The organism is Sagittula salina (genome assembly GCF_017813235.1).
GTDB lineage: Bacteria > Pseudomonadota > Alphaproteobacteria > Rhodobacterales > Rhodobacteraceae > Sagittula > Sagittula salina.
The window spans coordinates 1-226,654 of the sequence record NZ_JAGISH010000001.1 but is presented as its reverse complement, the minus strand read 5'-3'; the positions used below and the strand labels follow the sequence as shown (position 1 = coordinate 226,654).

Annotated in this window: 209 protein-coding genes, 1 tRNA gene and 3 pseudogenes (1 of these 213 cut by a window edge); 107 read left to right on the top strand and 106 right to left on the bottom strand. The window is 65.1% G+C overall.

Annotated features, from left to right (window positions below; all coding sequences use genetic code 11):
• Together J5474_RS01045 and carA are read right to left on the bottom strand one after the other, a co-directional pair.
• Window positions 1–744 carry the 5' portion of a glycosyltransferase gene (locus J5474_RS01045; RefSeq protein ID WP_245216173.1) on the bottom strand. 1,149 nt of this gene lie to the left of the window's left edge, so 744 of the gene's 1,893 nt are visible here — the first part of the coding sequence; it begins with the start codon at window positions 742–744; its stop codon lies beyond the left edge, outside the window.
• A 396-nt stretch (window positions 745–1,140) separates the two neighbouring features.
• Window positions 1,141–2,298: a glutamine-hydrolyzing carbamoyl-phosphate synthase small subunit gene (gene carA / locus J5474_RS01040; protein WP_209358498.1), complete on the bottom strand. Its 1,158-nt coding sequence runs from the start codon at window positions 2,296–2,298 to the stop codon at window positions 1,141–1,143.
• A 210-nt stretch (window positions 2,299–2,508) separates the two neighbouring features.
• Between carA and J5474_RS01035 the strand changes: the two genes are divergently transcribed.
• The gene (locus J5474_RS01035; RefSeq protein ID WP_209358496.1) at window positions 2,509–2,970 is read left to right on the top strand and encodes a GatB/YqeY domain-containing protein; all 462 of its coding nucleotides are present in this window, start codon (window positions 2,509–2,511) and stop codon (window positions 2,968–2,970) included.
• Window positions 2,971–3,398: 428 nt separating this feature from the next.
• Here J5474_RS01035 and J5474_RS01030 read toward each other — a convergent pair whose 3' ends face one another.
• From J5474_RS01030 to ctaD, 3 genes are all read right to left on the bottom strand, one after another.
• Window positions 3,399–4,433, bottom strand: a complete 1,035-nt coding sequence (locus J5474_RS01030) for a hypothetical protein (RefSeq protein ID WP_245216172.1) — start codon at window positions 4,431–4,433, stop codon at window positions 3,399–3,401.
• Window positions 4,433–4,927: a DUF2244 domain-containing protein gene (locus J5474_RS01025; protein ID WP_209358494.1), complete on the bottom strand. Its 495-nt coding sequence runs from the start codon at window positions 4,925–4,927 to the stop codon at window positions 4,433–4,435. The genes J5474_RS01030 and J5474_RS01025 overlap by 1 nt, the downstream gene beginning before the upstream one ends.
• Before the next feature lie 187 nt (window positions 4,928–5,114).
• Window positions 5,115–6,788 (bottom strand): cytochrome c oxidase subunit I, encoded by a 1,674-nt coding sequence (ctaD, locus tag J5474_RS01020; RefSeq protein ID WP_209358492.1) that lies wholly within the window; start codon window positions 6,786–6,788, stop codon window positions 5,115–5,117.
• A gap of 700 nt (window positions 6,789–7,488) precedes the next feature.
• Here ctaD and J5474_RS01015 point away from each other — a divergent pair.
• Complete coding sequence (locus tag J5474_RS01015; protein ID WP_209358491.1) at window positions 7,489–7,719, top strand: hypothetical protein; 231 nt, start codon at window positions 7,489–7,491, stop codon at window positions 7,717–7,719.
• Between the two features lie 38 nt (window positions 7,720–7,757).
• Here J5474_RS01015 and lipB read toward each other — a convergent pair whose 3' ends face one another.
• Complete coding sequence (gene lipB, locus J5474_RS01010; protein WP_209358490.1) at window positions 7,758–8,411, bottom strand: lipoyl(octanoyl) transferase LipB; 654 nt, start codon at window positions 8,409–8,411, stop codon at window positions 7,758–7,760.
• Window positions 8,412–8,499: 88 nt separating this feature from the next.
• A complete protein-coding gene (locus J5474_RS01005; protein ID WP_209358488.1) occupies window positions 8,500–8,736 on the bottom strand; it encodes a hypothetical protein in 237 nt (78 codons plus the stop codon).
• Between the two features lie 511 nt (window positions 8,737–9,247).
• Here J5474_RS01005 and J5474_RS01000 point away from each other — a divergent pair.
• Window positions 9,248–9,334, top strand: a tRNA-Leu gene (locus tag J5474_RS01000).
• 130 nt (window positions 9,335–9,464) lie between these two features.
• Window positions 9,465–10,202, top strand: a complete 738-nt coding sequence (locus J5474_RS00995) for a heme-dependent oxidative N-demethylase family protein (RefSeq protein WP_209358487.1) — start codon at window positions 9,465–9,467, stop codon at window positions 10,200–10,202.
• On the opposite strand, the gene J5474_RS00990 is transcribed toward J5474_RS00995, so the two are convergent.
• From J5474_RS00990 to J5474_RS00970, 5 genes are all read right to left on the bottom strand, one after another.
• Window positions 10,192–10,977: a hypothetical protein gene (locus J5474_RS00990; RefSeq protein ID WP_209358486.1), complete on the bottom strand. Its 786-nt coding sequence runs from the start codon at window positions 10,975–10,977 to the stop codon at window positions 10,192–10,194. The genes J5474_RS00995 and J5474_RS00990 overlap by 11 nt on opposite strands.
• A 167-nt stretch (window positions 10,978–11,144) precedes the next feature.
• On the bottom strand, window positions 11,145–11,972 hold the full coding sequence (locus J5474_RS00985; protein ID WP_209358484.1) for a lytic murein transglycosylase: 828 nt from the start codon (window positions 11,970–11,972) through the stop codon (window positions 11,145–11,147).
• 120 nt (window positions 11,973–12,092) lie between these two features.
• On the bottom strand, window positions 12,093–12,857 hold the full coding sequence (locus J5474_RS00980) for a hypothetical protein (RefSeq protein WP_209358482.1): 765 nt from the start codon (window positions 12,855–12,857) through the stop codon (window positions 12,093–12,095).
• Window positions 12,858–13,432: 575 nt separating this feature from the next.
• A complete protein-coding gene (gene glnA, locus J5474_RS00975; RefSeq protein WP_209358481.1) occupies window positions 13,433–14,842 on the bottom strand; it encodes a type I glutamate--ammonia ligase in 1,410 nt (469 codons plus the stop codon).
• Window positions 14,843–14,929: 87 nt separating this feature from the next.
• Window positions 14,930–15,268: a P-II family nitrogen regulator gene (locus J5474_RS00970; protein ID WP_209358480.1), complete on the bottom strand. Its 339-nt coding sequence runs from the start codon at window positions 15,266–15,268 to the stop codon at window positions 14,930–14,932.
• Window positions 15,269–15,443: 175 nt separating this feature from the next.
• Between J5474_RS00970 and J5474_RS00965 the strand changes: the two genes are divergently transcribed.
• Entirely contained in the window at window positions 15,444–17,051 is a 1,608-nt protein-coding gene (locus tag J5474_RS00965; protein ID WP_209358479.1) for an NAD(P)H-hydrate dehydratase, read from the top strand.
• 54 nt (window positions 17,052–17,105) lie between these two features.
• Here J5474_RS00965 and purB read toward each other — a convergent pair whose 3' ends face one another.
• The gene (gene purB / locus J5474_RS00960) at window positions 17,106–18,413 is read right to left on the bottom strand and encodes an adenylosuccinate lyase (protein WP_209358478.1); all 1,308 of its coding nucleotides are present in this window, start codon (window positions 18,411–18,413) and stop codon (window positions 17,106–17,108) included.
• Between the two features lie 110 nt (window positions 18,414–18,523).
• On the opposite strand from purB, the gene J5474_RS00955 reads away from it, so the two are divergent.
• Window positions 18,524–18,916 (top strand): DUF6314 family protein, encoded by a 393-nt coding sequence (locus J5474_RS00955; RefSeq protein WP_425342852.1) that lies wholly within the window; start codon window positions 18,524–18,526, stop codon window positions 18,914–18,916.
• A 150-nt stretch (window positions 18,917–19,066) separates the two neighbouring features.
• Entirely contained in the window at window positions 19,067–20,362 is a 1,296-nt protein-coding gene (locus J5474_RS00950) for a DUF3422 family protein (protein WP_209358476.1), read from the top strand.
• 84 nt (window positions 20,363–20,446) lie between these two features.
• On the opposite strand, the gene J5474_RS00945 is transcribed toward J5474_RS00950, so the two are convergent.
• The 4 genes from J5474_RS00945 to J5474_RS00930 form a co-directional block, all read right to left on the bottom strand.
• On the bottom strand, window positions 20,447–21,499 hold the full coding sequence (locus J5474_RS00945) for a YeeE/YedE family protein (protein WP_209358475.1): 1,053 nt from the start codon (window positions 21,497–21,499) through the stop codon (window positions 20,447–20,449).
• Between the two features lie 306 nt (window positions 21,500–21,805).
• Window positions 21,806–22,816: an ABC transporter permease gene (locus tag J5474_RS00940; RefSeq protein WP_209358474.1), complete on the bottom strand. Its 1,011-nt coding sequence runs from the start codon at window positions 22,814–22,816 to the stop codon at window positions 21,806–21,808.
• Window positions 22,809–23,816, bottom strand: a complete 1,008-nt coding sequence (locus J5474_RS00935) for an ABC transporter permease (protein WP_209358473.1) — start codon at window positions 23,814–23,816, stop codon at window positions 22,809–22,811. The genes J5474_RS00940 and J5474_RS00935 overlap by 8 nt, the downstream gene beginning before the upstream one ends.
• A 93-nt stretch (window positions 23,817–23,909) precedes the next feature.
• A complete protein-coding gene (locus tag J5474_RS00930; protein ID WP_209358472.1) occupies window positions 23,910–25,607 on the bottom strand; it encodes a peptide ABC transporter substrate-binding protein in 1,698 nt (565 codons plus the stop codon).
• Between the two features lie 430 nt (window positions 25,608–26,037).
• Between J5474_RS00930 and J5474_RS00925 the strand changes: the two genes are divergently transcribed.
• From J5474_RS00925 to mltG, 7 genes are all read left to right on the top strand, one after another.
• Window positions 26,038–27,870, top strand: coding sequence for an ABC transporter ATP-binding protein (locus J5474_RS00925; protein ID WP_209358471.1), 1,833 nt, complete (start codon window positions 26,038–26,040; stop codon window positions 27,868–27,870).
• A gap of 78 nt (window positions 27,871–27,948) precedes the next feature.
• Window positions 27,949–29,109, top strand: a complete 1,161-nt coding sequence (argE, locus tag J5474_RS00920) for an acetylornithine deacetylase (protein WP_209358470.1) — start codon at window positions 27,949–27,951, stop codon at window positions 29,107–29,109.
• A 228-nt stretch (window positions 29,110–29,337) separates the two neighbouring features.
• Window positions 29,338–30,504, top strand: coding sequence for a M20 aminoacylase family protein (locus J5474_RS00915; protein WP_209358469.1), 1,167 nt, complete (start codon window positions 29,338–29,340; stop codon window positions 30,502–30,504).
• A complete protein-coding gene (locus tag J5474_RS00910; RefSeq protein WP_342453996.1) occupies window positions 30,462–31,214 on the top strand; it encodes an SDR family oxidoreductase in 753 nt (250 codons plus the stop codon). Before J5474_RS00915 ends, J5474_RS00910 begins: the two co-directional genes overlap by 43 nt.
• Window positions 31,215–31,292: 78 nt before the next feature.
• Entirely contained in the window at window positions 31,293–32,105 is an 813-nt protein-coding gene (locus tag J5474_RS00905; protein ID WP_209358467.1) for a glycosyl transferase, read from the top strand.
• A 165-nt stretch (window positions 32,106–32,270) separates the two neighbouring features.
• Window positions 32,271–33,533, top strand: a complete 1,263-nt coding sequence (gene fabF / locus J5474_RS00900; protein WP_209358466.1) for a beta-ketoacyl-ACP synthase II — start codon at window positions 32,271–32,273, stop codon at window positions 33,531–33,533.
• Between the two features lie 69 nt (window positions 33,534–33,602).
• Complete coding sequence (gene mltG / locus J5474_RS00895; protein ID WP_209358465.1) at window positions 33,603–34,757, top strand: endolytic transglycosylase MltG; 1,155 nt, start codon at window positions 33,603–33,605, stop codon at window positions 34,755–34,757.
• A 157-nt stretch (window positions 34,758–34,914) separates the two neighbouring features.
• Here mltG and acmB read toward each other — a convergent pair whose 3' ends face one another.
• Complete coding sequence (gene acmB / locus J5474_RS00890; protein WP_209358464.1) at window positions 34,915–36,114, bottom strand: methyl acetate hydrolase AcmB; 1,200 nt, start codon at window positions 36,112–36,114, stop codon at window positions 34,915–34,917.
• 638 nt (window positions 36,115–36,752) lie between these two features.
• On the opposite strand from acmB, the gene cysS reads away from it, so the two are divergent.
• The 3 genes from cysS (at window position 36,753) to J5474_RS00875 (ending at window position 40,649) form a co-directional block, all read left to right on the top strand.
• A complete protein-coding gene (gene cysS / locus J5474_RS00885) occupies window positions 36,753–38,147 on the top strand; it encodes a cysteine--tRNA ligase (protein WP_209358463.1) in 1,395 nt (464 codons plus the stop codon).
• 106 nt (window positions 38,148–38,253) lie between these two features.
• Complete coding sequence (cimA, locus tag J5474_RS00880; protein WP_209358462.1) at window positions 38,254–39,873, top strand: citramalate synthase; 1,620 nt, start codon at window positions 38,254–38,256, stop codon at window positions 39,871–39,873.
• Window positions 39,870–40,649, top strand: a complete 780-nt coding sequence (locus J5474_RS00875) for a squalene/phytoene synthase family protein (RefSeq protein WP_342453995.1) — start codon at window positions 39,870–39,872, stop codon at window positions 40,647–40,649. Before cimA ends, J5474_RS00875 begins: the two co-directional genes overlap by 4 nt.
• A gap of 12 nt (window positions 40,650–40,661) precedes the next feature.
• Here J5474_RS00875 and J5474_RS00870 read toward each other — a convergent pair whose 3' ends face one another.
• Genes J5474_RS00870 through J5474_RS00865 form a run of 3 tightly spaced genes read right to left on the bottom strand, consistent with a single transcriptional unit; the run spans window position 40,662 to window position 43,326 of the window.
• The gene (locus tag J5474_RS00870; protein WP_209358461.1) at window positions 40,662–40,844 is read right to left on the bottom strand and encodes a hypothetical protein; all 183 of its coding nucleotides are present in this window, start codon (window positions 40,842–40,844) and stop codon (window positions 40,662–40,664) included.
• 15 nt (window positions 40,845–40,859) lie between these two features.
• Window positions 40,860–40,985 carry a hypothetical protein gene (locus tag J5474_RS22960; protein WP_280842480.1) on the bottom strand — a complete coding sequence of 42 codons (126 nt, stop codon included), beginning with the start codon at window positions 40,983–40,985 and terminating at the stop codon, window positions 40,860–40,862.
• A gap of 49 nt (window positions 40,986–41,034) precedes the next feature.
• The gene (locus tag J5474_RS00865) at window positions 41,035–43,326 is read right to left on the bottom strand and encodes an arginine/lysine/ornithine decarboxylase (protein WP_209358460.1); all 2,292 of its coding nucleotides are present in this window, start codon (window positions 43,324–43,326) and stop codon (window positions 41,035–41,037) included.
• Window positions 43,327–43,776: 450 nt separating this feature from the next.
• Between J5474_RS00865 and J5474_RS00860 the strand changes: the two genes are divergently transcribed.
• From J5474_RS00860 to tig, 3 genes are all read left to right on the top strand, one after another.
• On the top strand, window positions 43,777–45,597 hold the full coding sequence (locus tag J5474_RS00860; protein ID WP_209358459.1) for an EAL domain-containing protein: 1,821 nt from the start codon (window positions 43,777–43,779) through the stop codon (window positions 45,595–45,597).
• 422 nt (window positions 45,598–46,019) lie between these two features.
• Window positions 46,020–46,328: a hypothetical protein gene (locus J5474_RS00855; RefSeq protein WP_209358458.1), complete on the top strand. Its 309-nt coding sequence runs from the start codon at window positions 46,020–46,022 to the stop codon at window positions 46,326–46,328.
• Between the two features lie 132 nt (window positions 46,329–46,460).
• Window positions 46,461–47,786: a trigger factor gene (gene tig / locus J5474_RS00850; RefSeq protein WP_209358457.1), complete on the top strand. Its 1,326-nt coding sequence runs from the start codon at window positions 46,461–46,463 to the stop codon at window positions 47,784–47,786.
• 229 nt (window positions 47,787–48,015) lie between these two features.
• Here the strand turns inward: tig and J5474_RS00845 are convergent, their stop codons facing one another.
• The 4 genes from J5474_RS00845 to rpsF all read right to left on the bottom strand — a co-directional run bounded on the left by J5474_RS00845 (window position 48,016) and on the right by rpsF (window position 50,867).
• Window positions 48,016–49,374 (bottom strand): methyl-accepting chemotaxis protein, encoded by a 1,359-nt coding sequence (locus J5474_RS00845; protein ID WP_209358456.1) that lies wholly within the window; start codon window positions 49,372–49,374, stop codon window positions 48,016–48,018.
• A gap of 255 nt (window positions 49,375–49,629) precedes the next feature.
• On the bottom strand, window positions 49,630–50,241 hold the full coding sequence (gene rplI, locus J5474_RS00840) for a 50S ribosomal protein L9 (protein ID WP_209358455.1): 612 nt from the start codon (window positions 50,239–50,241) through the stop codon (window positions 49,630–49,632).
• A gap of 12 nt (window positions 50,242–50,253) precedes the next feature.
• Complete coding sequence (gene rpsR, locus J5474_RS00835; RefSeq protein ID WP_005982441.1) at window positions 50,254–50,481, bottom strand: 30S ribosomal protein S18; 228 nt, start codon at window positions 50,479–50,481, stop codon at window positions 50,254–50,256.
• A 23-nt stretch (window positions 50,482–50,504) separates the two neighbouring features.
• Window positions 50,505–50,867 carry a 30S ribosomal protein S6 gene (gene rpsF / locus J5474_RS00830; protein ID WP_209358454.1) on the bottom strand — a complete coding sequence of 121 codons (363 nt, stop codon included), beginning with the start codon at window positions 50,865–50,867 and terminating at the stop codon, window positions 50,505–50,507.
• Window positions 50,868–51,119: 252 nt separating this feature from the next.
• Here rpsF and J5474_RS00825 point away from each other — a divergent pair, with 252 nt between their 5' ends.
• From J5474_RS00825 to J5474_RS00815, 3 genes are all read left to right on the top strand, one after another.
• Window positions 51,120–51,428 (top strand): hypothetical protein, encoded by a 309-nt coding sequence (locus tag J5474_RS00825; protein ID WP_209358453.1) that lies wholly within the window; start codon window positions 51,120–51,122, stop codon window positions 51,426–51,428.
• A 120-nt stretch (window positions 51,429–51,548) separates the two neighbouring features.
• On the top strand, window positions 51,549–52,130 hold the full coding sequence (locus tag J5474_RS00820; protein WP_209358452.1) for a YceI family protein: 582 nt from the start codon (window positions 51,549–51,551) through the stop codon (window positions 52,128–52,130).
• A gap of 202 nt (window positions 52,131–52,332) precedes the next feature.
• Entirely contained in the window at window positions 52,333–52,947 is a 615-nt protein-coding gene (locus J5474_RS00815; protein WP_209358451.1) for a hypothetical protein, read from the top strand.
• Between the two features lie 19 nt (window positions 52,948–52,966).
• Here the strand turns inward: J5474_RS00815 and J5474_RS00810 are convergent.
• Both J5474_RS00810 and J5474_RS00805 read right to left on the bottom strand, forming a co-directional pair.
• Window positions 52,967–53,641: pseudogene (locus J5474_RS00810) on the bottom strand (IS5 family transposase); the annotation flags it as partial.
• A 39-nt stretch (window positions 53,642–53,680) separates the two neighbouring features.
• Entirely contained in the window at window positions 53,681–54,877 is a 1,197-nt protein-coding gene (locus tag J5474_RS00805; protein ID WP_209358450.1) for a cytochrome b/b6 domain-containing protein, read from the bottom strand.
• Between the two features lie 174 nt (window positions 54,878–55,051).
• Between J5474_RS00805 and fabD the strand changes: the two genes are divergently transcribed.
• From fabD to J5474_RS00790, 3 genes are all read left to right on the top strand, one after another.
• Entirely contained in the window at window positions 55,052–55,993 is a 942-nt protein-coding gene (gene fabD / locus J5474_RS00800) for an ACP S-malonyltransferase (RefSeq protein WP_209358449.1), read from the top strand.
• A gap of 64 nt (window positions 55,994–56,057) precedes the next feature.
• Window positions 56,058–56,795 (top strand): 3-oxoacyl-ACP reductase FabG, encoded by a 738-nt coding sequence (fabG, locus tag J5474_RS00795; RefSeq protein WP_209358448.1) that lies wholly within the window; start codon window positions 56,058–56,060, stop codon window positions 56,793–56,795.
• Between the two features lie 217 nt (window positions 56,796–57,012).
• On the top strand, window positions 57,013–57,246 hold the full coding sequence (locus J5474_RS00790) for an acyl carrier protein (protein ID WP_183965298.1): 234 nt from the start codon (window positions 57,013–57,015) through the stop codon (window positions 57,244–57,246).
• Window positions 57,247–57,505: 259 nt separating this feature from the next.
• Here the strand turns inward: J5474_RS00790 and J5474_RS00785 are convergent, their stop codons facing one another.
• On the bottom strand, window positions 57,506–58,516 hold the full coding sequence (locus J5474_RS00785; protein WP_209358447.1) for a Fe(3+) ABC transporter substrate-binding protein: 1,011 nt from the start codon (window positions 58,514–58,516) through the stop codon (window positions 57,506–57,508).
• A gap of 65 nt (window positions 58,517–58,581) precedes the next feature.
• A complete protein-coding gene (gene mazG, locus J5474_RS00780) occupies window positions 58,582–59,391 on the bottom strand; it encodes a nucleoside triphosphate pyrophosphohydrolase (RefSeq protein ID WP_209358446.1) in 810 nt (269 codons plus the stop codon).
• Window positions 59,392–59,449: 58 nt separating this feature from the next.
• Here mazG and J5474_RS00775 point away from each other — a divergent pair, with 58 nt between their 5' ends.
• From J5474_RS00775 to J5474_RS00745, 7 genes are all read left to right on the top strand, one after another.
• Window positions 59,450–60,613: a M20 aminoacylase family protein gene (locus tag J5474_RS00775; RefSeq protein WP_209358445.1), complete on the top strand. Its 1,164-nt coding sequence runs from the start codon at window positions 59,450–59,452 to the stop codon at window positions 60,611–60,613.
• A gap of 143 nt (window positions 60,614–60,756) precedes the next feature.
• On the top strand, window positions 60,757–61,920 hold the full coding sequence (locus tag J5474_RS00770; protein WP_209358444.1) for a M20 aminoacylase family protein: 1,164 nt from the start codon (window positions 60,757–60,759) through the stop codon (window positions 61,918–61,920).
• A 117-nt stretch (window positions 61,921–62,037) separates the two neighbouring features.
• Window positions 62,038–63,015 carry an agmatinase gene (gene speB, locus J5474_RS00765; RefSeq protein ID WP_209358443.1) on the top strand — a complete coding sequence of 326 codons (978 nt, stop codon included), beginning with the start codon at window positions 62,038–62,040 and terminating at the stop codon, window positions 63,013–63,015.
• A gap of 226 nt (window positions 63,016–63,241) precedes the next feature.
• On the top strand, window positions 63,242–63,655 hold the full coding sequence (locus J5474_RS00760) for a DUF1499 domain-containing protein (RefSeq protein WP_209358442.1): 414 nt from the start codon (window positions 63,242–63,244) through the stop codon (window positions 63,653–63,655).
• 50 nt (window positions 63,656–63,705) lie between these two features.
• A complete protein-coding gene (prfA, locus tag J5474_RS00755) occupies window positions 63,706–64,755 on the top strand; it encodes a peptide chain release factor 1 (protein ID WP_209358441.1) in 1,050 nt (349 codons plus the stop codon).
• Between the two features lie 54 nt (window positions 64,756–64,809).
• Window positions 64,810–65,652 (top strand): peptide chain release factor N(5)-glutamine methyltransferase, encoded by an 843-nt coding sequence (prmC, locus tag J5474_RS00750; RefSeq protein WP_209358440.1) that lies wholly within the window; start codon window positions 64,810–64,812, stop codon window positions 65,650–65,652.
• A gap of 245 nt (window positions 65,653–65,897) precedes the next feature.
• Window positions 65,898–66,800 carry a DUF4167 domain-containing protein gene (locus J5474_RS00745; protein WP_209358439.1) on the top strand — a complete coding sequence of 301 codons (903 nt, stop codon included), beginning with the start codon at window positions 65,898–65,900 and terminating at the stop codon, window positions 66,798–66,800.
• 113 nt (window positions 66,801–66,913) lie between these two features.
• Here the strand turns inward: J5474_RS00745 and rsmA are convergent, their stop codons facing one another.
• The 6 genes from rsmA to lptF form a co-directional block, all read right to left on the bottom strand.
• Window positions 66,914–67,762: a 16S rRNA (adenine(1518)-N(6)/adenine(1519)-N(6))-dimethyltransferase RsmA gene (gene rsmA, locus J5474_RS00740; RefSeq protein ID WP_209358438.1), complete on the bottom strand. Its 849-nt coding sequence runs from the start codon at window positions 67,760–67,762 to the stop codon at window positions 66,914–66,916.
• Between the two features lie 130 nt (window positions 67,763–67,892).
• Entirely contained in the window at window positions 67,893–68,996 is a 1,104-nt protein-coding gene (gene pdxA, locus J5474_RS00735) for a 4-hydroxythreonine-4-phosphate dehydrogenase PdxA (RefSeq protein WP_209358437.1), read from the bottom strand.
• Window positions 68,993–70,219: a peptidylprolyl isomerase gene (locus J5474_RS00730; RefSeq protein ID WP_209358436.1), complete on the bottom strand. Its 1,227-nt coding sequence runs from the start codon at window positions 70,217–70,219 to the stop codon at window positions 68,993–68,995. The genes pdxA and J5474_RS00730 overlap by 4 nt, the downstream gene beginning before the upstream one ends.
• On the bottom strand, window positions 70,210–72,384 hold the full coding sequence (locus tag J5474_RS00725; RefSeq protein ID WP_245216171.1) for an LPS-assembly protein LptD: 2,175 nt from the start codon (window positions 72,382–72,384) through the stop codon (window positions 70,210–70,212). The genes J5474_RS00730 and J5474_RS00725 overlap by 10 nt, the downstream gene beginning before the upstream one ends.
• A gap of 63 nt (window positions 72,385–72,447) precedes the next feature.
• Window positions 72,448–73,542 (bottom strand): LPS export ABC transporter permease LptG, encoded by a 1,095-nt coding sequence (gene lptG, locus J5474_RS00720; RefSeq protein ID WP_209358434.1) that lies wholly within the window; start codon window positions 73,540–73,542, stop codon window positions 72,448–72,450.
• Window positions 73,539–74,675, bottom strand: coding sequence for an LPS export ABC transporter permease LptF (gene lptF / locus J5474_RS00715; RefSeq protein WP_342453994.1), 1,137 nt, complete (start codon window positions 74,673–74,675; stop codon window positions 73,539–73,541). The genes lptG and lptF overlap by 4 nt, the downstream gene beginning before the upstream one ends.
• A 158-nt stretch (window positions 74,676–74,833) precedes the next feature.
• On the opposite strand from lptF, the gene J5474_RS00710 reads away from it, so the two are divergent.
• Together J5474_RS00710 and J5474_RS00705 are read left to right on the top strand one after the other, a co-directional pair.
• Window positions 74,834–76,324 carry a leucyl aminopeptidase gene (locus tag J5474_RS00710; protein ID WP_209358432.1) on the top strand — a complete coding sequence of 497 codons (1,491 nt, stop codon included), beginning with the start codon at window positions 74,834–74,836 and terminating at the stop codon, window positions 76,322–76,324.
• 85 nt (window positions 76,325–76,409) lie between these two features.
• The gene (locus tag J5474_RS00705) at window positions 76,410–76,868 is read left to right on the top strand and encodes a DNA polymerase III subunit chi (RefSeq protein ID WP_209358431.1); all 459 of its coding nucleotides are present in this window, start codon (window positions 76,410–76,412) and stop codon (window positions 76,866–76,868) included.
• Between the two features lie 68 nt (window positions 76,869–76,936).
• On the opposite strand, the gene J5474_RS00700 is transcribed toward J5474_RS00705, so the two are convergent.
• The 4 genes from J5474_RS00700 to J5474_RS00685 form a co-directional block, all read right to left on the bottom strand.
• On the bottom strand, window positions 76,937–77,518 hold the full coding sequence (locus tag J5474_RS00700) for a retropepsin-like aspartic protease family protein (protein ID WP_209358430.1): 582 nt from the start codon (window positions 77,516–77,518) through the stop codon (window positions 76,937–76,939).
• Window positions 77,519–77,582: 64 nt separating this feature from the next.
• The gene (locus J5474_RS00695) at window positions 77,583–78,203 is read right to left on the bottom strand and encodes a MarC family protein (RefSeq protein WP_209358429.1); all 621 of its coding nucleotides are present in this window, start codon (window positions 78,201–78,203) and stop codon (window positions 77,583–77,585) included.
• A 97-nt stretch (window positions 78,204–78,300) separates the two neighbouring features.
• A complete protein-coding gene (locus J5474_RS00690; RefSeq protein ID WP_209358428.1) occupies window positions 78,301–78,846 on the bottom strand; it encodes a J domain-containing protein in 546 nt (181 codons plus the stop codon).
• Between the two features lie 364 nt (window positions 78,847–79,210).
• Window positions 79,211–81,061: an ABC-F family ATP-binding cassette domain-containing protein gene (locus J5474_RS00685; RefSeq protein ID WP_209358427.1), complete on the bottom strand. Its 1,851-nt coding sequence runs from the start codon at window positions 81,059–81,061 to the stop codon at window positions 79,211–79,213.
• Between the two features lie 208 nt (window positions 81,062–81,269).
• Here J5474_RS00685 and ndk point away from each other — a divergent pair, with 208 nt between their 5' ends.
• Window positions 81,270–81,692 (top strand): nucleoside-diphosphate kinase, encoded by a 423-nt coding sequence (gene ndk / locus J5474_RS00680; RefSeq protein ID WP_209358426.1) that lies wholly within the window; start codon window positions 81,270–81,272, stop codon window positions 81,690–81,692.
• Window positions 81,693–81,777: 85 nt separating this feature from the next.
• Here the strand turns inward: ndk and J5474_RS00675 are convergent, their stop codons facing one another.
• From J5474_RS00675 to J5474_RS00665, 3 genes are all read right to left on the bottom strand, one after another.
• A complete protein-coding gene (locus J5474_RS00675; protein ID WP_209358425.1) occupies window positions 81,778–82,185 on the bottom strand; it encodes a DUF4112 domain-containing protein in 408 nt (135 codons plus the stop codon).
• A gap of 14 nt (window positions 82,186–82,199) precedes the next feature.
• On the bottom strand, window positions 82,200–82,370 hold the full coding sequence (locus J5474_RS00670; RefSeq protein WP_209358424.1) for a YqaE/Pmp3 family membrane protein: 171 nt from the start codon (window positions 82,368–82,370) through the stop codon (window positions 82,200–82,202).
• A 223-nt stretch (window positions 82,371–82,593) separates the two neighbouring features.
• Window positions 82,594–83,787 carry a pyridoxal phosphate-dependent aminotransferase gene (locus tag J5474_RS00665; RefSeq protein WP_209358423.1) on the bottom strand — a complete coding sequence of 398 codons (1,194 nt, stop codon included), beginning with the start codon at window positions 83,785–83,787 and terminating at the stop codon, window positions 82,594–82,596.
• Window positions 83,788–84,058: 271 nt separating this feature from the next.
• Between J5474_RS00665 and J5474_RS00660 the strand changes: the two genes are divergently transcribed.
• Both J5474_RS00660 and J5474_RS00655 read left to right on the top strand, forming a co-directional pair.
• Window positions 84,059–84,424: a hypothetical protein gene (locus J5474_RS00660; RefSeq protein ID WP_209358422.1), complete on the top strand. Its 366-nt coding sequence runs from the start codon at window positions 84,059–84,061 to the stop codon at window positions 84,422–84,424.
• A complete protein-coding gene (locus tag J5474_RS00655) occupies window positions 84,402–85,694 on the top strand; it encodes a DNA-packaging protein (RefSeq protein ID WP_209358421.1) in 1,293 nt (430 codons plus the stop codon). The genes J5474_RS00660 and J5474_RS00655 overlap by 23 nt, the downstream gene beginning before the upstream one ends.
• Here the strand turns inward: J5474_RS00655 and J5474_RS00650 are convergent.
• Entirely contained in the window at window positions 85,676–86,467 is a 792-nt protein-coding gene (locus tag J5474_RS00650; RefSeq protein ID WP_209358420.1) for an MFS transporter, read from the bottom strand. The genes J5474_RS00655 and J5474_RS00650 overlap by 19 nt on opposite strands.
• A 376-nt stretch (window positions 86,468–86,843) precedes the next feature.
• On the opposite strand from J5474_RS00650, the gene J5474_RS00645 reads away from it, so the two are divergent.
• From J5474_RS00645 to cysE, 17 genes are all read left to right on the top strand, one after another.
• Window positions 86,844–88,052 carry a phage portal protein gene (locus tag J5474_RS00645; protein ID WP_209358419.1) on the top strand — a complete coding sequence of 403 codons (1,209 nt, stop codon included), beginning with the start codon at window positions 86,844–86,846 and terminating at the stop codon, window positions 88,050–88,052.
• Entirely contained in the window at window positions 88,045–88,272 is a 228-nt protein-coding gene (locus tag J5474_RS00640; RefSeq protein WP_209358418.1) for a GTA head formation protein, RCAP_rcc01685 family, read from the top strand. Before J5474_RS00645 ends, J5474_RS00640 begins: the two co-directional genes overlap by 8 nt.
• Window positions 88,273–88,295: 23 nt before the next feature.
• Entirely contained in the window at window positions 88,296–88,844 is a 549-nt protein-coding gene (locus tag J5474_RS00635) for an HK97 family phage prohead protease (protein WP_209358417.1), read from the top strand.
• Between the two features lie 27 nt (window positions 88,845–88,871).
• Complete coding sequence (locus J5474_RS00630; protein ID WP_209358416.1) at window positions 88,872–90,053, top strand: phage major capsid protein; 1,182 nt, start codon at window positions 88,872–88,874, stop codon at window positions 90,051–90,053.
• A gap of 176 nt (window positions 90,054–90,229) precedes the next feature.
• Window positions 90,230–90,820 carry a head-tail connector protein gene (locus tag J5474_RS00625; RefSeq protein ID WP_209358415.1) on the top strand — a complete coding sequence of 197 codons (591 nt, stop codon included), beginning with the start codon at window positions 90,230–90,232 and terminating at the stop codon, window positions 90,818–90,820.
• A complete protein-coding gene (locus J5474_RS00620) occupies window positions 90,817–91,152 on the top strand; it encodes a head-tail adaptor protein (protein WP_209358414.1) in 336 nt (111 codons plus the stop codon). The genes J5474_RS00625 and J5474_RS00620 overlap by 4 nt, the downstream gene beginning before the upstream one ends.
• Entirely contained in the window at window positions 91,149–91,565 is a 417-nt protein-coding gene (locus J5474_RS00615) for a DUF3168 domain-containing protein (protein WP_209358413.1), read from the top strand. Before J5474_RS00620 ends, J5474_RS00615 begins: the two co-directional genes overlap by 4 nt.
• A gap of 44 nt (window positions 91,566–91,609) precedes the next feature.
• Complete coding sequence (locus J5474_RS00610) at window positions 91,610–92,032, top strand: phage major tail protein, TP901-1 family (RefSeq protein WP_209358412.1); 423 nt, start codon at window positions 91,610–91,612, stop codon at window positions 92,030–92,032.
• Window positions 92,032–92,364 (top strand): gene transfer agent family protein, encoded by a 333-nt coding sequence (locus J5474_RS00605; protein WP_209358411.1) that lies wholly within the window; start codon window positions 92,032–92,034, stop codon window positions 92,362–92,364. Before J5474_RS00610 ends, J5474_RS00605 begins: the two co-directional genes overlap by 1 nt.
• The gene (locus J5474_RS00600) at window positions 92,351–92,566 is read left to right on the top strand and encodes a rcc01693 family protein (RefSeq protein ID WP_209358410.1); all 216 of its coding nucleotides are present in this window, start codon (window positions 92,351–92,353) and stop codon (window positions 92,564–92,566) included. Before J5474_RS00605 ends, J5474_RS00600 begins: the two co-directional genes overlap by 14 nt.
• A 6-nt stretch (window positions 92,567–92,572) precedes the next feature.
• Window positions 92,573–93,232, top strand: coding sequence for a phage tail tape measure protein (locus J5474_RS00595; protein WP_209358409.1), 660 nt, complete (start codon window positions 92,573–92,575; stop codon window positions 93,230–93,232).
• Window positions 93,233–93,249: 17 nt separating this feature from the next.
• Window positions 93,250–93,882 (top strand): DUF2460 domain-containing protein, encoded by a 633-nt coding sequence (locus J5474_RS00590; protein WP_209358408.1) that lies wholly within the window; start codon window positions 93,250–93,252, stop codon window positions 93,880–93,882.
• Window positions 93,882–94,766, top strand: coding sequence for a DUF2163 domain-containing protein (locus J5474_RS00585; protein WP_209358407.1), 885 nt, complete (start codon window positions 93,882–93,884; stop codon window positions 94,764–94,766). The genes J5474_RS00590 and J5474_RS00585 overlap by 1 nt, the downstream gene beginning before the upstream one ends.
• The gene (locus tag J5474_RS00580) at window positions 94,763–95,197 is read left to right on the top strand and encodes an NlpC/P60 family protein (protein ID WP_209358406.1); all 435 of its coding nucleotides are present in this window, start codon (window positions 94,763–94,765) and stop codon (window positions 95,195–95,197) included. The genes J5474_RS00585 and J5474_RS00580 overlap by 4 nt, the downstream gene beginning before the upstream one ends.
• A complete protein-coding gene (locus J5474_RS00575) occupies window positions 95,197–99,147 on the top strand; it encodes a baseplate multidomain protein megatron (RefSeq protein ID WP_209358405.1) in 3,951 nt (1,316 codons plus the stop codon). Before J5474_RS00580 ends, J5474_RS00575 begins: the two co-directional genes overlap by 1 nt.
• Window positions 99,144–99,512: a DUF7742 family protein gene (locus J5474_RS00570; RefSeq protein ID WP_209358404.1), complete on the top strand. Its 369-nt coding sequence runs from the start codon at window positions 99,144–99,146 to the stop codon at window positions 99,510–99,512. The genes J5474_RS00575 and J5474_RS00570 overlap by 4 nt, the downstream gene beginning before the upstream one ends.
• 170 nt (window positions 99,513–99,682) lie before the next feature.
• A complete protein-coding gene (gene cysE, locus J5474_RS00565) occupies window positions 99,683–100,501 on the top strand; it encodes a serine O-acetyltransferase (RefSeq protein WP_209358403.1) in 819 nt (272 codons plus the stop codon).
• Between the two features lie 94 nt (window positions 100,502–100,595).
• On the opposite strand, the gene J5474_RS00560 is transcribed toward cysE, so the two are convergent.
• From J5474_RS00560 to pdhA, 5 genes are read right to left on the bottom strand one after another with little or no spacing between them, the layout of a single operon-like run.
• On the bottom strand, window positions 100,596–101,900 hold the full coding sequence (locus tag J5474_RS00560; protein ID WP_209358402.1) for a pyruvate dehydrogenase complex dihydrolipoamide acetyltransferase: 1,305 nt from the start codon (window positions 101,898–101,900) through the stop codon (window positions 100,596–100,598).
• A 3-nt stretch (window positions 101,901–101,903) separates the two neighbouring features.
• Entirely contained in the window at window positions 101,904–102,146 is a 243-nt protein-coding gene (locus tag J5474_RS00555; RefSeq protein WP_209358401.1) for a hypothetical protein, read from the bottom strand.
• Between the two features lie 11 nt (window positions 102,147–102,157).
• Window positions 102,158–103,534: a pyruvate dehydrogenase complex E1 component subunit beta gene (locus tag J5474_RS00550; protein WP_209358400.1), complete on the bottom strand. Its 1,377-nt coding sequence runs from the start codon at window positions 103,532–103,534 to the stop codon at window positions 102,158–102,160.
• Entirely contained in the window at window positions 103,534–103,914 is a 381-nt protein-coding gene (locus J5474_RS00545) for a VOC family protein (RefSeq protein ID WP_209358399.1), read from the bottom strand. The genes J5474_RS00550 and J5474_RS00545 overlap by 1 nt, the downstream gene beginning before the upstream one ends.
• Window position 103,915: 1 nt before the next feature.
• Entirely contained in the window at window positions 103,916–104,914 is a 999-nt protein-coding gene (gene pdhA, locus J5474_RS00540) for a pyruvate dehydrogenase (acetyl-transferring) E1 component subunit alpha (RefSeq protein ID WP_209358398.1), read from the bottom strand.
• A gap of 219 nt (window positions 104,915–105,133) precedes the next feature.
• Here pdhA and J5474_RS00535 point away from each other — a divergent pair, with 219 nt between their 5' ends.
• Window positions 105,134–105,526, top strand: a complete 393-nt coding sequence (locus J5474_RS00535; protein ID WP_209358397.1) for a DUF6924 domain-containing protein — start codon at window positions 105,134–105,136, stop codon at window positions 105,524–105,526.
• Here the strand turns inward: J5474_RS00535 and J5474_RS00530 are convergent, their stop codons facing one another.
• On the bottom strand, window positions 105,527–105,826 hold the full coding sequence (locus J5474_RS00530; protein ID WP_209358396.1) for an FtsB family cell division protein: 300 nt from the start codon (window positions 105,824–105,826) through the stop codon (window positions 105,527–105,529).
• A gap of 1,355 nt (window positions 105,827–107,181) precedes the next feature.
• Window positions 107,182–108,396, bottom strand: coding sequence for a phosphoglycerate kinase (locus tag J5474_RS00525; protein ID WP_209358395.1), 1,215 nt, complete (start codon window positions 108,394–108,396; stop codon window positions 107,182–107,184).
• A 121-nt stretch (window positions 108,397–108,517) separates the two neighbouring features.
• Here J5474_RS00525 and J5474_RS00520 point away from each other — a divergent pair, with 121 nt between their 5' ends.
• From J5474_RS00520 to J5474_RS00510, 3 genes are all read left to right on the top strand, one after another.
• Entirely contained in the window at window positions 108,518–109,027 is a 510-nt protein-coding gene (locus tag J5474_RS00520) for a peptidylprolyl isomerase (protein WP_209358394.1), read from the top strand.
• A complete protein-coding gene (locus J5474_RS00515) occupies window positions 109,017–109,580 on the top strand; it encodes a peptidylprolyl isomerase (RefSeq protein WP_209358393.1) in 564 nt (187 codons plus the stop codon). The genes J5474_RS00520 and J5474_RS00515 overlap by 11 nt, the downstream gene beginning before the upstream one ends.
• 192 nt (window positions 109,581–109,772) lie before the next feature.
• The gene (locus tag J5474_RS00510; RefSeq protein ID WP_209358392.1) at window positions 109,773–110,762 is read left to right on the top strand and encodes a DUF3179 domain-containing protein; all 990 of its coding nucleotides are present in this window, start codon (window positions 109,773–109,775) and stop codon (window positions 110,760–110,762) included.
• Window positions 110,763–110,835: 73 nt separating this feature from the next.
• On the opposite strand, the gene J5474_RS00505 is transcribed toward J5474_RS00510, so the two are convergent.
• On the bottom strand, window positions 110,836–111,729 hold the full coding sequence (locus J5474_RS00505; protein WP_209358391.1) for a GNAT family N-acetyltransferase: 894 nt from the start codon (window positions 111,727–111,729) through the stop codon (window positions 110,836–110,838).
• A gap of 45 nt (window positions 111,730–111,774) precedes the next feature.
• Here J5474_RS00505 and J5474_RS00500 point away from each other — a divergent pair, with 45 nt between their 5' ends.
• Window positions 111,775–111,948 (top strand): hypothetical protein, encoded by a 174-nt coding sequence (locus J5474_RS00500; protein ID WP_209358390.1) that lies wholly within the window; start codon window positions 111,775–111,777, stop codon window positions 111,946–111,948.
• Window positions 111,949–112,055: 107 nt separating this feature from the next.
• Here J5474_RS00500 and tyrS read toward each other — a convergent pair whose 3' ends face one another.
• A complete protein-coding gene (tyrS, locus tag J5474_RS00495) occupies window positions 112,056–113,303 on the bottom strand; it encodes a tyrosine--tRNA ligase (RefSeq protein ID WP_209358389.1) in 1,248 nt (415 codons plus the stop codon).
• Window positions 113,304–113,366: 63 nt separating this feature from the next.
• Here tyrS and J5474_RS00490 point away from each other — a divergent pair, with 63 nt between their 5' ends.
• Both J5474_RS00490 and J5474_RS00485 read left to right on the top strand, forming a co-directional pair.
• A complete protein-coding gene (locus tag J5474_RS00490; RefSeq protein WP_209358388.1) occupies window positions 113,367–114,503 on the top strand; it encodes an anhydro-N-acetylmuramic acid kinase in 1,137 nt (378 codons plus the stop codon).
• A gap of 609 nt (window positions 114,504–115,112) precedes the next feature.
• Window positions 115,113–118,322 carry an Rne/Rng family ribonuclease gene (locus J5474_RS00485; protein ID WP_209358387.1) on the top strand — a complete coding sequence of 1,070 codons (3,210 nt, stop codon included), beginning with the start codon at window positions 115,113–115,115 and terminating at the stop codon, window positions 118,320–118,322.
• 86 nt (window positions 118,323–118,408) lie between these two features.
• On the opposite strand, the gene J5474_RS00480 is transcribed toward J5474_RS00485, so the two are convergent.
• Window positions 118,409–118,630 (bottom strand): sulfurtransferase TusA family protein, encoded by a 222-nt coding sequence (locus tag J5474_RS00480; protein ID WP_209358386.1) that lies wholly within the window; start codon window positions 118,628–118,630, stop codon window positions 118,409–118,411.
• Between the two features lie 94 nt (window positions 118,631–118,724).
• Here J5474_RS00480 and J5474_RS00475 point away from each other — a divergent pair, with 94 nt between their 5' ends.
• From J5474_RS00475 to J5474_RS00460, 4 genes are all read left to right on the top strand, one after another.
• The gene (locus J5474_RS00475; protein WP_209358385.1) at window positions 118,725–119,474 is read left to right on the top strand and encodes a cytochrome c biogenesis CcdA family protein; all 750 of its coding nucleotides are present in this window, start codon (window positions 118,725–118,727) and stop codon (window positions 119,472–119,474) included.
• 111 nt (window positions 119,475–119,585) lie between these two features.
• Window positions 119,586–120,833, top strand: coding sequence for a hypothetical protein (locus J5474_RS00470; RefSeq protein ID WP_209358384.1), 1,248 nt, complete (start codon window positions 119,586–119,588; stop codon window positions 120,831–120,833).
• Window positions 120,830–122,182 carry a cytochrome P450 gene (locus J5474_RS00465; protein ID WP_209358383.1) on the top strand — a complete coding sequence of 451 codons (1,353 nt, stop codon included), beginning with the start codon at window positions 120,830–120,832 and terminating at the stop codon, window positions 122,180–122,182. Before J5474_RS00470 ends, J5474_RS00465 begins: the two co-directional genes overlap by 4 nt.
• 230 nt (window positions 122,183–122,412) lie before the next feature.
• Window positions 122,413–123,312: a fructose bisphosphate aldolase gene (locus J5474_RS00460; RefSeq protein WP_425342851.1), complete on the top strand. Its 900-nt coding sequence runs from the start codon at window positions 122,413–122,415 to the stop codon at window positions 123,310–123,312.
• Between the two features lie 109 nt (window positions 123,313–123,421).
• Here the strand turns inward: J5474_RS00460 and J5474_RS00455 are convergent, their stop codons facing one another.
• Window positions 123,422–124,141: a helix-turn-helix transcriptional regulator gene (locus J5474_RS00455; protein WP_209358381.1), complete on the bottom strand. Its 720-nt coding sequence runs from the start codon at window positions 124,139–124,141 to the stop codon at window positions 123,422–123,424.
• Window positions 124,142–124,373: 232 nt separating this feature from the next.
• Here J5474_RS00455 and J5474_RS00450 point away from each other — a divergent pair, with 232 nt between their 5' ends.
• From J5474_RS00450 to J5474_RS00435, 4 genes are all read left to right on the top strand, one after another.
• Window positions 124,374–124,607, top strand: coding sequence for a twin-arginine translocase TatA/TatE family subunit (locus J5474_RS00450; protein WP_209358380.1), 234 nt, complete (start codon window positions 124,374–124,376; stop codon window positions 124,605–124,607).
• A 6-nt stretch (window positions 124,608–124,613) separates the two neighbouring features.
• Window positions 124,614–125,093 (top strand): Sec-independent protein translocase protein TatB, encoded by a 480-nt coding sequence (tatB, locus tag J5474_RS00445; RefSeq protein WP_209358379.1) that lies wholly within the window; start codon window positions 124,614–124,616, stop codon window positions 125,091–125,093.
• Complete coding sequence (tatC, locus tag J5474_RS00440; RefSeq protein ID WP_209358378.1) at window positions 125,090–126,055, top strand: twin-arginine translocase subunit TatC; 966 nt, start codon at window positions 125,090–125,092, stop codon at window positions 126,053–126,055. The genes tatB and tatC overlap by 4 nt, the downstream gene beginning before the upstream one ends.
• 65 nt (window positions 126,056–126,120) lie before the next feature.
• Window positions 126,121–126,900, top strand: coding sequence for an ATP-binding protein (locus J5474_RS00435; RefSeq protein WP_209359467.1), 780 nt, complete (start codon window positions 126,121–126,123; stop codon window positions 126,898–126,900).
• A 1,586-nt stretch (window positions 126,901–128,486) separates the two neighbouring features.
• Here J5474_RS00435 and J5474_RS00430 read toward each other — a convergent pair.
• From J5474_RS00430 to surE, 3 genes are all read right to left on the bottom strand, one after another.
• A complete protein-coding gene (locus tag J5474_RS00430) occupies window positions 128,487–129,722 on the bottom strand; it encodes a M23 family metallopeptidase (RefSeq protein WP_209358377.1) in 1,236 nt (411 codons plus the stop codon).
• Between the two features lie 76 nt (window positions 129,723–129,798).
• The gene (locus J5474_RS00425; RefSeq protein ID WP_209358376.1) at window positions 129,799–130,440 is read right to left on the bottom strand and encodes a protein-L-isoaspartate(D-aspartate) O-methyltransferase; all 642 of its coding nucleotides are present in this window, start codon (window positions 130,438–130,440) and stop codon (window positions 129,799–129,801) included.
• Window positions 130,437–131,243 (bottom strand): 5'/3'-nucleotidase SurE, encoded by an 807-nt coding sequence (surE, locus tag J5474_RS00420; protein WP_209358375.1) that lies wholly within the window; start codon window positions 131,241–131,243, stop codon window positions 130,437–130,439. Before surE ends, J5474_RS00425 begins: the two co-directional genes overlap by 4 nt.
• Window positions 131,244–131,767: 524 nt before the next feature.
• Here surE and J5474_RS22955 point away from each other — a divergent pair.
• Window positions 131,768–131,896, top strand: coding sequence for a hypothetical protein (locus tag J5474_RS22955; protein ID WP_280842478.1), 129 nt, complete (start codon window positions 131,768–131,770; stop codon window positions 131,894–131,896).
• Between the two features lie 94 nt (window positions 131,897–131,990).
• On the opposite strand, the gene J5474_RS00415 is transcribed toward J5474_RS22955, so the two are convergent.
• The 12 genes from J5474_RS00415 to alr all read right to left on the bottom strand — a co-directional run bounded on the left by J5474_RS00415 (window position 131,991) and on the right by alr (window position 141,831).
• Entirely contained in the window at window positions 131,991–132,635 is a 645-nt protein-coding gene (locus J5474_RS00415; protein WP_209358374.1) for an SDR family NAD(P)-dependent oxidoreductase, read from the bottom strand.
• 192 nt (window positions 132,636–132,827) lie between these two features.
• Window positions 132,828–133,088 (bottom strand): amidophosphoribosyltransferase, encoded by a 261-nt coding sequence (locus J5474_RS00410; protein WP_209358373.1) that lies wholly within the window; start codon window positions 133,086–133,088, stop codon window positions 132,828–132,830.
• Window positions 133,089–133,377: 289 nt separating this feature from the next.
• The gene (locus J5474_RS00405) at window positions 133,378–133,923 is read right to left on the bottom strand and encodes a DUF2199 domain-containing protein (protein WP_209358372.1); all 546 of its coding nucleotides are present in this window, start codon (window positions 133,921–133,923) and stop codon (window positions 133,378–133,380) included.
• Window positions 133,920–134,198, bottom strand: a complete 279-nt coding sequence (locus J5474_RS00400; RefSeq protein ID WP_209358371.1) for a hypothetical protein — start codon at window positions 134,196–134,198, stop codon at window positions 133,920–133,922. Before J5474_RS00400 ends, J5474_RS00405 begins: the two co-directional genes overlap by 4 nt.
• Before the next feature lie 13 nt (window positions 134,199–134,211).
• Window positions 134,212–135,690, bottom strand: coding sequence for an amidophosphoribosyltransferase (gene purF, locus J5474_RS00395; RefSeq protein WP_209358370.1), 1,479 nt, complete (start codon window positions 135,688–135,690; stop codon window positions 134,212–134,214).
• A 289-nt stretch (window positions 135,691–135,979) separates the two neighbouring features.
• The gene (locus J5474_RS00390) at window positions 135,980–136,540 is read right to left on the bottom strand and encodes a CvpA family protein (protein WP_209358369.1); all 561 of its coding nucleotides are present in this window, start codon (window positions 136,538–136,540) and stop codon (window positions 135,980–135,982) included.
• Window positions 136,541–136,603: 63 nt separating this feature from the next.
• A complete protein-coding gene (gene radA / locus J5474_RS00385; protein WP_209358368.1) occupies window positions 136,604–137,971 on the bottom strand; it encodes a DNA repair protein RadA in 1,368 nt (455 codons plus the stop codon).
• Between the two features lie 199 nt (window positions 137,972–138,170).
• On the bottom strand, window positions 138,171–138,641 hold the full coding sequence (locus J5474_RS00380; protein WP_209359466.1) for a paraquat-inducible protein A: 471 nt from the start codon (window positions 138,639–138,641) through the stop codon (window positions 138,171–138,173).
• A 68-nt stretch (window positions 138,642–138,709) separates the two neighbouring features.
• The gene (locus J5474_RS00375; RefSeq protein WP_209358367.1) at window positions 138,710–139,096 is read right to left on the bottom strand and encodes a hypothetical protein; all 387 of its coding nucleotides are present in this window, start codon (window positions 139,094–139,096) and stop codon (window positions 138,710–138,712) included.
• 90 nt (window positions 139,097–139,186) lie between these two features.
• Window positions 139,187–139,933: an ABC transporter ATP-binding protein gene (locus J5474_RS00370; RefSeq protein WP_209358366.1), complete on the bottom strand. Its 747-nt coding sequence runs from the start codon at window positions 139,931–139,933 to the stop codon at window positions 139,187–139,189.
• Window positions 139,934–140,009: 76 nt separating this feature from the next.
• Window positions 140,010–140,744, bottom strand: coding sequence for an MlaE family ABC transporter permease (locus J5474_RS00365; protein WP_209359465.1), 735 nt, complete (start codon window positions 140,742–140,744; stop codon window positions 140,010–140,012).
• Between the two features lie 49 nt (window positions 140,745–140,793).
• Entirely contained in the window at window positions 140,794–141,831 is a 1,038-nt protein-coding gene (gene alr, locus J5474_RS00360) for an alanine racemase (RefSeq protein WP_209358365.1), read from the bottom strand.
• Window positions 141,832–141,980: 149 nt separating this feature from the next.
• On the opposite strand from alr, the gene J5474_RS00355 reads away from it, so the two are divergent.
• Window positions 141,981–142,748, top strand: coding sequence for an adenosylcobinamide-GDP ribazoletransferase (locus J5474_RS00355; RefSeq protein ID WP_209358364.1), 768 nt, complete (start codon window positions 141,981–141,983; stop codon window positions 142,746–142,748).
• 181 nt (window positions 142,749–142,929) lie between these two features.
• On the opposite strand, the gene J5474_RS00350 is transcribed toward J5474_RS00355, so the two are convergent.
• The gene (locus J5474_RS00350; RefSeq protein ID WP_209358363.1) at window positions 142,930–144,405 is read right to left on the bottom strand and encodes a replicative DNA helicase; all 1,476 of its coding nucleotides are present in this window, start codon (window positions 144,403–144,405) and stop codon (window positions 142,930–142,932) included.
• A gap of 332 nt (window positions 144,406–144,737) precedes the next feature.
• The gene (locus J5474_RS00345) at window positions 144,738–145,403 is read right to left on the bottom strand and encodes an orotate phosphoribosyltransferase (RefSeq protein WP_209358362.1); all 666 of its coding nucleotides are present in this window, start codon (window positions 145,401–145,403) and stop codon (window positions 144,738–144,740) included.
• Window positions 145,404–145,548: 145 nt separating this feature from the next.
• Here J5474_RS00345 and J5474_RS00340 point away from each other — a divergent pair, with 145 nt between their 5' ends.
• Entirely contained in the window at window positions 145,549–146,007 is a 459-nt protein-coding gene (locus J5474_RS00340) for a thiol-disulfide oxidoreductase DCC family protein (protein ID WP_209358361.1), read from the top strand.
• A gap of 4 nt (window positions 146,008–146,011) precedes the next feature.
• On the opposite strand, the gene J5474_RS00335 is transcribed toward J5474_RS00340, so the two are convergent.
• On the bottom strand, window positions 146,012–146,494 hold the full coding sequence (locus J5474_RS00335) for a hypothetical protein (protein WP_209358360.1): 483 nt from the start codon (window positions 146,492–146,494) through the stop codon (window positions 146,012–146,014).
• Between the two features lie 210 nt (window positions 146,495–146,704).
• Window positions 146,705–147,739 carry a dihydroorotase gene (gene pyrC, locus J5474_RS00330; protein ID WP_209358359.1) on the bottom strand — a complete coding sequence of 345 codons (1,035 nt, stop codon included), beginning with the start codon at window positions 147,737–147,739 and terminating at the stop codon, window positions 146,705–146,707.
• An 85-nt stretch (window positions 147,740–147,824) separates the two neighbouring features.
• Here pyrC and J5474_RS00325 point away from each other — a divergent pair, with 85 nt between their 5' ends.
• On the top strand, window positions 147,825–148,100 hold the full coding sequence (locus tag J5474_RS00325; RefSeq protein WP_209358358.1) for a hypothetical protein: 276 nt from the start codon (window positions 147,825–147,827) through the stop codon (window positions 148,098–148,100).
• Here the strand turns inward: J5474_RS00325 and J5474_RS00320 are convergent.
• The 6 genes from J5474_RS00320 to J5474_RS00295 all read right to left on the bottom strand — a co-directional run bounded on the left by J5474_RS00320 (window position 148,097) and on the right by J5474_RS00295 (window position 155,345).
• Complete coding sequence (locus tag J5474_RS00320) at window positions 148,097–149,074, bottom strand: phosphoadenosine phosphosulfate reductase (protein ID WP_209359464.1); 978 nt, start codon at window positions 149,072–149,074, stop codon at window positions 148,097–148,099. The two genes, J5474_RS00325 and J5474_RS00320, sit on opposite strands and share 4 nt — an antisense overlap.
• A gap of 204 nt (window positions 149,075–149,278) precedes the next feature.
• Window positions 149,279–150,334: a glycosyltransferase family 2 protein gene (locus J5474_RS00315; protein ID WP_209358357.1), complete on the bottom strand. Its 1,056-nt coding sequence runs from the start codon at window positions 150,332–150,334 to the stop codon at window positions 149,279–149,281.
• Between the two features lie 93 nt (window positions 150,335–150,427).
• A complete protein-coding gene (locus tag J5474_RS00310) occupies window positions 150,428–151,129 on the bottom strand; it encodes an FkbM family methyltransferase (protein WP_209358356.1) in 702 nt (233 codons plus the stop codon).
• Between the two features lies 1 nt (window position 151,130).
• Window positions 151,131–153,656 carry a glycosyltransferase family 2 protein gene (locus J5474_RS00305; protein ID WP_209358355.1) on the bottom strand — a complete coding sequence of 842 codons (2,526 nt, stop codon included), beginning with the start codon at window positions 153,654–153,656 and terminating at the stop codon, window positions 151,131–151,133.
• Window positions 153,656–154,297: a sulfotransferase family protein gene (locus J5474_RS00300; RefSeq protein ID WP_209358354.1), complete on the bottom strand. Its 642-nt coding sequence runs from the start codon at window positions 154,295–154,297 to the stop codon at window positions 153,656–153,658. Before J5474_RS00300 ends, J5474_RS00305 begins: the two co-directional genes overlap by 1 nt.
• 10 nt (window positions 154,298–154,307) lie before the next feature.
• Window positions 154,308–155,345 (bottom strand): glycosyltransferase family 2 protein, encoded by a 1,038-nt coding sequence (locus J5474_RS00295; protein WP_209358353.1) that lies wholly within the window; start codon window positions 155,343–155,345, stop codon window positions 154,308–154,310.
• A 209-nt stretch (window positions 155,346–155,554) separates the two neighbouring features.
• On the opposite strand from J5474_RS00295, the gene J5474_RS00290 reads away from it, so the two are divergent.
• From J5474_RS00290 to J5474_RS00275, 4 genes are all read left to right on the top strand, one after another.
• Window positions 155,555–156,463, top strand: a complete 909-nt coding sequence (locus J5474_RS00290) for an AAA family ATPase (RefSeq protein ID WP_209358352.1) — start codon at window positions 155,555–155,557, stop codon at window positions 156,461–156,463.
• Window positions 156,464–156,557: 94 nt separating this feature from the next.
• Window positions 156,558–157,808: a vWA domain-containing protein gene (locus tag J5474_RS00285; RefSeq protein WP_209358351.1), complete on the top strand. Its 1,251-nt coding sequence runs from the start codon at window positions 156,558–156,560 to the stop codon at window positions 157,806–157,808.
• Window positions 157,809–158,057: 249 nt separating this feature from the next.
• Window positions 158,058–160,481: an OmpA family protein gene (locus tag J5474_RS00280; protein WP_245216170.1), complete on the top strand. Its 2,424-nt coding sequence runs from the start codon at window positions 158,058–158,060 to the stop codon at window positions 160,479–160,481.
• 370 nt (window positions 160,482–160,851) lie between these two features.
• Window positions 160,852–161,223 (top strand): hypothetical protein, encoded by a 372-nt coding sequence (locus J5474_RS00275; RefSeq protein WP_209358350.1) that lies wholly within the window; start codon window positions 160,852–160,854, stop codon window positions 161,221–161,223.
• 58 nt (window positions 161,224–161,281) lie between these two features.
• On the opposite strand, the gene J5474_RS00270 is transcribed toward J5474_RS00275, so the two are convergent.
• Window positions 161,282–162,892 carry a peptide chain release factor 3 gene (locus J5474_RS00270; RefSeq protein WP_209358349.1) on the bottom strand — a complete coding sequence of 537 codons (1,611 nt, stop codon included), beginning with the start codon at window positions 162,890–162,892 and terminating at the stop codon, window positions 161,282–161,284.
• A 467-nt stretch (window positions 162,893–163,359) separates the two neighbouring features.
• Between J5474_RS00270 and J5474_RS00265 the strand changes: the two genes are divergently transcribed.
• Genes J5474_RS00265 through J5474_RS00255 form a run of 3 tightly spaced genes read left to right on the top strand, consistent with a single transcriptional unit; the run spans window position 163,360 to window position 164,689 of the window.
• On the top strand, window positions 163,360–163,635 hold the full coding sequence (locus J5474_RS00265; RefSeq protein WP_209358348.1) for a DUF7218 family protein: 276 nt from the start codon (window positions 163,360–163,362) through the stop codon (window positions 163,633–163,635).
• Window positions 163,635–164,186 carry a DUF805 domain-containing protein gene (locus tag J5474_RS00260; protein ID WP_209358347.1) on the top strand — a complete coding sequence of 184 codons (552 nt, stop codon included), beginning with the start codon at window positions 163,635–163,637 and terminating at the stop codon, window positions 164,184–164,186. The genes J5474_RS00265 and J5474_RS00260 overlap by 1 nt, the downstream gene beginning before the upstream one ends.
• Entirely contained in the window at window positions 164,186–164,689 is a 504-nt protein-coding gene (locus J5474_RS00255; RefSeq protein ID WP_209358346.1) for a GNAT family N-acetyltransferase, read from the top strand. Before J5474_RS00260 ends, J5474_RS00255 begins: the two co-directional genes overlap by 1 nt.
• A gap of 9 nt (window positions 164,690–164,698) precedes the next feature.
• Here the strand turns inward: J5474_RS00255 and J5474_RS00250 are convergent, their stop codons facing one another.
• Window positions 164,699–165,700, bottom strand: a complete 1,002-nt coding sequence (locus J5474_RS00250; RefSeq protein ID WP_209358345.1) for a Hint domain-containing protein — start codon at window positions 165,698–165,700, stop codon at window positions 164,699–164,701.
• A 180-nt stretch (window positions 165,701–165,880) separates the two neighbouring features.
• On the opposite strand from J5474_RS00250, the gene J5474_RS00245 reads away from it, so the two are divergent.
• Both J5474_RS00245 and J5474_RS00240 read left to right on the top strand, forming a co-directional pair.
• Window positions 165,881–166,660 carry an SDR family oxidoreductase gene (locus J5474_RS00245; RefSeq protein ID WP_209358344.1) on the top strand — a complete coding sequence of 260 codons (780 nt, stop codon included), beginning with the start codon at window positions 165,881–165,883 and terminating at the stop codon, window positions 166,658–166,660.
• Between the two features lie 5 nt (window positions 166,661–166,665).
• On the top strand, window positions 166,666–167,802 hold the full coding sequence (locus tag J5474_RS00240; protein ID WP_209358343.1) for a hypothetical protein: 1,137 nt from the start codon (window positions 166,666–166,668) through the stop codon (window positions 167,800–167,802).
• Window positions 167,803–167,853: 51 nt separating this feature from the next.
• Here J5474_RS00240 and J5474_RS00235 read toward each other — a convergent pair whose 3' ends face one another.
• The 6 genes from J5474_RS00235 to J5474_RS00210 all read right to left on the bottom strand — a co-directional run bounded on the left by J5474_RS00235 (window position 167,854) and on the right by J5474_RS00210 (window position 174,098).
• On the bottom strand, window positions 167,854–168,540 hold the full coding sequence (locus J5474_RS00235) for a M48 family metallopeptidase (protein WP_209358342.1): 687 nt from the start codon (window positions 168,538–168,540) through the stop codon (window positions 167,854–167,856).
• Between the two features lie 358 nt (window positions 168,541–168,898).
• Window positions 168,899–169,144: a hypothetical protein gene (locus J5474_RS00230; RefSeq protein WP_209358341.1), complete on the bottom strand. Its 246-nt coding sequence runs from the start codon at window positions 169,142–169,144 to the stop codon at window positions 168,899–168,901.
• Between the two features lie 243 nt (window positions 169,145–169,387).
• Window positions 169,388–171,547 (bottom strand): phosphoribosylformylglycinamidine synthase subunit PurL, encoded by a 2,160-nt coding sequence (purL, locus tag J5474_RS00225; RefSeq protein WP_209358340.1) that lies wholly within the window; start codon window positions 171,545–171,547, stop codon window positions 169,388–169,390.
• Between the two features lie 151 nt (window positions 171,548–171,698).
• Window positions 171,699–172,268, bottom strand: coding sequence for a DUF6151 family protein (locus tag J5474_RS00220; protein ID WP_209358339.1), 570 nt, complete (start codon window positions 172,266–172,268; stop codon window positions 171,699–171,701).
• Between the two features lie 198 nt (window positions 172,269–172,466).
• Window positions 172,467–172,841: a YbaN family protein gene (locus tag J5474_RS00215; protein WP_209358338.1), complete on the bottom strand. Its 375-nt coding sequence runs from the start codon at window positions 172,839–172,841 to the stop codon at window positions 172,467–172,469.
• Window positions 172,842–173,192: 351 nt separating this feature from the next.
• On the bottom strand, window positions 173,193–174,098 hold the full coding sequence (locus J5474_RS00210) for a LysR family transcriptional regulator (RefSeq protein WP_209358337.1): 906 nt from the start codon (window positions 174,096–174,098) through the stop codon (window positions 173,193–173,195).
• A 169-nt stretch (window positions 174,099–174,267) separates the two neighbouring features.
• On the opposite strand from J5474_RS00210, the gene J5474_RS00205 reads away from it, so the two are divergent.
• From J5474_RS00205 to murI, 3 genes are all read left to right on the top strand, one after another.
• Window positions 174,268–177,681, top strand: a complete 3,414-nt coding sequence (locus J5474_RS00205) for an indolepyruvate ferredoxin oxidoreductase family protein (protein ID WP_209358336.1) — start codon at window positions 174,268–174,270, stop codon at window positions 177,679–177,681.
• 430 nt (window positions 177,682–178,111) lie between these two features.
• A complete protein-coding gene (locus J5474_RS00200; protein ID WP_209358335.1) occupies window positions 178,112–178,993 on the top strand; it encodes a lysophospholipid acyltransferase family protein in 882 nt (293 codons plus the stop codon).
• Between the two features lie 26 nt (window positions 178,994–179,019).
• Complete coding sequence (gene murI, locus J5474_RS00195) at window positions 179,020–179,832, top strand: glutamate racemase (protein ID WP_209358334.1); 813 nt, start codon at window positions 179,020–179,022, stop codon at window positions 179,830–179,832.
• A gap of 116 nt (window positions 179,833–179,948) precedes the next feature.
• Here murI and J5474_RS00190 read toward each other — a convergent pair whose 3' ends face one another.
• Window positions 179,949–180,551, bottom strand: a complete 603-nt coding sequence (locus tag J5474_RS00190) for a BLUF domain-containing protein (protein ID WP_209358333.1) — start codon at window positions 180,549–180,551, stop codon at window positions 179,949–179,951.
• A gap of 401 nt (window positions 180,552–180,952) precedes the next feature.
• On the opposite strand from J5474_RS00190, the gene argC reads away from it, so the two are divergent.
• Together argC and ccmE are read left to right on the top strand one after the other, a co-directional pair.
• Complete coding sequence (gene argC / locus J5474_RS00185; protein ID WP_209358332.1) at window positions 180,953–181,981, top strand: N-acetyl-gamma-glutamyl-phosphate reductase; 1,029 nt, start codon at window positions 180,953–180,955, stop codon at window positions 181,979–181,981.
• 325 nt (window positions 181,982–182,306) lie between these two features.
• Complete coding sequence (gene ccmE, locus J5474_RS00180; RefSeq protein WP_209358331.1) at window positions 182,307–182,756, top strand: cytochrome c maturation protein CcmE; 450 nt, start codon at window positions 182,307–182,309, stop codon at window positions 182,754–182,756.
• A gap of 30 nt (window positions 182,757–182,786) precedes the next feature.
• On the opposite strand, the gene J5474_RS00175 is transcribed toward ccmE, so the two are convergent.
• From J5474_RS00175 to J5474_RS00160, 5 genes are all read right to left on the bottom strand, one after another.
• Complete coding sequence (locus J5474_RS00175) at window positions 182,787–184,193, bottom strand: ATP-binding protein (protein ID WP_209358330.1); 1,407 nt, start codon at window positions 184,191–184,193, stop codon at window positions 182,787–182,789.
• A 159-nt stretch (window positions 184,194–184,352) separates the two neighbouring features.
• The gene (gene eno, locus J5474_RS00170; RefSeq protein ID WP_209358329.1) at window positions 184,353–185,627 is read right to left on the bottom strand and encodes a phosphopyruvate hydratase; all 1,275 of its coding nucleotides are present in this window, start codon (window positions 185,625–185,627) and stop codon (window positions 184,353–184,355) included.
• 73 nt (window positions 185,628–185,700) lie between these two features.
• A complete protein-coding gene (locus tag J5474_RS00165; RefSeq protein ID WP_209358328.1) occupies window positions 185,701–186,621 on the bottom strand; it encodes a DMT family transporter in 921 nt (306 codons plus the stop codon).
• 429 nt (window positions 186,622–187,050) lie between these two features.
• On the bottom strand, window positions 187,051–187,182 hold the full coding sequence (locus tag J5474_RS22950) for a hypothetical protein (RefSeq protein ID WP_280842477.1): 132 nt from the start codon (window positions 187,180–187,182) through the stop codon (window positions 187,051–187,053).
• 72 nt (window positions 187,183–187,254) lie between these two features.
• Window positions 187,255–188,508, bottom strand: coding sequence for an APC family permease (locus tag J5474_RS00160; RefSeq protein ID WP_209358327.1), 1,254 nt, complete (start codon window positions 188,506–188,508; stop codon window positions 187,255–187,257).
• A 324-nt stretch (window positions 188,509–188,832) separates the two neighbouring features.
• Here J5474_RS00160 and J5474_RS00155 point away from each other — a divergent pair, with 324 nt between their 5' ends.
• The 4 genes from J5474_RS00155 to J5474_RS00140 all read left to right on the top strand — a co-directional run bounded on the left by J5474_RS00155 (window position 188,833) and on the right by J5474_RS00140 (window position 193,370).
• Entirely contained in the window at window positions 188,833–191,139 is a 2,307-nt protein-coding gene (locus J5474_RS00155) for a Lon protease family protein (protein ID WP_209358326.1), read from the top strand.
• Window positions 191,136–191,846, top strand: a complete 711-nt coding sequence (locus tag J5474_RS00150; protein ID WP_209358325.1) for a hypothetical protein — start codon at window positions 191,136–191,138, stop codon at window positions 191,844–191,846. The genes J5474_RS00155 and J5474_RS00150 overlap by 4 nt, the downstream gene beginning before the upstream one ends.
• Before the next feature lie 101 nt (window positions 191,847–191,947).
• Complete coding sequence (locus J5474_RS00145) at window positions 191,948–192,220, top strand: hypothetical protein (protein ID WP_209358324.1); 273 nt, start codon at window positions 191,948–191,950, stop codon at window positions 192,218–192,220.
• Between the two features lie 652 nt (window positions 192,221–192,872).
• Window positions 192,873–193,370 carry an EF-hand domain-containing protein gene (locus J5474_RS00140; protein WP_209358323.1) on the top strand — a complete coding sequence of 166 codons (498 nt, stop codon included), beginning with the start codon at window positions 192,873–192,875 and terminating at the stop codon, window positions 193,368–193,370.
• Here the strand turns inward: J5474_RS00140 and J5474_RS00135 are convergent, their stop codons facing one another.
• Window positions 193,371–193,946 (bottom strand): hypothetical protein, encoded by a 576-nt coding sequence (locus J5474_RS00135; RefSeq protein ID WP_209358322.1) that lies wholly within the window; start codon window positions 193,944–193,946, stop codon window positions 193,371–193,373.
• 171 nt (window positions 193,947–194,117) lie between these two features.
• On the bottom strand, window positions 194,118–194,954 hold the full coding sequence (locus J5474_RS00130; RefSeq protein ID WP_209358321.1) for a class II glutamine amidotransferase: 837 nt from the start codon (window positions 194,952–194,954) through the stop codon (window positions 194,118–194,120).
• A gap of 86 nt (window positions 194,955–195,040) precedes the next feature.
• Here J5474_RS00130 and J5474_RS00125 point away from each other — a divergent pair, with 86 nt between their 5' ends.
• On the top strand, window positions 195,041–196,477 hold the full coding sequence (locus J5474_RS00125; RefSeq protein WP_209358320.1) for a preATP grasp domain-containing protein: 1,437 nt from the start codon (window positions 195,041–195,043) through the stop codon (window positions 196,475–196,477).
• 119 nt (window positions 196,478–196,596) lie between these two features.
• Here the strand turns inward: J5474_RS00125 and J5474_RS00120 are convergent, their stop codons facing one another.
• The 3 genes from J5474_RS00120 to J5474_RS00110 all read right to left on the bottom strand — a co-directional run bounded on the left by J5474_RS00120 (window position 196,597) and on the right by J5474_RS00110 (window position 199,152).
• Entirely contained in the window at window positions 196,597–197,733 is a 1,137-nt protein-coding gene (locus J5474_RS00120) for a CapA family protein (protein WP_342453992.1), read from the bottom strand.
• Window positions 197,730–198,386 carry a dienelactone hydrolase family protein gene (locus tag J5474_RS00115; protein WP_209358319.1) on the bottom strand — a complete coding sequence of 219 codons (657 nt, stop codon included), beginning with the start codon at window positions 198,384–198,386 and terminating at the stop codon, window positions 197,730–197,732. Before J5474_RS00115 ends, J5474_RS00120 begins: the two co-directional genes overlap by 4 nt.
• Before the next feature lie 106 nt (window positions 198,387–198,492).
• Window positions 198,493–199,152 carry a hypothetical protein gene (locus tag J5474_RS00110; protein ID WP_209358318.1) on the bottom strand — a complete coding sequence of 220 codons (660 nt, stop codon included), beginning with the start codon at window positions 199,150–199,152 and terminating at the stop codon, window positions 198,493–198,495.
• A gap of 750 nt (window positions 199,153–199,902) precedes the next feature.
• On the opposite strand from J5474_RS00110, the gene J5474_RS00105 reads away from it, so the two are divergent.
• The 7 genes from J5474_RS00105 to J5474_RS00075 all read left to right on the top strand — a co-directional run bounded on the left by J5474_RS00105 (window position 199,903) and on the right by J5474_RS00075 (window position 207,825).
• Window positions 199,903–201,003: a transporter substrate-binding protein gene (locus J5474_RS00105; RefSeq protein WP_209358317.1), complete on the top strand. Its 1,101-nt coding sequence runs from the start codon at window positions 199,903–199,905 to the stop codon at window positions 201,001–201,003.
• A complete protein-coding gene (locus J5474_RS00100) occupies window positions 201,000–201,599 on the top strand; it encodes an ANTAR domain-containing response regulator (RefSeq protein WP_209358316.1) in 600 nt (199 codons plus the stop codon). The genes J5474_RS00105 and J5474_RS00100 overlap by 4 nt, the downstream gene beginning before the upstream one ends.
• Window positions 201,592–202,482, top strand: coding sequence for an ABC transporter permease (locus J5474_RS00095; RefSeq protein ID WP_245216169.1), 891 nt, complete (start codon window positions 201,592–201,594; stop codon window positions 202,480–202,482). The genes J5474_RS00100 and J5474_RS00095 overlap by 8 nt, the downstream gene beginning before the upstream one ends.
• Window positions 202,482–203,402, top strand: a complete 921-nt coding sequence (locus J5474_RS00090; protein WP_209358315.1) for an ABC transporter permease — start codon at window positions 202,482–202,484, stop codon at window positions 203,400–203,402. Before J5474_RS00095 ends, J5474_RS00090 begins: the two co-directional genes overlap by 1 nt.
• Before the next feature lie 64 nt (window positions 203,403–203,466).
• Window positions 203,467–205,083, top strand: a complete 1,617-nt coding sequence (locus J5474_RS00085) for an ABC transporter substrate-binding protein (protein WP_209358314.1) — start codon at window positions 203,467–203,469, stop codon at window positions 205,081–205,083.
• 4 nt (window positions 205,084–205,087) lie between these two features.
• Entirely contained in the window at window positions 205,088–206,047 is a 960-nt protein-coding gene (locus tag J5474_RS00080) for an acetamidase/formamidase family protein (RefSeq protein WP_209358313.1), read from the top strand.
• Window positions 206,044–207,825, top strand: a complete 1,782-nt coding sequence (locus tag J5474_RS00075) for an ABC transporter ATP-binding protein (RefSeq protein ID WP_209358312.1) — start codon at window positions 206,044–206,046, stop codon at window positions 207,823–207,825. The genes J5474_RS00080 and J5474_RS00075 overlap by 4 nt, the downstream gene beginning before the upstream one ends.
• A 271-nt stretch (window positions 207,826–208,096) precedes the next feature.
• Here the strand turns inward: J5474_RS00075 and J5474_RS00070 are convergent.
• The 4 genes and pseudogenes from J5474_RS00070 to J5474_RS00055 form a co-directional block, all read right to left on the bottom strand.
• Window positions 208,097–209,086 (bottom strand): annotated as a pseudogene (locus J5474_RS00070) (transposase); the annotation flags it as partial.
• 546 nt (window positions 209,087–209,632) lie between these two features.
• Window positions 209,633–210,589, bottom strand: coding sequence for a glucokinase (locus J5474_RS00065; protein ID WP_209358311.1), 957 nt, complete (start codon window positions 210,587–210,589; stop codon window positions 209,633–209,635).
• A gap of 3 nt (window positions 210,590–210,592) precedes the next feature.
• Window positions 210,593–211,915: a GH1 family beta-glucosidase gene (locus tag J5474_RS00060; protein ID WP_209358310.1), complete on the bottom strand. Its 1,323-nt coding sequence runs from the start codon at window positions 211,913–211,915 to the stop codon at window positions 210,593–210,595.
• 49 nt (window positions 211,916–211,964) lie between these two features.
• A complete protein-coding gene (locus J5474_RS00055) occupies window positions 211,965–212,993 on the bottom strand; it encodes a LacI family DNA-binding transcriptional regulator (RefSeq protein WP_209358309.1) in 1,029 nt (342 codons plus the stop codon).
• A gap of 283 nt (window positions 212,994–213,276) precedes the next feature.
• Here J5474_RS00055 and J5474_RS00050 point away from each other — a divergent pair, with 283 nt between their 5' ends.
• The 5 genes from J5474_RS00050 to J5474_RS00030 all read left to right on the top strand — a co-directional run bounded on the left by J5474_RS00050 (window position 213,277) and on the right by J5474_RS00030 (window position 219,616).
• Window positions 213,277–214,542, top strand: a complete 1,266-nt coding sequence (locus J5474_RS00050; protein WP_209358308.1) for an ABC transporter substrate-binding protein — start codon at window positions 213,277–213,279, stop codon at window positions 214,540–214,542.
• 84 nt (window positions 214,543–214,626) lie between these two features.
• Entirely contained in the window at window positions 214,627–215,628 is a 1,002-nt protein-coding gene (locus tag J5474_RS00045) for a carbohydrate ABC transporter permease (RefSeq protein ID WP_209358307.1), read from the top strand.
• A 12-nt stretch (window positions 215,629–215,640) separates the two neighbouring features.
• Window positions 215,641–216,795: a carbohydrate ABC transporter permease gene (locus J5474_RS00040; protein WP_209358306.1), complete on the top strand. Its 1,155-nt coding sequence runs from the start codon at window positions 215,641–215,643 to the stop codon at window positions 216,793–216,795.
• A gap of 79 nt (window positions 216,796–216,874) precedes the next feature.
• Window positions 216,875–218,503, top strand: coding sequence for an alpha-glucosidase (locus J5474_RS00035; protein WP_209358305.1), 1,629 nt, complete (start codon window positions 216,875–216,877; stop codon window positions 218,501–218,503).
• An 18-nt stretch (window positions 218,504–218,521) separates the two neighbouring features.
• Window positions 218,522–219,616 carry an ABC transporter ATP-binding protein gene (locus J5474_RS00030; protein WP_209358304.1) on the top strand — a complete coding sequence of 365 codons (1,095 nt, stop codon included), beginning with the start codon at window positions 218,522–218,524 and terminating at the stop codon, window positions 219,614–219,616.
• A 63-nt stretch (window positions 219,617–219,679) separates the two neighbouring features.
• On the opposite strand, the gene J5474_RS00025 is transcribed toward J5474_RS00030, so the two are convergent.
• A complete protein-coding gene (locus tag J5474_RS00025) occupies window positions 219,680–220,036 on the bottom strand; it encodes a rhodanese-like domain-containing protein (RefSeq protein ID WP_209358303.1) in 357 nt (118 codons plus the stop codon).
• A gap of 264 nt (window positions 220,037–220,300) precedes the next feature.
• On the opposite strand from J5474_RS00025, the gene uvrA reads away from it, so the two are divergent.
• On the top strand, window positions 220,301–223,204 hold the full coding sequence (gene uvrA / locus J5474_RS00020) for an excinuclease ABC subunit UvrA (RefSeq protein ID WP_209358302.1): 2,904 nt from the start codon (window positions 220,301–220,303) through the stop codon (window positions 223,202–223,204).
• A 101-nt stretch (window positions 223,205–223,305) separates the two neighbouring features.
• Window positions 223,306–224,235, top strand: coding sequence for a patatin-like phospholipase family protein (locus tag J5474_RS00015; RefSeq protein WP_209358301.1), 930 nt, complete (start codon window positions 223,306–223,308; stop codon window positions 224,233–224,235).
• Here the strand turns inward: J5474_RS00015 and J5474_RS00010 are convergent, their stop codons facing one another.
• The 3 genes and pseudogenes from J5474_RS00010 to J5474_RS23075 form a co-directional block, all read right to left on the bottom strand.
• A complete protein-coding gene (locus J5474_RS00010) occupies window positions 224,236–224,439 on the bottom strand; it encodes a YgaP family membrane protein (RefSeq protein WP_209358300.1) in 204 nt (67 codons plus the stop codon).
• Between the two features lie 205 nt (window positions 224,440–224,644).
• Window positions 224,645–225,520 carry a 3-hydroxyisobutyrate dehydrogenase gene (mmsB, locus tag J5474_RS23080; protein ID WP_342454004.1) on the bottom strand — a complete coding sequence of 292 codons (876 nt, stop codon included), beginning with the start codon at window positions 225,518–225,520 and terminating at the stop codon, window positions 224,645–224,647.
• A 42-nt stretch (window positions 225,521–225,562) separates the two neighbouring features.
• Window positions 225,563–226,555: pseudogene (locus J5474_RS23075) on the bottom strand (enoyl-CoA hydratase/isomerase family protein); the annotation flags it as partial.
• Between the last annotated feature and the right edge of the window lie 99 nt (window positions 226,556–226,654).

Genomic DNA, 226,654 nt, shown 5'->3' with positions numbered 1-226,654 from the left:
ATCGTCAGGCAGGCGCGCACGGTCCGTGGCGATGCGGCGGGGCAGCGCAATGATGGCGAGAAGCTTCATACCCTGCGTGAGAACCATCGATCCCACTGCCAACGCCAGCGCCAAGGCGAAAAAGATATGCGGCGCGAGGACGAGCGCGGTGATGGTGAAAACGCCCAGCAGGACGGCCAGTGCGGTACGCCGCGGACCGGCCAGGCTGAGATCGCGGCAACTGTCTTCAGGCGCGCGCCAGTCTTCCGCCGCCCGCGACAGAGCGGCGCCGTACCGTTCGGAGATCTCGTCATGGATGTCGGATTCCAGCGCGACCGCCATGAGGATCGGACCCAGCCCCGGTGGGAGCTGAGGCAGCAGCGCGTCAAAAGCTTCGGGTCGTGCGGTTGCCAGCACCAAAGTATCGCCGAGGCGGACCCACGGCAGAACGCCATGCGCGAGACAGAATTCGGCCGGGATCAAACCCTGAAGCGTGGGATCGGGCGACATGCTGGCCCGGTCGAGCGCCATCGCCCCATAGTGTTGCGCCTGTGAGGCGAGCACATCGCGCCGGGTCGCCAGTCCTTCGGCGGCGACAACCTGCGCCACGGGTTGGCCGAGCCGCGATGCCTCTGCCATGGCGCCAAGCATCACGCGCGGCGTGCAGACTGCGGTATCGACAAGGATACGGCTGATCGGCTGCCCACGCCTGTCGCGGGTCTTCAGCGCGGTATCGTCCAATGGTTCGTAGATCGGCAGGGACATGGGGTTCTCGGGCGGGGTTCTGCCCTATGGTCGTCGCGCGAGGCTTAAGAAGTCATTAATTGACTGCCGGGATAGGAAGTAATTTCAGAGTGTTAATCAGAGGTGAACCGGTCGGATCATGATTAATCACTGGTTAATGGGGCGAAGCGGGAACACCCTGCGCTTTGCCGCGAAATGGCGATTTCGTTGCTCGCCCTGCGCGAAATTGCGAACCGGACATGCCCGGCCCGAGGTGCTGCCCCAATCGGTCCGGCTGGAGACGGGAGAGACCCGCGAATCAGGGAGGCGGCCGGACGCGGAGCGCCTGCGCCCCGGGTGCAAAGGGTCCACCAAAGAAAAGGGCCCCGATGGGGGGCCCCTGACAACGGTTTCGGATGCTGGTTGAGCTGGGCAGGGTCAGCCCATGGAGGCGGCGAAGCGTTCGAACAGGTAAAAGCTGTCCTGCGGGCCGGGGCTGGCCTCCGGGTGGTGCTGGACGGAAAACACCGGGCGGTCGCTCATCCGGATGCCGCAGTTGGAACCGTCGAAAAGCGAGACATGTGTTTCCTGCACGCCTGTCGGCAGGCTCTGGCTGTCGACCGCAAAGCCGTGGTTCATCGAGGTGATTTCCACCTTGCCACTCTCGACATCCTTTACCGGGTGGTTGGCGCCGTGGTGGCCATGGTTCATCTTGATCGTCTTGGCGCCCAGCGCAAGCGCCAGCATCTGGTGGCCGAGGCAGATCCCGAAGACCGGCAACTGCGCTTTGTCGAGCAGGTCACGGATCATGGGGACAGCATACCGGCCAGTCGCCGCCGGGTCGCCCGGGCCATTCGAGAGGAACACGCCGTCGGGCGAATGCGCCATGATGTCGTCGTAGGTCGCGCTGGCGGGCAGCACGGTGACGTCGCATCCGGCGGAAGCGAGGCAGCGCAGGATGTTTCGTTTCGCGCCGTAGTCGATGGCAACGACCTTGTGCTTGGGCTCGGTCTGGCGGACGTAGCCATCCGGCCACGCCCAGCGCATCTCGTCCCAGCGATAGCTTTGCGCGCAGGTCACGTCCTTGGCGAGGTCAAGCCCCTCCAGCCCGGAGAAGCCGCGCGCAGCGGCCACCAACGCTTCGATATCGAACTTGCCTTCGGGGTCGTGGGCCAGCGCCACGTGCGGCGCACCGGACTGGCGGATTGCCCGCGTCAGGCGCCGTGTGTCGATCCCGCCGATGGCGATGCGCCCGCGCGCCGCCAGCCACGCGCCCAGATCCTGCGCAGACCGCCAGTTGGAGGGGGCGGTGGGCATCCATTTGACCACCATGCCCGCCGCCACCGGATCGCCGGTCTCGTCATCCTCGGGGTTCACGCCGGTGTTGCCGATGTGCGGAAAAGTAAAGGTGACGATCTGCCCCGCGTAGGAGGGATCGGTCATGATCTCCTGATAGCCGGTCATCGCAGTGTTGAAACAGAGTTCCGCCGTGACCTGACCGGTGGCGCCGAAGCCCTGACCATAAAAGAGCGTGCCATCGGCAAGGGCGAGGCAGGCGGTGGGCACGGGTTTTTGTGCGGTCTGGGCGGCTGTCATGGCGGCGACTCCGGGTGTTCTGGGCGATATGGCGACTGTGGGGTAAACCGGGCGGAACCTAAAGCGGCAGCGTCAGGCGGTCAAGGGTTGCTGTCTTATTCGCAAAATCATTTAATCTCAGCACCTTAGGTGAATTTTGCTGCGGTTGCACCATCAACGCATCTCGGCTATGTTCGGCGCTTGTGGATGAAAGACCGGAGATTTGCTGCCATGGAACTGCGCGAGAGGGTCAATATGGCCGTCAAGCAGGCGATGAAGGAAAAGGACGCGGCCCGCCGGTCGACGCTGCGCCTGATCAACGCCGCCATAAAGGATCGCGACATTGCTGCGCGGGCCGAGGGTAACGAGAATGGTGTGGACGACACCGAAGTGCTCGCAATCATGGGCAAGATGGTCAAGCAGCGCCGCGAGAGCATGAAGACCTACGAAGAAGGCGGCCGGCTGGACCTGGCAGAACGCGAGGCTGCGGAGATCGTCGTGATCGAGGAATTCCTGCCGCGCCCCTTGTCAGAGACAGAAGTCGCCGCAGCGGTGGATGCCGCCGTGCGCGAGATCGGCGCGGAATCGATCCGCGACATGGGCCGGGTCATGGGCGTTCTGAAGGCCAAGTACACCGGGCAGATGGATTTCGCCGCGGTGGGTCCCCTGGTCAAGGCGCGGCTGGCATCCTGACCCCGGTTTTTGGGTGGCGTGACTATGCGTCCGGTGCGCCGGCTTGAGGCAGGCCATGGCTTTGGCCTCATTCCCGGAAAATCCTGAATCGGAATTGGTTATGAATGAGGCCCTTCGGCATGAGCCGGAGGGTCTTGTTGCGAGTGCGGTCGGGCGTGTTTGGCGGGGGCCTCATGCGCGGTGGAGTGCCATGGCCTGAGCCGGGTCGGGTCGATGGCGTTACGGGGGAGGCTGCAAGCGTGCGCGAGCAATTCCCTTTATTGATGAAAATTCCCAAAATCGAGAAAACGCCGGCCGGCTGCATGGTGCAATTCCGCCGTTGGGCTATATTGAAAACTGTTTCCAACACGAAGCGGCGACGAAACGAGTTGACGGCGGTGGCGGTAATCCGACAGCTCGACGGTTTTGCAGCGACGAATTGGCTTCGGTCAGGGCGCCGGGTGGTCTTCGGGCAGGGGGAAGCCCTCTGCGATGCGGGCCAGTTCCTCTGGATCGTCGATGCGGAAACGTTCGACGAAGCGGGTCTTGAACCCGACGCGCCCGCGACGCGCCCCGAAGTTCTCACCATGGTTCAGCACGTAAAGCACCGATGCGAAGGAGAGCGGCGCGAGCGGGCGCCCGGCCAGGCGGGCGAGATAGGGGAACATGCGGTGTTCGTGCTGCGTCATCTGTTCCAGGAACCGCGCCGATTCCGGCAGGTCCGGGTCGTGTGCGAGTGCGGCACAGGAGCCGCAGAGCTTCCAGAAAGGTTTACGTCCAGGTTCCTTGAGAGTGGGCGTATCGGCGCGTGCGATGACCCCGGTGGCGTCGTCCATCACGAGCCCCTGTTCCACAAGATAGCCGCCGGGCGCCTGACGGCGGAGCATTTCCTTGACCATACCCTGGCGCATGAGGTCGTCGGCATCGAAGGACATGACGTAGCAAGGCCCCGTGTCGAGCCGGTCGAATTGGCGGTAGAGCGTTGCAAGCTTGCGCCACTTGTCGTTACCCGGTGTGGGATCGGCAAAGGGCAGGAAGTGGATCCGACGGTCTTCGGGAAGGTCGGGGCGTTCCTGGCAACAGATGATCGCCTGCCAGTGCGGATCGTTCTGGGCGATCATGCACTGCAGCGTCGCGCGGAGACGGGTGTTGACGCCCTGCCAGTCGCCGACCTGATCGGGACCGACGAGGGGGATGAGAAAGACCACCTGTTTGCGCAGCGGCGGCACGCGATGGGCGATGGCCTCGCGCAGGGCGAGGGCGGCGGTTTCCGACGGTCCGGGAGAGAGGCGGCCGATCAGGTCGTGACGCTTGAGGCGTGCGGCAAGCGAGAGTGCGAGGCGGCGCCACTTCGGAGTGGCCGGGGCCTGGACCGAGGCCGAGGGTTCGCGTGGGATTTCTGCGCGGATTTCTGGCTGGATTTCTCGCGTTTCGTGAATCTGGATCTCGGGCGTGTCGTCGGAGGGGGCGGGGGCCTGTGACATCATTTTTCCTTGGCGCGGCGCAGGGCGGTGAGCAGATCGGTGTAGAGCGTCTTTCGCTCGTCATCGGAAAGGAAGGCGCCGATTTCCACTTCGCGGCCCTGGCCTTTGAGGGTGACGTAGTTCGGGACGGGGCCACCGGTCTCGTGGAGGGTCACGGTGACCCAGTAGGTGTTGCTGTCCCATTCCTGCCGGGTGCCGTCGGGATTCTGGCGCAGAAGCCGGGTGAGGTCGTCACTTATGCTGAGTGTCTCCAGGATCTGACGGTCGCGGGTATTGCGGCGCAGCGCGTACCAGAGACCGGCGGTGGCGGCCAGCATGAAGGGCAGCAGCCCCCAGAGCAAAACCGTCCCAAGTAGCCCGTAAAGCGGGATGGAGGCAAAGAGGAAGAACCCGAGGACCATGATCGCAAAGCCCTTCGCGGAAAGCGCGTTATGCGGCCAGAGCTGAAGCTCCTGTCGGGGGGCGCGCGGTGTGGTCGTCCAGTGATAAGGCATGAGGTTTCGTACAGCGGGGGCGCGGCGGCGGTCAATGCAGGAGGTGGGCGCGCGCGTTCGTTGAGGCAAGGGCGGGCCGGGATGCACGGCGACGGTGCCGGTAATGGGGGATGCAAAGAAGGCCCCGCGCGGGGCGGGGCCTTCTTGTTTGGTGTCACAGGTTGCGCTGTCTGCGCGTTCGGTGTGCTCAGTGAGCGTGCGACTTGTCCCAGTCTTCCTGCTTCGGGAGCTGCTCGAAGGTGTGCTCCGGCGGCGGGGAGGGGAGTGTCCACTCCAGCGTGTCCGCGTACTCGTTCCACGGGTTGGCGACGCTCGACCGCGCACCCTTGGTCAGGGTGTAGATTACGATGCCGAAGAACAGCAGGAACGAGGCGAAGGAGATCATCGCACCGACCGACGACAGGTAGTTCCAGGTCGCGAAGGCATCCGGGTAGTCGATGTAGCGACGCGGCATGCCCTGACGCCCGAGGAAGTGCTGCGGGAAGAAGGTCACGTTCACGCCGATGAAGAACATCCAGAAGTGAACCTTGCCCCAGAACTCCGGGTACATGCGGCCCGACATCTTCGGCAGGTAGAAGTACATGCCCGCGAAGATGGTGAAGGCCGCGCCCATCGACATGGTGTAGTGGAAGTGCGCCACGACGTAGTAGGTGTCATGGTAGGCACGGTCCACGCCGGCCTGGCTCAGCACGATGCCGGTCACGCCTCCGATGGTGAAGAGCACGAGGAAGCCGATGGCGAAGAGCATGGGCGTCTTGAACTCGATCGAGCCGCCCCACATTGTCGCGATCCAAGAGAAGATCTTCACCCCTGTTGGCACTGCGATGACCATGGTCGCCAGCATGAAGTACGACTGCTGCTGCAGCGACATGCCGACTGTGTACATGTGGTGCGCCCACACGACAAAGCCCAGTGCGCCGATCGCGATAACCGCCCAGACCATCGGCAGGTAGCCGAAGATGGGCTTGCGCGAGAAGGTCGCGATGACATGGGATGCGATACCGAAGCCGGGCACGATCACGATGTAGACTTCGGGGTGACCGAAGAACCACAGGATGTGCTGGTACAGGATCGGGTCACCGCCACCCGACGGGTCGAAGAAGGTCGTGCCGAAGTTGCGGTCGGTCAGCAGCATGGTGATCGCGCCTGCCAGAACGGGCAGGGACAGCAGGATCAGCCAGGACGTGACGAAGATCGACCACGCGAACAGCGGAACCTTGAAGAGCGTCATGCCCGGCGCGCGCATGTTCAGGAAGGTTGTGATCATGTTGATTGCGCCGAGGATCGAGGATGCACCGGAGACGTGCACGGCGAAGATCGCCAGATCCATCGAGTAGCCGCCTTCGGTTGTCGACAGCGGCGGGTAAAGGACCCAGCCAACGCCGGAACCCAGCTGGCCATTGCCACCCGGCGACAGCAGCGAGGCCACTGCCAGCGTGGTCCCGGCGAAGTACAGCCAGAACGACAGGTTGTTCATGCGCGGGAACGCCATATCCGGCGCGCCGATCTGCAGCGGCATGAAGTAGTTGCCGAAACCGCCGAACAGGGCCGGGATGACGACGAAGAACATCATCAGGATCCCGTGGCCGGTGATCAGCACGTTCCAGAGGTGACCGTTCGGGGTACAGTCCTCCATGGCGGCGGCGGTGATGCGCGCGCCCTCCATGCACATGTACTGAACGCCCGGCTCCATGAGCTCGAGGCGCATGTAGACGGTGAAGCACACCGAGACCAGGCCGGCGAGCGCCGACACGATCAGGTAGAGGATCCCGATGTCCTTGTGGTTGGTCGACATGAACCACCGGGTAAAGAACCCCCGGTTGTCTTCATGTTCGTGGCCATGAATGGCGGCGTCTGCCATATCTGCCTCCCTAAGATTTCAAGATATGGACGCCGATCGGATTCACGAATGAGAATCCGACCGGGGCCCGGCGATCTGGGGTCGGTTTTAGAATGTGTTCCCCGCCGCGTCCATGCGTCCATTTGATCTCGATCAAACATTTTGTCGCACCCGGCCAAGAACCTGTGATCGCGCGTTTTTCTTTAGTTCTCCACAAGGCATGCCGCCGGGTTTCGCGACTTTGCACCTCCCCGGGGCAGCCTTTGCCCCGCGCGTGTGGCCCGCGGGCGCCTGCATGGGGCGGGGCGTTGGTGTTGCAAGACCGTGGGGAAGGGGCTGGATTGCGGGTGTGATCGTCTGTGACAGGAGCGTCACGCAAAGTGACCGGGAGTCCCATCACGGGATGAGTGTGGCGCCAACTGCGCGGAGGGCCCTGCATGTGTCTGAGGCGAAGAATGATTTTCGCCTCACGCCACCGGACGTGAGCACGCAGCGGTGCAGGGAATGTGCCGGTGGCGGCTTCGGAGGCCATAAATGGTGTCGGGGAACCAATTTTCCGGACCCGGCGTTTACCATCCATTAAGACCTTCGGCAGCACCATTCCGGTGCACCCGGCAGTGAATTCGATCGCGGGGTCGGGCTTTCCTGACTGTTGCGAGGGGGCCTTTGTCCTTACGTCGAAGGCATTACGACAAACACCGATCCCGAGGGGGGAGACGTCATGGCATACATCGATCAGTCTGCAATCCGTTTCTCCGGGCAATTCACAGGCAGCACTTTGCGCCAGCGCATTGCCCGGATGCTTGAGACCCCGTTCGACCGGCGCTACCGCCAGCGTACGGCTGCGATCACCGCGCTGCGGGCGAAGTCGGACGCCGATCTGGCGGCCATGGGCCTCACGCGGGAAGATATCGTCAGTCACGTCTTCTCTGGCCGCGCAACGATGCGCTGAAATGACCCCGTTTCAACGAACGGTTCCGATATGACGGGTCAGGCAATCGGCCCAAAGCGCGCCTCGAACGCATGACGCAACGCCACGTCAAGATCGTCCATAGTCACCGGGAGCCCGAGGTCGACCAGCGAGGTTACGCCGTATTCGGTAATGCCACAGGGCACAATGCCGTCGAAATGGCTCAGATCCGGTTCGACATTTATGGAAATACCGTGAAATGACACCCACTTGCGCAGGCGAATGCCGATAGCGGCAATCTTGTCCTCAGCCACAGAGCCGCTGGTGGTGCGTAGGCGGTTGGGGCGTTCGATCCAGACGCCGACCCGCCCGCACCGGATATGCCCTGTCAGGTTGAAAGCCGCGAGCGTGTCAATCACCCAACCTTCGAGATCCTGAACGAAGCGGCGGACGTCCTTGCCGCGTTTGTTAAGGTCCAGCATGACATAAACCACCCGCTGTCCGGGGCCGTGATAGGTGTATTGCCCCCCGCGTTTCGTGGTGAAGACGGGGAAGCGGTCGGGCTGTTTGAGGTCGTCGATCCGGGCAGAGGTTCCGGCAGTGTAAAGCGGTGGATGTTCCAAAAGCCAGATGCATTCTTCCGCCTCACCTTTGGCGATGGCATCGGCGCGGGCCTCCATGTAGGCGGTCGCCTCTTCGTAGCTGGTCAGGCCCTCGGTGATCTTCCAGTCCATCGGTCTGCGGCGGGGCGGGTGCCCGCCCTCCTTTCATACGGCTCCATCGCGGTTTAGCGCCGGACGGGCGAAAGAACAATCGCTCCGGTCAGAGGGCAAGATCGGAGGGCGGCACTAGGGTTACAGGAGGGTCGGAGACCGGGAAATCCGACGGGTTGCCGACGTCAGTGCCCGGCACCCCGAGTTTTGTCATATAGACATTGTGATTGTGCTGCGCCCCGATCTGGTCTCCGGTGGCCATTACTTCGCAATGCAGAACCGCCTGCTGTACGGGTTGCGCCCAATGGTCGTCGGGGCGAACCTTGCGATTCAGTGCGTCGATCACGAACCGGAGACCAAGTTCCGCAGCCGGGGGCAGTGGCTCCGGTGGCGTCGCGGATCACGCTGGCCAGCGCGCAGTTACCCTGTCAAACGTGGCAAAGACGAGTCCGTAAACGCCGTCTCGGCCGGGCCCCACACCAGTGTCCAGTCGATCCCGGTCGGGCAACCGGGGCGGCAGTTGAGCTGGTGACTGATGGCGGCGTGTAGCGCGGCAAGTGTCGGCTCGGCCCCGTTCCAAGTGTCGGCTCGGCCCCGTTCAACGTGTCGCCCGCGTAGGCGACGGCGGCGAGCGTTGCGTGGATCTGTACGACGGTCAGAGGAAAGGTGCGCTGAGCGACCGTCATGGCGGTCTCAAGGACCTGAAATGTGCGAGTGAAGTCTAGTCATTTTATTGACCCCTAGGGCGAATCGTCAGACCTCTGCGGGGGCGCGAAAATTTCCTGCCGAAACAGGCTTTTTCCTCTTTCCTTCACCGGGGGGCTGTTTTATACGCCCCTCCACCAAGTCAAGACAGTGCGGTCGTGGCGGAATTGGTAGACGCGCAGCGTTGAGGTCGCTGTGGGGTAACACCCGTGGAAGTTCGAGTCTTCTCGACCGCACCATTCAAAAGCAAAAGGCGTTCCGATCGGGACGCCTTTTGCTTTTTGTGCACGTTTTCGGCGACTTGAGAAGCGCACGTCTGTTTGAGTTTCGGGTCTTCCCTTCCAGCGCAACGCGTGGTCAGGTCCGGCCATGATCCTGCAACAGCATATCCCTTACGACATCTCGGAACCGCATCGCCTGCCGGGGGTGGCTCCGTTCGAAATGGCGGACTGGCTTTGCGCGGACGAGGCCTATGCCGGGCAAATGGGGGAGCGCCTGCGTCTGCTGACGACGCAGCGGGAAACGGTCGTGGCAGAAGATCCCGCGGCGCGGCCAGCGGCGCTGGAATTGCTCGACCTCGTGCTGGCGAACTTGCCGGGCGGATTCGCGCACGAGGATGACACCGTCCTCTGTCCCGATGGCCGCCGCGAAACGCTCGACCGCAGGGACCCGCTGGGCACGCTGGGACGGCTGGTACAGCAGGACCTTTGCGTGATGGAAAAGCGCGGCGCGGAACACGTGCTGACGGCAGCGGTGTTGTGCTTTCCCGCGTCGTGGCGGCTGTCGGAAAAATTCCTGCGGCCGCTTACCGGCATCCATGTCCCGGTGAAACCATACGATACCGGACTGGCGAAACGGGTGCAGCGGCTTTTCGACGGGGTGCAGGAAGGGCGGCCGTTGTGGCGGATGAACGCGCTGCCCTACGGTGACGCCGCCCTGCACCAGCCGCGCGGCGAGGCTGCCCCGAGACAGGAGGTGGATCCTCTGAGGGCGCCTTTTCTGCGCTCGGAGCGGCAGTGCCTCGTGCGGCTGCCAAAGACGCGGGCGGTGGTCTTCTCGATCCACACCCGAGTCGTGAGACGCCGCCTCGATCCGATCAGTGGATGACGGTGTTCAGGACGTCGCCAAGCCGGTCCGCATTGTAGAGCGCGGCAAAGAGCGCAGTCACCGCAAGCGCCTGAGAGATCAGGCGAAAGTCCATCCCCCGGCCCAGTGTGACGATCGAAACAAAAGCCGCGACAGGCAGATAGACCGTGCCGAGCACGCCCGTCATCAGCCACCCCGCGACCGTCATGCGCCGCTCTGCGGGTTCCAGCGGTTCAAAGGCGATGCGGTATTGTGCCAGCCGATCGGTTATCTGTGGGCGTTCTTCCAGCGGGATCGGCTTTGGCGCGCCATAGAGCGACCCGCGGACCGTGCTGGTGAAGGTCTCGTTCTCGAAGAGTTCGTCCTCCATGTCCGTGTCTACCTCCTGCAGGCGACGCGGCGACACATAGGTGCGCAGGCGGATGAAGTCATCGCGGTCCAGCAGGACATCGGGCGAGTACCATTCGAGGATGTCGGCGCAGGAATGATCAAGGCAGGCCTGAACGACAGCGGAGAGCACACGGGCGGCTTCCTCTTCCGCCGGGGCTTCGCCGTTCGTGGTGACGATCTCGATCACCACCCGAGGGCCGTAATCGCTGTCTTCCTCGGGGTGCACGATCACGCCGTAGCGGCGACCATGAACCCTGTTGCCGTGCGCCGACCGATGCGGCGCGGCGCCCGGAATCGGGTCTACACGCGCCAGCACCCGGGCCGCACTATCCAGGTAGGGCTTGGGGTCCAAGTCAGTGGCGTCCGGCAAGATCAGACCGGCATAGGGGTACTCTACAAGATCCATGACAACTCCTCGGCGGCGGCGATGTGAACGCCACGTTCACCAAGAATTGTCGGAGGATCGTGGTCCGAATTGGGCGAATTAGCGGAAATTTAAGAGTGTTTTTTTGGGGTGAACGGACAAGCAGGCCGATGTTCCGACACTCTTGCTTGTCCGCATCTGGCGAAGGCCTAGCGCGCCTGCGTCCCGGCGTAGGAAATGGCACGCTGATAGTTGCCGCTGTCGTTCCATGCTGACAGAACCCGGAAGTTGGCGGTGCCTTCGCCAAAGGGTTGACCGGCCTGCCAGCCGTTTTGGCGCAGCAGGTTGGCGGCGGAGGCCAGCGCGTCGGCGGCGTTGTAGGGATCGACGCGGCCGTCGCCATTGGCATCAACGCCGTATCGCATCCAGTTGCCGGCGAGGAACTGCATGTGCCCGAGCTCGCCGGATGGGCCGCCGTTGGTTGTCGCGGTGATCACGCCCCGGTCCACCAGCATCAGCGCGGCAGAGGCATGGGGTTCGAATTTCGGATGGCGGCGGCAGTAGGACGCGAGTGTCACCGCGCCGTCGACGATTTCGGTCTTGCCGAGATAGCCGCCCCAGGAGGTTTCCAGCCCCCAGATCGTCGCCAGCACGGAGCCGGGCACGCCGTAGCGCTGTTCGATGGCGGCAAATAGCTCGCTGTTCTTCTGGACCTTCGACCGCACGCTGTTGACAAAGGTCTGGGTGGAGCCGCCCGTCCGCTTGGCGAGGAAGGTGGCCGGGTCGTTATAGGATACGCCGGTCTGCGAGGAGGGGCGGGACTCGAACTTCCACGTGATGGAGGAGAGCTGCGCGTTGGCCAGCGCCTGAAGGCCGCGCTGTCCAACGCCGGCCGCGGTGGCGTCGCGGGCGAAGGCGGCCTTGTAGGTCCCGAAGGAACCCTTGTCCGTGATACAGTTGGCAGCCTGAACCGAGGTGGTGCCCAGAAGGCTGGCACCTATGAGGCAGGCAGTAAGGGCAAGGGTGTGACGGCGCATCGAAGTCTCCGCAGAAGTGTTGGGTTTCCGCAAGACTAGTGCCGGGGCAAGGGGTCGCCAAGGGGACGGACGGAATTCCCTCCTCCCGGGTAGAGGCAGAGGCAGAGGCAGGGTCGGGGATCAGACGAGATTGTTTGCGCCGGAGGCCAGCACCAGGGAGGTGACGCAGATTACCAGCGACGCAGCGCGCAGCTCGGCGCTTTGCAGGGCGGCACCGGCGCCGGTGGTCAGAACGCTCATGCGGTTCTTCTCCGGTTCGTATTCCGCGCGCAGGAGGGCCATTTCACCCGGAGTGGGAGCGCGGCGAAGCTCAGTGGCGACGTTTTGCTCGAAGGCGGTCACGTGAGCGTCGTAGGGGCGGTCCGAGCGGCGATTTGTCCGAGCCTGCGTGACGGAGCGCGGCATGGCCGGGCGGGGCGAAACGGGGCGCGGCGAAACGCGGGAGGTGGTGACACGACGTGGCGCCACGGGCTTCGCGGTGGCGATGCGGTCGGCCTGCATCGGAGTGCCAGTGCCTTCGAACTGCGCGGCCAGCCCGGCGACGAATGCGGCGCGCGGAATGCGCAGGGTGGTGTCATGCCAGATGACGGAGTGGGCATCCACGGCCTTGGCCAGCTGCCAGGCGAGGGGGGCGAGGCGGGCGACCTCGCCGTGTACGTCGTCAAGGTCGAGTGCGACCCGGACGATGGTCTCGGTGCCGCTGAGGACCATGGAGAGGCTGAGCCGCAGGCCGGGCGCCTCGAACGTCAGGCCGGAGAGCGTGACGGAGGCGATGCGACCCGCCTCCCGGTCGGACTGACGCAGACCTTCGCGCAGCAGATCGAGCAGGCGCGGCAGGGCCACGGTCGGCTGGCCTTCGAATACGAACTGGACGATTGCGGTCATGGCGTTCTTCCCGGTTTGGTCTTGTTTGTTGGGACCCACGATGGGGCAAGACTTGGGAAGAATCTTGGGCCGAAGGTGCGCGGAACGTGGCGGTCGTGCCCGAATGTGGTCGCACTGTATCCGAATGTGCCGCATTCTTCTCCGATTGTGGCGAGGTTGCCCAGCAGGCCCGAATTGTGGCGGCAAGTTGGGCGCGGTTTCCGAAGTGTGAACGCAGAGTTCTTGGGGAAGCGTTAAATTTGTCGTTATTTCCCTGGGCGACATGTGCGGTCATCCGGTTTCAGGCGGTGAAATCGCCTGTAACAGGCAGTCGCCGACCGGCCAGCTTCCGGAAACCGGGCGGAAAGTCGGCGCGAGTCGCGTCATCGCGGTCTGCGCGCGATGCTGGCGTTCGTCTTTTTGACGCCCGGCTGAAACGGCGGTGTCGTGCCCGCGGGTTCTGATTGCTGGCGGGCAAAGGTGGACCCGAGTCAGCCAAGTCCGGCGCCATGAGAGGCCGCCGATTAAAGGAGCATTCCGGGAATGGAAAAGGGGCGACCCGAAGGACGCCCCCTGTTTGCCAGATCCCGCAGGGATCAGCAGGAGTAGTAGAGTGCGAATTCCACCGGGTGCGGCGTCATTTCGTACATTTCGAGCTCTTCGCGCTTCAGATCGATGTAGCCTTCGATCTGGCTCTTGGTGAACACGTCGCCCGGCAGCAGGAAGTCCATGTCGGCCTCCAGTTCGGCCAGCGCTTCGCGCAGGCTGCCGCAGACGGTCGGGATCTCGGCCAGCTCCTCGGGGGGCAGGTCGTAGAGGTTCTTGTCCATCGCTTCGCCGGGGTGGATCTTGTTCTTGATCCCGTCGAGGCCTGCCATCAGCAGAGCCGCGAAGCACAGGTAGGGGTTCGCGGCCGGGTCGGGAAAGCGAGCCTCGACGCGCTTCGCCTTCGGCGACATGGTCCACGGGATACGGACGCAGCCGGAGCGGTTGCGCGCGGAGTAGGCGCGCAGAACGGGAGCCTCGAAGCCCGGGACCAGACGCTTGTAGGAGTTGGTCGAGGGGTTAGTGAAGGCGTTCAGCGCCTTGGCGTGCTTGAGGATGCCGCCGATGAAGAACAGAGCCTCGTCCGACAGGTCAGCGTACTTGTCCCCTGCGAAGAGCGGCTTGCCATCCTTCCAGATCGACATGTTCACGTGCATGCCGGACCCGTTGTCGCCCTTGATCGGCTTCGGCATGAAGGTCGCCGAACGACCATAGGCCTGAGCCACGTTATGGATGACGTACTTGTACTTCTGCAGTTCGTCGGCCTGCTTGGTCAGCGATCCGAAGATCAGACCCAGCTCGTGCTGCGAGGTCGCCACTTCGTGGTGGTGCTTGTCGACCTTCATGCCGAGGCGCTTCATGGTGGACAGCATCTCGGAACGGATGTCCTGACCATCGTCGGACGGGTTCACCGGGAAGTAGCCGCCCTTGAAGGTCGGACGGTGGCCAAGGTTGCCCATCTCGAACTCGGCGTCGGTGTTCCACGCCGCGTGATCGGCGTCGACCTCGGCTGAGATCTTGTTCGGGGTCACCGCGATCTTCACGTCGTCGAAAAGGAAGAATTCCGCTTCGGGGCCGAAGTAGGCCACGTCACCGATGCCGGAGGACTTCAGGTAGGCTTCGGCCTTTTCCGCGGTGCCGCGCGGGTCGCGATCGTAGGCTTCGCCGGTGTCGGGCTCGACCACTGAGCAATGGATGCAGAGAGTCTTCTCGGCGTAGAAGGGATCGACATAGGCCGAGGAAGGATCGGGCATCAGCTTCATGTCGGAGGCTTCGATCGACTTCCAGCCCGCAATGGAGGAGCCGTCGAACATGAAGCCTTCTTCGAGGAAGTCTTCGTCGACGAGGTCCGCGACCACGGTCACGTGCTGCAGCTTGCCGCGCGGATCGGTGAAGCGGATGTCGACGTACTCGGCGCCCTCATCCTTGATCAGCTTCAGAACGTCTGCGTTGGTGCTCATTCTGTTCAGTCCTCTCTGTCAGAATTGGAACTATTGGGTGGCGCGAAAGGGGCCGCATGGGCCGCCCTTGCACGATTTGGCATGGGATCAGAGCGCGTCGGAACCGCTCTCGCCGGTGCGGATGCGAATGGCCTGCTCTATGGTCGAGACAAATATCTTGCCATCGCCGATCTTGTCGGTCTTGGCGGCGCCGATGATTGCCTCGATTGCGGCGTCGACCTGGTCATCATCGAGAACGATCTCGATCTTCACCTTCGGCAGGAAGTCGACCACGTATTCCGCGCCGCGATACAGCTCGGTGTGGCCCTTCTGGCGACCGAAGCCTTTCACTTCGACGACGGAAAGCCCCTGGATGCCGACATCCTGCAACGCTTCCTTCACTTCATCGAGTTTGAATGGCTTGATGATCGCTTCGATCTTCTTCATGAGGTCTCCCCCCTTCGCGTCTCGTGTCGGTCCCCGGCAGATCACTTCTGTTCCGCCGCTACAATCGGATAGGGTCAGCGACGCGGGAGTCGCAATGATGAAAATGCGGGCGACTGCTATTTTTTGATCGAACTGCCTAGGAAATGGGCGAAATTGAATCGCGAGGGGCAAAGGCATGGCGGAAGTGCTGACGGCGGCGCAGATGACGGCGGTGGAACAGGCTGCGATCGGGGCAGGGCGCGTCACGGGGCGAGTGCTGATGGAGGCCGCCGGGGAGGGCGTCGTCGCGGCGATCCTGAACGAATGGCCGGAGTTTCGCGGGGGATTTTCCGGAGAAGGGGGCGCTGCCCCCAGGCCTCCTGCGGAAGCCCCCGCCCGGAGTATTTCCATCAGGCAGAAGCTGAAAGCGCTGGTGCTCTGCGGGCCCGGGAACAACGGTGGCGACGGCTACGTCGTGGCCCGGCTGCTGGAGGCGGGCGGCTGGGAGGTTTCGGTCTGGGCGCTGGCTGAACCGGGCGAGGGCGCGCCGGATGCCCGCGCTATGTTCGAGGCCTGGGGCGGGCGGCCAGTCGATTGGGGCAAGATCGGCGCCGGGCCGCGCCCCGATCTGCTGGTGGATGCGCTTTTCGGCACAGGGTTGGCACGCGCTGTGCCGGGCGAGGTGGCTGAGGTCTTCGGTCGCCTTCGGTCAGCCTGGGACGATGCGGATCGGATCCGCCGCGTGGCGGTGGATCTCCCGTCCGGGGTCTCTACCGATACCGGGCGGGTCCTGACGCCGGAGGAGGCAGGGGTGGGGCCGTGGGCCTTTGACGCCGATCTGACGGTGACGTTCCATACGCCAAAGCTGGGGCATTATCTGGGCGCTGGCGCACAACTGCGGGGTAGGCTGGTGACGGTGCCCTTGCCGGGGGTGGATGCGGGTGTCGCCGATGCGGTCCGACTAGTACAGTGGGGACCGGATTTCGCCGTTCTGAACAAGCGCTTCGGGCACAAGTACGACCACGGTCATGCGCTGATCGTCGGCGGTCCGCCGGGCGCAGGCGGTGCCGCACGCATGGCGGCGCGGGCGGCGTTGCGGGTGGGCGCCGGGCTGGTGAGCCTTGGTTGCCCGATGCGGGCGGTGACGGAGAACGCGGTGCAGTTAAACGCCGTCATGGTCAAGGGACTCGATGGCACTGCGGGGCTGGCGGAGGCGCTGGAGGATTCGCGGATCAACGCTGTCTGCCTCGGGCCGGGGCTGGGGCTGGGATCCGCCACGGGCGAACTGGTCAAAGTGGCGCTGCAGGCAAAGCGCGGCACGGTTCTGGACGCCGATGCCCTGTCACGGTTCCAGCGGGCGCCGGAGGCGCTTTTTGCAATGCTGCACGATCTGGCCGTGTTGACGCCGCATGCCGGCGAGTTCGCGAGGCTCTTCCCCGATTTGGCGGAGCGGCTGAAAGAGGGCGAGATCTCGAAGGTCGAGGCATGCCGCGAGGCGGCAGCCCGCGCGGGCTGTACCGTTCTGCTGAAGGGGACCGATACTGTGATCGCCCACCCCGACGGGCGCGCCGCGATCCATGCCGCGGTCGCAGAACGCGCGGTGCCTTGGTTGGCTACGGCCGGGTCGGGGGACGTGCTGGCGGGAATGCTTTGCGGCCTGCTCGCGCGTGGACTGCAGCCGATGCTGGCGGCGGAGGCGGCCGCCTGGTTGCATGTCGAAGCCGCGCGCGCCTATGGTCCCGGCCTTATCGCGGAGGATCTTCCGGAGGTGCTGCCGCAGGTGTTCCGCGACCTGGGGTTCTGAAAACACAAGACGCGCGCCGGGGGGGCGCGCGTCTCACGTCCTGTCGAAGCGGGTTCAGCCCTCGCCGAAGACCCGGGCGAAGATCGTGTCGACGTGCTTCGTGTGGTAGCCGAGGTCGAATTTCTCGTTGATCTCGTCCTCCGACAACGCGGCGCGTACTTCCTCGTCGGCCAGCAGTTCTTCGCGGAAATCGGTGCGGTGATCCCAGACCTTCATCGCGTTGCGCTGCACCAGCCGATAGGCGTCCTCGCGGCTGACGCCGGCCTGCGTCAGAGCCAGCAGAACGCGCTGCGACATCACCAGTCCGGGGAACTTGTTCATGTTGTCGAGCATGTTCTGCGGGTAGACCAACAGCTTGTCGATCACGCTCGTCATGCGCGCCAGCGCGAAGTCCAGCGTGATCGTGGTATCCGGGCCGATGTTGCGTTCGACGGAGGAGTGCGAGATATCGCGCTCGTGCCAGAGCGCGACGTTCTCCATCGCCGGGATCACCGCCATGCGCACGAGGCGGGCGAGGCCGGTGAGGTTCTCGGTCAGCACCGGGTTCTTCTTGTGCGGCATCGCTGAAGAGCCCTTCTGCCCCATGGAGAAGAATTCCGCCGCCTCCAGCACTTCGGTGCGCTGCATGTGGCGGATCTCGATGGCGATGTTCTCGATGCTGCTGGCGATCACGCCGAGCGTCGCGAAGAACGCCGCGTGCCGGTCGCGCGGGATCACCTGGGTCGAGATCGGCTCCGGCACGAGGCCCATCTTGTCGCAAACGTGTTCCTCGACCGCCGGGTCGATGTTGGCGAAGGTGCCGACCGCGCCGCTGATCGCGCCGGTTGCGATCTCGGCGCGGGCGTCGCGCATCCGGCTGAGGTTGCGGTCCATCTCCGCGTAGAAGCGGGCAAAGGTCAGGCCCATGGTGGTAGGTTCGGCGTGGATCCCGTGGGAGCGGCCGATGCGGACGGTGTCCTTGTGCTCGTAGGCGCGGCGCTTGAGCGCTGCCAGCAGACCTTCGATGTCCTTGATCAGGATGTCGGAGGCGCGCACCAGTTGCACGTTGAAGCAGGTGTCGAGCACGTCCGAGGAGGTCATGCCCTGATGCACAAACCGCGCTTCGTCGGCGCCTACGTGTTCCGCAAGGTGGGTTAGGAAAGCGATGACGTCGTGCTTGGTCACGGCCTCGATTTCGTCGATGCGGGCGACGTCGAACTCGACGTCCTTCGCCTTCCAGACGGCTTCCGCGTTCTCTTTGGGGATCACGCCCAGGTCGGCCTGAGCGTCGCAGGCGTGGGCCTCGATCTCGTACCAGATCTTGAACTTCGTCTCGGGCGACCAGATGGCGACCATGTCGGGACGGGAGTAACGGGGAATCATCGGCCTTGTCTCCTGCGCGTCTGCGGTTGCGCGCCGTTTAAGCCCGTGGGACACGGGTCTCAAGGGAAAGGGTCGCAAGCGCGGCATTTGGCGCAGCGGGGATGAGGCGGATGGAACGGGTTCTGGAGGATTTCATCGGGCACTGGCGACTGTCGCGAGAGATCGTCCACGGCGACGGCACGCGGGCGCGGTTCGGCGGCGTGGCGGAATGGTCGGCGGATGGCGCCTATGTGGAGCGCGGGACGCTCGACATGGGGACGGCACGGTTCGCGGCCGAGCGGCGCTATCGTTGGACAGAGGATCTGGAGGTTTACTTTGATGACGGGCGCTTTTTCCATACGGTGCCGTGTACCGGCGGTCAGACATCGCATTGGTGCGACCCTGACCAATATGACGTGACCTACGATTTTTCGGCCTGGCCTGAATGGGCGGCGCGCTGGCAGGTGAGGGGGCCGCGCAAGGACTACGTGATGACTTCGACCTATCGCCCGGATGCGGGGTAAGGTCCTGTTGCGGCGCGACTTTTCGGCCCCCCTGTGGCACGCGAGGGCAGTATGCCGTGGTATTCCTGTAACCCTTTGAAACCGTTTGCGTATTCCACTTTACTTGGCGTGAGCCTCGCGGCATGAACGGGGCAACGAACGGAGTTTCCCATGCCGATTCAGGATCATCCGCTGCGCTACAAACTGGCCAACGAACTGCACGCGCGGCCGTTTCCGGCGCTGGTGCCGCCCTGTCGGGCCGTCTATCTCGCGGTCAAGCAGCCAAAAAACGCGGCGGGGCGTGATCGCGAGCAGGACATCGTGCATCTGAAGGACTTGCTGGATCGCCACGGCGCGGCGCATCCCCAGCCCGGAGCTACCCATTTCAGCGGCCGGATTGGCCAGAACACGTTGAAATGGGAGAGCCACACGGAATTCGTCACCTACACGGTGTTTCTGCCCGGATTGGGGGAGCGGCCCTTTGACCCGACAGATTTCGAAGTCTTCCCCGAGGACTGGCTGGCGAAGGCGCCCGGCGTGCGTGTGACCTCCGCCATGATCCGGGTCGAACGGCGCATGGACGACGAGGAGATCCGCCAGAGGCTTGAGGACTGGATGGTGCCGGAGAGCATCGCGGTTTCGGACGTGATCGACCGCGACGCGGTGATCGCGGGGGATTTCCGCATCGATCCGAACGGGCACCAGCGCTTTGCCGTATTCGCAAAGTCGAACGTCGGATCGCGCCGGGTCGGGCGGATCGTGCAGCGGCTCTGCGAGATCGAGACCTACAAGGCGATGTCGATGCTGGGCTTTACCCGGGTGCGTGAAATAGGCGGGCAGATGGGCGATCTCGACGCGGAGTTGACGCGGCTGATGCAGGCGATGACGGAAGAAAGCCACGAGGAGGCGACGCTGCAGGCGCTGTTGCAGGCGAGCGCGGAGCTGGAAAACCTTTCGGCACAGGTGTCATTCCGCTTGGGCGCGACGGAGGCTTATGAGGCCATCGTCGGACAGCGCATCGCGGTGCTGCGGGAGCAACGTTTCCAGGGGCGGCAGACGTTTTCGGAGTTCATGATGCGGCGCTACGACCCCGCAATGCGCACGGTAAAAAGCTCCGCCCGCCGATTGGAAAGCATGACGGCGCGCGCCACGCGGGCGGCGGACCTGTTACGGACGCGGGTGGAGGTGGGGCGCTCTGCTCAGAACCAGCAGTTGCTGGAGAGTATGGATCGCCGCGCGGCGCTGCAGCTGCAGTTGCAGAACACGGTTGAAGGCCTGTCCGTGGTGGCGATCAGCTATTACGCGGTTTCTCTGGTGGGATATCTGCTCTATCCGGTGGCCGATATGTTTGGAATGTCGAAGGGAATGCTGACGGCACTGGCGGTACTGCCGGTGGTGCTGGGCGTCTGGCTGATGATCCGGTCGATCCGGAACCACCACGGCGGCGGGTCCGGTCCGGATCTGTGAGCAGTGCACGGTCATGGATAGATCGAAAGAGGGGGCCATCGGCCCCCTTCTTGTTGCGTAGTCGAATTGCGAAGTAGTGCAGGATCATTCCGCCGGGGCGAGGGACAGTCCCGGCCCGGTGGCCTTCAGCGCGGCATTGGTGGCCAACGCTCCGGCCGCGATGGCCGCAAGCGCCAGGATGGCGGCCAAGCCCAGCGTCGGCACACCAGCGAGGCCGGCGCCAACGGTGCAGCCGCCCGCCAGCACGCCGCCCGCACCCATCAAGACCGCGCCGGCGAAGTAGCGACCGGTTTCACGCGGTGAGGTGAAGCTCTGCCATTCAAGGCGGCGCGCGGCAGCAGCGGAGAGGAAGCCTCCCGCGAGGACGCCGCCCACCAGGCCCGCGCCGAAGCCCGCCGGGATGGAGGTGGCGGCGACGGTCCAGAACAGCGTGTCAGCCCAGGTCGAGGTGAAGGCGAGGCTCTCCATCGCGATCGGATCGAAGTCGTCGTAGAGCACGAAGCCGGTGCCCACCCATGCGGCGGGGACCAGAAGGCCGATCAGAGCCGCGCCCAGTAGCGTCACCGGGCGGGCGCCGGAGCGTGCGGCCACCGCCAGTGCGGCGACGATCAGCACGGCGGACCATGTCAGCGCGCCTCCGGGCAGGGCGGCGAGGGAGGTGGCATCGCCCAGCGGGACGGTCAGCGCGCCGAGCGAGGTGCGGATCGGTGCGGCAACGCCCTTGAGCAGCGCGTGCGCCGTGATGGCAAAGACCACGAGCACTGTCAGGGCACGCAGGTTGCCGGTGCCCGTGAGTACGGTCAGCCGGGAGGCGCAGCCGCGCGCCAGAACCATGCCCGCTCCGAAGAGCGCGCCACCGACAAGGATCGCGGCCAGTGGCAGATCGGACGTAAGGAAGCGGTGTTCATCAAAGCTGACGAGGCCCGCGGCGCTGGCGGCCTGCGTTCCGAGGATGGCAAAGGCCAACGCGGTGAACCAGACGCCGGAGGCGGCGCGGCGATCCTCGCCCACAAGTGCACGGCGGAAACAGAACTGCGTACGCTCGGCAAGGATGCCATAAGCCAGCCCGATCACGGCGGCGAAGTAGACGGCGGCCTGCGGGGCGGTGAGGTCTTCGAAACCAAGGGATTCGAACATGGTCTGTCTCCAGAATAGGATTATCGTTCCATCTGGAGCGCTTTTTATCCACGATCAAGCGGGTCGCGCGCGCGTGGCGGCACCTGAAGTAGAACGATGTTCTGGTTTCCGCGTTGGTGTGGAACATGCGCGCGGTTCTGCGCCGGGCGGGACGGATGGCCGTGCCGCCCGCAGCGGGGTGTGCGGGCAGGCGTCCTTATTTCGGCGGCTGGCGGGAGGTGAGTTGATCCGCCAGGTCGAAGCGGCCCTGTAGGTTGTGTTGAAAAGGGCCGCCGGTCCTGAGACGCAGGCGGCCCATTCAGGGACTCAGCGCCCCCGGATGCGCGGGTCCAGCGCGTCGCGCAAGCCGTCGCCCAGATAGTTCACCGACAGGACCGTCAGGGAGATCGCAATGCCCGGCAGCATGACACGTTCCGGGAATTGTTCCATCCGCACCACGGCATCGGCCAGCATCTTGCCCCAAGTGGGGAAGTCGGAGGGGAAGCCCACACCGAGGAAGCTGAGAGCGCTCTCCGTGATGATCGCCGTGGCCAGACCCAGCGCGGCGGAGACCATGATGGGCGACAGCACGTTGGGCAGGATGTGGCGGCGGATCAGCTTTCCCGGCGTCGATCCGATCGAGCGGGCGGCGAGCACGAACTCGCGCTCCTTGATCGCCAGCACGTCACCCCGCACGATACGCGCCGTGGGCATCCATGAGGTGATCGCAACGATGGTCACGATCAGGATAAACATGCCGCCCTCGGGGCCGAAACCCGCGCGCAGCGGTTGGCGGAACAGCGTCACGGCGAGCAGCAGCAGTGGCAGGATCGGCAGCGCGAGAAACAGGTCGGTCACGCGCATGAGCGGCCCGTCGAGCCGTCTGAAGAAGCCCGCCACCACGCCGATGGCCGTGCCGATGAACAGCGACAGCAGCATCGCCGCCCAGCCCACCGCCATGGAGGCGCGCCCCCCGGCCAGCATCTGCGCGAGGTTGTCGCGGCCCAATTGGTCGGAACCCAGCGGCTTGTTCCAGCCGACCTTGGCGCCGCTGTCCCACAGGGCGGTGTAGATCGGTCGCATATCCTTGTTACGGATATCGAGCTTCTGCGGGTCGACAGTGTAGATATAGGGCCCCACCAGAACTGCCAGCGTGATGAAGGTCAGGAAGCCCAGGCCGAACATGGCGCCCTTGTGCTTGCGCAACTGGTCCCAGATGTCGCTCCCGCGCGAACGCGGTGGCGCGGTGGGGCCGGTGTCCTTCAGCGCGCCGATGGCCTCGACGCCGCGGGGCGAGGAGTCGGCGAGGATCAGATCGTCTTGCGGGCTCTCAGTCATAGCGAATCCGGGGGTCGAGCAGGCCGTAGAGGATGTCTGCGATCAGGTTGAAGGCCACGATCAGCACGGCGAAGATGAAGGTGAGCGTCATGACCATGGGCAGGTCGTTGGCAAAGAGCGCGGTCAGCAGAAGCTGGCCGATGCCGTTCACCTTGAAGACGCTTTCAGTGATGATGGCACCGCCGAAGATCGACGGTATGCCGAGCGCGATCACTGTGATCACGGGGATCATCGAGTTGCGCACCACGTGCACGCCGACGACGACCGCCTCGGACAGGCCCTTGGCGCGGGCGGTCCGAACGTAATCCTGCCCGAGGTTGTCGAGCATGGAGGCGCGCATGTAGCGGCTGAGCTGCGCGGTAATCTGAAAGGCCAGAACCATCACGGGCATGATCATCTGCTGAAGCTGGACCTTGAAGCTGGGCCAGTCGTTCACGACGTGGGTGGTGTCGTAGATCGAGGGGAACCATCCCAGCTGGACGGAGAAGATCACGATCAGCAGCGGCCCGGTAAAGAAGGGCGGGATGGAAAACCCGACCATGGTGACAAACGTCCCGGCTTGATCGAACACCGAATATTGTTTGTAGGCGGAGTAGATGCCGATGGGCAGCGCGATCAGGATCGCCACCACGTAAGCCACCCCCACCACCCAGAGCGTCTGAGGAATGCGCTGCAGGATGATGTCCATCACCGGAGAGCGCGTCTGCCACGAGATCACGCGCAGTTTGCCCTCTGCCAGACCGGTGCCGAAAACGTAGTCGATCAGCACCTGCGGTTCGATCCAGAAGATCTGGACCAGCCATTTCCAGTATTGCACCAGAGGCGGCGCGCCGAGACCCAGGGCCTCGCGCATTTTCTGCTTCACCTCCGGGGGGACCGTCAGCGGCACCTGAGCCATCGGGTCGCCGGGGGCAAGCTGGAGCAACATGAAGATGACGAAGCTGATGAAAAGCAGCGTCGGAATCGCAAGGATCATCCGTCGCGTGGCGTAGGTGAGCATGCCGGGTGCGCCCTTGTCCGGTTCGTGTTGTTATTGGAAGCAGGGCGGGGATAACCCCGCCCTACGTCATGATTCAAGCGTGACCCTGCGGGCTCACTTTACACGGTACCAGTCTGCCACGTTCCACAGTTCCGAATCCCACACGTTCAGGACAACGCCGCCGAGGCTGTTCGAATGCGCCGAGAGGCGGCCACGATGAACCAGCGGGATCATTGCACCTTCCTCGAAAGCCATCTCGGACAGCTTCGTGCCCAGTTCGTGACGCTTGGCCATGTCGGCGGTCTGGGACAGCTCGGTGTGAATGGCGTCGAACTCCTCGGAGCAGAAACGCGAGATGTTTTCGCCCTGCCACTGGGTTTCCGGGCGCGGTGCCTTGTCGCACAGGCCGTTGCCCAGGTAGGACTGCGGGTCGGTGCCGTTGAAGGTGTTGGCGTACATCTCCACGTCGGCGTAGAACTTCTGGAAGGTGTCAGGCGAACCCGCGTCACCGCCGAAGAACACCGAGCCGTCCACGTTTCGCAGCTCGGTCTCGATGCCGATCTCGCCCCACCATTCCTTGATCAGAGCCTGGAAGTCCTGACGCACGGCGTTGGTCGAAGTCTGGTAGAGGATCGACAGCGGCACGCCATCCTTCTCGCGGATGCCATCGCCGTCGGTGTCGACGATGCCCGCGTCATCCAGCAGCTTCTTGGCGCCCTCGATGTCCTGCACATCGCAGCCCTCGGGGGTGTAGGCGAAGTCTGCCGGCGCCGGGACCCACGAACAAGACGGCTTGCCTGCTTTGCCGTAGCCGACTTCGACGAGCAGCGGCCGGTCGATGGCCATGGACATCGCCTTGTAGACCGCCGGGTCCGACAGGAACGGGTGCGGACGGATCACCGAACGCTCGTCCGGGCCGAGATTCGGGTCCGGGTTGGTGTTGTTGAGCATGATGCGCTCGAGCAGCGGGCCGAAGCCTGCCACGGTCACACCCTTGCCGCCGGCTTCCATCTTCTCGATGACGTCGGGCGCCAGCTGCAGGTTCCAGGCGTAGTCGAACTCGCCGGTTTCCATGACCGCCGAACCGGCCGCAGCCGCGTCGCCGCCGCCCTTGAAGGTGACCTTGGCAAAGGCAGGCTTGGCCGGGTCGCGGTAGTTGGGGTTCGCGGACATGGTGATCACGTCGTTCGGCTTGAACTCATCCACGACGAAGGGGCCGGTTCCCACGGGATTGAAGTTCTGCTCGGTGCAGGTCGACGCGGCGGCGCCCAGGCAGTTTTCGAACTGCGCCTTCTGGATGATCGGGCTCTCGCCACCGACGAATGCGGTGTAGGGGTAGGGGGTCGGTTCCTTGAAGGTCACCACGACGGTCAGGTCGTCGGGGGTCTCTACCGAAGCCACCGGCTCGAACTTGGTCAGCTGGGCGCAGCCGCCTTCGGGGTGGGTGCAGTACTCATAGGTGAACTTCACGTCGGCGGACGTGAAGTCGGAGCCGTCGGACCACTTCAGGCCCGGCGTGATCTTCCACGTGATCTGCTTTAGGTCCTCGGTGACGCCACCGTTTTCCACGGTGGGAATTTCGTCCACCAGCCAGGGCACCAGCGCGCCGCTTTCGTCGAAGCGTGCCAGCGGTTCGATGATCATCGAGGAGGATTCCACATCCTTGGTGCCGCCCGAGAGGAACGGGTTCAGGATCGAAGGCGCCTGCCAGTAGAGGATCTTCACTTCGCCGTCCGCGCCGCGCTCGGCGAAGGCCGCCGGGGCCAGCGCCGTGGCTGCCACGGCACCCAGCATCAGGGACTTCAGGGTCATTTGTCTCTCCATGTTGGTTGGGTCCGGTTCTCCCGGTCCCTTTTGGTCGTTTGTGGCGGGGAGGCTGTACCGGTACGGGCGGGTTGCACAACCCGCATACTTGACCCGTCCCTCATAAACACCCCCACTGGCGGTATCGAACCCTCATGACGCTTAAAATGCAAGCATTGCCTCCGTGGCGCCCTTGGCTTTTTTGACCGTGTGGTCAAGAAGAGCGCAGATCGGCGCCGCCTGGTGCGGCGCATGGTGGTGTGACCCGATATCTGGCTCAAGCAATTGGAAAATTGCGTGTTTTCTCTCCGACCTCGTGACCGTCGAAGGGCGGAAACAGGCCTTGGTCCTTGACCACTGGACCGGAGCGGCGCTGGATGCGGGCTTTACACTGCCCGTGCCGGGAAATTAGCCTTCGTGCAACAAGAGGGCAGACGACATGCTGGACAACACTTCGGACCACCCCATCGCGCGGATCGAGAAACTGCGGGTGGAGTTCCAGACCAAGGGCGGCACCGTGGTGGGGGTCGAGGATGTCAGTTTCGACATCGGCTCTGGCGAAACGGTGTGCGTGGTGGGCGAATCGGGGTCGGGGAAGTCGGTCTCATCGCTCTCGCTCATGCGGCTGATCGAGTACGGCGGAGGCACCATCGCCGGGGGGCGGCTTCTGTTCGACCGGAAGGATGGCGGTGTCGTGGATCTCGCCACCGAGGATCAGCGCACGATGCGCGACATTCGCGGCAACGAGATCGGCATGATCTTTCAGGAGCCGATGACCGCGCTGAACCCGGTCTTTACCGTTGGACGGCAGTTGACCGAGGGTCTGCGCGTACACCGCGGCATGACCAAGGCCGAGGCGCGCGCGGAGGCGCTGTCGCTGCTCAAACAGGTGCGCATCCCCGAACCGGAACGGCGGCTGGACCAGTACCCGCACGAACTGTCTGGCGGAATGCGGCAGCGTGTTGTGATCGCCATGGCGTTGGCCTGCAAACCGCGCCTGCTGATCGCGGACGAACCGACAACGGCCCTCGACGTGACGATTCAGGCGGAAATCCTTGCACTGATCGACCGGCTCAAGCGCGAGACCGGGACGGCGGTGATGTTCATCACCCATGACATGGCGGTGGTGGCGCAGATGGCAGATCGCGTCGTGGTCATGTTTCGCGGCAACAAGGTCGAGGAAGGCACCGTCGAGGAAATTTTCGAGAACCCGCAGCACCCCTACACGAAAGCGCTGCTCGCCGCCGTGCCGAAGTTGGGCGAGATGACCGGCACCGACCTGCCGCGCCCGATGAAACTGGTGGGGCAGGAGGATAATGCCACCGCTCCGATCCCCGGCACGGAAGAGGTGCTGCTGACGGTCGAGGGGCTGACCACGCGCTTCCCGGTGAAGGGGGGATTCTTTCGCTCCACGGTCGCAAACGTTCACGCGGTGGAGGACGTCTCCTTCACCGTGAAGAAGGGCCAGACGCTGAGCCTTGTGGGCGAATCAGGCTGCGGCAAGTCCACGGCAGGGCGGTCGATCCTGCGGCTGGTGGAGCCTTTGGCGGGGAGGATCGACCTCGACGGCACGGACGTGATGGCGCTGTCGCCTTCCGGACTGCGCGATGCGCGGCGCGAGATGCAGATGATTTTTCAGGACCCGTTTGCCTCGCTCAATCCCCAGCTGCAACTGTCCGACCAGGTGGCGGAACCGCTGGTGAACTACGGCGTGGGTTCGAAATCCGAACGCCAGGACCGGGTGGCGATGCTTTTCGACCGGGTGGAACTGCCGCGCAGTTTCATGCAGCGCTACCCGCACGAACTGTCCGGGGGGCAGCGGCAGCGCATCGCCATCGCCCGCGCGCTCGCCCTGAACCCCAAGCTGATCGTCGCGGACGAGGCGGTGTCGGCGCTTGATGTGTCGGTGCAGGCGCAGGTGGTCAACTTGATGATGGAGCTGCAGGCAGAGCTGGGTCTGGGCTACGTTTTCATCAGTCACGACATGGCGGTGGTTGAACGCGTCAGCCACCAGGTCGGTGTGATGTACCTGGGACGGATCGTCGAGCTCGGCCCCCGGCGCGCGGTATTCGAGGACCCGCAGCACCCCTACACCAAGGCCCTGATGAAGGCTGTGCCGATCGCAGACCCGCGGCGGCGCAAGTCGGAGAAGGACCTGAATTTCAAGCCGATCCCTTCGCCGATCCACCCGGTGGGTCACGTGCCGGGCAAATCGGTCTACGCGGAAGTGACGCCGGGACATTTCGTCCTGACCTCTGAGTCGGGGTATTGAAGGCTTTTCGTCGAAAAGCCTTCGCGGGCCGTAAGAGTCTTCGTCGAGGACTCTTGCGGCGCCCGGAATGGAGATGACATGACTGAAATTCTCACGCCGCGCGCAATTCTCGAGCGCCTGGTCGGCTTCGCCACGGTGAGCCGGGACCCCAACGGGGCGCTCATCGATTGGGTTGCGGACTACCTGCGCGGCCACGGGATCGCACCGCATGTCTTCGACAAGCCGGGCTGTCCGGGTTGGAAGGGCCTCTGCGCCCACGTCGGTCCAAAGGTCAACGGCGGCGTGGTGCTGTCGGGGCACACGGACGTGGTGCCGGTGGACGGGCAGGACTGGAGCACCGATCCTTTCGTCCTGACCGAACGGGACGGGTGCCTCATAGGACGCGGCGCCTGCGACATGAAGGGGTTCGTGGCGCTTTCGATCTGGGCCATGGTTGAAGCGGCGCGCCGCGGTGTCGCGCGCCCGCTGCAACTGGCGCTGAGCTATGACGAAGAGATCGGCGTCCTCGGCGTGCCGGACCTGCTCGACGCCATGGCCACCCTGCCGCGCGCCGCCGACGTGATCGTGGGCGAGCCTACGATGATGAAGGCGGTGACGGGCCACAAGGGCGGGCTGTCCTATTGGGTGCATGTGCATGGGGTCGAGGTGCATTCCTCCATCCTGCACACCGGAGTGTCGGCCATCATGTACGGCGCAGAGTTGATTGGCTGGGCGAATGCGGTCAACGCGGCTTCGGCAGAGGTCGAACCTCAGGGCATGGCCGCGCTCTTCGACCCGCCCTATACCAACGTTCACGTGGCCCCGATCCAGGGCGGCACGGCGCATAACATCACGGCGAAGGACTGCACCTTCGGCCTTGGTTTTCGCGTCGTCCCCGGCGAGACGCTGGACGACTGGCGGTCGCGCTTTGCCACACAGGTGGAGGCGCTGACGGCCAAGATGCAGGCGGTGCGGCCGGAGGCCCGGGTCGAGGTGACGGAACGCTTCTGCCTGCCGCCCTTCGTGCCAATGGAGCGCAATACTGCGGAGGCGCTGGTGCGCAGGCTGACGGGCGACAACACGGAGAATTTCGTCAGCTACGCCACCGAAGCCAGCCATTTCCAGATGGCGGGCTACAAGGTCGTGGTCTGCGGGCCGGGTTCAATCTCCGTGGCGCACCAGCCGGATGAATCGTTGGCGGTGGCGCAACTGGACGAGGGGCAACGGTTCATGCAGCGGCTGGTCGAGGACTGCGCGTAACCGAACCGCCGCACGCGGCGAAGTAGCCCCTCCGGCGGCCCGCCGGTCATGCTTGCTCCGGCGCTGTGCGGATGGGCGTCGCGCTTTCGATGATGCCCACCACAGCCGCATTTCCAACCAATCGGTTAGATTATCTCACGCAGATGCTTGCACATGGCATCCATCTCACTAGTCTCCGGCGCCATGACAGGAGGCTCCGTCGCGGAGCCGCGCCAACAGGAGACTTTCATGCCGGTCAAGAACCGTTTCGCCGAACTGCAGGCCGAGATCACCGCCTGGCGCCGTGACATCCACGAGCACCCGGAGATACTCTTCGAGACCCACCGCACCAGCGCGCTGGTGGCGGAAAAGTTGAAAGAATTCGGCTGCGACGAGGTGGTGACCGGCATCGGGCGCACTGGTGTCGTGGGCGTCATCAGGGGCCGCGAGAGCGGCTCCGGCAAGGTTATCGGTCTGCGCGCCGACATGGATGCTTTGCCGATCGAGGAGCAGACCGGTGTCGAATACGCCTCGAAGACCCCCGGCGCGATGCACGCCTGCGGCCATGACGGTCACACGGCGATGCTGCTGGGCGCGGCCAAATACCTTTCAGAAACGCGCAACTTCGACGGCACCGTCGTCGTGATATTCCAGCCCGCCGAGGAAGGTGGCGGCGGTGGCAAGGAGATGTGTGACGACGGCATGATGGAACGCTTTGGCATTCAGGAAGTCTACGGGATGCACAACTGGCCGGGCAAACCGGTGGGGGCTTTCTCTATCCGGCCCGGCGCGTTCTTTGCGGCTGCGGATCACATCGAGATCACGGTAACCGGCAAGGGCGGCCACGCCGCGAAGCCGCACGAGACCATCGACCCGACGGTCTGCGCGGCGCAGATTCTCACCGCGCTACAAACAATCGCCAGCCGCAATGCTGATCCGGTGAGCCAGATCGTGGTGTCGATCTGCTCGTTCCAGACTTCGTCGACGTCGTTCAACGTGATCCCGTCGTCGGTTCACATGATGGGCACCGTGCGGACCATGTCGGACGAGAACCGCGGCCTTGCGGAACGCCGCATCACCGAGATCGCGCAGGGCATCGCCACGGGTTTCGGCGCCACGGCAGATGTGCATTACAAGCGCAACTACCCGGTCATGGCAAACCATGAGGAACAGACCCGGTTTGCCGCCGAGGTGGCTACCGCCGTGTCCGGCTCCTGCGAGGAGGCGCCGCTGGTCATGGGCGGCGAGGACTTCGCCTTCATGCTTGAGGAGCGCCCCGGCGCCTATATCCTAGTGGGCAACGGGGATACCGCGATGGTCCACCATCCGCTCTACAACTTCAACGACGAAGCGATCCCGGCAGGCTGCTCCTGGTGGGCGGAGATCGCCGAGCGGCGCATGCCGCTGGCAAGCTGATCGGTGGGCTGATGCCGACAGCGATGATAACCGGCGCCGCGCGCGGGATCGGGCGCGGCATCGCCGAACGACTGGTTGCCGAGGGCTGGGAGGTGCTGGCGCTGGACGTCTCCTTCGAGGAGGAGGCGCCCGGTCGGCGGGTCATCTGCGACGTCTCGGACGAGGCCTCCGTCGCGGCGGCTTTCGAGGCCTGTGCCGAAGAGCTCGGGGAGGGACTTGACCTGCTGGTGAACAACGCGGGCCTCGCCGGGCCAGTCAGCGGCCCGGTGGAGAACCTGTCGCTGGAAGACTGGAACCGCTGGATCGGGGTAAACCTGACGGGTACCTTCCTCATGGTGCGGGAAGCAGTTCCCTTCCTGCGAGAGGCGCGCGGCGCGGTGGTGAACCTCTCCTCCACCCGTGCCCGCATGGCAGAGCCCGACACCGAGGCCTACTGCGCCTCGAAGGGAGGCATCGAAGGTCTGACCCAGGCGCTCGCCGTCTCCCTCGGTCCGGAGATCCGCGTCAACGCCGTGGCACCCGGTTGGATCGTCACCGGCGACTGGCAGGCGTTGTCGCAGGCGGATCATGCCCAGCACCCGGCAGGTCGCGCGGGCCGGGTAGAGGACATCGCGGAGACGGTGTTCTGGCTTGCCAGGGCGGGTTTCGTCACCGGGCAGGTGGTGACGGTCGACGGCGGCATGACCCGAAAGATGATCTACCTCGACTGACAAGCAGCGCCGGGGCGGGCCTTGACCTCCGGCAGGTTGGCTCTGGCGGGACCCGGCGCGGAGCGATAGAGAGCAGGCATGACACAATCCTCCATCCGACCCGTCAACATCATGTGCATCAAGTGGGGCACACTCTTTGGCCCCGAGTATGTCAACCGGCTCTATTCCGGCGTGCGGCGGAACATGTCACGCCCGGTGCGGTTCCTGTGCATGACGGAGCACGCCGAAGGCCTGCACCCGGACGTCGAGGTGCTGGACCTGCCGATGGAACCCTTCGCCGAACCGATGGCGGCGGCGCTCGCGGTGGCGAACCGGCAGGGCGCGATGCGCAAGGTTTCGCTCTTCCGGCCCGGGCTGGTGCCCGATCTGGACGGCCCTGTGCTGGGTTTCGACCTCGACGTGGTCATCACCGGCGGGTTGGACGCGATCCACGACCTTGCTCCCGGCACCATCGCGATGCGCCACGACTGGGTGGAAAAGCGTAAGGGCCGCCCCACCGGTCACGGTTCCGTCTTCCGTTTCGACCCGGCGCTGCACGGGTTCCTCTACGACGATCTCGCTGCGGACCCCTATGGAGAGGTCGAGAAGGCGCGCGGGTCCGAACAGCGCTATACCTCGCACAAGGCGATGGATCGAGATTGTTTCACTTATGTTCCAGAGGCTTGGGTTCTGTCCTTCAAGTACGACTGCAACCCGTTCCCGATGAACTGGCTGCGCCCGCCGCGCCTGCCCGATGATGCCCGCGTGGTCTGCTTCCATGGACGACCCAAGATGACGGATGCGCTGACTGGCTGGAACGGCTCCTTCATCCGGCACTCCAAACCCTGTGACTGGCTGCAGGACCACTGGATCGACCGCGCCCGCGCGGACCTCGGGCCCGACTGGGCCTGAGCCTCTGGCAGATGCTCCCGGCGCGGCTTATCCTCGCCGGTCGTCCGGCCACAGGCCGGGCGCAATCCCTCCCGTGCAACGTCTTCATTCCATCCGGTGCCCTTGCCCCCCGCGACGATTGCGCGGTATGAGCGTTGCGAAGATTTACACAAGGAGAGCAGCGTCATGGCACGTCGCGTCGTCGTCACCGGGCTGGGATTGGTCACGCCGCTGGCCTGTGGAGTGGAAGAAAGCTGGAGCCGTCTGCTCGACGGCCAGTCGGGCGCGGGCCCGATCACGCTCTTTGACGCCAGCCATCTCGGCACAACCTACGCCTGCGAAGTTCCGCGTGGCGATGGCAGTGACGGGACCTTCAACATCGACGACTGGATGGACAAGAAGGAAGCCCGCAAGGTCGACACCTTCATCCAGTTCGGGATTGCCGCGGCCGAGCAGGCCGTGCGTGATTCCGGCTGGATGCCCACCGACGAAGAGGACCTGCTGCGTACTGGCGTGATGATCGGTTCCGGAATCGGCGGGCTCGCGTCGATCGCGGACACCGCCGTGCTCATCAAGGAGAAGGGCCCGCGCCGCGTGTCGCCCTTCTTCATCCCCGGTGCACTGATCAACCTGATCTCTGGCAACGTTTCGATCCGGTATGGCTTCAAGGGGCCGAACCACGCGGTGGTTACTGCCTGTTCCACCGGTGCACATGCCATCGGCGACGCCGCGCGGCTGATCAAGTACGGCGATGCGGACGTGATGATCGCGGGCGGTGCGGAGGCTGCGATCTGCGAGATCGGCATCGCGGGCTTCAACGCCTGCAAGGCGCTGTCCACCAAGCGCGCCGACGATCCGAAGGCCGCGAGCCGCCCCTATGACGCCGACCGGGACGGGTTCGTCATGGGTGAGGGCGCGGGCGTCGTGGTGCTGGAGGAATACGAGCACGCCAAGGCACGCGGTGCGAAGATCTACGCCGAGGTCTGCGGCTACGGGCTGACCGGCGATGCCTACCACATCACGGCACCGTCCGAGAGCGGCGAGGGTGGTGAGCGCTCCATGCGCGCGGCGCTGCGGGACGCGGGACTCGAGCCCGGTCAGATCGACTACATCAATGCACACGGCACATCGACCATGGCGGATACCATCGAACTGGGCGCGGTGGAGCGTCTGCTGGGGGATGCCGCGGGGCAGGCCACCATGTCCTCCACGAAGTCGATGACCGGCCACCTGCTGGGCGCGGCGGGCGCGATCGAGGCGATTTTTTCCATTCTCGCGATCCGCGATCAGGTGGCACCGCCGACGATCAACCTCGACAACCCGGCGGTGGACACCAGAATCGATCTGGCACCGAACGCGAAACGGGAGCGGGACATCGCCTACGCACTGTCGAACAGCTTTGGTTTCGGCGGAACAAATGCGAGTGTGATCTTCGGCAAGGTCGAATAACGCCCCCCGAAGGGGGCAGGGCAGGTGGTTCCGGGCGCGGGTCCGGAACCGATGAAAGGGCATTGGATCATGTGGCGCAGCATCGCCTCGAACGCGCTGACCCTTCTGGTCGTCGCGCTTTTTCTCTTAGGGGGTATCCTCCTCTGGGCGCAGCAGGAATATTCCGCCGAGGGGCCGCTTTCCGCGCCCATCTGTCTTGAAGTGCCACGCGGCACGAACATGAAACGGGTTTCGGAGTCTCTGGCTGATCAGGGCGCGATCATCAGCCCGATGATGTTCCGCGTCGGCGCGGACTATGCCGACAAGACTCAAAGCCTGAAGGCTGGCAGCTACCTGATCCCGGAGCGTGCATCCATGGCAGAGATCACCGAGGTGATCACCCGTGGCGGCGCGTCGACCTGCGGCACCGAAGTCGTCTACCGCATCGGCATCAACAGCGCCACGGTCCAGGTGCGCCAGATCGACCCGGCCACCGGCCGCTATGAGACCATGGCGCAGTTCGACCCGGCCGAAGGCGACGCACCCGCGGACTACACAGAGGTACGCAAGGCCGGCGACACGCGATACCGCGTGGCACTGGCGGAGGGCGTGACCAGCTGGCAGGTGGTTGCGGAGCTGAACCAGATCGACGTGCTGGAGGGAACCGTGGAGGTGCCGCCCGAGGGCAGTCTCGCGCCGGACAGCTACGAAATCTCGCCCGGTGACACCCGCGCCAGCGTGGTTGAGCGCATGAGCGAGGCGCAGACGCTGATCCTCGCCGATGCCTGGGCCAACCGCGTTGACGGACTGCCGCTCGAAAGCCCCGAAGAGGCGCTGGTTCTGGCGTCGATCATCGAGAAGGAAACCGGCAACGCCGAAGAGCGCGGTCTGGTGGCAAGCGTATTCAGCAACCGTCTGGAAAAGGGCATCCGCCTGCAGACAGACCCGACCGTCATCTATGGCGTGACCGAGGGCAAGGGCGTGTTGGGGCGCGGTCTGCGCCAATCGGAACTGCGCAAGGAAACGCCGTGGAACACCTATGTGATCGACGGACTGCCGCCGACACCGATCGCCAATCCTGGCCGGGCCTCGATTCAGGCGGCACTGAACCCGGCGGATACCAGCTATGTCTACTTTGTCGCAAAGACGCTGGACCCGGCGGATGGTCACGTCTTTGCCGAGACATTGGCAGAGCACAACCGCAATGTTGCAGCCTATCGCAAGCTGGAGGCGGCGCGCGAGTGACCCCTTGGGGAATGGCTTCGGTCCTGCATATGGGGCCGGCCGCCGTTCTTTGTCCTCAAAGGCCGTCGTGGCGGCGAATACGGTCCACGACGGCGAAGGTGAAACCAGCCAGAGGCGGCGTGCCGCCTCTGGCTGTTGTTTCGCGGGCCACAGGCTGTCAGGCGCTGGCCATCGCCCTGTAGACTGCGCTCTCGAAGTCGATAAAGCCGGGGAAGGAGACGCTGTCGGCGAAGGGCAGGATCTGCGTCGCCCAATAGCCGCCGATGCCGTTGGCCCTGTCGATCCAGTAATAGCTGTTGGCGAGACCGGCCCAGCCGATGGACCCGGCCGGGCGTCCCGTCGGAGCCTCCTCCGTGTTGACCATGAAGCTGTAGGACCAGTCCTTCGCCAGACCGGGCCAGAACTCCGCATCGTTGGACAGCGACGGGATCACGCCCGGCAGCATCGCGATCTTCTGCGGCGGTACCAGCGCACCCCTGACGGCCCACTCCACCGTCTCGGGCCGCAGGACCCGGCCACGCGGGCCATTGCCGTCGTTCAGCCACATGCGGATGAACTTCATGTATTCGGGCACAGTGGCATAAAGACCATGCCCGCCCATGTCGATTTCCGGATTGTCCGGCAAGGCAAAGCCATCCATCGGGGTCAGGCCGCCATCCTCGCCGCGCGCATGGATCGTCGCGGTCCGGGCTTTCATGGCATCGGTGCGGGTGAACGCGATCTCGTCCATGGCCAGTGGATCGAACACGCGTTCCCGCATGACCGCGCCCAGACGTTTGCCGCGAATGCCTTCGACAACCTGGCCGACCCAGTCGATATTGCTGCCGTATTCCCAGGCTGTGCCGGGATCGAACAGCAAGGGCGTTTCAATGGATGCGTGCGACGCGGTGACGACCGAGGGCTGGCCGTGTTCCTCGGCCAGCCGTTTGTAGACTTCGTTAAAGAAGTCATAGCCGAAGCCCCCGGTATGCAGCATCAGCTGCCGGGTGGTCACGTCGCATTTCGGCGGCCGCAGGCGCGGTGACCCGTCGGCATCGAAGCCTTCGATCACCTGCAAATGACCGATGGCCGGGGCGTAGTCCTTCGCCGGGGCATCCAGATCCAGCAACCCATCCTCCACACACTGTAGCGCGGTGGTGCCGGCGATGGCCTTGGTGGTCGAGAAGATCGCGAACACCGTGTCTTCGGTCATCGGGTCGTCGCCCAGCCGCCGATCCCCCGCGCAGCCGGAATAGACGTCGGCGTCGCGGTCGGTGATCATGGCTACAACGCCTGGAACGCGGGATGTCCCGGTGGTCACGCCCTCCAGAACGGCGTCGCACCGCGATCGGATATCGGATGTGGTGATGTCTTTCATCGGTTCCTCCCTTGAATGCATCGATACGGTATGACCGGTCATGCTGGCCGCCATCGCAAGCGTCTGTCCGGTTTCGCAACGCACCTCAGCGCCCTGCGCCATCCGTCTGACGGTTCAGGACGGATCGGCACAGTGCTGAAATCAGCCTCAGCGCAGGGCTCAACAAAACCGCCTCACCCCGGCGTTCTGGACGTGAAGGCAGGATAGCACGGATCCAAGTCCACGTGCGGCGATTCATCGGTGGGCCAAGTATCGAGACAATGCCCATGCGGAGAGCTGTCGTTACCCTGGGGCGTTGGAGCGATCGAACAAGCGCCCCGGGGGTAGGATTGCCCGAGGGTCGTGTCCTCACCGCATCTGCGATCGAGCCGCCCGAAGGTGGATGCACAGGTGGAAACCATCGACACAGGTCTGCGGCTCCCTGGTGATGTTACCCTGAGGGAATGCCTGCTGCAGGCGGGACGGGCACGAGTCGGGTAGGCAGGGCCCGTGATTTGTGCTAGGCGCGTGCCATGACCCGTGATGCTATCCGCATTTGCTGCATTACCCGCTGACCCAATCGGCGGACCGGTCTTCTATTCCCTCCCAGAGACGAAGTTGCTAAGTCCGCCGCGAGCCCTGTCGCCCGAGGACCCCGCATGACCGAGACCCAGATCCGCCTGACGAACTCGAAGACCCGCAAGAAGGAGGTCTTCACCCCGCTGGATGCGTCCAACGTGCGGATGTACGTCTGCGGGCCGACGGTCTATGATCGGGCTCATCTGGGCAACGCGCGCCCGGCCATTGTGTTCGACCTTTTGGCGCGTCTGCTGCGCCATGTTTACGGCCCGGATCACGTGACTTATGTGCGCAACTTCACCGACGTGGATGACAAGATCAACGCGCGGGCGGCGGAGAGCGGGCGTTCCATCGCCGAGATCACGGCGGAGACGACGCAGTGGTACCTCGACGATATGGGCGCGGTGGGCGTGCAGGAGCCGGACCACATGCCGCGCGCCACCGGCTACATCGGCGAGATGATCGCCATGATCGAGGTGCTGGTCGGGAAGGGCCACGCCTACGAGGCGGAGGGCCACGTGCTCTTTGCCGTGGATTCGTGGAAGGAGGCCTACGGCGCGCTCTCGGGGCGGTCGGTCGACGACATGATTGCGGGCGCGCGGGTCGAGGTGGCGCCCTACAAGAGGAACCCGATGGACTTCGTGCTGTGGAAGCCTTCGGAGGCGGATCAACCGGGGTGGCCGTCGCCCTGGGGGCGCGGGCGGCCGGGCTGGCACATCGAGTGCTCGGCCATGGCGAAGGCGCTTCTGGGCGCGGTCTTCGACATCCACGGCGGCGGCAACGACCTGCTGTTCCCGCACCACGAGAACGAGATCGCGCAGAGCTGCTGCGCCAATGGCACGGAGCGCATGGCGCAGGTCTGGCTGCACAACGAGATGCTGCAGGTGGAGGGGAAGAAGATGTCCAAGTCGCTGGGCAACTTTTTTACCGTGCGCGACCTGCTGGATGGCCACGACGGGCAGCCGGGGGTGCCGGGCGAGGTGATCCGCTACGTCATGCTCTCGACGCATTATCGCAAGCCGATGGACTGGACCGCCGAGAAGGCGCGTCAAGCAAAGGAAACACTGGATCATTTTCTCAGTGTCGTCGCGGGCAAACCTCCGACCGAGGTATCTCCCGAAGTGCTGGACGCTCTTTGCGACGACTTGAACACGCCTAAGGCGATCTCTGTTCTGCATCGCTTGGCGCGTGAGAGGAACGCGGGAGAATTGCGCGCGTCCTTGTTGTTGATGGGTTTTGACCTTTCAACTTTGAGGAGCGGATGGACGCACCGCAACCGATACGAAGTGCTGGAGAGACTTGAAGCGAAATTGGTCGCAGTGCGTGCCGAGGCGATGGAAAGCAAGGATTTCGCCGCCGTCGACGCGATGAAGGCGGCGCTGGTGGCGGCGGGGGTCGAGGTGCGCATGTCGAAGGAGGGCGTCGAGCTGGTGCCGGGACCGGGCTGCGACGCGGCGAAGCTGGAGGCGCTCTGATGGCGTGGCGCGCGGTGGACCGGCCGGGGGCGCTGCCCCCGGACCCCCGGAGGTATTTGGAAAGCAGAGAAGCACAGGCGTCATGTGCCATGAGGGAGGCGCGGTGATGGGACGCGAGAGGCTGTATCTGTACGACACCACATTGCGCGACGGGCAGCAGACGCAGGGGGTTCAGTTCTCCACCGCCGAGAAGCTGAAGATCGCCGCCGCGCTGGATGCGCTCGGGGTCGACTACATCGAGGGCGGCTGGCCCGGGGCAAACCCGACGGATTCAGCCTTCTTCGCCGAGGTGGGCCGGACGCGTGCCGCCATGACCGCCTTTGGCATGACGAAGCGCGCGGGCTATTCTGCGGAAAACGACGACGTTCTGGCGGCGGTGATGAACGCGGGCACGCCTGCGGTCTGCGTCGTGGGCAAGAGTCACGATTTCCACGTCACCACCGCGCTCGGCATCGGGCTGGAGGAGAATGTCGCCAACATTGGCGCGTCCGTGGCGCATCTGGTGGCCTCGCGGCGCGAGGCGCTGTTCGACGCGGAGCATTTCTTTGACGGCTACAAGGCCAACCCGGATTACGCGCTGACCTGCCTGCGGGCGGCGCTGGAGGCGGGGGCGCGCTGGGTGGTGCTGTGTGACACCAACGGCGGGACGCTGCCGCATGAAATCGGGCGGATCGTGTCGGAGGTGATCGCCTCGGGCGTGCCGGGCGGGAAGGTCGGCATCCACACGCACAATGACACGGAGATGGCCGTGGCGGGGTCGCTCGCCGCCGTGGACGCGGGCGCGCGGCAGGTCCAGGGCACGCTGAACGGGCTGGGCGAGCGCTGCGGCAACGCCAACCTGACTGCGCTCATTCCGACACTGCTGCTGAAGGAGCCTTATGCCAGCCGCTTCGTGACCGGGGTGGACATGGAGGCGCTGGAGGGGCTGACCCGCGTCAGCCGGATGCTCGACGACGTGCTGAACCGGGTGCCGTTGAAGCAGGTGGCCTACGTGGGCGCTTCGGCCTTTGCCCACAAGGCCGGACTGCATGCCAGCGCGATCCTGAAGGATCCCACCACCTACGAGCATATCGACCCTGCGCTGGTGGGCAACCGCCGCGTCATCCCGATGTCGAACCAGGCCGGGCAGTCGAACCTGCGGCGGCGGTTGGCGGAGGCCGGGCTGGAGGTCGCGCCGGGCGATCCGGCGCTGGCCCGCATCCTCGAGCGGGTGAAGACGCGGGAGGCGGAGGGCTATTCCTACGACACCGCGCAGGCGTCGTTCGAGTTGCTCGCGCGGGAGGAACTGGGCCTGCTGCCGGAGTTCTTCGAGGTGAAGCGCTACCGCGTCACCGTGGAGCGGCGGAAGAACAAATATGACCGGATGGTATCCCTGTCCGAAGCCGTCGTTGTGGTCAAGGTCGATGGGGAAAAGAAGCTGTCGGTCTCGGAATCCATGGACGAGGAAGGCAACGACCGCGGCCCGGTCAACGCGCTGTCAAAGGCGCTGGCGAAGGACCTCGGGTCCTACCAGTACCTGATCGAGGACATGCGGCTGGTGGACTTCAAGGTGCGCATCACGCAGGGCGGTACGGAGGCGGTCACGCGCGTCATCATCGACAGCGAGGATTCCTCGGGACGCCGCTGGGCCACGGTGGGGGTGAGCGCGAACATCGTGGACGCGTCGTTCGAGGCACTGCTGGACGCCGTGCGGTGGAAGCTGGTGCGGGCCGGGGCACGCGCGTGATCGAGGAGGGATCGGACCTTTTCGCCTGCGCGCAGATCGTGGAGCGCGGCGACCCGGAGCGGTTCCGCACGGCCATGGCGGGGCCGGTCGGGGCGCGGGCCGTGCTCTTTCCGCTATATGCCTTCAACGTGGAGGTCGCGCGCGCCCCTTGGGTCACGGCAGAGCCGATGATCGCAGAGATGCGATTGCAATGGTGGCGCGACGCGCTGGACGAGATCAGGCGGGGCGGTCCGGTGCGGCGTCACGAAGTTGTGACGCCTTTGGCAGAAGCGCTGGACGCAGAGGCTTGCACCACATTGGACGCGCTGATCGAGGCGCGCCGGGCGGACATCGAGAGGGCGCCCTTCGATACGGCGGATGCGCTCTGGTCTTACCTGGCGGCGACCGGCGGCGGGCTTATGCAGGTGGCGGCCCGTGCGTTGGGCGACGGGGATGGGCGGTGCGCCCGGTATCTTGGCACCGCGACAGGGTTGGCGGCCTGGCTCATGGCTGTGCCGGAACTGGAAGCGCGGGCAAAGCTGCCGCTGCCCGATGGCCGCCCCGAAGCGGTGCAGACGCTGGCGCTGCGCGGACTGGAAACACTGGCGGAGGCGCGCAAGCTGCGCGGTTCGGTGCCGCGCGCCGCTCGCGTGGCCCTGCTTCCCGGCGCCCACGCGGGGATGGTCCTGAACCGTGCGATGACAGTGCCTGAAAGGGTGAAACAGGGGGCACTGCGGCCTTCCGAGGCGGCCCAGCGTTTTGCCCGCCTGCGGGCTGCGGTCACGGGGCGGTTTTGAGACGGGGGGACTTCAAGCCCGGTGGCCGGAGGTGTTTTCCCAATCGAGCGCGCGTCGCTCTCTAAGCCATCCGTAACGGTCAATGCTGGAGGAAACCGGGTCGTAGCTGTGCGTTCCAAGGATCATCGCGCGGGGTGCCACCACGGAGTCCGCGACGGACTTCATCCTCAGCCTGACCTCCGATGCTTCTTCCATCGTGCCCTTCCAGCGTCATGCACTTTCGATGGCGCCCAGATGTCCGCCGGTTGCCATCCACCGCGCCACGCAGGCCCCAGCTGTCGCGCGGGCCTCGGCGCGCGTGGGGCGGGTGGTATCGACCATGACCGCCGAAGTCATCGATCTCTGCCAAAGAAAAAGGCCGGGCGTTCTGCCCGGCCTTCGCGGTTTACTCCGCCACGCAGTCGGCGAAATAGAGTGTCTGCCCGTTCTCGGTCTTCTCCACCACCAGCCCGTGAATATCGGTTTCGAATCCTGGGCATTCGCGGGCGAATTCGCGGTTGAAACGCAGGTAGTCGACGATCTTGGCGTTGAACACTTCGCCCGGGATCAGCAGCGGGATGCCTGGCGGGTAAGGGGTGACCAGCGAGGTCGTGATGCGCCCCTCGAGGTCGTCGATGGCCACGCGCTCCGTCTTGCGCCGCGCGATATGCGCATAGGCGTCCGAAGGCGTCATCGCCGGGTGGTGGTCGCTCAGATAGATCTCCGTCGAAAGCCGCGCCACGTCGTATTTCGCGTACATGGCGTGGACGTGCTGGCAGAGGTCCTTCAGGCCCATGCGCTCGTAGCGCGGCTGCTTGGCGCAGAACTCAGGCATGACGCGCCAGAGCGGGTTGTTCTTGTCGTAATCGTCCTTGAATTGCTGGAGGGCAGCCAGGAGCGTGTTCCAGCGGCCTTTGGTGATGCCGATCGTGAACATGATGAAGAAGCTGTAAAGCCCGGTCTTTTCCACCACAACGCCATGCTCCGTCAGGTACTTCGACACGATGGAGGCCGGGATGCCGCTGTCGTCGAAGTGCCCCTCGATGTCGAGACCGGGTGTGATGATGGTGGCCTTGATCGGGTCCAGCATGTTGAAGTCGCGCGCCATGTCGCCGAAGCCGTGCCAGCTGTCCTTGCCGCCGGGTTCCAGCCCCTCGCTGTCGGTGCGCTTGAGCTGCCAGTCGGTGGCGCGGCCCATGCCGTCCTCGTTCTCGTCGAAATCCTCCGGCCCCCAGACCTTGAACCACCAGTCCTCGGCGTAGTCCTTGCCGACCTTCTTCATGGCGCGGCGGAATTCGAGACTTTCGACGATGCTTTCCTCAACCAGTGCCGTGCCGCCCGGGGGCTCCATCATCGCCGCCGCCACGTCGCAAGATGCGATGATCGAATACTGCGGAGAGGTCGAAGTGTGCATAAGGTAGGCTTCGTTGAAGAGGTGGCGGTCGAGTTTCACCTCCTCCGAGTCCTGCACCAGCACGTGGCTGGCCTGGCTGATGCCGGCGAGCAGCTTATGCACCGACTGGGTGACGTAGGTCACGGATTTCTTGCTGCGGCCGCGCTTGCGCCCCATGGCGTGATAGGTGCCGTAGAAGGGGTGGAAGGCGGCGTGGGGCAGCCAGGCCTCGTCAAAATGCAGGTTCTCGATCCAGCCGTCGAGCGCACCCTTGATGGCCTCGGTGTTGTAGAGCACGCCGTCGTAGGTGGACTGGGTGACGGTCATGATGCGCGGCTTCACCGTCTCCGCGTCGTAGCCCTCCAGCAGGGGGTTTTCGCGGATTTTCGCCTTGATCGCCTCGGGCTCGAACTCCGAGCGCGGGATCGGGCCGATGATGCCCCAGTGGTTGCGCGTGGGCTTCAGGAAGACCGGGATCGCACCGCACATGATGATCGAATGCAGGATCGACTTGTGGCAGTTGCGGTCGACCACCACCACGTCGCCGGGAGCCACCGTGTGGTGCCAGACCATCTTGTTCGAGGTGCTCGTCCCGTTGGTGACAAAGAAGCAGTGATCCGCATTGAAAATCCGCGCCGCGTTCTTCTCTGATTCACCGATGGCGCCATTGTGGTCGAGAAGCTGGCCCAGCTCCTCCACCGCGTTGCAGACGTCGGCGCGCAGCATGTTTTCGCCGTAGAACTGGTGGTACATCTGCCCCACCGGACTTTTCAGGAAGGCCACGCCGCCGGAGTGTCCAGGGCAGTGCCAAGAATAAGACCCGTCCTCCGCGTAATCCAGCAGCGCCTTGAAGAAGGGCGGCTGGATGTACTCGATATAGCTTTTCGCTTCGCGGATGATGTGCTTGGCCACGAACTCCGGCGTGTCCTCGAACATGTGGATGAATCCGTGCAGCTCGCGCAGGATGTCATTCGGCAGATGGCGGGAGGTCTTGGTCTCGCCGTGCAGGAAGATCGGCACGTCGGCGTTTTTCCAGCGCACCTCCTCGATGAACGATCGCAGGTTCACAACCGCCGGGTCGAGATCGGGACCGGGGGTGAATTCCTCGTCGTCGATGGACAGCACAAAGGCGGAGGCGCGGCTTTGCTGCTGGGCGAACTGACTGAGATCACCGTAGCTGGTGACGCCCAGCACCTCGAAGCCCTCCGCCTCGATGGCCTGCGCCAGCGCACGAATCCCGAGACCGGAGGTGTTCTCGGAGCGGAAGTCTTCGTCGATGATGACGATCGGAAAGCGGAATTTCATACGGTGGGCCTCCTTGGGGGGCACAAGAGTGTTTCTACTCTTGTTCATGCCGGAGGGTCGGAAATCAAGGGGCACGGCGGGGTTGCGCCCATGCCCCGACGCGAGTGCTCGCGAGGACTGCGCCAGTTGTGGGCCGGGACGGTCAGGGCGGTGCGTACTCCAGGGTGCGCAATCATCGGTTTGCGTCATGCGCGGCTAAGCGCCGATGGAGGCGCAACTTTCTTGCCCGGACGAAGGAAAGCCGGGGCGGATATTTACGGCATGTTAACCTCACTGTCGGAAACAGGAGTTCGGTCGTTCGCGCGGTGGTGACCGGCCCGAAAGCTTGGCAGGCCTTCGGATCGTCCGCTGCGCGGGGCGGTCGCGCGTCGCACGGTACGCGTTTTGCACCAGAACCCATGTTGACGGGACAGGAATATGAGCGCGAGTGCGCGGGGTGAGAAGTTGGTCATGGCCTGCCAGGACGCCGCTACCACGGGCTGTCCGTATCCGGGCAGGCTCAGCGACGCCATGGCCGAAGCGATCGGGGCGGATGGGTGCTGCATTGCGCTCGACGGCTTTGACGCCTCGGGCCTCGCCCTGATCTGTGCGCAGGACCAGAAAGCGTCTTTGCGGGCCTCGCTGACACTTCTGGCGCGGACGCTGCTGGAGACCCGCGATGCCGCATCCTTTATAGAACCCGAAGCCACCGTAAGGGCCTCAGGTACGACCTTTCGCCTCTTTGGGTTGCGCCACGATCCCGGGGTGAATGCGCCGATGGCCGCGGCCTCCTTTGCCTTCGACTCCGCGCGCGATCTGGCCCGGGTCAGGAAACGTGTACTGGAGCTGATGCCGATCTTGCAGGTAAGTCTGCAGATGCTCGCCACCAGTGTGATGCGCGACGGTAACCTCAGCGTATTGGAACGCGAATGCGGCTCCCTGCGGCGGGCGCTAGGGACCGACGCGGTGACCGGCCTGCTGAACACCCATTGTTTCCGGGAGGCGGGACGCCGCCGCACGCTGGAGAGCGGCACCCGGCAGGCCCTGCTGCTGCTGGACGTGTTGCATGGCAAGCGGCTGGATATGCTCTTTGGGCAGGCTTTCACCGAAACCTACCTCGCGGAGCTGGCCGCCGCGCTGGCCGCGACCCTGCCGGATGCGGCGCTCATCGGGCGGACCGGAGGAGGCGAGTTCGCCGTTCTGGTGCCGCTGCAGGGGCGGCCGGGTTCCGGCGCTCTGGCCGCCATCATGGAACGCTGCACCCTCGGGCTGCGCAACGGTGCGGATCGGATCGGGCGGCCGGACCTCGGTACCGCACTGATCGGGGCCTGCCACCAGTCACTGCAGACGCCGGGTCTGCCGGACCTGATGGCCAAGGCGCGGGCGGCCCTGCGCGCGGCCCGTGCGGAAGAGGCCCCGGGGCTGGTTTTCGCCCCTGCAATGGCGGCGCGCTATGGCGCGGGGGAAATCGACGCACTCTTTCAAGATGCTGTCCGCTGCGACCGCGTGATGCCGTGGTTCCAGCCGCTGGTGGATCTTCAGGACGGGCGCTGCCGTGGGTTCGAGGTCCTCGCGCGCTGGACGGCGGAGGATGGCGCGGTGCTGACCCCGCGCGACTTCGCGGAGGTTTTCAGCGATCACCGTATCGCGGAGGACCTGACCGCGCGTATGCTCGATGTGGGGCTGGCGCGGTTCCACGGCTGGTGTCGCCGCGCCGGTCCCGCTGCCCGTGGCGCCCGCCTGGCTGTGAACATGACCGCCTTCGACCTTTCCAATCCCGACCTCGTTGCCTGTCTTGGAAAACGCCTGACGGCGGCGGGCCTCGGATGGCAGACGATATCGCTTGAAGTGACAGAGACCGTGATCCTCGGCGATGGACGCGGCCTGATCTTTGACACGCTGCAGGCGTTGCGGCGGCTCGGCGCCGAAGTGGCGATGGACGATTTCGGCACCGGTCATGGCGGCTTTCAACATTTGCGCGACTGGCCGGTGGATCGGCTGAAGATCGACCGGGACTTCGTTCGTGGATTGGAGAATAGTCGCCACGACCGCGCCATTGTCGAGGCGATCCTGAACATCGCCCGGCGCAGCGGGATTGGCGTGGTGATCGAGGGGATAGAAACTGCTGCCCAGTTGCGGGCCCTTCACGCACCCGGGCCGCTGCCACCGGGAACGCTGGGCCAAGGCTGGCTGTTTGACGCGGCGCTACCGCCCGACGCCATGCTCACCGCGCCTCTGCGCTACGACATTGACCCCCAGCAGCCCGTTGGGGCGGAGTCAGAGCCTGCCTGATCCGCGGTAATGCCTGCGCCGTGGGCAGGCGAAAGGGAAGGGGGTGACGTGCCGTCACGGCAGACTTTACCTAAGGGCCCCCGGCAGCCTAGCCTGGGGCCGAGGCACAACAGGAAAGACAGGAGACAGGCATGCCCGCCCTGAAGACCCTCGTTCTCTCGTGCGGCGTTGCCGTTCTTCTGACCGCAACGGGCGCAAGCGCGCAACGCCCCGCGTCAATGAATTACGCAGTGGTTCCGGCTTCGCCCCTGGAGGGGCATGCGAGCGACCAGATGGTGTCGCAGGGTGGATGGTCAAGGGCGGTGTCGGAAAATCGTCCCCTTCTGATCCCCGTTCGCGCCGAGGCGCCGGTCGTCATCCGGCGAGAAGCGGTCTCCCCTCCGCTTCGCTGCGCTGTTCCCGACGCGGAAAATGTCCGCGTCATGGCGCCCAGCCTCGATATCCGTGCCTCAGCGGCGCCCGATGCGCCGATCGTAGCCCGTGTGACGAAGCATCGGCACCTCGAAGTCCTGCAGGGCATCGCCAAGCTGGTGGGCGAGAGGGCCCGCCGCCGCGCCTGCGCGCAGGCCTGTCGCGGCTATGGTGACGTTCTGCTACGGCAGGAAGACCCGCTGGAATGGGCGCGCGACAAGATGGCCGCAGCCGCCTGCATGGCGGAGAACGTCATCTGGTGGAACGTCGCCCTGCCGGACGGGCGGAGCGGATGGGTCTCGGCCAAAGACCTCCGGTAACGCCCTGTCGCAAGGGTTTCGGCCCTTCGCGTGACCCAAATCGTCTTGCACAGAACGGAATCGGACAATAGAAGGTGCCAAATTCAATTGCGCCCCCATTGCGGGGCGCGTCTTCATTCGAGGGAAGAGACGATGCAGGTCACCGAGACGCTGAACGAAGGCCTCAAGCGCGGCTACGCCATCACCGTGACGGCGGCCGAGCTGGACGAGAAAGTTACCGCCAAGCTGAAAGAGGCCCAGCCCGACATCGAGATGAAGGGTTTCCGCAAGGGCAAGGTTCCGATGGCGCTGCTAAAGAAGCAGTTCGGCCCCCGCGTGATGGGCGAGACCATGCAGGAAACCATCGACGGTGCGATGAACGAGCACTTCGAGAAGACCGGCGATCGCCCGGCGCTGCAGCCCGACGTCAAGATGGTCAACGAGGACTGGAAAGAAGGCGACGACGTGCAGGTCGAACTGTCCTACGAGGCGCTTCCCGAGGTGCCCGAGGTCGACCTGTCGCAGCTCTCGCTGGAGAAGCTCGTGGTGAAGGCCGAGGACGCATCGGTGGACGAAGCGCTGGCCAACCTTGCGGACACCGCGAAGGACTACGAAGCGAAGGACGGTGCGGCGGAGGACGGCGACCAGGTGGTGTTCGACTTCGTCGGCAAGGTCGACGGCGAGGCGTTCGACGGTGGCGCGGCAGAGGACTACCCGCTGGTGCTGGGCTCCGGGTCCTTCATCCCCGGCTTCGAAGAGCAGCTGGTCGGCGCGAAAGCCGGTGACGAAAAGAACATCGAGGTGACCTTCCCCGAGGAATACGGGGCAGAGAACCTCGCCGGCAAGCCCGCCGTTTTCGAATGCAAGATCAAGGAAGTGAAGGCCGCAAAGGCCGCCGAGATCGACGACGAGATGGCAAAGAAGTTCGGTGCCGAGGATCTCGAGGCACTGAAGGGTCAGATCCGTGAGCGTCTGGAGGCCGAATACATCGGTGCCGCGCGCCAGGTGATGAAGCGGGACCTGCTGGACAAGCTCGATGCGCTGGTGTCCTTCGACCTGCCGCCGTCGCTGGTCGAAGCCGAGGCCGGCCAGATCGCGCACCAGTTGTGGCACGAGGAAAACCCCGACGTCCACGACCACAACCACGACAAGATCGAGCCGACCGAAGAGCACAACAAGCTGGCCGAACGCCGCGTGCGCCTTGGTCTGCTGCTCGCCGAGCTGGGCCAGAAAGCTGAGGTCGAAGTGACCGACGCCGAGATGACGCAGGCGATCATGACGCAGGCCCGTCAGTACCCCGGTCAGGAGCGCGCCTTCTTCGACTTCGTTCGGCAGAACCAGCAGATGCAGCAGCAACTGCGTGCGCCGATTTTCGAGGACAAGGTCATCGACCACATTGCCGAGCAGGCTCAGGTGACGGAGAAGGAAATCTCCAAGGACGACCTGCAGAAGGCCGTGGAGGCACTGGACGAGGAGTGATCGACTTCCAGAATTGAAACAGATTGGGCCGCTCCGGATGGAGCGGCCCTTTTTTGTGACGCTGGAGGGACAGGAAACACCCGGGCGTTGCGCTTCGGCACTTTTGCGGGCGGGGGGGGGCGCCGGGGCGTCGCGCGACTGGTACGCTTGGCGATGTATACCTTTCGGGGTCCGCGTTCCTCCGAAAGCCTTCCCCCGTATTCGTTTCAGGTGCTGTTCGAGTTGCTTTTCAGGCCGTTTGGCGGAGCCCTTCGGTGTCCCCGTGCGAGGCTTGGCCCGTCTGGTCGGTTTTGAAGAAGCCGACCTCTTCCACCAGGCTCCGGGCGTCGTTACTCAGGTGTTGGCCGATATCCCGCGTCGTTTGGACCATGGCGGCGTTCTGCTGCGTATTGGTGTCCAGCGTCGAGACGGCAGTGTTGATCTCCGACAGGGTGCGGGACTGCTCTTCCATCCGATTGGCGATTTCCGCAACATGATTGGAAATCTCCGAGACGCCCTCGTAGATCGTCCCGAATTCCGTGGAGGTCCGCGTCACGAGGTCCGAACCGCTTTTCACGTTCTCGGTGCTCTGGCGGATCAGATCCTTGATCTCGTTAGCGGATTCGGAGCTTCGTTGTGCAAGCCCACGGACTTCGGACGCGACCACTGCAAAGCCGCGGCCGGAATCCCCGGCGCGTGCGGCTTCCACCCCGGCGTTCAGCGCCAGCAGGTTGGTCTGGAAGGCGATACCCTCGATCACCGAGATGATCTGCGAAATCTGGTCGGAGGATTTCTCGATCTTCTGCATGGCGCTGGTCAGGCTTTCGACCAGTTCGCGCCCGCCCTCCACGGCGGTCCGGGTGCGGTCGGTGGTCTCCCGGACTTCCTTTGCGCTGCCTGCAGCAGAATGCGCTCCGTGGGTCAGTTCGTCAATGGCGGCGGCGGTCTGTTCCAGCGTAGCGGCCTGTTGCTCTGTCCGCATGGCCAGCGAATCCGTGCCGGTCATGATCTCGTTCGCGGACCGGCTGACCACTTCGGTCACGCCCTTCACGTTCGTCACCATGCCAGAAAGGTTGCCAAGCGTCTGATTCAGCACATTGGCAAGTTCCCGAACGTCGCGAGGACCAGTGGGCACCACCTGGCGTGTTAGATCGCCATCTCGCAGAGCGTTCAGCGAGATTTCGATCTCCAGCAAGGCGAGCTGCCGGTCTGTGACATCCGTGGCCAGCTTGATGATCCGCCGGGTCACGCCCGAAGCATCCACGACGGGGCAGTAGGTGGCCTGAATGTAGATCGGCTCCCCCGACTTCTTGATCCGTTTGTACATACTGGTGAAGTGTTTGCCGCTGTTCAGTTTCTTCCAGAAATCGGCGTATTCTTCGGACTCGGTATACTCCTTTTCGACGAACATGCGGTGATGCTGCCCCTCGATGTCCTCCAGCTTGTAGCCAAGCGCATTCAGGAAATTCTCATTGGCAAAGAGGATCTCGCCGGAGGGTTTGAAATGGATGACGGCCTGCGTCGCACCCACGACTTCAAGCAGGTCGGGCTTCTCGTAGCGACGTCCGATTCCCTCCACGACCGGGGGAGTCTTCTTGAACAAGGGCATGACTTTCTCCGTCAAACGTTGATTGCTCAACATCTAGATTTCAGAGATTAACAGCGCGTGTCTGCTGCAAGCCCGTATTTGCGGCTTTTTCTGTATATGGTTGTTCTGTATATGGTTGCGCGCTTTCGGCGGGCGCCGTCCAGATATGATTTGGTACAAAGACGTTTGTTCAACGCCATGCCGAGAAATGTAAATGGCCGCTCCCCAGGCAAGGGAACGGCCGTCTTTTCAATAGATACCAATTGATCGAAACGATCAGTCGTCCTCGCCTTCGGATTCACGCGGGGCCGGGGCCTCGTCGTCGTCCGATGCGGCGCTGCCGATATCGTCGAAGAGCTGCGACACTTCGAATTCGGCCTGCGCCTCTTCTTCGGCGGCCAGTTCCTGGATCGACTTGCCCGACTGCTGCAGTTCCGCCTCTTCGGGGGAACGTGCGACGTTCAGGGTGATGGTCACCATCACTTCGGGGTGCAGGTGCACCTCGACGTCGTGCAGGCCGAGTTCCTTGATCGGCTGACGGATGATGATCTGCTTGCGCTCGATCGAGAAACCGTCCTCGGAGGCCACGTTGGCCGCGTCACGCGTGGTGACGGAGCCGTAGAGGTTGCCGCCGTCGGATGCGGAACGGATCACGACGAACTGCTGACCGTCCAGACGCTGGGCCAGAGCCTCCGCTTCCGTCTTGGTCTCCAGGTTGTGGGCCTCGAGCTGCGCCTTGCGCCCTTCGAAGGAGGCGATGTTCTCCTTCGAGGCGGTCAGCGCCTTGCCCTGCAGCAGGAGGTAGTTACGGGCGTAACCGGGCTTTACGTCCACGACGTCGCCCATCTGGCCAAGCTTGGCCACGCGTTCCAGCAGAATGACTTGCATGTGCTTGTCTCCTTACTTCACGGCGTAGGGCAGCAGGGCGAGGAAGCGGGCGCGCTTGATCGCACGGGCCAGTTCACGCTGCTTCTTGGCCGAGACGGCGGTGATGCGGGACGGGACGATCTTGCCACGCTCAGAGATGTAGCGTTGCAGAAGGCGCGTGTCCTTGTAGTCGATCTTGGGTGCATTGTCGCCCGAGAAGGGGCAGACCTTGCGGCGGCGGAAAAACGGTTTTGCAGCCATTGTCTATACTCCTGTTTCGGGGATCAGTCGCGCGGACGACGCTCGCGGCGGTCGCCACGCTCGTCTCTCTTCTGCATCTGGACGGACGGGCCTTCCTCGTGCGCGTCGACCTTGATGGTCAGAATCCGCATCACATCGTCATGCAGGCGCATCAGGCGTTCCATTTCCTGCACGGCAGCCGACGGCGCGTCGGTGCGCAGGTAGGCATAGTGGCCCTTGCGGTTCTTGTTGATCTTGTAGGCCATGGTCTTCACGCCCCAGTACTCGGATTCGATGACGTTGCCGCCATTGTCCTTGAGTACGGTGCTGAAGTGTTCCACCAGCCCTTCGGCCTGCGCGTTGGACAGATCCTGACGCGAGATAAAGACATGCTCGTACAGCGGCATGTGCACTCCATTTCTATCAAGGCGCGTTTCAAAGGGCGGGCATTCCCTTCCGCACCCGACCCACGAGAGTCCGCGCGGTTCATCATTCATTCGCGGAAGGAGGGGTCCGTATACACGGATTCCCGGTTGGCGCAAGGGGGCGCGGGGTGGCTGCGGGGACGGCGAACTATTGCCTCCGCTGTGCCCCATTCCGGGCGTCTTTTGCGCGCAGTGTCAAAACCGGGTTAACCAAAGCTTCAGAGGACGGGAAGGATGAGCGTAACGGCACGCAGAAGGGCGGCGGAGCGGGCAGCGGTTCAGGAGGTCACGCTCATCGAAGGCGGCTTCCCCATACCGCTGACGCCTGCCAATCCGGGGCATGTGCCGGTGCACGCGGTCCTGACGCGTTTCGTCCTGATCTGTCTAGGCTTCGGTCTGACTGCCTCGGCCTTTGGTATCTGGATCGTCGCGGGCGGGCCGCAGGCGGCGGATCTGATGCTGATGAAGCTGGGTGCCTCCCTAGTCATGCTGATCGCGGGGATGTGCATGCTCGTCTTCGCGCGGGACAACAACGGCCGCTAAGGCGCCTTCGTGACCCCTATGTTCGCAAATCCACAGAACCTGTGTGTTTCGCCCGAATTGTGCGTGCCGCGCCGCAGCATACTCTTTGTGTCATCAAACAAGAACAAACGGGATGACACCATGAAGATTGCATTTCTCGCAGGCGCGCTTGCGCTTTCGACGTTGACCGCTCCGCTGGCCGCACAGGCGGGCGAAGCTTATGTGCTGGACGCGTCACACAGCCAGATCGTGTTCACTTATAACCACCTCGGTTTCTCCACCGGGCACGGAATGTTTTCCGGCTTCGAGGGCACCATCGACTGGGACAAGGACGATCCGGCACAATCCGCTGTGGAAGTTTCCTTTCCGGTGCGCTCCATGCTGACCGGCTGGGAAGCGCGGTTCGAGCACTTCATGTCCCCGGACTTCTTCGGTGCCGCCGATGGCGAGATGGTCAACTTTACCTCCACCGGAATCGAAGTCACCGGCGAGAACACGGCAAAGATCACCGGCGACCTGACCCTGAACGGCGTAACCAAATCGGTGGTGCTGGACGCGACACTGAACCAGGCGGGCGATCATCCGATGGAGGGCAAGCCCTGGGCGGGTTTTGATGCGACCACAACGCTGGTTCGTTCGGATTACAACCTTGGTGCCTATGCGCCCTACGTCAGCGACGAGGTCGCAGTTTCCATCTCCGTAGAGGCGATGAAGGCGGACTGACCGCCACGCTTCTGCCATGAGATGCCGGAAAAGGCCCGCCCGATCGGCGGGCCTTTTGCGTATCTTCCCGGCATTCCTGCTGCCTTTGCGCGGCCTTGACCATTTTAACCGAATCCCGCCCAGAACGCGCCCTGCGTTTCGCATTCCTGCCCCATTGAAAGGCGACTCTGTTCCGATCCAAGAGCGGCAGAACGGTGGGCAAATGTTTGATATCGTGTTCGACGGCGGCGGCGAGGGCTGGCAATTGGTTGACCCGCGCCCGATCAAGGCGATGGCCCCCTATACCTTCTTCACACCGTCGGAAGCGGAGCTTGCTGCCCTGCAACCGGGCGACGTGGTGCAACTGGGTGTTACCCCTGTAGGCCTGACCGACGGCGCGGCAGAGCGGATCTGGCTGCGCCTGACGGAGCAGATGCAAACCGCCTGGCGCGGCGTGGTGGAGACCGGCGAAGTGCCCGGCATGGGACCGGGGGCCGAGTTGGATGTCCAGCCGTGGCACGTTCTGGCCGTGCAGGAATGCCGCGTCGACGATCTGGAGGAGGAAGCCCGCTACCTCGCCCGCGCCTGTGTGGATACGCGTATTCTGGAGGGCTACGTGGGTATTGCCATGCTGGAACGCCGCGAGCCTCAGGCGGTGGCGGGGCCGTGGCCTGATACGGGGTGGGTGTTCCTCGGCCCAGGTGAGGTTCCGGCGTTGCATGTCGGCCCCATCGGGCTGGTTCTCAATATAGACGACAGCATGATGCCGCTGCTCCGCGCGCCGGTGGGAGTCCGCATCGAACGCTTTTCCGAAGGCTGGCGCCGGGCGCGTGCGTAGGATCAGGACGCATTGAGTTTCAAAGCCAATAGATGACGATGGCCGCGAGAGCGATGGCTGACAGGACGACCTTTGGGCACCTGTCGTATCGGGTTGCCACGCGCCGCCAATCCTGGAGCCTGCCGAACATGATCTCGATCACTGCCCGGCAGTGCATTGCGCAGCAATGTCACGAAAGCGGCGGTTGCGCCGTTTGTAGCGGCGCATGTCATATTTCACCGGTTTCTTCCGCTGTCTCCGGCCAGGAATACAGGCGCGTATCCCTCTGTATTGTAATGCTTCTCTGAACCAATCGGCATCATATCTGCAGTCCCCGAGCAACCAGTCGACATCTGGCAGGCTGCTCAGCAACGCCGGTGCGCCGATGTAATCGCTGACCTGACCGGCGGTGACGAACAGACTGAGAGGACGACCTTTGCTGTCGCAGATGGCGTGCAGCTTGGTCCCTCTCGGGACATTGCTGCGCAATGCCCTGCCGGGCAGTGGTTCATGCCGCCTTTGGTCCGACCAATCAGGCGTCCACGCCCCCCTTTTTCGCGGCCATGCTGGTCGCCGTGCGGTGGGCCTTCAGATAGGTGGCGTCGATCATCACGGTCTTCTCTTCACCGTGCTCGGCCGCCAGGCCGACCATCATCCTGGCGAAGATGCCCTTGTCGCTCCAACGTTTCCAACGGTTGTAAAGCGTCTTGGGCGGGGCGCCGCAACCGTCATCCATTGGCGATGAGTCCTGACCCTAGCGCGCGCTGCGCGTGGCAGTGAGGTCAACCGACACGGAAACCTCGAAACCCAGCTGCTGCGCATCCGTCATGCTTTTCCCGACGCCAAAGGCCCGCCTGTCCAGCACCGCCCCGCCCGAGACATGCGCCTCGTCGCCCGTCAGATCCAGTGCAAAGGGCAGTGTCACCGGCACTTCCGTATCCTTCAGGGTCAGGGTCCCGTCAGCGATATAGCCTTCCTCCGCCCTCACGATCGGTGCCACGAAAGTGGCGGTGGGATGCGCCTCCCCGGCGAGGAAGTCCGGCCCCAGCGCCTGCGTCGTCACGCTGCCCAGCGTCAGGGACGGAATGGCAACGGTCACGGAAACGGTGCCCTTTTCGCCAAGGCCGGGCGTGTCGTCGAAGTCGATCTCGGCGGTCCAATCAGAAAAGACGCCTTCGATCTCCTTGCCCATCTGCCGGACAGTGAGTGCAAGAGTCCCCTCCGTTACCTGCCATCCGCTTTCTACCTGTGTAAGCGCCGGCCGGGGTGCGCGCTGATCTGTCGTGAAGGCCCCCGTGGCCCAGGCCGCGCCGAAAGTCGCCACCCAGACCACCAACGCCCCAAGCGGCGCGGCTACGCGATGCGGCGCGTGGTAGGTCCCGGCCTCCGCCCGCCCGAACCACATCCGGCGCAGCGTGGCGTCACGGTCGACGACATGATGCTTCAGCGCCCCGGCGATGTGCAGTACAACCGATCCGGTCAGCACCCATTGCAGAAGCCAGTGTGCAGTGGCAAAGATTTCGGCCAGCGCCGGACTCTTCGGAACGAAGGGGAGGGCTTGCCCGAACGGCCAGAGGATCGGCGCAAAGCCATCGGTCGCGGCGTGTTCGATCCAGCCGGACAGCGGCACCAATACGAGGCTGCCATAAAGCAGCCAGTGCACCAGTTCGGCCAGAAATGTCTCTGTCCTCCGTTCGGGGTGCAGCGCCACTGGCTTCAGCTGGCTCACCGCCCAGCCGATCCGCGCCAAGGCCAGCAGGAAGATGGTTACCCCCAGCGTCTTGTGAATCGAAAACAGCGCGGCCTTGCGTGCCAACTCATCCGCCGTCCCATAGGGCGCGTCGGCGGCGATGAGTCCGAGCGGGATCATCGCGAGGATCCCAATGGCGATGGACCAGTGAAAGACCTTGGCAATGCTGCCGTAGCGGGTCGCGGTGTTGGTAAGGGGCATGACGGGTCCTCGGGTCGGCTGTCGCGGGGGCTCACCAGAGCTAAACGAATGGCGTGCGCGCACAATCTTCGCCGCCGCACAGCCTCCGTGCGTTCCGCCGCGACCGGGCGTTGCGCCACGGGCGCCAGAGGGTTAATGCCTATGCCCCAAGGACGTGACGCAAAGGAGTGGGGCATGAGCCGCGCATTCATCTTTCCGGGGCAGGGCGCCCAGACCATCGGCATGGGCCGCGACCTCGCGGAGGCTTACCCGGCCGCCCGCGCCGTCTTCGAAGAAGTCGACGCCGCGCTGGGTCAAAGCCTGTCCTCCCTGATCTGGGAGGGCGACATCGAGACCCTTACCCTGACCGCCAACGCGCAGCCCGCGCTGATGGCGACCTCAATCGCTGCGATACGCGCGCTGGAGGCCGAAGGCGTCACGGTGGAGGCCGCGTCTTACGTCGCGGGCCACAGCCTCGGTGAATACACCGCGCTGACCGCCGCCGGGTCGCTGAGCGTGGCGGATGCGGCGCGGCTGCTGCGAAAGCGCGGCAAGGCGATGCAGGCGGCGGTGCCTGTGGGGCAGGGCGCCATGGCGGCTGTGCTGGGCCTCGACCTCGACGCGGTGCGCGCCGTGGTGGCGGAGGCGGCCGGGGGCGACGTGCTGGCGGCTGCCAATGACAACGATCCCGCACAGGTGGTGATCTCGGGCGCGAAGGCGGCGGTGGAGCGCGCCGTCGAACTGGCCAAGGCGAAGGGCGCCAAGCGCGCGCTGCTGCTGCCGGTCTCCGCCCCCTTCCACTGCGACCTGATGGGGCCGGCGGCGGACGTCATGGCGGAGGCGCTCGACGACGTCGAGATAGCTGCGCCGAAGGTGCCGCTGGTCGCCAATGTCCGCGCCTCTGCCGTCACTGACGTCAGTACGATCCGTGCGCTTCTCGTGGAGCAGGTCTGCGGGCCCGTGCGCTGGCGCGAGTCGGTTGGTTACATGGTGGCGCACGGCGTGACCGAGTTCTGGGAGATCGGCGCGGGCAAGGCCCTGTCGGGCATGGTGCGCCGCATCCACAAGGAGGCCGGCGTGCGAAACATCGGCACGGCGGCAGATGTCACTGCTGCGGCCGCGGCCTTCAACGCCTGACGCGAATTTACACCAAAAATCGTCCCCGTGCCCGGCGGGCGGAGGGGACGCAAAGGAGACAGACATGTTCGATCTGACAGGCAAGACCGCCCTCATCACCGGCGCCTCGGGCGGCATTGGCGGCGCCATCGCCACGGCGCTGCACGGCGCGGGCGCGACCGTGGGGCTTTCCGGCACCCGCACCGGGCCGCTGGAGGCGCTGGCCGCCGAACTTGGTGACCGCGTCCACGTGCTGCCCTGCAACCTCTCCGACGCGGAGGCGGTCAACGCGCTGCCGAAGCAGGCGGTGGAGGCCATGGGCTCCGTCGATATTCTGGTGAACAACGCCGGCATCACCCGCGACAACCTCTTCATGCGCATGTCGGAGGAAGAGTGGGCGAGCGTGCTGGAAGTGAACCTTACCTCGACCTTCCGCCTCTGCAAGGGCGTGCTGCGCGGTATGATGAAGGCGCGCTGGGGCCGCATCGTGAACATCTCCTCCGTGGTGGGTGCGACGGGCAATCCGGGGCAGGGCAACTACGCCGCGGCGAAGGCGGGGATGATCGGCATGTCCAAGTCGCTGGCCTATGAGGTCGCCAGCCGTGGTATCACCGTGAACGCGGTGGCGCCGGGCTTCATCGAGACGGCGATGACCGACAAGCTGAACGACGAGCAGAAGGCCGCGATCCTGAACCAGATCCCCTCGGGGCGGATGGGCAGCCCGGAGGAAATCGCCGCTGCGGTGCTTTATCTGTCGAGCGCGGAAGCTGGCTACGTGACGGGCGCTACATTGCACGTCAACGGTGGCATGGCCATGCTGTGAATGCCCTTGGGGGCGCGCTGCAAAGCGGTGTGGGAAAGCATTTGCCATCCTCGCCGCCTGTGCTATAGGCCCCAAAGATTTCACGTAGGCGTGCGGTTTCCGTGTACCTGCATCGGGGGTTCCCGAACGGATCGAACCGCCCCGACGGGGCAACCAACGTCCGCCAAGGGGTCGGGCAAATCTGGGCGCAAGCCCTTGGACTTGTGAGGAAAATAACATGAGCGATATCGCAGATCGCGTGAAGAAGATTGTGGTCGAGCACCTGAGCGTCGAAGAAGACAAGGTTGTCGAGTCGGCGTCCTTCATCGACGACCTGGGCGCGGATTCGCTCGACACCGTCGAGCTGGTGATGGCCTTCGAAGAAGAGTTCGGCATCGAGATCCCGGACGACGCGGCAGAAACCATCCAGACGTTCGGCGACGCGGTGAAGTTCATCTCCGAAGCGCAGTAATCGCGTTCCCCTCGGGGAAGGCAGGCGGCGGTCCCACGGGGCCGCCGTTTTCGTTTGTGCATTCGGGTTTGACCGGTTCCCTGCCTCTGCTGTGATGGCGTGCAGTCTGGTGCGCCGGCGCGGGGGGCGTTGAGAAGCGGCGAAGCAGGGAGATGCCTTGCCGGGGGGTAACGTGGACAGCAAAAGGGGCGCCGTAGCGCCCCTGTCGTGGTTCTGTGCTGGCTATGGCCGCCTTCGGAGGTGCCGCTTCCAGACGGCATCAGCCGTCGAAATCGACTTGTTCGACCAGCTTCAGCGCCTGGCTGCGGTGGCTGGCGATCTCCATCAGGTTTGTCTCGTCCGCGGTGAAATCGCCCCAGCCCTTCACCAGATCGTCAGCTTCCGAACCCGGTGCGATCGGGTATTCGTAGTTGGCATGGGCGTAGACTTCCTGCGCCTCCGGCGAGACGAGGAATTCCATCATCTTCAGCGCGTTTTCGCGGTTCGGAGCAGCTTTCGACATGGCGACGCCGGAGATGTTCACATGCGTGCCCGCATCTTCGAAAGTCGGGAAGAGCACGTTGACCGAGTTCGCCCATTCGATCTGCTCGGGGTCGTTCACCATCTGGCCCATGTAGTAGGTGTTGCCGAGGCTGATGTCGCATTCACCGGCCCAGATCGCCTTTACCTGCGCGCGATCGTTGCCCTGCGGCTTGCGCGCGAGGTTGTCCTTCACGCCTTCGAGCCAGGTCTTTGTATACTCTTCGCCGTGATGCGCGATCATCGCGGACACCAGCCCGATGGTATAGTCATGCGTGCCGGAGCGGGTGCAGATACGGCCCTTCCACTTCGGGTCCGCAAGGTCTTCGTAGGTGGTCACTTCGGCCGGGTCGACGCGGTCCTTGGAGGCATAGACGATGCGCGCGCGCGTCGTCAGGCCCCACCAGTTGCCGTCGGGGTCATGGTACTGCGCGGGAACGTGCTGCTCCAGCACCTCGGAGGATACAGGCTGGGTCACGCCGGCCTCCACCAGCGCCGCAAGACGCGCGACGTCCACGGTGAACATCAGGTCGGCGGGCGAACGGCTGCCTTCGGCCTGCAGGCGCTCGACCATGCCTTTTTCGAGAAAGGCCACATTGACCTTGATGCCGGTTGCCTCGGTGAAGGCCTCCGTCAGGGGCGCGAGCAGTTCGGGCTGGCGATAGGAGTAGACGTTGACCTCCTGCGCCAGCGCGGGCGCGGCGATCAGGGCCAGAAGCGAAAGCGGGGCGGTGGTGGCGCGCAAGAACATGTGCGGTCTCCTCTTTTTTGTGCGCCCTTCTAAATCCGACTATTTCACTTTGGTCAATACCCGATTCATTTCCTCTGGATTTTCTCGCGCAGTTTGGCCGCGTCCCAGAGCTTGTCCATTTCTTCCAGGGTGCTGTCCTCGGGGCGGCGCCCCTCAGCGGCGAGTGCGGCTTCTATCTGGCGGAATCGACGGGTGAACTTGCCGCTCGCTGCGCGCAGCGCGGCCTCCGGGTCGATATCCAGATGCCGGGCGAGGTTGGCCACCACGAACAGCATGTCGCCGAACTCCTCGAACTGCTCCTCGCGGTTCTTCGCCTGCCTGATCTCTTCCAGTTCTTCGTGCAGCTTGTCCATGACGTGGCCGGAGTCGGGCCAGTCGAAGCCAACCCTTGCCGCGCGCTTTTGCAGCTTTACCGCACGCAACAGCGCTGGCAGCCCCAGTGCCACGCCGTCCAGGGCGCCGCCCTGCGCCTTGGTCGCGCGTTCTTCGGCCTTGATCCTTTCCCAGTCCAGCGTCTGCTGGTCCGAGGACTTGTCCCGCGACTCGTCTCCGAAGACATGCGGGTGCCGGGCCACCATCTTGTCCGACATGGTGTCCGCCACCTCGTCGAAGCTGAACAGCCCGCGTTCCTCCGCCATTTGCGCGTGAAAGACCGACTGGAAGAGCAAGTCGCCCAATTCGCCCTTCAACTCGTCCCAGGCCCCGCGCTCGATGGCGTCGGCGACTTCGTAGGCTTCTTCGATCGTGTAGGGCGCGATACTGGCAAAGTCCTGTTCCAGATCCCATGGGCAACCGGTTTGCGGGTCGCGCAGACGGCGCATGATTTCCAGCAGGCGCGGCATTCCTCCGTGGGGATCGTGGATAAGGTCGGTCATTGCGTTTCCTTCCGGGCTTTGCCTTGGTGTGCGCGAAGAGGCCAGGGGAGTCCAGACGATGGTGATTGTGAACAGGATCGCGGGATTCGCGGAGGAAATGGCGGGCTGGCGGCAGCACTTGCACAGGCATCCGGAGCTGTGCCTGCAGTGCCATGAAACGGCGGCCTTCGTCGTGGAACGCCTGCGCGAATTCGGCGTCGATCACATCGAGACGGGCATCGCCGAAAGCGGGGTCGTCGCGGTGATCGAGGGGCAGGGAGCCGATAAGGGTGGCAGCCCCGTGACAGCGCTGCGGGCGGACATGGACGCGCTGCCGATGCAGGAAAAGACCGGGGCGGAGTGGGCCTCGACCGTGCCGGGGCGGATGCACGCCTGCGGCCATGATGGGCATACGGCTATGTTGCTGGGAGCCGCGAAATACCTATGTGAGACGCGCGGTTTCAAGGGGCGCGTCGTCTTGGTCTTCCAGCCCGCCGAAGAGACCGTCGGTGGCGGTCGGATCATGGTGAGCGACGGGATCTTTGACCGGTACGGCGTACAGGAAGTCTATGCCCTGCACACCGATCCCTTCGGTGCGCTGGGCGAGTTCCGCACGCGCCCCGGCCCGATCATGGCGGCTGCTGACGACTACACGGTGACGGTGCGCGGAGTGGGCGGGCACGCCGCCTATCCGCAGGAATGTTACGACCCCATGCCCGCGGCGCTGGCCATCGGGCAGGGTCTTCAGGCACTGGTGCGCGGCGCGGATCCGCTTCAGGCACTGGTGGTGGCGGTGACGCAGATCCACGGCGGGTCTGCCTCCAATATCGTGCCGGACGAAGTGGTGCTGGGCGGCACCGTGCGCAGCTTTTCCCCGGAGGTGCGCGACTGGGCCGAGCGCCGCATGGGCGAGATCGTGGCGGGCTGCGCGGCGGCGCAGGGCGTCGAAGCTGTGCTCGACTACCGCCGCAATTACCCGGCAACGGTGAATCACGCGGCGCAGACGGCCTTTGCCGTGGAGGTGGCGCGTGACATCTCGGGGCAGGTGATCGACGATCTGGCACCCGAAATGGGGGCGGAGGATTTCTCCTACATGCTGGAGGCGCGACCGGGTGCCTTCCTCTTCCTCGGGCAGGGGGTCGGGCCGTCGGTGCATCACCCGAAGTTCGATTTCAACGACGCGGCGGCGGTGCATGGGGCGAGCTTTTTCGTCCGGTTGATCGAACGGCGGCACGCGCGCTGAGAGGAGGGCGCATGACCGCGCTGGTCAGGGAATCCGCAAGGCGGCGTTCGGCCCTGGATTTCCACCCGGAAAATCCGTGCGGTGGCTTCCCTCCGGCGCGCGGCTGGCGCAGGGTGCGCGCGACAATCGAAGGAGAAGACCCCATGGCAATCGTGAACTCAATCGCGGCGATGGAAGAGGAAATGACCGGCTGGAGACGCACCCTGCACCGGATGCCGGAACTGGGGCTGGACTGCTTCAAGACTGCCGCGTTTGTATCTGAAAGACTTAAGAAATTCGGCGTTGATGAAATCCACGAAGGCGTGGCGCGTTCGGGGGTCGTCGCGGTGATCCGGGGACGCGGCGAGGGGCGGACCATCGGCTTGCGCGCCGACATGGACGCGCTGCCGATGCAGGACCTGTCGGGGACGGAGCACGCCTCCGAGGTGCCGGGCATGGCCCATGCCTGCGGGCACGACGGCCATACCACTATGCTGCTGGGCGCCGCGAAGTACCTGAGCGAGACGCGCAATTTCGCCGGGACAGTGGTGCTGTTGTTCCAACCCGCCGAGGAAAATGATGGCGGCGGCCGGATCATGGTCGAAGAGGGCGTGATGGACCGTTTCGGCATCGACGAGGTCTATGCCGTTCACAACATGCCGGGCATGGCAGAGGGCACCATCGGAACCACCCACGGCGCCATGATGGCGGGCGTGGATGAATTCAGCATCCGCATCACCGGCAAGGGCGGCCACGGCGCAATGCCGCAGGACACGGTCGATCCGGTGGTGGCGGCGGCCAGCACGGTGATGGCGCTCCAGACCGTTTTGGGACGCAATGTCAGTGCCTTGGAGCGCGTTGTTCTGTCGGTGACGCAGATTCACACGGGCAGCGCCATGAATATCGTGCCGGGTCACGCCATGCTCAACGGCACTGTGCGCTACTATGACAAGGCGGTGCAGGAGCGGGTGAAGGCGCGCATGTCCGAGATCGTCTCCCTTCAGGCGGCAAGCTTTGGCTGCACGGCAGAACTCGACTATGCGGAGGGATATCCGCCGACGATCAACCACCCGGATCAGGCGGGTTTCGCAGCGCAGGTCGCGCGCGAGGTGGTGGGCGAGGGGCATGTGGACGAACACCTCTCCCCCGTGATGCCGGGCGAGGATTTTGCCTACATGCTGGAAGCGCGGCCGGGGGCATATCTGTTTGTCGGACAAGGCGACACGCCCGGGTGCCACCACCCCGCCTATGACTTCAACGACCGCATTGGGCCGGTTGGGGCGAGCTTTTTTGCCCGCCTGGTGGAGCGTGCGCTGCCGGTGGCCTGACCTAAGGGCGGGTCGGGGGAAACCTCGACCTGTACCACCGGGGAGCTTGACGGCGGGGCGCACCGCGTGTGACCCCTTTGACCGGGGCGGAGCGCGCAGTGGCAGGGGATACTATCGATGAGTCTGGAAGACGCCAAGCGGCAGATCGATCATGCATTCACGCGGGAGGATCTGAAGGGACCCTCCTTCGAGAACGTTTTTGCCGGTGCCCCGAGTTTCCTGCGCCGCAAATACCTGAAAGACCTTGCGGGGGTCGACGTCGCCGTGACCGGACTGCCCTTTGATCAGGCTGTGACCAACCGGCCCGGCACGCGGCTGGGACCGCGCGCAATCCGCGAAGCATCCCTTCTGCAGACCATGGACAAGCCCTATGGCTGGGATTTCGATGTCCTGTCCGAGTTCGCAATCGCTGATTACGGCGACATGGCCTTTGACTACGCCATGCCGTCCGAAGTCCCTGCGCGAATCGAGGCGCATGTGACCGGTATCCTCACGCAGGGCGCGGGTTGCGTGGCGCTGGGGGGCGATCATTCGGTGACGCTGGGGGCGCTCCGGGCGCACGCGAAGGTGCATGGGCCGCTGTCGGTCATCCAGTTCGACGCCCATACCGACACATGGGCCGACGACGACCCGAAGCGGGTTGATCACGGCACCTTTCTCTATACGGCCGTGAAGGAGGGCATCGTGGTGCCCGAACGGTCGGTGCAGATCGGAATCCGCACGGACAACCCCGACACCATGGGTTTCAACATCATCGACGCGCGCGAGGTGCACGAAATCGGCGCGGAGGCGGTAGCGCAGCGCGTACACGAGATCGTGGGTCGCGCCTCCTGCTACCTGACCTTTGACATCGACTGTCTCGACCCGGCTTATGCTCCCGGCACCGGCACGCCGGTCTGGGGCGGACTGACAAGCCATCAGGCAGCGGTCATTCTGCGCCGGCTAGCCGGTATCGACCTGAAGGGCGGCGACGTGGTGGAAGTCTCTCCGCCGTTTGATTCCGCCGCCATCACGGCGGTTGCTGCGGCGCATGTGGCGACAGAGATCCTCTGCCTCTGGGGGGCGGCGCGCCGGGTGGATCGCGCGGGGGGGTGACGTCGCGGTCTACTCTGGACGGTTGGCGGGTCAATCGGCAAAGCCTTGCCGGGTACTGTGGCCGAGCCTTTCGCTTCTGCCGGTTTCGGCGCAGATGCGGAGGGGGCGAGGGCCGGAGCCGCCGGGCCAGAGCCGGGCCAGAACTGTACCAGAACCGGGACAGCGCCGGGGCATGACCGGGACATGACCGGGGCGGGCCGGGAAAACCGGCGGAAGGAGCGGGAAGATGCGCAAGATCTTTTACCTGATCGTGCTTCTGGGGATCGGCGGGCTGGCCTTCATCCGGCTGGGGCCATCCGACCCGGCGGTCTGGCACGTCGACCCGAAGGTGACGGCGGATCAGGATCTCGCCAGCGGCGTGCGCCGCCGTGTGCCCGCGCAATCGGGCGATTTCGTCAGGCTCAACGGCATCATCCTCGCCACGCCACGCACAGAACTGCTGGCTGGAAACGTCGAGGATGGCTTTGCCACCTTTGTGACCCGCTCGCTCTGGATGGGTTTCCCGGACTACACGACCGTCCGCGAAAGCGATGGCGTGCTGGAAATCTGGGGCCGCCAGCGCTTTGGCACCTCCGACATGGGGGTGAACCGCGCGCGCGTCGATGGATGGCTGGATGCGCTGAAGGCCGCGCGGGATTGACCACTGCGCCCGCTTGACGACAGCGGGCGGTTGTGGGCAATCACGTCGGCATGATCCCGAATGACAGATTGCAGCAGATCAAGGCGCGGCTCGAATATGTCGAGGCGCAGATGGCGGCGGGCCAGGGCGATATCGTGACCCTCGGGCGCGAACACGCGGAGCTTGCGCCGGTGGTGCGCCAGATTGACGAGTGGGAACGCCTTACGCGGGACATCGCGGACGCCGAGTCGATGCTCTCCGACCCAGAAATGCGCGCGTTGGCAGAGGACGAACTGCCCCGGTTGCGGGCCCGCCGCCCGGAAGCGGAGCGCGCGCTGCAACTCGCTCTTTTGCCGAAGGACGCCGCCGACGCCCGCCCCGCCATGCTGGAGATCCGGCCCGGAACGGGCGGCGACGAGGCGGCGCTGTTTGCCGGTGATCTGGCGCGCATGTACCAGCGCTACGCCGAAGCGCAGGGCTGGCGCTGGGAAGTCATCGAAGAACAGCTGACGGAGCTGGGCGGTATCAAGGACCTTGTGGTACGCATCGTGGGGGAGGGCGTCTTTGCCCGGCTGAAATACGAGAGCGGCGTGCACCGTGTACAGCGCGTGCCCGAAACGGAATCGGGCGGGCGTATTCACACTTCCGCTGCCACCGTGGCGGTCCTGCCGGAAGCGGAGGAAGTCGATATCGCCATCAACCCTCAGGACATCCGTATCGATACCATGCGATCCTCGGGCGCGGGTGGACAGCACGTCAACACCACCGATTCCGCAGTGCGCATAACCCACATTCCCACCGGAATCGTCGTGACGTCGTCGGAGAAGTCGCAACACCGTAACCGCGAGATCGCCATGCAGGTGCTGCGCGCGCGGCTTTTCGATGCCGAACGGTCGAAAGCCGACGCGGCGCGCTCCGCCGATCGCCGTGCTCAGGTCGGGTCTGGCGACCGTTCCGAGCGCATCCGCACCTACAATTTCCCGCAGGGTCGACTGACGGATCATCGGATCGGACTGACGCTGTACCGGCTGGAGGCGATCATGGGCGGCGACCTCGACGAGATCATCAATGCGCTCACCGCCGAACATCAGGCGGCGCTGCTGGCGGAGATGGAGGGATGATGCGGATCTTCCGGAATAATCACGCCCCGCCGGGCGGGGCGCGGGCGGTGTGCAATGCGCGGTGCTGAACTCCTGGCACAGGCCACGCGGCGGTTGGCGGCTGCCGAGATCCCCGATCCCGGCCGCGACGCACGGCGCCTCATGGCGCATGTGCTGAAAGTCCCGCCGGGACGGCTGACGCTGTTCCTGCCGGAGCCCGTCGATCCGGAACTCGAGGTTGTCTACCTAACGCTGGTCGAGCGCCGCGCCGACCGCGTGCCGGTCTCGCACCTCGTGGGACGGCGCCAGTTCTACGGCCGTGAATTCCTCGTCACGCCCGAGGTGCTCGACCCGCGCCCCGAGACCGAGACCCTGATCGAGGTGGCGCTTAGCGCGCCCTTCCACACTGTGCTGGATCTTGGCACAGGCTCGGGCTGCATCCTGCTGACGCTGCTCTCGGAACGGCAGGACGCGGTGGGCTACGGCTGCGACATCTCTCCGGCGGCGCTGAACGTCGCATACTGGAACCGCAATGCGCTGGGGCTCGAGGACCGCGCCGAACTGCGCGAGGGCCGCTGGTTCGGCGCGCTCAGGGGAGTGGAGGAGCGGTTTGACCTGATCGTGTCGAACCCGCCTTACATAGCGGTGAACGAGATGCCCTTTCTTGCGCCCGAAGTCCGCGACTACGAACCCCGCCTTGCGCTGACTGACGAGAACGATGGCCTCACCGCCTACCACGCGATTCTTTCCGAAGCGCTGCACTGGTTGCAGCCGGGCGGGCGGCTGGTGGTGGAGATCGGCGCAAGGCAAGGTATGGCGGTTACCGACCTCTTCACTGCGGCGGGGCTTCGCAATGTCCGGCTGATCCCGGACCTCGATGGTCGCGACAGGGTGGTGACGGGCGTCAAACGCAGCTGACCGCGCGGCGTGGGGCTGGCAAAACCGTGCCTCTCCGGTGTCCACGAGTGTTTTTGCGCAATTCTTCGGTATTTTCGCTTGTGAACCGACGGCCCATGTGGTTATTCGAGTGCAGTCGGCTGTTGAGCAGCGCTCGCTGCTCCCGCTGGACGACAAGCCAACATGAAGGTGACCTTGACTGATTAGGCGCATGATGCGCCGCACTGTCACCAAGCCGTAAATCGCAGGCTGGACTAGATACACACATGCGCTCTTCCAAATCCCGTTCGCGGAACAAGAACAACCGAAACCGCAGCAGCACGCTGGGCAACGTCGTCAACCGCGTGTTCGACTCCAGCGGCCCGGAGGGCAAGGTACGCGGTACGCCCCAACAGATCATCGACAAGTACAACCAGCTGGCCCGCGACGCCGGACTGGCCAATGACCGCGTGAACATGGAAAATTTCCAGCAACACGCGGAACATTATCTACGGATGCTGGGCGAGGCCCAGAAAGACCAGGACCAACGCCGCGAACAGCAGGAACGGGAGAACCGCGAGCGCCAGGCGCAGCGCGACCGCGAGCGGGATCGCGGCAGCCAGCGTGACGATCAGGACGGCGGGCCCGACAGTGGACAGGGCAGCCAGACCGGGGTCCAGACCGGGAGCCAGAACACCAGCCGGAATGAAAGCCGGAACGACGGCCAGAGTGGCGGTCAGAGTGGCGGGCAGACCGGCAGCCGCAACGACAGTCAGGACAACCAGAACGCCCCTCAGAGCAGAGGCCCGAGTGGCGCTCAGAGCGATGGCAAGCCGGAGAAGCCCCGCCGCGAGCGGTCCCGCCGCTCCGCACCGTCTGAGGCCGACGTGCTCGATCTGAGTGAGGATGACGATGGCTCCGGTCTCGTCGAGACCCCCGAAAGCCGCGCCGAGCACATGAGCCCCTCAGACCTCGCCCGCGCCGCCGAGGCGCGTTCGGAGGGCGTCTCCAGACCCGTTGAGGCCGAAAAGTCCGACGCCCCCGCCGCAGCGGAAAAGGCCGAGGAAAAGCCCAAAAAACCGCGCGCCCCGCGCAAGCCGTCCACCCGTAAGAAACCGGCGGCAAAGAAGGACGACGGCCAGTCGCAGTCGGATGGTCCGGCAGAGGCTCCCTCCGACGCGGCGGAATAATACTCTCGACAGACAGGAAAAGGCCCCACAGGGGCCTTTTCCTTAGCGATAAAAGTCTGCGATGCGGGCGAACCTCCGGCCAGAGTTTCACGACATTGGCCCGGATCAGAGGCTTATCGACGGTCCTTTTCGAAAGTCCGCGCCAGTGCGCAGAAGGCTTCGAGACTGACCTGCTCGGCCCGCTCCGTCGGCGGAATCCCCACCGAATTCAGCCGATCCTCGATATCCGGCCCCAGCCCCTTGAGCGACGCGCGCAGCATCTTTCGCCGCTGGTTGAAAGCCGTCGCCACCACGCGCTCGAGGATCTTCGCCTGCGCCGGAAAACGCGGCTCGGGCAGGGCCTTCAGATGGACCACGGCGGAATGGACCTTTGGCGGGGGCGAAAAGGCCCCCGGCGGCAAGGTCAGCGCGATCCGCGCATCCGTCCGCCACTGCGCCAGCAACGCCAGACGCCCGTAGGCTTTGGAACCCGGCTGCGCCACGATGCGCTCTGCCACCTCCTTCTGGAACATCAGCGTCAAGGTCGACCAGAAGGGCGGCCACTCCGCGGGCGTCAGCCAGCGCACCAGCAGCTCTGTGCCGACGTTATAGGGCAGGTTGGCGCAGACCGCGATGGGCGGGGTCAGGTGCGCCAACGGGTCCACAGCCAGTGCATCGCCCTCGATCACCTGCAGACGGCCCGGGTAGGCTGCCGCGATCTCGGCCAGCGCGGGCAGGCAGCGGGCATCCTTCTCGATCGCCAGCACGCGCCGCGCCCCTTCGGCCAGCAGCCCACGCGTCAGCCCGCCGGGTCCGGGTCCGACCTCCAGCACATCCATATCGGACAGATCCCCGGCCACGCGCGCGATCCGCGCGGTCAGATTCAGGTCCAAAAGGAAATTCTGCCCCAGCGCCTTCCGCGCCACAAGCCCATGGGTGGCAATGACTTCGCGGAGCGGGGGGAGAGTGTCGATCTGGTTCATGGCTTCCCTTCGCGCATCCCACGGTGGTGGTCAAGCACCGCGCCTCTGCCTTCTTTGGTTCGAAAATACCGCGGGGGTGTGGGGGCAGCGCCCCCATGCGGTCGCTTCGGCGCAGCCGGAGCGAAACCGCTCAGCGGCGCGCCAGCCGCGCTGCCATGCGCAGCGCCGCGAGGGTCGAGGATGGGTTCGCCAGCCCCGCGCCCGCGATGTCGAAGGCCGTGCCATGATCCGGCGAGGTCCGCACGAAGGGCAGCCCCAGTGTCACGTTCACCCCTTCGTCGAAGTCCAGAGTCTTGATCGGGATAAGTGCCTGATCGTGATACATGGCGATGGCCGCATCATAGCCCGCGCGCGCACGGTCATGGAACATCGTGTCAGCGGGCAGGGGCCCGATCAGGTGCAGCCCCTCGGCGCGGAGCTTTTCCAGAACCGGCTGGATCAGATCGTGGTCCTCGTGCCCCATGCGCCCACCTTCACCGGCATGCGGGTTCAGCCCCGCCACGGCCATGACCGGATGGGCGATGCCGAATTGGCGCACCAATGCGCCATGGGTGATGCGAATGCGCCGCTCCAGCAGCTCGGGCGTCAGGGCGTCCGGTACTTCGGACAGGGGGATATGGATCGTCACCGGGACCACCCGCAGCCGGTCGGAGGCGAGCATCATCACCACCTCTTCCACTCCCGCCAGGTGCGCGAGGAACTCCGTATGGCCGGGGAAGCCGAAATCGGCACCCTCGGCCAGCGCCTGCTTGGAGATCGGCAGCGTGCACAGTGCGGAGGCGTGACCCGATTGCACCAGTTCCACGCCCAGTTCGATGGCGCGGATCACGCCCGCCGCATGGGCTGCCTGCGGCTTTCCCGGAACGCGCGGCCCCGGCATGGACAGCGGCAGAACCGGGAGCCTATGGGCGCAGATCTGCGTTGTCTGGGCGGGGCTGTCGATAACCTCGTGCGGGACGCGGCCCGGCAGGTGTGCCGGATCGCCGATCCAGAAGAACGGCAGGTCGCCCTTCAACGTTTCCCAGGCGGATTCCACCAGTTCCGGCCCGATGCCTGCCGGCTCCCCGCAGGAGACGGCGACTGGCGCCACCGGGGTCGTGTCACCTGCCGCGTGCTCCACTTCCGTGCGCGGGACCGGGTCCGACTGCGCCGGGCGCGCCGTTTCCAGCGTGGTGGTTCCGTCTTCCGAACCGCCCAGGGCCGCTGTCGTCGTGCCTGCTCGAAAATCGCTCATTGGTCGAGGATCGTCGCGTCGGAACGCAGTTGCGACAGGTAACCTTCGGCCTGCGTGCCGATACGCTGGTTTCGCAGGCCGCCCAGCACCGTTTCGCGGTCGACCTCTTCGGGCGCCGCGGCGCTGCGGCCGCAAAGCATCAGCAGAACCAGCGTCTGACCGCCCGCCCGCGTCAGCGCGGTGGAGGTCTCTCCGGGGTCGAGCTTGGACAGTTCCAGCGCGATATCCGTGGGGATCTGATCCAAAGGCAGGCTGCCGCGTTCCAGCACCTCTGCCGGTTGACCCTTTGCCACACCGTACAGATCGTCGCAGCGGTCGAGCTTGCTGACGATCTGTGCCGCCTTGGACAGCGCTTCGGGTGTACGGCCGCCCGGCATGTAATAGGCGGCATATTCCACCGCTGCGGGCGGCGCGGGCTGGTAATCCGTCTCTTCGATGGCGCGCAACTGGAACAGGGCCATCGCGCCCTGCAACGGGATCGGGTCAGACACCTCTCCCGGACGCAGGCCCAGCAGAATCGGCTGCAGCGCGGGTGGCAGTTCGGTCAGATCCTTCCACGGCAGTTTGCCCCCGGCACCCGCCGTGGCGGTGGCCGAAAAGCGCCGGGCCTGCGCCGAAAAGGCACCTTCGCCCTCCAGTTGTGCGATACGTTCGGCGCGCTGGCGGACGGTCTCCTCCTGGCCCGGCGGCATCGGCATGATGAGTTCGGAAATCAGCACCCGGACGCCCGCGTTACCGCCAGTACCCGCAATGGCGCGGTCGACTTCCTCGTCGCTGACCGCCGCTGTTCCGACAAAACGCTGCTGCACCAGTTGCCGCCACGACAGGCCTGCACGAACGAAGTCGCGGAAGGTCTGTTCATCGACGCCCTGAGCGGCCAGCGCCTGGAGGAATTGATCCCGCGACAGCGAAGCACGGGAGGCGAATTCATCCATCCCGTCGAGGACCTCCTGCTCGGTCGGACTGATGCCCGCGTCCTTTGCCGCCTGCAGTCGCAGGCGGTCGTCGATCAGCTGCTCGCGCGCAACCTGGTTCAGATCGCCCGGCGCACGCAGCGCGCCCAGCATGCGCTTGCGCTGCTCCAGTTCATAGCCTGTGATGACCTCGTCGTTGACGATGATCGCGGGGGAGAACAGCCCCTGCGCCCAGGCATCCTGCGGCAGGCCGGTCCCGGCGAAGGCAGCGAGGATGGCAAGGGCGGAAAGCGTATGTTTCAGCGGCATGTGCGGCGGTACTCCTTGGCGCTGCCGTCGACGCCGAAACCACTCAGCGCGACGGTCAGGTCGATGTCCGTAGACGGTTCCAGATTGGTCGAGGAGGCAAAGGTACGTGTCGCCCCCAGCCCCACCTGGATGCATTCATTGCGGTATTGCAGGCCCAGCCCGACCCGGTCAAGACGGCGGTCCACGAGGTCGTAACGGATCTCGGTGGTGGTCTCCCAGTTGCGGGTCACCTCGTAACGGCTGTCAAAGGTCCATTCGGAGGTCGCGCGATTGCGGCCTTCGTCCGGGTCGATGGTCAGAAGCACATAGCTGGCGCCCAGATCCATGCGGGCGTTGGACCAGCCCGCGCGGGCCTCCGCCTTGGTGAAGCGGTTCTGTTCGTCCAGCAGGCCACGCGCGGCCAACGTCATGCCCATCGGGTTGGTGAAGCGGCCCGCGATCAGCCAGTCGCTTTCGAGGCTGTCGAGCCCGGAGGACCGCGAAAAGGCCGGGTCGATGTCGTCCTGCCAGATCCGGCCGAGCGTCAGGGCGGCGGTCCAGCCCGCGCGTGCCTCGTGCAGCCAGCGCAGGCCCGCCGCATAGGTGGTACCATGCTCGCGGCGGTCGGCGGCGGGATAGCGCGACAGCGACAGCAGGTTGGCCTCGTCGAATTCCACTCGGGTGCTTTCCTCGTTGGCATTCAGCCCGCGACTGCCACCAACCCAGCCGATCTGGGCCACCGGCTCCAGCAGGCTGCGGGCACCGTCTGCCTCCACACGCATCAGCGGCCAGCGCAGCTCAACCGCAGCGCCGGGTGTGGCGCGGCTGATCTGATTCGGCACGGCAGCGTCCTGATCAGTCACGTAATGGTCGAGGAACAGATTTCCCGCGGCGCCAAGCCGAAGCCCCGGCCCAAAGGTCCAGCGATTCTGCCAGCTGCCCTCGACGCTTAGGCGCCAGCTATCCCGGCCATCCACTTCCGCATCGGCGTCCGGACCGTCGACGTCCAACGTCGAATCGCGCTGCAACCCGGTGGCTTCGGCGGCAAGGCGGAACTCTCCCGGCACCCGGTCCCACAGGAAACGGCGATCGGTGTGGAAGGTGGCGATCACGCCTGGCTGGGTGGCGTTCTCCTCGTAGTCGCGCAGGGTGTAGTAGCTCTCCAGCCCAAAGCTGATCCTTCGGTCACGCGCCACCCGTCCGACCTCCAGCGTGTTCACCAGCCGGTCGGCGGACGTGATGTTGTAATCGTTGAGGTACGCCGGGTCGGAAACCGACTGCGTGGTGAATTTCAGTGTGTAGTTGCGCGGCAGCCTGAAGGTACCTTCGGCAAATAGATACCCGCGCAGACCGTCGTCCCGGAAATCATCGCCAGAGATAGCCCCGGTCATGGTCAGCTTGCCATAGCGGAAGGCGCGGCGATAACGCGCCTCCAGTGACTTCGATTTGGTCGTCAGATGCGGCGCCAGCGTGACGTCCTGACTGTCTCCGATGGGGATGAAGTAGGGCACCTTCACCCCGAAGCCGAGCAGCGTCGAGGAAGTGAAGGTAGGAAAAAGGAAACCGCGCGCGCGGTCCAGTGTGGGGTCGGGCAGGCGCAGGCGTGGCAACCAGAACACCGGCACGTCGAGCAGGCGCACCTGCGCGTCATCGAGGTAGAGCTGGCGCTCTTGCTGGTCGTGGATCACACGGGACGCCCGGATCTGCCAGAGCGGCACTTCGTTGGCGCCGCAGACTTGGCACGACGAGACTGAGACGCGCGAAAGCTGAGTGTACCGGCCATCGACGCGGCGTGCCTCCACGGCGGCCAGTTGCAGCTGCTGGTCGATGACCATGCGTGCGCCCCTGATCAGCCCGTTCATGAAGCCCTGATCGACTTCCGCCTGATCGGCGAGGATCAGTACGCCGTTCTCGGGGTCTTCGACGCGGATCGGTCCGTCGATGGTCAGCAGGTTGCCAACGCGGTCATAGGTTATCTTTGTCGCCGTCAGGCGGTAGTCGCCCTGGAGCGCTTCGACGTTGCCGGTTGCGACCAGCGTGTCCTCGCCATCGACAAAGACATTGTCGGCGATCAGCAGCGCAGGGGCCTGCGATTCGGTTGTTTCCGTATCCTGCGCGAAGGCGGGCAGGGCGGGCACGACCGTGCAAAGCCCGCCCGCAAGGACAGCGGCGAGCACGCGCGCCATAAAGCGCTCCTGGCGAGAATGATGGCGGCAGGCGCCCTTCGGCAGTGGCATCGTCACGTCTTCTCAACCGTCTTCCATGTGCAGCACCAGCCCCAACGCCAGCAGAACGGACGCTGTCGGAGGCACCCAGGCCGCAAGCACTGGTGCCAGCTGCCCGTTTTCCCCCATGATCTGCGCGAAACTTCGCACGTAATAAAGCCCGAATCCAAGCATAACCGCCGACAGCACCGCCAATCCGGTCCGCCCGAGGCGCGTGGGCTGCATGGTAAAGGCCGCACCCACCAGAACCATTGCCACGAAGAACAGCGGACGGGCCAGTTCCATGTTGTACCACACCACATGCCGGCGTGCGGAGAAGCCGGCCTCGTCCAGGCCGGAGATGAAGCGTGGCAGATCCCAGATCGGTACTGCCGATGGGCGGCCGAACCGGTCGCGGATGCTTTCGCGCGTCAGGGTGGAGGGGAGTTCGTAGCGCGGGTGCAGGCGTGCGCCCAATTCCGGGCTCAGCCCGGACTCCAGCGGCCATGCCTTGGCGTCGGTCAGGATCCACGCGCCCTCCTCCAGGCTGGCAGAGGCGGCCAGGATGCGCGTTTTTGGTCCGCCCTCCGGAGCATAGACCACGATGGACACGTCATAAAGCTCGGTCGCCTCGGGGTTGGCACGCGTGGCGGTGATGACGGACTGTCCGTCCTCACCGCCCTGGCGCAGCCAGAGCCCCTCGGGGCCCAGGGACAGCGCGGAAGTGTTGCCCGACTTCCATGTTTCACGCAGGTCGGCGTAGCGTTTGGATGTGCCTGCGACGATGGGGTTCATCACTGCGACGATGATCAACCCGATGGCAAAGGCCACAGCCACCGGGGACGCCAGCGCGGTCAGGCCGGAGCGCCCGGCGGCGCGCGTGGCGACAAGCTCGGACGAGCGCGCCAGCCCGAGGAACATCGCCACGGTGGCGAGGATCATCACCAGCGGCATCACCTCATACAGCCCCTCGGGGAGCTTCAACCCCACCAGCGCAACGGTCTGGCCCAGCGTCATGTCGTCGCCCGCGTGGCGCATTTCCTCGACCAGGTCGAGCAGTCCCTGAAACAATCCGAAGATCGTGAGGATGCCGAAGAAGAACCACAGGAAGCGGCGGGCGAAATAGAGGTGAAGTTTCATGCCCCGGCCTCCTGCACCGGCCGCCGGCGCGGACGGAAGGGACGCGCTGCCTGCCACAGGAGCCCGGCAGCAAAGCCCGAGCCAACCAGCGTCGGCAGATAGAGGAGCGGCCAGAAGGCGGCACTGGCGACAACCACGGGGGTGACCGCGCTTTCGACCACCTTGACCAGCACAAGCAGGAAAATGGCAAACACGATCTGCTTCGTCACGCCAAACCGCGAGAACCCCCCCACCATGAGCGCGGAGACCCCGATCAGCGCGGCCACGATACATAGCAGCGGACCCTGAATGCGCATGTGCGCTTCCTCTGCGATCTCGCCTGCGGTGTCGCCGTTTTCCTCCGTAACGGCATCCGGGTAGCGCAGCAGTTCCAGCGTCGGGATGGCGTCCGACTTGCGCGAGCGGCGTTTCCCGGTCGCCATCAGACTGGACAGGTCATAGGTGAATTCGGAGAAGTTGGTGGTGGACAGGCGCGGCCCCTCCGGTCCCGCGACCATGGTCTGGGCGAGACCGGCCAGCATCACCATCTTCGGGCCTTCGTCGTCGCGCACGAGATAGGCCTGCTCCGAGGTATAGGTTGTCTCGCGGCGCTCCTGACGCCGGTCCGACAACATGACGTCGCGCAATTCGCCCGAGGGCGTGATGTCGCGGATGTAGAAGGTGATGCCCCGCGTGGGGTGCAGGAACGTGCCTTCGCGCAGCAATGCCGCCGAGATCGAGCCAGACAGTTCCTGTTCCCGCAGCCGCAGTTGTTGCAGCGACTGCGGCACCAGTACATTGGTCAGAACAAGCATCATCAGCGTCACAAGCCCGCCGAAAACCCAGAAGGGCCGAGCGAGGCGGATGGGCGAATAGCCCGTGGCCTTCATCACCGTCAGCTCGGAATCGTCGGTCAGGCGGTTGGTGACGTAGACAGCGGCCGCAAAGGTCGCCATTGGCAGCACCAGCGCGATCACGGCGGGCAGGGACAGGGCAGTAAACTCCAGCACCACCAGTGCCGAATGCCCGTCCGATATCAGCCGGTCGAATAGCACCACGGCGCGGTTCACCCAGTAGACCGACACCAGCACAAGCGCGAAAAAGCCGAACAGCACCATGAGTTGCGACAGCACGTATCTGTCGAATCTCTGCACGCCTGCGACCCCCCGGGCTTGTCTGTTTGCTCGGGCGCACAGTAGGCCATCCATCGCGGAGGGGAAAGGTGGCTCTGGTAATGGCGGGATGGCAAGGATAGGTCTTTGGGCAAGGAAACGCTTATTTCCTTTCCGGGAACAACGACGGGAGAGACCGAATGACCGACCTGCGCGAGATCACCTTTGCCGAGACCGACCTTGATACCCTTGCGGGGGCAGAGGGCAAGGTTGCTGTCCTCGTGCCTGCCGAGGGAACCATGGGTCCGGGCGCGCGGCGGCTGAACAAGCTTTCGCGCGGTGCGGTGGCGCGTGCTCTCGGATCGGACGCATGGGAAAAGGCCAAGGTCGGCGAGGTCATGGGACTGGCGTGGCCCGCGGGACTCGCCGCAGAGGCGCTGGTGCTGGTGAAGCTGCCGCGGCGCCCGTCGTTAACAGAAGCACGCAAGGCTGGCGGTGCGCTGGCAAAGGCCGCCGGCAAGAACGCGCTTACGGTCGTCATGGACGGCACAAAGCAGGCGGCGCAGCTGGCGCTGGGTATCGTGTTGCGCGGTTATGCTTTTACCGCACGCAAGATGGAACCGGCCGAGACGCCGAAGGGCGCGCTCGTCATGGTGAAGGACGTGGCCGAGGCCGAGACCGCCTTTTCCGGGGTGAAGGCGGTGGCCGAGGGCGTAACCTTCACCCGCGACCTCGTGTCGGAGCCGGCAAACGTGCTGGGCACGGTTGAATTCGCCAACCGTCTGGTGGCACTCGAAGCGCTGGGGCTCGAGGTCGAAGTGCTGGACGAGGACCAGTTGGAGAACCTCGGGATGCGCGCGCTCCTTGCCGTGGGACACGGGTCTGCCATGCCGTCGAAAGTGGTCACCATGCGCTGGAAGGGGGCGGAAGGCGCGCCGTTGGCATTGGTGGGCAAGGGCGTGGTCTTTGACACCGGCGGCATCTCGCTGAAGCCCGCCGCCGGGATGGAAGACATGACCATGGACATGGGCGGCGCGGGCGTCGTGGCCGGCGCGATGAAGGCACTGGCTCTGCGCAAGGCGCCCGCCCATGTTGTGGGCCTTGTCGGGCTGGTGGAGAACATGCCGTCGGATCGCGCAACGCGACCGGGCGATATCGTCAAATCCATGAAGGGAGACATGATCGAGGTATTGAACACCGATGCCGAAGGGCGGCTCGTACTGGCGGACGTGCTCTGGCACACGCAGGAGACAGAGAAACCTTCCGCCATCGTCGATCTCGCGACGCTGACCGGCGCCTGCATCGTGGCGCTGGGCAACGACATGGCTGCGGTCTACGGCACCGATGACAGCTTCACGGGCGACTTCCTGAAAGCCGCTGAGGCCGAGGGCGAAGGCGCATGGCGGATGCCGCTGGCGCAATGCTACGATGACCTCATCAAAGGGACCAAGGGTGACGTAAAGAATACCGGAGGCCGGGCGGCGGGGTCGATTACCGCGGCACAGTTCCTCAAGCGTTTCGTGAAAGACGACATGCCTTGGATTCACCTCGACATCGCGGGCGTGGCACAGATGACGCGCGACACCGACCTCGCGCCGAAGGGCGCGACGGGCTGGGGCGTCATGGCGCTGGACCGTCTGGTGCGCGACCGCTTCGAGAAGACGCCGGATGCCCCGGCAGCAAAGAAGTAAGAGCTTCATGCGTCTCCTTGGCGAAAATACTCCCGGGGGGAGGCCGAAGGCCGGGGGGCAGCGCCCCCTGTCCGCCGGTTGATCCATGGGGAACGTTCTCTTCTACCACCTCACCCGACAGCCGCTGGATGTGACGCTCAGCATGCTGCTGGGCAAGTCGCTTGAGCGCGGCTGGCGGGTCGTGGTGCGCGGTGCGGATGCGGGGCGGCTGGAGTGGCTGGACCAGCGGCTCTGGCTGCAGCCGGAAGACGGGTTCCTGCCGCACGGGCTGGCGGGCGGGCCGCATGATGCCGCGCAGCCGGTGCTGCTGACTGCGCAGCCTGAGTTGCCGAACGATCCCGCGTGCCTGATGGCACTCGACGGTGCGGAGATCAGCCTGGATGAGGTGGATCGGCTGGACCGGAGCTGCATCCTTTTCGATGGGCAGGACGGGGCGGCGGTACAGATGGCGCGCGGCCAGTGGAAGGCGCTGACCGGGGCGGGCGCAAAAGCGCAGTACTGGTCCGAGGAATCGGGCCGCTGGGAAAAGAAGGCCGAGAGCTGAGACACAGGATCTTCGGGCGAGGGTCCTGCCGTCCTGCCCGGCGGGAAGGTCTTCCATGTGAAAGACCTTCAGCGCTCCAGTGTCAGCTTGCCTCGCGAGATTTCCAGCCGGTCGAAGCGGTCGAGGTAATCCATCCCCAGAAGTGACCCGGCCATTTCGCCATCGTTGACGTAGGCTTTTACGTGGCGGTCGAGGAAGGGGCCGAGGCTCACCGTATCGAGCGTCACAGGGGCCGTGCGAACGGCGCCGTTGGCGGTATGGGCCCGGTCCCAGAACTCCAGATCCCCGGGGAGCAGCCCCACTGTCTCTGCGTCGCGGCGGGTCAAGACCATGCCGGTCGCGCCGGTGTCGATGACAAAACGGACAGGCGCGCCGTTCACCTCCAGCGTCACTGAATAATGGCCGTCGATGCCACGCGGAATCTGGACCCGGCCATCGTCCACCACCATGAGGCGCCGGTCGGTCAACCCCGCCCGATAGTCCTGCCAGAAACCAGCCACGGCCAGCGCCCCGGCGAACAGCAGCGCCCAGCCGGTGAGCGCCTGCACAAAGCGTCCGGGCCGGGGGCGGTAGGCGGACCAGGCCCGCACGCCGATGACCAGCGCAATGAGGGCGAGAACGATCACCTGGCCGAAGTGGTCGCTGAACATGGCTCTGGTTCCTCTCGCTGACGGTAGCAATGTAAGCACGCTGCGGCGGTGGGGGAAGAGGCGCTCAGGCGCCGCCGATGCCGAAGGCGCTCAACCCGTCGAGCACGAATTGCACGGAAAGCGCGGCAAGCAACATCCCCAGCAGGCGCGTGGTAACGGTGATGCCCGTATGCCCCAGGGCCCGCTCGATGATCCCCGCCGAGAGGAACATCAGGAATACGAGCGCCAGAACCGCCGCCATGACCACCAGAACGGCCAGCATGCCGAACGCACTGTCGACGCTGCCGGCCAGCAGGATCATCGTGGCGATGGCGCCGGGGCCGGCAATCAGCGGGATAGCCAGCGGAAACACCGAAGGGTCGGGGGGATGGTCGCTCTCGGCCTGGTCCTCGCGCCGTTTGGTACGGCGTTCGAACAGCATGTCGAGTGCTGTGATGAAAAGCAGGATACCGCCCGCGATGCGGAAGGCGGGCATGGTGATGCCGATGAAACCCAGCACTGCTTCGCCAAAGAAGGCAAAGAGCGTCAGCAGAATGAGAGCGATCACCGTGGCGCGCACGGCGATGGTACGGCGGTGCGCCGAACTCGCGCCCTGCGTGAGGGCGATGAAGATCGGTGCGAGGCCGATCGGGTCGATCACCACAAAGAGTGTCGCGAAGGCCGAGATGAAGAAGGCGCTTTCCATGCCCCATGGCTAGGCGGTTTGTCGAGCGGGGTAAAGGCCCGCCGGGTGTGTGGGCGCGGCGTCAGGGAGCGGGCGCGGCGACCGCTGGGCGCCGTCGTCAGGCGGCGCGGATGACGGCCGCGGGGCGCGGCCCGTCAAAGGCGGTGCGGGCATCGGCGAAGGCCCGGGTTGCGGTGTGCAGGGTGGCGGTCTCGCTGGCGGAAAGCGGCTTGGCACGGGCCGTGGTCGAAGCCTTGGCGCGACGTGCGGCTTCGGCGCGGGCCAGCGCCTCGGCTCTTGCCTGCGCGTCGGCTTTTGCCCGTACCTCTGCTTTCGCCCTTTGTGCCGCCACCGCGCGAGCGGATGCGCGAGCATCCTGTGCGGACTTGGCCCGTATCGCGGCCTGCTCGGCGGCCTGCTCGGCGGCGAAATCGGCGGCCCTCGGGCGGGCGCGGACAGGGACGTGGTTCTTAAGCTTGTCGTAGGCCGCGTTGAGTTCTGCCAGTTTGCGATTGAGACGAGCGGCGTCGGCTGGGCAGCGGTCCGGATGGCAGAGCTTTACCAGCCGCTTCCATGCCGCGCGGATTGTGGCGTGGTCGTCGCAGGCGGTAACGCCGAGGATCTGAAAGGGCGTCTGCTGGGTCGTGCTGCGCGTCGGGGCCATGGAAGAGCCGTCCTTCATTGCCTTGCGGCACCCGGCAGCCCCCGCAGCCCGTGCCCTGTGTAATTAAGGCATAAATCGGGCAGACGGCTCGAGGTAGTCTAAAATTAAACACAAAGTTAACGCGAATTTGCCGCGAGCAGAAGCGAAAGGCTTCAACTTGACGGGCTCTCATGCGCGGAGAAGCCGTGCAAAGCATTGTTTGGGCAGTATTTCTGTTGGGACGCCCCTTTCGCATCCGTTTTAGGAGATGCAATCGCAAACTGCGGCGAAAATGTGGCTGTCTTGCAGTGTGTGGCAGGGCGTCGCCGTGGCGCAGGACGCGCCCCGCCAGATCAGAAAAGTCCGGCAGAGCCAGTAGTTGCGTTCATGCCTGCGCGGCTGCGTCGAGCTTTTCCTGCGCGTCCATCCAGAGGGCCTCCGCCCGGCGCAGGCCTTCTTCGATCTCGGCGGATTTGCGGTTCCACTTGGCCAGTTCGTTGGCGTGCGCCACGTCGTAGAGCGCGGGATCGGCCATCTTCTCGGACAGGCGGGTGCGCATTTCCTCAAGCTTGGCGATGACGCCCTCGCATTTACGGACTTCGGCACGCAGGTCGAGGATAGTTTCGCGTGGGGCGCGTTTCGGCTTCTCCGCCTTGGGTTTTTCGACCTTGGGCGGTGTGTCCTTGGCCAGCAACAGCGCACGGTAGGCGTCCAGATCGTCATCGTAAGGCTTCACGGTGCCATCGGCCACCAGCCAAAGCCGGTCGGCCACCATCGACAGCAGGTGCATGTCATGGCTGACAAGGATTACCGCGCCGTTGTAGGCGGTCAGCGCCTCCATCAGGGCCTCGCGGCTTTCGATATCAAGGTGGTTGGTCGGTTCGTCGAGGATCAGCAGGTGCGGCGCGTCCAGCGTGGCAAGCAGCAGCGAGAGGCGTGCCTTCTGACCGCCGGAGAGCCGCCCGACCTCTGTTTCGGCCTGCGCCGCCTGCAAACCGAAGCCCGCCAATAGCGCGCGCAGCTTGGATTCCTGGGTCTCGGGGCGTTCGCTGCGCAGGTGCTGAAGCGGCGTTTCGTCCAGGTGCAACTCATCGACCTGATGCTGGGCGAAGTAACCGATGCGCAGCTTGGAGGAACGGCCCATGTGGCCTTCGAGAAGCGGCAGGCGGTCGGCGAGCAGCTTGGACAGGGTGGATTTGCCCTGACCGTTCTTGCCCAGAAGCGCGATACGGTCGTCTTGGTCGATACGCAGGTTCAGACGCCGCAGGACGATGGTATCCCCGTATCCCGTGGCGCCGCTTTCGATGTTGATGATCGGGGGCGAGAGTTCGTCTGGCTGCGGGAAGGTAAAGACGCGTTTGGCGGCTTCTTCCGGGGGCGTGACCATATCCATGCGTTCGATCATCTTCAGACGGGCCTGCGCCTGCTTGGCCTTGGTGGCCTTGGCGCGGAAACGATCGACAAAAGATTGCAGATGCGCGCGGCGGTCCTGTTGTTTCTTGGCCGTTGCGGCCAGCTGGGCGCGTTTCTCGGCACGCAGTCTGACGAAGCCGTCGTAGGGGGTGCCATAGTACGTCAATTTGCGGTCTTCGAGATGCAGGATCGAGGTAACGGCGCGATTGAGCAGCCCACGGTCGTGGCTGATGACAATGACCGTGTGGGGGTATTTCGCGAGGTAGGATTCGAGCCAGAGCGCGCCTTCGAGGTCGAGGTAGTTGGTCGGTTCGTCAAGCAGCAGCAGGTCGGGCTGGGCAAATAGGACGCCCGCCAACGCCACACGCATCCGCCAGCCGCCTGAATAGGCCGAGCAGGGGTTGGAGTGTTCAGGCGTGTCGAAGCCGAGGCCCTTGAGGATGGCTGAGGCGCGGGCTTCGGCGCTCCATGCGTCGATGTCGGCGAGGCGGGTCTGTACTTCGGCCATGCGGTGCCCGTCGGCGGTCTCGGCCTCTTTCATCAGGGCAGCGCGTTCGGTGTCGGCCTCGAGCACCGTGTCGAGGATGGAGGTCTGGGAAGCGGGGACCTCCTGACTGACGCCGCCGATGCGTGCACGGGAGGGCAGGTCGATGACGCCGCCGTCCAGCGTCAGTTCGCCCTTGATCAGGCGGAAGAGGGTGGTCTTGCCGGCGCCGTTGGGGCCAACGAGTCCAACCTTGTGACCTTCGGGAATGGTGGCGGAGGCCTCCTCGAAGAGGGGGCGGCCGTCGATGGAGAAATTGATCTTGTCGATGCGCAACATGCGGGCGCTGTAGCAGAGGGGACGGGGATGGGGAAGACGGGTCGGGGGCCGCTCTGTCATCGGGCGCGAAAGCGCCGGCCCTACGATCCGCTTCGGCGGTTGGTGCGATGCGCCCGTGCATGCGGGGTTTTCAAGCGGAATGGCGCGTGCTAGGCGCCTGCGCAGCATTCGGCCGGGATTTCCGGCCCCTCATCAATGGAGAGAGACCATGGCTCTGGAACGCACTTTTTCGATCATCAAGCCCGATGCAACCCGCCGCAACCTGACCGGCAAGATCAACGCCAAATTCGAGGACGCAGGGCTGCGCATCGTCGCGCAGAAGCGCATCCAGCTGACCAAGGCGCAGGCCGGCGAGTTCTACAAGGTACACGCAGAACGCCCCTTCTACGACGAACTGTGCGAGTTCATGGCGTCTGCCCCCATCGTTTGCCAAGTGCTGGAAGGCGAGGGCGCAATCGCCAAGAACCGTGAAGTGATGGGCGCCACCAACCCGGCGGATGCCGCACCGGGCACCATCCGCGCCGAGTTTGCCGAATCGGTTGGTGAAAACTCCGTGCACGGCTCCGACGCGCCGGAGACCGCGGCTGTCGAGATCGCGTATTTCTTCTCGGGTCTCGAACTGGTCGGCTGAACCGCACCGAATATTTGGTGATGGCATGAGAAAGGGCGCCTTGCGGGGCGCCCTGTTTCTGTTTCCGACGGTCACTCCTTCGGGGTCACGGGTTGGCGACAGCCGGTCGCCCGCTCAGTGTCGGAGACCGAGCAGTGGCGGCACTGTTACGGGCCTCCACATGTTCGCGCAGCAGTGCCGCGTTGCGGAGGTTGGCCTTCCAGCCAACGTCGAAGATGTCGCCGAGCAGCGGCACAAGGCCGATGACCCAGTCAACGCCGAGGTTGAAGCCCATGCGCCCGATAAGGTGGGGCGGTGCGCCGCTGTCGTGCGCGAGTTTCACGATATAGGCCGAGGGCGCCAGCGCCAGCGTATCGCCGATACCGGGCACGAGGCCGAGGATGCTGTCATAACCCACGCGGATGCCGGTGCCGGGGATCCGCAAGGCGGCATCCATCCGGCGGGCGATCCTTTCCGCGCGTTCGACATTGCGGAGGTGATCTTGAGGTCCCATGGCTTTTCCCCGTATCAGGCCGGTTCGGGGCGGCGGGTGATGATCCAGATGGCGTGCACGACACCCGGCAACCAGCCGAGAAGCGTCAGGATCAGGTTGATCCAGAAATGTTTGCCCAAGCCGACTTCGAGGAATACGCCGAGCGGCGGAACGAAGAGGCTGAGGATGATGCGGATAAGGTCCATGTCTGCGGTCTCCCATGTTGTGTGTTACCAGAGCAACGCACGATAGGGCGGCTGGTTCCCTTCGGTCTGGTGGGGGGGGGCGGACAGCATCGATGTGCCCCACCCGTCTTTCCAGGATCGCATCGCGTGCAGCAATGGGAGATTGGGTTCGGTTGTGCGCGCCGCCAGGTGGCGCGCGGTTGGTGTTGGCGGTACGATTTCCGGTTGCTTTGAATTGTTGATATCAGGCCGTCTCGCGGGCGAGATTGGCGGCGAAGGTGGTCAGGGTATCGAGTGCCGCCGCAAGCCGGTCATCGGCCACGGTAAGTGCCACGCGCAGGTGGCCCGCCCCGGAGGTGCCGAAACTTTCGCCAGGCATAACGGCGATGCGGTGGGCATCCAGAAGGCGATTGGCGAAGTCCTGACCATCAAGGCCCGTCGCCCGGATGTCGAGCATCAGGTACATGGCCCCGCGCGAGGGGATGACGCGAACGATGTCCTGCCCCTCAAGTATCGAGAGTGCCAGTGCGCGGCGGCGGCGGAAGGGCTCGGCCACGGAGGTTTCGAGTTCCGGCCCGGCCGTCAGCGCGAAGAGCGCGGCATCCTGGATGTAGCCCGGCACCCCGTAGGTAGTGTTCGTGGCAAGGTCGATCAGGGGTGGAATGACTTCGGCCGGGGCGCAGATCCAGCCAATGCGGGAACCGGTCATGGCGTGACTCTTGGACATGGAGCCGATGACGAGCGTGCGGTCCTCCATGCCGGGCAGGGCGCGGGGCGAAAGGTGTTCACCCTCCCAGACCTGCGTGTCGTAGACCTCGTCCGAGATCAGCCAGAGGTCATGGGCGCGGCAGGCGCGGGCGATGCCATCGAGCGTCTCGCGCGGGTAGATCGTGCCGGTGGGATTGTTGGGCGTATTGATTAGCAGGCTGCGGGCGCGGGGCGCGCTACGCGTGGCCGCGCTGATCTGGTCGTATGTCGGGAGGAAGGCGTCTTCGGCATTTGTCGGCACCGGTAACGGCTGGCCGGATGCGGCCCGGACGGTGCCGGGATAAACAGCGTAATAGGGTTCGATGAAGAGGCCCGCATCGCCCGGGGAAAGGACGGCCATATGTGCGGCAAAGAGCGCGGCCTGCCCGCCGGGGGTGATGAGGATGTTCTCGTACGTGGTGGGCACGCCCGTGCGTTCGGCGATACGAGCGGCGACAGTGTCGCGCAGGGCACGCACGCCAGGGACCATGGCGTACCCGGTGTGTCCTGCGGCGGCGGAGCGATGGATCTCCGCCAGGATGGAGGTGTCGGTGCCGATGTCGTGTTCGCCAATAGTGAGTTCGGTGACGGGCGTGCCGGCCGCAATCATCGTACGGGCCCGGTAGAACACGCCCCAACCGTCGTCGCCGTCGCCGTTCAGGGTGGTGATGCGGGGGCTGAGCTGGGGCATGTGGGGTCCTTTCGATCGATCGGTCAAGGCATGGCAGAGCGGCGCGTCCTGGGCAACCCGTGGCGGGCGGATGTTAATGTGTCATGCGGAAGTATGAACAGTTTCAACGGCTTGCGCGCGGTGATTGGATTGACCAGGCGAACGGTCCCGACTAGGGTCAATGACATGCTGGACAAGGTGCGGCAGGCGGCCCCCGGGGAGACCCTTTGGGGTCGTTTTCTTCACCTGCCCGAATGGAGGGGCAACCTTACAGGCAAAAAAGGTGTCGAGCATGAGCAGCGATAAACAACAAGGCTGTGCATTGGTGGTTCCGGTTTGTGAAGCCGGGCGTCTGGAAGCGCAACGGGAAGAGATTGCGCAGACGCTGGAAGACCTGACCGCGGATATCCGCGATCTGCATGGGAAGATCCGAGGAGAAGAGAGGGTGAAGAAGACCGACGTCGGAACGGCGTTGGCCGACCTGCGCTACTGGCTGAAAGCTGCGCGCGAAACGGAGGTTGAACTTGATGTCATCAGAAGACGCGAGCGTGAAATCGAAGGGCACTGGGGGCTCGACCTCGGAGCCGCGTACGATGAAGTCTGCCGCCGCCTGGATTGCATCCGGGCCATCGTGGATGAAAGAGAAGTTCCTGAGTGAGCTGTCGGAGGGAGCGCGCATCGCGCTCCCTTACCTTTTCGAATTCTGGGCGCATCCGCACCAGTTGCCCCCTGAGGGTTCGTGGCGGACATGGGCCATCCTTGGCGGTCGGGGGGCGGGCAAGACACGCGCGGGCGCCGAATGGGTGCGCGCGCAGGTCGAAGGCGCGCTGCCGTTGTCGAAGGGTCGCTGCAAGCGGATGGCGATCATCGGCGAGACCTTCGATCAGGCGCGCGAGGTGATGGTTTTTGGTGACAGCGGGATCATGGCCTGTTCTCCGCCGGACCGGCGCCCTCTGTGGCAGGCTACGCGGCGCTGCCTCGTCTGGCCCAATGGCGCGGAGGCGATGCTGTATTCCGCCAGCGAACCGGAGGCGTTGCGGGGGCCGCAGTTCGATGGCGCATGGGTGGACGAGCTGGCAAAGTGGAAAAAGGCGCGAGAGACTTGGGACATGCTGCAGTTCGGGCTGCGGCTTGGGCAGCACCCGCAGGTCTGCGTGACCACGACGCCGCGCAATGTGGCGGTTTTGAAGGAGCTCCTCGAGTATCCCTCGACCGTAGTGACGCAGGCGCCAACGGAGGCGAACCGTGCGAACCTCGCGGCGAGTTTCCTTGAGGAAGTGCGCGAACGTTTCGCGGATTCGTCGCTCGCGCGTCAAGAACTCGATGGCGTGCTGGTCGATCAGGTGGACGGGGCGCTCTGGACAAACGAGATGCTGGACAGGCTGCGTGGTGGTCCGGTGCCGGAGCTCTTGCGTATCGTGGTTGCGGTGGATCCGCCGGCAGGGGATTCGAAGCGCTCGGACGCCTGTGGGATCGTTGTGGCCGGGCTCTGGTTGGACGAGGACGGTCGCAGGCGTGTGCATGTGTTGGAGGACGCCAGCGTGCGGGGGCTGCGGCCGCAGGGCTGGGCCTCGGTGGTAGTGGAGACGGCACGGCAGTGGAAGGCGCACCGGGTGATTGCGGAAGTGAACCAGGGCGGGGCCATGGTGGAGGAGGTGCTGCGGCAAGTCGACCCTGATTTGCCGGTGACGCGGGTTCACGCCAAAGATGGAAAGGTGGTCCGGGCGGAGCCTGTGGCGGCGCTTTATGAGCAAGGGCGCGTACGGCACAATGCGGGCATGGCGGAGCTGGAAAGCCAGATGTGCCTGATGACACCACTGGGCTACGAAGGGCACGGCAGCCCGGATCGCGTCGATGCGCTGGTCTGGGCCGTCACAGCGCTGGTGCATGGTGCGGGACCGGCGGTGCCTCAGGTGCGCACTCTTTGAAAAACGCGTGAGGGGTTGTCGAGGCCGGGCCGGGTAGTCATGCCCCCGACAGAGACGGCGTTGATTGCGCCCAACATTATTGCCAGCCGAAGGATCACGGGATTGCCGCGCATCCATCGCAGCCCCTCCAACAAGGCTGGCAGGAAGCGGACGGTGATGCCGGAAGTTCGTGGCGAAAGGGCGATCAGCCAGACCAGGAGCGCGGACAGGGCATAGACCGAAGCGTCGATGCCGAAGGGAATGGCGATCGATGACGCAATCATAAGGCCTGCGACCGGCGGGCCGATGAACTGGCCGGTGACCTGCTCCGCGCTCCACATCTGGCCGTTGGCCCGTTCAAGATCATCGTGCGCGACAATGGAGGGCAGCACGGTCTGAGCAGCATTGTCCCGAATGACCTCGGCCGTGCCGAATAGGAAGGACACGAGGATCAGGGATTGGATGGCCCCAGCCCCTTCGGTCATGGGATGTGCGGACTGGGAGACGACCATGAGCACCGTGAACGCCATGAGGACGACACGGACGAGGTCGGCGCGCACCATGAGCAGGCGCCGGTCCGCCTGGTCGGTCCAGACTCCGGCTGGCAGGGCGAACAGCAGCCACGGCAGACGCTGGGCCGTCGCAACGGCCGCGATCAGCAGAGGATCGGTGGACAGCATCGTGGCGAGCCAGGGCAACGCGACCATGGCGATACCGTCGCCAAGGTTCGACAGGGCACTTGCTGACAGCAGCAGGCGGAAGTCCCGATTGGTTCTGATCAATGCACTCAGCAAGGGAGCCTCCTCGTGCCTCGTTGCCGGCGCCGTAGCCTTGCGAGTTCGGTCAGGGAAGCGGGCGACGTTATCGTCGGCTGCCCGAATGCGTATTGCCATTACCTGCACGGTTTCCTGCTGGGGGTCGGTCCCGCTGTTGATCCTAATTTTTTCGTCAGTGGCTTGAGTGGGTCGTCTGCACCGTGCGGTGGTGTCGGAGCTTCTTAACTCCCCGTTCATAGGGTGTCCTTCGAAAAGCGGGAGAGTGGCTCTCTCGAAGGTCGGGACGAGCGAGGACGCGAGGGGCGGGAACTCCCGTAGCGTCTCCGACGCGGCCCCGGCGGACGGCGGTGAGCGGGCCGGGGGCGCGCGCGACCGGAGGAAAAGGAGCGAGAGCATGGTATTCGATTTTCTGCGGCGCGGCGAAACGCAGGCACCGGCGGTGGTGCCGGAGGCAAAGGCCTCTGCCACGGGGCGTGTGATCGCGCAGATGTCCGGAGGCCGCGTAGCATGGAGCCCGCGCGACACGGTTTCGCTGACCAAGCAGGCCTTTGCTGGAAACCCGGTCGGCTTTCGTGCCGTCAAGCTGATCGCGGAGGCCGCCGCCGCGCTGCCGCTGGTACTTCAGGACAAGACGGCGCGCTATGCCGAGCACCCTGTCCTGAAGCTGATCACAGAGCCCAATCCCGGGCAGGGGCGCGCCGAGCTGTTCGAGTCGCTTTATGGCCAGATGCTGCTGTCGGGGGACGGCTACGTTGAGGCGGTGGCGGGCGAGGAAGGCTTGCCTTTTGAACTGCACGTCCTGCGCAGCGACCGCATGAGCGTCGTGCCAGGGCCGGACGGCTGGCCGGTCGCTTATGTCTACGAAGTGGCGGGGCGCAAGCATCGTTTCAACGTGACGGTTCCGGTTTCGCCGGTGCTGCACGTAAAGACCTTCCACCCGCAGGACGATCATTACGGCCTGTCGCCGCTGCAGGCGGCGGCGCAGGCGGTGGACGTGCACAATAGTGCCTCGCGCTGGTCGAAGGGCCTGCTGGACAACGCCGCGCGCCCCTCCGGTGCGATCGTCTGGAAGGGCGCGGACGGGCAAGGCCACCTGTCGTCGGAGCAATACGATCGCCTGACCGCCGAGATGGAGGCGCATCATCAAGGGGCGCGCAACGCAGGCAGGCCGATGCTGCTGGAAGGCGGACTGGATTGGAAGCCGATGGGCTTTTCGCCCTCCGATATGGAGTTCCAGAAGACCAAGGAAGCGGCGGCGCGTGAGATCGCCGTGGCCTTCGGCGTGCCGCCGATGCTGCTGGGCATTCAGGGTGAGGCGACCTACGCCAACTACGCCGAAGCGCACCGGGCGTTCTATCGCCAGACTGTACTGCCGCTGGCCGCAAAGGTGACGCAGGCCGTAGGCCGCTGGTTGTCGGCCTATGTGGGCGAGGTGGTCGAGTTGCGTCCCGACCTCGACCAGGTGCCGGCGCTGTCGGTGGAGCGGGACGCGGTATGGAACCGCGTCGCGGGTGCCGATTTCCTGACCGTGGCGGAAAAGCGCGCGCTGCTGGGGCTGCCCATGTTGGAGAGCCTGCCGGAGACGGAGGCCGACGGTGACTGAGATCAGGAGCCGGATCGAGCCCTTCGCCTGTGCACCGGGGCTGCGGCTCGAGAGCCACGAGAAGGTCTCGAAGCTTCAGATCGAGTCGCTGAACGAGCGCTTTTCGCGGCTGGAAGCTGTGTTGGAACGCCTCGAACGGCGGCTGTGGCTGGCTGTCTACGGTGTCGCCGGGGTGATCTTGGCGGAGGCCTTCCAGGGGGTCATGAACGCGGCCCCGTGAGGCCTGTGCAGAGGAGAAACGCAATGGATCTGGAACACAAGTTCTGTCGCTTCGACGCGGAGGTGACCGTGGTCGAGGGTATGAAGATCGAGGGCTATGCCTCGCTCTTTGGCAAGATCGACCAGGGCGGCGATGTGGTGGCGCGAGGCGCCTACGCACGATCGCTGAAACGTCTGACCGAGGACGGGCGCGTGGTGAAGATGCTGTGGCAGCACGATCCGGCGCAGCCCATCGGGGTCTGGGACGTGGTGCGCGAGGATGAGCGCGGCCTCTATGTGAAGGGTCGTCTGCTGAATAGTGTTGCGAAGGGCCGGGAGGCTGCCGCCCTGATCGAGGCGGGCGCCATAGACGGGTTGTCAATCGGCTACCGCACGCTGAAGTCCACGAAGAATGACAGGGGCCAGCGGCTTCTGGCTGAACTGGAGCTTTGGGAGGTGTCGCTGGTGACCTTCCCGATGCTGTCCAGTGCGCGGGTTGCGTCGAAAGGGGACGAGTTGTCCGCCGATGACAGCGCCCTGCGTGAGTTGGCGGAGTCCCTCGAGGGGCTGCGCCGGAACCTGGCGGGCGTCTGACGCGCGCCACTCATGAGGGAAATCAGGATGAGCAACACCGAGACCAAGTCTCGGACCGGGGAAGATGTGTCTCCGGTCGCCCGGGTGAGTGCCGCGATGGCGGGACTGATCGGGGACTACAAGGCCCTCGCGGCCGATCTGGAACAAAAGCTTGCAAAACAGGAAGAGCGACTGACCATGCTTGATCACAAGACCGCCTTGGCGAAACGCCCGACCCTCTCGACTCGTACCGAGGTCGAGGCCCCCCACCAGAAGGCGCTGGACGCCTACCTGCGCTCCGGCGACGACGATGGGCTGCGCGGCCTGGAACTGGAAGGCAAGGCCATGTCCACGGCTGTGAATGCCGACGGCGGCTACCTCGTGGACCCGCAGACATCGGCTCTGATCCGCTCCAAGCTGGAGAGCCTTGTTTCGATCCGGGCCATTTCCAACGTGGTGAACGTGGAGGCCGCTGCCTTCGACGTACTGATCGACCGCAACGATACCGGCGCAGGCTGGGCGGCGGAAACCGCGACTGCGGCGGAGACCGCGACACCCACGATCGAGCGCATCTCGATCCCGCTTTATGAACTGAACGCGATGCCGAAGGTTTCGCAGCGCCTGCTGGACGATTCCGCTTTCGATGTGGAGGCATGGTTGGCCGGGCGAATCGCCGACAAGTTCATCCGGGCCGAGGCTGCGGCCTTCGTCAGCGGTGACGGCGTCGACAAGCCCACCGGATTTCTTACCGGGAACATCGTTGCCAACGGCGTCTGGAACTGGGGCTCGCTTGGCTACATCGCGTCCGGTGCTGCCGCGGGCGTGGGTGATGGTGATGCGCTGATCGACCTGGTCTATTCGCTCGACGCGCGCTATCGCCCGAACGGTACCTTCGTGATGAACTCGAAAACAGCCGGTGCGCTGCGCAAGCTGAAGGATGCCGACGGCCGCCATCTGTGGGCCGATGGCCTCGCCGCGTCGGAGCCTGCCCGCCTGCTGGGCTACAAGGTGCTGATCGCCGAGAACATGCCCGACATCGCGGCGGACGCCTATCCGATCGCCTTCGGTGATTTCGGCGCGGGTTATACCATTGCGGAGCGCCCCGACATCCGCGTCCTGCGCGACCCGTTCTCGGCCAAGCCGCACGTGCTGTTCTACGCTTCCAAGCGCTTGGGTGGCGGCGTCAGCGACTATGCCGCAATCAAGCTGATGCGCTGCGCGGCCTCGTAAGCGCCGATCGGACCAGGGGGCGGCAGAACGCTGCCTCCTGACGGGCGCGCGTGGTCCCGGGTTGTCCAGCTTCCCCTCCGCCCGAGCAACGAAGGGCGGCGCGCGCCCACCCTGCCTGAGGCTGACAGTTGGCAAAGAACGGGCCTGTCTGGGTCGAGGATTTCGGAGAAGAGACAATGATGTTGGTGGAAGAAACACAGGTGGCGGAGGCGGCTCTTCCGGTGGCGCGGCTGAAGGACCAACTGAGGCTTGGCAGTGGTTTTACGGAAACAGACCTCCAGGATGGCGTTCTGGCTTCCTTTCTGCGCGCAGCGCTGGCGGCGGTCGAGGCGCGGACGTCGAAAGCATTGATCCAGCGCAGCTTTGTAGTGAGCTTTCTGGACTGGCAGGAGCGAGACACTCAGACACTGCCGGTGGCGCCAGTTGCCTCGATCACAGAAGTGACGCTGGTGGATGCCTTCGGCGCGGGGCAGACGGTGGACGCTGCGCAGTACCGCCTCGTGAAGGACAACTTCGTACCAAGCCTGAAGGCGCTGGGCACGTTCCCCACGGTGCCGTCCCGTGGCGCAATCGAGATACGCTTTCAGGCGGGATACGGCGTGCAGTTCGACGCCGTCCCTGCTGACCTGCAGCAGGCGGTACTTCTTCTGGCTGCGCACTACTACGAGTACCGCGACGAAACCGTGCTGAGCCAAGGCTGCATGCCGTTCGGTGTCACCAGCCTGCTGGCGCGCTATCAACCGGTTCGCATGGGGTTGGGTGCATGAGCATGGCGCTAAATCACAGGTTGGTGCTGGAGGCGCCGCAGGACGTACCCGACGGCGCGGGGGGCCATACCCGTACATGGGCCGCGCTGGGTACGCTCTGGGGCCGGGTGGACCCGCGTTCAGGGCGGCTGGGTCCGGGGGATGTCGGCGCTATCTCCGTGAGCGGTTTCACTGTCTGGGTGCGCGGCGCACCTGTGGGACATTCGAACCGCCCCTCGGCTGGGCAGCGATTCGTGATGCAAGGCCGGGTCTTAAGTATCGAGGCCGTCACTGAGGAAGAGCCGAGCGCACTTTATTTGCGCTGCATTTGCACAGAGGAGGTTTCGCCATGACTTACGCAGTCTCTGCCTCCCTGCAGACAGCGGTCTACGGCCTGTTGCAGGCGGATGCCGCGCTTGGCGCGTTGGTGGGGGCGGCAATTTTTGATCGTCCCCCGGCAGGTTCAATGCCGGGCCTCTATGTCGCGCTGGGCCCGGAGCGGGTGCGTGAGGCCGGGGACAAGACCGCCTACGGCGCATGGCACGAATTCGAGGTTTCCGTCGTCACCGAGAGCGCTGGATTCCTGGACGCAAAGAATGCGGCAGGCGCGATCAGCGACGTGCTGCATGGCGCTGATGTGGCGCTGGGCCGCGGTGTCCTGGTGGGCTTGTGGTTTCTGCGAGCGAGGGCCGGACTGGAAACAGATGGACGGCGCAGGATCGACCTAACCTTTCGCGCGCGTGTGGAGGATACGGTCGCGCCCTGAGGTGCGCCGTTTGGACTGAACGCATTTAGAACGGAGTGATACAGATGGCTGCTCAGAACGGCAAAGATCTCTTGATCAAGGTGGACATGACCGGCACCGGCACGTTCCAGACGATGGCGGGGCTACGCGCCTCCCGTATCAGCTTTAACGCCGAAAGCGTCGACGTGACGACACTGGAAAGCCAGAACGGCTGGCGCGAACTGCTGGCGGGAGCGGGCGTGAAGTCCGCTAACATCAGCGGCTCGGGCGTATTCAAGGACGACACCACCGATGAACGCGCGCGACAGATTTTCTTTGCCGGGGAGACGCCGGACTTTCAGGTGATCATTCCTGATTTCGGCACCGTGGAGGGCAAGTTTCAGCTGACGTCCATCGAGTACGCGGGCAGCCACGACGGCGAAGCCACCTACGAGGTCGCGCTGGCCTCGGCGGGGGAACTGTCCTTCACGGCACAGCCGGTGGCGTGATGGCGAATCCGTGGCGGGGGGACGTGGCGCTGGTCATCGATGGCGAGCGCCATGTCATGCGCCTGACGCTGGGTGCGTTGGCGGAACTGGAGGCGAAGCTGGAAACGGGGTCGTTGATCGACTTGGTACAGCGTTTTGAGGGCGGCGGCTTCGGTACGCGGGACGTGCTGGCGCTGATCGTGGCGGGGCTGCGCGGGGGCGGTTGGCAGGGAGGTGCGTCGGACCTGCTCTCAGCCGAGATAGAGGGTGGTCCCATGGGGGCAGCCCGCGCCGCGGCGGAACTGCTGGCCCGGGCCTTCATGCTGCCCGAGGGACGCGATGCAGCGGTTTGACTGGCCTGAGCTGATACGTGCGGGAATGCGCGGTCTGGGTCTGAAGCCCTGGGAGTTCTGGCTGTTGACCCCGGCCGAACTGCAGTTGCTGCTGGGTGCAGAATCGGGTTCGCGACCGCTCGGGCGCGGGCGGCTGGATGAATTGATGGCGGCCTTCCCTGACAGTTCCGAACCTGAACTCAGGATGTCCGAACAGGAGTGACGAGCGATGAGCGATTTCGAAATCGAGAACCTGAGCGAAGAGGCAGGCGGCCTGGAGCAGAGCCTCGGTAAGGCTGCCGGGATGGCCGCAGCTTTTGATGCCGAAATGAGGCGGATCAACACGACCTTCTCGGACACGGGCCGCAGCGCGGTTCGACTGCAGGGCACCCTGTCCAGCGGGGTGGCGAAAGCGATCGACGGCGTGGTGCTGGACGGGATGAAACTGTCGGATGCCATGGGCGTGCTGGCGAAGTCCATGGTGGATGCAGCATGGCGTGCGGCGGTAAAGCCGATGGCGAACAATGTGGGTGGATTCCTTGCAGCAGGCGTGTCGTCCATCTTCGGTGATTTCTCGCCCTTTGCCAAGGGGGGCACTTTCACCCAAGGCCGGGTAATGCCCTTCGCAAACGGCGGCGTGGTCTCTCGGCCCACCTATTTCCCGATGCGCGGCGGTACCGGTCTCATGGGTGAGGCGGGGCCGGAGGCGATCATGCCGTTGACGCGGGGAACTGATGGAAAGCTGGGCGTGCGGGCCGCTGGAGGTGCACCGCCGGTTTCCATCGTGATGAACATCCACACGCCCGATGCACGCAGCTTCCAGCGCAGCCAGAGCCAGATCGCCGCGCGCATGAGCCAGGCGCTCGGCCGCGGCGCGCGCAATCGGTAAACTGGACGGAGGGAACCATGGCCTTTCATGAAGTGAGATTTCCGGCGGACCTGAGCTTTGGTTCTGTCGGGGGGCCGGAACGGCGCACGGATATCGTGACGCTGACGAGCGGCTTTGAAGAGCGCAACACCCCTTGGGCGCATTCGCGCCGTCGCTATGATGCGGGACTGGGGTTGCGTTCGCTTGATGACGTTTCGGCGATGATCGAATTCTTCGAGGCGCGGCAGGGGCAGCTGTTTGGCTTTCGCTGGAAGGACTGGGCGGACTACAAATCCTGCGTGCCCTCGGCGACAGTCTCCAGCACCGATAAGGTGATCGCCCACGGCGACGGAGTCACCACGAGCTTTCAGCTGATCAAGACTTACCGCTCAGGCGACGCGGCATACGCGCGTCCCATCACGAAGCCTGTATCGGGCACGGTGGTGGCAGCGGTACAAGGGGACGACCTGTACGAGGGTGTTCATTTCGAAATCGACACCGCGACGGGGATCATCACTTTCATGGAAGCTCCGATGATCGGGGTGGAAATCTCTGCCGGGTTCGAATTCGACGTTCCGGTGCGCTTCGATACCGACCGGATCAACGTCTCCGTTTCGTCCTTCCGGGCGGGGCAGGTGCCCGACGTGCCAGTGGTGGAGGTGCGGATCTGATGGGGCAGGCAGAGCTTCATGCGCATCTCGGGACGGGCGTCACGACGGTTTGCCGCGCTTGGGTGGTGACACGCAGGGATGGGACGGTCTTCGGTTTTACCGACCATGACAGGGACATTTCCTTTGACGGTGTGACCTTCAAGGCGGAGACGGGGCTGTCGGCGCGCGCGCTGGCGCAATCAACCGGGCTCTCGGTGGACAACACGGAGGCCATGGGAGCGCTTTCCGATTCAGCAATCGGCGAGGGCGACATCGCGGCGGGCCGGTTCGACGGGGCCGAGGTGGTAGCGTGGCTGGTGAACTGGAAGGACGCCACGGCGCGGCGCATCCTGTTCCGCGGCCATATCGGCGAGGTGCGCAGGGGGGAGGGAGCCTTTCACGCCGAGTTGCGTGGTCTGTCGGAGGCGCTGAACCGACCTGTCGGCCGGGTCTATCAGAAGCCCTGCACGGCCGTGCTGGGAGACGCCGACTGCGGCTTCGATCTCGACACGGGCGGTTACGCCCACGAAGGCGCCCTGGAAGGCGTCGAGGAATCCCGGGTTTTCCTGTGCGGAGCGCTGGACGGTTTTGATCCAGGCTGGTTTCAACGCGGACGACTGAAGATACTCTCAGGAGAGGCCGAGGGCCTTTCTGTGATGATTAAGCGCGATCATCATCGTGCAGATGGCAATCGCGTGATCGAGGTTTGGGAGCCGCTGCGGGCCATGGTTCAGGCCGGGGAAATGGTGCGGCTGGAGGCGGGTTGCGACAAGCGGTTCGAGACTTGTCGGCTCAAGTTCAACAACGTGATGAATTTCCAAGGCTTCCCGGATGTGCCGGAGGAAGACTGGATCACGGTCCAGCCTACCAAGGCCAAGGTGCTGAATGGGGGGAGCCGGAGGTGAGCCGGGTGGTCGCCACGGCGCGGCGCTGGATTGGTACGCCCTATGTGCATCAGGCCTCTGTCCGGGGGGCGGGGTGTGACTGCCTAGGGCTCTTGCGAGGCGTATGGAGAGAGATCGTCGGCGCTGAACCGGAAGACGTGCCGCCCTATTCGCGGGACTGGTCGGAACCTGAGGGCGACGAACGGCTTTGGCGGGCGGGTCGCGACCACCTGCGCGCGAAGGCGCTGGGCGATGCCGCCCCCGGCGACGTGCTGCTGTTCCGGATGCGCGAAGGTGCGGTGGCCAAGCACGTGGGCTTTCAGACGGAGACCGGCGCAGTTGCCACCTTCATCCATGCCTACACGGGCCACGGCGTGATCGAGAGCGCGCTGACGGCTGCATGGGCGCGGCGGGTCGTGGCCCGTTTCGCCTTTCCAACGGAGATTGAGTGATGGCGACGATACTTCTTTCTGCCGCAGGTGCGGCGATCGGTTCTTCGATCGGCGGCTCCGTGATGGGGTTGCCCGCCTTGGCGGCGGGCCGCTTCGTCGGTGCAGCCTTTGGACGGACAATCGACAATCGGCTGATGAACCAGCGCGTCATGGGGCAGGGCTCCGACGTGGTGGAGACTGGCCGCGTCGACCGTTTTCGTGTCACCGGTGCGGGAGAGGGCCAGCCGGTTGCGCAGATCTATGGCCGGATGCGGGTTGGCGCGCAGGTGATCTGGGCGACCGAGTTCATGGAACGTGTTCAGGAAACTACCTCCGGCGGCGGTGGCAAGGGGGCGCCCGCACGGCCGAGCGTGACCACCCGAAACTACAGCTACACCGTCAGCCTTGCGATGGCCCTCTGCGAGGGGGAGATCAGCTCGGTTGGTCGTGTATGGGCAGACGGGGCTGAGATCCCTGTAAGCGACCTGACCATGCGGGTCTACACCGGCTCCCACACACAACTGCCCGATCCGAAGATCGAGGCGGTGGAGGGCGTTGGCACAGTACCGGCCTACCGGGGCACTGCCTACGTGGTGATTGAGGATCTCGACCTCGCGCGCTTCGGCAACCGTGTGCCGCAGTTCAGCTTTGAGGTGACGCGGCCCGAACCGGGTTCCGATGACGTACCTGCGTTGCTGCAGGCCGTCGCCATGATCCCCGGTTCCGGCGAATACGCGCTGGCGACGGAGCCCGTCTACTGGGATTACGCGGCTAAGGAGTCACTCTTTGGCTCCGGCCCGGGAGGCGTGGCCGTCGCAAACGTGAATTCGCCCTCCGAAGAGCCGGACTTCAACACGTCACTGCGGCAACTGACAGAGGAGGCGCCCGCCTGCGCCGCCACGTCGCTGATCGTAAGCTGGTTCGGGAATGATCTGCGCGCCGGGGACTGCGAAATCAAACCCAAGGCGGAACAGAAAACCCATGAGGCGCGAATGCCCTGGACAGTCAGCGGCCTGACGCGATCCGCGGCGGATCTGGTGCATCAGCAGGCAGGTCGCCCGGTCTACGGTGGCACGCCCACCGATCAGTCCGTCCTGCAGGCCATCGCCCGTCTAAAGGCGAATGGTCAGTCGGTTATGTACTATCCATTTATCCTGATGGACCAGGTGGCGGGAAACGGGCTGCCCGACCCGTGGAGCGACGCAACCGACCAGCCCGCGCTGCCGTGGCGCGGGCGCATCACGCTGTCTGTGGCCCCCGGTCGATCAGGATCGCCAGATCACACCGGTGCCGCCGATGACGAGGTCATGGCTTTCTTCGGCGCTGCGCAGGCCAGTGATTTCAACATCGTGTCCGGCGCTGTTACCTACATCGGTCCTCCCGAATGGCGCTACAACCGCTTTGTTTTGCATCAGGCGGCACTCTGCGCCGCCGCCGGAGGCGTAGACTCCTTCTGCATCGGCTCCGAGTTGCGCGGGCTGACCCAGGTCCGCGGCGCTTCAGGCTTTCCGGCTGTTCACGCGCTGAAGTCGCTGGCAGCACAATGTCGCCTGATCCTCGGGCCAGAAGTGAAGATCGGCTATGCAGCGGACTGGACAGAATACTTCGGCTATCACCCCCAGGATGGCTCGGGCGACGTCTATTTCAATCTCGACCCGTTGTGGTCCGATCCTGAGATCGATTTCATCGGCATCGATAACTATATGCCGCTCTCCGACTGGCGGGACGAAGAGGATCACGCCGACAGCGCGTGGGGCGATGTCCACAGTGTCAATTACCTGAGGGCCAATATCGAGGGCGGCGAGGGTTACGACTGGTACTACGACAGTCCCGAAGGGCGGGAGGCGCAGGTGCGTTTGCCGATCACTGACGAGACACACGCAGAGCCATGGGTCTGGCGCGTGAAGGATGTCCGCAACTGGTGGCACAACCGCCATCATGAACGCATCGGCGGTATCAGACAGGAGTTGCCCACGGATTGGGCGCCGGAGTCGAAACCGATCTGGTTCACCGAACTGGGTTGCGCCGCCGTGAACAAGGGTTCCAATCAACCAAACAAGTTCCTCGACCCGAAGTCGTCGGAGTCGTACCTCCCGTTTTATTCCAACGGTCTGCGCGACGAGACGATCCAGCGCCAGTATTTGCGCGCAATGCTCGGCTACTGGGCAGATCCCGCGAACAATCCAGTCTCGGAGGTCTACGAAGGCCCAATGCTCGACATGAGCCGCGCCTTTGTCTGGGCGTGGGATGCGCGGCCCTACCCATGGTTCCCGGGCAATACCGCAATCTGGTCGGACGGTGCGAACTACCGTGCCGGGCATTGGCTGAACGGGCGCGTCTCGGGGCGGCTTCTGTCCTCCGTCGTAGCCGAGATATGCCACCGCGTCGGGCTGTCGCAGATTGACACGAGCGGCCTGCATGGCTTCGTGCGCGGCTATGTGGTGCCGGACGTGGCTGATGCTCGCCGCGCCCTACAGCCGCTCATGCTTGCCTATGCCTTCGATGCAATCGAGAGGGATGGAACGCTGATCTTCCGTATGCGCAACGGGGCAAATCCGGTCGATCTGGATAGCAGCGTATTTGCGGTCTCGGAAGACCTCGCGGGCGATCTAGAGGAAATCCGCGCAGGCGAAGCCGAGATGGCGGGCCGCGTGCGGGTTGGATTCCTGCTGGCCGATGGCGACCACCGGGCCGCGACCGAAGAGGCGGTGCTGCCCGATGAGGCGACGCACGCGGTCTCGGATACTGATCTGGCCCTGGCACTCACGCGATCCGAGGGACGGCAAACTGCAGAGCGCTGGCTGGCGGAGGCGCGCGTGGCGCGAGACACCATGCGGTTTGCTCTCCCGCCATCGCAGCTCGCGCTGGGCGCGGGGGATATCGTACGTTTGCCCTCGAAATCGGGGCCGGTGCTGGCGCGCATTGACCGGGTCGAGGTGATGGAACACCAGTTGATCGACGCCGTGCGCATCGTCCCGGACGTCTACGAGCCGTCCTCCTACACAGAAAATGACTCATTGCTGCGCCCCTTCGTACCGGCCATACCCGTCACACCCCTGTTTCTGGATTTGCCGATGATGACCGGGGCCGAGGTCGAGCACGCCCCGCACCTCGCGGTCACGGCGCAACCCTGGCCAGGGGCCGTAGCGGCCTACGACGCGGCGGAAGATGCCGATTACACCCTGAACACGCTTGTTTCTGGCCGCACTGTTGTCGGTGTGACCGAGACGGCGCTGCCGCGCGCACGCGCCGGTACGGTCGATCCGGGCGCACCGCTGCAGGTGCGGCTGGCCTCGGGCACTCTGTCTTCGATCACGGATGCGGCGTTTCTGTCTGGGGGAAACCTGATGGCGATCGGGGACGGTACACCGGGAAACTGGGAGCTATTCCAGTTTCGCGACGCAACGCTTATGGCAGAAAATATCTGGCAGTTGGACCATCGTCTGCGCGGGCAGGCAGGGTCTGACGGGGTCATGCCGGACGAATGGCCGATTGGTTCCTACGTCGTTCTTATGAACGGCGCGCCACAACAGGTGTCGCTCGCTCCCGGACTACGCCGTGTAACGCGCAATTGGCGCATAGGCCCGGCGAAACGTTCCTACGATGACCCGACCTATCGGCACGAAGTATTGGCCTTTGACGGCAACGGGTTGCGGCCCTACCGCCCGGCGCACCTCGCAATGAAGGCCAACGGGAGCGGCCTTGACTTCAGCTGGGTTCGCAGGACGCGCATCGACGGCGACAGTTGGGACAATTATGAGGTGCCACTGGGCGAGGATAGCGAGGGCTACATCCTGCGTATCCTCGACGGTGAAACCACCATCCGTGAAGTGCAGACCACCGCGCCCGCATGGACATACACGGCAATGCATCAGGCGCAGGACGGGCAATCGGCCTTCACCGTCGCGGTGGCACAGGTTTCCTCCCGCTACGGGCCGGGGCCGTTTGCCCGGCTCGTAGTCGCACAATGAGGCCACTCCTTCACGGTGATATAGACGTGGCGGCGCGGGTTCTGATGCTCCTGCCGCCAGAGGGGCGTGGCCCCCTCATCCGCCGCATCATCGCGGAGGCCTGCGCCGCCGACGCCTACCGCAAGCGTCATGGCCGGGCGCATGCCTTATGGGGTGATGGCACACTAATGGCGGCGGCGCTGGCACGACCCTGCGCCCGGGCTCCGCAAATAACTGCTGAATACCTCGAATGCCAGTTTTTTGTGCTCGACGCACTGCTTGCGGGGCACCGCAACACCGGCGCTTCTAGCCACAAGCGCACCCCGGAAATCACGGCCCTGAAACCTAGGGAGCCTGCGTCCCGCCGGACCATCCCCAACTTCTGAGCCTGCGGGTGTCGGCCTGCACCGTCCGTCTCCGCCAGCCGGTCGAGGAATCCTGCCCGTCATTGGTTCATGGCCCACACATCCATATCCGCAATTCGCCCCGTCACGGATTTGCGTTTCGCTGCAGATAGTCTATCTGCTATCCTGATGCGATGACAGGAGGATGCGGCATGGCCGAAAGACGCGCTAAACTCGCCGAGGTGGACCCGGTCTGGGCGCAGATCATGCACGAGGCTCAGGAAGCCGTGGCTGCGGAGCCGCTGCTGGGTGGCATGGTACATTACTCCATTCTGCACCACCCCAGCATCGAGCGCGCGCTTTCGTACCGTGTGTCGTTGAAGCTCGCCAACCAGGAAATGTCGGAACAGATCCTGCGCGAGATCTGCGACGAGGCCTACGGCTCGGAGCCGGAACTGGCCCAAGCGGCGCGCGCTGACATCGTCGCCACCTACGAACGCGATCCCGCGTGCCACCGCTACCTGCAGCCTCTCCTGTTCTTCAAGGGCTTCCAAGCGATCCAGGCCTACCGCGTGGCGCATTGGCTCTGGACCGAAGGGCGCCGCGACCTGTCTTATTTCTTCCAGACGCGATCGTCCGAGGAGTTCGGCGTCGACATCCACCCCGCTGCCCGGATCGGGCGCGGCATCATGATCGACCACGCCCATTCCATAGTCATCGGCGAGACCGCCGTTGTGGGCAACAACGTCTCCATGCTGCACTCGGTCACCCTTGGCGGTACCGGCAAGGAAGACGCCGACCGCCACCCGAAGATCGGCGACAACGTCCTGATTGGCGCCGGGGCGAAGGTTCTGGGCAACATCCACGTCGGCCACTGCTCGCGTATCGCAGCCGGTTCGGTGGTCCTGAAAGAAGTGCCGCCCTGCACAACCGTTGCGGGCGTGCCCGCGAAGATCGTCGGAGAGGCGGGCTGCGACCAGCCCTCCATGGAGATGGACCAGCTCTTGCGCGGGGACACTCTGGGGATGTGATGCATCCCGGCCGCGTGCGACTGATTTCCCTTCGATTAATCGCGCCGGAAGCCCGACTGGCTTCCGGGGTATTGCTATCGGTACATCAGGCCCGTCAGGCCAACATGGCCAACGGGGTCTCGAGGTTCTCCTTGATCGCCGTCAGCAATTGCGCTCCCAGCGCGCCGTCGATCACCCGGTGATCGACCGAGAGCGTCACCGACATGACCGTCGCCACCTCGACGGCACCGTCCTCGGCCACCACCGGCTTCTTCACCCCGGCTCCGACGGCAAGGATCGCGCCGTGCGGCGGGTTGATCACGGCGTCGAAGTTCTCGATCCCGAACATGCCGAGGTTGGATATGGCAAAGCTGCCGCCCTGGTACTCGTGCGGGGCCAGCTTGCGCTCTTTCGCTCGCGCGGCAAGGTCTTTCATTTCCGACGACAGCGCCGAAAGTGTCTTCACCTGCGCGTCCTTCAGCACGGGGGTAAAGAGTCCGCCTTCGATCGCCACGGCCACTGCCACATCTGACGGCGTCAGCTGCAGGATGCGGTCGCCTGCCCAGACGGCATTGGCCTTGGGCACCTGCTGCAACGCCAGCGCGCAGGCCTTGATGATGAAATCGTTGACCGACAGCTTCACTCCGCGTGCCTCCAACTGCGCGTTCAGTTGCGCGCGAAAGGCCATCAGAGCGTCAAGCCGAATGTCCCGACGCAGATAGAAATGCGGGATGGTCTGCTTGGCTTCGGCGAGGCGCGCAGCGATGGTGCGGCGCATGCCGTCAAGCGGGACCTCCACGTAGTCCCGCCCTTGGTAGAGAGCAGCCACGGCACCTGCATCGACTGGCTTTATAGCCGGGGTTGCTGCCGCCGGAGCCGTCACAGCTTTTGCCTCGCCGGGGGCGCCACTTGGTTTGGCCGCTTCCACGTCCGCTTTCACGATGCGCCCGCGCGGGCCGGAGCCCTTGATCTGTGCGAGCTCGATGCCCTTTTGTGCGGCGATCCGGCGCGCCAGCGGGGAGGCGAAGACCCGGCCCCCGTTTGTCCTATCCGCAGCCGATGACACCGCCGCTGCCGGCGCCGGGGGAGGAGCCACGGAAGGCGTTGCCGCCGCTTCCGACTTCGGTACAGCCCCCTCCGGCGTACCGGAAACGGGTTCCTGATCGGAGGGGGACTCACCTTCCTCCAGCAATACGGCGATCACCGTACCCACCTTTACGTCAGCCGTGCCTTCGGCCACAGTGATCTTTACGATCACGCCTTCGTCGACAGCCTCGAACTCCATCGTCGCCTTGTCGGTCTCGATCTCGGCCAGCACGTCGCCGGAGGCTACCGCGTCGCCCTCCTTCACCAGCCATTTCGCCAGCGTGCCTTCCTCCATGGTTGGCGACAGCGCCGGCATCTGGATCTCAATCGGCATCGCTCAGCCCTCCGCTTGCAGGGTCACGCCATCGAAGGGGGCCGGCGGCACAGCGCCCTTGACCAACGCCGTGATGGCCGCCACCAGCTCGGAACGCTGTGCGCTGGCCCATTGCTCCGCCCCGTCCTGCGTGACTTCCATCATCTCGGACGCCAACAACGCTTCTGGAACCAGTGCCACGTGCGGGCCCATGCCTACGGAAAGGCCGCGATGGTCGTAGCCCAGGATCTCGATCTCTTCAGCCATGGTGCGCCCCCTCAGCGATAGCAGACTTGTTTCGCCGCCTGGACCACCTCAGCGGTGGTCACCAGCGCGTGTTTCTCCAGATTGGCCGCGTAGGGCATCGGTACGTCCTTTCCCGTCAGGTTGACGACCGGCGCATCGAGATAGTCGAAGGCCTCCGTCATCAGCACTGCCGAGATGTGGTTGCCGATGGCGCCCACCGGGAAACCCTCTTCAATGGTCACGCAGCGGTTGGTCTTCTGCACGGAGGCGATGACCGTCGCGGTATCCAGCGGGCGCAGTGTGCGCAGGTCGATGACCTCCGCGCTTATGCCGTCCCCGGCCAGCTTGTCGGCCGCGTCCAGTGCGTAGGTCATGCCGATGCCGAAGGACACCAACGTCACGTCCGTACCCTCGCGCCAGACGCGGGCCTTGCCGAAAGGCACCGTGAAGTCGTCCATCACCGGCACCTCGAAGGAGCGCCCGTAGAGGATCTCGTTTTCGAGGAACACCACCGGGTTCGGATCGCGGATCGCGCTCTTCAGCAGGCCCTTCGCGTCCGAGGCGGAGTAGGGCATGCAGACCTTCAGCCCCGGAATATGCGCGTACCACGCGGCGTAATCCTGACTGTGCTGCGCGCCCACCCGCGCCGCTGCCCCGTTCGGGCCTCGGAAGACGATGGGGCAACCCATCTGCCCGCCCGACATATAAAGCGTCTTGGCCGCCGAGTTGATGATTTGGTCGATGGCCTGCATGGCGAAGTTGAAGGTCATGAACTCCACAACCGGCCGGAGCCCGCCAAACGCCGCGCCGACCCCGATTCCGGCAAAGCCGTGCTCCGTAATGGGCGTATCTATCACCCGCTTCGACCCAAATTCGTCCAGCAGTCCCTGGCTGATCTTGTAGGCGCCCTGGTATTCGCCGACCTCTTCGCCCATCAGGAAGACGTCCGGGTTGGCGCGCATCTCTTCCGCCATGGCGTCACGCAGGGCTTCGCGCACGGTCTGCGATTTCACCTTTGTGCCATCCGGCCAGTCCGATACAACCTTAACCGCGACCGGTTCGGGGTGCTGCACAGCCGCCGCCGGCGCGCTTTCAGAGGTCAGGGTCTTGTCCGCCGGGGCGGGCTGCTGCGCCGGGCCGGAGGGCGTCGCGTCTTCCACGCGCTCGCCATCTTCCACCAACACTGCTATGGGCGTGTTCACCGCCACACCCTCCGTGCCCTCGGCGATAAGGAGGCGCCCGACGATTCCTTCGTCGACAGCCTCGAATTCCATCGTCGCCTTGTCGGTCTCGATCTCCGCGATCACGTCGCCCGACTGGACCGTGTCGCCTTCCTTCACCAGCCACTTGGCCAGCGTACCTTCCTCCATCGTGGGGGACAGCGCGGGCATCAGGATTTCGGTCGCCATCACTGCGCCTCCTCGTCGTTTTGAAAGATGCCGAAGACGTTGCCGTCCGGGTCGATCTGGTAGGCCGCCCAACCGACGCCCGGGACCGGCATCTTTTCCATCGCCGACTTGCCGCCGAGGTGAAGACCGCGGCCCCAGGCCGCGTCGATGTCCTGCACCTCCATCACGATGGTCGCACCGGACACCGGGCCCCCTGCGGCGGGCGGGGGGCCGCGGCGCGTGGTGATCGCCCCGTCGATGCCGGGACCGTCGCCGGTAGAGGCGAGCCAGTAGTCCTCCTGCCCGTGGCGCTGAAAGGTCCAGCCGAAGAGGTCGCCGTAAAAGGCGACCAGCTTCTCCGGGTCGGTGCCGTGAATTTCGAAGTGAACCGGGCGGCCCATGTCAGTGCACCTCCGCGTAGATGTCGGTCCAGAGCTCATCGAGCGCAGGTTCCTGGCTCTCGCGGGAGAAATCAGCCGCTTCCGTCACGATCGCCTTGATCTCCTTGTCGATGGCCTTGAGATCCTCCTCGGTGGCGTGCTTGCCCTGCAGCAGCATCTCGCGGACGTGGTCGATGGGATCGCGTTCCTCGCGCATCTTCTGCACTTCCTCGCGGGTCCGGTACTTGGCCGGGTCGGACATGGAGTGACCACGGTAGCGATAGGTCTTCACCTCCAGGATGTACGGTCCCTTGCCGGACCGGCAGTGCCGGATCGCCTTCGCGCCGGCATCGCGTACCGCCACCACGTCCATGCCGTCGACGATCTCGCCGGGGATGCCAAAGGCCTCGCCGCGCGTGTGCAGGTCAGGGGTGGAAGTCGAACGCGCCTGCGCCGTCCCCATTGCGTACTGGTTGTTCTCGATGACGAAGATCACCGGCAGCTTCCACAGTGCTGCCATGTTGAAGGTCTCGTAGACTTGGCCCTGATTCGCCGCACCATCGCCGAAGTAGGTGAAGGTCACCCGGTCGTCGCCCCGGTACTTGTCAGAGAACGCCAGCCCCGCGCCCAGCGGCACCTGCGCCCCGACGATGCCATGGCCGCCGTAGAAATGCTTCTCCCGGCTGAACATGTGCATGGAACCGCCCTTGCCCTTGGAGTAACCGCCCTCGCGCCCGGTCAGTTCGGCCATCACGCCTTTCGGATCCATGCCACAGGCCAGCATGTGGCCGTGGTCGCGGTACGAAGTGATGCGCTTGTCGCCTTCCTCGGCGGCGGCCTCGAGACCGACAACGACGGCCTCCTGCCCGATATAGAGGTGGCAAAAGCCGCCAATCAGACCCATGCCGTACAACTGTCCGGCCTTCTCCTCGAAACGCCGGATCAACAGCATGTCGCGGTACCAGGCCGTGAGTTCCTTGGCCGAGACATTCGCCTTGGCGGCGGGCTTGCGCGTAGCCATCGCCTCTCCTCCCCAGGATATGGTTGTTTAACGTTGAACATAACCGGCAACGTATTTGGCGGTGAGCGTAGCTCGCCCTCGGCCATCCGTCCAGACAGCGCAACATTGTTTCGCGCCAAATTCGCACACAATGCGAAATTCAGCGGGCAGTCGCACCGGAAGGAAACTTGTTGTCACCACGGGCGTTTTCGCAGCAGACATCCAGACCCGGAGACCCCCATGGCCGACGATACCGCCCGCCTGATCCGTACCGATTTCGACGACGATACCTCCTGGGAGGCGCTGGTCGAAACCGCCCTGCGGGGCAACGACATGGGATTCGCCGCTGTCTTTGATCTTGTCGAGGACGACACGTTTGACGGAGCGGATGCCGACACGATTATCGACGCCTTCCCGGACGATCCCGTTCTCTATCTCGCGGACGAACACGCCATGGGCGACCAGAGCTGGGAGATCCTCGTGGTGGAGGCAGATACCGGGGCGGAGTTCCGCGTGCGCGCCGCCGATGTCTGGATGGTGGAAAACAACCTCTCCACCGGAAACATGGATTTCGAAGAAATGCTGGAGCAGGTGGGCGAGGACGGCGTCTTTACCCCGCAGGAAGGTATATGATCAGTTGACCACGATCTCGTCGCCGCGCACGAGGCCAAGCACGTCGCGCGCCTGCTGGTCGAGCAGGTCGATGTCCAGATAGCCGTCCGACATCCGCAGCGTGAGGTTCTCCATCCGGGTGACTTCGCTCTGGATTTCGGAGAGTTCCCTCTCCAGCCGGTCGCCTTCCACCTTGAACTCCGCGCGGCGGAAGATGCCGAAATCGCCCTGTACGGCGGCAAAGGTGAAGTAAGCCGAAAGGCTCAGGGTCACCGCAAAGAACACGGGGACGCCCAGCGATGGGGTGCGACGGGGTGTCATGGTCGATGTCTGCCTGTCTGCATCGTCTGTCGGATGCGCTTTTCCAAAGATTGCCATACCGGCCGAATCAGGGAAAGTCACGCCACTGCGGGAATCTGATTCGGGGCATGAGCGTTGCATTCCTGCACCGCGACCGCGTTTCCGGCATACGGGGGTGGGTTGCCACAAAGGTCATGATGCGGCGTCGCGGCAGCGGCTGTTCTCGCCCGCATGCGGCGAATTCTGACCGCCCGCGTAGCGCGCTGGACGCTCACGATCATGCCCGATCTTGCCGGGTGGTAAGGGCAGGTGCAAAGCCTGTACGTCGCCTCGAATCGCTTCCCGCAAAGGACCGGGCCGTCCGCGCCGATGCTCGCGAATATTCCGGGGCTCGCGATGCTCGGTAACGGAGAACCTCGGCAATCACCGCGACGCGTCTTTTCTCTATTGTCGTGTCGACCTGCCGGTGTCCGAGCACCATGTTACCCGGCACATCGAATGGCCGGGCAACGCCCACAGATCCAGCGCGCGGCTTCGTCGTCAGCCGCAGTGCCGCCTCCCGCACGGATGCGGAATTTCGCCGGGCGCTGCCGGATGAGGGTCGGCCGGCGCTCGTCTTTGTCCACGGCTCCAACCTCAACAACGCGGAGGCGATATCCCGCTGGCCCAGATCGTGGTGGCGTACGAGGCGCACAGGCCGGTGGTCGGCTTTTCCTGGTCCTTCTAGGACCGGGACAACGTCATGTTTTCGGGCGACGGCCTCGAAGGACTTCTGTCCGCGCTGCCCGCGCAGGATCATCGTACTCTGCTGGTAACTCATTCGATGGGCAGCAAGCTTGGTGATGGAGAGACGGCGCCAGATGTCTCCATCGGCGGGAACATCCGGTCCCTGCGTGCGCTGCCCGGGGTAGGGCTCGCCGTCCCCAGACATCGTCGATGACGCCTTTTTCAGGGGTCTCCGCATCGGTTCCTTCCCGCAACCGTTTCCCCTCATGTCATCAGGCCGGGGCGCGTCCTCGATCTCTCTGCTTTCGTCAACGAAAAGCCGACCCCAGTCGGGTCCAGCGCGAACGGGAACGGTCTGCCGGGCCCGCCCGTGAACGTCATTGATCTGTCCGGCATGCGGGGCGGGGCGTGTGGCGGACAGAACGGCGGCCTTCACCGCGCCTTCAGGCTATTTGCCTCTTGCGCGATCCCGCCCGCCGGATTCGAGGTGCGGGTGACGCCTTTCCCGGAACTCCGCCGCCCCGGGATGCGGTCTTTGGCCCCGCGCGTAATGGTTGCTTGCCGGCGCTGGATGATGCCTGTCAACGCCACCCACCCAAAAGGGCCTTCCATCCGACGTCCGCTTTCATCCATAATTCGGCCGGCGAAATTCAGTCCTCCGCGACAGGCTCCTCGCCATCGTCCAGCGCCGCGACTCCGGGCAGTACCTTGCCTTCCATCCACTCGAGGAACGCACCGCCAGCGGTTGAAATGTAAGAGAAATCCTCTGCAGCGCCAGCCCTGTTAAGGGCGGCAACCGTGTCGCCGCCGCCCGCCACAGACACCAGCTGGCCGTGCTCCGACCGCAGGGCCGCGTGCTTGGCAGCGGCGTTGGTCGCCGCATCGAAGGGGGCGATCTCGAAGGCGCCGAGCGGGCCGTTCCATATCAGCGTTTCCGCCCGGTCGATGGCCGCCTTCACCGCCTCGACCGACTCCGGTCCGGCATCGAGGATCATCGCGTCCGCCGGGCAGGCGTCGGCCGCGACGACCTCGTTTTCCGCGCCTTCCTTGAACTCGCGTGCCACCACCACGTCGACCGGCAGGATGATCTCGCAACCCGCGTCCCCGGCCTTGACGAGGATCTCACGCGCGGTCTCCGCCATCTCGTGCTCGCAAAGCGATTTGCCCACGTCCACGCCTTTGGCCGCGAGGAAGGTGTTCGCCATGCCGCCGCCGATCACCAGCATGTCGACCCTGGTAACGAGGTTGCCGAGCAGCTCCAGCTTGGTCGATACCTTCGCGCCACCGACCACGGCCAGCACCGGGCGGCGCGGCGATCCCAGCGCCGAATCCAGCGCCTCCAGTTCGCCCTGCATCAGGCGGCCCGCACAGGCAGGCAGCAGATGCGCCAATGCCTCGGTCGAGGCATGCGCGCGGTGTGCGGCAGAAAACGCGTCGTTGCAGTAGACGTCGCCCAGTTCGGCCATGGCGCGGGCCAGTTCGGGGTCGTTCGCTTCTTCACCCTTGTGAAAGCGCGTGTTCTCCAAAAGTGCCACCTGATTGTCGCCCAAGGTGTCAACGATGGCCTGCGCCGCCGGGCCGATACAGTCGGCGGCAAAGACCACCTCCGCCCCGAGCTGCGCCTCCAGCACGGGGATCAGCGGCTGCAGGCTCATGTCGTCGCGCCGCTCGCCCTTGGGGCGGCCGAAATGCGCCAGAAGCACCGGTCTGCCACCGCGCGACAGGATGTCCTGAACCGTGGGACAGATCCGTTCGATGCGGGTTGCATCCGTCACCTTGCCGTCTTCGACCGGCACGTTGATGTCGACGCGGGTCAGCACCCGTTTGCCGTCGAGGTCCATGTCGTCCAGCGTCTTCCAGGCCATGTGTCAACTCCCGTAACCAGTCGGCAACGTGTTGCCCGCTCGCGCGCCGGAGGTCAACGCTTCTTGGCTTTGCCGCCCCGCCACGATAAACCCTGCCGCAAAACCTAACGAGGAATGACCCATGGCCGAGATCAAGGATCCCGAAAACACCATCCTGATGGAGCTCAAAGGCGGCACCGTCACCATCGCGCTGATGCCCGACGTGGCACCCAAGCACACAGAGCGGATGAAGGAACTGGCCCGTGCCGGTGCCTACGACAATGTCTGCTTTCACCGTGTGATCGACGGCTTCATGGCGCAGACCGGCGACGTCGAGAATGGCAACATGGAGAAGGACTTCAACCTGCGCCGCGCTGGCACGGGCGGCTCGGACCTGCCGGACCTGCCGGCGGAATTCTCCCGCATCCCGCATGCCCGTGGGTCGCTGGGGGCGGCGCGGTCGTCCAACCCGAACTCGGCCAACGCGCAGTTCTTTATCAACTTCAAGGACAACGATTTCTTGAACGGTCAGTACACCGTCTACGGGCAGGTCATCGAGGGCATGGAGCACGTCGACGCGATCACCCGTGGCGAGCCACCCGCCAACCCCGACCGCATGATTTCTGTGAAGGTGGCCGCCGATGTTGCGTAATCTGACGCTTGCGCTCACGCTGCTGGCGTCCCCCGCCTTCGCCACCGGCCTTGAAATCGAGGTCGCGGGCGAGGATGGCCCCATGGGCACGGTCAGCATCGACCTCTTCGAGGACGTGGCACCGAAGCACGTGGAACAGATCACGGAGCTGGCCAAAGACGGCGCGTATGACGGGGTCGTCTTTCACCGCGTGATCGACGGTTTCATGGCGCAGACCGGCGATGTGGCCTTTGGCAACATGGCGAAGGACGGCTTTGACATGCGCCGCGCAGGGCAGGGCGGGTCCGACCGCCCGGACCTGCCGGCGGAATTCTCCGACCTGCCGTTCGAACGCGGCGTGGTCGGCATGGCGCGGTCGCAGAACCCCGACAGCGGAAACTCGCAGTTCTTCATCATGTTTGCTCCGGGTCATTTCCTGAACGGCCAGTACACGGTCGTTGGCGCAGTGACCGAGGGCATGGATGTGGTCGACGCCATCAAGCGCGGCCACTCGCAGTCTGGCGCCGTCGCGGGTGTGCCCGACCGCATGGAAAAGGTCTCCGTCACCGAGTGACGTTCCGCTACCGTCAATGACAAGGGGCGCCCGATCTGTCGCGGCGCCCCTTTTCCTATCCGAAGCGTGACGGGGTCGCGAACCTCCTCTGAAAATCGCGCCCGGTGCCCGGACGCTTTTTTCTGGCGCTGTGCTGTCCCTCGGGCCATCCTGACAGCCGAGTCCCTCTCCCCCGCCTTGAGGACCGAAGCCATGCCGCCCGTCCCAACCCGCGCAGTCTTGCGCGCGCTGCTCCTTATCCTCGCGACGCTTTGCGCCGGCCCTCTTGCGGCCGACCCGTCCTTCTGGAAACACGAATGGCCTGAAACCGATTTCTCGCGCACGACGGTGGACTCGTGGGCCGAGATCCTCTCTGGCGGACCGGGCAAGGACGGTATTCCGGCGCTGTCTGATCCCGCTTTTGTCGCCGCAGAGGGAGAGACCCGTATCGGCGCGATGGAACCCGTCATCACGCTGGCGATAGAAGGGGAACCAGCCCGTGCCTACCCGATCCGCTACCTGACATGGCACGAAATCGTCAACGACACGGTGGCTGGCATTCCCGTTGCCGTAACCTTTTGCCCGCTGTGCAACTCGGCGCTGGTCTTCGATCGTCGCGTGGCCGGGCAGGTACTGAGCTTTGGGGTCACCGGCAAGTTGAGAAACTCCGACATGGTCATGTACGACCGCGAAACCCAAAGCTGGTGGCAGCAGGCGCTGGGACTGGGCATCGTGGGGGATATGACCGGGCAGACCCTTCGGCAGTTGCCTGCATGGATGGATAGCTGGGGGGGCTTTCGCATGGCTTACCCCGAGGGGCGCGTGATGGCCGAACCCGAATGGAACCGCCCCTACGGCCGCAACCCCTACCGGGGCTACGACACGTCCATCCGGCCGTTTCTTTACAGCGGGGAAAACCCGCCGCAAGGCATTCCTCCCCTGATGCGTGTCGTCCGCGTGGGGGAACGTGCTTGGCCGCTGGATCGCGTCGCGGCAGAGGAACGCATCAGAGAGGCTGGGTATGCCATTGACTGGACGCCGGGACAGGCGTCCGCTCTCGACAGTGACCGGATCGCGGCAGGGCGCGACGTGGGTTCGATCCGGGTGCGCGACGCCACTGGCCGCGACGTGCCGCATGACGTTCTGTTCGCCTTCGCGTTCCACGCGTTCTGGCCCGACGGGAAGTGGATGCTCGAACCCTGATTGTCCAGAATGGATCAGAAAGTGAGAGATATGCCGATGATATCCACAAGTGGTCATCGCGAAATGTAAAATGTCAGGCGCAGAGCCTTCGCGGCAGCCAACGTGCGACAGGCGCAAGACAGCCCAGATGCAGCCATGTCCCGCCCAGCCGATGCACCTCTGCTCCGGTGCCGAGCTTGAAACGCGTCAGCCCTGGCGCGTCCTGCGCATTCAGGATTCCGAGATCGAGACGGTCGTGGCCCCGCGATGCAAGGTCACGCATGGCCTCCCAGAGCACGGCGTTCATTGCGTTCAACCGTTTTCCCCCGGCCGTGCTCTGTCCCATCTGCCATGTCGCCATGCGGCCGTGCCGCAGTACCACGGCGGCGGCAAGAAGCCGTTCATCCAGCATTGCCTCGTAGACCTGGGCCATTCCGGGATTCGCCTGACCGAAGGCCACCGCGAAGGATGGCGGCAGGCCACGATAACGCTTTGCGCGGGCCTGCTCCGTCTCCGCCGCCAGCACCCAGTGCCCGGGGACCAGGTCGGTGCGCCGCACCGTGATCCCCGTCCGCTCCGCCCGGTTCAGCCGATTGCGCCACTTCTGGCGCAGCCCGATGCGCATTTCTGCAGCCGAACGCAGGCGTAGTATTCCGAGGCTGGCCGGCGTCATCAGCGGCCAAAAGCCACCGTCACGGAGCACCTGCGAAGGGATGCCGTCCGCGTTCAGGATCAATGGACAGCCGTCGTGCCAGTGATGCCAGCGACGCACCCAGTCCTCCAGCGCTTCCGGATCGTTCGCCACGGGGCCGCGCGATACGAGGTCGACCCGCCCGAGAAAACCCATGCGGCGCGACTGCACCTGCCAGCGCAAGGTCTCCTTCTGCCGCTGTTCCCGCTTCAACAGCCGCAGTGGCAGGTTCAGCGCCGCGCAGGCGCGGGCGAACTCCGGACTTTGGGGCAGGGGCAGGGCGAGCGAGTCGGTCATTCTGTCATTAACCGGATGAAAACTTGTGAATGGCTTAATGACGGTATGAAGACTCAGGTTTCACGCGCATCGCCGCCCCGTCGCACCAGCCGCAGCGCCTACCGCAGCACTGTGGGCGCCATCGCCCCTCCGCGACCAACCGGGGCGGCGGCGCTGCTTGCCTTCGGAATTCTCGCGGTGCCGGTCCTGCTGCTGACGGTGGTTCAGGCCGTCTGGTAGCCAAGGCTGACAAACGGCGCTGACAGGCGGGCGGGCAACGAAAAAGGCGGCCCCCATCAGGGAACCGCCGCTTTCATCCGCGCGATGGAACCTTGGCGCCCGCAGGATCAGCCGAGTTTCACCAGCGCGTGGCGCTTCTTGCCAGCCGACAGCTTGATAGGCTCGGCCAGCGCGCCCGCGTCCACCATCAGTCCGGCGTCGTGTAGCCCCGCGTCGTTCATGCGCGCGCCGTCCTCGGCGATCAGGCGTTTCGCTTCCTTGCCGGACTTCGCCAGACCCGAGCGTACCAGCAGCTGCACGATGGAGATCCCCTCGGCCACCTCTTCCGCCGTCAGCACCAGCGTCGGCAGATCGTCGCCCACGCCGCCTTTCTCGAAAACCTCGCGCGCCGTTGCCTCTGCGGCCTGTGCCGCCCCCACACCGTGGCAGAGGGTTGTGACCTCGTTGGCGAGAACGATCTTGGCGTCGTTGATCTCCGAGCCCTGCAGCGCGCCCAGCCGGTCGCATTCCTCGACCGGAAGTTCGGTATACAATTTCAGGAAGCGGCCGACGTCCGCGTCCGTCGTGTTGCGCCAGAACTGCCAGAACTCGTAGGGCGAGCGCATGTCGGCGTTCAGCCAGACGGCGCCATCGGCGGATTTACCCATTTTCTTGCCGTCGCTCGTCGTCAGGAGCGGCGAGGTCAGCCCATAAATCTCATGATCCAGCACCCGGCGCGTCAGGTCGATCCCGTTGACGATATTGCCCCACTGGTCCGAACCGCCCATCTGCAACAGGCAGCCGTAGCGCCGGTTCAGTTCGAGGAAGTCGTAGGCCTGCAGGATCATGTAGTTGAATTCAAGAAACGACAGCGACTGCTCCCGGTCCAGCCGCGATTTCACCGACTCGAAGGACAGCATACGGTTGACGGAGAAGTGCCGTCCGATGTCGCGCAGGAAGTCGAGGTAGTTGAGCCCGTCCAGCCATTCGGCATTGTTCAGCATCAGCGCCGGGGTGTCGCCCTCGTAATCGAGGTACTTGGCAAAAACCTGTTTGATGCCAGCGATGTTTTCGTCGATCTGGTGGGGCGTCAGCAGCGGGCGCTCATCGGCGCGGAAGGACGGGTCGCCCACCTTCGTCGTGCCGCCGCCCATCAGCGTGATCGGCTGGTGTCCGGTCTTCTGCAACCAGCGCAGCATCATGATCTGGATCAGGCTGCCCACGTGCAGCGACTTCGCCGTGGCATCGAAGCCGATATAGCCCGGCACGCATCCCTGGCTCAGCGCGTCATCCAGCGCCTGATAATCGGTGCAGTCGGCAAGAAAGCCGCGCTCCATCATGACACGCATGAAAGCCGATTTGGGATGGTAGGTCATGGCAGGCCTCTCGTATAAAACTTCGGGCATCCTATAAGGGCCGCAGGGCACGAGGGAAAGGGCATGATGAGACAGGCGCAGATCCGGGCGGTTGGGGCGATGTCGGGGACGTCGCTTGATGGCGTCGACGCGGCGGTTGTGGTGACCGATGGCGTCACGATTTCCGAGTTCGGGGCGAGAGCCTATCGACCCTACTCGGAGGTGGAGTCCGTCGTGCTGCACGCGGCTCTGGGCCAGTGGCAGGATGCGGACCTGTCGGAGGCGGCGGACGTGGTGCACCGCGCCCATATCGATGTTCTGACAGGGCTCGACGCCGATCTCGTGGGGTTTCACGGCCAGACGCTGGCGCATGACCCGCGCGGGCGCGGCACGCATCAGTTGGGTGACGGAGCCGTTCTGGCGGAAGCATTGGGTCGCCCGGTGGTCTGGGACTTCCGCTCGGCGGATGTGGCGCTTGGCGGCGAGGGCGCGCCTCTGGCGCCGTTTTTCCACTGGGCCTGCGCGCAATGGATCGGCGCGAAAGAGCCGCTGTGCTTTCTCAACCTCGGTGGCGTGGGGAACCTGACCTGGGTCGATCCACGCGCGGCAAAGCCCGAGACGCCCGGCGCGCTGCTCGCCTTTGATACCGGCCCGGCCAATGCGCCCCTCAACGACCTGATGCGCCGCCGCCGCGGGCAGCCCTATGACGCGGACGGCGCGCTGGCCCGGCAGGGGCTGGTGGAGGATGGCGCGCTGGAACTATTCCTCGGTGAACCCTATTTCCGAAGAATGCCGCCCAAGTCCCTGGACCGGGACGATTTTTCGTTGATGCTGGATCTGGTTCACGAACTGAGCGACGCCGATGCGGCGGCGACGATGACCGCCATGGCGGCCTCTTCCGTGATGGTCGGGATGGAGCATTGCCCGAAACCCCCTGCACGGCTGCTGGTAACCGGCGGCGGGCGCAAGAACCCTGTCATGATGGACATGCTGCGCGCAGGTCTCGATTGCCCGGTAGAGCCGGTGGAGGCCGCAGGTCTCGACGGAGACATGTTGGAGGCGCAGGCCTTCGCCTATCTCGCGGTGCGGGTGAGGCGCGGGCTGCCGACATCGGCGCCGGGCACCACGGGCGTGGCGGCGCCGGTTGGCGGCGGGCAGGTCAGCCGTCCGGACGCAATGCCTGCCGAACAGGAAACCGGGCGACGCGCCGGTAAAAATTAACTTCGGCTTAACCACCTGGGACCTATGAGGAAGCGCACTCCTGCCGTCTTGTCCCTGCGCCCTGTCCTGCGGATCGGGCACGCTGGCTTTGGACTGGGGAGGGCGACCCGTTCCCGGCTGTGCAGGGGCTTGCGGGAGCGGACGATGCAAAAGGCCGGGCAGATGTTTTTGCCCATTGTCATTTGATGCGTCCGCACCTTATGTTGACGGACAGGCTGCCGCGCCATTCGGGCGCCAGCCAGACAGTTTCGCTGCGACGGACCCGCGCCACATGGTGCCCCGTGGCAGAGCGATTGGGTCCCGAGAAGCGCGGGCGGACCGAGGTCCGCAGCACTTCGGAGGCCGATGAACCGGCCCTAGCCACGCGGACCCCGACGGGGCCGCCACAGGCGACAGGCTTAAAGCGGGCGCCGATCACGGAGTATGCGTGATACAGGCGTCGGAGAGAACCGCGATGACGCGCACGGCGCAGCAAAGGCACGAGGGCAGGAGCGGAAACGCCGTCCTCGCTTCATGCGCCGGCCCGTCACAATTCGCCCAGACAAGACACGCCTCACGCAACCTTGCGCCACCCGGTTCAGGGGGGCTTGCGGCGCGCATCAAGGATACATGGCAAAGAAAATGCTTATTGACGCCACCCACGCGGAAGAGACCCGCGTCGTGGTGGTGGACGGAAACAAGGTCGAGGAGTTCGACTTTGAATCGGAGAACAAGCGCCAGCTGGCTGGCAACATCTACCTCGCAAAGGTAACGCGCGTAGAGCCGTCCTTGCAGGCGGCTTTCGTGGACTACGGTGGCAATCGCCACGGTTTCCTCGCATTCTCGGAGATCCATCCCGATTACTACCAGATCCCCGTCGCCGACCGTAAGGCGCTGATGGAGGAGGAGGCCGCGCTCGCCGCAGCCGCCGAGGAAGAAGAAGACAAACCGAAGCGCGCGTCCCGCTCGCGGTCGCGAAAGAAGTCCTCGCCGAAGCCCAAGCCTTCGGAGAAGACGACGGAGGCTATCGCGTCGCAGGACGACCAGCGCGAGATCTCCGGCATGGAGACGATCGACCTCAGTGACGGTGAAGAGACGGAGGCCGTGGCCGAAGCGGGTGCTCCGGGCGAGGGACTCTCTCCCATGACCACCGTGAACGAGGCGCCGATCGGCGAGCCGGTGGAGTCCATCGAATCGGATGGCTCCGAGGCCGAAGCCCCGGCATCCGTTCAGACAAGTTCCCCCGCCGCAGAGGCCGTTCCGGTCGATGCGGAGCCTGCCGCCCCGGTGGCAGCACCGGAGACGGTGGCGGAAGAAACCTCCGAACCCGCAGTCGACGCTCAGGCAGACCAGCCGCCAGCCGGAGAGGCGTCCGGAACCGACTCCGAAGAAGGCGGCTCCGAAGAGAGCGCGGCCCCACAGCGCCCGATGGCGGCTGCCTCGGACGATGACGCGCTGGTTGTCAGCGCGGAGCCCGGCGAAACCGCCGAGGACGGCGACGCCTCCGACGAGGATGACGATGAGGAGGACGACAGTAACGACGCTTCCGCGCGCGACGAATCCATCGAATCCGTGGCCGACGACGACACCCACGAGGACATTCGCCCCGTGCGCAAGCCGTCCCGTGCACGTCGCTACAAGATTCAGGAAGTCATCAAGGTCCGCCAGATCATGCTGGTCCAGGTGGTCAAGGAAGAGCGCGGCAACAAGGGCGCGGCGCTTACGACCTACCTCAGCCTCGCGGGTCGCTACTGCGTCCTGATGCCCAACACGGCGCGCGGAGGCGGCATCTCGCGCAAGATCACCAACGCGACCGACCGTTCCAAGCTGAAGGCCATCGCCAACGAGATCGACGTGCCCAAGGGCGCGGGCCTGATCATCCGCACCGCTGGCGCCAAGCGCACGAAGACGGAGATCAAGCGCGACTACGAATACCTGCAGCGCCTCTGGGAGCAGATCCGCGAACTGACGCTGAAATCCATCGCGCCGGCGAAGATCTATGAAGAAGGCGACCTGATCAAACGCTCGATCCGCGACCTGTACTCGCGCGAGATCGACGAGGTGCTGGTGGAGGGCGAGCGTGGCTACCGCGTGGCCAAGGACTTCATGAAGATGATCATGCCGTCCCACGCCAAGAACGTGAAGCACTACGTCGAGCCCATGCCGCTGTTCGCGCGCTTTCAGGTCGAATCGTACCTGGGCGGGATGTTCAACCCGACCGTGCAACTGAAATCCGGCGGTTACATCGTCATCGGTGTGACCGAGGCGCTCGTTGCCATCGACGTGAACTCCGGCCGTGCGACCAAAGAAGGCTCCATCGAGGAGACCGCGCTGAAGACCAACCTGGAGGCCGCCGAAGAGGTTGCCCGCCAGCTGCGTCTGCGCGACCTCGCCGGCCTGATCGTCATCGACTTCATCGACATGGACGAGCGCAAGAACAACGCCGCCGTCGAGAAGAAGCTGAAGGACAAGCTGAAGACCGATCGCGCACGCATTCAGGTTGGCCGCATCTCGGGCTTCGGCCTGCTGGAGATGTCGCGACAGCGCCTGCGCCCCGGTATGATCGAGGCAACGACGCAGCCCTGCGCCGCCTGCCACGGCACGGGGCTGATCCGATCCGACGACAACATGGCGCTGCAGATCCTGCGCCAGATCGAGGAAGAGGGCGTCCGGCGGCGGTCGCGTGAGGTTCTGGTAAAATGCCCGGTGGGTATCGCCAACTACCTGATGAACCAGAAGCGCGAACACGTCGCCATGATCGAGGCACGCTATGGCATGGCCGTCCGTATCGAGGGCGACGTTCATCTGATCGCGCCGGATTTCTCGCTGGAGAAGTTCAAGACCGCGACGCGCTCCGTACCGGAGCCCGCGTCGCATGTGGTGTCGGTCGACACCTCGCTGATGGACCTCGTGGATGAGGAAGGTCAGTACGACGAGGACGCTGAAATCGCTGAAGAAGAGCCGGAGGTCGAGGAGACCACGGACAAGAGCGCGAACGAGAAAGCGCCGGCCCCCGCCTCCGAAGACGGCGAAGAGAAGCCGAAGAAAAAGCGTCGGCGTCGCCGCCGTCGGTCGTCCAAATCGAAGGACGGCGAGAACGGTGACGATCAGTCCGATAATGGCGATTCTTCCGATGAGGAGAGCGGTTCGGATGAATCCGCATCGGAAACGGATGGCGCGGAGGCTGGCTCCGACGAGGGCGAGGCAAAGAAAAAGCCAAGCCGTACGCGGTCGCGGTCCCGCTCACGCTCCCGGTCGAAGGCTTCCGATACCCAGGAGCCGGAAACCACGCAGCCGACCGGAGAGGCTCCCGCCACTGACGTGACGGAAGAGGCCCCGGCTGAGGTTGCAGCGGCGCCTGTCGCGGAAGCGGTCGCCGATATGGCGCAGTCGGAAGCCCCGGTCGAAACGCCGGTGGCGGAAACCGCACCGGAGGGTCCGGCCGAAAGCACACCCGCCCCGGTCGAGGCGGAGGCACCTGTCGCTGCCGAAGAGGCCCCGGCCCAATCGGCACCCGCCGCCGAGCTGGGCGAAAACGGCGAGGGCGAGATCGCAGAGAAGGCCCGTCCGGCCCGCACCCGCGTGAAGGCCTCTGACTACGTGGCCCAGATGGCCCCGAGTGAAGAGGCGACCGCCGAGGCCGAACCGCAGCCTGAGACCCCGGCAGAGCCGATTGCCGAAGCCGCTCCAGCCGAAGCGCAGCCGACTGAAACCGCCCATGCGGAATCGCAATCGGCTGAAGCGCAATCGGCCGAAGCAGCGCCCTCCGAAGCGCAGGCACAGTCCGCCGAAGAAGAACCGAAGACCAAGCGTCGCGGCTGGTGGTCGCTGGGCCGGTAAGCCCGCTCGGACCGCAATGACAAAGGCCCGCGTCCTTCCGGCGCGGGCCTTTTCCGTTTACTTCAACGGGGTGACCCGCCGGAGCGTCAGCCCTTCACGATGGTCCAGATCATCGCCGCGCCATTCTCGCCGGCGTCCTGCAGCGTGTGTCCGGCCTCGGCACAGAAATGCGGAATGTCAATAACGGCGGCGGGGTCGTCGGTGGTGACGATCAGCACATCACCGGAAGAAAGCGCCATAAGGCGCTTGCGCGCCTTCAGGACAGGAAGAGGGCACAGCAGCCCCGTGGCATCGAGTTCATGTGTCATGACCGCCGATCTATCCGTGATGTGACAACGCGTCCACGGGCTTGTGACCGCAGGACGCGTGACGGCATGACGCGGATGCCCTAAGCCTGCTCCCATGTTTGGAATCGAGATCATAGACGCGTCGCTCCTCCCCGCCATGCTGGTTGCGCTGGTGGCCGGGATCGTATCCTTCCTCAGCCCCTGCGTTCTGCCTATCGTGCCGCCCTATCTGGCCTTCATGTCGGGAGTCAGTATGGGCGAAATGCAGGAGGGGCGCGCGCGTGGCCGGGTTGCACTGGCGGCGCTGTTCTTCGTTCTCGGGTTGTCCACGGTCTTCGTCCTGCTGGGCTTCACCGCCTCGTGGCTGGGGTCGTTCTTCCTTCAGAACCAAGTGCTTCTGGGGCGCATCGCGGGCGTTCTGGTGATCGTCTTCGGTCTGCATTTCCTTGGCGTTTTCCGGATCGGTTTCCTCGACCGCGAGGCGAGGATGGATGCGGGCGATGCCGGTGGGTCTGCCTTTGGCGCCTATCTTCTGGGGCTGGCCTTCGCCTTTGGGTGGACGCCCTGCATCGGCCCGCAACTGGGCGCGATCCTGTCGCTGGCGGCAACCGAGAGTTCCGTGGCGCGCGGCACCGCGCTGCTTGGTGTTTACGCGGCGGGGCTGGGCATTCCCTTCCTGCTTGCGGCGCTGTTCCTGAGCCGAGCCATGGGCCTGATGAACCGCATGAAGCGCCACATGCGGATGATCGAACGGGTCATGGGGGCGCTGCTGATCGTTGTGGGGCTGGCACTGGTGACCGGGGCCTTCTCGGCGTTTTCCTTCTGGCTGCTCGACACTTTTCCAGGGCTGGCGACACTGGGCTGACCGCTGGGCTGACGGTCGGATCGGGGGCCGGGTTTTCACGGAAAAATCCCGCCGGACCGCGCCTTACTCTCGCCGGAAAACTGCGTTAACCTTGGCTCAAAGAGGCGAGGCATGGCAGAGCAGTCCGCAGATTGTCAAACCGGCAGGGTGGCCAGGCGCCGGGTGTTCTACATTCCGGGCTACGATCCGATTCACCCCCGCCGCTACCGCGAACTCTACCGCAAGGAAGGCGCCGCGCAGGCAGAGATTTCGGGCTACGCGCTGTCGCTCCGGGCAAAGCGCACCGGAGGCGCCTACGGTTGGCATGTCCAGAGCGCGCAGGACGGCGCGGAGGTCAACGCCGATGTGGAAGTGCTTGTCTGGTCCGACATCGTTCGTGACAGCATGTCGAGCACGATCCCTGCCACCTATGGGCAGCTTGTGCGTACGGCGTGGGAATACATCGCGACAGGCACGCTTTTTCGGCTGATGCGGCTGCGCAAGGGTCCGGTGATCGCGGCGCTGTACCCGGTTGGCGCCCTGTTGTTGCAGCTTGCTCTGGCGCTGGCTCTCGGCTGGCTTGCATTCACAGCGGTGGCGTTCGCGGCAGGATGGGTCATCGGGAACTGGTCGGTCTACCCGGCGGTCTTGATTGGCGCCGGGCTGGCCTGGGCGGTGTTGCGCTGGTTCAAAGCGAAGGACGGCAAGCTTTTTGCCTACTACCTGATGCACGACTACGCCTATGCCGCGCGCTGGCATGGCGCAAACCCGCCCGCTCTTGAGGCGCGGATGGCCGAGTTTGGCGACACTATCGCCGAGGCCTTGGCGCAGGACTGGGACGAGGTGCTGGTCGTCGGCCATTCCTCTGGCGCGCATCTCGCCGTTTCTGTCCTGGCCGACCTGATCCGCGCGGGCAAGGTGCCACCCAAAGGCCCCGCGCTTGGTTTCCTCAGCCTCGGGCAAGTCGCGCCGATGGTTTCCTTCCTGCGCGACGCGTGGCGGTTGCGCGCCGATCTTCAATACCTTTCCGCGCGCGCGGAGCTGACATGGATCGACGTCACCGCGCCCGGCGACGGCTGTGCCTTTGCGCTGTGCGATCCGGTCAGCGTCTCCGGTGTCGCGCCACAGGGTAAACGCTGGCCGCTGGTCTTTTCAGCGCAGTTCACCCGATCGCTGAGCCCGGAACGCTGGAAGGCGCTGCGTTGGAAGTTCTTCCGCCTGCATTTCCAGTACCTCTGCGCCTTTGACCGGCCACTGGATTACGACTATTTCCGCATAACCGCAGGCCCGCTGACGCTGGCCGCGCGCTACGCCGACCGCCCGCCCTCGGCGAGCCGCATCGACCACGCCGTGTCCCGCTACACGAGCACCGCGCCATGATCCCGCCAAAGCCCGCCGCGCGGCCCGACCGTGTTTCCCTCTGGCACTACGTCAGGCTTTTTCGGCAGGACATCCTGTCTGCACAGCCCGCGAGGCTGTATCGCGCATGGATGGCGGAGTTCCGCACGCCCTTTTTCCGGTCCTACCTGCTGAACCAGCCGGATCTGATAGCAGAGGTCCTAAAGCGCCGGCCGATGGATTTTCCGAAATCCGACCGCATCGGGGCCGGCCTCAGACCGCTGCTGGGCGACTCGGTTTTCCTGACGAACGGCGAGATGTGGAAGCGGCAAAGACGCATCATCGATCCCGCCTTCGAAGGCGGGCGGCTGAAGGAAACCTTCCCCGCCATGGTCGCCGCAGCACAGGCCGCGCGCGCAAGGTTGACGGAACGCGCGGGTAAGGTGGTGGAAATCGAGGCGGAGGCCAGCCACGCCGCCGCCGATGTGATCTTTCGCACGCTGTTCTCCATCCCGATCGAGGACGCGCTGGCCTCGCAGGTTTTCCGCGAATTTCGCGCCTACCAGCGAACGCAACCGATCCTGAACCTGGCTGCCTTCATCCCCGGCCCGCGCTGGATGCCGCGATTCTTCCGTCGGGATACGAAGTCGGCCGCCCGCCGCATCCGGGCCCTCATCGGTCAGCTGACCGACGCGCGTGCTGCCGAGATCGCCAAAGGCACCGCGCCCGACGACCTCGCGACCAAGATCATGACCACGCGCGACCCCGAAACGGGGGAGACCTTCAGCCCCTCGGAGATGGTCGACCAGGTGGCGATTTTCTTCCTCGCCGGGCACGAGACCTCCGCCTCCGCGCTTGGCTGGGCGCTATACCTCATGGCGCTCAAGCCGGAGTGGCAGGACCGGCTGGCCGAAGAGGCGCGCTTGGGGCTGGTGGAGTGCAGCTTTGCAGAGGTGGCGAAACTGCGCCTCAGCCGGGATGTCTTCCGCGAAACGCTGCGCCTGTATCCGCCGGTGCCGATGATGGTGCGAGAGACGACTTGTCCCGAACGGTTCCGAGACCGCGACATTCCCACGGGTGCGCAGATGGTGCTTAGCCCGTGGCACCTGCATCGCCACGAACGCCTGTGGGAAAACCCCGACGCCTTTGATCCTGCCCGCTGGCAGACGGAAAACGGCCAGCGCTGCGGGCGCGAGGCATACATCCCATTCTCGGCGGGTCCACGCGTCTGCACGGGGGCCGGTTTCGCCATGATCGAGGGGGTGCTGCTGCTCTCCCTCATCCTGCGGGATCTTCGGGTCAGCCGCGTCGAAGGCCGCGACCCGGTACCCGAAGCGCATCTGACCGTCCGCGCGCGCGACGGGATCTGGCTGCGGATCGATCCCCGCTGACGGGTTTTGCGTAGGGGCTTTGTATGCGCCTACCGCCACCAACAGAAAGCAGGGCGCTGGTTCCCGTTTCTCCTTGGGGCAAAATACTCACGTCCGGCGTCGCCGCAGGACACGCGGGCCGGGGAGGCGCGCGTCCTTTGCAACGTTTAGCGTTAACAGCCTGATCTCCCTCTAGGTTTGCGCGCCAAACCGGGTTAACCGGAAGCAAACCAGTTTTGACCGGGAGTGGCATGATGGCGAGCGACGCGTTCCAGCAGATGAAACAGCAGATGGCCGAGGGGCAGGGCTTCATCGCCGCGCTCGATCAGTCGGGCGGCTCCACGCCGAAGGCGCTGGCGCTTTATGGCGTGACCGAAGACATGTACGACGGCGACGCGGCCATGTTCGACGAGATCCATCAGATGCGGACGCGGATCATCACTGCGCCGGACTTTACAAAGCAGAAGGTGCTGGGCGCGATCCTCTTCGAACGCACCATGCGCGGCGAAGTCGCTGGCAAGCCGACGGCCCAGGCGCTCTGGGAGGATCGGGGCATCGTTCCCTTCCTCAAGATCGACAAGGGGCTGGAAGCCGAGGCTGACGGCGTGCAGATGATGAAGCCGATTCGGGGCCTTGAAGACACGCTGAAGGAGGCGGCGGCTTTCGGGATCTTCGGCACGAAGGAGCGTTCAGTGATCCAGGAGGCCAATGCGAAGGGCATCGCAGCCGTTGTGGCGCAGCAGTTCGAGGTGGGCCGCACGGTTCTGTCCTGCGGGCTGGTGCCGATCCTGGAACCGGAGGTGAACATAAAGTCCGCCACCAAAGCCAAGGCGGAGGAAATCCTGAAAGCGGAGATCGCCAAGCACCTCGACACGCTGGAGGACGGGCAGGACGTCATGCTGAAGCTGACCATCCCGACTGTCGACGGGCTGTATGATTCGCTGGCTGATCACCCGCGCGTTGTGCGCGTGGTGGCGCTCTCGGGCGGCTATTCCACCGACGAGGCCTGTGCCCGTCTGGCGCGTCAGCCAAAGATGATCGCCTCTTTCAGCCGGGCTCTGACCGAGGGCCTGTCAAAGCAGATGCCCGATACGGATTTCAACGCGGCTCTGGGGGCGAACATCGACCAGATTTACAAGGCCTCGGTCTAAGCCGGAAACAGAAAACTCCGGCACCTCTGAATGACCCCGCATGGCTCCGCCGTGCGGGGGTTCATGGTTTCCGCATGGGGTGGGCGCGGTTGCGCCCGCGCGATCAACCTTACGCTGACCGCGCCCGCCAATCCGCCAGACTGCGCCCCGGTTCGTTGACGAAAAGCGAGGGCAGGGGCCGCATCTCCTCCACCCGGTCCATGCGGAAGGTGAGAAAGTCACGCAGCGTTTCCGACCATGCCACGCAGGTCCAGACGCGGCCAAAATAGTCCAGCGCCAGCGGTCTCAGGTCGTGCGCCGTGCCCGCAATGACCACGCGCAGTTTCTGCCGCGCGCGGATGGCCGCGCGAATGGCAGGCATGTGCACGAAGCCGCGTGCGGCATCCGCGAAAGCATCGGTGGCAAAGCCGAAGGGCGCGGGTGTCTGGCCGGCTTCTTCTGGCAGCACGGCGTCGATCTTGGCGGCGAGCGCGCGGGCGGCGGCGGCCTGCTCCGGCATTTCGGAAGCACCGAGCGCGGCGAGCGCAAGGTGCAACGCCTCCAGTTCGGCCTCCGTCAGGTTCAGGGGCGGCAGGGTGATTGCGGCCTGCACCGTGTAACCGTAGCCTCGCGTGCCCTCTACCGGCACGCCGGAGGCGGCCAGAACCTCCATGTCGCGGTAGATCGTGCGTACCGACACGCCGAGATCCTGTGCCAGCGCCTCGGCCGTGTGCAGCCGCCCGTCGCGCAGGCGCTGCGTGATGGCATAGAGGCGGTCCTTGCGTGTGGTCGGCGGAGTGGTGGGCCGTGTTGGGGGCCGTGTCGGGGGCCGTGTCGGGGGCGGGGTCATGAGGCTGCCTTTGCGCGGGGCTTTGCTGCGTCCGCTGACGCTTTTGCTTGGGCTCAGTCAGGGACATACTGACAGAAACCCGACAACTGACAACCTCATGACACATACGCCTGCGTGAGCGGTCGGTTTGGTGCTTTCCCCGCCGCGCGGCATGCCGTATTCAACAACTCGAATTTCCGGACGGGGCCGCGTGCCCGGGTCCGCCAGACAACCTTCATACGGAGACAATCCCATGGGTATCGGAAACATCGGCCTTCCTGGCCTCCTCCTGATCGCCGTCGTCGTGCTGGTTCTTTTCGGCCGCGGCAAGATCTCTTCGCTGATGGGCGAAGTGGGCAAGGGCATCACCGCCTTCAAGCAAGGCGTGAGCGAAGGGTCCAAGGAAATCGAGGACCAGAAGGCAGACGAGGCCACGGACGTGACGCCGGCGCCGGCTCCGGCCGACGAGACCAAGGACAAGGTGTAACCCTTCATGCCTCTGGTTTTCGATTTCGGCTTTGGCGAGCTGCTGGTCATCGGCATCGTCGCGCTGATCGTGGTCGGGCCGAAGGAACTGCCGCATCTGTTCCGCACAGTCGGACAGTTCATGGGCAAGGCCCGTGGCATGGCACGCGAGTTCAGCCGGGCGATGAACGATGCCGCCGACGAGGCAGGCGTCAAGGACATCCAGAAAACCGTCCGGACGGCCACCAACCCGGTGGGCAGCGCCATGGACGGGGTGCGCGACGCGGCGAAGTCGCTGACCGACGTCGACCCGAACTCGGAGACCGGCAAGCTTGCCAAGGAGCGCGAGGAGGCCCGCCGCAAGATCGAGGCCAACGCCGCGCGCGCCGCCGCCGACCGCAAGAAGCGGGAGGCCGAGGAGGCCGCCGCCAAGGCCGCCGAGATGGAGCAGGCGCTGGCCGAGGACGCGCCCCCGGCGCCCGCCAAGGACGAAAGTGACAAGGCATGAGCCAGGCACAAGACGAGCTGGAAGACAGCGCCGCGCCACTGATCGAACATCTGGCAGAGCTGCGCACGCGGCTGATCCGCTCGATCCTGGCGCTGTTCGTTGGCATATGCGTGATGTTCATCCCCTGGCAGGGGGATTTCCTGGCGGAGCACGTCCTGCGCTTTCTTCTGGGGCCGATCGAGCACACGTTGCGCGCGCTTGGCGATCCGTCGCCGACGCTGCAATACACCAGCCCGCAGGAATACCTCTTTGTTCTGTTCCGCATCGCCATGGTGTTTGGTTTCGGCCTGTCCTTTCCGGTGATCGCGTACCAGCTGTGGCGCTTCGTGGCACCGGGCCTCTACAAGTCCGAGAAGGGCGCTTTCCTGCCCTTCCTCGTCGCGTCGCCGGTGATGTTCCTCGCAGGCGGGGCCTTTGCCCACTACATTGTGACGCCGCTTGCGATGACCTTCTTTCTGGGCTTCACCGACGCGCCGTCGATTTTTGCCAATATGCTCTCGGGTGCTGTGGATGTCGCCCCGAACGCAGCCCCGAACGCCGCAATTGTGCCGGAGACGGAGCAAGGCATGAAGATCACCTTCTTCGGCAAGGTGAACGAAAGCCTGCAAACATCGCTGGTCTTCATCGTTTCCTTCGGCCTCTGTTTCCAGCTGCCGGTCCTGCTCACGCTGATGGGCAAGGCGGGGCTGGTGTCTGCCGAAGGCCTGGGATCGGTGCGCAAATACGCCGTGGTCGCAATTCTCGTGCTGGCCGCCGTGGTGACACCGCCGGACGTGGTGAGCCAGGCAATCCTTTTCGTGGTGGTCTACGGGCTGTACGAAGTGTCTATCGTCCTGGTCCGCCGCGTCGAGAAGAAGCGCGAAAAAGACCTGAAGGCGCAAGGTCTGTGGTTCGAAGAGGACCCGGCCAAGGCGTCGAAGGATGACCCGCTGATGAAGGAATTCGACGAGGATACGAAGTGACCGACCCGCAGACCAATGCACTGACGCGTATCGCCGAGGCTCTTGAACGCATCTCGCCGCCACCCATGCGGCAGCCGGATTTCGGGGTCGAAGCCTTTGTCTGGGACACCGATCCCGACCGGCTGGTGCCGGTGGATTCTGTCAGCCGCGTCAGCCTGGACCTGTTGTTGGGCATCGACCGGGCGCGCGACACGCTGCTGGCCAACACGCTACAGTTCGCCCGCGGCATGCCCGCGAACAACGCGCTTCTTTGGGGCGCGCGGGGAATGGGCAAGTCCTCCGTGGTGAAGGCGGTGCACGCGGCGGTGCGTGCGCAGGGACATGACCTGAAGCTGGTGGAACTTCAGCGCGAGGACCTTCCTTCGGTCGGGCGCCTTCTGGAGGTGCTTCGCCGGGCGCCATATCGTTTCATGCTGTTTTGCGACGACTTGTCGTTCAGCCACGACGACCAGCACTACAAGAGCCTGAAGGCCGTGCTGGATGGCGGCGTGGCGGGGCGGCCGGATAATGTGGTCCTCTATGCAACTTCGAACCGCCGCCACCTGATGCCGCGCGACATGATCGAGAACGAACGCTCCTCTGCCATCAGCCCGAGCGAGGCGGTGGAGGAGAAGGTCTCCCTCTCCGACCGCTTCGGGCTGTGGTTGGGCTTCCACCCCTGTTCGCAGGATGAGTACCTCGAAATGATCCGGGGCTACTGCGCGGCCCACGGCGTGGAAATCGATTCCGAGACGCTGCGCGCCGAGGCGATCGAGTGGCAGGCGACGCGTGGATCCCGCTCCGGCCGTGTGGCTTGGCAGTACTTCGTCGATCTTGCCGGCCGCAAGGGCGTAACCCTCTTCTGAGGATTTCGCCTTTGGCTTGGGGACCAGGTAACCGGCGCGGGCTTCGCCCACGCCGCCGGGGGCTCTGCCCCCGTGCCCCCCGCGGTATTTGAGAACCAAAGAAGCCAAAGGGTGGGCGCCGCTTTTTCGGTTGCAGGATGGCTCTGGAGGAGCAGTCCGGGTGTCTTGCGTCGCCCCCTTCCGACGCTATTGCCTTCTTTTCAGTTCGTGTCTTTTAAGGGTGTGTTGGAGCGAGCCTGGGCCGCGCCGGAGCCGGCTACGACGTCATTGCCCGTGCCGGAGGAGGCACGCCGTGGGAGGCAGGGCCCCGAAGGCTGACGGATACCGGCTTGTGGGGCACGGTTTGTAGGAACTGGCTGCAATGAGAATGGCCGCGACGGGAACCATCGCGGCCATTTCCCGTGGTGAGGGATGCGCTTCTTTCAACATGGCGGGTTCTTGCGGGATCCGGTCCGGCCCGCCGCCTTCGCCTCGTCGAACGCCACGTCGGTTCATGACGGTGCCCGCCGGTTGCAGGTTGCCTTGTAGACCCACGGCGCCAGGTTCCCGCGGAGACCGGCATCGAGCGGGCCATCGAACGGGATGTTCTTCACCTCCCGACGCAGATGCCGCGGGAGGATCGGGAATCCGACGACCTTGTCGAGCTCTCCGCCCGCTTGCATCGGCGCGGACACCCAGACGGGCACCCAGACAGACACTCAGACAGACACTCAGACAGACACTCAGACGGGCACCCAGACGGCACCCAAAGCTTCGGAACTACGGGGATCCGGTTCGATCCCGGATACGGGCCGGTCCTGCGCGGCGCAGGCGCCATATGGTCCTGGTCCGCGATATTGGCCTCCGTGACGGTGCGGGCATCAGTCTGCGGAGACGCCATACATGCCGTCGTTGTGGGCCCACAGGCGAGGACCACCCCTCCAACCAGGCGATGCGATGCAGGGTTTGTGCAGGACGCGGACGGCCTCCGGTATGGCCGTCTTCTCCGTGGCCTTGCCCTTGCTGTCGCGTCTCAGGCGTATGGCGGTTCGCTCTGGTGTCTCGTGCCATAGGCTCCATCCATACTTACTTCGGAGCCTCCGGTGGAACCGGAGCGGTTCAGTCCGGATTGGCGCAGGTGTTGGGATGAAACTTGCCCGCGCCCGGATAGAGCTGGGAGAGCTTGAAGGTGACAGTCGCCAAACTTGCCATTCGGAATCGCGTCGTTCGCGGTTCCGCCTCGAGTCGTTTTTTCCGACCAAAGAGCAGATTTTCCGCCGGGTCAGGAGGCCCAAGAGGCGGAAATCTCCGCGTGTTCTCCGGGGAGAACGGTCAAGCCCGCGGCACAAGAACATTGGGCCGATGTGCGGAAACAGAAGGAAAAAGCGCCGAAAGCGCTCGATTTTCTGCTGGCACGGGACTGCCAGATGCATGCGAGACTGTTTTCTCGCACATGTTTCGCCTGATGCAGCCCAGGCGCCGTTCAAATCAGGCCGTGTTCAAATCGGGCCGTGTTCAGATATCGCGGTAAATCAACAGCCTGCCGCGTTTCCGCGACAGGCTTGCTTGTCCCACAGGGCGGAATGCATCACCCGAAGGACCGCGCCTTATTTCACGTAGTTCATCGGGTCGACACTCTCGCTGCCGCGCAGGACCCGGAATTCAAGTGACCCCGACTCCCCGGCGGCAATCCGCGCGATTGTCTGCCCCTTTGAAACCGCATCGCCCTTTTTCACCGCGATATCGGAGATATTTGCGTAGGCGGTATTCATGTTGTCCGGGTGTTTCAGCAGCACGAAGGTCAGACCGCTGGCCGATGTACCGGCATGGATCACCGTGCCGCTCGCCGCGGCCTTCACCGGCGTGCCGGGGCTGGCGCCAATGACCACGGAGTTGTTTTTCCCCGGCGCGTAGTCGCGGATGATCTTGCCGTCGACCGGCATCATCATTCCGACCGACGTCGTGGCGGCGGGCTTTGTCTGCTTCTGGCCGATGTCGGCCACCGGGGCTGGTTTCGGCGCGGGCGTCGGGGTCGCGGTATCCGTGATGGGGGCAGGGGTCAGCGGCTTTTCGTCCACCGCGGGAAGGGGCGTCGCGGCAGAGGGCGGCGTGGGCAGCGGTGAGACCGCGCCGGGTTGTGTCACGCTGTCGGCCTGTGCGCTGGCGGTGCCCACGGTCGGCGGGATCAGCAGGAACTGGCCTTCGCGGATCGTGAAATCGCGGTCCAGCCCGTTCCATTCGGCCAGGCTGCGCGGGCTGACGTTATAAAGACGGGCCACGGAAAACGCGGTTTCCCCGCGGGTGACCTGGTGGCGGATCGGCTCCACACCCTGAGCGGCTGCGGTCGTCGTCGTGCGGCTGGTGGCAGGGGAGCGGTCGATGGCGTTGCCTGCCAACGTCGCCACATCGACGGTGGTTGCGGGCGTCAGCGGGCCGGTGGTAGTGGCTCCCGTGGCGGGAGAGGGTTCGGACACGCGGCGCGGCAGGGCGACGATCTCGCCCCGGTTCAGCGGATCGGTGACCTGAAGCCCGTTGTAGCGGGCCAGTTCCTGCGCAGGGAGACCCACGCGCGTGGCGACGGTGGCGACCGTATCGCCCCGGCGCGCGACGGCGACCTGGTAGGACGGATAGGAGATCAGCCCGCGATCGTCGGGCGCCGGCCGCGTGCCGGTGGCCTGCGCCGCCGCAGCGGAGGTGTCGACCGGCCCGCCCATGCGGCCGCGCATGTCGACATCCATGCCGGTGCAGGCGCCAAGCGCGGCCATCAGCGCCAGGGCGGAAAGGCTTCGGTGCAGCGTCGGGGTCAACCGGCGCGCGGCGGGGGCGGAGCTTTGTGGCGTCATCTCGATGTCCTCGTTCCATGCGCCCCTTGTCACCGGGGCGTCACGCCTGATCCAAATACCGGGGCCGAGACGGGTCTCAGTCCTTCCCCAGCCCTTCCACCAGCGGCACGAAACGCACCGGGCGCATTTCTTCGTAGTCAAAGCCCGTTTCCGTGCGGATCACCCGGATAAGGTGCTGCACGGCATCGGACTGACCCACCGGCACGACCATGATACCGCCAATCTTCAGCTGGGCCAAGAGCGGGCCGGGGGGGTCTTCGGCGGCGGCGGTCACCAGAATGCGATCGAACGGCGCCTGATCCGGCAATCCGAAGGAGCCATCGGCGGTAAACGCCGTGATATTGGCAAGTTCGAGCGTGTCGAACACCCGCCGCGCCTGCGTCACCAGCCGCCTGTGGCGGTCCACCGTATAGACACGGCGGGCCAGCTGGCTGAGGATCGCGGCCTGATAGCCCGAGCCTGTCCCCACCTCCAGCACCTTGTCGCGTGGCCCGACCTGCAGGGCCTGCGTCATCAACCCCACCACGGAGGGCTGGGAAATCGTTTGTCCGCAGGCGATGGGCAGGGGCATGTCCTCGTAGGCACGCTCTGCGAAATAACCCTTGATGAAAAGCCCGCGGTCGATCTTTTCCATGGCCGAAAGCACGGCCGTGTCGGTCACACCCTTGGAGCGCAGCGCAAAGACGAATTGCATCTTGGAGTCGGCGTCAAAGGTCATGCGTCAGTCGTCCCGAGGCTCGCCTGCAGCGCGGAAACACTCGCGTGGCAGGTGAGGTCGGCGCGCATGGGCGTGACGGAGATCCAGCCGGCCAGGTTCAGGGCCGCGTCGGTACCGGCGGCCACCGGGGCGCGCTGGTCGCCGCCCTTGGCCCAGAGGAACCGCCGCTTCGACGGCGACAGCTGCGCTTCGACCGAAAACCGCGTGTTCTCGCGGATGCCTTGCGGGCAAGCCTTCAGGCCCTTGACCTCGGCCGCCGGGACGGGTGGAAAATTGACGTTGTAGAACAGGCGGTAGCCGGGTTCGTTGCCGGAGGACGCCGCGTCGAAGTCCAGTACGCGGCGCACCGTTTCCGCACCAAAGCGCGCGGCGGCCTCGAAGGGGTCGTCGATGTGGTTGTTGCGCGGCCCGAGGTACTGCGACAGTGCGATGGCACGCAGCCCCTGCAGCGCGCCCTCGAGTGCACCGCCCAGCGTCCCTGAATACAGCGCGTTCTCGGCGGAGTTGTTGCCCCGGTTCACCCCCGACAGCACGAGGTCGATTGGGTGTCCCAGCAACACGTCATGCACGCCCGCCAGAACGCAATCGGCGGGGCTGCCTTCGGCGGCGTAACGGCGGGTTCCAAGTTCGGAGATCATGGTGGGATGCGCATAGGAAATGCAATGCGCCACGCCCGACTGTTCAAAGGCGGGGGCCACGGTCCAGACTTCGCCATCCGGACCGGCGAGATCGCCGGCGATCGCTTCCAGGACCTTGAGGCCGGGGGCGTTGATGCCGTCGTCGTTGGTAATGAGAATGCGCATGTGCCCGCCCGTTCCTGTCCTGCCGCCGTCGACGCCCGCCGTCTCAAACGGTTTCGGCCCTGGCGGGCTTCAGGTTTTCGCCTTGTCCCGATGTCTCTACGGGATGGGGTGAAAGGGGGCAAGACTTCCGGGCGGCCCGCGGTGGCGCTTGCGCGGGTGGTGTTGCAGCCGCGACTCGGGGCAGGCACGCCGCCGGACGGGTCCGGGCCGGTTCACGGTGGGTGCGCGCGGAAACGTGAGCGGAGAATGCTCCGTCGAACAATTCGGAGGCAAAGGTGTCATGGGGTGGCCTTCGCCGGGGTGACCGACGCGCAAGAGGAGGGGCGGTGGTGGCCATACGGGTAAACGATAGCGGTTCGGACCTGGCGTGAATGGCGAAGTGGCGGCGCAGGGCGGCCTCTGTCAGGCGGCTCATGTGCCGGACGATCCGGGCGAGGGGACGGTCTAGGCGGGGTCACCCACGGGGACAGCCAGGATGGGCCGGTTCGCCCGATGATGTGACGTGGGCGTTGCGGTCAAAGGTGGTGAAGCGGAATGTCGCCCCGGTGATCGCCCCGGTGATCGCCCCGGTGGCGGCATGGCTGGCGGCATGGCTGGCGGACAACGCTTTTGGCGAGGATCACGTGCAACGGGGTGCGCACCCGCGTCGTTAACCCGGAACCGCTGTCCCCGATAGATGAAGGCTGGGGGAACGCAAAAGGGCGCGCAGGATGGCGCGCCCTGTCTATCTCGGGTCCGGGTCGTGGGTCAGGCGATGCTGGCCAGCAGCCGCGCGGCCTCCGCCTGCGGGGTGGCCAGAGGTTCGCGGGGCTCGCCGGGGAAGAACCGGGCGCGGTGGGCGGTGCCCATCGGCTGCGGTTCGAGGATATGGACCCGCGGCCCGGTCTTGTGGGTCTCGCGCTGCCACGAGCGCGCCAGCGCGATCTGCGCCACCTTGGTCGCACCGTAGTGGCCGTGGAATTTCTCGCCACCCTTGAGGTCGTCAAAAAAGAGCGCGCTGCCGGTTTCGCCCAGAAGCGGCGCCACGAAGGGGATCATGTGGCCGGTGGCGGACACGTTGGTCGCCACGGATCGGTCCCAGTCCTTCGGATCAAGTTGCCACGTCGGTGTCAGCGGCCCGGTGTGGATCGCCGTATGAGCCCAGAGCGCGACGCCGCCCCAGCGGTCGTAAACCGAGCGGCAGAGGTGCGCCATGGCATCCCGGTTGGTGATGTCCATGGGCGCGAGCGTGGCTTCGCCGCCCTTCGCCTTGATGGCGTCGTCGAGCTCCTCCAACCCGCCGACCGTGCGGGCAACGGCGAGAATGTGGTACTCGGGGGCCAGCGCGAGGGCCAGCGCATAGCCGAGGCCGCGGGAGGCGCCGGTGACGAGGGCGATCTTCGGTTGGGTCATGGTCTGGATCCGGGCGTCTGTCATGCGCGCGGGTTTGACCCTTTCCCGGCGGAGCGTCAAGCGGGCTTCGGCCAGAGCCTACGCCGGAGTTCGGCCATAACGTCGGGTTGGGCTTCGGGAGGACCGCAGCCGTGCCGCGCCGACCTGCCCTCGCGGCGCGGGACGCTCGCTGTCGGCCTTATGGGGCGCTCGTCAGTTTGCCGGCTGGGTGAGCCAAGTGGTGCGGCCGTTCCTTGCATAGGCGAGACGGCCGGTTTCGATGGCGATGATCGGGCTGGCGCCGATGCGGTCACCGATCTTGAGCTGTACGACCTCGCCCCTGGAGGTGCGCACCAGCGCGTTGGGGCGCTTGTCGGCGCCAAAGGTTCCCAGCAGGATGAGCCCGTTCAGGGGGGCTGCGGAGGTCTGGGTGGCGGCCTTGGCCACGCTCGCGGGGGTCTGGTCCTGAGCCATTTCTGGTCCTCGTCTCTGTTCGAAGAGGGGCCTTACAGCGGTGTCGCGGGGTGGGGAAGCGCGGCGTCCGCGCCTTTGCGAGTATCCGCCGGGACCCTGAGAAGGACAGGCACCAAACCGCCGGGTCGCCGTGCACCACGGTTTGCCCGTGCCGCGCAAAGGCGCCCGCCCGCCGACCCGCGAACTGGTTCGCATCCCTCCCTGAGCGGACCGGCATCCACCCTGACAGGGATGAGGTGCCGTGGGAAAATGTGGCTTGCCTGAGCAGGGTGGTGCTTCGGGGGGCAGTTCAGGTGGTAAGGTGAGGGCGGATGTCCTGCCCGGAGGCCGCGTAGATGTCGAGCAGATCGTCAAAGGAGAGGCCTTCGGTCTGCGCCTGTTCCAGCGGACCTTGAATCGCGGAGGCGGTGGGGCGTTCGGGGCCTGTACTGGTCAGCCGGACGGGCATGGCGTCGCCGTCGAAGCCCGGCAGATCATTGGCCGTCAGGCCGTAGCCCGAGAAAGGCGCGCCCTCCTCCATCGTGTCGATGTAAGCGTGCAGCGTGGCGCGGTCGACCTCGACCCAGAGGCCGAAGTGGAAGGTTTCATCTGCGCCGCGCAGGGGCAGTGGCAAAGTGGCACGCAGGAAGTAGCGCCCCATGAGACGGCAGAGGTCCGGGGTCAAACGGTCGTCGCCCATGGCCATGTCTTCGGAGGTGCGGGGGCCGTGCGGCCAGTCCTGCGGTTCCTCGAAACCGATGTCGAAGACACCCGAAAAGTGCTTTCCGCAACAGGGGCAGGCGCGGTCGGGGTCGTTGAAACGCTTCCAGCGGGCGTCGAGGTCGAGCAGGTTCATGGGTGCAGACTTTCCAGGAAGCGCATGAGTTTCTTCGGGTAATTGGCCAGCGGCGGGAGCTCGGGCAGGGTCTGCAGACCGAGGGCCGCGCGCGCCGCCGACATGTTGCCGAAATGCATGAGGCAGGATGCATCCTCGCTGCGCCCGGTCTTGCGCTTGCAAGCTCCGACGAGGTCGGCCCGGGAAACGGGAAGACCCTGGGCGCGGCGGGTCAGGGCCTCTTCGTAGAGGTGGTTGGTGATGGCATATTCCGCATCTGTCCAGAGTTTCGCCATCCCGCGCGCCCCGCTACTCGGCGGCCTTCATCTGGAAGCCTTCCTCGATCTTGTCCGCCGGAACCACCGGATATTCGCCGGAGAAGCACGCGTCGCAGTATTGCGGGCAGGAGGACTTGCGCCCCTCCGCTTCGCCCACGGCACGATAAAGTCCGTCGAGAGAGATGAACTTCAGTGAGTCGACGCCGAGGTGGTGGCGCATCTCGTCCTCCGACATGGTGGCGGCGAGCAGCTTGTCGCGCTGCGGCGTATCGACCCCGTAGAAACAAGGCCAGGCCGTCGGCGGGGAGGCGATGCGGAAGTGCACTTCCGCCGCGCCTGCGTCGAGGATCATCTCCTTGATCTTGCGGCTCGTCGTTCCCCGGACAACCGAGTCGTCCACAAGGATGACCTTCTTGCCCCGGATCAGCGCGCGGTTGACGTTCAGCTTCAGGCGCACGCCCATGTTGCGGATCTGTTCGGTCGGTTCGATGAAGGTCCGGCCCATGTACTGGTTGCGGATGATGCCCATGCCGAAGGGGATGCCGCTTTCGTGGGCAAAGCCAATGGCGGCGGGCGTGCCGCTGTCGGGCACGGCACAGACGAGATCGGCCTCAACCGGCGCCTCACGCGCCAGTTCCACGCCGATCTGGCGGCGGGTTTCGTAGACCGACCGCCCACCGATGATCGAATCGGGGCGCGAGAAATAGACGTGTTCAAAGATGCAGAATTTCGACGGCGCCTTGCGGAAGGGGTGGGAGGATTCCACGCCGTCCGTTGCGGTAATGACGACCATTTCGCCGGGTTCGATTTCACGGATGAATTCGGCCCCGATGATGTCGAGCGCGCAGGTCTCAGAGGACAGCACCCAGCCGTCTTCGCCGATCTTGCCCAGAACCAGCGGGCGCACGCCCAGCGGGTCGCGGACGCCGATCAGTTTTGTCCGGGTCATGGCGACAACGGAGAACGCGCCCTCGACCCGCCGCAGGGCGTCCTCCATCCGGGAAGGGATGTCGCGCTGCAGCGACCGGGCCATCAGATGGATGATGCATTCCGAATCGGAGGAGGATTGAAATATCGAACCGCGCTCGATCAGCTCGCGTCGGAGCGCATTGGCGTTGGTGATGTTGCCATTGTGGGCGATCGCCGCGCCGCCCATGGAAAACTCGCCAAAGAAGGGCTGCACGTCGCGGATGGCAGCGCCCTTCGATCCGGCAGTGGAATAACGCACGTGGCCGATGGAGAGAGCGCCGGGTAGCGTTTCCATCAACGATTGCTTGGTGAAATTGTCGCGTACATAGCCGAAGCGGCGCGCGGAGTTGAAGCCTTCCTCCGGGTGGTAGGAGACGATACCGCCCGCCTCCTGGCCACGGTGCTGCAGTGCGTGCAGGCCGAGGGCGACGAAGTTGGCGGCGTCGGTCACGCCGACCACACCGAAGACGCCACATTCTTCGTGCAGGGTGTCACCGGCGGCGTCATGGGGGGTGGCAGCAAAAAAGCGGGGTTCGGACAAGGGGGGTCTCCGATTCCGGGGCAGTTTGAAGCCCACATAAGCTGTTAAGCGCGGTGTGTCACGGAAGGATCACAAAACTATGCGTGAGAAGCGGATATGCCGCGCATATGGGCGGTGAGCGGCGCGAAGCGGTTGCGCTGCCGGGAAAAACGCCGGCCCGGACCTGCGGGCGGTGGGGGCTTTGCTGCTGCTTGCGGGGAGCGGGACGCCAGGCGGTAGCGATGCCCCGACAGGAGCCATGAAAAAAGGGGCCGCGCTGGCCCCTTCCTCGTGTCGCTGCCACAACGCCTCAGGTCGGTGCGTCGCAGACGCCGACAAGCTGCTCGTACTGCGCGGTGATCCAGCCAAGCGCCTGCTCGGGGTTCTGGTCCTCGATCTTGCCGGTGAACTGGCTGAACACGGCGGCGGAGCGCGAGTCGTTGATCATGGGGATGTCCTGCGCGGTGATTACCGTCTGGTAGACGAAGAACCCGATCGCCACGAGCAGGATGCCGCGCGCCACGCCAAAGAAGAACCCAAGCGCCTGATCGAAGGCCCCCAGCGCGGACCGATGGATCATCGAGGAAAACAGCGGCGTGAAAAGCGACACGACAAGAAGCGCTACGGTAAAGACCGCGGCAAAGGCGGCGATGACCGACAATTCGCAGCTGTCGGCGAGGAATTCACCGATGACCGGCGCTTCCTTGACCAGCGGCTGCACCTGATCGGCAAACATGAAGGCCAGGATCGCCGCCGCGATCCAGCCGACAATCGCCATGACCTCGCGCACGAGGCCGCGGGAATAGGCCAGCAGGGCCGACATGACGATGACCAGTCCGACCACACCGTCGACGATCGTGAAACCTTCCATGAGCGCTGCCTTTCGCCTCAAGTTTGCCTGTTCAGGCCATTGCCTAACCCGCGGGTCGCGCGGTCACCCGGCGCCGAAGACCTCGCCCACGAAGGAGGCAAGGTCACTCATCTGTGTGAGCTTCATGGCCTTCGAGCCGCGCGCCTTGCCGCCCGAGGGCAGGATCGCCGTGGAGAAACCAAGTTTGGCCGCTTCCTTCAAGCGGTTTTCGGTCTGTCCGACGGGTCTTAGCGCCCCTGATAGGCTGATTTCTCCGAAAACGACAGTCTCCGGGGGTAGAGGAGCGTCCTCACGCGCGGAAAGTAGCGCAGCCGCCACAGCCAGATCGGCCGCCGGTTCGCCCACGCGCATCCCGCCCGCCACGTTGAGGTAGACGTCGAGCCCGGCAAATGGGATGCCGCAGCGCGATTCGAGCACCGCGAGGATCATCGCCAGCCGCGATCCGTCCCAGCCGACCACGGAGCGGCGCGGCTGGGAATGCGGCGAGGGCGCCACGAGCGCCTGAAATTCGGTCAGCACCGGGCGCGTGCCCTCGATGCCGGAAAACACCACCGCGCCGGGCGCGGGCGCACCGCGTTCAGCCAGAAACAGCGCCGAAGGGTTCGAGACCTCGGCCAGCCCGCCGCCGGTCATCTCGAACACGCCGATCTCGTCGGCCGGACCAAAACGGTTCTTCACCGAGCGCAGGATGCGGAACTGATGGCCGCGCTCGCCCTCGAAATACAGCACCGTATCGACCATGTGTTCCACCACGCGGGGGCCGGCGAGATTGCCCTCCTTCGTGACATGACCGACGAGGATCACGGCAGCGCCGCGCCGCTTTGCAAAGGCGGTCAGCTCATGCGCTGCGGCCCGCACCTGAGAGACGGAGCCGGGCGCGCTGTCGACGTTGTCGGCCCACATGGTCTGGATCGAATCGATGATGGCGAGGTCGGGCTTGACCTCGTCGAGCGTGGTGAGGATGTCGCGCAGATTGGTTTCCGTGGCGAGCTTCACCGGTGCGTCCGCAAGGTTCAGCCGCTGCGCGCGCAGCCGCACCTGCGCCGATGCCTCCTCGCCCGAGATATAGACGACCTTCAGCCCCGCGCGGGCAAAGGCGGCCGCCGCCTGCAAAAGCAAGGTGGATTTTCCGATGCCGGGGTCGCCGCCCACCAGCACGGCGGAGGCGGGCACCAGCCCGCCGCCAAGAACGCGGTCGAGTTCATCGATCTTGCAGGCGGTGCGCGGCGGCGGTGCTTCTTTTGAGGACAGGTCCGACAACACCAGCTTCCGGCCCCGGCTCTGCCCGAGGCTCTTGCCCGCCGGACCCTGCGCCAGCGGCGTTTCCTCGACGATGGAATTCCATTCGCCGCAGGCATCGCAGCGCCCGGACCATTTGGAACCGGCAGCGCCGCACTTCTGGCAGACGTAACGGGGGGCGGCCTTGGCCATGGAAGCTCCTCGGGTTGATCGGGACGTTCGGTGGTCGGGTTTAGACGGGATCGGCGGGAAAGGAAACGCGGGCCTTGCGCGAGCGGCCTTGTGCCAGCATGGGACGTGCATCAGGGGGAGACCCACCCACTTGCCGGACCATCCCCGGGGTATCCCCGAACCAGTGCCGAAAGGAGCGGGCCTTTCGCGTCTTCCTGGCTCACATACTTCCGGGGTCCGGGGCGGAGCCCCGAGGTCTGCCGTGTTTGCCGGGGCGGGCTTCGAGGGTACTTAGCACCACGGAGCCAAGGATAAGCGCGGTGAAGAGATAGAGACCCCATGCGGTCTCCACCCGACCTACGCCGAGGCCCTTGGCCAGCGTCACGTAGAGCGCAATCAGAAAGATGTCGGCCATGGCGAACTTGCCCATGAGGTTGATCGCGGGCAGGGCGCGCCGGTCAGCCAGGCGAAACTGAACCAGCGCGAGGCCCAGTGTCTTCAGGATCGGTGCGACAAGCGCGAAAACGGCGACGACCAGCGCCAGGAAGACGTCAGCGTCCCAGAGCGCCCGGAGGCCCGAAATGACGGAGATCTCGGACATACCGAAGAGCGGCAGCAACCCCGCCCGCATCAGCGGCGCGAACCATGACAGCGGGTAGAGCAGCAGGAAGGAGAGGTTGAGCCAGCGCATGGGAGAGAGATCGGGGATGGGGCCGCCGGGCGCAAGGGGGCGTGTCCCGGCGGCCTCCCGCGCGGTCCTCAGCTGGTCCACCACCATAGACCCACGAGCGCGGCCAGCAGCAGGATGTGCGCCGCGTCAAGGACGCGCCAGCGTGCATTCGGGGTGAAGGAAGAGGTCAGGAAGGCGGTGGACGCCACGAGAAGCGCCGCCATGCCGCCCTTTACCGCCATGATCTGCGCGGCGGAGGCGTAGACCGGGCTGTTTGTCCAGCCAAGCGCCGGGGCAAAGGTGGTCGCAATGCCCGCCAGCGAGAAAATCAGCGCCACCAGCGCGGGCCAGCGCGCGATGCCGCCACCGACGATCACGCGGAGCAGCGCAAGCACGGCGAGACCTTCGAGGTAGACGAACTTCTTCAGGAAGAGGAACGCCATCACTTCGGGTGGCGGCTGAAAGAGGGTGTTCATCGGCGTCTCCTGCCCGGTGCGGGTAGCGGTGATGGCTCGTTCAATATGCCGGTTCTGATGCCATGGCGGGGGCGCGGGTGGCAATGCGGGTCAGCGCACCGCCGCGATCGGGCCATGCGGGGAGCCGGTAATGAACTGGGTCACGTATGGATCGCCAGAGGTGTCGAGCTGATCGACAGGGCCGGTCCAGCGGATGCGGCCGGCGTGCAGCATGGCGACATTGTCCGCGATGGCCCGGACAGAGGTCATGTCGTGCGTGATGGTCATGGCGGTCGCCCCCATCTCGGTCACGATTTCGCGGATCAGGTCGTTGATAACGCCCGCCATGATCGGGTCCAGCCCCGTGGTCGGTTCGTCGAAAAAGATGATCTCGGGTTCGGCGGCTATGGCGCGCGCCAGCCCGACGCGTTTCTGCATCCCGCCCGACAGTTCGGCCGGAAAGCGGTCCGCCACCTCCGGCATCAGCCCGACGCGGCGGAGTTTTTCGAGTGCGATGGCGCGGGCTTCCTCTGCCGGGCGTTTCAGTGATCCGCGCAGCAGGCGGAAGGCGACGTTTTGCCAGACGGGAAGCGAATCAAAAAGCGCACCGCCCTGAAAAAGCATCCCGAAGCGGGCGAGAAAGGCGTCGCGATCCTGCGTCGTCACGTTCTGCCCGTCGAGCATGATTGTCCCTGCGTCAGGCCAGACAAGGCCGAGGATACATTTCAGCAGCACCGATTTGCCGGAACCGGAGCCACCGATGATCACCATGGAGGAGCCGCGCGCGATCTCGAGATCGATGCCTTGCAGGACGTGGTTGTCCCCGAAGGATTTCGTGACGCCAGCAAGGGAGATCATGACCGCTCTCCGGTGCGGGGGACGGACGACGCCTCTGGCAAAAGGAGTTGTGAAACAGAAAAGCAGCGGCGGCGGATCATAGCGAGAAAAACGCCCCCGTCAGCAGGAAGTTGGCGGCGAGGATGAGGATGGCGGCGGCTTCGACAGAGGATTTCGTGGCGCGGCCCACGCCCTGCGCACCGCGCCCCGAATTCATTCCAAAGTAGCAGCCCATGGTCGCGGCAATGCCGCCGAAGGCACATCCCTTCACCAGAGAGGAGATGACGTCGAGCGGTTCGAGGAAGTCGACGGTGTTCTTGAGATACGCGGCGGGGTTGAAGTTCAGGGAACCCGTCGCCACCGCCCAGCCGCCGAAGATACCGATGACGTCGCCCACCGCCACCAGTGCCGGAACCACCGCCAGCGCGGCCAGCACGCGCGGCACGACGAGGTATTTCATCGGGTTGGTGGACAATGTCACCAGCGCGTCGATCTGCTCGGTCACCTTCATGGTCGCGATTTCGGCCGCAATGCTCGACGTGACGCGGGCGGCGATCATCAGGCCGACCAGCACCGGACCCAGTTCGCGGACCATGCCGATTGCGACGATCTGCGGCACCACGGCTTCGGCGTTGAAACGCGCACCGCCAGAGTAGATCTGCAGCGCCAGTGCGGCCCCGGTAAACACGGCCGTCAGCCCCACCACCGGCAGCGAGAGCCAGCCGATGTTCAGCAGCGCCAGTGCGATTTCTCGCGGGTAGAAGGGGGGGCGCAGGATATGGCTGACCGCGCGCGCGGCAAAGAGCGCCACGCGCCCCACGGCGGCGAGCATGCCAAGCGTTGCGCGGCCGGTTGCGCCGAGGGGAGTCGCCGGTGTCACCTCAGCCGCCGATGTAGTGGCGGGCGTAGCGCGGGCCGAGGTTGGTCAGCACCTCGTAGCCGATGGTCCCGGCCCAGTCGGCCAGCGTATCGACGCCCTGATGCGGACCGAGGAGTTCGACGCTGTCCGGCGTGCCCTCGATCCCGGTCAGGTCGACGGCGATCAGGTCCATGGAAATCCTGCCAAGGATCTTGGCAGGCGCATCGCCGATCCCGACATATGCCTGCGGTCCCATTGCGCGGTGGATGCCGTCTGCGTAGCCCGCTGCGATAGTGGCGACGCGGGTCGGCCGCTCGGCGGTCCATGTGTTGCCGTAGCCCACGGTTTCGCCGGTCTGGACCTCGCGCGTCTGGATCACGGGAATCCGCAGGGTCACCACGTGGCGGGCCTCCGCAAAGGGGCGGCCACCATAAAGCCCGATGCCCGGGCGCGTCATGTCGAAGTGATAGTGATCGCCCAGCAAAATGCCGCCGGTGGCGGAAAGCGAACGAGGCGCGTCTATGCCGTCGGTCATCGCCCGAAAGGCGTCGAGCTGGCGGCGGTTCATGGCGTGATCGGGTTCGTCGGCGCAGGCGAGGTGCGACATCACGAGAAAGGGTTTCTGTGCCAGCGCGATATCGCGCAGGGCCGACCATTCGGCGGGCTCCATGCCAAGCCGGTTCATCCCCGAATCGAGCTGGATGCCGAACGGATGACCCGGCAGGCCCTCCACATGGCACAGCATCTGGTCGATGGAGTTGATCATCGGGATCAGCCGAGCCTCGCGGATCGCTGCAATATCGCCGCGCATATGACCGCCGAGGACACAGATTTCCGGTCCCGGTCCGAGGATGCGGCGCAGTTTCGCGCCTTCCTCGGCCAGCGCAACGAAGAAGGTGCGCGCTCCGGCCCCGGCCAGCGCGGGGGCGACGCGGTCGGCGCCCAGCCCGTAGGCGTCGGCCTTGACCACGGCGGCGGTCTCCGTCTGGGAAAGGGCGTCGAGGCTGCGCCAGTTGGCGCAAAGCGCGTCGAGGTCGATTGTCAGTTTTGCCTGTGCCATGCCCCTTCCTTTGGCAGGATGAGGGCGGGGGTCAAGAGGGAAATCGCCGGCGCGGCGGGTGGTCGGCGGGCATGGGTCGCGGGCATGGGTCGCGGGCACGGGCGGCGGTCATCCGCGATTGGTTAACCGGGGTGAGGTAGGCTGGCGGCATGACGGACGGATTGCGGTTGCAGGTTGAGCTGTTCGGGCTGGCGCTGGCGCGGGCGCGGCGGGGTACGCCGGTACGGGCGGGGCTTGGGGCCTCCGACGATCTGGTGGTGCGCGCCCTGCGCCACGCGCCACTGGCAGGCGCGACGCTGGCCGCCGTTACCGGGGCGGTGATCTGGGGCACCGCGCTGATGTTGCCACAGGCTGCCGCCGTGGTTCTGGGCCTTGCGATTGCGCTGGCGTTGACAGAGGGCCGCGCGTTGCTGGGTTTCGGCCGCATGGTCGACACCCTGGTGGCGGGGGGATCGGCACGGCTTGATCAGCGCCGCACGCCGGGACGCGGGCCGGAAGGTGCGGGGATGTTGGCGGTGGGCCTCGCACTGGCGCTGCAGGTCGCTCTGCTGGTGGCACTGGCGCCTGCGCAGGCGATTGCAGCGCTGCTTGCCGCGGGCGCGTTTGGTGGCATGGCGCGGGTGCATGTTCTGGCGACGACGCTGGGCGCACGACGGCAGGGAATGCGGGCGCGGGTCTTCGACGTGGCGAGCGATTGCTACCGGGTCGGGCTGGTGGAGACACTGACCGCGCTGCTGCCCCTTGCACTGGTCGGGGCGGCCGCGGTTGTGGGTGCTGCGACGGGCGCGGTGGTGGCCGGGCAGCTTGCGCGCTCGACGATGGTGCGCCGCTACGGTGGCTACACCCGCGAGGGACTGGCCTGGGTGCAGATCACGGCGGAACTTGGCGCTCTTGTCGGGATCATGGCCGTGCTGTGACCTGTCACCAGTCCGCCGCCCGTTCCGACACAAGGGCCTGTGCCTCCGCTTCTTCTTCTCGGGAGAATACTCCCGGGGGAGGCCCGAAGGGCGGGTGCAGAGCCCCCTGCGCGCCGTGAACGGGCGCGTTGCGCGCTGTCGGAGCCTGTGAGCGGGGCGCGCGCGGGCGGATCGGAAGCCCTCACTCGCCCTGCTGCCAGGGTTTGACGAGGTTGCCAAAGCGGGTGAATTGCGATTCGAACGACAGCTCGACCGTGCCGATGGGACCGTGACGCTGCTTGCCGATGATGACCTCGGCCTTGGCGTGCAGGCGGGCCATGCGCTCCTGCCAGTCTACCATCTTGTCCAGTTCGTGCTCGCCCGGCTTTTCCCGTTCCACATAGTATTCTTCGCGGAACACGAACATGACGACATCGGCGTCCTGCTCGATGGACCCCGATTCCCGCAGGTCAGACAGCTGCGGACGCTTGTCCTCGCGGCTTTCGACCTGGCGCGACAGCTGCGAGAGAGCAATGACGGGAATGTTCAGTTCCTTGGCGATGGCCTTCAGGCCCATGGAGATTTCGGCGATCTCCTGCACGCGGTTTTCCGCCGTGCCGCGCAAGAGCTGGAGGTAGTCGACGATGATCAGGTCAAGCCCGTGCGTCCGCTTCAGGCGGCGCGACCGCGCGGCAACCTGGGAAATCGGCAGCGCGGGCGTGTCATCGATATAAAGCGGGCAAGCCTCAAGGTCCTTTGCAGCTTGCACGAAGCGGCGGAATTCCTCTTCCTCCATGTCGCCCTGACGGATCTTGTGGGAGGAGATTTCCGACGCTTCCGCGAGGATACGACCCGCCAGCTGCTCGGCGCTCATCTCAAGGCTGAAGAAGCCCACGACGCCGCCTTCGAGCGCGCCGGTGGAGCCATCTGGCCGGGCACCCTTGCGGTAGGCTTTCGCCACGTTGAACGCGATGTTGGTGGCGAGCGAGGTTTTGCCCATCGACGGGCGCCCGGCGAGGATCAGAAGGTCTGAGGGGTGCAGGCCGCCCAGCTTCTTGTCCATGTCTATCAGGCCGGTGGAGATCCCCGCCAGGCCCCCCTCGCGCTGGTAGGCGGCATTGGCGACGTTCACCGCCTCCGTCACCGCGCGCAAAAAGGACTGGAATCCCGATTCCGCCTGACCCTGTTCGGCGAGCTTGTAGAGCTTCTGTTCGGCGGCGACGATCTGTTCGCGCGGTTCGGAGGCCACATCGACCTTTGCCGCCTGATCGGAAATATCGCGCCCCAGGCGGATCAGGTCGCGACGGATCGCGAGGTCGTAGATCATCTGCGCATAATCGCGCACCGCAAATGTCGAGACGGCAGAGGCTGCGAGGCGCGCGAGATAGGCCGCGCCACCCAGTTCCTGCAGGCCTTCGTCATCGGCCATGAAAGCCTTGAGCGTGACGGGCGAAGCGAGGTTGTTCTTGGCGATGCGCGCGGCGGCGATCTCGAAGATGCGCTTGTGCACGGGATCGTAGAAATGCTCCGCCCGAATCAGCGTGGCGATGCGGTCAAAGATATCGTTGTCCGTCAGAATCGCGCCAAGCAGTTGCTGCTCGGCCTCGATCGAATGGGGCATGGTGTCGGCGGACTGGACCTCGACTCCGGTGGCGTTGATCGTGGCGATCTCGTTCATTTCGTGTCCCCCATCTGCTCAGGCCGCCCGACTAGCAGAGGGCGGGCCCGGGGTGCAAAATGTATGTTTCTGGGGATAAGCTGTCGGTTGCTTGTCCTACTGCATCTTGCAACGAAACCGCCCGGTGGCGCAAGATATGCGTTGCGCGACCGGGCGGTGTGGCAGCGCTGCACCGCCGATGAATTAACGTCGCGTCGCGCTCTGTGCCTGAAAACAGTGCCTGAAAACAGTGCCTGAAAATCGCGCTCACGCTCCGTCGACTGCGCGGGTTTCGCGGAGCGGGATTGCCCGCCTCGAAAGAGTGTCGCTGCGGCAATTTCCTCAGGGCAGGCTCAGGCGCGGGCGGTGCGCCAGGCGTGCGGGTCGTTGAGGAAGGATTCGACCTCGCCCAGAACGCCCGCGTGTTTGGCGGGCGCCTCGGCCAACACCTCCCACCAGGTGCACAGGTGGTGCAGCGTGACGCCGTGATCGCCCAGCGTCCTGATCGTTTCGGGAAAGATCCCGTAGTAAAAGATCACCGCGGTATGCGCGCAGGTCGCGCCGGTTTCGCGGATGGCATCCACGAATGACAGCTTCGATCCGCCGTCGGTGGTCAGATCCTCCACCAGCAGGACTCGCTCGCCTTCGGACATCGCGCCTTCGATGCGGGCGTTGCGGCCGTAGCCCTTGGGCTTCTTGCGGACGTAGGTCATGGGCAGGCCCATGCGTTCGGCCACCAGCGCGGCAAAGGGAATGCCCGCCGTCTCGCCGCCCGCAATATTGTCGAAAGCTTCGAAACCCGCGTCCCGCATGACGGTCACGGTGAGGAAATCCATCAGGGTGGAACGGATGCGCGGGTAGGAGATCAGTTTGCGGCAGTCTATGTAGACCGGGGAAAGCTGGCCCGAGGCGAGCTTGAACGGCTCGTGGGTCATGAAGTTCACCGCCTCGATCTCCCACAACATGCGCGCGGTGAGGCGGGCCATTTCTTTGGACGTGGGATAGGTCGAGGGGATCATTGTCGTTCTCCTGTGGCGCGGGCCGGGCTGTACGGGTTGCCGGGGCATTAGCGGGTTTTAACCTGCGGGGAAAGAGTGTTGCCGCCGGTCCTGGGTTTCGGGCAGGCTTGGCAAGTTCGGGCAGGGGCTGGAGGAGGAGCGCTGGATGAACCCCGGCAAGCGACAGGCGTATTCATGGCGCAACGATCCGTCGGTTCCTGTCTTCGACGACGCGCGGTTGGTCGTGGTGCTCGACGGCGACTGCGCGCTGTGTTCCGTGACGGCGCGATGGATCGCCCGGCTCGACCGGGGCGATGTGGTGCGGCTGTGTGTGGCCCAAGGCCTGCTGGGGCGAGCGCTCATGGCACATCACGGAATGGCGCCGGAGGACCCGCAAAGCTGGCTGTTGCTGGAAAATGGCCGCGCGCATGGCGGGCTGGAGGCGATGCGGGTGCTGTTTCCGCGGCTGCACCCGGCATTCCTGCCGCTGCACCTGTTGCGGCTGTTGCCGCATTGCGTACGCGACGGGATCTATGCCCGCATCGCGCGGAACCGCTACAGGCTCGGGCAGGCCGACCTCTGCGCGCTGCCGGATGAGGGCGTGCGGCATCGACTGATCGGCTGAGCTCTCAACAGTCGTGGTAGAGGACCTTCCAGATTTCCCGATTCTGCATCGGATCGGGCCAGTGCTTCTGGGCAAAGAACAGTCCTCCCATGTGATAGGCTTCTGCCTCACCACGGGCAACGCAGGTCCATGCCGTGTCTTGCGCGGCGTGCTGGGCGTGGTGCACCAGCTCGTGCATCAGGATCTCGCGCCAGAGGGGGTTGTCGTAGGGGTTTTCGAAATACTGTGCGCCCTCGATCGTGGCGGCCGGACGGATGTAGACGGTGCCGGCTTCGTCCTCCCCGCCGATATAGAGCGCGTTTAGGCGGTCCTCCACCCCGTCGGCGGGGGCATCGTTCTGTTTGCTCTTGTGGGCCATGCCCTCGTAGTAGCGCGTGGTCAGATCCTCCGCGCTGAGTTCGACGACCTGCGGCCGAGCGAGGTGGCTGGTGTCGTACTGGCTGTTCTCGCCGATCCAGGCGAGCAACAGATCGATGACGGCCTCCATGGCTGGCTCCCTTTTCCATCCCTCTTGATCTTGACGGGTGTCAGGGTCAGCCTATTTCTTGGCTCCTTAATTTTTCAAGAAAACCTTTCCGCGAGAGCGGAAATTCTCTGATGTCATCGCGCAAGGGGCCGATTTCATAGCGCAAAATCGCCCTCCTGCGCGGGGAAACGTCGGGGTGGACCGGTCGTCAGGCGGCCACGCCTCGCGGGGTCATTCGACGCGCCAGTGCAGCGGCATCATTGGATCGAAAACGGTGACGGGGCCATCTGCCGTGTCGATCTTTGCCGGGTAGGTAACGGGATCACCCTTTGTCAGGGTGACTTTATCCGAGTTGACTGGCAGCCCGTAGAAATTTGGGCCATTCAGGCTCGCGAAGGCCGATAGTCGGTCCAGCGCGCCCTCCTGTTCAAAGACTTCGGCAAGGATCGACAGGGTATTCGTCGCGGTAAAGCAGCCGGCGCAGCCGCAGGCGTTTTCCTTCAGCGGGTCGAGGTGCGGCGCACTGTCGGTTCCGAGGAAGTAGGACGGATCGCCGGAGGTCGCCGCGCGGCGCAGCGCAAGCCGGTGTTCCTCACGTTTTGCAACAGGCAGGCAGTAATAGTGCGGCTTGATCCCGCCCACGAGGATCGCATTGCGGTTGATGACAAGGTGATGTGTCGTGATGGTCGCGCCAAGGTCAGGCCCGCCTTCGCGGGCGTAGTCAACACCCTGCGCCGTGGTGATATGTTCCATCACGACTCGCAGACCGGGGGTGGCGCGGCGGATCGGGTCAAGCACCCGATCAATGAACACCGCCTCCCGGTCGAAGATGTCAACGTCGGCATCCACCACCTCGCCGTGCACGCACAGCGGTACGCCGTTCTCGGCCATGGCTTCCAGCACGGGGCGGACCTTGTCGAAGTCGCGCACGCCGGAAGCGGAGTTGGTCGTCGCCCCCGCAGGGTATAGTTTTACCGCCGTGATGATCCCCTCGCGGTGCGCCTGCACGAGGTCGTCCTTGTCGGTTTCCTCCGTGAGGTAGAGCGTCATCAGCGGCGTGAACCGCGCGCCTTCCGGCAGGGCGGCAAGAATGCGGTCGCGGTAGGCGCTTGCCTCGGCGCCGGTGGTCACTGGCGGCACGAGGTTGGGCATGATGATGGCCCGGCCGAAATGACGCGCGGTTTCGGGGGCCACGGCACGCAGCATCGCGCCGTCGCGCAGGTGCAGGTGCCAGTCGTCGGGGCGGGGGAGCGTGATCTGGGTCATGGCTTCGGATAACACGGCGCGGGGGCGCTTCACCAGAGGGGCGGCATGGTCTATCCTGCGCGCCGAAGTGCGAGGGGGAAACAGCATGATCCTGACGGTGATACTGGGGGCGCTCGCGGGCTGGGCGGCGAAACGCATCGAACCACAGGTGACGGATCAGCTGTACCGCTGGCTGGGCGACAGGGACATGATCGCCGATCAGGACCGGGGCGTGGCGTCGCTATTGGTCTGCCTCCTGGCGGCGGCGGCGCTCTTGTCGCTGCTGGGAGAGGGCGGTCGGGTATTCCTGTTCAGCGTTCTGGTGGCGCTGGGGTATTTCCAGGAGGAGTTGCGCGAGGCGCTGCTCAGCCGCAAGCCCTAGTCTTCGATGGCGTGGGCGTCGACGGGCAGGACGGGATGCTGGCCAGGCGCCGCCTCCAGCTGTGCCAGCCTGCGACGGAATCGCGGCGCGTTCATCCGCGTCGCCACATTGCGACACAGCTTCCGGGTCAGGCCATCGCGTCCCGCGTTGTCGAGATGCGCCAGAAGCTTGCGCAGATAGGGCGGGTAGGACCGGCGTGCCCGGAAAAGTGTGGCGAAACGCGCGGCATCCAGCGTGCCCTCGGCGGTGGCGATCAAGAGTCTCGGCATAAGGTCGAGCATCCGCATGTCGGTCTGGATTGCACCGCCAAAGAAGGGCAGACGGAACCGCTGGACGTTGGCCCTGGTGAAAAGCGCCGCATGCATGGCGTCCAGCCGCTCGCGCGGATCGTAGAGTATCGTCGCCTGATCGGCCGCGTCGATCATATCCGGCCCGTAGCCATAGCGCGACGTCCAGTCCAGCCGCCGCGCTTCCGCAAAGCGGTCGTCCCATTCGGTCACTCGCGGATCGAGCGTGGCCTGGGGCTGCATCAGCAGCACCCGCGCGCCGGGGGCGGCGACGGAATAGGCGGCGGCAGCATAGCCGCAGGGCCCCGCGCCGTAGAAAACCACCCGTTCGAATTCCTCGAAGAAGTCGTCGTCGAGCAGCTGATCGAAGAAGCCGTAGACCAGCGGATCGCGAAACCAGGTGTCGCCATGCGACAGCACCGACAGCGACGACCAGCCGTAGTCGCGCACCATGTCGAAGCCCAGCGGCGTGCGCGTCTCCGAAAGCGCTTCGATCCCGGACATGGTCTCGAAGGAGACCAGCAGCGTATCGCCATCTTCTACGAAGACTCCGGCGTGGCGTTTTCCCAGCGGTTCGGCAAAACCATGCTCCTGCCCGAGCGTGCGCAACGCCGCCAGCCACTCGCCACGTGCGAGATCGGAAAAGTCGGGTGCGAATCCCTGCAATGTCGTTCCGGTCGAAATCATGCCGTTCTGGTCTGCCACTTCGAAACCCTCAAACCCGCACTTCCGGCGGCTATGCTGGAAACAATGCCCCGGAGACCCGGCAGCATTGTGTCACGGGCAGGGAGATTCTGTGCGCTGGCCGTGCCGCAGTGCCCCTGTTTCTCCATGGTGCAAATACTTCCGGGGGAGCGCCAAAGGCGCGGGGGACAGCGTCCGCCTCCGGCCTCAGCCCCCCGCGTCTTCGTCCGTCTGACGCGAAATTGTGGCGTGATGCGCGAGAAAACGCGCGGCCTCCAGCGGCACGGGGCGTGTCGGGGGCGTCATCAGCAGGCGGGCAAAGAGCGCGCGCATGGGTTCCTGGGCCATGAGCGCCTCGAACCGCGCCTGGCGCCATGTCACTGCCCCCGCGTGCAGCGGCCCCAGCACCGGGTCCGCCCCCAGAGCATCCCGCAACGCCCCCACGCCGGGCAGGCCAAGGACAGAGGCGTCTTCTTCGAGACACCAGTTACGCTCCACCCAGTAGTCCATCCCCAACGCGTGGTCCGAATGCACCGCACGGCCGCGATCCGCCTTCAGGACATAGCTTTCCATGGCGCCCAGCGGGTAGTGGTTCAACTGTACCAACCCGTACATGGGCCGGCCGTAATTCGAAAATATCCGCCGTGTGAGGAACTGCGCGTCGAGTGGCGCGCCATTGCCGTCGACCCAGTGCGCTTGATCCAGCCGTGCCTCGTCCGGGCTGCGCGGGCGGTGCACGCCAAGCTTCGCGTAGGTGCCATCGTTGCGGTAAAGCGTTTTGAACATGGCGGTACGCCACGGCCAGTGCATGATCTCGGGGGCCGCGCGCGTGAACTGTTCAGTCACGCGGCGGTCGGTGTAACGCACCACGCCGCCATTGCCGAACAGCCGCCAGGTCAGGGTGATCGCGGATGCCTCGGGGCAGGCGGCGATCAGTGCGGGCAGGGTCCGGTCACCTGTGTGGACGTTGACGAATTCATCGATGTCGAGCGGCAGCAGCCAGTCGGCCGACCGCACAGCCTCGCAGCGATCGGCACGCTTCAGCCCGGTGAACTGGATGCCGCCCGCGCCATGGGGCCCGTCGTTGCGGATGTGGGTGACGTGGCCGATCTCTGCCAGCCGATCAAGCATGGCGTCCGTGCCGTCGTCGCAGTCGTTCGACAGGGCGACCACGTGGGTCACACCGCAGGCCAGGTGATGCGCCATCCAGTCCAGTAGAAAGGCACCTTCGTTGCGGAGGCAGAGGACGGCGGTGATGTTCATGCGGCTCCGTTCCGGGCTGGGGAAAGCGTTCTCGGACAAGAACGCTTCGGGCGTGAAGGCTTTTCGGACGAAAAGCCTTCACCTGTTGCGTTGTTACCAGTCCTTGCGGAAGGTCACGACCTTCTGCTCGGACGCTTTCGGGAAATAGGTCAGCCCGGCCTTCTGCATGACGTCGAAAACCGCCTGCACGCCCGATTGCCCGATCCATTGCGGGTGCAATTCGATTACCGCGACGCGCAGGCCCGACCAGTCGGCGGCAGGAAGCAACTCGGCCTCCGCGCCTTCGATGTCACAGACCAGAACATCCGGTGCCAGATCGTCCAGTACCGGGCCGATGGGGTGACGGGCGATCATGGCCTTGCCGGTGATCGCCTCCTTGTCGATCTCGCTGTCCATGGACGAGGCGAGGAAGTTCTTGCGTATGTAAAAGGGCACCGGCTCGCCCGCCTCTGCCGAAAGCAGCGCGTTGCGGACCTCGACGTTCTGAACGCCGTTGGCAGCGTGCACCGAGTGGATGTAGTCGATGAGCGTCGGGTTGGCCTCGTAGGAGACGACCCTTCTGACCTTTTTCTTCACTGACAGCAGCGTCGACATGTACCCGATGCCGCCGCCCAGTTCGAGAACGGTGTCGCCCTCCCGAACGACACGCATCACGGCGTCGCATTCCTTGCGTTCGTAGGTGCCTTCCTTCAGCGCCGCACGCACGCGGCCGGTGGTCAGTGCCGGGTGCTTCGGGATGCGAAGCCCGCGCGAGCGCAGGTAGGGGTCGCGGTCGACGGCTTCGTTTCCCTCCATGTCAGTTCTCCAGATCGAGGGCGAGCGCGTAGGCCACCCGCTCGGTCTCCGTGAGCTTCAGCGTGAGCGCCTGCTCGTAGAGATCCTCGAACTCCGGCGTCTGGCGCAGTGCGCGCGCCTTCGCCCGGTGCCAGTCAAAGGCGCGTCCGTGCCAGTCCTTCAGGACCGGATCGGCCAGCAGTCGGTTCAGTTCCGCGCGCAGTCTGGACAGGTTGCGCTGGATCGTGACGTCCCGGTGGTCGCACCAGTCCATGCGGATCCAGTAGTTGATGCCGATGTTGCGGTCGACGTGCAGCGCGCGTCCGCGCTGGCGCTTGATCAGGTAGCTTTCGGCCGATCGCAGCGCGTAGTGGTTCAGCTGCACGAGGTCGTAGCCGATCGATTTCTTCGACGAACGCCAGCCGTTCATGCGTGCCTCCTTCGTCATGTCGCGGCCCGAGCCGTTGACCCATTTCACCCGCCGCTCGAACCCCTCCGCCAGCTTGTTCGGACGATGACAGGAGATTTTCCCGTAGGCACCGATATTGGCGAACATGGTCTTGAAGCCCCAGACGGTATGGGGTTTGGGGCAGTATTTCGGGGCGCAGGTGTCGAACTGACCGATCACCGGGCGGTCGGCCAGTTCGGCCACCCCGTTGTGCCCGAACAGCCGCCAGGTCATGGCGATGTTGGTCGCATCGGGGACGGCGGCAAAGAGGGCGTCCAGCGTGCCATTGCCCGTGCGGACGTTGACGAACTCGTCCACGTCGATATGCGTTATCCACTCCGCATTGCGGACCACGGGTTCCTCCAGCGCGCGGTCCAGTGCAACTTGCTGCGGGGAGTTGCCCGACCAATTGTCGTTGTTACGGTGCTGGAGCAGTCCAAGCACCTGCAAGCGGTCGAGGATCTCCGTCGTGCCGTCCTCGCACCCGTTGGTATAGATCAGGAAAGTGTCGAAGCCCACGGCCCGGTGGTAGGCCACCCATTCGAGGATATAGGGCCCCTCGTTCTTCATGCAGCCGACGATGACCCGCCCGGAAGTGCCTTCGGTCAACTGGCGCCGCGGCGCGGGGGCGAAGTCCGGGCCCGGGACCGCCTCGTTGACGCGGCCAAGGCGGTTGTGCGGCGCAAAGGAGGAGGCCTGAAGTTTCAGGAAGTTCCGCTTCGCCGCGTCGGGCATCAACGCGCGGGCCGTGGGCGTCAGGAGCGCGTCGATATCGCCGGAGGGGGGCGGCGGCGTGGCCTGGGCGGACGCGCGCAGCGCGGCAGAGGCTGGGCTGGGGGACGTAGCGGAATTCGGGCCTGAATTCGAACCGGGGGTCGGGTTGGCCGACGGCGCGGTATTTGCCATGGCCATCTGCGGCGGCGATGTGGCTTCGGGCTCGGCGGCTTGAGTGGCGTTCTCTGCGAGGCGGGCGAGGTCGGCGGCCCTGGCGGCCAGTTCCTCTTTCGTGGCCTGATTGATCCGCCAGCGGAAGGCCATGAGATACTGCGTCGCCCGGAATCCGCGCGTCGGGTCGGCCTCCTGCCATGGCGCCTGCGGAGCGTCGGGCGCCATGAGTGCGGCGTCCAGCCCGTCGTGCTCGATGCAGAGCGCCTCGATATCCGTCTCGAACCGCGCGGACAACGGTGCCAGCGCGCCGGGCTCGATCGCGGGGCCGGGCACCTTGATCTCGCTTTGGAACTTGCGCCAGAGCGGGCGGGGCAGGATCACCTGCTTCAGTGCCAGAAGGCGCAGCACCGCGTCGTTGAACAACCGGCAGCGCGTCAGCCAGGCGGCAGAGGGCGGCACGGGCCGCGTCCAGGGGGCGGCCTTGCCGATGGTCTCCGCGATGTCAAAGGCCGCGCGGATCTCCTCTGTCGCGTTCACGGAGGCGAGCAGGCCGGGGTCGGTGGATCGGAACGCAACGGCACCGGGGCCGAAGACCGCTTCCCACTCGCGTTGCAACCGTTTGAAATCGAGCCAGAAGGCAGCCCCCTGCACCTCGGCGAACTGGCCGGCCTGCGGATCGCAGGCGGGGCGTGCAGCCAGCGCGGCCTCCCAGAAGGACGGTGCGGCGCAACAGGACAGCTCTGCGTCCAGTGCGGCCCGGCGTCCCTCCAGAAGCTGCGCCGCATAGCGTGAAACCGCCAGCCGCGCCGGGTCGTCCAGATGCGCGACGATGCGGATATCCACCGACAAGGGCGCCAGAAGGGCGCGCAGGCGGTCAAGCTCGGACCGCGTCACCAGAGAGGTGCCCAGCTGGTGCGCCGAAAGGATCAGCGTGTGCGGGTTGGCACGGGATACCTCCTCGGCCAGTGCGCCTGCCACGTCGTCGTGCAGCTCGCGCTGCTTTTCCGGGGCGATATAACCGCGGTTGAATCTCAGGGAGTCGATGTTCTCCGGATCGGTGACCGCCATGAAGAGCCGTGTATGGTTCTTCGCCCCCGGCGAGCGGGCATAAAGCACGCCCTTGCCCAGCAGTTGGTCGCGCTTGGCATCCAGCACCTGTTGCAGCCGCCCGGCGGCGGCGCCGTCCGGGCCGATGTGCACGATGATGCGCATCAGGCCACGTCCTCCGCCGGGTTCGCGTTCGGGTTGGCGTTTAGGCGGCCCCACCACGGCAGGGCGATCCCGATATGGGCGGACAGCCTTTCGCGCGCATCCGCCGCGCCGACCGGCAATTCGATGTAGCGCGGGTCGTCGCCGAAAAGGTCGCGCAGCATGTCGTAATGCCCCGCGATCCAGCGGATACGCTCCGCATCCTCTCCACCGTAGCCCTTTGGCAGGCCGGGGATATTGCCCATAGGCAATCGGTCCGTGCCCATTGTGTTCCAGCGCCGCATGGAATCCGATGTCTCCGCCGCGGGCCGCCATGTGGCGACGAACAGCATGTCGGGCCGTTGCAGGCGCATGGCCTTGAGCAAGGGGTAGTCGCACTGCGGCCAGACGGAGGTGTCGCCGTTCAGCACGCTGATTTCGGTCAGCGCATCGTAAACGGGATCGAGGTGCAGGAAGGGATTCCCGCACGCGAAGTACCCGTTATAAAGCTGCCGCCCGATGAAGGTACCACCCAGCCCCGGTTCGCGGGTATGGACGCGGCGCACCTTGTGATCGGCCACGGTCCAGCCCGCCCGGACCAGCGCGTGCGCCAGCGTGGTGGTGCCGGTCTTCGGCAGCCCGAGGTTCACCAGTTTCACGACCATATCAGCGCTCTCATGCCAGCCCAAGCTCCTGCAACAGCTCGTATTCACCGGGAGGATAGGGGGCGAGGTCTTTCAGGTGGGCAAACATCTCCGCATAGTGGGGACTTGTCATCAGGGCATCGCGCCGCGCCCGGTGCGCGGCGACGCAGGCCGCGTGCAGGGGGCCTATGACCGGGTCCGCCCTCAGCCGGTCGAGTTCGGCGCCGAGCCGGGGCAGGTAGCGCGCTATGGACATGTCCTCAAAGGCAGGATCGTTGCGTTCGCGCCAGTAGGTATCGTCAAACGCGCGGTTTTCGCGGTTCACATCGCCGCGGTCGTTCTTAACCAGATAGCTGTCAAGCGATCGCAATGCATAGTGGTTCAGAGTAGCGAAGGCGCGGGCCCCGCCGGCGGGAAACTTGCGGATGCGGCGCGGATTGGCCGCGACAAGGAACCGATGCGGCACCGCGCGGCCCGAACCGTCGGTCCACGCGGGGCGCCTGGCCTCTGGCAGATCCTTGCGGAAAAAGGGCCGGTGCGCACCGTAATATTGCAGCGGAAAATCCCGGCGCACCAGTGTTTTCACCTCGATCGCGGTTTCGGCGCACCAGAGGTCGGGGTTGTGGGAGCGGGTGAACTGCTGGATCACGGGACGGTCTTCGAACCCGGTAACGCCGCCGTTGGCGAAGAACTGGAACGTGACAGAGATCGCCTGCGGATCGCCGCAGGCGTCGATCAGCGCCGGGATGGTGTGGTCGCCCACGTGGATGTTGAGGAACTCGTCGACATCCGCCACCCAGACCCAGTCCGCATCCCTGACCAGCGGCTCGTGCGCGGCGGCCTTCAGGGCCTCCATCTGGTAGTTACGCCCCTCGGCGGGGTTGGGCCGATGCTCCACGCGCCCGGCCACGTCCCGCGCCGCAAGCGCATCCAGCAGCGTGTCGGTCCCGTCGCTGCAATCGTTCGAATAGAAGAGGTGATCGGTCACGCCGAGCAGACGGTTGAAGGCGATCCATTCCAGCAGGAACGGGCCTTCATTCTTCACGCATGTGACGGCGGTGATGCGCATCGGCGCTCCGCGTTCCTTGTCTGACAGGCTGCTCGGCCTTGGGTGTGCGCCCCGGATCGGTCCGGTGGTCCTTACGCAGGCCAGCATCGCAAGGAACCGGCAGTGCGTCAACGGTCGGCCCCCTGCGTCCCCGAACCGCCCCCCTCTGCGACCTTGGGGCTATTGACCGCATGTCGCCGGGCTGGAACAGATGGGCCAAGGAGGACCATATGACCATTCCCGAAAGCATCGACGCCGTGCAGGCGCGCCTGTCCGAGACCGGCTATGTCTGCGGTCGCGCGCTAGCCACGGTCGTCTTCCTGTCGCTGAAACTGGGCCGTCCGCTATTTCTCGAGGGCGAGGCCGGCGTCGGAAAGACGGAAATCGCCAAGGCACTGGCGAAATGCCTGAACCGCCGCCTGATCCGCCTGCAATGCTACGAAGGGCTGGACGCGTCCTCCGCCGTCTACGAATGGAACTTTCCGGCGCAGATGATCGCCATCCGCACGGCCGAAGCGGCGGGCGGTCGCGACCGCACTGCCCTGCAGGAAGAGCTGTTCGGCCCCGACTACCTGATCGAACGGCCGCTTCTGCAGGCCATGCGCCCCGACGAGAACGGCGCGCCGGTGCTCCTGATCGACGAACTCGACCGTACGGACGAACCCTTCGAGGCCTTCCTGCTGGAGGCCCTGTCAGACTTCCAGGTCACCATCCCCGAGATCGGCACCATTGCGGCCCCCGAGCCGCCAATCGTGGTACTCACCTCGAACCGCACGCGCGAAGTTCACGACGCGCTGAAACGCCGCTGCCTGTACCACTGGGTCGACTATCCCGACTTCGACCGCGAGCTGGAGATCCTGCACTCCCGCGCGCCCGAGGTTTCCGAAACCCTCTCCCGCCAGATCGTCGCTTTCGTGCAGTCCCTGCGCACCGAGGACATCTTCAAGAAGCCGGGCGTGGCGGAAACCATCGACTGGGCGAAATGCCTGCTCGCGCTCGACGTGGTGGATCTCAGCCCGCAGGTGATCTCCGACACGTTGGGCGCAATCCTGAAGTACCAGGACGACATCGCCCGTATTGGCGGAAGCGAGGCCGCCCGCATCCTCGACGAAGCCAGGAAGTCCCTCGAACCCGCCTGACCATATCCCTACGCCCCTGCTTCTTTGGTTCGAAAATACCTCGGGGGTGTGGGGGCAGAGCCCCCACGGCGACAGCCTCCAACCGGCAGAGTGCATGGCAGAATACCTCCCCCTCGATGTCCCGGAAAACCCGCGACTGGCGCACAACATCATCCACTTCGCGCGCGCCCTGCGCCGCGCGGGTCTGCCGGTCGGGCCGGGGCGGGTGATCGACGCCATCCGCGCAGTGGAGGCGGCGGGCTTCACCGACCGGATGGACTTCTACTGGACCCTGCACGCCTGCTTCGTGAACCGGCCGGAGCATCGCGTGGTTTTCGCCCAGATATTCCGTCTCTACTGGCGCGACCCGCGGTTTCTCGAACATATGATGTCGCTCATGCTGCCTGCGATCCGGGGCGTGCAGGAGGAAAAGCGGGCCCAGTCCGCCGAAAAGCGTGCGGCGCAGGCGCTTCTGGGCGACGAGATGCCCGACATCCCGCAGGCGGAGCAGGAGGAGGAGGCGACGCAGGTCGAGGTCGACGCCTCCTTCACCATCTCCACCGAGGAAAAACTGAAGACGCTCGATTTCGAGCAGATGTCGCTGGAAGAGACCGCGCAGGCCAAGCGGATGCTGGCACGGCTGACGCTGCCGGTCAAACCGATCGAGAGTCGTCGTTCCCAGGTTTCGGCGCGGGGGCAGCGCACGGATTATCGCCGCACCATCCGTGATGCTCTGCGCAAGGGGGGCGAGATCCGTGCTATCGCCCGTGCCAAGCCTCGGCTCAGGTGGCCCAACCTCGTGGTTCTCTGCGATATCTCCGGCTCGATGAGCCAGTACAGCCGGATGGTGCTGCATTTCCTGCATGCGGTCGCGAATGAAAAGGGCCAGGGCTGGGCGAAGGTGCATGCCTTCACCTTTGGCACCCGGCTCACGAATATCACCCGCCATCTCGCCACCCGCGACGTCGATGCGGCGCTAAAGGCCGCCGGGGCGGAGGCGCAGGACTGGCAGGGGGGCACGCGGATCGGGGCGAGCCTGCATGCCTTCAATCGCGACTGGTCGCGGCGGGTGATGGGGCAGGGGGCGGTCGTGCTCCTCATCACGGATGGGCTCGACCGGGACGACGCGGCCCAGCTGGAAAAGGAGATGGAGCGCCTCCACCTCTCTTCGAAGCGTCTGATATGGCTCAATCCGCTGCTCCGGTGGGATGGGTTCGCCCCAAAAGCGACCGGAATCCGGGTCATGCTGCCCCATGTGGACAGCTTTCGGGCGGGGCATTCGATCCAGTCCCTGGAACAACTGGCAGAGGCGATTTCCCGGCCCGATGACATGGGCGAAAAGGCTCGGCTCATGGCGCTGCTCTGAGCCGCGGTCCCATGCTGGGACATTTTCGACGCCGTTTGAAATCAGAGACTTGGCACGCCGCGTTTACCCGCGCTTAACCCCTTCGGCCGTGCAGATGGGGCCCGGAGGGCGGCGATTCATCCGCCCGGAAGACCGAGAATGCCCGCCCACCGGCGGGATGCCGCTGGGTCATGCGACAGGCATGAAACCTCTGGCCCGATCGCGCGTTATGGCCTCAAGCCCGTCTTCGGGCAACGAGAGGAGACTACAATGAAAACCCGCAACCTTCTGACCGCCTCGACTGCGGCGCTGGCACTGACCCTTGGCGGTGGTGCGGCGCAAGCGCAGAGCGCCGGTGTCGACGCGACCATCGTTCCGCCGGGCCAGATGGACAAGCTGATCGACAGCCTAAACCAGATCTGCACCACCGGAGACCAGGTGCCGCCCGCGCTGGACTGCGGGCTGGTCGCTCAGGCCGAAGGCGATGCGTCGCTGGAGGATGACGTGGTGCTCATGGCGCAGGGCCTGGCACAGCAGGGCGTTGCACTGCCGGGGGTCGATCAGGGGCTTGTGGCGGAGCTTCAGGCCGGAAATTTCACACAGGATATGCTGAGCGGCGCTGATGCGTCGACAGAAGCGGCGGCCGCTGCCACCGACGCGGCCAGTGACGTTGCCTCCGACGTTGCCAGCGGCGCCGCCGGTGCCGTTGCCGGGATCGTTGCGGGTGATCGCGCCGATGCCGAGGCCAGCCTAGAGGCGCAGCAGGCCGCCGAGGCCGCCGCACCGGAGGCCGATGCGGAAATCCCCGCCGACGCGCAGGCGACCGATGTGCCGCCGCAACCGGAGGCGCAGGCTGAAATTCAGGTGGAAACTCAGGTCGAAACTGGGGCGGAGGCACAGGTCGAGGCGCAGGCACAGGCCGAGACTGAACAGGCGCAGGTCGAGACTGAACAGGCACAGGCCGAGACTGAACAGGCACAGGCCGAGACCGAAACTCAGGCAGCCGCGCAGACCGGTGCCGGAGCCGGTGCCGAGGCGGACGTTCAGGCCGAAGGCGACACGCAGGTTGCGGCGGATGCCGAGGCACTGAAGCGTGCGCTGGCCCAGGAAGAAGCCACGCAGGTCGATCAGGCCGCCGAGGCAGGCGTTGCCGCCGAAGCCGATGTTGCATCAGAACCCGAAGTGGCCGCGGAGCCGGATGTGGCCTCGGCGGATACGCCAGAGGCTGAAAGCGCGATGACCTCGACCGCCGAAGCCGAGACGCAGGCAGAGGCCGGTGCGCAGCCGCAGGCTGTCGAAGCGGAAACCGCAGCCGAAGCCGACACCGCCACGGAGGCGGGGGCCACGGCAAATGCGCAGGAGACCACTCCCGAAGCCGAAGCCGAGGACCTCGCGCAGGCGCTGGCCGCCGCCGAGCAACAGGCGCAGGTCGAGGCTCAGGCTCAGGCTCAGGCTCAGGCCGAGGGCGAAGGCGAGGGCGATCCCAACGCACAGGCGCAGGCCGAGGCCGACGCACAGGCGCAGGCCGATGCGGTTGCTCAGCAGGACGAGCAGTCTTCGGCCGCAGCGGCAGCCGCGCAGGACGGCACCGAAGAGGCGACCATGGTCGAAGAGACCGTGACCGAGGATCAGGTGCGCAGCTCTGCCGAGGATTTCGCCAACAGCGTCACTGCCGCTCCGAGTGCGCAGGCAACGGCAGCGCCCACTGCCCAAGGTCAGGCTCAGACTCAGGCTCAGACTCAGGCCGAGGCCGACAAGCTGAAGGCTGACGCCCGTCGCGCCGGCAAGGACGCCGAGCGCGCCCGCACCGTGGCCGGGGCCGCCCTGCTGGGGCTGGGCGCCGTGGCGCTGAACAACATCCTCGACAATAACGACAAGGTGGTGTCGAATTCCGGCGACCGCGTCGTGGTCGAGAACAACGGCAACTTCCGCGTGCTGCGCAACGACGACGTGTTGCTGCGCCGCCCCGGTGCCGATGTGAAGACCTACCAGTACAGCGACGGCTCCACCCGCAATGTGGTGGCCTACGAGGACGGCACGCAGGTCGAAACCGTGCGCGCCGCCGATGGCCGCGTGTTGCGCCGCACGCGCACCCTGAACGATGGCACGCAGGTCGTGCTGTTCGACGACACGCAGAAGTCGCAGGCGGTCGTGGTCGGCGATCTGCCGCAGGTGTCCAGCAAGAACACCCAGGAGCGCGTGATCTACCGCGACACGAACGACGCCGAGGCGCTGGCCCGCGCGCTGGAAGGGGCGGACAACGTGAAGGTGGGGCGGACGTTCTCGCTGAACCAGATCCGCAACATCGAGGCGGTGCGCCATCTGGTGCCGGAAATCACCGTGGACACGATCAACTTCGAAACCAACAGCGCGGCAATCCGCCCGCAGGAGGCCGAGGAGCTGTCGGCGCTGGGGAACGCGATGCGCAACGCGATCCGCAAGAACCCCGGTGAGGTGTTCCTTGTCGAAGGGCACACGGATGCGGTGGGCAACTACGCCTACAACCTCGCGCTGTCCGACCGCCGCGCGGAATCGGTGGCGCTGGCGCTGACCGAATATTTCCAGGTGCCGCCGGAGAACATGGTGCTGCAAGGCTACGGCGAAGCCGACCTGATGGTGCCGACCACGGAGGCCGAGCGCGCCAACCGCCGCGCCGCCGTGCGGCGCATCACGCCGCTGCTGCAGGGCAACTGAGGCGGCCGCAAGGCACCTGAAGTCGCGGATCCAATGAAAGGCGGGCCATCCGGTCCGCCTTTTTTCATGCGTCGCGGCATTGATCGCCGCGATTAGGCCAGCATGGTCGGTACTGGTGCGTGCCTATAACCTGCAGAGTCCGCGAAAGAATGGCGTCGATAGAATAACGGTGTGTGTTTTACTTGACATGCCTTGGGGGCAGCGGAAAATATCGCGGAGAAATGAATTTAAGCCGCGCATTACCCGGAGGGACTTGTCCGTGGATTTTGTAAACAAATGGATCTTTCGGGCCGCTGCAAGGATCGGTCTGGCGGATGGCTCCGGACTCGTACGGCGTAGACTGGGCGTCTCTGCGTCGAAGGCGAAGGGCATGACACATGCCGGGGCGGCCGAAATCCAGATGTATCTCAATGGATTGGGAGGGGATGGTGAAGGGGCGACGTCGACGCGTGACCGCTTTGCCAGCCTGAAGTACGGGAATGACCGGACGAGCAATGCCGACAAGGGCGAAATCAGGGCCAGGCTGATACAGAACCTTGGTATTCCGCGCGAGGAGGCGGACAATTACCTTGCTGCGGCCCTGGCCGGATATGCGTCGGATTATGAAAACGATCTGGAGGACGAATACCCCCAGACCGACGGCGAGAGGGTGTTCGGCGACGCTGAAACGAAATACGGATCGGGGTCGCCATATGAGATGGCCATGGAAAAGGCGCGCAGGGCGGCCACGATGTCCCGCTGATCGGGATGCCGGGCGCTCCGCCCCCTCGCTGTCGGAGAGGGGACCGGAGCGCGCCTGATCAGACCATCATTTCCTTGGTCGCGGACAGCGTGATGTCCGGGTAGTCGCGGCCGACGCGGTCGATGTCCCATTGCAGCCGCGTCAGGTAAACCACGTCGCCATCATTGTCGTAGCCGATGTGCTGCTTGTTGGCCTGGGCGAATTTCTCCACCGCGTCCTTCGAGCCGTGGACCCAGCGGGCGGAGGTGAACTGCGAGGCGTCGAACCGGACGGGCAGGCCGTATTCCAGCTCGATCCGGCTTCCCAGGACTTCGAATTGCAGCGCGCCGACGACCCCGACGATGAAGCCGGAGCCAATCATCGGCTTGAAGACCTTGGCCGCGCCTTCCTCGGCGAATTGCATCAGCGCCTTTTCGAGGTGCTTGGCCTTCATCGGGTCGCCCGCGCGCACGCCCTGAAGCAGTTCCGGCGCGAAGGAGGGGATGCCGGTGACCTTCAGCATCTCGCCCTCGGTCAGCGTGTCGCCGATGCGCAGCTGGCCATGGTTGGGGATGCCGATGATGTCGCCGGCCCAGGCTTCTTCGGCCAGTTCCCGATCGGCGGCGAGAAAAAGCACCGGGTTGGTGATCGCCATCGGCTTTTTCGTGCGCACATGCGTCAGTTTCATGCCGCGCTGGAAGTGGCCGGAAGCGAGGCGGACAAAGGCCACGCGGTCGCGGTGCTTGGGGTCCATGTTGGCCTGCACCTTGAAGACGAAGCCGGTGACCTTCGGCTCCTCCGGCGCGATGGCGCGCGGCGTGGCCTTCTGGATCTGCGGTTCGGGGCCGTAGGTGCCGATGCCGTTCATCAGTTCCTTCACGCCGAAGGAATTGATGGCGGAGCCGAACCAGATCGGGGTCATGTGGCCTTCGAGCACCGATTGCGGGTCGAGCGCGGGCAGCAGTTCGCGCGCCATCTCGACCTCCTCGCGGAGCTTGTCGAGCAGGGGGGCGGGGATGTGGTCGGCGAGTTTCGGGTCGTCGAGGCCTTCGAGCCGGATCGATTCCGCGACCCGGTTGCGGTCGGCGCGGTCCATCAGTTCCAGCCGGTTGTTCAGCATGTCGTAACAGCCGAGAAAATCGCGCCCCATGCCGATGGGCCAGGAGGCGGGGGTGACGTCGATGGCCAGGTTTTCCTGGATCTCGTCGATGATCTCGAAGGTGTCGCGCGCCTCGCGGTCCATCTTGTTGCAGAAGGTCAGGATCGGCAGGTCGCGCAGGCGGCAGACTTCGAACAGCTTCCGGGTCTGGCTTTCCACGCCCTTCGCGCCGTCGATGACCATGACCGCCGCGTCCACTGCCGTGAGCGTGCGGTAGGTGTCCTCGGAAAAGTCCGAGTGGCCGGGCGTGTCGACAAGGTTGAACCGGAAGGTCTGCGCCTTTGACGCGTAATCGAAGGACATGGCGGAGGCCGAGACGGAGATGCCCCGGTCCTTTTCCATCTGCATGAAGTCGGAGCGCGTGCGCCGCGCCTCGCCTTTTGCGCGCACCTGACCGGCCATCTGGATGGCGCCCCCGTAAAGGAGGAATTTTTCCGTCAGCGTCGTCTTGCCGGCATCCGGGTGCGAGATGATCGCAAAGGTCCGGCGGCGGGCGATTTCGGGCGGCAGCGAGGGGCGATTGGTGCTCATGACGGGGCAGATACAGCGGATTCGGGAAGGGCACAATGCCGGCGCGATGGGCGCGACCGTGCCCCTGCGGGAGGGGCTGACCGCGTACCGATCGCGACGGCGGTGCGGCGAGCAGGAGGTCCGATGAGGAGTTGCACCAAGAAGAAGCAGGGGGGCGCGATCCGTCGGGTGCGGAGGGCGGGCAGGAAGAGAACCTTGCAGAGGCGCGTGGCGCGATGAGATCATGAAGGCAATTGGGGCGCGCGCGCGGGCCGCCGCAGGCAGCGGGTCGGGCAGCGGGTCGGGCAGCGGGTGGTGAGCCGGGAGGAAGGGCGCGGCTTTTTGGGGGCAGACTTGTCGTTCCGGTCAGGGGTTTCGGGCGGGGACAGGGCGTCGACCTATTCGAAGGAGGTGGGGACTTCCTTTTGCGCAAGGAACCGTGGCGCGGGAACGCGGGTTGGGAGGTCGAACGAGATTGGAGGCACGTCATGGCTGGAAGCAACGGGGTCAAGGACCACGGCCCGTCGATCAAGGACGACAAGCTGTACGAGGATTTGCGCGACGAGGGCATGTCCCGCGAGAAGGCCGCGCGGATCGCCAATGCGAAAGCGGCGGGCGATGAGCCGTCGAAGGCGGGTGGCAAGGCGCCGCCCTACGAGGACTGGACCAAGGATGCGCTGTACGACCGGGCGCGGGAAATCGGCATCGAAGGTCGCTCGGACATGGACAAGGGCGCGCTGATCGACGCTTTGCGGCATCACTGATGCGCATCTGGGCAGGGCCCGTGCGGTCCTGGGCCAGGACTTGGCGCAAGGGGCTGAAAATCGACGGTCGGTCGGCGCGGGCCGAGTATTGGTGGTGGCTTCTGCTGGGAGCGCCCTTTGCTTTTGTGCTGTGCCGGATCTACGGCCTGATCGACGGGGTTCTTGTAGCGCGCGGCTATTTCGGTCTGGCGTCCGTTGCAGAGATGATTGCAGCGGTGCTGCTGGCGGCATGGGCGGTGCCGATGGTCACCGTGTCGGTGCGGCGGTTCCACGACGTCGGGTTTTCCGGCTGGTGGGTTCTGGTACTGGATGCCGGGCTGTTTGTGGCGCCTCTGGTGGTATCCGCCGTGATGATGGCCGGGGTTGAGCGCGAGACGGTGGTTGTGGCCGCCTATATCGGCGAGACGCGGCCCGGAGTTCTGGCGGTGCGCTGGGTGATCGGATTGTTGTTCCTCGTCAAATCCGTGATCGCGGCGCTGCCGGGGCAGCGGTGTGCGAACCGCTGGGGTCCGCCGCCTGATCCAGTCTCTGCTGTACCGGGTGCCAAATGATGCCCCGCGCCGAGCCGGCATGGCAGATCCGCGAGGTCGGTGTTTCCGGGCACGGCCAGCCGGACCCGGCGTCGCTGCAAGCGGCGGAGCGCAGGAGCTTTGCCATAGATGCAAAGCCGCCCGGGGCCGCCTCTGTCCATGTGATCTGCAATGCCGTGGCGGTCTGCGACCCGCAGTTCGTGGCGGTGGCGGACGGCGGGCTGTGCGGCTGGGTCGACATCCTGCGCGGGGCGCCGCCGCTGGAGGCCCAGACCGGAACGCTGGCCATGGGCGTGCTGCCGGAATGGCGCGGGCAGGGCGTCGGGCGTGCGTTGCTGACCCATGCGCTTGATGCGGCACGGGCGCGCGGGTTTCACAAGGTCGGGCTGGAGGTCCGGTCGGGCAACATTGCCGCACGAAAGCTGTGCGAGGCGGCGGGGTTCGCGGTCGAGGGCGTGAAGCGCGAGGCGGTGCTGATGGATGCCGTGTTCGAGGATGTGATGGTGATGGGGCTGGTGCTGTAGCAGGCGCGCTCAACCGCCGGAGGATTTGCGCAGCAGCGCGGCCGCGTCGGGGCGGGACAGCAGCGTCTCACCGATTTCGAGGTCGGAAATGTCGCTGCGGCGGTGGCCGGGGATCAGGGCAGCGAGCCGGTCGGACAGGTCAGCGGGCAGCGCGGCCTGTGTCTGGGTGTTCACCAGCATGGATTCGGCGGCAATGCCTTCGGCGTAGATGATCTGATGCGCGTCGAAGAGCATCTGGTAGTAATCGACGAAGCCCCCCGGCGCGGCGGTCACGGTGGTGCCGTTCACGAGGTGGCGGGCGCGCACCAGCAGTTCGGAGCGCCCGGCGCCGATCTCGTCCCGGCGCTGGTAGATGAAAAGCCGGTGATCGGGTGATACCAGCAGGTCGCGGCTGTTGTTCAGCGTGCCCGCGGCGATGCGGATCGGGGCGAAGGTGCCGGTGGCGCGCGCGGTGTGGTGGCCGATCCAGCGCAGCGCCTGCGGGCCATTGTCGCGGGTCAGCACTCGATCGCCGGGGCGAAGGTCCTCAACCGGTTTCTGCGCGCCGGTGGACAGGGTGATCATTGTCCCGGCGGTAAAGGAGGTGCAGGCGGATTGTGCGTAGCGTTGCAGGGCGCTGTCCTCGGAGATGCCGACGAGCACATAGTCGGCCTTCGGTGTCATTTCGGCCAGCGGCAGCGCGTAGACCTGGGCGGCGTTGCCGTCGGGGTCGGTTTCCACCAGCACGAGGCATTCGGTGGTTTCGCCCGAGCCCGACATGAAGGTGACGCAGCAATCGAGGTGCACGGCGTGGCCGGGGGTGCCGAGCTCGGATTGCTCCATGATGTGGAAGGGCGGCGTCGCGGCGGTCCGGACAGTCAGCGATTTCAGCATGGAGACCGGGGACAGCCGGTAGATGTCCGAGGGTTCGAGATCGTCGGCCCAGGACAGCGCGTCGCCGAGGTTCGCCCCGTTGACCACGCGCAGGGCTGCGGCGGGAAATACGGAGAGGGTCGAGGATTTGCGCTGCATGGGGGCCTTTCGCGGCGACGAAGAAGAAGATGGATGTCGCCCAAGGCATTGTAAGCCGGAACAATGTGTCATCAAATGGGAATGAGGTCGGCGTTTTGCCGACGTTGCGGAAACGACACCGTCAAAGGGCGTTTCCGGGGCCATAACGGAACTTGGACAGAACAAAGAGGGAGGATCCGGATGGATCTGGGCATTCGGGGCAAGCGCGCGCTGGTCTGCGCATCGAGCAAGGGACTGGGGCGCGGTTGCGCGGAGGCGCTGGCGGAGGCGGGCGTCGATCTGGTGATGAACGCACGCGGCGCGGAGGCGCTGGAAACCACCGCGCAGGCGATCCGCGACCGCTACAACGTGCAGGTGACGACCGTGGCCGCCGACATCGTGTCGGAGGACGGCCGCGCGAAGGTGCTGGAAGCCGCGGGCGCGGTTGATATCCTCGTGACCAACGCGGGCGGTCCGCCGCCGGGCATGTGGCACGACTGGACGCGCGAGGATTTCCTCAAGGCGCTCGACGGCAACATGCTGACGCCCATCGCGCTGATGACCGAACTGATGCCGAAGATGATCGACAAGGGCTGGGGCCGGGTGGTCAACATCACCTCGCAGTCGGTGAAGGCGCCCATCGCGGTGCTGGGCCTGTCGAACGCCGCGCGCACCGGGCTGACCGGCTATGTCGCTGGCACGGCGCGGCAGGTGGCGGCACAAGGCGTCATCGTCAACAACCTGCTGCCCGGCATCCATGCCACCGACCGAGCCATATCGCTGGATACCGGCGTGGCGGAGCAGAAGGGCATCACGATCGAGGAGGCAAAGCAGCAGCGCGAGGCGACGATCCCGGCGCAGCGTTACGGCACGCCCGAGGAATTCGGCCATATGTGCGCCTACCTGTGTTCGCAGCACGCGGGCTTCATCGTCGGGCAGAACATCCTGCTGGATGGCGGCGCGACGCTGGCGACGATCTGACCCCCGTGGCGCGGGGGCCGGATGGCAAGGGCGGCGGGGCGGGCGTTTTGCTTGCCGCTCAGCTGTTCAATGCCGGATCGGTGGCGGATCTTGCTGCCGGGTTCGCGGCGCTGCCGGGGTTCGACGCGGAACGGTTCCTGTCCGCCTGCGTGCCGGGGCTGGAGGGACGCGGCCTGATGCAGCGGCTCGACTGGGTGGCCGATTGCCTCGAGGCGCAGCTGCCTTCGGGGTTTCCTGCCATGGCGGAAGCGCTGGAGGCGGCGATGCCCGAACCGCTGGACCCGGCGCTGCGCGACAATGACTTTGGCCGGTTCATCCACGCGGTTTTCGGCGTTCTTGCGGTTCGGCACGGGATGGCGGCGCCGGAGCGCGCGCTGGACCTGCTGCACGCGGCGACCCGGCGGTTTTCTATGGAATACGCCGTGCGGCCCTTCCTGAACCGCTGGCCCGACATGACGCTCACGCGGATGCGGGACTGGATGCACGACGAGAACTACCATGTGCGGCGGCTGGTCTCCGAAGGGACGCGGCCAAGGCTGCCCTGGGGGCGGGCGGTGACGATCGACCCGACCGTGCCGCTGGGGTTCCTCGACAGGCTGCACCGTGACGAGGCGCGGTTCGTCACGCGGTCCGTGGCCAACCACATGAACGACCTGTCGCGGGTCATGCCGGAGGCCGTGACCGAGCGGCTCGCGCGCTGGCGCGACGCGGGGCAGCAGGATGCGGCTGAAATGGCATGGATCACCCGCCACGCCCTGCGCACGGCGGTGAAACGCGGCGAGCCGAGGGCGCTGGCGCTGTTGGGCTTTGAGGCGGGCGGGGTGACGGCGCGGTTGGAGGTGCTGACGCCGAAGGTGCGCGTGGGAGAGGCGCTGCGCTTTGCCGTCTGGCTGGAGGCCGAGGCAGCGCGCCCCGCGATGGTGGATTACCGGCTGCGGTTTTTCCGACCCGGAGGCGCGGCGGAGAAGGTTTTCAAGCTGAAGGCCTGCGAGGTGGGGCGCGCGGGCCTTCGGCTGGAAAAGCGGCATGTGCTGAAGGGCGACGCGACGACGTACCGTCTGCACCCCGGCCTGCACGGGCTTGTGGTGCAGGTGAACGGCGTGGACCTCGCCGAAGCGGCCTTTGACCTGATCGCGGAGTGAGTGTCGGGGAAAGGGACGGACCGCAGGGTGAGGTCCGGCCCCGGTGGCGCGTCAGGTTCTTGACCAGCGCGCCTCTGCCGCTTCGATGGCCGCGATGCGGTCGGCGGTCTTCGGGTGCGACATGAGCCAGGCGGGAGGCCCGGCGTGGCCTGCCCGTGTGAGGCGGTCGAGTTTCTCGAAAAGCGATTTCTGCGGCCCCAGTCCGATGCCGGATTTGTGCAGCAGGGCGGAGGCATAGGCGTCGGCCTCGTATTCGTCCGAGCGGCTGAGGTGGGCTGCCAGAAGGCCGGTCAGGGCATTGGCCAGCATCGGACCGAGACCGGGGAGGAAGCGCCCGAGCACCATCATCAGCGCCGTGCGGATCGCGTTCTGGCCGGAGAAGTCGATCATCCGCCGCCGCGCGTGCCCCAGCGCCACATGGCCCAACTCATGCGCGATGACAGAGGCGAGTTCCTCCGCCGTGACCGCGCCCGCCTTGTAGCGGTTCAGGAACCCCCGCGTCAGGAAAATGCGCCCGTCCGGCGCTGCGAGGCCGTTGACCGGCTCGATCTCGTAGACGTTGACCTTGATCGTCGGGAGGTCCAGCGCGCGGGCCATGCGGTCGGTGACGGAGAGCAGCCCCGGGTCGGTCAGCGGCGTGGAGCGGGCATCCAGTTCCCTCCGCGTTCGCCACGCCGAGAAGTGGTACATCGCGAGCGCGTAAAGAATGGCGAGCAGGAGCGGGGTGAATTTCAGCATGGGCTGAATATGGGGGAGACGCGCGGGTTGCGGAAGGGGCGGGAGCGGTTTCGGGATGTGATTTGGGAAAGGCGGTGGGCAGGTGTGCCGAGAGTGGAAGGGCGTTGCGGGATGCCGCAGCGCGAAGGGGGGGCTTTGGCTCATCAAGGCAAAGCATCACAGCCGCCGTCGCCGGAGCCTGCCGAAAGCCGCCGCCCCGTCGCGCAAGCGGTTTGGCCGTCTCCCCGCGGCGCGGGGCTCCTCGGCAAACAGCTTCCCCGCCGTGCCGTCGCCCGCCCCTCCGGTCTCAGGCGACGGCGGCTCCGAGACAAAGCTTCTGCGGGTTGCGGAGGTAGCGGTTCACGGTCTCAGGCAGAGGTCAGCGGCAGGCCCAGACGATCTGGCCGTTGCGCATGGTGCGGAAGGGGTTCGAGCAGGTGACGACCTTCGTCCTGGTCTTCGGCTTTGTTGCCTGCTGCACGGCCAGCGTGCCCAGCACGCCGAGAACGATGCCGCCGACCACGTTGCGTTCGTCCTGATCGAGGGCGGCAACCGGGGTCGCGACAGTGAGGGAAGCGGTCAGCGCGGCGGCGGTGACGAGGGCGGTGAGGATCTTGGCAGACATCGGTGAAGTCCTTTGATGAAATGGCAGGGGGCGGCCCGGATTGCGGGCCTGCGGGCCGTCCGCGAAAGCGGGACGCTCAGGGTATGGATTGTTTCCGAAACTGCCGCAGTTCAGCAATGTCGCGGCATTGTTAATCAATAGCAGCGCAGTCTCTGGCGGGGTATTCATGAAATCCTTACCCTGTCGCCAATGCAAAGCGGGCCCCCCGGGGGGGAGCGCCGTTTGCCTGCGTTCGGCGATGGCTTAGCCGAAGAGGGTGGGGAAGGTTTCCGCGCTCTGGCTGCGGAGGTCGGCCAGCGGGGCCTCCGACGCGCCGAAACGAACCGTATCGCCGGTAAAGCGACCCACGGTGGTGAGCGGCACGCCCGCCTGTCCCGCAGCACCCATCAGCGCCTCGGCGGCGTCGAAATTGCAGGCAATCAGGTAGCGGGCCTGATCCTCGCCAAAAAGCTGCGCGGTGTCGTCGGTGTCGATCTGCACGCCCACGTCGCCCGCCACGGCCATCTCGAAGGCGGCGAGCGCCAGCCCCCCGTCCGAGAGGTCGGTGCAGCAGCGGATCCACTGGCGGTTGGCGCGGATGAACTCGCCATGCGCGCGCTCCGCGGCGAGGTCCACATGCGGTGCGTCGCCGTCCTCGCGGTTGAAGACTTCCCAGAGCAGGGCGGACTGGCCAAGGTGGCCTTCGGTCGCGCCCAGCAGCAGGGCGACGTGGCCTTCGCGGGGGGTGTCGAGGATCGGCTCTTCACCCGCCGCGATCAGTCCCACGGCGCCGATGGTCGGCGTTGGCAGGATGCCCTGACCGTCGGTCTCGTTGTACAGCGAGACATTGCCGGACACGATCGGCATGTCGAGCGCGATGCAGGCCTCGCCGATGCCCTTGAGGGCGCCGACGAACTGGCCCATGATCTCGGGTTTCTCGGGGTTGCCGAAGTTGAGGTTGTCTGTGGTGGCCAGCGGCAGCGCCCCCACCGCGGTGAGGTTGCGGTAGGCCTCCGCCACGGCCTGACGGCCGCCCTGATGCGGGTTCGCCTTGACGTAGCGGGGGGTGACGTCCGACGTGAAGGCGAGCTTTTTCTCGGTGCCGTGCACGCGGATGACGCCCGCGCCAAAGCCCGGCGTGCGCATGGTGTCGGCCATCACCTGACTGTCGTACTGGTCGTAGACCCAGGCTTTGGACGCGTAGTTGGGGCTGGCCAGCAGCGCCTTCAGCGCGTCGATCGCGTCGATCTGGGGCACGTCTTCAAGCGGCTCGGCCTGTGGCGTGGGCACATGCGGGCGGTCGTATTCCGGGGCCGACGACGACAGTTTCGACAGCGGCAGGTCGGCCATGCAGGTGCCGTTGTGCATGATGAGGAAGCGGTCCTCGGCGATGGTTTCACCCACGATGGCAAAGTCGAGGTCCCATTTGTCGAAGACGGCCTTGGCCTCGGCTTCCTTCGCGGGATCGAGGACCATGAGCATCCGTTCCTGGGATTCGGACAGCATCATTTCATAGGCGGTCATGCCGGTTTCGCGCTGCGGCACGTTTTCAAGGTCGAGTCGGATGCCGAGGCCGCCCTTGTCGCCCATTTCCACGGCGGAACAGGTCAGGCCGGCCGCGCCCATGTCCTGTATCGAGATCACGGCGCCGGTTTGCATCAGCTCCAGAGTCGCTTCCATCAGGCGCTTTTCGGTGAAGGGGTCGCCAACCTGCACGGTGGGGCGCTTTTCCTCGATGGTCTCGTCGAATTCGGCCGATGCCATGGTCGCGCCGCCAACGCCGTCGCGACCGGTCTTGGCGCCCAGATAGACGACAGGGCGGCCCACGCCGGAAGCGGCGGAGTAGAAGATCTTGTCTGTGTCCGCGAGACCGGCGGCAAAGGCGTTCACGAGGCAGTTGCCGTTGTAGGCGGGGTGAAAACGGACCTCGCCGCCAACCGTCGGAACCCCGAAGGCATTGCCGTAGCCGCCGACGCCCTCAACGACGCCGTGCACCAGCCGACGGGTCTTGGGGTGGTCCTTTTCACCGAAGCTGAGCGAGTTCATCGCCGCGATGGGCCGCGCGCCCATGGTGAACACATCGCGCAGGATGCCACCGACGCCGGTGGCGGCACCCTGATAGGGTTCGATGTAGGAGGGGTGGTTGTGGCTTTCCATCTTGAAGACCACGGCCTGCCCGTCGCCGATGCCCACCACGCCAGCGTTTTCGCCGGGGCCACAGATGACCTGCGGGCCGGTGGTGGGCAGCGTCTTGAGGTGGATCTTCGACGATTTGTAGGAGCAGTGCTCGTTCCACATCGCGCTGAAGATGCCCAGCTCCGTAAAGGTCGGTTCCCGGTTCAGGATGCGGAGGATCTCGGCGTACTCGTCGGGCTTGATGCCGTGGGCGGCGATGAGCTCTTCGGTGATGGCCGGTTCCTGCATGGTCTTTCCCCTGAGATGGCGTGTCGCGCTCCCTTTACGGCAAGGCAGGCGCGGGGGGAAGCCCCGCCTTGGGGTGGCGATGGGGGTTATACAAAAGCGATGCCGGGGCGGTGCGGAGGGACCGCGCCGGTGTCTGGCGGTCGGGGCCGTGTCAGGCAGCAGGGCCGCCGCGTGCGGCGTTGCGTTCCGAGACCGAGAGCACGCGTGGTTCCACCGGCGGCCTGCCCTCCGCGTCGAAAAAGGGGCCGTGGGCCTTTTGTGTGAAGTAGGCTCCGATGGCGCGCAGGATCACGGTCAGACCGGCGGCTTCGAAACCGTGTTCCTTGACCGCGCCCCGCGTGGAGACCGTGTTCACCCGCGCCTTGACGGGGCCAAAACCATCGCCCGGCGCCGGCAGGATCAGGCCGACGAAGGGCGGCGTGGCTTTCTGCAGAGTGTTGCCGACCGGCGTATCGCAGCAGGCGGCGTACCAACGGTTCATGCCCTTCGGTGACAGCCGCAGGCACGCGAGGTTTTCGGCACCGCGCGCAATGTGCACCCCCCCGGGAACGGTCTGCCAGATATGCGTGCCGCCGTGCGGGGCCAGCATGTCGCTGTGCTTCAGGTGGCGTGCGAAGCTTTGGCAGTCGGCACAGTAGCAGACCACGTGGCGACCGGGAGTGGCGCCGCTAATGGACCAGGAGGTCTTTTGGCAGGTGCAGGTGAGGGTTTGGGTCTGCATCGGGACTCCGGGGATTGGCTTGCGTGCGATTATGTGGCGCTGGTCGTGTGGGGGATGATGTTTCGAGCGTGGCCGGAAAGGCGGATGGATGCAACGAGCGGGTGTCCGGGTGTCCGGGTGCTGCAGGGGCCGGGCGGACTTGAGTTTCGGGTCTTTCCAGAGCGAAAGAAAGCGGTCGCCTGAAGCGGATGGCCTTCCTCAGGTGTCGGGGCGGGTCCAGACGTAGGTGCCAGCGCCGAGCAGGCAGGCGGCTTGCAGGCCAAGCACCCACAGCGGCAATCCGAGCGCGGCGCAGAGCGCGAAGGTCGCCGCCATCATCGCCACGGCGAGGCGCTTGTGGCGCCGTGCGATGGCGCCGGTTTGCTCCCATGCCAGCACCGGGGGGCCAAGGCGGGGGTGGGTTTCCAGCCAGCGGCGCAGGCGTGGCGAGCCCTTGGTGAAGCAGAAGCCCGCCAGCAGAAGGAAGACCGTCGTGGGCATCAGCGGCAGAACGATGCCGATCAGCCCCAGCGCGAGCGCGATCACCCCGGCGAGGGTCCAGAGCGGGCTGGCGAGGCGGCGGGCGGGAGGCATTGGGCAGGTCCTTGGGCAGTGAGGTTGGCAGCAGCGGCGGGCGGCGTCTGGCTGGTGTCGAGGACGAGCTTAGCGCGCGCGCCGTGAAGGGAAAGTGTGTGGCGCCGGGTGCATGTCCCGGTGGCCAGCCTGTGCCCCGCATGGCGTAGCGCCAAAAAAAAGGCCGAGCACAAAGCTCGGCCGTAGTCCAACAGGGAGGTATGAAGATGCACTGCATTTGATGCATTGCACCGTCATCTGCCGAATATGTCATCGCTCCTGAAACGATCAAGGGATTTCATGTCGCACCCGCAGCATTTCCGATATGCGTGACGTGCATACCACAGTGTGGCATTCGATCAGGGGTTGTGTTCAGTCCGCCCCCATCGCCCGTCGCTGCCGACGGTGTGCGATGATCTCGTCCTGTACGAAGTCGCGGAAGGCGGACACGCGCTTGGACTGGCGCAGTTCTTCGGGGTAGGCGAGGAAGACCGGAACCTCCACGCTTTCGACCTCCGGCAGGACGCGGACCATGGTGGGGAAATCCTCGATGATGTAATCGGGCAGTACGCCGATGCCGAGGTTGGCCACGACCGCCTGCAACACACCGAAGTAGTTGTTCACCGTCAGCGCGGTCTGCACGTCATGCGCCAGCAGCGACTGCACCAGCTGTTCCCCGGCAAGCACCTGCGGCGCGCCGGGTTTCTGGCAGATCAGGCGGTGGTCGCGGATGTCCTCGATCTGCTGCGGTTCGCCGTGCTCGGCGAGGTATTCGGGCGAGGCATACATCCGCATCCGGATCGACATCAGCCGTTTGCGGATCAGGTCGGCCTGGGATGGTTCCTTCATGCGGATGGCGACGTCGGCCTCGCGCATGGGCAGGTCGAGCACGCGCTCCTCCAGCATCAGATCGATACGCAGGCCGGGAAACTTGTCGTAGAGCTTGGCCAGACGCGGCGCCAGCCATAGCGCGCCGAAGCCGTGCGTGGTGGTCACCTTCAGTTCGCCGAACACCTCCTCCTCGGAATCGCGGATGCGTGCGGTGGCGCTGTCGATGCGTTTGTTCATGGCGGAGGTGGCGTCGAACAGAAGCTCTCCCTGTTCTGTGAGAATCAGGCCGCGCGCGTGACGGTGGAACAGCGTGGTGTTCAACGCCTCCTCGAGCGCGCGGACCTGCCGCGAGACCGCTGACTGCGACAGATGCAGCGCGTCTCCGGCATGGGTCAGACTGCCGGCATCCGCCACGGCGTGAAATATTCTGAGCTTGTCCCAATCCATCGCGTCTTCTTTCGTAAGCTTTCCCCCACATAGTCGCAGGAAACGGTTAAATCGATAACTAGTTGACGTGACAGCGGGGTAACGCGGAAATTAGCCCTGTTCAGGTCAATGATTTTGACCTAATTTGGTGCTACATTGCCCGTATCTTCAGCGTTGGGAGGCGCCGGACATGAGCAAGCATCGAATTACCCTCAATGACCGTTTCGATCTGGGGCAGGACAGCGTGCTGCTGAACGGTACGCAGGCCCTCGTCCGGCTGATGCTGACGCAAAAGGCACGCGACCGGGCCGCCGGGCTGAATACCGCCGGTTTCGTCACCGGCTATCGCGGCTCGCCGCTGGGCGCGGTCGACCTGATGATGCACCGCGCCGAACGGCAGCTGCGCGAGGCCGACATCCTGTTTCAGGAGGGCCTGAACGAAGACCTCGCGGCCACCGCGCTCTGGGGCGCGCAGCAGGCGGAATTGCGGGGAGAGGGGAAATTCGACGGGGTGTTTGGCCTCTGGTACGGCAAGGGGCCGGGGGTGGACCGCTCCGGCGATGCCATGCGGCACGCCAACATGGCGGGCACCTCGAAGCACGGCGGCGTGCTGATGGCGATGGGGGACGACCACACGGGGGAATCGTCGACCGTGCTGCACCAGAGCGAATGGGCGCTGGTGGACGCCTACATGCCCGTGGTGTCGCCCGCCGGGGTGCAGGAGATCATCGACTACGGTCTTTATGGGTATGCGCTGTCGCGTTTTTCCGGGCTCTGGGTCGGTCTGAAGACCATGAAGGACACGGTGGAAGCGACGGCAGTCGTGGATGGTCGGATCGACCGGGTGAAATTGATGACGCCACAATTCGCCATGCCCGACGGCGGGCTGAATATCCGTCTCGTGGACACGCCCCACGCGCAGGAAGCGCGCATGATCGACTACAAGCGGTTCGCGGCGGAGGCGTTCTCCCGCGCCAATGGCATGGACAAGCGGATCTGGGGCAAGCCCGGGGCGAAGATCGGTTTCGTGGCGGCGGGGAAAAACTGGCTCGACCTCGTGCACGCGCTGTCGCTTTTGAACATCGACGCGGCAGAGGCGGAGCGGCTGGGCATCACCACCTACAAGGTGGGCCAGACCTTCCCGCTGGACATGCAGGGATTCCACGACTGGGCCGAGGGGCTGGACCTCATCGTGATCGTCGAGGAAAAGCGCAAGCTGATCGAGGTGCAGGTCAAGGAGGCGATCTTTGACGACCGGCGCGGGCGGCGTGTCTATGGCTGGTACAGGGGCGGCGCGGGCAACATGCACCGCGAGGAGCTGTTCCCGACGAAGGGCGCGCTGGACCCGATCCTGATCGCCCGCAAACTGGGCGAGATCCTTGTGGAAGAGGGGCGGGGCACCGACGGCGTGAAGGCCGGGCTGGCGCAGATCGAAGAAGCGACGCGCGCCGACAACGCCGAGGACATCGCGCAGCGCACGCCGTGGTTCTGCGCCGGCTGTCCGCACAATTCGTCGACCAAGGTACCGGAGGGCAGCCGCGCCTACGCGGGCATTGGCTGTCACTACATGGTGCAGTGGATGGACCGCTCGACGCTGGGCTTTACTCACATGGGGGCAGAGGGCGCGAACTGGGTCGGGGAGGCGCCATTCTCGAAACGCCGGCACGTCTTCCAGAATTTGGGCGACGGGACCTACAACCACTCCGGCGTGCAGGCGATCCGCGCGGCTTTGGCCGCCGGGACGACCCTCACCTACAAGATCCTGTTCAACGATGCCGTCGCCATGACAGGCGGCCAGCAGAACGAGGGTGGGCTGACGCCGCAGCGCATCGCCGCCGAGGTCATGGCCATGGGCGTCGAACGCGTCGCCGTGGTGGTCGACGAGAAGGAGGAGCTGGGCGCCTTTCCCGAGGGCGTCACCCTGCACGAGCGCGCCGATCTGGAAACGGTACAGAAGGGGCTGGCGGGGCACGAGGGCGTGTCGGTCCTGTTGTATGTCCAGACCTGCGCGGCGGAAAAACGTCGGCGGCGGAAGCGCGGCCGCTTCCCGGATCCGGATCGGCGGGTGTTCATCAACACCGACGTCTGCGAAGGCTGCGGCGATTGCGGCGTGCAGTCGAACTGCGTCGCTATCGTCCCGGAGGAAACCGAACTTGGCCGCAAGCGGGCCATTGACCAGTCGGCCTGCAACAAGGATTTCTCCTGCCTGAAGGGTTTCTGCCCGTCGTTCGTCACGCTTGAAGGCGCGAAGGTGAAGAAGGCCGAGGTGGCGGCTCTGGTGCTTCCGGACCTGCCGGAGGCGGCCTTGCCTGCCATCGGCGGCACCTGGAACGTGGTCATCACCGGCGTCGGGGGTACCGGCGTGGTCACCATCGGTGCTGTGCTGGCGCAGGCGGCGCAGATCGATGGCAAGGGCGCCGGGATGATGGAAATGGCCGGACTGGCCCAAAAGGGCGGCGCGGTGCACATCCACCTGCGGCTGGCGGAGACGCCCGACGACATCTCGGCCGTGCGGGTTGCGACCGGCGAGGCGGACGCGCTGATCGGCGGCGATCTGGTGGTCTCGGCGGGGGCCAAGACCCTGGGTCTGACGCGCACCGGACGCACCGGCGCCGTGGTCAACAGCCACGAGATCATCACCGGAGAATTCACCCGCAACACGGAATTCCAGCTGCCGTCTGACCGTCTGACCGTGGCGCTTCAGGCGCGGCTGCGGGAGAAGGTGGCCTTTTTCGACGCGTCGGAACTGGCCCGGGTGGCGCTGGGAGATTCGATCTTTTCCAACGTGATGATGCTCGGGGCGGCGTGGCAGCGCGGGCTGGTGCCGCTGTCGCGGGAGGCCATCGTTCAGGCGATCGAGTTGAACGGTGCGGCGGTGGCGGGCAACCTGCGCGCCTTCGATATCGGCCGTTGGGCCGTTCTGTACCCCGACGAGGCTGCGGCGCTGCTGAAGCCAGTGGTGGTCGAAAAGCCAAAGACGCTGGAAGACAAGATTGCCTTCCGCGCGGCGCATCTGGAGCGCTACCAGGACGCGGCGCTGGCAGAGAAGTACCGCCGCCTGCTGCGTGACATCGCCGATCCGCGCCTCAAGGAGGCCGTGGCGAAGGGATACCACAAGGTGCTGGCTTACAAGGACGAATACGAGGTCGCCCGCCTGCATCTGGAGACCGAGGCCAAGGCCCGCGCGGTGTTTGACGGCGATTTCCGCATGACCTTCCACCTCGCGCCGCCGATGGTGTCGGAGGAAGGCCCGGACGGCCGTCCGGTGAAGAAGCAGTTTGGCGCCCGGATGCTGACAGGCTTTCGCTGGCTGGCGCGTATGAAGCGGTTGCGGGGCACCGCGCTCGACCCCTTCGGTCGGACGGAGGAGCGGCGCATGGAACGTGCGCTGATCGCGCAGTACGAGGCGGACATGGGGGAATGGCTGCCGAAGGCCACGCCCGGGAGGATGGAGGCGCTGGTCGCGCTGGCGGACCTGCCGCTGTCGGTGCGGGGCTTCGGTCCCGTAAAGATGGCGAATGCGGCGAAGGCCGAAAAGCGGCGCGAGGACCTGCTGGCGGTGCTGCGCGCGGGCGGTTCGCTGGTGCGGACGGCGGCGGAGTAGGGGGCGCTGCCCCCTCGGCCTGCGGCCTCACCCCGGAGTATTTCGGAAGCGGAGAAGCAGGGCGCGGTTCGCCCTTCGAATGGGCGTTCGCGTGGCGGCGGGAAAGAGGGCGCCGCCCCTGCCGGCCTTGCTGCGGCAGGTTCCCCGGGGATTTTCGCGCCAGGGCGACGCAGGGACGGACCGGATCGGCCCTTTGGCAGGGTCTTCATGGGCGCAGGTCGCCAATTGTCGGCGGACAACTTTTCCGCAACTCCGACAGCCTCGCCGGAACCCTGCTGCTCCGGTCCGGAAATACCTCGGGGGGCGGGCGCTGGCCCCCGTGGGGCGGGCCTCCGGGACCGCCGTCATCGTATCGTCATACGGCTGTCACGGTCTCTGGCCAGAACGCGCGGACGCCGTAAGGGTGCGGCACGTTCGGGACATGGGCACGATGCAGAGACGCGACGTAACAAGCGATATTTCCTATTCCTACTCGGCAAGCACGCGGGGCGGGCGGGCAATGATCCGCATCATGGAGAACGCCACCGGGCGCTTGGGTCTGATCCGGCGCGCGGCTGGCTATGACCGGGAAGTGGCGCAGGGGCGCGACTTCTGGCAGGTCATGGTAGAGCGCTACGGGCTGGGGCTGGATGTGATCGGCGGGTCGCTGGACGAGGTGCCCAAGGACGGCCCTCTGGTGGTGATCGCCAACCATCCCTATGGCATTCTGGACGGGCTGATGATGGGGCATATCTTGTCGGCCGCGCGCGGCGATTTTCGTATTCTGGCCCACCGGGTGTTTTCCCGGGCGGAAGCGCTGGAGCGCATCGTGCTGCCGATCTCCTTTGACGAGACGAAAGATGCCGTGCAGCAGAATCTGAAGACGCGGCGCGCCTGCCTGGATTACCTCGGGCGCGGCGGCTGTGTCGGGGTGTTTCCCGGCGGTACCGTGGCCACGGCGGAGAAACCCTTTGGCCAGCCGATGGACCCGGGTTGGCGGACCTTTACCGCAAAGATGATCGCCAGATCGGGGGCGACGGTGGTGCCGATCTATTTCGACGGGCATACGTCGCGGCTGTTCCAACTGGCCAGTCACCTGCACGCAACGCTGCGCATGGGCCTGCTGATCAAGGAATTCAGCAAGCGGGTCGATACGCCGGTGCGCGTGGCGGTCGGGCGGCCGATCCCGCAGGGGGAAATCGCCACCCGTGCGGGAGATGCGCGCGCGCTGATGGATTTCCTCCGCCGGAGCACCTATGAGTTGTCGCCGACACCGTTGAAGTCCTACGACTACGGGTTCGAGTTCGAAGAAAAACACAGGCGGCGGCAGTAGCACGCCGGGCGAGGAAGGGCAGCGAAATGGCAGTTGGGGTGTTCGATTCGGGCCTGGGCGGCCTGACGGTTCTGGATGCGGCGGCTCGGCGGTTGCCGGACGTGCCGTTTGTCTACTTCGGGGACAACAAGCATGCGCCTTACGGGGTGCGCGATGCGGAAGATATCTACCAGTTGACCACGGCGGCGGTGGAACGGCTTTGGGACGAGGGCTGCGACCTGGTGGTGCTGGCCTGCAACACGGCGAGCGCCGCGGCGCTGCGGAGGATGCAGGAAACCTGGGTGCCGCGTGACAAGCGGGTGCTGGGGGTCTTCGTGCCGCTGATCGAGGCGCTGACCGAACGGGAATGGGGCGACAATTCGCCCCCGCGGGAGGTGGCGGTGCAGCACGTCGCGCTGTTCGCGACGCCTGCGACGGTGCGCAGCCGTGCCTTCCAGCGCGAACTGGCATTCCGCGCCATTGGCGTCGATGTGGAAGCGCAGGCCTGTGGTGGTCTGGTGGATGCCATCGAGGAGGGCGACATGATCCTCGCGGAGGCGCTGGTGCGCAGCCATGTGGACGCGCTCAAGCGCAAGATGCCGGATCCGCACGCGGCGATCCTCGGCTGCACGCATTACCCGTTGATGTTCGACATCTTTCAGGACGCGCTGGGGCCGGAGGTGAAGCTGTTCAGCCAGGCCGACCTGGTGCCGGAGAGCCTGGCCGACTATCTTCAGCGCCATCCCGCGATGCTGGGCAAGGGCACGGTGTCGAAGTTCCTGACCACCGGCGACCCGGCGAAGGTGTCGCGGCACGCCACGGGCTTTCTGAAGCGTCAGATTACCTTCGAAGCGGCCTGAGTAGTGCTGGCCGGGTGCTTGGGCACGAGGGCGCGGCGTTGTCCTGATCGGGGGGGCGGCGGCGCGGGCCTGCGTCAGAGCGCGCCGGTCGCGGGCCCGCCCTGTCACCGGGCGGGTCAGGCCTGCATCTCCGTTGCCACGGCGCAGCGCACCGGGCGTGGCGGTGAGGCCGGGGCCGGCAGGCGGAAGGAGAGGTAGGCGCGCAGGAAATGCAGGATCTCGCGCGTGGCCCCGTGCGGGAAGCGGGCCTCAAGCTCGCGCCGGGTCAATGGGAAATAGCAGGGTGCCCCGTGGGTTGTGCCGTCAAGGCGGCGGAAACCCATGGACCAGCCCTCGAACCGGCGGCGTTCGGCCGGTGTACGCAGCAGCACCTTCATCTTGAAATGGCGGGGATCGCGGAAGATCCGGTCCAGCGTGGCGTCGAGCGCGGCCTGCGGGCCCTCCAGCACCTCGAAGAAGCTGCGTGACTTGTAGAGCAGCAGCCCGGTGAGGCCGATGCGGCTGTTAAGAGCGTATTCCGTCATCATCAACTGGTCGAGCTGCGCGTCGGTCAGGCGCGTGCGGGTGTGGCTGACGATGATGGCGCGGGTGAGCGGCGCGGGGGCGAGACGCGTTGCGTCCTCGACGATATTGCTGAAGTCCGCCACCCCGATGCCGGAGCGCCTGCCGTCGGGCGGCAGGAAGACGGGGTTCGGTCGGTGGCCGGGGGACGGGGTCATGGCATTCGCTCCTCTTGCGGGGCACGGACGGTGGGGCGTCGCGTGGCGGGTTCCGGTCTTCTGGCTCTCCCGGAGGGCGCGGGCGGAATTGCCGCTGCCGCCGGGGCCGACGACAGTGATCGTCGGTCTGGGGTCGGGGATTCTGCCACCGCGATCCCGCCGGCTTCGACGGGACCACATGAATACAGTGCCATTAAAATCTTAACCGATCGCTTGGGCGGGCGGGGCCGGATGGCGTTCGGCGTTGATTCCGTGCCCGGCGCGCGCTATGCGTGCGGCAAGGAGACTTTGCATGGCTGGCCTATTCGCCCCTTCGCTGCGACGATGATCGCAACCGCACCGCGCCCGGAAGCGCGCTGCGCCGTGCCGTTTTCTCGACCTTTCAACACGACAGGTGTCCCATGACCCAATCCATCGCCATTATCGGCGCCTCCGGATACACCGGTGCCGAACTGATCCGGCTGATCGCCACCCATCCTTCGATGAAGATCACCGCGCTTGCCGCCAATTCCAAGGCCGGGCAGAGCATGGCGCAGGTGTTCCCGCATCTGCGGCACCTCGACCTGCCGGATCTGGTGACCTGGGAGCAGATCGATTTCTCGACCATCGACCTGTGTTTCTGCGCGCTGCCGCACAAGACTTCGCAGGAGGTGATTTCGAAGCTGCCGACGAGCGTGAAGATCGTCGACCTCTCTGCCGATTTCCGGCTGCGCGACCCGGAGGCCTACAAGCAGTGGTACGGCAATGATCACGCAGCGGTGGAGATGCAGAAAGAGGCGGTCTACGGGTTGACGGAGTTCTACCGCGAAGAGATCGCGGGCGCCCGGCTGGTCGCGGGGACCGGCTGCAACGCGGCGACGGGGCAGTTCATCCTGCGGCCGCTGATCGCGGGTGGGGTGATCGACCTCGACGAGATCATCCTAGACCTGCAGTGCGGGGTCTCCGGCGCGGGCCGGTCACTGAAGGAAAACCTGCTGCACGCGGAACTGTCGGAGGGCACGAACGCCTATTCCGTTGGGGGCACGCACCGGCATCTGGGCGAGTTCGACCAGGAGTTTTCCAGGCTCGCCGGGCGGGAGGTGACGATACAGTTCACGCCGCATCTGGGGCCGTTCAACCGCGGCATCCTCGCCACCGCCTACGTGAGAGGCGAGGCGGCGGCGGTGCATGCGGCACTGGCGGCGGCCTACGAGAGCGAGGCTTTCGTGGAGGTGCTGCCGATGGGCGAGACGCCCTCGACCCACCACGTGCGCGGGTCGAACTTCGTACACATCGGCGTTGTGGGCGACCGGCTGCCGGGGCGGACCATCGTGGTGGCGACGCTGGACAACCTGTGCAAGGGGTCCGCGGGGCAGGCATTGCAGAACGCCAACCTGATGTTGGGGCTGGAGGAAACGGCCGGGCTGATGCTGGCCCCGTGCTTTCCGTGAGGTAGAATGCGGTGCGCTGACGCGCGCCGGATCAGCATCGGTCCGGCCTTGCAGCCGGGCCGATGCGGCTGGGGAACCTCAACCATGGCGTGAGCCTCCGGGGCGTCGTTTGCCGGGAAGGGGCCGCACGGGTGAGGCATCTTCCCGGCAAGCCGCGCGGGGGGCGCTGCCCCCTCTTCTCCTGCGGAGAATTCACCCCCGCGGTATTTGTCGAACCAAAGAAGCGCGGGGGAGCCGGGCCGATGGCGGGGTCATTTCGACGCGGTACTCCACAGCGCGGGAGGAATCGCATATATAGCGGACGGGATATGTTTCGGAGGATGGAATGGCGCTGAAATCGCTGAAGAAGCAGCGGCGGATCCAGGTGATCGCGCTGGCGGCTGGGGCGCTGATCATATCGACGGGCCTGATTGGCTATGCCATGCGCGACGGGATCAACTTTTTCCGCTCGCCCAGCCAGGTCATGGCGGAACCCCCGCGGGCCACGGAGGTGTTTCGCATCGGGGGGCTGGTCGAGGAAGGCACGCTGGTACGCGGTCAGGGCGAGACGGTACGCTTTTCCGTGACCGATGGCGGGGCGACGGTGCCGGTGGTCTTTACCGGTGTGCTGCCGGATCTCTTTGACGAGAACCAGGGCATGGTGGGGACCGGGCGCTATGTGGAGGGGGTGTTCGAGGCTTCGGAGATCCTCGCCAAGCACGACGAGACCTACATGCCCAAGGAAGTGGTCGACGCGCTGAAGGAACAGGGCGTGTATCAGGCGCCCGGAAGCTGAATAGTAAGCGGTTGCCGGTGTGGCCGGGGCTCAGACGATTTCGGACGTGCGGGGAGCGCCGCGTTCTTCGAGTGGCGCGGTGGCGGGGGCTTCGGTCGTCTGTTGTGCGGCGTCAGCATTGGCTGGCATCCGTCGCGGTGGTGCGCTTGTCGGCAGGGCGAGGCTTATGCGCAGGCCTGCCAGCGGTGCGCGCGAAATGATCAGCGCGCCGCCGGACTGGCGCGCGAAGCCGGCCACGGCGGAGAGGCCGAGACCGGCACCCTCGGAGGCGCTCTTGGTGGTGTAGAAGGGTTCCGCCAGCATGTGCAGCGCCTCGGCGGGCACGCCGGGACCGTCGTCTTCGCAGACCAGAACGGAATAGGGCGGGGGCGCGCCGATCGGGCTTTCTTGTTCGGGTAGCGTGGTGCGGGTCTCCACCCAGAGGCGGATCTTGCCCTGGGCCAGAGTCGCGTCCTGCGCGTTCAGGCAAAGCTGGATCAGGCAGGTTTCCAGCATGTCCGCGTCGACCCAAGCGATTTCGGCTTCGCCCGGGGGAACCACCGTAACGCGCATACCTGGCTCGAGCAGGTCCTCCAGCACGCACTTGAGGTCGGCGAGGAGCGCCGCCAGCGGCACGGCACGCGGGGCGAGACGGGTGCGGCCGGACGAAGCCAGCAGTTGCTGTACGGTCAGCGCGGCGCGGCGGGCGGCGCGGCGGCTTTCGGAGATGGCGGTCCTGCGTTCATCGGGATCATCGAGGACCTCGAACAGTTCGAGATGCCCGAGGATCGCGGTCAGTTGGTTGTTGAAGTCATGCGCCACGCCGCCGACGAACTGGTTCAGGGCGCGCGCCTTCTGTGAGGAGGCATAGCGGCTCTGGGTATCGCGCAGCAGGGCCTGTTGCTTCATCCCCGAGAGCAGCGCGGCGATGAAGTAGACGTAGAGCACCAGCACGACCAGCGTTACCAGAATGGCTGCCCGCACGTCGGGCATATCGGGAAGGATCATCAGGATGAAAGCGGCGACGATGGCGCTGGCCTGGAGGGCGTCGCTGATGACCATGCCGGCTTCGCGCTGGCGGCGCTGAAGCATGTACATGGACAGCCCCATCAGGCCGGCGCCGCCGGCGATGCGCAGGGCCAGCGGGCTGTCAGGTGCGGTGATCAGCAAGATCGGGTATAGCGCGAAAATCACGCCCGCGAGCACATAGACCGTCAGGGCCGCGCGGTAGGTTTCGCGGGCGGACAGCGACAGTCGGCGACGTAGCAGCAGCGCCAGGAGGATCTGCAAACCGAGATGCAGCGCGGCCCAGACCAGCGCGAGCCGCTGGTCGTAAAGGAGCCATGCGGCGAGGGTCCCGAGGACGACGGCGCCATAGCGGACGTAGATTTCCGAGCGCAGACCGTACTCGGTGCGCCGGATGTCGTCCAAACGTTCCTCGTAACTGCCACGAGGCATCAATTCATCCTGCAGATATGGATCAGCCCTGCCACGAGCGCGGCAGGGCTGATCATAGCGTGCCTGTTGCCCTGCCTCCATGCCCATCTGGTCGGCGCCTGCGGACCGGGCGGGGACAAAAGGGTATAAGGGGACTTTTTCGGAGAAGCCCCCCGATATTCAGCGCAGGATGGAGCGCCCGGCATAGATCGCGGTGTCCTCCAGCATCTCTTCGATGCGGATCAGCTGGTTGTATTTTGCCAGCCGGTCGGAGCGCGCGAGGCTGCCGGTCTTGATCTGGCCGCAGTTGGTGGCCACGGCGAGGTCGGCGATGGTCGCATCCTCGGTTTCGCCCGAACGGTGCGACATGACGTTGGTCATGCGCGCGCGGTGCGCCATGTCCACCGCCTGCAGTGTTTCGGTCAGGGTGCCGATCTGGTTGACCTTGACCAGCATCGAGTTGGCGCAGCCGCGTTCGATCCCCATGGCGAGGCGGTCCGGGTTGGTGACAAACAGGTCGTCGCCCACCAGTTGCACGCGGTTGCCCAGTGTGTCTGTCAGCAGCTTCCAACCTTCCCAGTCATCCTCGGCGCAGCCGTCCTCGATCGACAGGATCGGGTAGTCGTTCACCAGCGCTTCGAGGTAGGCGACGTTCTCGGCGGGGGTCAGCGACAGGCCTTCGCCCTTCATCTCGTATTTGCCACCCTTGAAGTACTCGGTGGAGGCCGCGTCGAGCGCGAGCATGATGTCGTCGCCGGGCTTGTAGCCGGCCTTTTCGATGGCGTTCAGAATGAAATCCAGCGCCTGACGCGAGGAGCCGATGTTCGGAGCAAAGCCGCCCTCGTCGCCGATGCCCGTCGACAGGCCTGCTGCAGACAGTTCCTTCTTCAGGGTATGAAAGACCTCGGAGCCCATGCGCACGGCCTCGCGGATGTTTTCCGCGCTGACCGGCATGATCATGAATTCCTGGATGTCGATCGGGTTGTCGGCGTGCTCGCCGCCGTTGATGATGTTCATCATCGGGACGGGCAGGGTGCGTGCGGAGGTGCCGCCCACGTAGCGGAACAGCGGCTGGCCGGAGAAATCCGCCGCAGCCTTTGCAACCGCCAGCGACACGCCGAGGATGGCGTTCGCGCCGAGGCGGCCCTTGTTGTCGGTGCCGTCGAGTTCGCACATGGCGAGATCGATGGCGACCTGCTCGGTGGCATCGAAACCGACGATGGTCTCGGCGATCTCGCCGTTGACGGCGGCCACGGCCTCCAGCACGCCCTTGCCCATGTACCGGGACTTGTCGCCGTCGCGCTTTTCGACGGCCTCGTGGACGCCGGTGGATGCGCCCGAGGGCACGGCGGCGCGGCCCAGGGTGCCGTCCTCAAGGGTGACGTCGACCTCAACGGTGGGGTTGCCGCGGCTGTCGAGGATCTCGCGCGCGTGAATGTCGATGATGGTGCTCATGGGGGTCTCCGCTGCTGGGCGTTTGAGGATGTCATGCACGCCCGCGCGGGATTTGTAAACGGTGGCGTTACCGCTAACGGCCCTTGCAGGGCGTGGGTTGCGCTAACGGTACCGTTGCGGACGCGGCGGGGGCCACGCTGCGGGCCAGCGCGCGTTCGCGCAGAAAGGTATAGAGCCCAGCCGCGAAGATGATGCCGGAGCCCGCGTAGGTCATCAGGTCCGGGCGGTCGCCGAAGACAAGAATGCCAAGCGCGGGGGTGAAGATCAGCCGCGTGTACCGGAAGGGGGCGACGGTGGAGGCCGGGGCGAGCCGCATGGCGGTGGTAACGGCAAGGTAACCGGCGGTGGTCACCACGATGGCGCCGAGACAGGCCAGCAGCGTCGGCCCGGACCAGTCGGAGGGCTGATCCGCAAGCTGCCAGAGCACCAGACCTGCAGGGATGGTGATGCCGAAGCCCCAGGTCGAGATGGCCAGTGCCGGAATATGCCCGGGCGACAGCCGGGTGACGAGGTCGCGGCCAGAAAGCCCGGCTATGCCGATAACGGCGAAAAGCTCGTATCCGGTGAACTGCGCCGACCACGGCCGGATCACGAGCAGCATCCCGAAGAGGCCCACGGCGATGGCGGCCCAGCGGCGGGGGCCGACCTCTTCCTTCAGAAAGATCGCGGCGCCGAGGGTCACGATCAGCGGACCGGATTGGAGGATCGCGGCAAAGACCGGCAGCGAGACGTGTGCAATGCCGGTGACAAGACCGATGGCGCCGACGACCTCGAAGCCATTGCGCAGGAGGATCATTGGATGCAGCGCCTCGCGGGTGACGAGGCGAACACCCATCAGGACCGACATGACTATGAAAAGCGCCGTGCCGCCCAGAGAGACCAATGTCATGACCTGCCCGGTGGGGGCGGCGAGGGTGGCGAGCTTGTAAAAGGTATCGGACCCGGCCAGCAAGGCCATGGAAAGGATCATGAGGAGGATGGCACGGAGGGTCATGATGCGCTTGTGACCGGATTCGCCAGGCAGGGCAAGACGCGTGACGGGAGCATGTTTTGTGGGCGCGGCCGCGCCGGGATAGGGGCCAGAGGAGGCGCTGCCCGGCCGTTGGATGCGCTCGATACAGCAAAAATTGAGGCACCAGGGGCATAGCTACCTTACCGTGCGACGGACGGTGACCATCCCCCGAATGGCAACGCGATACGGTCCCTGACGGGTATCTCGGTTCGGATGATCTTCGACGAGCATGCAGTCGCCCCGAAGGTAGCGGCCAACGCGGATTCGGTGCTCTTGGACAAGCAGTGTGTAAAAGCCTGGCCGTGATTTGCCGCTCATTGCTCGTTTCAGATGCTGCGACAGCATCCTGCTTGGCCGACATTGGCTTCCGTGAACAGCGCTCCTTTTGTCTACCGGAGACCAGCGAGGTCTTCAGATGGAATGCGAACCCAGGCGATACGGGTGTTGCTTGTTGCCCCAGTCCGTCCGGTTGACGACCTCGTTGACCCAGGCATTCGCATGATGCACCGCGGAAACGATGGGTTTCAAACCCAGAGATCTCATGGTCCACCTCCTCTTTTCCTCGGGTCAATACCGGATGCCGTGAATTGCACCGTGATCCATCTCATTTTCCAGCTACGCGCCGACGAACAGGGCCGCCGCCAGCAAGGCGAGGCAGAGGACTGCCCCTGCCAGGGGCACGATTGCCGGCACACAGAACCCCTGTTCCGGCCCCGGCCCACCACCCATCTTGAGTCGCACGAGGGCAAGATTGACCACAAAGAACACGCAAAGCATGATGCCCGACGTCGTTTTGGCGAGGACGTCCAGCGGCGTGAAGAGCGCCAAGGCCAGGACAGCGCCCGCGACCAGCACCGTTGCCCGAACCGGTGTGCGCGTTTTCCGCGAGACTGCACCCAGCCATGCGGGCAGCCGCCCTTCGCGCGCCAATCCGTAGGCCACGCGCGCGGCCATGATCAGGATGATCACCACGCCGTTCATGGTGGCCATGGTCGCAATCACGTTGATCGCAAGCGGTGGAAACCCGGTGAATTCCTCGAAGAGCAAGCTGATCGGTGCGGCCGTCTCGGCTAAAGCCGAGACGGGAACGGCCGTGCCGGCAACGAACGAGATCAGGACATAGATCACCGTCACAAGCGCCAGCGAAATGCCGATGGCCCAAGGAACATCCCGGCGCGGATTTCGCGCCTCTTCCACAAGGTTGACGATGTCGTCGAACCCGATGAAGGCGAAGATCGCGATCAGGCTGGCCGACAGGACGCCGGAGACAACGGCCGCGTCGGAGACGGGAAGCAAGAGCGACGCGGGCAGCTCTGCCAAGATGGAAGGGTCCCTGCCGATGCCCGAAACGATGATCACCAGAAGACCTGCAATCTCGACAAGCGTCATCGCGCCCGCAAGCGCGACGGATTCGCGGATGCCCCAGGCCGCGACCGCAGCCATGAGAAGCACGATCATCGTGATCAGCGCCGGGCCTGGTAGCGGGAGCAGTTGCGCGACATATCCCGAAGCGCCGACCGCGATGGCCGCCGCGGCGATCATTGCCTCGATCAGCACCGCCAGCCCGACGGCCAGTGTCAACCAGTTCAGGTGGAACCCGGCCTTCACATAGACCGCCTCTCCCGCCGCATTTGGCACCCTGCCGGACAGTTCCGCAAAGGACGCGGCGGTGAAGGCCATAACGAAGGCGGCGAGAAGAAAGGCTGCAGGGGCATGGGGCCCGGCGCGCACCACGGTCTCGCCAACCAGCACATATATTCCCGCCCCAATCGTAACGCCGAGGCCGTACAGCGCCAGCCCCGCCAGCCCGATGGATCGTCTGAGCCCCGGTTCCCGGCTCCCGGTCCCTGGCTGCCGGCCTGTTCCCATATCGACCTCCCCGAAACTCGTGCATCTTCGATACATCCGCGATCCTGGCGCGATCCTGGCGCGAGCCTGGCCCGCCTTTCCTTGCGCAGCATAAATGGCGCCGGTTCCCTTGCACCTTGACCGAGATCAGCGCCCCATGCTTTCGAAGCCTTTAGCCATGGAGCCAAATGTTCGTAAGGGAGATTTTCCATGGCGCCAGAGCTTCCAAGTACGTTGGCGGTGGAACAACTGAGAAAACGCTGCGATCCGGCTTTGCTTGCGCGGGTCAGGTCCGAACCACTTGCTGAAGCTGCCCTGGTCGGACAGGACAGGGGACTGACCGCTTTGCGCCTGTCGATCGGAATCCGTCACAACGATTTCAATCTCTTCGTTCTTGGTCCCCAGGGAACCGGGCGACGGACGGCCGTCGAGACGGTGCTGCGGACCCACGCGTCGCCGCGGGCGCCCTCCGAGGATTGGGTCTATGTCAACAATTTCGACGAGCCGCACAAACCCATCGCGATGGGGCTGCCGCTGGGAAAGGCCGAACTCCTGAGAGATGAAATGGCCCGCGTCGTCGACGACCTTGCCAGCGAAATACCCGCGCTCTTCGACTCCGAGGAATACCAGACACAGCGCCGCGCAATCGATGAAGAGTTCGGAGAGCTTCAGGAAAAAGCCATGGCGGACTTTACCAGCCGCGCCCGGACGGAAGACATCGCTTTGATCAGGACGCCGATGGGCTTCATGGTGGCGGCGATGCGGGACGGCAAGGTCATCAAGACCGACGAGTTCGACAAGCTTCCCGAAGGCGAGCAAGCCGTGATCGAAGAGAAGATCGCTCGATTCCAGGGGGAGTTGACCGAAGTGCTGAGCAACGCGCCAAAACTGGAGCGCGAGCACAGGCTACGGATCGAAGCCCTGAATGCCGAGATGGCGGGACGCGCCGTTTCCGCCAGGATCGACGAGGCACGGAATGCGTTGGACGACACACCGGAGCTCGTCGGCTTTCTGACCCGTGTTCACGACGACATGATCGAGAACCCGGAACTGTTCTTGCGGGCCGCCGCACAAAAGCCGAACGGCCCCTTCCCGGAAGCCTTGGGCAAGGCGCATCTCGAACCGCTGTTCCGGCGCTATATGGTGAACGTAATGGTCGCGCATCCTGCAGAGGCGCAAGAAACGCCGCCGATCGTCTTCGAAGACCTGCCTACGTTCGACCGCCTTGCAGGGCGGATCGAGCATATCTCCCAGATGGGCTCTCTGGTGACGGACTTTACGCTGATACGTCCCGGTGCCCTGCATCGGGCCAATGGCGGGTATCTTGTCCTTGATGCGCGGCGGGTGCTGAGCGAGCCCTATGCCTGGGACGCACTCAAACGCAGCATCAAGGAACGTTCCATCGCGATCACGTCCCTTGCCGACCGCATCAGCCTGTTCTCGACCACCTCGCTCGAACCGGATCCGATACCGCTCGATTTGCGGGTGGTGCTGATTGGCGACCGCTTGCTGCATGAGCTTCTCGTAATGGTCGATCCTGATTTCCAGGAACTGTTCAAGGTGCAGGCGGATTTCGAGGAATCCGTCACCCGCAGCGACGACAGTCTTGCCGACATGGCCCGCCTGTTGCGACACTACGCCGAGAAGGAAGACCTGCTGCCGCTGTCCGATGAGGCTCTCGCGCGGCTTCTGGACGAAGCCACGCGTCTTGCCGAGGACGCCGCGAAACTCTCGCTCCGCCTCAGCCCCCTTACCGATATCCTTCGCGAGGCGGAGCACTATGCCCGCGCGGAGCCTGTCGAAAAGGTGCGGCGGGAGGATATCGATCGGGCCGTGTCGGAACGTGACCGGCGCGCCTCCCGCGTGCGCGACCGCGTGTTGGAGACCATCGCTCGGCGGACGATCCTGATCGATACGGAGGGACGAAAGGTCGGGCAGATCAATGGCCTGTCGGTTCACGAACTGGGCGGATTCCGGTTCGGCCGACCGTCGCGGATATCTGCGCGCGTGCGGATGGGAACGGGCAAGTTGATCGATATCGAGCGCGAGGTCGAACTGGGCGGACCCTTGCATTCGAAAGGGGTCATGATCCTCGCCGGCTATCTGACGGCGACCTATGCACTCGACGTACCGTTTTCGCTGCATGCCAGCCTTGTCTTCGAGCAGAGCTACGGCGGAATCGAGGGCGACAGCGCATCTTGTGCGGAACTGGTCGCTCTTTTGTCGGCACTGTCGGAACAGGCCATTCGCCAGAATATGGCCATCACCGGATCGGTCAACCAGCTGGGCGAGGTGCAGGCCATCGGCGGGGTGAACGAGAAGATCGAAGGTTTCTTCGATATCTGCGCCGAGCGGGACCTGACCGGCGAACAGGGGGTGATCATTCCCGCCGCGAATGTCGAGCACCTGATGCTGCGCGAGCGGGTCACGGATGCCGTGGCATCGGGACGCTTTCAGGTCATTCCGATCGCGACCGTCGATCAGGGGATCGAACTTATGACGGGCGTTCCTGCGGGCCGGCGCGAGGAAGACGGCAATTTTACACATGGCAGCGTGAACGCGCTGGTCGAGGCCCGCCTGGAGGCGTTCGCGAACGCGCGCAAGGCATTCGCGGCGCGGGATGCGCTGGCCGGAACCGGAGATCAGCCATGACGAATTCCGTCATTCAGATGCGAAATCTCGTCATTGCCGCCGAGAGCCTTGGCGGTGCCGAAGCGGCACTTGCCTGTTGCAGAGCGATCCTCGAGGTCTTTCGTGCCAGGCCGACCGGCCTGATCATCGAGCCTGATGCCGCCGCCCTGCAAATAGGCCCCGGCCACAGGCTGGTTTCATCTTCAGGTGCGCTCATTGCGTTTCCGTCGCAAAACCGATTGAGACGCATTGCCAAGGCGGACGCCGATCAGTTCCGTCGGCGGCTTTCCAGCGTGGCGTCAGAGATGAAAACGGACTGGGCCTGCGAACTGAAGACCGGGGAGCTTGTCAGTGCGGCCTGCGCGAAGATCGGAGAGGCCGACATCCTGGTTCTGGGTCAGAGGCCGATGCAGGCGCGGCGCGGCAAGGTGTTGCTTCTCGAAGCGGAAGGGGGGGCGTCCGAGGCATCTCACAGCCTGGCCCAAACGATGGCGCGGGGCGTGTCGACGGCCGTCTTGCCATTGCGGGCCGAGCGGCAGACGGAACCGGCGGCGCTTGTGGACCTCGTCGACCGCCACTATGCGAGTGCCGTCGTCGTCGACCTCGGCGACGGGCCGTTCCGGAGCGAGGACGATCTACGGCAGCTTTTCGCGGCCGCGAGATGTCCCTTGGCGGTTCTCGGAGCAGGTCGCCTTCGACACGACAAGGGCGAAGACGCACAGGAATGAGCCGACGCCTGAAGAAAGCCTGAAAATTTCGGGAAAGGCTTAAGCTGGTGTCACTGAACCTTTCGCAGGCTTCAGGGTGCAGCAACGAGACAGGAGAGTTAATGCAGGGCGAAACGAAAGGGACCATTCACGAAGGCGAGCCGGGTTTCGAAGATTTTCTTAACGAGCAAATGGCGCTGCTGGGGCAACGTGCTCGTCAAAGGGGCATCTGTCTGGATTGCCTGACGGACCGTCTCATCGTCGAGATGGTGGCCAATCTGGCCCGGGCCGAGATTCCGGCTTCGGACATCCTCAGTATGGTCGTCGACGGGTTGACCTTGGCAGAGGGTGAAGATGAGGCGGAGCGGGCACCCTGCATCCATCGCTTCCATTGAATCGCTCACTCGCGGTTGGGACAATGATGCGTGCCCCGTGATTGGCAGCCCGTCGGGTTATCCGCGTGCATTGGCTCTGTTGGAAAAAACAGTGGATAGCTTGGGTTCGCCTTTTCCCAGACAGACCTATTCCACAGGGTTCGTGGCAGGTATGTGGGTCAACCTTTCGCCAGCATAGGGATACTCCGGCGGGCTCTGGACGGGCTGGGACGGGCGCAGGCGGATTGAAGCCAGGCAGCTTCGCAACCTGCGGCGCCTCGCGACAAAGGCGCGGCGCGCGGCGAACGGAAAGTTCCACGCCGTCGTCCCCCTCCGCGGGGCCGACATGGGTATGCCGGCATCATCGGACCATCGAGGGCCGGCCTCCGCTGATGGATTGACGCGGGGCCCGCATACCCCGCGATTGACGGGCGACAATGCGATGCCGGGCAGCCGTGAGGCATACACATTCCGTCGACCTGGCCTCTGGCTGGGAGTCGGGCTCCAGGAAGACGCGACCAGAAAGACGCGACCAGAAAGACGCGACATGGGGCGAGCCGCCTGCCGGAGCATCTCGCCCGATCCCGGATTGCCGCATGCTCGCTATCGCCTGCCCTGGGCCATCCTCCGGCCCGGGGCTCCCTTCCATGCTTCTGACCAGAAAGAGACACCCATGTTCAAAGGTATTCCAATGCGCAGCCTGCTGGCCGCAAGCGTCGTGGCCATGACCCTGTCGGGGACCGGCGCGGCCTTCGCGGACGATGACCGCAACGACGACGACCAGGTCCGCGTCATGACTTTCGGCTACGCCAACATGAATGCCATGGTCCGCGCCATCGACGTGGATGGCGACGGGATCGTCAGCGCGGCCGAGGCGTCGAGCCACGCAAGCGCCGGTTTCGCCCGGTTCGACGCGGACGGCGACGACCAAGTCACCGAAGACGAGTACCTGGACAGCGCCCCAATGGCCATGCCTGCCGGTCGGCGGGCCGTCGAACGGCTGTACGTCAACCGCGCCGCCCGGTTCAAGGCGATGGACGCCGATGCGGACGGCAGCGTCACGCTGGCCGAATTCATGGCCAGGGCCCAGGCCAGCTACGAGTCTGCTGACGGGGACAAGGACGGCAAGGTGACCGTCTGGGAATTCCGCGCCCAGCAAAGCCCGTTCTGATTATCGGTCGCTGCGGGGTGTGGGGTCGGCATATCCCGGCAGCGACGGGCACAGCGCGGCGAAAGACGTCAGGAAAGGGGGACAATCAAGTGTGACATCGCAAGGACTGGAAACGATCTCGGCAGACCGTCCTCGGCCACCGGGCGGCGCGACTTCCTGAAGCTCGGGGTGCTCGGCGGCGCCGTCGGGTTGTACGAGGTGATCCGGCCGATGCTGGCAAGCGCGTTGACAACGGAAGCCCTGCTTCTCAGCTGCATGGATTTCCGCCCGACCGACGACCTCGTCCGATCCATGGGCGGGCGTGGCATGACCGACAGGTACGACCCTGTCGTGCTGGCCGGGGCATCGCTTGGTGCGCTCACCGACAAGTTCGGCGAATGGGGCAAGACGTTCCGCGACCACTCGCAGGTCGCGATCGACCTGCGCCAGATCCACCAGGTGCTCATGATGGATCACCGCGATTGCGGCGCCTACAAGACCATCCCGGGCGAGGATTTTGCCGCCGACCCCGAGAAGGAGACGGCGGTCCACACCGAATACCTTGCCCCTCTTGCGGCCGACATCCGCAGCCTGCACCCGGATCTCCAGGTGGTAACCCTTTTCATGAACCTCGACGGTACTGTTGAGGAGATCACGGCCTGGGCGCCGGACCCGAGGCGCAGCGACCCGGTTGGCGCGACGCAACCGGGTCGGCCCCTGCAGTTCGCGCGCGCAGGAACAGCCGGTGAAGGCTGTGTCGTTTCCTGCTCATTTCAGCTGCGGATCGAAAACCGACAACGGGTGCATTTCCAGTTGGAAATCCTCTGTTACTTCGTAGACGATCCCGTTCGGAATCTCGGTCCAGGTCTCGTCATGGGTGAGGGGCTCGGACGCCACCTCGATCGCGCAATAGGATTCGCTGGCCTCGTGCTTGACATGCGTCTGGCCGCACAGGGCGCAGGTGTGCAGGTGATCGCGGCGCAACTGATAAAGCGAGCGGTTCAGCCGCGAGCCGACCAATCGCTCTCCGTCCGTCAGCACGATGTTCAGGCCGACGCGGCGCGACGGATCGACCTCCGCGCACCAGGCGATGATCTGGTCGAGCCCCTGGCGGACCGACGCCAGCAGGCCGGGCCCGGGATCGCGGAGGTACAGGCTCAGAAGGTAGCGAAAGACATGCTCGCTGTCGGTTTGCCCCCGGATCTCGGAGCGGTGCAGCGGGTCCATCGCCTCGAGCATCCTGAAACGGATGTCGTCGAAGTTCGGGAGGGTGCCGTTGTGGGCAAAGATCCATCGGCCGTGGTCGAAGGGGTGGGTGTTTTCCAGGCTGGGCGGCCCGACGGTCGCGCGACGCACATGGGCGACGGCGGTCCGGGCATAGACCCGGGCTGCGGCCTTCGCGAAATGCTCGCCGTGGAACGCGGCCCAGGTCTTCCTTTCGACGACCGGAGGGCCCTTGGGGTAATCCGCGACGCCCCATCCGTGGCCGTGCATCAGACCTTCCCTGTCGCTGCGGCTTTGCGCCATGAGCGCGTTCTGCGCCTTGACCAGCCCACACTCAACCCGAGTGGGTTCGTTGGCATGCATGGCATAAAGGCGGCACATCGGGTTCCAGTGGCTCCGGTCGACCTGGTTACCTTCCCTGTTATCATGTGTCAGGCCATAAATGAAACAGCAGAAAGGCCGCAGCAATGATGACGACACCGCTGACGGGTCCCGAAGTCGCGCCTGAATCCGCTGAAGACGAGCAGCTTGCCGATCGCCTGGTCCGCGATGAACCGGCGTTACTGTCCGCGCTCGGTTTCGGACCCCGGGTCCACCAGGGGGTTGGCCCGGGCCCGTCGCTGTTGATCGGTGACCAGGTTGGGATCGCGCTCTATACGCCCGAGATGGTCGGGTTCAACGATCACCGCATGGCGCTGCTCGCCATGCCCGGGGACATCGTGGTGGTGCGCCGACGCGTGCCCGAATTCGAGAAATACCTCGAAACCGTTCTCGGCATCCGATCGGTGACCTACCTGCAAGCCGACACCCGGGATCCGACACCGGTCGCAGGCCAGTGCCAGGCAGATCCGCAGCTGCGCGGACCCATCACGGAAAGGCTCGAGAAGGCAGGATCGCTGACGATCCAAGCCTACCTGACGACCGGCAACGAATGGAGGCTTGCGCAGAACCTGGCCGGACAGGGGCAGGGAAGGGTCTGGATCTCGGGGCCTTCTCCGCGTATCTCGCGCCGCGCCAACGACAAGCTCTGGTTCTGGGCGCTGGCGCGGCAGGTGGCCGGGCGGGACGCGGTTCCGCCGACGCAGATGGTCTTTGGCCCGGCCGCCGCCGCGGCCCGGGTTGCACATCTGGCGAGAACGGCGGATCAGGTCGTGGTCAAGGTCCCCGACAGCGCCGGTGCCGCCGGAAACTTTCGGATCGAGGCCGCGATGCTGCGCGGGCGGCATCTGTCGGACATCCGCGACCTGCTGATGCAACGCCTGGCCGCCGCCGGATGGGCCGGAACCTATCCGATCCTCGTCGGCGTCTGGGAAAGCGGTGTCATCGGCAGCCCCTCGGCCCAGATGTGGCTGCCGCATGTCTCCGAAGGGCCACCGCGGCTTCTCGGGCTTTTCGAGCAAAGGATCGAAGACGCCGCCGGGGCCTTTGTCGGCGCCGCGCGGGCCAGTCTGGACCGAAGCATCACCGAGGAGATGTCGAAAGAGGCGATCCGGATCGGCGCCGTGTTGCAGCGATTGGGCTATTTCGGGCCCTGTTCTCTTGACGCCGTGCTCCGTGTCGCGGCATCCGGGCAAACGGAACTGCACTGGATCGAATGCAACGGACGCTGGAGCGGGGTATCAATCCCGCTGGCCGCGACAAGGCGGTTCCTGTGCGGCGAGGCGCCGAAGGGTATCGTGGTCGCGCACGGCGGGCAGTTGCCCGGCGCGGTGTCGGACGTGGACAGCCTGTGCCGTCGTCTTGGCGATCTGCTTTTCCGTTCCGGCACAAGTCGCGAAGGGATCCTGATCGCCTCTCCGCCGCAACCGGGCAGGCAATCGATTTTCGATGCCGTGGCCATGGCGGACAACCAGGCAAGGGCCGAGCACCTGTTGGAAAAAGCCCGGAGGCGGCTCGGCGCATAGACGTGCACAGGGTGCCGCAACCTGCCTGCGCAGGCGCCCCCTGCATCCGGTTTGGCGCACCCACTGGTCAGTGCCAGCCCGTTTTGTTCAAGGATCCCGGTTCAGTCTCGAGCCTCGGATCAGGCCGGATCGTGCGCGGCGTCCTCCGCCCATTCCAGGCGAAGCGTCGCCTCCGGGGTCTGCGCCACGCGGCCGCCGAACCGGCCCGCTTCGCGGTCCATTCGGCGCGCGAGCCAATCGACCGCCTCGCGGTCGGTGCGTTCGAGCCGGAACCGGCGGAGCCGATAGGGTAACATTTCCAGCGCCACCAGCCTCCCGTTGTCGCGCCGGATGTCAGCGACGTAGCCCAGCACCAGATCAGGGCAAAACTCCCGATGCCCGCCGATCCCCTCGTAGTCGTTGACCAGGTCGCCAGCCCCGTACATCACGAGGTGACCGTCGATCACCTCCACGGCGCGCAGATGGTGTGAAGAATGCCCGAACACCAGGTCGACTCCGGCCCCCACCGCCGCCGCCGCAATGGCACGATGGGTCGGGGGAATCGCGTACCCCCAGTTGTCGCCCCAGTGGATCGAAAGCGCGACGATATCGCCGACCCGACGCAGTGTGGCCAGTCGGGTGGACAGCCAATCGGGGACGTCCTCTGGCTCCGGCCTCGCGACACCCGGTCGGTCCGGGCGGGCGGCCCAGGATGCGGGCACGCCGGAGTCGCCGAGCGCCAGTGCGAGCACAAGGAACCGGCCCCCGCCCGGGAGCCCCAGGGAAAGGGGCGTAAAAGCTTCGGCGGCATCCCGCCCGGCCCCGGCACGGGCGATCCCCGCCGCCGCCAGAGTATCCAATGTCTCGGCGAGGCCGTTTCGCCCCCAGTCCAAAACGTGGTTGTTGGCAAGAGTTGCGGCATCGATCCCTGCCGCGCGCAACTGCGCGACGTTCGCGGGATGCATCCGGTAGTGGATACCCTTGAGCGGATCAGGCGTGCCGCCTGATGTGATCGATGTTTCCAGATTCACCAACCGCAGGTCCACGTCCCGTGTATCGAGGTCAGCCAGAAGATCGCCCCAGACATGGCGGGGTCCGACGCCGCGCGGGATCGCGTCGCTCGCACGTTCAGCAAGGGTGACGTAGTCCTGTGCCGATGAAACGTGGCTTTCGAAAATCCGGGGATCACAGGACCGCAGTTGAATCTGGTCAATACCGCGCCCGAGCATCACGTCGCCGCCGAGGAACAGGCGCAGGCAACCCGGCGGACGTTTCACGGTCGCCGCCCAAGGTGGGCGATGAACCAGTCTGCCGCGAGCTCCATGACCTCTTCGAGTGTTCCGGGTTCCTCGAACAAGTGCGTGGCCCCCTTGACGATATCAAGCCGCTTTTCGCACCTCAGTTGGTCAAACGCCATTTCGTTGAGCGCGATGACCACGTCGTCCCTGCCGCCAGCAATGAGGAGGGTCGGGGCGGCAACCCTTTCGAGGGTATCGCCGGCAAGGTCAGGCCGCCCCCCGCGCGAGACGACTGCGTCGACATCCTGCGCCCGGTCTGCGGCGGCCACCAAGGCTGCCGCCGCACCCGTCGAGGCGCCGAATAACCCGATCGGAAGTCCGGCAAGCCTTGCCTCCATGCCTGCCCAGTCCACCGCGTCCCTGACCCTGGCAGCGAGCAAGGGAATGTCGAAGACATTGGCCCGCTTGGCGGCTTCCTTTTCGGTGAGCAGATCGAACAACAGCGTCGCAAGGCCCGCCTTTGCCAACGCCTTGGCAACGGCCTTGTTGCGCGGACTCATCCGGCTTGATCCGGATCCGTGGGCAAAGATCACTAAGCCTGTGTCCCCGTCGGCAAGCGCGAGATCACCTGGCAAGACCAAGTCAGAGGCCCGGACCGGAATCCGGACGGCGAAAGTCTGCTTCCTGTCCATGCATCCTTGTCGACCAACGCGCAGCCTGCCGCCTTGATCGTGGACAACAGGCCGTGCGAAACGTTCTGCAACGCGCTCCTTGCCCGGGCAGGCGATACATCTGGCGTTAGATCCCTACGATCCCTGGAACCGGCCATGGCGCGACCCCGCCAAAGCCTCCGGGCCAGCGGGACGATGGCCAGAGACAACCCCAGCCCAACCTTGCCCCATCCCATCCCATCCAAGCGAAGCGCCGAAGCACGCGAAAAGCGTCCGCACGCCTTGCGTCGGCACGCAGACATGGGGTGATGCAAGCCGTCAGCCAAGACCACAGGAAGACGAAGCCCCAAAGCCCGGCAAGAGCCCAGATCTGCATCAGTGGCGCGGGTGCTGTGGCAAATAGAGTCCTGGCCTGCGTCCCGTTAAGCGGCGGCACGATCGAGGACAGGAACATCAGCGCGGTGACAGCAGCCGGGAACACCAGGGTCCGAAGGGCTACCTCGCCAAGGCGGGGTAGCCCTTCGGACCAGTAGGGGATGGAGTAAAGCAGGGCGATCATGGTGGACAGGACGATGTTGAACATCAGGTTCACCACCGGGTCGCCCATGGCGGAGCCCTCCCAGAGCGCGATGTCGAAGGCCAGAACGAACTCAAGGGTCGTCAGCAGGATAGAATGCCAGAACGGCAGGAGACCGGACGTCCGGATGGGGGCCTGCTGGACGGCCCGGAAGGCGTGGATGCAGCGATCGAGGAGTTCAAGGGGGAATGGTGAAGGTGGTGTGTTCATCTTGTCATGGGGAGATCGCCCCGAGCAATGGCATGCACTCCGCCGGGGGGATCATTGAAGGTTTCGGGATGAACGCGCGTGTTGGGAACCGCCCGAAACCCATTTTTTAAAGTGGCGAAATGGGCCGATTTTGCGAAAAGCCTTACTGGCAGACTCCTCGAATGCAGGGCTGCTGGGCCCGCTGAGGCTAGGTCCGGCGGGCGGAGAGGTTTTCGCAAGCTGTCGTGGGAGCGCAAATAAACGATGACGTTGCGGCGTCCACGCAAGCGGGACCATGGGCGGCACTCCGCGTGGCTAATGGAGGCCGAGGGAGCTCCGCGAGGGGACACGCATCTCGGGCAACCGGCTCAGATCGGCTGGGCACCTCACCAGAACACCATGACCCAGCGGGCTAGCGTCCGAGCTTCCGGCCGAACACGACCAAGATGGACTTCCTTCGAACCATCGCCGAGACGGTGCTGCAGCTGATCATGGATTGGATCGCCGGTTTGACCAAAGGACTCGGTGTCGCCGCATTTCCGGGGCAGGACTGAGGATCCGTTGCCCCTCTCCGGCGTTTCTCCACCGCCCCTTGCCTAAGGAACAGGCAGTCACGCAGGGCGGTCCCGGACGAGAAACCGAAACCTTTTGACTCCACGTCCGCGATTGCACAAGCTTGTTCCAACATATTGGCAAAAGCGCCTCGCACCCCGTTGGCCGTCTTCGTGACGCATCTTGGGTGCGGGGCGTTTTTCGTTTCCGGAGTGTCGTGTGACCCGCACCTTAAATCTCGGACTTCTATTTTCGACCTCAGGTCCCTACCACCTCATGGGCCGGGCCAGCCGAGAAGGGGCCCTGAAGGCCGTCGAGCAGGTCAATGGCGACGCGACGCTTGATCTGGTCTTCCGCCCGGTGGAACGCGACCCCGGTGGTGACATCGACGCCTATGCGCCGCTGTGCGAGGACATCCTGAAATCAAGTGGCGCGCGGCACGTGGTCGGCTGCACCACCAGTTGGAGCCGCAAGGAAGTCATTCCCAGCCTGGAACGTCTTGGTGGGGTGCTGTGGTATCCAACGCCCTACGAGGGTTTCGAATGCTCCGACCGCGTGGTCTATGCCCATGCGTGCCCGAACCAACATCTTCTGCCGCTGCTCGACCACAGCTTTTCGACCTACGGACGCCGTCTTTACCTGACCGGGTCGAACTACATCTGGGGCTGGGAGATGAACCGCCTTGCCCGTGAGGTCAGCGCCCAGGTCGGCGGCGATGTGTTGGGCGAGCGCTATGTTCCGATCGGATCGACCGATATAGCGCGCCTCGTAGACGAGATCGCAGCACTGAAGCCCGACTTCGTCCTGAACCAGTTGATCGGGCCGTCCCAATACGCTTTCCTTGAAACCATGGCAGCACTCAGGGCTCGCGATCCCGCGTTCGGCGAGGGCCGTTGCCCCGTGCTGTCCTGCAACATGACCGAGGCGGAGCTGGGTGTCATCGGTGCGGCGGCCGAAGGCGTGATCTCGGCCGGACCGTGGTTCCGGGGGCTGACACCGGCGCTGTCCGGCAACGAAGGACGAGAGGATTTCGGGTCCTCCTTCGAGGCAGCAGCGCATGCCTCGGTCATGATGCTGGCCCGGCTGCTGTCGGGGACCCCGGATGCCGAAACCCTGAGCCTGCCGGACCTTTTGGCCTTGCCGGGGGCTTCCGCGGTGGGGATCAGTGCGCGGACCCATCACGTCACGCTGCCGGTCACGATCGCTCAGGTGCGCGATGGGGCCTTCGCGCCGATCAAGACCTATGAGCCGATCGCCGGGGATCCCTACCTGACCCGACCGCGCGGAACGCTTCAGCCGCTGCTGCGGGTGGTGCCATGAGACGGCGTCTGAGAATCCCTGACCTGGGTGGGGCGCGGGCGGTGATCCTGCACCGTCCACATGCCAACGTCACGGCACTTGCCCGACAGCTCGAGGCGGTGGGGCTCGATGTCGAATGCCATTGGCCGGAACTGCCAGTTTCGGTGCGCGCGGCGGACTATCTCTTCCTCGACGTGGACACCGCGTACGACGAGCAATTTCCGTGGGCGCCCGGCGAGGCCCCGTTGCCGACCGTGGCTCTTATCGGGTCGGAGGCGCCGGGACGGATCGAGTGGCTGATGAATTTCGGCGTCGATGCGCAGCTCCTGAAGCCGGTCGGCGACAACGGGGTCTACTCGGCGCTGCTGATCGCGCGGTCCACCTTCGATGCACGGATCGGTCTTGCAGGCGAGATCGACAACCTTCGCCGCCGGCTTGGGCAGCGGCAGACCGTGGTGCAGGCCGTGGCGCTTCTTGCAGCGCGGGGCAAGACGGAGAACGAGGCCTACGAGCAGCTGCGCGGACTCGCGATGGCCTGGCGCGTGAGCTTCGAGGCGGCGGCGGACCGGATCGTCGCTTCGGTCAGGGGCGACAGGGAAGACGAGGATCATGGCTGAGACGACTGGAGCCCACGTAGCCGCCATCGCCCCCGCGGGGGTTCTGCGCCGACTATTGCGCCGCAAGCTGGCGCTCTTCGGTTGCGCCATCATCGTCCTCGTGGTCGGTGGGGCGGTGCTCGCGCCCTGGATCGCGCCGTATCCCCCCGACGAGCAACTCTTCGAGGGGCTGACGCTGCTGGGTGAGCCGCTCCCGCCGGGCGGGGATTTCCTGATGGGGACCGACCTGTTGGGCCGGGACCTGCTCAGCCGCATGCTCTACGGCGCGCAGACCTCGCTGATCATCGGCGTTGTCGCGAACGGCGTGGCTCTGGTGATCGGTACGCTGGTGGGGGTCCTTGCCGGGTTCATGCGCGGCTGGATCGGCGCGGTGCTCATGCGCTTTACCGACCTGATGATGGCCTTCCCGGCGCTGCTGCTGGCGATCTGCCTCGCGGCGATCTTCCAGCCGTCGCTGTGGATCGTCGCCATGGTCATCGCCCTGGTCAACTGGGTGCAGACGGCGCGCGTGGTCTACACCGAGACCACCGCCCTGTCGGAGCGCGAGTTCATCGCAGCGGAGAAGACGCTGGGCGCGTCGCGGTCGCGCATCCTGTTCCGGCACATCCTGCCGCACCTTGTTCCGACGCTGATCGTCTGGGGCACGCTGGGGATCTCCGTCACCGTGCTGCTCGAAGCGACGCTCTCCTACCTCGGGGTCGGGGTGCAGCCGCCGACGCCCTCCTGGGGCAACATCATCTTCGAGAACCAGACCTATTTCCAGGCCGCGCCCTGGCTCGTCTTTATCCCCGGCGCCGCAATTCTGCTGCTGGCGCTGGCCTTCAACCTGGTGGGGGACGCGCTGCGCGATGTGCTCGACCCGACACAGAGGGGGAACGACTGATGGCCGGGTACCTGTTCCGCCGCCTCGTCCAGTCGGCGCTCATCCTGCTGGGCGTGAGTTTCATCACCTTTGTGCTGCTCTACGTTCTGCCCGCGGACCCCGTGCGTCAGATCGCGGGGCGGTCTGCCACCGCGCAGACCGTGGAGAACATCCGCACCCAGCTGGGCCTCGACCAGCCGCTGCTGGTGCAATACGGACGCTACCTCGCCGGGCTGGTGCAGGGCGACATGGGCCGCAGCTACTTGCAGAAGACCGAGGTCTCGACCCTGATCGCCGCGCGGCTCCCGGCATCGCTTCTGCTGATGGTCGGGGGGATTGCCTGCGAGCTTGTCATCGGCCTGACGCTGGGCGTCGTCGCCGCAGTCTGGCGGGGACGGCCGCTGGACCAAGGGCTGATGGTGACCTCCTTCGTCGCCGTTTCCGCGCCGCAGTTTGTGGTCGGGCTGCTGTTGCTCTACGTCTTCGCGGTGCAGCTGGGCTGGTTCCCCATCGGTGGATACGGCACGGCGGCGCACCTTGTGCTCCCTGCCGTGACGCTCGGGATCATGGGATCGGGCTGGTACTCGCGCATGATGCGATCCTCGATGATCGACGTGCTGCGTCAGGACTACATCCGCACCGCCCGCGCCAAGGGCCTGACCCGGAGCCGCGTCCTGATGCGCCATGCGCTGCCCAACGCGATCCTGCCCATCATCGCGATGATCGGCATCGATATCGGCATCTTCATGGGCGGAATCGTGGTGGTGGAGAGCGTCTTTGGCTGGCCCGGCATCGGGCAGCTGGCCTGGCAGGCCATCCAGCGCGTCGACATTCCCATCATCATGGGAGTCACAATGGTTTCCGCCGCTGCCATCGTGCTCGGCAACCTGCTCGCCGACATCATCACACCGCTCGTCGATCCCCGCATAAGGCTGCGCTGATCCGAGGATTTCACGACCGACCACCACTCACCTTCGACAACCACCAAGCAACAGGGAAACGACCATGAAGAAACTGCTCCTCTCCACCGCCTTCCTGGCCGCCGCGCTGCCCGCGCTGGCACAGGAGTACACGCCGGACCCGAATGCCAAGCCCGGCGGCATGATCACCGTTACCTACAAGGACGACGTGGCCACGCTGGACCCGGCGATCGGTTACGACTGGCAGAACTGGTCGATGATCAAGTCGCTGTTCGACGGGCTGATGGACTACGTTCCCGGCACGACCGAGCTGCGACCGGGCCTCGCCTCGGCCTACGAGATTAACGAGAACGGAACGGTCTTCACCTTCACGCTTCGCGAGGGCGTAACATTCCACAACGGCCGCGTGATGACTGCCGAGGACGTGAAATACTCGCTCGATCGTGTGACCAACCCCGAAACGCAGTCCCCGGGTGCGGGCTTTTTCGCCTCAATCGCCGGGTATGATGAGATGGCCTCAGGAACCGCGACCTCACTCTCCGGTGTGGAGGTGATCGATCCGCAGACGGTGAAGATCACCCTCTCGCGCCCGGATGCCACGTTCCTTCATGTCATGGCGCTCAACTTCGCCTCCGTGGTGCCGAAGGAAGCGGTCGAGGAATACGGGACCGATTTCGGCAAGCATCCCGTGGGCACCGGCGCCTTCAAGCTGGGGGAATGGTCCATCGGTCAGCGGCTGGTCTTCGAGAAGAACGCAGACTACTGGCGCGACGGGGTGCCCTACCTCGACGGCGTGACCTTCGAGGTCGGTCAGGAGCCGATCGTGGCGCTGCTGCGCCTCCAGCAGGGCGAGGTGGACGTCCCCGGCGACGGCATCCCGCCGGCGAAGTTCCAGGAAGTCATGGGCGACCCCGAGCAGGCGGCGCGTGTGGTCGAGGGCGGCCAGCTGCACACCGGCTACATCACGCTGAACGTCGCCATGGAACCTCTGGACAAGCTGCCGGTGCGCGAGGCCATCAACATGGCGATCAACAAGGAGCGCATCACCCAGATCATCAATGGCCGCGCGGTCCCCGCCACCCAGCCGCTGCCGCCGTCGATGCCGGGCTACACCGAGGGCTACGAAGGCTACGCCTTCGGCGTCGAGGCAGCCAAGGCAAAGCTGGAGGAAGCCGGCCTGTCCGATGGCTTCTCCACCGAGCTCTACGTGATGAACACCGACCCCAATCCGCGCATCGCCCAGGCGATCCAGCAGGACCTGAAGGCCATCGGCGTCGACGTGGATATCCGCTCGCTCGCGCAGGCTAACGTGATCGAGGCCGGTGGTGCGGGCCAGGCCCCGATGATCTGGTCCGGCGGCATGGCCTGGATTGCGGACTTCCCCGATCCGTCCAACTTCTATGGTCCGATCCTCGGCTGCGCCGGTGCGGGCGAGGGCGGCTGGAACTGGTCGAAGTTCTGCGACGAGAGCATCGACGACATGGCGACGAAGGCCGACAGCATGACCGACCCCTCGGACCCCGAGCGGCTGAAGATGTGGTCCGATGTCTACATGAAGGTGATGGAGGAAGCGCCCTGGGTGCCAGTCTTCAACGAGCAGCGTTACACGATGAAGTCCGCCCGCATGGGTGGTGACGACGCGCTCTATGTCGACCCGGTGTCGATCCCGGTGAACTACGACTACGTCTACGTAACCGAGTAAGTCCATGTGCAAGGCTTGCGATTACACGATCCACGGCGCGCAGCACCATTTCGGCTGGGACAATTCCATTGCCCCGGCCCTGTCGGTGGAGCCGGGAACCACGATCTGTTTCAACTGCATGGATTCATCGGCGGGCCAGCTTGGCCCGTCGAGCACCGTCGAGGACGTGAAGGCGCTGGACTTCGGCAAGATCAACCCGGTTTCCGGGCCGATCCATGTCGAGGGCGCGGAGCCGGGAGACGCGCTGAAGGTCACGCTCGAAGGCTTTGCTCCCCGCGTGCAGGAGGGTTCCGCCTGGGGTTGGACCGCGAACATCCCGGGCTTCGGGCTATTGGCGGACCAATTCACCGACCCGGCGCTGAACATCTGGAAGTATGACGCAGACACGCTCGCCCCCGCGCTCTGGGGGAAGACCGGCCGGGTACCGCTGAAGCCCTTTACCGGGACGATCGGCGTCGGCCTGGCGGAGCCGGGGCTGCATTCCATCGTCCCGCCGCGCCGCACGGGGGGCAACCTCGACATCCGCGACATCGCCACCGGCACGGTGCTCTACCTGCCGGTCGAAGTCGCGGGGGCGCTGTTCTCGGTGGGCGACACCCACGCGGCGCAGGGCGATGGCGAGGTCTGCGGCACGGCGATCGAGAGCCCGATGGACGTGACGCTGACGCTCGACCTCGTGAAGGGGGCGGATCTGAAAATGCCGCGTTTCACCACGCCGGGGCCGGTGACGAACCACCTCGACCAGAAGGGGTACGAGGTGACGACGGGTGTCGGGCCGAACCTGATGAGTGGGGCGCGCGATGCCGTCTCGGGCATGATCGACCTGCTGACGGCGCAGCACGGCATGTCGGCGGTCGATGCCTACATGCTGGTATCGACCTGCGGCGACCTGCGCATCTCGGAGATCGTAGACATGCCGAACTGGGTGGTGTCCTTCTACTTCCCGCGCATGGTGCTGGAATGACGGCACTGCACTCTGCTGCCGCCCCGGAAGGGGCGGCAGAACCCCTGCTCCGGGTCCGTGATCTTACCGTTTCGGTGCGGGATCGTGGCGTCGTGCGCCCGCTGGTGGCCGGTCTCAGCTTCGACCTGCATGGCGGGGAAACGCTCGCCATCGCGGGCGAGAGCGGGTCGGGCAAGTCGATCACCTCCCTCGCCCTGATGGGTCTGCTTCCAAACAACGTCTCCGTCACGTCCGGCCAGGCGCTGCTTGACGGCATCGACTTGCCCAGTCTGCCTGAGGCGCGGATGCGTGCCTGGCGCGGCGCCCGGCTGGCAATGATCTTCCAGGAACCGATGACCTCGCTGAACCCGGTGCAGAACATCGGCGATCAGCTGACCGAGGCGATCCGCGCTCACGAGCCGGTGTCGCGGCGGGATGCAGCGGCACAGGCCCTGGTGGCGCTGCGCAAGGTCCGCATCCCCGAACCCGAGCGCCGGATGCGCCAGTATCCGCACGAGCTCTCCGGCGGGATGCGTCAGCGCGTGATGATCGCCATGGCGCTGGCGCTGCGCCCCGCACTTCTGATCGCCGACGAGCCGACGACGGCACTGGATGTAACCGTCCAGCGCGAGGTTCTGGACCTCCTGCGGGAGTTGCAGACCGAAACCGGCACCGCGATCATCCTCATCACCCACGACATGGGTGTCGTCGCCGAAACCGCCGACCGTGTGGTGGTGATGCGGCAGGGCCGCATGGTCGAGAGCGCGCCCGTGGAGACGCTCTTTGCCACACCGTCGCAGGATTATACCCGCGCGCTGCTGGCTGCGGTGCCGCGCCTTGGGGCAGGTGCCGCACGTGCCAAACCCTTGCCACCCGCAACGCCGGCCCCGGTGGCCCGGCTGATGGACGTGCAGGTGCATTTCGACATCGGCGCCAATTTCCTCGGCCAAGCGACGCACCGCGTGCACGCGGTTGAAGGCGTGAGCTTCGACATCCGTCCGGGAGAGACCTTCGGCCTCGTGGGAGAATCCGGCTGCGGCAAATCCACCATCGCCAAGGCGCTCGCCGGCCTCGTGCCCCACGAAGGGCGTGTTGAAGTCGATGGCAAGGCGCTGGCGGGGCTGACGGTGCAAGGGCGCCGCGCGATCTGCCGCGACATCCAGATGGTCTTCCAGGATCCGATGGCGGCGCTCGACCCGCGGATGACGGTAGGCGTCGCGGTGGCCGAGCCCATGGTGATCCACGGCATCGGAACGGCGGAGGAGCGTCACGCCCGTGTCGCAGACCTGTTCCAGCGCGTCGGGCTGAACCCGGAGCAGATGAGCCGCTATCCGCACGAATTCTCGGGCGGCCAGCGCCAGAGGATCTGCATTGCCCGGGCTCTCTCGCTCAGGCCGAAGCTGATCATCTGCGACGAGAGCGTGTCCGCCCTCGATGTCTCCGTGCAGGCGCAGGTGCTGGACCTCCTCGCCGAGTTGCAGCGGGAGACGGGCGTGTCCTACCTCTTCATCAGCCACGACATGGCCGTGGTCGAGAACGTGGTCGATCGCCTCGGGGTGATGTACATGGGCCAGATCGTGGAAATGGGGACCCGCGACCAGGTCTTCGGCAATCCCCGGCACAGCTACACGACGCGTCTTCTGGACGCGGTTCCGATCCCGGACCCGACACGAAGGATGCCACCGCGGCCGGAGCGGGACCTTGACCTGCCGTCCCCGATCCGGCCTATCGGCGAAGCATCCAGACGCGTGCGCATGAGGAATATCGGCGAGGAGCATTTCGTGGCGGAAGAGGACTGAAGACACGGGTTACTTTTGCCGAATGGTAGATGAACTTGCTGACCGGCTGACCGGCTGACCGGCTGACGGGACGTAGGGCTGAACGTGGACTTGCGGCATCGGGAGCACATTCTCACCTGAAACCAACGTCGGTCCCCGGCCGATTGTGTTGAAGAAGTCGGTCGACGGCGCTGATTTTGCCGCGCTCGGCTCCCCGGCAACGCCGGGTCGTTCGGGCCACCGTCCGTCGGTCCGCCTCGAGGCGGCCATCTGGCCGATCAGCACATGTTTTCGCCTCCGGCATCGCGCACTGGGGCCGTAGCTTCGGAAGTTTTCGCAGGTTCTGGGCGATGGCGGCGAGAAGGAATTCGTCCTTTGCACCGTTTGGGCCACGCAGTCGCAGCCGGGTCAGGCCGAGGATGCGCTTCAGATGCGCAAAGAGCATCTCCACCTTTTCCGCTTGTCGCGAGACGCCCTGTAGGCCTTTGTTTTGCGACATTCGCGGGCAAACTCACGGGCCTCTTCGTGCGGTGCCCGGGGGACGTATCGCGCATCGGCTTTCGGGCAGCAGATGTCCCTGGATGGGCAGGCTTGGCAGGTTGCCTTCAGGGCGCGGTATTTCTTGCGTCCACCGGTATCCTTGCCCCGGTTGGGATCGGAGTAGCTTCGGCGGAATTGCTTGAGGGCATGGCCCTCGGGGCAGATGTACTGGTCGTTCGCCTCGGCCCACTCGAAGTCGGACCGGGAGTACGTGCCGTCGGTCCGCTCCGATTTGTCCCTCTCGGTAGATTGCTTCGCAATCGCCTGTCGGCAAGGGATGACCGGGATAAAGGGGATGATGCTGCGCTTCTCCACCGGCCAGCCGAGGTTCTCGGCGGTGCCATAGGCGGTGTCGGCATCCAGCCAATCCGGCCTGATCCCAAACGGCTTTTCTGTCCCGCCGAGCATGGTGCGTGAGGCCCCGACTTCGGCCTGACGTATTGCTCTTGTGGCCTCCAAGCCCATGGTCACCGAGCTTTTGGTGTCGATCAGGTCTTTGGTGGCATAGGCGAAATACGGGCGGCTTTCCTCGCACGGGTCCATTGGGCCACCGGATCGGACTTCGCCACGAACACGCGGCCTCGAAGGCGGCGTCATCCAGCGTCTCCAGATATTCCCGTGCCGCACGGTTGCCAGCTTCCCGCGCCACCTCCGGGCTCCAGTCTTCGGCCGCGATTGACCGGATCTTGTTGGCGTCGGCAGTGTTCAGACTGGCATCGACGGCAAAATCCTCGCCGGACAAGCGCGCGCTCACCATGCAGGGACGACCCGACAGCAGGACCGCACGCTCGAGCAATCCGCCCGCGACATTTGCTGGCGATGTCAACACTTGGAAGTCACGGAAACCGTCGTATCTAAAGCTCCGTCCGATCTCACTTCCCGCTATGCTTCCAAGCTTGCGCCATGCCAATGCGAACGATGGGAAGCATCTCTATCCCACCGTGATCCCAGGGCCTCGACGGTTGGCGCGCAGGGCCGGAACAGTGCAATTGGCGTCAGGGCAAGGGGCGCTGCTCCAGCCGCTCCTGCTGAGCGATCCCCCGAGGTACCAAAGAAGCGTTTGGAAAGCGGTTTTCCGCCTTTCGTTCGTCTTGAGACAAAGGCGCGGCCGTCATCAGAAACCCGAAAGAGCCCTGCCCGCATTCCTGGTCAGGGCGGGGTATGACATGGGGCCCCTGGTTCTTTGGTTTCCAAATACCGCGGGGTCCGGGGTGGAACCCCGGACGCGCGGGCAGAGCCCGCGCGGGTCGCTGTGCGCAGCACCGCGAAACCGCTCATCCAGATGTTCTCAGGGGGCGTGTTGCAGTTCGGCGAGGTGGGCCGCACAGCCGCGCAGGGCGGCGTAGTCGTCGGTAACGAGGTGGACGGGGAACTGCTCCATGAAGGGGGCGAAGCGGCCCTTGTCGCGAAAAGCTTCGGCAAAACCCAGGTCCGTCAGGTGCGGGCCGATATGTTTGGCCACACCACCAACGAGGAAGACACCGCCAAAGGGAAGATTGGTCAGCGACAGATCCCCTGCGTAACGCCCGAGGTAGCGTACAAAAATGCGCAACGCGCGCACGGCTTGCGCGTCACCCGCAACAAAGGCGGTCATGACCCCGGCAGCGTCGAGAGGGGCGCCGACACCATCCTCGGCGCAGACGAAGGCGTGCAAATGTTCAAGGCCGCGGCCCGACAGCACTTCCTCTAACCCGGCAGAAGGCAGGCGGGCGGAAATCCAATCCACCAGGCGCAACTCCTCTGCGTCGCGGGCCTGAAGGGTGATATGCCCGGCTTCGGCGGCGGGAACCAGGGTCAGAGTGCCGGAGGTATGCACCGGCACCGCGTTCAGCCCGGTGCCCACGTTCACCACAAGCCGGACATCGGAGACGCCAGGTTGGCCGGGCAGCAACGTCATGAGACTGCCCGAGTTGAGATGCGCAACCGAATGACCCTGTGCCTGCAGGTCGTTCAGAACCACCACCCGCGCACCGCCCGTGCGCGCCGAAATGGCTGCGGCGTCGATTGTCCAGTCGAGGTTCGTCAGCGTGCCGACGCCGTTTTTTACCGGGCCTGCCATGTCGATGCAGATGGCGGCGACCATCGGGTATGCGGCGAGGTAGGCGTCGAGGATCGGTTCCAGCGCCGGATAATCGGCGTTGCGGTAGCGCTGGATTGTGCCGGTCGCAACCGCGCCGTTCTCGGACAGCGCGACGCGGGTATTGGTGCCGCCGATATCGACGGTGACGGAAACGGGTCTCTGCATGTCTCAGGCCTTCAGTGCTGTGGCCAGGGCATGGTAGGAGGATTTCGGGGTGCGTGCCAGCGTGTCGAAATCCACGTGGACGAGGCCAAAGCGCTTTTCGTAACCCAGCGCCCATTCGTAGTTGTCCAGCAGCGACCAGACGAAGTAGCCCTTCACCGGCACGCCCTCGGCGCGGGCGCGCTGTACCGCATCGAGGTGGTTGTCGATGTAGGCGATGCGGCCCTCGTCGTAGACGTGGCCATCCTGCAGCGTGTCGCGGGAGGCCATTCCGTTCTCGGTCACATAAAGCGGCAGGGTGCCGGTGTATTCCCGCGCCGTGCGGGCCAGGAACCGATAAAGCCCCTCTGGATAGATTTCCCAGTCCATCAGGGTCTTGGGCAGGGGGCCTGCGACCTCCTTCAGGGCGGGCCATGGCGTGTCGTCGGGCACCAGCAGTTTGCGCGTATAGTAGTTCAGCCCGCACCAGTCGAGCGGCGCCTGAATGGTGGCAAAGTCGTCCTGCCAGCCTGTCGGCATGTGCGGCTCCAGTCCTTCGAGAGCCAGCGCCGGGTATTCGCCTTTGAACAGGCCAGACAGAAACCAGCGGTTGTAGATCGCGTCGTAACGGTCGGCGGCGTCCTTCGCCCCCGGTGTATCGTCGGCGGGCATAGCCCATTCAAGGTTGCAGACCGCGCCCAGGTTCTGCATCCCGAGACCGCGCATCGCCTGAATTGCCCGGCCATGCGCCAGCAGGACATGGTGCATCGCGCGGGCGGTGGCGCGGATGTCGCGCACGCCCGGCGCGTGAAGCCCCATGAAATGCGACAGCCAGGCCACGCACCACGGTTCGTTGATCGGCGCGACAGAGAACATGCGGTCGCCGATGCGCGACATGATGACATGCGTGTAGTCGGCGAACCACTCCGCGATGTCGCGGTTACGCCAGCCGCCAAGGTCCTGCAGCGCGGAGGGCAGTTCCCAGTGGTAGAGCGTGGCACAAGGCTTCAGTCCACGTTCCAGCAGCGCGTCCGTCAGGCGGTCGTAATAGTCGAGCCCTTCGGCGTTGGGCGTGCCGCGCCCTTCGGGCAGGACGCGCGCCCAGGAAACCGAAAAACGGTAGGCGTCGAAGCCTGCGGCGCGCACGAGGTCGAAGTCTTCGGCGTATCGGTGGTAGTGGTCACAGGCCCGTGCGCCATTTTCCGCGCGCACGACGTTGCCGGGGGTGGCGGCGAAGTCGTCCCAGATGGTGCGGCCCGCGCCCCCCATGCCGTGGCCTTCGATCTGGTAGGAGGATGTGGCGGTGCCGAAGAGAAAGTCGGTGGCGAAGTCGGAGCGGCGGTGTTTCATTCTGTATCCTGTGGTCTGCCCTGCGGGCGTGTCCGGCCCTTGCCGGGCGTTAGCCCTGCGGGGCGGGTCCGGTGGAGGCGCCGATGATCAGCTCGGCCTCCAGCAGCTGGGTTTTCGGTTCGCATCCGGGGTCGCGGATGCAGTCCAGAAGCATCGCTGCCGCGCGTTCCCCCGCCAGCCGGACAGAGGACCGCGTGGCCGTGAAGATCGGCACGGAGTGGCCGTTCCTGAGATAGCCCAGATCGTCGTCGTGGGTAATGACGGAGGCGCCGCGCCCAAGCTCCAGCCCGGCCTCGTGGATCGCCCGGCGCACGCCGATGGCGGTGATCATCGATGACACGAGGAAGGCCGTGGGCCGGTTTTCCAGCGCCAGCATCTCGCGGGCGGCGCGGAAGCCGTAGATTTCCGTCATTTCCTCCGACCGCATCAACGCCGGGTCGGGGGCGAGGTCGCGGTTGCGCAGGGCCTTTTCGAACCCGGCGCGGCGGCGATAGGCGAAGTCCATGAATTCCAGCCCGTTGATCAGGGCGATGCGGCGGTGGCCGAGGTCGAGCAGGAATTCGGTCGCCCGCTCGAATGCGCGCTGGTTGTTGATGTCGAGCCATGAATAGGGGCCGGTTTCGTCCGAAGCCCGTCCGTGCACCACGAAGGGCAGGCCGAGATCACGCAGGAGCGGGATGCGCGGGTCCTTCATCCGGGGGCCATGCACGATGATGCCGTCGACACTGCCGCGTCGGTGCAGCTCGCGATAGGCGCGTTCCTCGGCGCGGTCCTTCACGAGGCTGATGACGATTTCGTAGCCCGCGTCGGAATAGGTCGACCCAGCGCCGGCGATGAAATCGCCAAAGACCGGATTGACCATTTCATGGCTCGACGAGATCGGCAGCACGTGCCCGATGGCCTGTGCCCGCCCGGTGGCGAGGCTCTTGGCTCTGGTGTTCGGCTGGTAATTCAGCGCCTCCGCCGCCTGCTGCACACGCAGGCGGGTCTGCTCCGACACCTCGGGGTAACCGTTCAGGGCGCGGCTGACGGTGGTCTGGGACAGGCCGAGGTGCCGGGAGAGTTGCTTGAGGTTCATGGCGCCATGTCAGTCAAAGCGCTTTGGATAGTCAAGCGGGCCAGCGCATCTTTCATCGCCGCGCTGCGGCGTGCGTGCCGCGGCGCGGCGTGAGAATGTTTTGTTTACACTGGACACAGCGTTGACAGGTCGTAGGCTTTGTCACAGGTTGACGCCGTTCAAAGCGCTTTGGAAGACCCGGATTCGAGGTTGAACCGAAGCGCGCGGGGACACCGCAATACGTTCGCTGGAGGCGAACAGAGGAATGCGTCCGTCGGGAGGCGGAACTCAGGGAGGTCAAGGAATGAAGAAAACGCTTTTTGCCGGCGTCGCGCTGGCGGCACTGGGTGCGGGTGGCGCCCAGGCGGAGGATCTGACGGTCTTCGGGCCGTGGCTCGGGGCCGACCAGCAGATGGTCGAGACCGTGCTGGCGAAATTCGCCGAAAGCTCCGGGCACACCGTGTCCTACGTCGGCTCTGACAGTTTCGAACAACAGATCGTGGTGGATGCGGAGGCGGGTAGCGCGCCCAATGTCGCGGTCTTTCCGCAGCCGGGTCTGGCTTCCGACATGGCAAAGCGCGGCTTCCTCACGCCGCTGGGCGCGGATGTGGCGGATTGGGTAAAGGAAAACTACGCCGCCGGTCAGTCGTGGGTCGACCTTGGCACCTATGCCGGACCCGACGGGACGGAGGCGTTGTATGGTTTCGTCTTCAAGGTCGATGTGAAATCGCTGGTCTGGTACGTGCCCGAGAACTTCGAGGACGCTGGCTACGACATTCCGGAGACCATGGAAGACCTCAAGGCGCTGACCGAACAGATGGTGGCCGATGGCGAAACGCCCTGGTGCATCGGTCTGGGGTCGGGGGCGGCGACCGGCTGGCCCGCGACCGACTGGGTCGAGGACCTGATGCTGCGCACGCAGACGCCCGAGGACTACGACGCCTGGGTGAAGAACGACCTGAAGTTCAACGACCCTAAGGTGGCCGAGGCGATCGACGAATTCGGCTGGTTCATTCAGGATCAGAACGTGGCGGGCGGCAAGGGCGCGGTGGCTTCCACTGATTTCCGCGATGCGCCGAAGGGACTCTTTGCTTCGCCGCCGCAGTGCTACATGCACAAACAGGCGTCCTTCATCCCGGCCTTCTTCCCCGAAGGCACGGAGGTGGGCACCGACGCGGATTTCTTCTACTTCCCGTCCTACGCGGGCAAGGACCTTGGCAATCCGGTGCTGGGCGCCGGTACGCTCTGGGCGATCACCAACGACAGCCCCGCCGCGCATGATCTGATCGCTTGGCTGGAGACCCCCGAGGCGCACGAGATCTGGATGGGGATGAAGGGTTTCCTGACACCGCACAAGGGCGTGAATGCGGACGCCTTCAGCGATCCGACGCTGCGTAAGATGAACGAGATCCTGCTGAACGCCACGACCTTCCGCTTTGACGGCTCCGACCTGATGCCGGGCGGCGTCGGCGCGGGCAGCTTCTGGACCGGTATGGTCGACTATGCCGGCGGCAAATCGGCCGAGGATGTGGGCACCGCCATCCAGAACAGCTGGGACTCGCTGAAGTAATCCCGCGCGCAAACAGGGACCATCCCGTGCGCGGGGTGGCCCCCCGGTCGCCTCGAAGGCGCCTCAAGGGGGAGGAGCGGGCACATGCACCCGGCAATTCAGGGTCTTTTGACCATCGTGATCGGCGTGGGGGCCTGCCTCGCCTATTTCTACTTTTCGAATCAGGTGCTTGACCGGGTCTTGTTCCCGGCAAAGGGACCGCACGCCGGGCGCAACATCAACCGCGCCAACATGGTGCGGCCCTGGCTGTTTCTGTTCCCGGCGCTCTTTGCGCTGTCGCTCTACCTTGCCTACCCGGTGGTGGAGACGTTGCGACTGTCGTTGACGGATCGCGACATGGGCGGGGCCTTCATCGGGCTGGACAACTATACTCAGATGGCGCGCGAACCGAAGTTCTGGGAAGCCATGCGCAACAACATGCTCTGGCTGATCGTGGTGCCCGCCATGTCGACGGTCTTTGGCCTGCTGGTGGCGCAGCTGACCGACCGGCTGAGTTGGGGCAATATCGCGAAATCTCTGATCTTCATGCCGATGGCGATCTCCTTTGTCGGCGCTTCCGTGATCTGGAAGCTGGTCTATGATGCCCGCCCGGCGGGCAGCGAACAGATCGGCGCGCTGAACGCGCTCTACCTGTGGTTCGGCGGGACGGAATCGCAGACCTGGCTGACATTGCCGTTCTGGAACAACTTCTTTCTCATGGCGGTACTGATCTGGATCCAGACCGGGTTTGCCATGGTGATCCTCTCGGCGGCGCTGCGCGGCATCCCGGAGGAAACCGTGGAGGCCGCCATCGTGGACGGGGCGAATCCGCTCCAGATATTCTTTAAGATCAAGATGCCGCAGATCTATCCGACCATCATGGTGGTCTGGACGACGATCACGCTGGTGGTGCTGAAGGTCTTCGACATCGTCTACGCCATGACGAACGGGCAGTGGGGCACGCAGGTTCTGGCCAACTACATGTACGACAAACTGTTCGTGGCGCGGGACTGGGGCGTGGGGTCGGCCTCTGCCATCGTCATCATGCTTCTGGTGACGCCGATCCTTGTCTGGAACGTGGTGCAGGCGCGCCGCGAAATGCGATAAAGGGGCAAACCGATGGACAATATCGCAGGCAGAAAGTCGTCCCTGAGCTGGGCCGTGAACATATCGGTCGTGGTGATCGTGGCGCTGTGGCTGTTTCCGACGGTGGGGCTGTTCGTGTCGTCCTTCCGCACGGCGGACCAGATCGCCACCACCGGCTGGTGGAAGGCGCCCTTTGCGGCCGAACAGAACCTGACGCTGCGCACCGGGGCGCCCGACTCCCAGGCGCAGGAGGGCGATGTCTGGGTGATCGCGGGCAACCTCTTTGACGAGGAGGGCGTGCAGCCCGCACCGATTTCTGTGTGGGGGATCTCCTCGCGCGACGTTGGCGCCTACGCGGTGGGCGAAACCGCCGAGACGCGGGCAGGAGAGCGCATCACCGTGCTGGAGAACGGCGACTATCGGATGGAGGCGCCGGAGCGCATGGAGGGATCGCGCGGGCAACGGGTCTTTGTCACTGCCGTGGTGCCGCCGGAATTCACGCTCGCCAACTACCGGCAGGTGCTGTTTTCCGATAATTCCACCGACAGCATGGCAAAGGCCTTCTTCAACACGCTGACGGTTACGATCCCGGCGACGATCATTCCCATCGTCGTTGCGGCCTTCGCGGCATATGCACTGGCCTGGATGGATTTCCCCGGTCGCGCGCTGCTGATTGCCTTTGTCGTGGGGCTGTTGGTGGTACCTCTTCAACTCGCGCTGATCCCGCTTTTGAAGCTGCACCTCGGGATCGGGATCGGGAAGGGCTACCTTGGCGTCTGGCTGGCGCATACCGGCTTTGGCCTGCCGTTGGCGATCTACCTCTTGCGCAACTACATGGCGGGCCTGCCGCGCGACATCATCGAGAACGCGCGAGTGGACGGGGCGACGGAATTCCAGATATTCACGAAGATCATCCTGCCGCTGTCGTACCCGGCGCTGGCCTCCTTCGCGATCTTCCAGTTCCTGTGGACGTGGAACGACCTGCTGGTGGCGAAGGTCTTCCTTATCGACGCGACGGGGCAGACCACGGTGATGACCAACCAGATCGTCGAGCTACTTGGCACGCGCGGCGGCAACTGGGAGATCCTCGCCACGGCGGCCTTCGTTTCCATCGCCGTGCCGCTGGCTGTCTTCTTTGCCATGCAACGCTATCTCGTTCGCGGCCTGCTGGCCGGGTCGGTCAAATAACGCAACCATACCCCCGGCGAACGCGCCGGGTCTCCGGGCCGTGCTTCCTTAGCGTGGTCGGAAAACGCAGGATACAGGAATGACTGAGCAGAAAATCGACAAGGATTGGTGGCGCGGCGCCGTGATCTACCAAGTCTACCCGCGCTCCTATCAGGACAGCAACGGCGACGGCATCGGGGATCTGAATGGTATCACCGGGCGGCTGCCGCATATCGCCAGCCTCGGCGTGGATGCGATCTGGATCTCACCCTTCTTCACCTCGCCGATGAAGGATTTCGGCTACGACGTCAGCGATTACTGCGACGTCGACCCGATGTTCGGCTCGCTGTCGGATTTTGACGTGCTGGTGGAAACGGCGCATTCCTACGGCATCAAGATCATGATCGACCTCGTGCTGTCGCATACCTCGAAGGAGCATCCGTGGTTCGTTGAATCGCAATCCTCGCGGGATAATCCGAAGGCCGACTGGTACGTCTGGGCCGATCCGAAACCCGACGGCACGCCGCCGACAAACTGGCTGTCGATCTTTGGCGGTCCGGGCTGGCAGTGGCATGCGGGGCGCGAGCAGTACTACCAGCACAACTTCCTCGTCGAACAGCCGGACCTCAACCTCCACAACCCCGAAGTGCAGGATGCGCTGCTGGACGTGGTGCGGTTCTGGCTGGATCGCGGCGTCGATGGCTTCCGGCTGGATACGATCAACTTCTACTTTCACGATCTCGAATTGCGCGACAACCCGGCGCTGCCGCCGGAGGAGCGCGACGATTCCATCGCGCCGAAGGTCAATCCGTACAACCACCAGCTGCATCTCTATGACAAGAACCGGCCAGAGAACCTGAAGTTCCTGGAACGCTTCCGCGCGCTGCTGGACGAATATCCCGCCGCGACGGCGGTGGGCGAGGTCGGCGATGCGCAGCGCGGTCTCGAGATCATGGGCGAGTACACCAAGGGCGATGACCGGGTGCATATGTGCTACTCGTTCGAGTTCCTGTCCAACCACCGACCCGACGCGGCGCGCGTGGTACAGGTGATGGAGGACGTGGACGAGAAGGCGCCTGACGGCTGGGCCTGCTGGGCCTACTCCAACCACGACGTGGTGCGTCACCCGACCCGCTGGGACCTGCCGCCCGCTGCCTGCCGCGCCATGACGACGCTGCAGATGTGCCTGCGCGGATCGGTCTGCATATACCAGGGCGAGGAACTGGGCCTGCCGGAGGCGGACGTGCCCTTCGAGGACCTGCAGGATCCCTACGGCATCGAGTTCTGGCCCGAGTTCAAGGGCCGCGACGGCTGCCGCACGCCGATGGTCTGGGACGAGTCGAACCAGAACGCCGGCTTTTCCGCCGAAAGACCGTGGTTGCCTGTGTCGCACCAGCACCTCGCGATGACCGTATCGCTGGAGGAGGCGGACCCGGGTGCCCTGCTGCATCACTATCGCCGGGCTATCGCGTTTCGCCACGCGCACCGCGCGTTGAAGACGGGAACGCACAGCCGTGTCAGCAACACCGGCACGGTGGTGCATTTTACGCGCGAACACGAGGGCGAGACGATCTTTGTCGCCGTGAACCTGTCGGGAGAGCCTGCGACGCTGGATGCACCGGCGGGCGAGTGGCACCAGATCGGGCAGGAACTGGGTTCGGCCGCGCCGGGGCCGGACGGCAAGCTGCATCTGGGACCGTGGCAGCCTGCGCTGGCACTCAAGGCATGAAATGAGGGAGAGGGGACCATGGCGGGGCTGAAGCTCAGGGACGTCGAGAAGACCTACGGCGGCACGGTGAACGTGCTGAAGGACATCAACCTCGACATCCAGCCGGGGGAGCTGATCGTTTTCGTCGGGCCTTCGGGCTGCGGGAAGTCGACGCTGTTACGGATGATCGCGGGACTGGAAAAGATCACCGGTGGCACGCTGGAGATCGACGGGCAGGTGGTCAACGACGTGCCGCCGGCGCAGCGCGGGATCGCCATGGTCTTTCAGTCCTACGCGCTCTACCCGCATATGACCGTGCGGGAGAACATGGCCTTTGCCCTGAAGCTGGCAAAGAAGACACCGGCGGAGATCGACGCCGCCGTGACACGCGCGGCGAAGATGTTGCAGCTTGAGCCCTACCTCGACCGCCTGCCCAAGGCGCTGTCCGGCGGGCAACGCCAGCGGGTGGCGATCGGGCGGTCGATCGTGCGCGACCCGAAGGTGTTCCTGTTCGACGAACCCTTGTCGAACCTCGATGCGGCGCTGCGTGTGGCGACCCGCATCGAAATCGCGCAACTGAAGGAGTCGATGCCCGACCGCACGATGATCTATGTCACCCACGATCAGGTGGAGGCGATGACGCTTGCCACCCGGATCGTCGTGCTGGCGAACAAGGGCATTGCGCAGGTGGGGGCGCCGCTGGAGCTGTACGAGACGCCGCACAACGAATTCGTCGCGCAGTTCATTGGCTCTCCGGCGATGAACCTGCTGCCCGGCGAGGTGATCGAGACCGGCGCGCAGACGCGGGTACGGCTGGCCAGGGGCGAAGTCTTGTCGGTCGTGCCGACCGGACCCTCCGATATGGGGCTCAAGGTCAACGTGGGCATCCGGCCGGAGGACTTCACCCTGACAAAAGACGCGGCAGACGCGGCGGTCTACCGGGGAACCGTGGAGATCACCGAAGCGTTGGGAGAGGTCACGCTTCTCTACTTTGTGCCGGAGGGCGGGGCGCACGCGGTCATCGCCAAGCTGCCGGGCATTCACACCGGAATGCGCGGTCAGACGGTGGCGCTGACGGCGGACGCGGCCAAGGTGCATCTCTTCGCTGACGGGATCTCGTTGCTCTACCGCTAAGGGAGGAGAGGCGAGAGGGAGGCGCCGTCCGGGTGGGCCGGGCGGCGTCTTTTTGCAGAAAACTCAGACCAGCGCACCGCCCGCGCGCTGCCATGCGGCCAGCCCGCCGATGTTGTGCACTTCGGCGTGGCCCATGCGTTCCAGCATTTGCTTTGCCATGGCCGACCGCGCCCCGGAGGCGCAGTAGACCGCGATGGGTTTGCCGTCCTTCAGTTCCGGCAGGCATTCCGGGGAACGCGGGTCCGCGCGCATCATCAGTGCGGCACTGGGGATGTTCAGGGCGCCCTTCGCCTTGCCAAAGGCAAGCTCGGAAGGGTCGCGGACGTCGATCAGGATGATCTCGCCCGTGGGGGTCTTTGCAACCGCGTCGGCGGCGGTGAGGCCGTTCGCGGCGGGGCTGCGTTGCATGAATGCGAACATGATGGCGTCTCCTTTTGCGCTTGCAGCATATATACATTCAATCAAATGAATGTAAAGGGCGCGGAGGCGATCGTGGTGAACCGGACGGGGAGCTTGACGCGTTGTGCCCAGGAAGTAGCCAAGGCGAAGCGCAGGAATGCACCGGGAAAACCGTTGATGGCGTGATGTTCGATTAATGTTCCTGTTTCGCCATTGGCGGGCCGCAGCAAGTGCCCTATGTTTGCCCGGTCACATCCGTGACCGACCACTATGCCGAGGATCTCGATGCCCGAGCTGAAACAGATCGAAGTGCGCGGCGCGCGCGAGCACAATCTGAAGAACATCGACGTGGATATTCCGCGCGATCAACTGGTTGTCATCACTGGCTTGTCGGGCTCTGGGAAATCCTCGCTTGCCTTCGATACGATCTATGCTGAAGGCCAGCGCCGCTATGTGGAATCGCTCAGTGCCTACGCGCGGCAGTTCCTCGACATGATGGAAAAGCCGGATGTGGATCACATCAGCGGCCTGTCGCCGGCGATTTCCATCGAACAAAAGACGACGTCGAAGAACCCGCGTTCGACCGTAGGCACCGTGACGGAGATTTACGACTACCTGCGTCTGCTGTTTGCCCGCGTCGGCACGCCCTACAGCCCCGCCACCGGCCAGCCCATCGAGGCCCAGCAGGTGCAGGACATGGTCGACCGCGTCATGACCATGGAGGAGGGCACACGCGCCTACCTGCTGGCCCCCATCGTGCGCGACCGCAAGGGCGAGTACCGCAAGGAGTTCCTCGAACTGCGCAAGCAGGGCTTTCAGCGGGTGAAGGTGGACGGCGCGTTTTATGAACTGGACGAACCGCCGACGCTGGACAAGAAGTTCCGCCACGACATCGACGTGGTGGTGGATCGCGTGGTCGTGCGCGACGGGATGCAGACCCGGTTGGCGGATTCGTTCCGCACCGCGCTGGACCTGGCGAACGGTATCGCCATCCTCGAAACCGCGCCAAGGGTGGCCTCCGGCGACGAAGAGGGCGCAGCAGAGCCGGAGCGGATCACGTTCAGCGAGAATTTCGCCTGTCCCGTCAGTGGCTTCACGATCCCTGAAATTGAACCTCGGCTCTTTTCCTTCAACGCGCCCTTTGGTGCCTGCCCGGAGTGCGACGGCCTCGGGGTCGAACTGTTCTTTGACGAAAGGCTGGTGGTCCCTGACCAGACGCTGAAAATCAAGGACGGCGCGCTGGCGCCCTGGCGCAAGGGGAAAAGCCCCTATTTCCTGCAGACGATCGATTCATTGGCGAAACATTACGAATTCGACAAGAACGCCCGCTGGAAGGACCTGCCGGCGCATGTTCAGCAGGTTTTCCTGCATGGCTCTGGCGATGAGGAGGTCGCCTTTCGGTACGACGAGGGCGGGCGGATCTACAACGTCAGCCGCGTCTTCGAAGGCGTGATCCCCAACATGGAGAGACGCTACCGCGAGACCGACTCGAACTGGATCCGCGAGGAATTCGAGCGCTATCAGAACAATCGTCCCTGCGGCGCCTGCGGCGGCTACCGTCTGCGCGAAGAGGCGCTGGCGGTGAAGATAGGCCCGTCTGCCGACCGGGAGCATTTGCTGCATATCGGCCAGGTCGTGCAGATGTCGATCAAGCAGGCGTTCGACTGGTGCGGAACCGTGTCCGACAACCTCACGAAGCAGAAGAACGAGATCGCCCGCGCCATTCTGAAGGAGATCCGCGAACGCCTCGGTTTCCTCAACAACGTCGGGCTTGAGTACCTGACGCTGTCGCGGAATGCAGGCACGCTTTCTGGCGGGGAAAGCCAGCGTATCCGGTTGGCGAGCCAGATCGGCTCTGGCCTGACCGGCGTGCTCTACGTGCTGGACGAACCGTCCATCGGCCTGCATCAGCGCGACAACACGCGGCTTCTGGATACGTTGAAGAACCTGCGCGATCAGGGCAACACGGTGATCGTCGTAGAACACGACGAAGAGGCGATCCGCGAGGCTGACTACCTCTTTGACATCGGTCCCGGGGCGGGTGTGCACGGCGGGCAGGTGGTGGCCCATGGCACCCCATCCGAGGTGCAGGCCGACCCTGCCAGCATCACCGGCCAGTACCTCGCCGGGACGCGCGAAATTGCCGTTCCGACGGCGCGCCGCAAGGGAAACAGGAAAAAGATCAAGGTGGTGAAGGCCACGGGCAACAACCTCAAGGATGTGACCGCAGAGTTCCCGCTGGGCAAATTCGTCTGCGTTACCGGTGTTTCCGGCGGCGGCAAGTCGACGCTGACCATCGAGACGCTGTTCAAGTCCGCCTCCATGGCGCTGAACGGCGCGCGGCAGACGCCTGCGCCCTGCGAGACGATCAAGGGGCTGGAGCATCTCGACAAGGTGATCGACATCGACCAGCGCCCCATCGGACGCACGCCGCGATCGAACCCGGCAACCTACACCGGCGCCTTCACCCCGATTCGCGACTGGTTCGCGGGGCTGCCGGAGGCCAAGGCCCGCGGCTACAAGCCGGGGCGGTTTTCCTTCAACGTGAAGGGCGGGCGCTGCGAGGCCTGTCAGGGCGACGGTGTCATCAAGATCGAGATGCACTTCCTGCCTGACGTCTACGTGACCTGCGAGACCTGCAAGGGCCAGCGCTACAACCGGGAAACGCTGGAGATCAAATTCAAGGGCAAGAGCATCGCTGACGTATTGGACATGACGGTGGAGGATGCGCAGGAGTTCTTTGCCGCCGTGCCGTCGATCCGTGACAAGATGGACGCGCTCATGCGGGTGGGTCTTGGCTACATCAAGGTGGGCCAGCAGGCGACAACGCTGTCGGGCGGCGAGGCGCAGCGTGTCAAGCTGTCAAAGGAACTGGCCAAACGGTCCACCGGGCGCACGCTGTATATCCTCGACGAGCCGACCACCGGCCTGCATTTCGAGGACGTGCGCAAGCTTCTGGAAGTGCTTCACGAACTGGTGGAGCAGGGCAATACCGTGGTGGTGATCGAGCACAACCTCGACGTCATCAAGACCGCCGACTGGCTGATCGACATCGGCCCCGAGGGCGGCGACGGCGGCGGCGAGATCGTTGCCGTGGGTACGCCCGAAGCGGTGGCAGAGGTGGAGCGCAGCCACACCGGGCGTTACCTGAAACCCATGCTCACTCCAAGGAAGGTTGCGGCGGAATGATCCGCCAGCCAACCCCCCGCTGAAACGCTCTCCCTCCGTTGTCTCAGGAACCAACCCGATTGTCGCGGGTTGGTCCGACAGGTGACGAAAGGAAACCGATCATGCACAGGCTTGGGATCGCATTGGGGGCAGGCGGCGCTCGCGGATGGTGCCACGTCGGCGTCCTGCGCGAGTTGCACCGCATGGGCGTGGAACCGGATGTGGTGGCGGGTTGCTCCATGGGCGCGCTCGTCGGGGCGGCGTGGGCGGGCGACAAGCTGGACGAGCTTGAAACCTGGGGTCGGGCCCTCACCCAAGGCAAATTTCTGAAGTACATGGATTTTTCGATCAATCGAGGTGGTCTGGTCGAAGGCAAGGCGGTGATGCGCGTGCTGCAGGAACTTGGTCTGCCTGAGCGCATCGAGGATCTGCCGCGCCCCTTCCTTGCCGTGGCCTGCGACATGGCTACGGGTCGGGAGGTCTGGCTGCGCGAGGGCAATCTTGCAGAGGCCGTGCGCGCCTCTGTTTCCATTCCCGGTGTGTTCTCTCCGGTGAAAGTGCGTGGCCGCTGGCTGCTGGATGGCGGCATCATCAATCCGGTGCCGACCTCGGCCACACGGGCGCTTGGCGCGACCTGCACCATCGCCGTCAACCCCGACCTGCCGAAGGATGGCGTGATGTGGGAGCCCCAGACTCCGACCCAAGGGCTTTGGGGGCGGATGAGCGCCACGCTTCCGGGGCTTCCGCCGCCGGCACCCCGCGAGCCGGTGCCGGCTTATGGCGAAGTCGTTTCGGTCTCCATCGGGATCATGATGGAATTCATGCGCAAGGCGCGCGAGGCCGCCGACCCGCCGGATCTGACGTTGTCGGGCGACCTGCTGCATATTTCGGTTCTGGAACTCTATCGCGCGGCAGAGGCTATCCGGTTGGGCACGGACATGGTCGAAAATGCCCGCGATCGCATCAGCGCAATGGCGGGAATGAGTCGACCGCTACTGGAGGATGCGACGACGGCGAACCCCACCCCCATGGCGCACCTCGCGGCTGAATGATCAGCCTTTGATTCGGCAGGTATTGATGCCGAAGAGGGCGTAGGGCGGGCAGATTCCAAAGGCGGAGGAGGTCAGCATGGCCACTCCGATGATGCCCGCAATCCACGCCCAAGCCCCGGACAGCGAGGTGAAGACGAGGATGAGGAGAAAGATGCCGATCGCGGCGCGGATAATTCGGTCCAACTGACCCATATTCCGTGTCATGGTGAAAACCCCCGGTAACGTTGTGTCGATACCGATTACCTTACCCCTGGTTTGGCCCTTCCCACATGATCTGCGTCAAGATCACGAAACTGCAGAGCAGCGCGCGAAAGATTGGCGGGACGGGGGATGCAACCTTCGTCAAAATGGCCCTCCGCGTATCGGCCTCCGCGTGCCGGAGGGTCTGCATTCCGTCGATGAGGCTGTGTCAGTTGCCGCGCCTGCGGGTCTCGAACCGTGGCAGCATTGCGGAGAAATCGCGCCCTTTGCCGTCCTCTTCCTCGACGAAGCTGCGGTAGAGTTCGCAGGCCGCGTGACCCATAGGCGTGTCGGCGTCAGCCGCTTCCGCTGCCTTCTGGCTGAGCCGCAGGTCCTTCAGCATGAGCTCGGCGGCGAAACCGGGATTGTAACCGTTGTCCGCCGGTGAGGTCGGTCCCACGCCCGGCGCCGGGCAATAGGCATTCATCGACCACGAATAGCCCGAAGAGGTGGAGACCACATCGAACATCGCCTCGCGTGACAGGCCCAGCTTGTCGGCCAGGGCAAAAGCTTCGCAGGTGGCGATCATGGTGACGCCGAGGATCATGTTGTTGCAGATCTTCGCCGCCTGACCGTTGCCGGAGGCGCCGCAGTGCACGGCTTTCTGGCCCATGATCTCGAACAGGGGTTTGGCGATCTCGAAGGCCTCGTCGGAGCCGCCCACCATGAAGGTCAGCGTGCCCGCCGAAGCGCCGCCGATGCCGCCGGACACGGGCGCGTCGAGCGCCTTAAGCCCGGCTTCCTCCGCCATCATGGCCACGGCGCGGGCTGCGGCGACGTCGACGGTTGAACAATCGAGCAGCACGGCGCCCGGCTTCATGTGCGGGACCACTTCGGCGGCCACGGCGCGCAGGATGTCGCCGTTGGGCAACATCGTGATCACCAAGTCAGCGCCGCGCACGGCCTCCGGGGCGGTGGGGGCTTTTGTCACGCCTTCCGTGGTGGTGCCCGCCACGTCGAAGCCGGTGACCTGATGCCCGGCCGCCGCGAGATTGGCGGCCATGGGCGCCCCCATGTTGCCGAGACCGATAAAGGCGATGTGCATGGCTCTCTCCTTGAAATCCAGAGTGTCGGGGCCGAGCGGCCGAAGCAGTTTCGAAACATCAACCTGCGGCATGCGGTCAAGCGCGTGGCGCCAGTGCGGCTGTCTGTCCTTGTCGATGATGGCCGCACGGATGCCTTCGAGGAAATCGCCGTGCTCCATGATGCGGTGGCTGACGCGGTATTCCAGTTCCAGCGCCTTGCGGATCGAAAGCGACGGGCCGCGCAACCGGTGCAGCATCTCCACCGTGGTGGCCATGGCAAGGGGAGCATGCCTTTCCATCGTCGCCAGTGTGCGCTGCGCAAACTCGGTTGCGGCCGAACGCAGGGCATTGACTATGTCCTGCAATCGCTCCCCGGCAAAAAGCGCGTCAATCTCGGGGCGCAGCGCAGCCAGCGGGGCAGGGCCGGCGCCCGCGCCCTGCAGCGCCTCAACGTTGCCGCTTTCGGCCAGTCGCTCTTTCAGCGCGGACCAGGTGTCCTCCGGAATGAAGTGGTCGGCAAATCCGGCGTACAGCGCGTCGGCGGCATTCATGCGGTAAGCGGTCAGGCCGAGGTATTCGCCCAGCCGCCCCGGTGCTTGTGCCAGAAGATGCGTGCCGCCGACGTCGGGCACAAAGCCGATGGCGCATTCGGGCATGGAGATCTTCGAGCTTTGACCAACGATGCGATGGCTGACGTGCCCGCCAAGCCCCACGCCGCCGCCCATGGTGAATCCGTTGAGGAAGGCGACGACGGGTTTGGGGTATTCCGCCAGCTTGGCGTTCAGCCGGTATTCGTCGCGCCAGAAGCGCCGACCGTAGTCATAGTTGCCTGAGGTGCCGGTGCGGTACATCTCCGCGATATCGCCGCCGGCGCAAAAGGCCTTTTCCCCTTCGGCGTCCAGGATGATCAGCGACACCGCGTCGTCGTGTCGCCAGCCGTCCAGTGCCGCCTCGATATCGTGGCACATCTGGTAGGTCAGCGCGTTCAGTGCCTGCGGGCGGGTCAGGGTAATGCGACCGGTGCGGCCAGTGCGGCGAATATGCAGGTCGTCCATGGCGGTCCTTCGGGGTGAGGGCGGGGGGGGGGGGGGGGGGGGGGGGGGGGGGGGGGGGGGGGGGGGGGGGGGGGGGGGGGGGGGGGGGGGGGGGGGGGG

Bases quoted from the DNA above. Each gene is read 5' to 3' on its own strand.
- carA (WP_209358498.1), bottom strand. From the start codon at position 2,298: ATGACAGCCGCCCAGACCGCACAAAAACCCGTGCCCACCGCCTGCCTC.
- J5474_RS01035 (WP_209358496.1), top strand. From the start codon at position 2,509: ATGGAACTGCGCGAGAGGGTCAATATGGCCGTCAAGCAGGCGATGAAG.
- J5474_RS01030 (WP_245216172.1), bottom strand. From the start codon at position 4,433: ATGTCACAGGCCCCCGCCCCCTCCGACGACACGCCCGAGATCCAGATT.
- J5474_RS01025 (WP_209358494.1), bottom strand. From the start codon at position 4,927: ATGCCTTATCACTGGACGACCACACCGCGCGCCCCCCGACAGGAGCTT.
- ctaD (WP_209358492.1), bottom strand. From the start codon at position 6,788: ATGGCAGACGCCGCCATTCATGGCCACGAACATGAAGACAACCGGGGG.
- J5474_RS01015 (WP_209358491.1), top strand. From the start codon at position 7,489: ATGGCATACATCGATCAGTCTGCAATCCGTTTCTCCGGGCAATTCACA.
- lipB (WP_209358490.1), bottom strand. From the start codon at position 8,411: ATGGACTGGAAGATCACCGAGGGCCTGACCAGCTACGAAGAGGCGACC.
- J5474_RS00995 (WP_209358487.1), top strand. From the start codon at position 9,465: ATGATCCTGCAACAGCATATCCCTTACGACATCTCGGAACCGCATCGC.
- J5474_RS00990 (WP_209358486.1), bottom strand. From the start codon at position 10,977: ATGGATCTTGTAGAGTACCCCTATGCCGGTCTGATCTTGCCGGACGCC.
- J5474_RS00985 (WP_209358484.1), bottom strand. From the start codon at position 11,972: ATGCGCCGTCACACCCTTGCCCTTACTGCCTGCCTCATAGGTGCCAGC.
- J5474_RS00980 (WP_209358482.1), bottom strand. From the start codon at position 12,857: ATGACCGCAATCGTCCAGTTCGTATTCGAAGGCCAGCCGACCGTGGCC.
- glnA (WP_209358481.1), bottom strand. From the start codon at position 14,842: ATGAGCACCAACGCAGACGTTCTGAAGCTGATCAAGGATGAGGGCGCC.
- J5474_RS00970 (WP_209358480.1), bottom strand. From the start codon at position 15,268: ATGAAGAAGATCGAAGCGATCATCAAGCCATTCAAACTCGATGAAGTG.
- J5474_RS00965 (WP_209358479.1), top strand. From the start codon at position 15,444: ATGGCGGAAGTGCTGACGGCGGCGCAGATGACGGCGGTGGAACAGGCT.
- purB (WP_209358478.1), bottom strand. From the start codon at position 18,413: ATGATTCCCCGTTACTCCCGTCCCGACATGGTCGCCATCTGGTCGCCC.
- J5474_RS00955 (WP_425342852.1), top strand. From the start codon at position 18,524: ATGGAACGGGTTCTGGAGGATTTCATCGGGCACTGGCGACTGTCGCGA.
- J5474_RS00950 (WP_209358476.1), top strand. From the start codon at position 19,067: ATGCCGATTCAGGATCATCCGCTGCGCTACAAACTGGCCAACGAACTG.
- J5474_RS00945 (WP_209358475.1), bottom strand. From the start codon at position 21,499: ATGTTCGAATCCCTTGGTTTCGAAGACCTCACCGCCCCGCAGGCCGCC.
- J5474_RS00940 (WP_209358474.1), bottom strand. From the start codon at position 22,816: ATGACTGAGAGCCCGCAAGACGATCTGATCCTCGCCGACTCCTCGCCC.
- J5474_RS00935 (WP_209358473.1), bottom strand. From the start codon at position 23,816: ATGCTCACCTACGCCACGCGACGGATGATCCTTGCGATTCCGACGCTG.
- J5474_RS00930 (WP_209358472.1), bottom strand. From the start codon at position 25,607: ATGACCCTGAAGTCCCTGATGCTGGGTGCCGTGGCAGCCACGGCGCTG.
- J5474_RS00925 (WP_209358471.1), top strand. From the start codon at position 26,038: ATGCTGGACAACACTTCGGACCACCCCATCGCGCGGATCGAGAAACTG.
- argE (WP_209358470.1), top strand. From the start codon at position 27,949: ATGACTGAAATTCTCACGCCGCGCGCAATTCTCGAGCGCCTGGTCGGC.
- J5474_RS00915 (WP_209358469.1), top strand. From the start codon at position 29,338: ATGCCGGTCAAGAACCGTTTCGCCGAACTGCAGGCCGAGATCACCGCC.
- J5474_RS00905 (WP_209358467.1), top strand. From the start codon at position 31,293: ATGACACAATCCTCCATCCGACCCGTCAACATCATGTGCATCAAGTGG.
- fabF (WP_209358466.1), top strand. From the start codon at position 32,271: ATGGCACGTCGCGTCGTCGTCACCGGGCTGGGATTGGTCACGCCGCTG.
- mltG (WP_209358465.1), top strand. From the start codon at position 33,603: ATGTGGCGCAGCATCGCCTCGAACGCGCTGACCCTTCTGGTCGTCGCG.
- acmB (WP_209358464.1), bottom strand. From the start codon at position 36,114: ATGAAAGACATCACCACATCCGATATCCGATCGCGGTGCGACGCCGTT.
- cysS (WP_209358463.1), top strand. From the start codon at position 36,753: ATGACCGAGACCCAGATCCGCCTGACGAACTCGAAGACCCGCAAGAAG.
- cimA (WP_209358462.1), top strand. From the start codon at position 38,254: ATGGGACGCGAGAGGCTGTATCTGTACGACACCACATTGCGCGACGGG.
- J5474_RS00870 (WP_209358461.1), bottom strand. From the start codon at position 40,844: ATGGAAGAAGCATCGGAGGTCAGGCTGAGGATGAAGTCCGTCGCGGAC.
- J5474_RS22960 (WP_280842480.1), bottom strand. From the start codon at position 40,985: ATGACTTCGGCGGTCATGGTCGATACCACCCGCCCCACGCGCGCCGAG.
- J5474_RS00865 (WP_209358460.1), bottom strand. From the start codon at position 43,326: ATGAAATTCCGCTTTCCGATCGTCATCATCGACGAAGACTTCCGCTCC.
- J5474_RS00860 (WP_209358459.1), top strand. From the start codon at position 43,777: ATGGCCTGCCAGGACGCCGCTACCACGGGCTGTCCGTATCCGGGCAGG.
- J5474_RS00855 (WP_209358458.1), top strand. From the start codon at position 46,020: ATGGCGCCCAGCCTCGATATCCGTGCCTCAGCGGCGCCCGATGCGCCG.
- tig (WP_209358457.1), top strand. From the start codon at position 46,461: ATGCAGGTCACCGAGACGCTGAACGAAGGCCTCAAGCGCGGCTACGCC.
- J5474_RS00845 (WP_209358456.1), bottom strand. From the start codon at position 49,374: ATGCCCTTGTTCAAGAAGACTCCCCCGGTCGTGGAGGGAATCGGACGT.
- rplI (WP_209358455.1), bottom strand. From the start codon at position 50,241: ATGCAAGTCATTCTGCTGGAACGCGTGGCCAAGCTTGGCCAGATGGGC.
- rpsR (WP_005982441.1), bottom strand. From the start codon at position 50,481: ATGGCTGCAAAACCGTTTTTCCGCCGCCGCAAGGTCTGCCCCTTCTCG.
- rpsF (WP_209358454.1), bottom strand. From the start codon at position 50,867: ATGCCGCTGTACGAGCATGTCTTTATCTCGCGTCAGGATCTGTCCAAC.
- J5474_RS00825 (WP_209358453.1), top strand. From the start codon at position 51,120: ATGAGCGTAACGGCACGCAGAAGGGCGGCGGAGCGGGCAGCGGTTCAG.
- J5474_RS00820 (WP_209358452.1), top strand. From the start codon at position 51,549: ATGAAGATTGCATTTCTCGCAGGCGCGCTTGCGCTTTCGACGTTGACC.
- J5474_RS00815 (WP_209358451.1), top strand. From the start codon at position 52,333: ATGTTTGATATCGTGTTCGACGGCGGCGGCGAGGGCTGGCAATTGGTT.
- J5474_RS00805 (WP_209358450.1), bottom strand. From the start codon at position 54,877: ATGCCCCTTACCAACACCGCGACCCGCTACGGCAGCATTGCCAAGGTC.
- fabD (WP_209358449.1), top strand. From the start codon at position 55,052: ATGAGCCGCGCATTCATCTTTCCGGGGCAGGGCGCCCAGACCATCGGC.
- fabG (WP_209358448.1), top strand. From the start codon at position 56,058: ATGTTCGATCTGACAGGCAAGACCGCCCTCATCACCGGCGCCTCGGGC.
- J5474_RS00790 (WP_183965298.1), top strand. From the start codon at position 57,013: ATGAGCGATATCGCAGATCGCGTGAAGAAGATTGTGGTCGAGCACCTG.
- J5474_RS00785 (WP_209358447.1), bottom strand. From the start codon at position 58,516: ATGTTCTTGCGCGCCACCACCGCCCCGCTTTCGCTTCTGGCCCTGATC.
- mazG (WP_209358446.1), bottom strand. From the start codon at position 59,391: ATGACCGACCTTATCCACGATCCCCACGGAGGAATGCCGCGCCTGCTG.
- J5474_RS00775 (WP_209358445.1), top strand. From the start codon at position 59,450: ATGGTGATTGTGAACAGGATCGCGGGATTCGCGGAGGAAATGGCGGGC.
- J5474_RS00770 (WP_209358444.1), top strand. From the start codon at position 60,757: ATGGCAATCGTGAACTCAATCGCGGCGATGGAAGAGGAAATGACCGGC.
- speB (WP_209358443.1), top strand. From the start codon at position 62,038: ATGAGTCTGGAAGACGCCAAGCGGCAGATCGATCATGCATTCACGCGG.
- J5474_RS00760 (WP_209358442.1), top strand. From the start codon at position 63,242: ATGCGCAAGATCTTTTACCTGATCGTGCTTCTGGGGATCGGCGGGCTG.
- prfA (WP_209358441.1), top strand. From the start codon at position 63,706: ATGATCCCGAATGACAGATTGCAGCAGATCAAGGCGCGGCTCGAATAT.
- prmC (WP_209358440.1), top strand. From the start codon at position 64,810: ATGCGCGGTGCTGAACTCCTGGCACAGGCCACGCGGCGGTTGGCGGCT.
- J5474_RS00745 (WP_209358439.1), top strand. From the start codon at position 65,898: ATGCGCTCTTCCAAATCCCGTTCGCGGAACAAGAACAACCGAAACCGC.
- rsmA (WP_209358438.1), bottom strand. From the start codon at position 67,762: ATGAACCAGATCGACACTCTCCCCCCGCTCCGCGAAGTCATTGCCACC.
- pdxA (WP_209358437.1), bottom strand. From the start codon at position 68,996: ATGAGCGATTTTCGAGCAGGCACGACGACAGCGGCCCTGGGCGGTTCG.
- J5474_RS00730 (WP_209358436.1), bottom strand. From the start codon at position 70,219: ATGCCGCTGAAACATACGCTTTCCGCCCTTGCCATCCTCGCTGCCTTC.
- J5474_RS00725 (WP_245216171.1), bottom strand. From the start codon at position 72,384: ATGGCGCGCGTGCTCGCCGCTGTCCTTGCGGGCGGGCTTTGCACGGTC.
- lptG (WP_209358434.1), bottom strand. From the start codon at position 73,542: ATGAAACTTCACCTCTATTTCGCCCGCCGCTTCCTGTGGTTCTTCTTC.
- J5474_RS00710 (WP_209358432.1), top strand. From the start codon at position 74,834: ATGACCGACCTGCGCGAGATCACCTTTGCCGAGACCGACCTTGATACC.
- J5474_RS00705 (WP_209358431.1), top strand. From the start codon at position 76,410: ATGGGGAACGTTCTCTTCTACCACCTCACCCGACAGCCGCTGGATGTG.
- J5474_RS00700 (WP_209358430.1), bottom strand. From the start codon at position 77,518: ATGTTCAGCGACCACTTCGGCCAGGTGATCGTTCTCGCCCTCATTGCG.
- J5474_RS00695 (WP_209358429.1), bottom strand. From the start codon at position 78,203: ATGGAAAGCGCCTTCTTCATCTCGGCCTTCGCGACACTCTTTGTGGTG.
- J5474_RS00690 (WP_209358428.1), bottom strand. From the start codon at position 78,846: ATGGCCCCGACGCGCAGCACGACCCAGCAGACGCCCTTTCAGATCCTC.
- J5474_RS00685 (WP_209358427.1), bottom strand. From the start codon at position 81,061: ATGTTGCGCATCGACAAGATCAATTTCTCCATCGACGGCCGCCCCCTC.
- ndk (WP_209358426.1), top strand. From the start codon at position 81,270: ATGGCTCTGGAACGCACTTTTTCGATCATCAAGCCCGATGCAACCCGC.
- J5474_RS00675 (WP_209358425.1), bottom strand. From the start codon at position 82,185: ATGGGACCTCAAGATCACCTCCGCAATGTCGAACGCGCGGAAAGGATC.
- J5474_RS00670 (WP_209358424.1), bottom strand. From the start codon at position 82,370: ATGGACCTTATCCGCATCATCCTCAGCCTCTTCGTTCCGCCGCTCGGC.
- J5474_RS00665 (WP_209358423.1), bottom strand. From the start codon at position 83,787: ATGCCCCAGCTCAGCCCCCGCATCACCACCCTGAACGGCGACGGCGAC.
- J5474_RS00660 (WP_209358422.1), top strand. From the start codon at position 84,059: ATGAGCAGCGATAAACAACAAGGCTGTGCATTGGTGGTTCCGGTTTGT.
- J5474_RS00655 (WP_209358421.1), top strand. From the start codon at position 84,402: ATGAAAGAGAAGTTCCTGAGTGAGCTGTCGGAGGGAGCGCGCATCGCG.
- J5474_RS00645 (WP_209358419.1), top strand. From the start codon at position 86,844: ATGGTATTCGATTTTCTGCGGCGCGGCGAAACGCAGGCACCGGCGGTG.
- J5474_RS00635 (WP_209358417.1), top strand. From the start codon at position 88,296: ATGGATCTGGAACACAAGTTCTGTCGCTTCGACGCGGAGGTGACCGTG.
- J5474_RS00630 (WP_209358416.1), top strand. From the start codon at position 88,872: ATGAGCAACACCGAGACCAAGTCTCGGACCGGGGAAGATGTGTCTCCG.
- J5474_RS00625 (WP_209358415.1), top strand. From the start codon at position 90,230: ATGATGTTGGTGGAAGAAACACAGGTGGCGGAGGCGGCTCTTCCGGTG.
- J5474_RS00620 (WP_209358414.1), top strand. From the start codon at position 90,817: ATGAGCATGGCGCTAAATCACAGGTTGGTGCTGGAGGCGCCGCAGGAC.
- J5474_RS00615 (WP_209358413.1), top strand. From the start codon at position 91,149: ATGACTTACGCAGTCTCTGCCTCCCTGCAGACAGCGGTCTACGGCCTG.
- J5474_RS00610 (WP_209358412.1), top strand. From the start codon at position 91,610: ATGGCTGCTCAGAACGGCAAAGATCTCTTGATCAAGGTGGACATGACC.
- J5474_RS00605 (WP_209358411.1), top strand. From the start codon at position 92,032: ATGGCGAATCCGTGGCGGGGGGACGTGGCGCTGGTCATCGATGGCGAG.
- J5474_RS00600 (WP_209358410.1), top strand. From the start codon at position 92,351: ATGCAGCGGTTTGACTGGCCTGAGCTGATACGTGCGGGAATGCGCGGT.
- J5474_RS00595 (WP_209358409.1), top strand. From the start codon at position 92,573: ATGAGCGATTTCGAAATCGAGAACCTGAGCGAAGAGGCAGGCGGCCTG.
- J5474_RS00590 (WP_209358408.1), top strand. From the start codon at position 93,250: ATGGCCTTTCATGAAGTGAGATTTCCGGCGGACCTGAGCTTTGGTTCT.
- J5474_RS00585 (WP_209358407.1), top strand. From the start codon at position 93,882: ATGGGGCAGGCAGAGCTTCATGCGCATCTCGGGACGGGCGTCACGACG.
- J5474_RS00575 (WP_209358405.1), top strand. From the start codon at position 95,197: ATGGCGACGATACTTCTTTCTGCCGCAGGTGCGGCGATCGGTTCTTCG.
- J5474_RS00570 (WP_209358404.1), top strand. From the start codon at position 99,144: ATGAGGCCACTCCTTCACGGTGATATAGACGTGGCGGCGCGGGTTCTG.
- cysE (WP_209358403.1), top strand. From the start codon at position 99,683: ATGGCCGAAAGACGCGCTAAACTCGCCGAGGTGGACCCGGTCTGGGCG.
- J5474_RS00560 (WP_209358402.1), bottom strand. From the start codon at position 101,900: ATGCCGATTGAGATCCAGATGCCGGCGCTGTCGCCAACCATGGAGGAA.
- J5474_RS00555 (WP_209358401.1), bottom strand. From the start codon at position 102,146: ATGGCTGAAGAGATCGAGATCCTGGGCTACGACCATCGCGGCCTTTCC.
- J5474_RS00550 (WP_209358400.1), bottom strand. From the start codon at position 103,534: ATGGCGACCGAAATCCTGATGCCCGCGCTGTCCCCCACGATGGAGGAA.
- J5474_RS00545 (WP_209358399.1), bottom strand. From the start codon at position 103,914: ATGGGCCGCCCGGTTCACTTCGAAATTCACGGCACCGACCCGGAGAAG.
- pdhA (WP_209358398.1), bottom strand. From the start codon at position 104,914: ATGGCTACGCGCAAGCCCGCCGCCAAGGCGAATGTCTCGGCCAAGGAA.
- J5474_RS00535 (WP_209358397.1), top strand. From the start codon at position 105,134: ATGGCCGACGATACCGCCCGCCTGATCCGTACCGATTTCGACGACGAT.
- J5474_RS00530 (WP_209358396.1), bottom strand. From the start codon at position 105,826: ATGACACCCCGTCGCACCCCATCGCTGGGCGTCCCCGTGTTCTTTGCG.
- J5474_RS00525 (WP_209358395.1), bottom strand. From the start codon at position 108,396: ATGGCCTGGAAGACGCTGGACGACATGGACCTCGACGGCAAACGGGTG.
- J5474_RS00520 (WP_209358394.1), top strand. From the start codon at position 108,518: ATGGCCGAGATCAAGGATCCCGAAAACACCATCCTGATGGAGCTCAAA.
- J5474_RS00515 (WP_209358393.1), top strand. From the start codon at position 109,017: ATGTTGCGTAATCTGACGCTTGCGCTCACGCTGCTGGCGTCCCCCGCC.
- J5474_RS00510 (WP_209358392.1), top strand. From the start codon at position 109,773: ATGCCGCCCGTCCCAACCCGCGCAGTCTTGCGCGCGCTGCTCCTTATC.
- J5474_RS00505 (WP_209358391.1), bottom strand. From the start codon at position 111,729: ATGACCGACTCGCTCGCCCTGCCCCTGCCCCAAAGTCCGGAGTTCGCC.
- J5474_RS00500 (WP_209358390.1), top strand. From the start codon at position 111,775: ATGAAGACTCAGGTTTCACGCGCATCGCCGCCCCGTCGCACCAGCCGC.
- tyrS (WP_209358389.1), bottom strand. From the start codon at position 113,303: ATGACCTACCATCCCAAATCGGCTTTCATGCGTGTCATGATGGAGCGC.
- J5474_RS00490 (WP_209358388.1), top strand. From the start codon at position 113,367: ATGATGAGACAGGCGCAGATCCGGGCGGTTGGGGCGATGTCGGGGACG.
- J5474_RS00485 (WP_209358387.1), top strand. From the start codon at position 115,113: ATGGCAAAGAAAATGCTTATTGACGCCACCCACGCGGAAGAGACCCGC.
- J5474_RS00480 (WP_209358386.1), bottom strand. From the start codon at position 118,630: ATGACACATGAACTCGATGCCACGGGGCTGCTGTGCCCTCTTCCTGTC.
- J5474_RS00475 (WP_209358385.1), top strand. From the start codon at position 118,725: ATGTTTGGAATCGAGATCATAGACGCGTCGCTCCTCCCCGCCATGCTG.
- J5474_RS00470 (WP_209358384.1), top strand. From the start codon at position 119,586: ATGGCAGAGCAGTCCGCAGATTGTCAAACCGGCAGGGTGGCCAGGCGC.
- J5474_RS00465 (WP_209358383.1), top strand. From the start codon at position 120,830: ATGATCCCGCCAAAGCCCGCCGCGCGGCCCGACCGTGTTTCCCTCTGG.
- J5474_RS00460 (WP_425342851.1), top strand. From the start codon at position 122,413: ATGATGGCGAGCGACGCGTTCCAGCAGATGAAACAGCAGATGGCCGAG.
- J5474_RS00455 (WP_209358381.1), bottom strand. From the start codon at position 124,141: ATGACCCCGCCCCCGACACGGCCCCCGACACGGCCCCCAACACGGCCC.
- J5474_RS00450 (WP_209358380.1), top strand. From the start codon at position 124,374: ATGGGTATCGGAAACATCGGCCTTCCTGGCCTCCTCCTGATCGCCGTC.
- tatB (WP_209358379.1), top strand. From the start codon at position 124,614: ATGCCTCTGGTTTTCGATTTCGGCTTTGGCGAGCTGCTGGTCATCGGC.
- tatC (WP_209358378.1), top strand. From the start codon at position 125,090: ATGAGCCAGGCACAAGACGAGCTGGAAGACAGCGCCGCGCCACTGATC.
- J5474_RS00435 (WP_209359467.1), top strand. From the start codon at position 126,121: ATGCGGCAGCCGGATTTCGGGGTCGAAGCCTTTGTCTGGGACACCGAT.
- J5474_RS00430 (WP_209358377.1), bottom strand. From the start codon at position 129,722: ATGACGCCACAAAGCTCCGCCCCCGCCGCGCGCCGGTTGACCCCGACG.
- J5474_RS00425 (WP_209358376.1), bottom strand. From the start codon at position 130,440: ATGACCTTTGACGCCGACTCCAAGATGCAATTCGTCTTTGCGCTGCGC.
- surE (WP_209358375.1), bottom strand. From the start codon at position 131,243: ATGCGCATTCTCATTACCAACGACGACGGCATCAACGCCCCCGGCCTC.
- J5474_RS00415 (WP_209358374.1), bottom strand. From the start codon at position 132,635: ATGACCCAACCGAAGATCGCCCTCGTCACCGGCGCCTCCCGCGGCCTC.
- J5474_RS00410 (WP_209358373.1), bottom strand. From the start codon at position 133,088: ATGGCTCAGGACCAGACCCCCGCGAGCGTGGCCAAGGCCGCCACCCAG.
- J5474_RS00405 (WP_209358372.1), bottom strand. From the start codon at position 133,923: ATGAACCTGCTCGACCTCGACGCCCGCTGGAAGCGTTTCAACGACCCC.
- J5474_RS00400 (WP_209358371.1), bottom strand. From the start codon at position 134,198: ATGGCGAAACTCTGGACAGATGCGGAATATGCCATCACCAACCACCTC.
- J5474_RS00390 (WP_209358369.1), bottom strand. From the start codon at position 136,540: ATGGAAGGTTTCACGATCGTCGACGGTGTGGTCGGACTGGTCATCGTC.
- radA (WP_209358368.1), bottom strand. From the start codon at position 137,971: ATGGCCAAGGCCGCCCCCCGTTACGTCTGCCAGAAGTGCGGCGCTGCC.
- J5474_RS00380 (WP_209359466.1), bottom strand. From the start codon at position 138,641: ATGCGCTGGCTCAACCTCTCCTTCCTGCTGCTCTACCCGCTGTCATGG.
- J5474_RS00375 (WP_209358367.1), bottom strand. From the start codon at position 139,096: ATGAACACCCTCTTTCAGCCGCCACCCGAAGTGATGGCGTTCCTCTTC.
- J5474_RS00370 (WP_209358366.1), bottom strand. From the start codon at position 139,933: ATGATCTCCCTTGCTGGCGTCACGAAATCCTTCGGGGACAACCACGTC.
- J5474_RS00365 (WP_209359465.1), bottom strand. From the start codon at position 140,744: ATGCTCGCCGCCGTGGGGCGCGTGGCGCTCTTTGCCGCGCGCGCGGTC.
- alr (WP_209358365.1), bottom strand. From the start codon at position 141,831: ATGGCACAGGCAAAACTGACAATCGACCTCGACGCGCTTTGCGCCAAC.
- J5474_RS00355 (WP_209358364.1), top strand. From the start codon at position 141,981: ATGACGGACGGATTGCGGTTGCAGGTTGAGCTGTTCGGGCTGGCGCTG.
- J5474_RS00350 (WP_209358363.1), bottom strand. From the start codon at position 144,405: ATGAACGAGATCGCCACGATCAACGCCACCGGAGTCGAGGTCCAGTCC.
- J5474_RS00345 (WP_209358362.1), bottom strand. From the start codon at position 145,403: ATGATCCCCTCGACCTATCCCACGTCCAAAGAAATGGCCCGCCTCACC.
- J5474_RS00340 (WP_209358361.1), top strand. From the start codon at position 145,549: ATGAACCCCGGCAAGCGACAGGCGTATTCATGGCGCAACGATCCGTCG.
- J5474_RS00335 (WP_209358360.1), bottom strand. From the start codon at position 146,494: ATGGAGGCCGTCATCGATCTGTTGCTCGCCTGGATCGGCGAGAACAGC.
- pyrC (WP_209358359.1), bottom strand. From the start codon at position 147,739: ATGACCCAGATCACGCTCCCCCGCCCCGACGACTGGCACCTGCACCTG.
- J5474_RS00325 (WP_209358358.1), top strand. From the start codon at position 147,825: ATGATCCTGACGGTGATACTGGGGGCGCTCGCGGGCTGGGCGGCGAAA.
- J5474_RS00320 (WP_209359464.1), bottom strand. From the start codon at position 149,074: ATGATTTCGACCGGAACGACATTGCAGGGATTCGCACCCGACTTTTCC.
- J5474_RS00315 (WP_209358357.1), bottom strand. From the start codon at position 150,334: ATGAACATCACCGCCGTCCTCTGCCTCCGCAACGAAGGTGCCTTTCTA.
- J5474_RS00310 (WP_209358356.1), bottom strand. From the start codon at position 151,129: ATGGAGGGAAACGAAGCCGTCGACCGCGACCCCTACCTGCGCTCGCGC.
- J5474_RS00305 (WP_209358355.1), bottom strand. From the start codon at position 153,656: ATGCGCATCATCGTGCACATCGGCCCGGACGGCGCCGCCGCCGGGCGG.
- J5474_RS00300 (WP_209358354.1), bottom strand. From the start codon at position 154,297: ATGGTCGTGAAACTGGTGAACCTCGGGCTGCCGAAGACCGGCACCACC.
- J5474_RS00295 (WP_209358353.1), bottom strand. From the start codon at position 155,345: ATGCGCATCACCGCCGTCACATGCGTGAAGAATGAAGGCCCGTTCCTG.
- J5474_RS00290 (WP_209358352.1), top strand. From the start codon at position 155,555: ATGACCATTCCCGAAAGCATCGACGCCGTGCAGGCGCGCCTGTCCGAG.
- J5474_RS00285 (WP_209358351.1), top strand. From the start codon at position 156,558: ATGGCAGAATACCTCCCCCTCGATGTCCCGGAAAACCCGCGACTGGCG.
- J5474_RS00280 (WP_245216170.1), top strand. From the start codon at position 158,058: ATGAAAACCCGCAACCTTCTGACCGCCTCGACTGCGGCGCTGGCACTG.
- J5474_RS00275 (WP_209358350.1), top strand. From the start codon at position 160,852: ATGACACATGCCGGGGCGGCCGAAATCCAGATGTATCTCAATGGATTG.
- J5474_RS00270 (WP_209358349.1), bottom strand. From the start codon at position 162,892: ATGAGCACCAATCGCCCCTCGCTGCCGCCCGAAATCGCCCGCCGCCGG.
- J5474_RS00265 (WP_209358348.1), top strand. From the start codon at position 163,360: ATGGCTGGAAGCAACGGGGTCAAGGACCACGGCCCGTCGATCAAGGAC.
- J5474_RS00260 (WP_209358347.1), top strand. From the start codon at position 163,635: ATGCGCATCTGGGCAGGGCCCGTGCGGTCCTGGGCCAGGACTTGGCGC.
- J5474_RS00255 (WP_209358346.1), top strand. From the start codon at position 164,186: ATGCCCCGCGCCGAGCCGGCATGGCAGATCCGCGAGGTCGGTGTTTCC.
- J5474_RS00250 (WP_209358345.1), bottom strand. From the start codon at position 165,700: ATGCAGCGCAAATCCTCGACCCTCTCCGTATTTCCCGCCGCAGCCCTG.
- J5474_RS00245 (WP_209358344.1), top strand. From the start codon at position 165,881: ATGGATCTGGGCATTCGGGGCAAGCGCGCGCTGGTCTGCGCATCGAGC.
- J5474_RS00235 (WP_209358342.1), bottom strand. From the start codon at position 168,540: ATGCTGAAATTCACCCCGCTCCTGCTCGCCATTCTTTACGCGCTCGCG.
- J5474_RS00230 (WP_209358341.1), bottom strand. From the start codon at position 169,144: ATGTCTGCCAAGATCCTCACCGCCCTCGTCACCGCCGCCGCGCTGACC.
- purL (WP_209358340.1), bottom strand. From the start codon at position 171,547: ATGCAGGAACCGGCCATCACCGAAGAGCTCATCGCCGCCCACGGCATC.
- J5474_RS00220 (WP_209358339.1), bottom strand. From the start codon at position 172,268: ATGCAGACCCAAACCCTCACCTGCACCTGCCAAAAGACCTCCTGGTCC.
- J5474_RS00215 (WP_209358338.1), bottom strand. From the start codon at position 172,841: ATGCCTCCCGCCCGCCGCCTCGCCAGCCCGCTCTGGACCCTCGCCGGG.
- J5474_RS00210 (WP_209358337.1), bottom strand. From the start codon at position 174,098: ATGGATTGGGACAAGCTCAGAATATTTCACGCCGTGGCGGATGCCGGC.
- J5474_RS00205 (WP_209358336.1), top strand. From the start codon at position 174,268: ATGAGCAAGCATCGAATTACCCTCAATGACCGTTTCGATCTGGGGCAG.
- J5474_RS00200 (WP_209358335.1), top strand. From the start codon at position 178,112: ATGCAGAGACGCGACGTAACAAGCGATATTTCCTATTCCTACTCGGCA.
- murI (WP_209358334.1), top strand. From the start codon at position 179,020: ATGGCAGTTGGGGTGTTCGATTCGGGCCTGGGCGGCCTGACGGTTCTG.
- J5474_RS00190 (WP_209358333.1), bottom strand. From the start codon at position 180,551: ATGACCCCGTCCCCCGGCCACCGACCGAACCCCGTCTTCCTGCCGCCC.
- argC (WP_209358332.1), top strand. From the start codon at position 180,953: ATGACCCAATCCATCGCCATTATCGGCGCCTCCGGATACACCGGTGCC.
- ccmE (WP_209358331.1), top strand. From the start codon at position 182,307: ATGGCGCTGAAATCGCTGAAGAAGCAGCGGCGGATCCAGGTGATCGCG.
- J5474_RS00175 (WP_209358330.1), bottom strand. From the start codon at position 184,193: ATGCCTCGTGGCAGTTACGAGGAACGTTTGGACGACATCCGGCGCACC.
- eno (WP_209358329.1), bottom strand. From the start codon at position 185,627: ATGAGCACCATCATCGACATTCACGCGCGCGAGATCCTCGACAGCCGC.
- J5474_RS00165 (WP_209358328.1), bottom strand. From the start codon at position 186,621: ATGACCCTCCGTGCCATCCTCCTCATGATCCTTTCCATGGCCTTGCTG.
- J5474_RS22950 (WP_280842477.1), bottom strand. From the start codon at position 187,182: ATGAGATCTCTGGGTTTGAAACCCATCGTTTCCGCGGTGCATCATGCG.
- J5474_RS00160 (WP_209358327.1), bottom strand. From the start codon at position 188,508: ATGGGAACAGGCCGGCAGCCAGGGACCGGGAGCCGGGAACCGGGGCTC.
- J5474_RS00150 (WP_209358325.1), top strand. From the start codon at position 191,136: ATGACGAATTCCGTCATTCAGATGCGAAATCTCGTCATTGCCGCCGAG.
- J5474_RS00145 (WP_209358324.1), top strand. From the start codon at position 191,948: ATGCAGGGCGAAACGAAAGGGACCATTCACGAAGGCGAGCCGGGTTTC.
- J5474_RS00140 (WP_209358323.1), top strand. From the start codon at position 192,873: ATGTTCAAAGGTATTCCAATGCGCAGCCTGCTGGCCGCAAGCGTCGTG.
- J5474_RS00130 (WP_209358321.1), bottom strand. From the start codon at position 194,954: ATGTGCCGCCTTTATGCCATGCATGCCAACGAACCCACTCGGGTTGAG.
- J5474_RS00125 (WP_209358320.1), top strand. From the start codon at position 195,041: ATGATGACGACACCGCTGACGGGTCCCGAAGTCGCGCCTGAATCCGCT.
- J5474_RS00115 (WP_209358319.1), bottom strand. From the start codon at position 198,386: ATGGACAGGAAGCAGACTTTCGCCGTCCGGATTCCGGTCCGGGCCTCT.
- J5474_RS00110 (WP_209358318.1), bottom strand. From the start codon at position 199,152: ATGAACACACCACCTTCACCATTCCCCCTTGAACTCCTCGATCGCTGC.
- J5474_RS00100 (WP_209358316.1), top strand. From the start codon at position 201,000: ATGAGACGGCGTCTGAGAATCCCTGACCTGGGTGGGGCGCGGGCGGTG.
- J5474_RS00095 (WP_245216169.1), top strand. From the start codon at position 201,592: ATGGCTGAGACGACTGGAGCCCACGTAGCCGCCATCGCCCCCGCGGGG.
- J5474_RS00090 (WP_209358315.1), top strand. From the start codon at position 202,482: ATGGCCGGGTACCTGTTCCGCCGCCTCGTCCAGTCGGCGCTCATCCTG.
- J5474_RS00085 (WP_209358314.1), top strand. From the start codon at position 203,467: ATGAAGAAACTGCTCCTCTCCACCGCCTTCCTGGCCGCCGCGCTGCCC.
- J5474_RS00080 (WP_209358313.1), top strand. From the start codon at position 205,088: ATGTGCAAGGCTTGCGATTACACGATCCACGGCGCGCAGCACCATTTC.
- J5474_RS00075 (WP_209358312.1), top strand. From the start codon at position 206,044: ATGACGGCACTGCACTCTGCTGCCGCCCCGGAAGGGGCGGCAGAACCC.
- J5474_RS00065 (WP_209358311.1), bottom strand. From the start codon at position 210,589: ATGCAGAGACCCGTTTCCGTCACCGTCGATATCGGCGGCACCAATACC.
- J5474_RS00060 (WP_209358310.1), bottom strand. From the start codon at position 211,915: ATGAAACACCGCCGCTCCGACTTCGCCACCGACTTTCTCTTCGGCACC.
- J5474_RS00055 (WP_209358309.1), bottom strand. From the start codon at position 212,993: ATGAACCTCAAGCAACTCTCCCGGCACCTCGGCCTGTCCCAGACCACC.
- J5474_RS00050 (WP_209358308.1), top strand. From the start codon at position 213,277: ATGAAGAAAACGCTTTTTGCCGGCGTCGCGCTGGCGGCACTGGGTGCG.
- J5474_RS00045 (WP_209358307.1), top strand. From the start codon at position 214,627: ATGCACCCGGCAATTCAGGGTCTTTTGACCATCGTGATCGGCGTGGGG.
- J5474_RS00040 (WP_209358306.1), top strand. From the start codon at position 215,641: ATGGACAATATCGCAGGCAGAAAGTCGTCCCTGAGCTGGGCCGTGAAC.
- J5474_RS00035 (WP_209358305.1), top strand. From the start codon at position 216,875: ATGACTGAGCAGAAAATCGACAAGGATTGGTGGCGCGGCGCCGTGATC.
- J5474_RS00030 (WP_209358304.1), top strand. From the start codon at position 218,522: ATGGCGGGGCTGAAGCTCAGGGACGTCGAGAAGACCTACGGCGGCACG.
- J5474_RS00025 (WP_209358303.1), bottom strand. From the start codon at position 220,036: ATGTTCGCATTCATGCAACGCAGCCCCGCCGCGAACGGCCTCACCGCC.
- uvrA (WP_209358302.1), top strand. From the start codon at position 220,301: ATGCCCGAGCTGAAACAGATCGAAGTGCGCGGCGCGCGCGAGCACAAT.
- J5474_RS00015 (WP_209358301.1), top strand. From the start codon at position 223,306: ATGCACAGGCTTGGGATCGCATTGGGGGCAGGCGGCGCTCGCGGATGG.
- J5474_RS00010 (WP_209358300.1), bottom strand. From the start codon at position 224,439: ATGACACGGAATATGGGTCAGTTGGACCGAATTATCCGCGCCGCGATC.
- mmsB (WP_342454004.1), bottom strand. From the start codon at position 225,520: ATGCACATCGCCTTTATCGGTCTCGGCAACATGGGGGCGCCCATGGCC.